Consider the following 230,686-nt stretch of genomic DNA (forward strand, 5'->3'; position numbering starts at 1 on the left):
CTAAAACTTTCCCTGACAGCCCTTTTAATGCGGTTCCTTGCGACTGCTTTTTTTATAGTTTTTTTTGCGATGGCCAAACCCAACCGCGGATGCGGCAGGATATTGCTCGTCGCCAACACCGTAAAATATTTATCTGTGGACTTTACGGGATTGGTAAATACTTTTTTATACTCAGCGGGCGTCCCTAGCCGATACTGATCGGGAAAGCCGAAATCTTCCGCCGACAATTAAACCGTCAGCGATGCGCGGCCTTTCGCTCTGCGCGCATTGATCACTTTGCGACCGCCCACAGTAGCCATTCTGGCACGAAAGCCGTGAGTTCTAGCGCGTTTGATTTTGCTGGGTTGATAAGTTCTTTTCATGTGCTACTGCCTTTGGTGATAAAAACGGATAAAAAAGGCTGCGAATCATACGTGACAGGCTTGCCAGTGTCAATTTGACTTGTAAATTTCCAAAACAGTGCAAAATGGACTACTCTCTGGAACACTAACAATGCATTCAGCATTAATGAAGGAGACTTGTCATGCATAAATTACCGTTTAAATCGATTTTAGCAACCAGCCTGTTAGTCGCCGGTTGCGCCACCACCACCGGCTGGACTCCCACGGTGGACACCTATAACGATCCCAATGCGTTCCGCTTGAATCAGGATATGCAGGAATGCGAGCAACTGGCTTCGCAATCGTCCAGCACCGTTAAAGACACTGCCACCGGCGCAGCAGTTGGCGGCTTGATAGGCGCTGCGGGCGGCGCGGCCATTGGCGCGGTAGTCGGCAACCCCGGCACCGGTGCAGCCATTGGCGCAGCGGCCGGCGGCATTGGCGGCGGCGCTCAGCAAGGCATACAAGCCAACGACCGCTACAAAAATGCCTATCGCAACTGCCTGAGACAGCGCGGCCATAACGTCGTCAATTAATCTGCATTAAGCCGTCACTATTTTGGAGGCATTGGTTTCGTTTATCGGTGTTGCGATCATCATTGTGCTGGTATTCGATTACACCAACGGTTTTCATGATGCCTCCAATATCATTGCCAGCGTCATCGCATCCCGCGCTATGACGCCGGTGCAGGCGGTTTTAGTGGTGGCAATCTTCGAATTCCTGGGGCCGCTGCTAGGCGGAACCGCCGTCGCCAACACAGTCGGCACCCTGCTGGATCTATCCTCCATTCCCAAAGCGGATGCGCTGTTAATCGTAGCCTCCGGACTTTTCGCCGCAGTATTCTGGAATTTGGTTACTTGGTGGCACGGCTTACCATCGTCGTCATCACACGCGCTGATGGGCGGCTTGATCGGCGCCACGCTAATCGGCATAGGCAGCAAACCCATAGATTGGGGATTCAACGCTTTAAGTGAAGGCCGCATACATGGCTTCAGTAAAATTCTACTGGCTTTATTGCTCTCGCCCGTCCTGGGCTTTCTGGTGGGCTTTATCATTCAGCGACTGACGATGTTCTTATTGCGGTCCGCATCGCCAAGCGTTAATCGGCAGCTGCGTAACGCCCAATGGCTGACCGCCGCCGCGCTGGCCTTTTCACACGGCGCCAACGACGCGCAAAAAAGCATGGGCGTGTTGACCTTGATTTTGTTACTTAGCGGGGAAATCGACAGCTTTAAAGTGCCAGGCTGGGTGATGTTGTTTTGCGCCAGCGCAATGACAGCAGGCGTATTGACCGGCGGCTGGCGTATCGTGCGGACCTTAGGTTTTGCCATTTATAAAATCCGCCCAATCCACGCGCTAAACGCACAGCTGAGCGCATGCCTGACTATTTTCGGCAGCTCACTACTCGGCGCCCCGGTGTCCACGACGCACGTTGTAGCATCGGCCATCATGGGTATTGGTGCATCTGATCGCCCCAGAGCGGTACGCTGGGGAAAAGCCTTGGAAATTTTGCGAACCTGGCTGATCACCATCCCCGGCGCGGCCATGATCGCCTGCATCAGTTTTCTGATATTCGACTACTCTCTCAAATAGCCGCTGTAATCTTCATGTCATCTCCCAAGCTTTCACTGGCCTCCCGGCTGTTTCAGCGAATATTCCCGAAAACCGCCGACTTCTATCTATTGCTGCACCAACAGTGCCAGCAGGTCTGCGTCACCGTCGATAATCTCGTCCGTTTCATGGCCAGCGAATCAGTCGAAGCCGGCAAGATGTTGAAAGAAGACGAACACGAAGCCGACCGGATCCGCATGCACAACCTACACGAACTAAACAGCTCGTTTGCCACACCGATTGATCGCGAAGACATTTATCGCGCCATCGCCTCTATGGACAGCATCGTTACCTATTGCAAAAGCACGTATAACGAGATGGAAGCCCTGGAACTGAACCCCGACAGCCATTCGCAAGCGATGGTCATTGAGTTGCAAGTGGGCATCAAAGCACTGGAGCGCGGCTTCGCCGTATTAGGCAAAGCCCCCGCCGAGGCCGAGCAACAGGCCTTTGCCGCCCGCCACTCGGAGCGCCGCATCGAGAAGATGTACCGCAAGGCCATCGCCGATTTATTCCAAGGCGATGACTACTTGAATATGTTTAAACAACGCGAACTTTATCGGCATTTGTCCAATGCCGCCGACAAGGTTCATGCCACCGCGAATGTACTGGAAGACATCATCGTCAAACTGGGCTGAATAGTGCGGCAAGCCGTTTAAAATAGCCGGGTGCAGCCCGTTATTTTCAAGGGCAGAATGCGTCCGGCATCGCCCCCAAAAGCCCCAACATCCATGCTACAATCTGCCCCGGTTTAAATCCTGTTACTCAAAGAGGTTCACTTCGTGGCAAACATCACCAGCCGAAAATCCGCAATGACTCTTTTTTCATCACCAGCCTGCATAATGAGCCACTGCGCCAGGCTAGTTGTATACGAAAAAGGCGTGCCAGCGGAAGTTGAGTTTTTCGACCCGAATGACCCGCCGGAAGATCTGCTGGAACTGAACCCCAACGGTAATGCCCCGACTTTCGTGGAACGCGACTTAGTGCTGTACGACGCCCGCATCATCATGGAATATCTGGATGAACGCTTCCCCCACCCCGCCTTGCACCAAATGGACCCGGTTTCCCGCGCCAACGCCCGGATGCTGATCAAACGCATCGATCAGGAGTGGTATCCGCTGCTGGATGACGTTCTGGTCAACGGTGACAAAAAAGCCGCGAAGGCTAAAAAACAACTCCGGGAAAGCTTACTGGCTGCCGCGCCGGTATTTGAAGCGACACCGTATTTTATGAGCGACGAGTACTCTCTGATTGATTGTGCGATGGCGCCATTCTTGTGGCGACTTCCCAGCATCGGCATTGACATTGCCGGCCTAGGCAAAGGCATCACCGCCTACGCCAACCGACTTTTCTCCAGACGGGCTTTTCAAGAAAGCCTGAGCCGCGAAGAAAAAGACATGATGCAAGCCCCAAGCAAATGACCCCACTTAAACCCTATCTGATTCGCTCCATCTACGAATGGATCGTCGACAACAGCCTGACCCCCCATCTGTTAGTCAACGCCGACTACCCCGGCGTAACGCTGCCGGGCGACTTCGTGGAAGATGGCCGAATCGTACTGAATATGCGCCCGGAAGCCATTCAAGGTTTGGTGCTCGGCAATGAAGAAATCCAATTCAACGCGCGGTTTGCCGGCAAACCCATGCGCATTATCGCGCCGTGCAAAGCGGTGTTGGCCATCTATGCCAAGGAAAATGGCAAAGGTATGATTTTCGACCCGGAAGAGAATGAGGACGAAACCCCGCCGACACCGACAGAGCCCAAACCTCCGCAAAAACCACAACTAAGAGTGGTCAAATAACAAACGCGTGCCGAAAAGAATGCCTCTGCGCCGAGGCATTCCCTCAACCCGCCTAAACAAGCCAGTTAAAAAAAGCCCCCTCCAGTTGCCGACAATTGGCACTGAAATCCAGCCAAACACCTGTACACCGTAAAGACACCGACTAAACTGTGCGATAGAATGCCGAGTCACTTCAATCCGTGGGGATAATCGATGTCGCACGATACTGCCAAGGTCTATAGCGAGACCGAAATCGCCGAACGTTTAGCACAGGAACTGCCGCACTGGTATTACGAAAACGGCTGGATCCGCCGCAAAATCAAGACCAGCGGCTGGAAAGCGACTTTAATGGTGGTCAACACCGTCGGCCACTTGGCGGAAAAAGCCTGGCACCACCCGGATTTAACTGTTTCCTACGCATTCGTGATCGTCAAGTTGGTCACGCATTCGGCAAAAGGCATCACCGATAAAGATTTTCTGCTGGCCAAAAAAATTGAAGAAGTGTTGTTGTGGGATGCAGCGGAAACCTCCGCCGGCATCTTTGAAGGCACACCCGACGATCCACGATTCAAATATATTAAAAAAGATTGAGGACTTTCCATGACTGAAATAACCGAGGTACCCAGCCCTTTTTGCGGCATGGGTACCGACGACCTGAGCATACAGGTGGACGGCACAACCTTGAAAGTGACCGCAAACGGTTGCTCGGTTAATACACCGGCATTCGAACAAGCCATAGCGGACACCGTGCCGCGCATTGCCGGACAGGCAGCGAGTTTGGAAGCGGCGACCACTAAAGCTGCGGAATTGCTACGAAACACCCATCAACCTGTGATCGGCGGCTGCGCCACCGACGTCAACGGCATGCGCGCATTGCTGGCTTTAGCCGACAAAAGCGGCGCGGTGGTCGATAACCTCAATTTTAATAACGCACGCCGCAATTTACTGGCTTTGCAAGACTCCGGCTGGATGAATACCACATTAGCCGAACTTAAAAACCGTTGCGATTTATTGCTGATAGTCGGCACCGATCTGGAAGCTTTTGCCCCGCGCTTTTTCGAGAAGTATTTGTGGAATGAGGAAGCCATGTTCCTCGACAACACGGCAAACCGGGAAATTATTTATCTGGGCAAAGCACCGTCGGAAAACGCCTCAACCTCTCCTACCGGCCAAAATGCCCGCGTACTACCTTGTGCCGACGCCGACTTACCGGATGTGGCTGCCACATTGTCGGCCCTGGTTAAAGGCCACTTGTTACACGCACAAAGTGTCGCCGGCATCGCCATTAGCGAGCTACAGCTTATCGCCGACAAACTGAAGGCCGCGCAGTATGGCGTCATTCTGTGGGGCGCGGCGGCATTGGCATTTGATCAAGCTGAGCTAACCGTGCAAACGCTATGCAATATTGTCAAAGACCTCAACCGACTGGGCACCCGTTGCTCCGGCTTTCCGTTGGGCGGCAAGGAAGGCGACCAAACCGCCAACCAAGTCTGCGGCTGGACCACCGGCTACCCGGCGCGCGTCAACTTTGCCAGAGGTTACCCCGAGTACGATCCTTATCTGTACGACTGTCAAACACTGCTAAATAACGGCGAAGCCGATGCCTTGCTGTGGGTTCAGGCCTTTAACAGCAGCGCACTGCCCCCAAAAACCCACTTACCGACTATCGTTATCGCTCGCTCCGGCATGAAGTTCGAGAAAGAGCCGGATGTGTTCATCCCGGTCGGCACGCCCGGCATCGACCATGCCGGCCACGCTTACCGCCTAGACAATGTGGTGGCGATCCGCCTGAAAAAATTGCGCGACTCCGGCCTGCCCAGTACCGCCGAAGTCCTGTCCGCTATCGAACAAGCCCTTTAGGACCAAACACATGTTGATAAAACTTACAGGTGGAACCGTTTACGATCCGGCCAGCGGCATCGACGGACAACAGCAAGACATTTACGTGCAGGACGGCCGCATTATCGATGCGCCTAAAGACGGCAGACCGGTTGACAAAGAATACGATTTGCGCGGCAAAGTAGTGATGTCGGGCGCCATCGACATGCACACCCACATCGGCGGCGGCAAAGGCAACATCGCCCGCACTCTATTGCCGGAAGACCATCGCCAGGACCCGGTGCACCGCACGCCGATTACCCGCTCCGGTAACGGTCACGCGATGCCCAGCACTTACGTGGCCGGCTACCGCTACGCGGAAATGGGTTACACCGCCTGTTTCGAACCTGCGGTATTACCAATCAACGCCCGCCAGGCGCATATGGAAATGGGCGATACGCCGATTGTGGATAAAGGCGGCTATGTCATGTTGGGTAGCGACGACTTCCTATTACGCATGCTGACCGCCAACAAAGATCAAAAAGCCATCAATGATTATGTCGCCTGGACGCTGAACGCCGCCAAAGGCATCGGCATTAAGGTGGTCAACGCCGGCGGCATCAATGCGTTTAAATTCAACCAGCGCAAACTGGATTTGGACGAGAAGAACAGCCATTACGACGTCACGCCCCGACAAATCTTGCAAACCTTAGCTAAAGCGGTGCAAGAACTCGGCATCACTCATCCTTTACATGTGCATGGCTGCAATTTAGGCGTACCGGGCAATCTGGAAACCACCTTAAATACCATCGAAGGCATCGACGGCTTGCCGATGCACTTGACCCATATTCAGTTCCATAGCTACGGTAAAGAAGGCGATTTCAAATTCTCCTCCGGTGCCGCGCAGATCGCCGAGGCAATCAATAGCAATCCGAACATAACCGCCGACGTCGGCCAAATCCTGTTCGGCCAGACCGTCACCGCCTCCGGCGATAACATGCGCCAACACGCCAACCACCGTTTCGCCAGCCCCAATAAATGGGTGTGCATGGACATCGAATGCGATGCCGGCTGCGGCGTGGTGCCGTTTAAATACAAGGACCAAAACTTCGTCAATGCCTTACAGTGGGCCATCGGTTTAGAAATATTCCTGTTGGTCGAAGATCCTTGGCGGATCTTCCTGACCACAGACCACCCCAACGGCGCGCCGTTCACCAGCTATCCACATCTGATCCGCCTGCTGATGGACCGCAGCTTCCGCAACGACATGCTGGCGACCATCCATCCGGAAGCGCAAAAAATGACCACGCTAGCCTCGATCGAGCGCGAATACACACTAAACGAAATCGCCATCATGACCCGCGCCGGCGCAGCCCGCATCATCGGCCTGAAAGACCGTGGTGCTTTGAGTGCAGGCAACTTCGCAGACATCACTGTTTACACCGAAAACGCGGACCGCCAGACCATGTTTACCAAACCGGATTATGTTTTTAAGGACGGCGAACTGGTCGTCAAAGACGGCGAAGTGGTGAAAGTTACCTGGGGCACGACCCATATCGTCAAACCGGACTACGATCTATCCATCGAAAAAGACCTCAAACCTTATTTCGACAAATACCTGACCATGAAACTCGGCAACTTTAAAATCAGCGACGACGAAATTAGCGAAGACGGACGCGGCAGCTTGACGGCGCATCCGTTGCGAGGTGCAGCATGATCATAAATGGCGTAACCATAGACAAAACCTTCGCCGAAGCCTTTCCGATGAAGGCGACGCGCGCCATCATCACCGCGCAAAACGAAAAATGGGCGATGATTTCCGCGCAAGCGATGACCGGCTTCGCGACCTCTGTAATTGCTTGCGGCTGCGAGGCGGGCATCGAACGAGTGTTGAGCCCGAACGAAACGCCCGACGGACGGCCCGGTGTCGCCATCATGATTTACGCGATGGGCGGCAAAGGTTTGGCCAAGCAATTGGAAACCCGTGCCGGGCAATGCGTATTGACCTCGCCAACCTCGGCACTATTTGCCGGCATCGAAGGCGGCAAGCCAATTCCGTTGGGCAAAAACCTGCGTTACTTCGGCGATGGCTTTCAAATTGCAAAAAAGATCGGCGGCAAGCGCTACTGGCGAGTGCCGGTAATGGACGGCGAGTTTCTGACCGAAGCGACGACCGGCATGGTGGACGCGGTCGGCGGCGGCAACTTCCTGGTGCTGGCAGAATCGCAACCACAAGCTTTGGCAGCCTGCGAGGCGGCGATTGAGGAAATGCGCAAAATTCCGAATGTGATTATGCCCTTCCCTGGCGGCGTGGTGCGTTCCGGCTCCAAGGTTGGCTCCAAGTATGCGTCATTAGGCGCATCGACTAACGATGCCTTCTGCCCGACGTTAAAAGGCGTCACCAAAACAGATCTGTCGCCGGAAATCGAATCGGTGATGGAAATCGTCATCGACGGCTTGTGCAAGGAAGACATCGACAAAGCCATGCGCGTCGGCATCCAAGCAGTTTGCGATCTAGGCGCGGCTAACGGTATCAAGCGCATCAGCGCCGGCAACTACGGCGGTAAATTGGGACCGTTCCACTTTCATTTGCAGGAGATCATGGCATGAGCGCGTTAACCTTTACCCTGAAACAGCCAACCGACCAGCGTATCGACATGTCGCCGCTGGTTTGTCAAAAGCTGCAAGGTTTGGACGTCGATGCGATTGCCGCCATCGAACTACAGAATGGCAAAAGCCGCCGCCGGGTCGACGAGCTGTTCTACATCACCGGCATGAACACCCAAGAAATCATTATCGCCTATAGCAATAACAAGCTGGACTTCATTGGCAAGGAGTTGGACGGCGGCAGCATCAGCGTACAAGGCGATACCGGCGCTTATCTGGGCATGCAACTGAAATCCGGCACGATCAACGTCAGTGGCGATGCAGGCCTGTATGCTGCATGTGAAATGAAAAACGGCTTGATTCAAATCGAAGGCGATGCCGGCGATTTTCTGGGCGGGGCCCTACCCGGTAACAAGCAAGGCATGAAAGGCGGTACGGTGTTAGTGAAAGGTAATGTCGGCCAGCGTGCCGGTGACCATATGCGCCGAGGCCAGATTTTGATCGAAGGCAATGCCGGCGATTATTGCGGCTCGCGCATGCTGGCAGGCACTATCGCGGTGATGGGTAACACCGGCCGCTATCTGGGCTATGCGATGCGGCGCGGCACTTTGTTGCTATGGAATCAGCCGCAATTATCCGCGACCTTTAACGACTGCGGCTCCCACACACTGGCCTTCCTGCCCATACTGTTCGCATCGTTCAAATCCTTCAACTCCCGTTTTGCCGACAGTGGTGCGGCGTTTAACCGCGTGCAGCGTTACGGCGGCGATATGGCGGAAACCGGACGCGGCGAAGTGCTAGTCCGAATCTAACTCATGGCCGCGCAAACCCGTTACGGTTTGCGCGGCGCATCTCAAGTGAAACCGATACTCACCACCACCAATCACAACCGTAATGTCGCTGGCCTGAAATATGTTTACCCGGTCATCTCCCGCCGTGCGGGTGGTTTATCGATAGGTGTCAATTTCAATCCGAACAATACCTGCAACTGGCGCTGTATTTACTGCCAAGTACCGCAGTTACAGCGCGGTAATGCGCCGGAAATGGATTTTGCCTTACTGGAGCAGGAACTGCGCTTCTTTTTAAATTACGTGCAACACGGCGATTTTTTTGAGCAATTTAACGTCGAAATCGATCACCGCGTTATCAAGGATATCGCCATTTCCGGCAACGGCGAACCGACCAGCTTGATAGATTTTGATAAAGCCGTGCATCTGATCGGCAAGATCGCCACGGAATCCGGAGTGTTTCCAGCCAGCAAATTTGTATTGATCAGCAATGGCAGCTTGATACACCAATCGACAGTGCAAGCGGGCTTGGCGGAATTGAGCAGACACAACGGCGAATTATGGTTCAAGCTGGATAGCGCGACCGAACAGGGCCGCAAGTTGATCAACAGCACGGGCCAAAGTCAGCAAAAGTTATTGGAACGTCTAGAAATTGCCACCAGACTTTGTCCAACCAAACTACAAACCTGCATGTTGCATTATCGGCAAGCGTGGTCTGACAGCGAAAAACAGGCCTATTTAGGGCTTTTGCAGGAATTACGGTTTGGCCAGATTAAACTGCAAGAAATTATGCTTTACAGCGTGGCCAGGCAATCGTTCCAAATGGAAGCGGACGAACTGGAAAGAATGAGTGTTGAAGAAATGAATGCGTTTGCCGCTGACATCAAAGCGCTGGGCTATGATGTCAGCGTTAGCCATTAAGCCTTCACGTCGAGAAGAGATCCGAGCGTTTTTTCATGAACCTTGATCATTTTGGCACCAGCCGAGGTTTCCAACTCAGCCTCTTTCAAGCTCAGCACCGGCTTGAATAAGTCAGCCGAACCGACATCTTTTGAGCCGCCGACTTCCTGAGCTTGCACCGGCAAATTTGCAATCGTTTGCGCGGCGGTACTGGCTTTTTGCTGAGCATTACTGATCAGACTGGTTGCGCTATTCATTACATTGCTAATCATGGTACACCTCCTGCAAATCGAGATTGCATCATACCGCTCCGGTTATCGGCTTGCCAAGCACGGAACTTTAACTTCCCGACAGTGTTTTGCATACCCAGTCACACTTACGTAACTATTTGTCTTTCTTGACTATTTTTACGTAGATATCTTTCAGAAATGGCAGGCCTTGGCTCTGAAATTTCGACCAGCCGTAAACACCGACTTGCTTCAGTAACTCAGCTAATTTTTTCGCCGCCGCCTCTCCGCCAACCTGCTTAAACTTGGCTTCTACTATTGTGCTCCACTGCACTCTAGGCTGACCGTCAGCATCCAGAAACACCCTATCAAACAACCACATTTCCGCGACGGAAACCGTCCACATAAACGCAAACGACACCGCCATACCGCCGCCCGCCACAATCACCAGCCAGGCGAACATCGGGTTCAGCTTCGTCAACCACCACGACAAAATATCCACCAGCAAAAACATATAGGGCATACCGATCGCAATACATTTGTACTTGATGGTACTGGTTTCCGAAAAGCTGAAAATCAAGCCGACAAACATGAAAATAAAACTGATGCCGAACAAGTGAATATGTGACACCCGCGTCAGCGAACTGAAGGTCGCGCCTTCGTCTTCCTTGGTCAATTCCTTCAACACTTTAAAATCGCTCAAATCCGGGACCGGTGCGTCTTTGTTGTGACACATCACACACCGTTCCTGAATGATTTTTTCGATACCATCGTCGATAAAATCGTCCTTGTCGGCACCATCGCGTACCCATTGGATAATGGCGAACCGTTCCTGTTCGGATGCATTCTCCTTCATGGACCCGTTCAGCTTGGTTTCCAGCACGGTTCCCGAACGATTGCCGTAATAACTGTAAACAATGTCGTCTATCGACAGACCAAACTTGCCGTCAGCCATACCATGAGTAAACAGAATTTGGATCAAAGCCATCAGATAGCCAACCGCCACGGTAGTCAAATAGCCGGTAAACAGCACTTTGACCGGGGTATCCATTTGTTTTAAAGAAGAAAATTCGCGTGCCATAGTCAGTTACGCCGGTTTGGAAGGGATGGCTGCATTATAGCTTGGTTATATTGTCCTCGACCGAAAAATCCATTTTGTAACAGGCATAAAAAAGGCCCTTGCAAGCAAGAGCCTTTTTACCCGTAACCGTTAACGCTTATCTGGGCAGGACGTTCGCGGCAGTCAAACCTTTAGGACCGGATTCGATATCGAACTGAACCGACTGGCCTGGAGACAAGGTTTTAAAACCTTCGCCCTTAATTACGGAATGATGCACAAACACATCTTCCTTGCCTTCGGAAGGCTCGATAAATCCAAACCCTTTGGTGTTGTTGAACCACTTTACAGTGCCTGTTGCCATTTCTAAAACTCCTACAAAATAAAACTAATGGTTACGCAGACCGACAATATTGACAACCGGACCTGCTGACTAGCAAAGGCCATAATCCCTCAACATCTGTTATCTGAGCGCGAGCATTGTACTTTGAATCATTTATCAAGGCTACCAACGATGTCCATCTCAAGCCACCAATCAGTAGCAATAATTTCACCCGAAAAATAGTGGAATTATCCACCAGCCCTCGCTTGAAAAGCGTTACGTAGCGCCCCATCTCTGCGGCAACACAATTTATATCCCAAATGAGGTACGCAGCATGCGAATGGATAAATTAACCAGTAAATTTCAACAGGCGCTCAGCGACGCGCAAAGCATGGCCCTAGGCAAGGACCACCAGTTCATCGAGCCGGTGCACGTAATGTTGGCGTTGATCGATCAGGAAGGCGGCAGTATCAAACCTTTACTGATGCAGGTTGGCATCCAGGTCAACGCCTTGCGCAATGAGCTAAGCAAGGAAATTGATCGTCTGGCCAGCGTCTCCGGCGCCGGCGGCGATGTGCAGATTTCCAACGAATTGTCGCGGATGTTGAATCTGACCGACAAACTGGCGCAGAAACGTAAAGATGCGTTCATCTCCAGCGAATTATTTTTGCTGGCAGCCCTGGAAGCCAGCGGCTCCTTACAAAAAATCCTCAAGCAAGCAGGCGTCACCGCTTCGGCCGTGGAAAAAGCCATCGAAAACATGCGCGGCGGCCAGAACGTCAACGATGCCAACGCCGAAGATCAACGCCAGGCCTTGAAAAAATACACCATCAACCTGACCGAACGTGCCGAACAAGGCAAGCTGGACCCGGTGATCGGTCGTGACGACGAAATCCGCCGCACCATCCAGGTCTTGCAACGCCGCACCAAAAACAACCCGGTGCTGATCGGCGAGCCGGGCGTCGGCAAAACTGCCATTGTCGAGGGTCTGGCGCAACGTATCGTTAACGGCGAAGTGCCGGAAGGTATCAAAGGTAAGCAACTATTGTCGCTAGACATGGCGGCATTAATCGCCGGCGCCAAGTTTCGCGGCGAGTTTGAGGAGCGTCTGAAAGCCGTACTTAATGACGTTGCCAAACAGGAAGGCCAGATCATCCTGTTCATCGACGAGCTGCACACCATGGTCGGCGCCGGCAAGGCCGAAGGCGCGATGGACGCCGGCAATATGCTGAAACCCGCTCTAGCTCGCGGCGAACTGCATTGCGTCGGCGCCACAACGCTGGACGAATATCGGCAATACATAGAAAAAGACGCCGCATTGGAACGCCGTTTTCAAAAAGTACTGGTCGACGAACCGAGCGTCGAAGACACCATCGCCATCTTGCGTGGCTTGAAAGAACGTTACGAAATCCACCACAGCGTCGACATCACCGACCCGGCCATCGTTGCCGCCGCCATGCTGTCGCACCGCTACATTTCCGATCGGCAATTGCCGGACAAAGCCATCGACTTGATCGACGAAGCCGCCAGCCGGATCCGGATGGAAATGGACTCCAAACCGGAATCGATGGATAAACTTGACAGGCGTTTGATTCAATTGAAAATCGAACGCGAGGCCATGAAAAACGAAAGCGACGCGGCCTCAAAAAAACGCCTGGAAATCCTGCAAGTGGAAATCGCCGACTTGGAAAAAGAATATTCCGATTTGGAAGAAATCTGGAAAGCCGAGAAAGCGGCATTGCAAGGCACTGCAACGATCAAGGAACGCCTGGAACATGCCCGCCTGGAACTGGAAGCGGCCCGCCGCAGCCAGGATTACGCGCGGATGTCCGAGCTGCAATACGGCGACATACCCAAACTGGAGAAAGAACTGGACTTGGCTTCGCAAGCAGAAATGCAGGAAACCACCCTGCTGCGCAGCAAGGTCACGGAAGAAGAAATCGCCGAAGTGGTTTCGAAATGGACCGGCATTCCGGTCTCGAAAATGATGGAAGGTGAGCGCGAAAAATTGCTGCGCATGGAAGAAGAGCTGGGCAAACGGGTGATCGGCCAAACCGAGGCCTTGAAAGCCGTCAGCAACGCGATCCGCCGCTCCCGCGCCGGCCTGTCGGACCCGAACCGGCCCAACGGCTCGTTCCTATTCTTGGGGCCGACAGGAGTCGGTAAGACCGAGCTTTGCAAGGCTTTGGCCGAATTCATGTTCGATACCGAGGAAGCAATGGTGCGCATCGACATGTCGGAGTTCATGGAGAAACATTCCGTGGCCCGTTTGATCGGCGCACCTCCCGGCTATGTCGGTTATGAAGAAGGCGGCTATCTAACTGAGGCCGTGCGCCGGAAACCCTACTCGGTCATCCTGCTTGACGAAATCGAGAAAGCCCATAACGATGTGTTTAACGTATTGCTGCAAGTGCTTGACGACGGCCGTTTGACGGATGGACAGGGTCGCACCGTCGACTTTAAAAACACGGTGGTGGTAATGACGTCGAACCTGGGCTCCAGCGTGATCCAGGAACTGGCGGGCGAAGACAACTATGTCGAAATGAAAGATGCGGTGATGGAGATTGTAGCTCAGCATTTCCGACCGGAATTCATCAATCGGGTCGATGAAGCAGTGGTCTTCCATCCGCTCGGCCAGGGCCAAATCCGCGCCATCTGTAAAATTCAGATCGAATTGTTGCGCCGTCGTCTCCAGGAAAAAGACATTGGTCTGGAAGTCAGCGAAACCGCACTGGATCTACTCGGCGAAGCCGGTTTCGATCCGGTTTACGGCGCACGGCCTTTGAAACGGGCGATACAACGGCAATTGGAAAATCCGCTGGCTAATGAGATTTTGTCAGGACGCTTCATCCCTGGGGACTCGATCAAAATCGATGTCGCAAATGACGGATTGACATTTAGCCAATAAAAACGGCTTCGAATAAGCTGCCGGGTTAGCAGTTTGCTAACCCGGTAGTCACCTGTACCAACGGCCGTATCGCCCGAAATTCAAATCAGATAGAATGGACGCCGGAAGTGCATGGTTTATCGCCGCAATCCGGGATAACCGACTATTAACGGCTCGTCACTTAATATAGGTCTCGAATCGGTAAAAGCCAACTTCTCCGGTCGACCAACGGCGTGGTCAAGTATTTGTCATCACGCTCTTATTTGAACCGTCGGTTTTGCTTACGACATTTCCGCATGGGAACGGATATTGTCGACACATTATCAATTTAAGGCATCCCGCCATCATACTTATTCAAGGTTAAAGGAAAATGCGTTTGTCACACACTATAGCAACTACCAGTTTATTATTGGCTGCCGCCATCTCTCCAGCCCATGCAGCCTTGGTAGGGCCGGCCAGCGACTACAATGTTTTCGTATTCGGCAACTTCATCAGCTCAAATTCCGATACCGAGGGCAACTTGGCTGCCGGCGGCAATATTACATTGACCAACTATTCGGTGGCCTCGCAAATCAGTGGCAACGCAGCCCGTTTGGTCGTAAACGGCACGCTAACCGCCAACAACGGTGGCGTAGGCAATGGTCAGAACGGCAGCATCTATGCAGGCGGCACCCTGCTAAGCAGCTTTACCGCCAATGGCGGCGTCTTCGCGCAAACATTGGTGGATTTTTCCGGTGCGCAAACCCAATATCAAAACATCTCGAACGCCTGGAACGCTTTGACCGCCAACGGCAGTGTCGGCAACAATTACGGCACGCTGAATTTGACCGGCAACAATAGCGAACTCAACGTGTTTGACATAGACGGCGCCGAACTGACCGCCAGCAATACGATCAACATCAGCGCTCCCAGCAACTCCACCGTGTTGATCAATGTCAGCGGCACCGGCCAGATATTTCAAAACGGCCAAGTCAATCTTAACGGTATCGACGCCACACACGTCATCTACAATTTCTATGACGCAATGTCGTTAACGTTAGCGGGCAGCAAGAACCCTCAGGGCTCGATTCTAGCGCCCTGGGCCAACGTATTTGGCGGTTACGGACAATTGAACGGCCAATTGGTTGCTCAGTCGTTTAACGGCAATATCGAATTCCACAACCAGCTGTTCGCCAGCAATATTGCCGCAGTGCCCGTACCAGCGGCGATTTGGTTGTTCGGCTCAGCCTTAGGTATTTTGGGAATCAACGGCCAAAAAAACTCGCGCGTTAAGTCTCATCGTGACTCCCTCTAGCTATTTCGAGGGAGTCGCACCTTTCCGTTCTTGTCGAAAAATCGTGGCATGCCCATCAATCGCTCAAATCTGAGCGTACATGGCCGCTATTCCTTCGCCCCGGCTCGAAGCAGCATATTCGCAATTTCCCGATGACCTCGGGTTCTCGCAAACTGTAGCGCATTGGCTGTCGGCTTGGCGCCGTTCGCCAATAGCAGTTCCACCATTTCCGTCCGCCCTCTACCGGCCGCCAACCCCAAAGCGGCACTATCGCCAGCGTTGATATCCATTCCCGCATCCAGAAATAATCGCACCGCCGCCATATCGCCCGCTCCAGCGGAGGTCGCGAATTGCTGTTCCGTGTATTCAACACCCATTTGCTGCAAATCTTTCCGGGCTTGTACCACGTCAGCAGCGCATGCAGAACCCACCTGAAGAATACTCAATGTCGCTAACATCGCAACGATGCGCAAGGCATCGCTCCGAACAATTTTGGATAATATTTTCTCGTTCATCGACAAGCTCCTGAGGCCGCAAACTCATATGAATTAAACGCGAACGAGGCTCAAAGACATGGCCTTTTTGCAGAGTTTGACAGCACTCGCTCAGACGTCCTCGCGTTGTTGCCATTAAATTTCGACGACCCGACCTTCCGCCGCCGATTGCAATGCGGCCACTATCGTTCTGCAATTGTCGCGGGCGTCGGCTAGGGACAACTGCGCCCCCTGACCACTCAACACGCAATTGCTGAAATGTTCAATCTCCAGACGGAAGTGATTGGAAGCCGGCAAACGCTCTTCGGACTGGCGACCGTCCTCGGTCCACCAAGAAATCACCGGCACATCGCCAGGCAATTGCCAAACCACATGACATTTTATACCCCCTTGGGTACCGATGATTTCGTATTCGCAGCGCCGAGCCCGTTCAAAGCTGAAATCGAAATGTGCGAATTTGCCTTCGCCGAAATCCAGCACGCCGCTAGTGGCGATGTCGGCGCCGCTTTCCACGTATTTGGACAACGCCATTACCCGGCAAGGGGATTGCTGAAAAAACATTCGCAGCGAATGAATTGCATAGCAGCCAATATCCCACATCGCACCACCACCATGCGAAACATCGTCGGCTAAACGATACATCCGGGCCGGACGCATCATGAACGAATAGCTGGCACGTACCGATCGAATTTCGCCTATCAGTCCGGAGCCGATCAACTCCAATACACGGGCATGTTGCGGATGGAAACGATACATAAAGCCTTCCATCACGGTCACCCCGTAACGGCGAGCCGCTGTTTCTATCGCATCAATATCGGCAACCGTCAGCGCCATCGGTTTTTCGCATAACACATGCTTGCGATGCTCGATGGCACGTAAAGTCCATTCAGCGTGTTCATGATTCGCCATTGGCAAATAAATGGCTTGTACGTCATCGTCGTTGAGCAGAGAATCCAAATTGTCGTAACTCTGTATCTCAGGATGGCAGGGGGCATATTTAGCCAACGTTTGCGCCGCAGCCCCGGGACGGCGGCTGGCGATACCAATCAGTTCGGCATTAGATGCTTCGACTATTGCCGGCAATAAGCGTTCGTTGATGCGGGCCGCGCCGAGAATGCCCCAACGCAGTTTGGCTTGGTCTTGGTTATTCATGACAGTACCTTAGACTGATGAGCTGAAAGCTATCAGATTAGCAGCATGTCCACGCGCCGCAAGCAACTTATTCCAAATAAGTTGCTTGAAAGCTAACAACCTTTGATTATCGGAAAGATTAGGAGCCAGAGCATCTGGTATCTGCGCGAGATAAAACCGCCGCGCATAAAAAAGGCCCAAGCAACATCTGTTGCATAGGCCTTGTTGATCTATCGACTTTGCGTCGAGATCAAGCCATTGCGCGCAGTCTGTCGTTTAGTCTGCTTTTGCTGCGAGCCGCTTTATTTTTGTGGATAAGGCCTTTGTTAACAGCCGAATCGATTACAGGAACAGCGGTTTTAAACGCGGCTTGAGCTTGCTCTTTATCGCCTGCTCTAACAGCGGCGATCACTTTTTTAACGAAAGTGCGTAAGTTGCTGCGCTGTCCGGCATTGCGAATACGGCTTTTCTCAGCCTGACGCGCTCTTTTTCTAGCTTGTGGTGAATTAGCCATAGTCTATCAGTTCTTTTGAGTTAATCTGGAACCGCGTATTATCATTTTGGATGCTATGATTGTCAAATTTTTAGTGTTCCCAAACTCAATCTGAGGCCTGCAGTGAGTAAGCAGCTGTTTAAATCCACCGCAATCGTTAGCAGTATGACCATGATTTCGCGGATCATGGGTTTTGTAAGAGACATGCTATTTGCCAACATTTTTGGCGTTAACGCGGCAACCGATGCGTTTTTCGTGGCCTTCAGGATTCCGAACTTCCTGCGCCGCTTGTTCATGGAAGGCGCGTTCGCCCAAGCTTTTGTACCAGCTCTGTCCGATTATAACGAAAAAGACAGCGAGGAAGGTTTGCGACTGTTTATCGACCGCACCGCCGGCACCTTGGCAGTCTTGTTGGTGTTATTCACAGTGGCGGGCGTCATTGCAGCGCCGTTGCTGATCCTGCTTTTTGCGCCCGGTTTTCTGTGGGAAGGCGACCAGTACGAACTGGCTGTGCAAATGCTGCGCATCACCTTCCCATATTTGTTCTTCGTTACGCTGGTTGCATTCTCCGGCGCGATTTTGAACGCACGCGGCAAATTCGCCATTCCGGCACTGACTCCGGTATTTCTGAATATTTGCATGATAGGCGCTGCAATCTGGATTTCGCCGTTAATGGCCAAACCCATTATGGCTTTAGCGTGGGGCGTATTTGGCGCCGGCGTAGTGCAACTGTTATTTCAAATCCCTGCACTGATAAGGCTCGGCTTGCTGCCCAGGCCGCGCTGGGGCTACCAAGACCCAGCGGTGCAACGCATGCTCAAGCAGATGCTCCCCGCCATTTTTGGAGTCTCCGTGGTGCAAGTCAATTTACTGTTCGGCACTTTGGTAGCTTCATTTTTAACGTCGGGCAGCGTTTCTTGGCTTTACTACTCCGATAGGCTGGTGGAGTTTCCGCTCGGAATTTTGGGTGTAGCGCTGGCGACAGTCATTTTGCCGAGATTGTCCGAGAACCATGCCGCTGAAGATGCCCTGGCCTTTTCCAAAGCGTTGGACTGGGGCTTGAAACTGGTGTTACTGATCGGCCTGCCTGCTACCCTGGGTTTAACACTGCTGGCTGAGCCCTTGTTATCAACGCTGTTTCAATATAATGAATTCGGCAGCGACGATGTGCGGATGGCAGGCAAGAGCCTGATGGCTTATGCGCTAGGCTTACTGGCCTTTATGTTGATCAAGATATTGGTTCCAGGCTTCACTTCCCGCCAGGATACACAAACGCCAATGCGTTTTGGTATGCATTCCATCGTCGCGAATATCATATTGAGTGTGCTGCTGGCATTTCCCTTCGCTCATCTTGGCATCGCCCTGGCAACTACCTTGTCTGCATACCTAAACGCGCTCCTTCTTTTGTTGACGTTGTTAAAAACCCGAATTTACCAGCCTTGCGAGCAATGGCTAATATTCATAATGCGGGTTGTGGTGGCCAACGCAGTGATGTCGGCGTTTTTATATTATTTTGTCGACGTGACGCTTTGGCTCGATTGGAGCGCGTCGCAACGAGGCCTGCACCTGGGGATAACAATCGGCTCGGCAATCTTGATTTATAGTTCGGCGCTGATACTGTTAGGTATCCGCCCCCGGCATATCGGCTTGCAAAAATCCGTAACGACTTGAGATTCTCTGCGACGCCACCATTGTCATGTAGAATGCATCGCGAAAAGCGGTTTCCGTAACAATTCAACAGACTAATCAGTAAGCTATGAAAACAAAAACAATCGGTTTTATTGGTGGCGGTAATATGGCGACCAGTCTAATCAGCGGCTTGATTGCCAGCGGCCATTCACCGCAGCAGATCTGGGTGTCGGATACCGCGCCCGCCACGTTGCAGGCTCACACCGATCAACTTCATGTCAATACTACCGCCAACAACGAGACAGTCATTAACGAAGTCGAAGTCGTGGTGCTGGCAGTTAAACCGCAAATATTGCGCGATGTTGCTTTGCAAATCGCTCCCAGCCTGAAACAAAAGAATGTGCTGGTCGTATCGATTGCCGCCGGCATTTCCCAACAAAGCCTGTCTAAGTGGCTAGGTAGCGAGGCCGCTATCGTGCGCTGCATGCCAAACACACCGGCACTGGTGCAAACCGGTGCAACCGCATTGCACGCCAACGCCAATGTTGATGACGAACAAAAAGATCTGGCCGAAAATATTTTACGCGCTGTCGGTTTGGCCCTGTGGGTCAACGACGAAAACCAACTTGACGCGGTAACCGCCGTCTCCGGCAGCGGACCAGCCTATTTCTTCCTGCTGATGGAAGCGATGGAAAAAGCCGCCCTGGAATTGGGCCTGGACGAACGTTCCGCCAGACTGCTGATACAACAAACCGCGCTGGGCGCCGCCAAAATTGCTTTGGAATCGGCCGAATCGCCCGCACAATTGCGCGCCAGAGTTACCTCGCCGGGCGGCACCACTCAGCAAGCCATAGAGACATTTATGCAAAACGGTTTTGTCGAACTGGTTGCCAAAGCCTTGCATGCCGCCAATGACCGTTCCATTGAAATGTCAAAACAACTAGGAGCCGACTAATGGGCAGCAATTACATGACCGACCCGATAGTGTTCCTGATAGACACCCTGTTTTCTTTATACATTTTAGCGGTGGCATTGCGCTTCTTATTGCAGTGGACCCAGGCCGATTTTTACAACCCGGTATCGCAATTTCTGGTGAAAATCACCCATCCGCCGCTAAGGATCATGCGCCGTTTCATCCCGTCTATCGGCCGCATCGATAGCTCTTCTCTGGTATTGGCCTTGTTGCTGCAAATAGTAGCCAACTTCTCGATACTGGCTATTAAAGGCTTGTCCGTGAGTTTTGTGGCATTGACGTTATTGTCGTTTACCGACTTGCTGAAAATGCTGATCGATATTTTCGTTTACGCCATTTTTGCCGGCGCCATCCTCAGTTGGTTCGCCCCCGGCAGCTACGGCTCCGCCTCATCGATTTTGTACAGTTTGACTGATCCGCTGCTGAACGTGTGTCGCAAGGTTTTACCCGACCTGGGCGGGATAGATTTATCGCCGCTGGTGGCGCTGGTATTGTTGCAACTGGCAAAAATGATGATTTTGCCGCCCTTGCATCAATTGGTCAGCCTACTGGGCTAGGCCTCTAGCCAGTATTGCCATGCGACATGCCCCCTTCAAACGAACCTCATTTGTCGCTCTAGCTTTGCTATGTGCATTGGGTCAGCCGGCATATGCCAAAAAAATGTATCGTTGGGTGGATGAAAACGGTAACGTCTATTTCTCCGACCAAGTACCGCCGGATCAGGTAAAGCACAAACGGGAAACATTAAGCGAGAAAGCCCGCGTGCTCGATGTGCTTGAAAAAGCCAAAACCGCCGAACAAATAGCCCAGCAAAAGCGGCTGGATGCGCTACGCAAGGAACAGGAAAAGATCATTGCCAGGCAAAACGCCAACGACAAAGTCCTGCTGAGCACTTTTCGTAACATTGATGATATGAATAAAGCCTTGAGCAATAAAATGGCATCCTTCGATGCCGGGCAAAAAGTGATTGAAGGCAATATCGAACGCATTCAACTGCAATTGCAGCAGCAACAGCAACAAGCCGCCAATCTTGAGCGCGGCGGCAGCAAGATACCGCCGAAATTACTGGCGGATATTGCCGCCAGCAAACAACAGATAGAAGCGGGCAAACAAGAGCTTTTGCGTCACCAACAAGACAGACAAAACAGCGAAAAAGAATTCAAAGCCGACATAGCCCGCTTTCAATTCCTCACCCAAGCCAACAACAACGACGGAAAACCGGTCAACGGCGATAGTTTAGCGGCCAGTAACGCTAGCAACGAGTTAGGCCTGTTTGTTTGCCAGGACGCCGGGCAATGCGAAAAAGCCTGGAAAGTCGCCGGCGAGTTTGTCGCGACTCACTCCACCACCGGCCAAGACGTGGAAAGCGAGAAACTGATCATGCGCGCAGCCCCGCAGAAAGACGACGATTTAAGCTTGTCGGTATCACTGCTGGAGCGCAACAATACTTTGCAGATATTTCTGGACATCCGCTGCCGCCAATCCAGTATCGGCAACGAATTATGCTCAGGCGCCAAGGCTCAGAGCATTCGCCAAGCCTTTGCGCCTTTTATTCAATCCAGCTTAGCGGCGCAACAATAAGGTACCGACACCCTGATCGGTGAACAGCTCCAGCAACACCGCGTGCTCGACCCGCCCGTCGATGATATGCACACTGGTCACACCGCCCTTCAACGCATCAGTGCCGCAGCGGGTTTTCGGAATCATCCCCCCGGAAATCGTGCCATCGGCAATCAGATTATCAATATCAGTCAAGGTCAGGCCGGTCAGCAAATTGCCCTGTCTGTCCATAATGCCGGGGATGTTGGTCAATAGCATCAGCTTTTCGGCTTTTAACACTTCGGCTACTTTGCCAGCCACCAAATCCGCATTGATATTATAGGAATGTCCGTCCTTACCCACGCCAATCGGCGCGATCACCGGAATAAAATCACTGTTACCCAACATTTCCACCACCGCCGGATCGATACTGCTGACTTCGCCGACATGGCCCAGATCAATGATCTCCGGTGCGTCGTCCAGCGTCGCGCCGGCCTTGGTCATGTTGATTTTGCGGGCGTGGATGAAATTGCCGTCCTTACCGGTCAGACCTACCGCCTTGCCGCCCTGCATATTGATCATATTCACGATCTCTTTATTCACCAAGCCGCCCAGCACCATTTCCACCACATCCATGGTTTCGCTGTCGGTCACGCGCATACCGTCGATAAACTCGGAGGTTTTACCCAGGCGTTTTAACAAGTCGCCGATTTGCGGCCCGCCGCCATGCACGACGATAGGATTAATACCTACCAGCTTCATCAACACGATGTCGCGGGCGAAGCTGTGTTTCAACGCATCATCGACCATCGCGTTGCCGCCGAATTTAATGACAACGGTTTTGCCCTTGAATTTTTGAATATACGGCAAGGCTTCGATAAGAACGTGGGCAATCTGGTGCGCGGTTTTTTCTTTCATAATCACTAACAATTAAAAAGGTAGTTTGATATCGGGTTTGATTTGCAGCATCAGCTGCCTGAATTGAGCTTGAATACGTTGCATCGCATCCTGGCTATCCGCTTCAAAACGCAGAGTTAGAACCGGTGTGGTATTAGAGGCTCTGACCAGGCCCCAGCCGTCAGCAAATTCGACGCGCATGCCGTCGATATTGATGATCTTGCCGTCTTTAAACTTGGCCTGGCTGAATAGCTGTTCCACGAAGCGGACGCCTTCGCCTTCAGCCAGAGGCACATGCAGCTCCGGTGTATTGATACTATCCGGCAGTTCGGCAAATACGTCGCTACTGCTACGCATATCAGCAGACAGAATTTCAATCAGCCGCGCCGCCGCATATAAGGCGTCGTCGAAACCAAACCAACGGTCGTTAAAGAAAATATGTCCACTCATCTCACCGGCCAGCGCCGCCGTGGTTTCCTTGAGTTTGGCTTTCATCAGCGAATGGCCACTTTTCCACATCAACGGCCGACCGCCGCGTTTGACGATTTGATCGTGCAAATGCCGGGAGCATTTCACGTCGTAAATAATTTCCGCACCCGGTTTATTGGCCAAGACATCGCGGGCATACAGCATCATTTGCCGATCCGGCCAAATAATTTTGCCGCCGGAATCGACCACGCCAATTCGGTCGCCGTCGCCGTCGAACGCTACGCCTATATCGGCCTCGTAATGCTTCACAGCCTTAATCAGATCGCCCAGATTTTCCGGCTTGCTGGGATCGGGATGATGATTGGGAAAATTGCCGTCAATCTCGCAATACAACTCGATCACTTCGCAACCCATCGTGCGCAACAGAATCGGTGCCAGTTGTCCGGCCGCACCGTTGCCGCAATCGACAGCCACTTTCATCGGTCTAACCAAATGCACATCGTCAGAAATCATGCCGATATATTCGTTGCTGAATAGACTATTCAGCTCGATGGAACCCGGCGTGCCTTCGCTGAAATCACCGGCCTCAATGCGTTTTTTTAATTGTTGAATCTTGTCGCCGGATAAAGTTTCACCGTTCAAAACCAGTTTCAGGCCGTTATAGTCAGCCGGATTGTGGCTACCGGTGATCATCACACCGCTACGGCCTTCGCTGTGCTGGGTGACAAAATACAGCAGCGGCGTCGGTACCAAGCCAATGTTTAATACATCGCAACCTGCTTCGGTAATGCCTTTTGCCAACGCATCCGCCAAGCCGGGGCTGGATAGCCGGCCGTCCCTGCCCATCACAATAGTCTTGATATTTAGCTGCCTGGCTTCGCTGCCCAAAGCCCGGCCGATCTTGTGCACCGTTTCCGGCGTCAAGCCGCGCCCGACAATGCCGCGAATATCATAAGTACGGAAAATATCGGCAAAAGACTCGCCTGCCGTCGGCGCAACGTTTGGCATCGCCACGGGTGCCGATTTCTCGGCGGGAGCAACCGCACTCAGCGGCGCCTGCTCGGCCACGCTGATAGGCGCCGTGCCCAAGCTGACCGGCACACTGGCATAGTGTTCGGCGGTTTTAGGCGACTCTTCGATAAAATCAATATCGAACGACTCGTCGAAAAAATCGTACTCGCCCAATTCGTCAGGGACTTTACTCGGGCTTTTTTCTTGCTCCAGGATGCGTTTAAACTGCGCCAAAGTCGAAATAATCGGCCGCATTTCATCGAGTTGCACCGGATAGTGGCCAACTTGCTTGCCGGTCATCATGTCCTTGGCGGCCTTTAAAATACTGCTTTGGTCATGATGCAGATAATCGGCCAATTTACGATAACCGATAAAAAACGCCAAACAACCCAACAAAGCGGGGATCAAGATAATGCAGGAAAATAAAATGATGTCGTCGGTACTGGTGCCGCCACCTATGGAAAGCTCCAACGACCAGCGGCTGTTAGTCAGCGGCATCACTTGCGGCTCCTCCGCCTTCAATTCCTGCATGCCGACACTAGCCAATACCGCCTGCTCTTGCTTGATCTCCACATAACCGTTGCCGACAGCAGTCTTGCTAATCAGCTGTTGCAATAAATCCGGCTTTAAACTAACCAAAATCACGCCGATTACCTGCTGGTTTTGACTGACCGCAGCCGTCATTGCCAAATGCCGATGCTCGCCCTCGCCTTGCACGAAGGGCTTTTGCTTGGCGGTCAGCGTGGCGCGCACCATTTCCAAATCGGCAAAGCCCATATTCGGCACTTGGCTAAGATCCGGCTCGCTGACCGTCGCCGGCAACAAGCGCACACGCAGCGCTTGTGGAATCGTATTCTGTAGCCTGGCAGCGACATTATCCAAGGTCGCTGGATTATGGCTATCGCTGGCAAGTGCCGCCACCACATCCGGCGCCTGCGCCAGACCGTCGATGACCCGCTGCAAGGTCTCAATCTGGCTGACAATGCTGACTGTCATGCCGCTGGCGATTGCAGTGGTACTGGTTTGCTGGGTTTCGCTAACCTGGGCCGCCGAAAACCAATAGGCGCCGCCACCGGCCAATAACACCATCAGCGCCGCGATGCCCGCTACTATGCTAAATATGCGTCCCATCCGTCGCGACTCCGCTTAGTGCCGGCCGCTGTGTCCAAAACCGCCGCTGCCGCGATGGCTTTCGTCGAAATCAGCGACGCACTCAAACTCGGCCTGTGCCACCGGCACAAACACCATTTGCGCGATGCGTTCACCTATTTCGACGGTAAATGCGCTATTGCCGCGATTCCAGCAGGAGATAAACACCTGCCCCTGGTAATCAGAGTCGATCAAACCCACCAAATTACCCAGCACGATGCCGTGCTTATGCCCCAGTCCCGAGCGCGGCAGCAACACCGCCGCCAAATGCGGATCGTCGATATGAATGGCTAGGCCGGTAGGTATCAGGGCCGTTTCGCCCGGCTGCAAGGTCAAGGCCTGATCCAGACAGGCGCGCAAATCCAGCCCCGCAGAGCCGTGGGTAGCGTAGGCGGGCAAAGCAATCTCCCGGCCCAGACGCGGATCAAGAATTTTTAACTGGATTTTTTTCATGCAATTTCTCGGCTATCAGTTTAAGCAGCTGTGCGGCTAAGGTATGTTTATCGGTCATCGGCAGGATTTGTTGACCACCCGGCCAAAATACTTGCAAGGCGTTGCGATCACTCTCGAAACCGCCTTCAGCCTGCCCAACCCAATTCGCGGCGATCAGGTCCAGGTGTTTGCTTTGCAGCTTGTGTTTGGCGTAATTTTCCAGATCGTCGGTTTCCGCGGCAAATCCCACAACCAAGGGTTTTGGTTGCAGTGCAGCCACCGCGGCAATGATGTCCGGATTTTTTATCAAGGCTATCTTGCTGGTGTCGCCAGCCTTTTTTATCTTGCTATCAGCCAGCTGTTGCGGCCGGTAATCCGCTACCGCCGCCGCACCGATGTAAATATCTGCAATCCGGCTATGCATCATCACTGCATCATACATTTGCAAGGCGGTTTCCACTGGAATAAGTTTGGCGCCGGCCGGCACGGCTAAGCTGACCGGGCCACTGACCAGTGTCACGTTGGCACCGGCTGAGAGGGCGGCGACGGCCAAGGCATACCCCATTTTGCCCGAACTGCGGTTAGTGATGTACCGCACCGGATCAAGCGGCTCTCGCGTCGGTCCGGCACTGATGACTATATTAATGCCCGACAGAAAACCGGGCTGCTCAGGCGCCAGCAGTTGCCGACAAATCTCGGCCGGCTCGACCATGCGTCCCAAGCCTTGCTCGCCGCAAGCCTGCTCTCCAGCCGCCGGGCCGATGCATTGCACACCATGGCTTTGCAGCCTGGCAACATTCTCTTGGGTTACCGGTTTACGCCACATTGCCTGGTTCATCGCCGGCGCGACCCATACTGGGCACTCGGCCGCAAGATACAAGGTAGATAGCAAATCATCCGCCAAACCATGCGCCATTTTCGCCAAGGTATCGGCGGTCGCCGGCGCAATCAGCAATAGGTCTGCCCAGCGTGCCAAATGGATATGGCTCATGGCCTGTTCCTGCTCGACATCCAGCAAATCGCTATGCACGGCATGGCCGCTCAAGGCCTGAAAGGTCAGCGGCGTAACAAACTGGCGGGCGGCTGCGGTCATCACTACGCGAACTTCATGGCCTTGCTTCCGCAACAAGCGCACCAGTTCTGCCGCTTTATACGCCGCGATACCGCCGCAAACCCCCAACAAAATTCGCTTGTTAATGTCCATACCCCCAGAAGATCAGTTCTTGGAATTATGGCAAACTCGACCTTTGATGTATAGGAACAGCTCATTTTGCACTCAGTCCGCACCGCCACACCTTAAACCTTAGATTTTACAGTTGCCTTGCTGAAAACCGGCCTACTGTATTGAACCTTTTTGCCGCCACACGGAATACACCGCGAAATAAGTTTCGTCGATTAACCAGGCAAACAGCACGATCTAATGAGATTGGTGCGGCTTATTCATAAAAACCCTGAGCCTTATCCATAGACAGATTAAAAAGGTAAAACCATGAAAATTACGCGCACTCCCCTCATCGCCCTCAGTTTAAGCGGAGCGCTTGTGCTACCTACCGCGCAAGCTGCCAATATTTCCTTAAGCAGTAACATCTGGACGACAAGCGGCGCAGCAGGACTGATTTACGGGGACAATACGGTCAATAACTCACCGACTGGAAACGCTCAGTTCGGTTACCTGTCGACATCCGGTGGCGTCTATGGTGTTTCGTCTTTGGTTCTGAGGGATGAAGGGCGCGGCACCGAGAACCAAACCAATGGCTCGAAAATTCAATCGAATGCTTTCAGTGCTAATGCGAATGACACGCTGACTTTGCAATTCAATTACATTTCAACCGATGGCCGTGGTTATGACGACTACGCCTGGGCGCGCTTGGTCAATGCGGATACCCACAACACTGCCGCTTGGTTGTTTACAGCCCGCAGCACCAATTCCGCCACCGGTAATGTCGTGCCCGGTAACGTGTTGGATCGTCAGGTAGATAACAACTTACCGGATGAGCTCGATGCGGTATTGAATGACGGTAACACCATTGGCTTTGCTGCGGCTGGCACAAGCTGGATACCGTTGGGTGGTTCAAGCGGCATTTGCTGGGATAACGCCAACACCTGTGGCCCGACCGGCTGGATTAAGTCCGCTTACTCATTCACCGCAACCGGATCGTATTTTCTCGAGTTTGGGGTGATCAACTGGGGCGACGAAGCGTTTGATACCGCACTTGCTTTTGATTTTGGCGGGCTACAGCAAGTGAATTTCAGCGGTGTCACAATAGTGCCGCCACCCGCGACGGTGCCTCTACCTGGCGGCTTCCTGCTGATGTCTTTGGGCATGGGCTTAGTCAGCGCAATTTCTCGTAGGAGCAAATTTGCCGGCCAATCCTGAAAACTCTGCGGCAAGTCATCTTGATAATAAATCAGGGGATGATTTTGTCTGTTCTGTACTAATGAAAACCGCGAGCCAAACCAGGCTCCGCGCCGGCAGATCCGCCACAACCACATCAAAAACAACAGTTTAAATCGCCGTAAAATTAACCCTGTGATATATTCGCGCCAGACTTACCTGCCCATATGGGCAATATAGCCTCAGCAAAACAGGCGGTATAGTGCGGACAACCTTGAAGCAGTTCCGGTAAAGCTAACACCCTCAGCGGCCCCGGAACTATTTCAAGGTTTGCCAACATCCTGCGGGATGCAATCAAGCGCAATTGCACGGAAACTCGGCCATATGGGCGATCAAGCACTTGCAATGTATACGGTAGCTGGAAGCTTGGAGGATTGACGCTTCAATCCTTTTCCGGCCGGGTTTAGAAGAGCCTAGTCTCAGCAATACAGAACGAGAATTTTATGAACTTGAAACGCCAATCGCTAATTGCCGTATGTTTAGGTCTCGCCGCCCAAATCGGCAACGCCCAGGACGTAGCGCCGGTTAATCTGGAACAAATCCGCAAGACCGCTGCCGATTTCGAACACGGCCGGATGGTCAAACAAGATTATCGCCAGGCGTTTGATATGTACTGCAAGGCCGCGCTGCAAGGCGATGCCGAATCGGCTTACAGCATCGGATTTATGTATTTCAACGGCCGCGGCGTGGCTCGTAGCATACCGCTGGCCAGTCACTGGTTTAAACAAGCGGCGGAACACGGCGATAGTCACGCCAAGCAAATGCTGACCCGTTTCGGCGATGTCGCACCCAGTGACGACCCAGCCTGCCAACCACCGACTCCGGAACCCGAAGTGAAGCTGGTCGCTGATCCCAATCCTAACCGCGAACGGGTAGAGGCTTGGGTAAAAGAAATTGCCCCCATTTACAGCATCGATCCGCAACTGATCATGGCGGTGATTCAGGCCGAATCGGCTTTCAACCCCAGTGCACTGTCCGGTAAAAATGCCCAAGGTCTGATGCAACTCATTCCGGAAACCGCCGAGCGCTTTGGGGTAAAAGACAGCTGGAATCCCATTCAAAATATCAAAGGCGGCACCGCTTATCTACACTGGCTGCTAAGACATTTCGAAGGTAAAGTCGATTTGGTGCTGGCCGCTTATAACGCCGGCGAAGGTGCAGTAGAACGCTATCAGGGCATCCCGCCTTATCAGGAAACTCGCAATTACGTTAAGCAAATTCTCGCAGCCTATCAGAAGCCAACCCATCCGGTACCGCCGCAAGAATTGCAAAAAAACTTGGTTATCGAACAAAAAACCTAAGTTACCGCCCCCCCTCTCCAGCTATCCAAACCTGGGAATACGGTATTTCGTAATATTGACGAAATACCGTCTGCACTTAGCATCCATATCCCGCATTATCCAGCCCCTCTTCCATTTTTTCATTCCTGCCAAACTCCTTCAACAACAGGCAGTTACCCAACAACAGCTTTAAAGACCGCACGTCTGGCACAAGAATTGATCCAGTTGAGCCAACAAACCTCGGTTAACGAGATTTCCGGCCACTCAATTCAAATGGGTTATTGTCATGAACGTTGATAATTCGATCTTCTCTAGCGCAGTGTTGACTGCCATCGATTCAGCCACTGACTTAATGGAGGCGCTGTGATGGATAACCGAATCAAAGTCCAGCAACATAAATACACTGTTGTTTCACCCATCGTCGCCCAGCGCTGGCTTAGCCAAACACCGGCATGCGAAACCGACAGCGAATGCTGTCAATTGAATCAATCCCGAGCCGAGCTTGCGGCATTGGAACGCGCCCTGGCGATTAGTCAGCAACAGCTGGCCGACGCCCGCCGACAAATCGAGTCGCTGAACGCCACTCGCAAAACCTTGGAACAGCAACTACTGGAAAGTAACGAGAATTACAGGCAAGCGCTGCATTGCGCACATCATGACGAGTTAACCGGCTTACCTAATCGAGTTTTATTGCTGGATAGACTGCAACAGGCCATGGCCCAAGCGGATCGCCAGCAACGGCCGGTCGCCCTATTGTTTATCGATCTGGACGAATTCAAAAACATCAACGACGAACTCGGCCACGCGGCCGGCGACCAATTACTGAAAGAAGTGGCGGAACGCTTGTCGGCTTGTCTGCGCTGCGGCGACACCGCTTGCCGTTACGGCGGCGACGAGTTCTTGGTGTTGTTGGGTGAAGTCGATGCTGATCGCAGCGTGGCGGCGGTGATAGAAAAAATTCAGTCCCAGCTGGCCGAAACTTGCAGCATTAAGGGCAAGCCGGTTGCGATCAGTGCCAGCATAGGCGCGGCCATCTATCACCACGACGGCCAAAGTAGCCTTGACTTGCTGAACCGGGCCGATAGCGCGATGTACCGCGCGAAAAAACTGAAATTATCCCAAACGATCAACTAACCACAGAGCAACAGATTAGCGACGGCTGCTATGCGAGGTTTTATAGCGGCCGACACTATCTAAAATTTCCTGCCGCGCATCTTCAAGGCCACCCCAACCTTCCACACAGACCCATTTGCCTTCCTCCAGGTCTTTGTAATGTTGGAAAAAATGGGTGATCTTGGCCAACTTGTCTGGTTGCAAATCCTTGTAATCGTTGACGTGATTGTAAAACGGCGTCAAGCGCGGCACAGGTACCGCCAACAGCTTGGGATCAGGGCCGGCTTCGTCTATCATTTTCAACACACCTACCGGCCGGCAATTGATCACGCAGCCACTCAGCAACGGTGCCGGCGTGATGATCATTACGTCCACCGGATCGCCGTCTTCGGACAAAGTTTGCGGGATGTACCCGTAATTGCAGGGATATTGCATGGCGGTGCCCATGAAGCGGTCCACTGTCAGAGCGCCGGTATGTTTATCCACCTCGTATTTGACCGGATCGCTGAATGCGGGAATCTCGACCACCACATTTATTTCAAACGGAATGTTGCCACCCGCAGCAACTTGCATGAATGACATCGAATCCTCTTTGAGTACGCTGGAAACGCTGTCATTATAGCCGCCGTTATTCAGCTATCGGGATTAAATCAAGTGTTAGGCAGTCTGCAGAAAATGACCAGCGCGTTGGCCGCGCCAGTGCAATACCGCTTGCCGGTCGGCGAGCAGGCAATCGAATTGAACCCGCTGTTGGGCAAAAAACTCACGCTACGTTACACCGGCCAAATCTTTTGCGTGCATTGCGCAAAAAAAACCAATAAAAGCTTCAATCAAGGCTACTGCTACCCCTGTTTCATCAAGCTGGCGCAATGCGATATGTGCATCATGAAACCGGAAACCTGCCACTACGCCGCCGGCACCTGCCGCGAACCGAGCTGGGGCGAGGAGTTTTGCTTTCAACCGCATATTGTCTATCTAGCCAACTCTTCCGGCATCAAAGTGGGCATCACCCGCCAATCGCAAACCCCAACCCGCTGGATCGATCAAGGCGCGGTGCAAGCCTTACCCATTTTTAAGGTCGTTTCTCGCCATCTGTCGGGTTTGATCGAAGTCACCCTGGCGCAACACGTCAGCGACAAAACCAGCTGGCAGCAAATGTTGAAAAACAACACCGCACCTTTGGACTTAACGACCATTCGCGATGGCTTGCTCACCGAATGTGCCGAGCAGTTGCAAACCATCGCCGCGCAATTTCCCGACAGTCCGCTACAGTTGCTCAGCGATGCCGAACCACTCACCCTGGACTATCCGGTACTGCAATACCCCAGCAAGGTGAAATCGTTTAATTTCGATAAAGAGCCATTAGTGTCCGGCATTTTAGAAGGTATCAAAGGCCAGTATTTGATCTTCGACAACGGCGTGATCAACATCCGCAAATACTCGGGGTACGAAGTGGAGGTGGTGGTTTGATCGGAATAGTCCGGCTGCTGCTAATCTCGCACATTCTTCTGATGCCACGATAATGCAAGGATGGGTTTCGGCTATCGCCTCTACCCATCCTACGGCCCTTTACGGTCCTTATTTTTTGCGCTATCAGTTAATTTGGTGTCACACCATTGATTAGGATCGTACCTATCCGAAACATCTATACCCTTTTCTTGCGCCTGCTGTATCAGCCAATCTAAATTCGACCGTTCAGTCAAAGTTGCGCCAGTATCAGCCTGTTCCGCCAACGAAAACCAGCATTTAGCTTTTCCTATATTCAGTGGATATCCTCGACTACCGTGAGCATATGAATTCATCAAATAAATCTGGGCTTCTTGGACCCCTTTTTTTGCGGCTAACAACATAAATTCGGCTCCTTTATGCTCATCTAAAACTGTTTTCTGGCCGGGAAAGTCAGGCGGCATCAATAAACCACCCATCTTGTATACACAAAACGGTTGCCCATTCTCGGCGGCACGAACAACATAAATTTCGTAATCCGTCATGCTTAGCTGCCAGCGACGAATCACCAAGGCCGCGAGACATTGTGCAGACGAGTCACCTCGGTCTGCTAAATCCCGCAAATGCCGGTAAGCGCCCCACTCCCACGGCGTTAACCAGTGACGCCCGGACATACCGTACTTCACGTCCAACAATTGATAGGCTAAGTCGGCAACTTCAAAGCCTTGTTTAGCCATATTCAGAATCAGCTCCTGCCGCCTTTCGTTCGTATAATGCGGCGGCCAGGAACCTTTCACCGAAAGTTCGTTGAATAACTTCACATCCATACTTTGCTGCTCTGCATCCGCCAGTGGCGGATAATTTCGTGGTGGTTTATAAGGCGGTGCGAAATAGAACCAAGCGACTGCGATCAAGGCGACGGAGCCAAAGGCTAAAAGTAATTTTTTGCTGTTCATGTAACCATTAACCAGTTGACTATTTGCGACCGTACAGTCTCTGTTCGGGAGAATGTCTAAAAAACCCGCATTGCCAGGAAAATCGCTTGATCGTTAAGACTTGGCGCTCAATGCATCAGACCAATGGCACATCGCTCAAAAGCCTCTGCTCAATCACCTGCACCCGCTGCGTGATCCCGCACAGCAAGGTGTAGGGGATGGTTTCCGCGTAACGGGCTATTTCTTCCACCGGCAAGCCGTCGCCCCATAAGGTCACCGGATCGCCGGGTTGCGCATCCGATTGTTCGTTGAGATCAACGGTGATCATGTCCATGGATACCCGGCCGATTAACGGAGCCCGTTGGCCGTTCACCAATACCGGCGCGCCGCTCTTGGTGTGGCGGTGGTAGCCGTCGCCGTAACCGATGGAAATCACGCCCAGCCGAGTTGCGGTTTTGCATTGCCAGGTACCGCTGTAACCGACCGTTTCGCCTGCGGAGACATCCTTGACCGCGATCAGCCGTGAATGCAAACTCATCACCGGCTTTAAACCAAAATCCGCACCGGTTTTACCGGCAAACGGCGAGCAGCCATAGAGCATCAATCCCGGTCTCACCCAATCGCTACTGCGGTCCTGAGCGGTGCCGAAACGGACATTCGGCCAGCCGATAATCCCTGCGGAATTGGCGATGCTGCACGCGCCGGGATAGTCTTTGACCGCGTCGTTGAACAAATCGATTTGCCGGCGGGTTTTATCGTCCAGCAAATCGTCGGCATTGGCAAAATGGGTGATCAGATTGATCGGTTGCTCGACCCGCGCGCAGCCCAACAGTTGCTGGTAAGCATCATTGAAATCGGCGCCTTTAAAGCCCAAGCGATTCATGCCGGTGTCCATTTTCAGCCAGACAGCAAGTTTGCCTTCGGCGTCGGCTTGCTGCTGCAGAATGGCAATTTGCTGCGGGGTATGGATCACCGCCGCCAATTGATACTTCAACAACTGCAACAACTCATCGACGCAGACAAAGCCCTGCAATACGGTGATGGCTTGTTTAAATCCAGCTTGCCGCAGCCTGACGCCCTCGTCCACCCGCGCGACCGCAAAACCATTCGCCGCTTCCAAAGCGGTGGCTACCCGCGTCATGCCGTGGCCGTAGCCGTTGGCTTTGATCACCGCCATGATTTTTTTGTCCGGCGCGTAACGCTTCACTTGGGCCAAGTTGTGCCGCACGGCTTCCAAATCCAGATGCACAAAAGCCGCAGGCGTCATTCGTAATCCTCGGGGCCGTTATAAACGCCGGCAAAGTTTTCGAAACGGGTGTATTGGCCCAGGAAAGTCAACCGCACCGTCCCCAAAGGTCCGTTCCGCTGCTTGCCGATAATCACTTCGGCGATGCCTTTGTCCGGGCTGTCTTCGTGGTAGACCTCATCGCGATAAACGAAGATGATCAAGTCGGCATCCTGCTCAATCGCCCCGGACTCGCGCAAGTCCGACATCACCGGCCGCTTGTTGGGGCGCTGCTCCAGATTCCGATTCAACTGCGACAGCGCGATCACCGGTACATTGAGCTCCTTGGCCAGCGCCTTCAAGCCCCTGGAAATATCGGAAATCTGCTGCACCCGGTTATCGCCGCTTGCAGGCGATTGCATCAACTGCAAATAGTCCAACACGATCAGGCCCAACTGACCGTGTTCGCGGGTCAAACGCCGGGCGCGCGAGCGGACTTCAGTCGGCGTCAAGGCCGGCGTGTCGTCGATGAACATCTTGGTTTCCGCGAGCAGATTGATCGCCGAAGTCAAACGCGGCCAATCGTCGTCGTCCAATTTGCCGGTACGGACTTTATGCTGGTCAATGCGGCCCAGCGACGACATCATCCGCATCGCCAAGGATTCGCCCGGCATCTCCATACTGAACACCGCAACCGGCATGCCGCTTTTCAGCGCCACGTTTTCAGCCATATTCATCGCAATCGTGGTTTTACCCATCGATGGCCGGCCAGCCACGATAATCAAATCGGCGGGCTGCAAACCGGAGGTTTTTTCGTCCAGATCGGTGAAGCCGGTGCTGGCGCCGGTGATGTCGCCATCGAGTTCGTAGAGAGTTTCGATTTTATCCACGGCCTTGGCCAGCAAGGATTTGATCGAGCTAAACCCGCCCTGCCCACGTTGGCGCTGCTCGGCGATTTCGAAGACCTTGCGTTCGGCATTTTCGAGCAAATCGGCAGTTTCCCGGCCCTCAGTGGTAAATGCCGAATCGGAAATCTCGGTACCGACATGAATCAATTGCCGCAAAACCGAACGATCCCGGACGATGTTGGCGTAGGCGACAATATTCGCGGCGCTGGGCGTATCGCGCGCCAGCGTACTTAAATAAGCCAAACCGCCCACATCCTGCAATTCGCCGGTCGTTTCCAGCACCTCGGACAAAGTCACCACGTCGAACGGGTCCTGCTTTTCGGCCAATTGGGCGATGGCACGGAAAATCAATCGATGGTCGCGGCGATAAAAGTCGGTCTCGACCACCTTGTCTGCCACCGAATCCCAGGTTTGGTTATCCAGCATTAAACCGCCCAGCACCGACTGCTCGGCTTGAATGGAATGCGGCGGCACTTTTAGGGATTCGACGGCTTGATCGGGGGTGAAATAGTAGTCTTCGGACATGGCGGAGAAGGGTTGTCAACAATAGCCGCGAATTATACCCGGCTATGCCCATAGCGGCAGCGCCGAGCGCTCTGCCGAATGCCGGTAAATCAAACAAATCAACCCTAAATGTCATCAAGCCACAGAATTAACTCACTAGTTATCGATTGCCTAATTACCTTATATTTCGTACCATAAATTTTGGCACCTATCCTGGCTTATATCGGCTTGTTGCCGGCCATGGCGCTTCGCTCCATCCTCTTTTCTTACAATAATTCTAACTATTCGCCTGCCCTACCCAGCTAACCGACACCATAAACGGGTTGCGGCATATTGTATTTCTTGACTCCCTAAAGGAGGATTCTATGAACGGAATTAAACGCAAAACCCTATCTGCCATCGCATGCCTGTTGGCTTTGCTCGGCTTGTTCAGCCCTGCAGCCCAAGCTGAAACCGGGAATGTGGTGTTATGGAACAAATTGGGCAGTGATGCTGAGATTGCGAATAGCGAAGTGGGGCCTGGAGGCCAAAAAACAGCTGGGCATTTCGCGCCAGGCCCTTTTGCTAATTTTGGTCAGTCTTTTGTGAATGACGTTGGGAACTCAAACGTGTTTGCCTTAACTTTTCCTGCCACATCCGTTGTGTCAAAAAGTAAGGGAACAATAGAATTCTGGGCAAAACTCAGTAATTTCCCAAGTAACTTTTTTGATGCAGTGACTATGATTTTTTACGTGCCTCCACCTAGTTTGCCGGTATTTCATTGGAGAATGGGGTTTGGGTCTAATAACGGCTGTGGTGGCTTCGGCTTTTACGGGACAGTAGGGGTCGCAACTAATAGCTTTTGTAGTGGGCTAGTGGATACTGCAACCCAATCCGGAACATTAGATAGCATTCTTGGTGACCGTTCAGCCTGGCACCATTATGCGATGGTATGGAATGAAACAGGTATTGCGCAATTTGGTGGACGTAAGCTTTATCTTTATCTTGATGGAAACCTTGTTACAACACAGCGCTACCATGATGCCTCACCATGGGGTGCCATACCTGATGGCTCACGCCTTGCTCTCGCCTACTTTTACAATATCTCAGGCGCTAGTGTTGCAATTGACAATTTAATTGTCTGGGACGATGTTAAAACGGACTTTTCTGACCGGTTTATAGAAAACCCAGTGGGTTGTGGAGTAGGTGATCTTCCTGAGTTGTTTGCATCTATCACCGCTAAATCGGGTACTCAAACTGAACGCCAATGGACTATCACCCTGTCAAACAAGAGCGGATGTATCGCCGAAAATACCCAGATCGACGGCTTAACCCTTACACAAACTTCCGGAGCCGCTTGTAACCCAGTCATTACAAGTCCCTTATCCTTTCCGTTAGGCGTCGGCAACATCCAGGCAGGGGCTAAAGTGAGCGGCACCACCACAATCAATTTTAGCGGTTGCCCAAATAGCGCCAGATTTAAAGCTGTCATCCCGTTTAGCAGCAATAACGGCGAAGTAACCGGATCGAAAACCTTAACCAATCAATTCCGCTAGACCTTAATAAGGAGATATTCTGATGATCAAACAACTTATCCTGTTAGCCAGTTTGCTGTGTATTCTTCCCTCTAGCCAAGCAGCGACCTCATTACAATTAGAGCCGACAAACGGCTTAATCGAAGGCGATGCGGGCGATACCGTGGGCTGGGGCTTCCTGCTCACCAACACGCAAAACTACCTCGTGGTGACCGGTGCGGAATTTCAGTCCTCTACCTCCCCAGGTATATTCACGGACTTTATCAGCGCACCCGAAAATTTCTTCGTTGTGGGACCGGGCTTTGGCGCCAGCACCGTCTGGGGGCAGACATTCGATGCCGCCAGCCAAACCGGCGTAGGTAGTTTTAAAATTGCTGACAACGCCGCGCAGGGCACCGTCTTTGGCCAAATTGTACTGACTTACGATTTATTCACCCGCAGCCCGTTTAATCCCTTGTTCGATCCTGACACCGACACGCTATCCAACGGCAATGTATTAACGGCAAATGCCTCGATCAATATCACGACCGTGCCGTTACCTGCAGCCGCATGGCTGTTTGGCGCGGCATTGGCGGGACTGGGATTTATCGGGCAACGCCGCATCTGAGAGGACTCAAAATAAACACCGCCTGCAAAATTGAGGCGGTGTTTTCGCAAAATATTCTCGGCCGCCTCTTTAAGCAAATGAGCGGGCAATTCGCGCTTTGTGATACCGCTTTCAGATCTGTGAGTTGTTCTTATTGCCCAACAGTCGACTCGGATGGGAGGTAATCCATACCGCACCTGAGCGATCCCGCTATCCAAGCACTCCGCCCAAACCGTCCGCCATGACAAAATTGTCATGGCACGAACGGACAATTAAACGACGTTACATACCCGGATAAACTGCTCACCAGATGATTTGCCGCACACATCCTGTTCTGCGTCCAATCACCTCCGATAAATTTCCATTCATTACTTCTGGGTACTTGCTATGAAAACGCTGTTTACTGCTTCCATCCTATTATCTTCGGCCCTATTCACTTCCTCCGCCTTTGCGTCGAATGGGTTTGAACACGAACATGAACACGACAATCAGTCAGAACACGGTAGCTGCGGCAACCAGGCATCTTGCGATTTGGAAAAACTGAGCCTGACGTTATCAGGCGGCAGCAACGGCACGCTAATTTCGAAAGCCGACAACATTAGCAGCAACGATAGCTACACCCTTAACTTCAACTATCAGCTGGACACCACCTTTATCAACAGCGCTCTGCTGAAAATATGGTTGCGTGACGACTCAACATCGGCCGACGACTCCATCATCTTAAATGGCCTGTTAAAAGACAAAAACGAATACGCTCGTATAACATCGATTAACGGCTCCAACGTTTCCACGAGCTGGACCGAAGTCGATGGCTACAAACAATATATCAGCTTGGATGTTAGCGATTTTCTTTCCAAAACCGGCTTCGCTTCATTGACGGCCGTATTGGGCGTGAAGGATTATGGTAGCAAAGATTATTTTTTCAAAGCGGCAGAGCTCTATGTTGAATATTGCCTGGACAACAATGGCGGAAGCGGTCCCATTACCGCGGTCCCGGTGCCGGCAGCAGCTTGGCTGATGGGTTCCGGCTTACTCGGTTTGATAGGTTTTAATACCAGAAAACAACGCCAAGCGTAATCAGCCATTTAGCTCGCTGTCGCTAAAAGCCGGAGGCCTAAAGATGCCTCCGGCTTTTGTGTTTTCGGCTTCGAGCGAATATTTTAAAAGGCCCAGGCCTGGATGTCGCGGACAAGCATAGCCCTTTGGCCGCCGGTTTAATCCATCGAGTAATTGCCTTGCGCCAATTCGTAATAAAAGTCCGCATTCTCGATCAACTTGGCAACCACCTCGCCATCCAAAACCCCTTCCGCCACGCGCTGCCTGAGGTGCTGGATAATGTCAGCCAGTAACATGCCCTCGCGATATGGGCGGGACTGGGCCAAAGCCTGAAAAATATCGGCCACACTGATAACCCTGCACTCCAACTCCAAAGACTTGCCGATGGTCTTGAACGGATATCCTTCGCCACGCAGATTTTCATGGTGCAAACCCGCCCATTGCGGAATTTTGGAGTCGGTAAACACCCGTTGCAAAATTCGGTAAGTATCGTAACTGTGACGCTGCATGCAGGCCCGCTCTTCGGCAGTTAAGCTGCCTGGTTTGTCTATGATGTCCTCGGAAACCCGCAATTTGCCGATGTCGTGCAATAAACCGGCAATTTCCACCTGTTCCAGATCGCAGCCGGTCACACCCAAATCCAATGCCAATTGTCTGGAGATCTGCGCAACCCGTTCAGAATGCTGCTCGGTGTACGGGCTTTTCGCATCCACCACTCGCGAAAACAGCCGCGCCATTTCCCGCAGCGAAGGATAAGTCAAGTCTACCGTCGGCAAATCACGCCCCAATTCGCGTAAATCCTCATCCAGATAATCCGGGTCCATCGCCAGCCAAAACGCCTGACTTTTCGCCAGTTCCGAAAATGCAGCCAACAGCTCAGGCGCAAACAGCGATCCCGAATAACTCAGTAAGCGCTCCACTATTTTGGGCGCGGCCACCAAAATTTGCTCGCTGGCCAAATACGGGGCTTGCAACACGTCAATCCGATCAGCCAGAAACAACAGATTCGCACGCAGCTTTATCCGGGGCACCAGCGGCAATTCAACCAATTGCTCCCAGCGCGTGTGATGATAGCGGATCTCCTCCGCCAGATAGGCCAGCGGCGGGCAGGCTTGCAAGTATTCCGCACCGCGTAAACAATGCGCCTCCGCACCGTCCCACTCCAGCGATTCGGTCAAATGCCTATGCTCGCGAACCTTTGCCACCCCGCAATCGTGCAGCATACCGGCGTATAGAATGCTTAATCTATCAACAGCCGACCAATCGAGCTTGCCGGCAATGTGCCAAGCCATCATCGCGACCCGCTTACCGTGCTTGACTTCGTCGATACCGACTAAATCCAGCGCACAACTCAGGGAGATAATGGAGCGGTGCAAATCGATATGTTGGCTATCCATGAGGCTGAACTCCAGATTGAAGGTGTTAGTACGATGCTATCGCACTTTGAAAGGATCGGCAAAGTATCGGAAACATTCCCACTCACTCACCAAGACCACAAGCAGCAACTGCGCTCATTATTAAATGCCACGCATGACAGCACCATGCCATCCTGCCAAATCTGTCGTAACCTCTGCCCCGGCTGTCAGCAGCTCAGCTGAAAAAGCGCTACCAAATCACATTTAAATAATTGATTGGATTAATCTAAATTAAGTTGGCATTACTAATGCTTAGTTAGAGTGACGCACTATGCAACCCAATGGCTTGCACGCGAATCACTTATCTCTCAGCCACTGACAAAAAGGAATCGACATGAATGCTGTAATGCCGAAAATGCCCTTATCCGGATTAATCCTGATTTTAGCCTTCTTCACTCAAGCCGCCGAGTCGGCAACAGTGATCGATAATTTTGCCACCCGTCAGTCCACTACAAACACAGTCAATGGCCCAGTTAATGTATCCGGATCTGATCTAAGCAATTTGCAACGAACCTTAAATTCCAGCCCCACCCCTAGCGGTACCACCAGAATTTTTGTAGAAGACGGCTTGTTAACGGTCGGTAACAGCAGCAATTCAGCCGGCACCGCTAGTATCTTTTACAACTTCGCTGCGGTCGATTTCACTACTTTCGCTAACGCGATATTGCTGACGACAGAATCTAGCGACGCCAGTTACCAAATTCAAATGATCGCCAACGGTACTTCGCTGCTAAGTTTTCAGAACTTGGCCAGCGTTGCAATCGGTTCACCCAGCACTATTAGATTTGATTTCTCACAATTTTCGAATCCTGCGGCTTTCAAGAACCTAAACAGTCTGGAGCTGAAATTACGAGGCACCCATGCCGCCTGGGACGCTGACTTCAGCCAGTTATCAACGGTCCCGGAACCTTCCGTCACCGCTTTATTGATCATAGGCGCTTTGGGCATTGTCGGCGGCAAACGCCAAAAACTAGTAGCGGTTTAACGCCTGCCGTCAAAATCTTCTGATTTCCAAACTTCAATTCTGCTCACGGATAACTCATATGAATGCTAAACATTTTCACAAAAACCTCGCGCCTTTGCTGCTAAGCCTGGGCTTAGTGCTATCCGGCCAAAGCCAAGCAGGCATACTGACGATTGATAATTTCAGCCATGCTCAAACCGCATTCGACGACGGCAGTAGCGCAGGCTCTACCAGCGATACAGTGTCTGCTCTTACCGGCACGGACCTGAGTAATGCCTCGAGGACCTTTATCGCTCAAGCCTCGGGAACCGCCTCAGCCAACACCACGGAAATCGTTTCCGGCGGCAACCAGCTGATCATATCGAATGATGGCCGTTCGGCCGGTGGCGCTTCCATTCTGTGGAATTTCGATCCGCTCGATTTAACCGCTCACGGCAACGCCATCCTGCTGGAGGTGTTGGCAATCGATCTGGGTGTCAACGTGGAAATGGTAGCCAACGGCAGCTCAAGTTCCGGTATCAAAACGTTTACCAGCAACAATAATTACTTGGTAAGTTTCAGCGACTTTACTAATCCTGCGGTATTTGCCAGCCTGCATAGTTTTCGCTTGAACTTCACCGGCCCGACAAAATGGGATGGACAGTTCAGACTATTAACCACCACAACCCCAGTTCCTGTGCCGACAGCCTTTGGCTTAATGGGTTCGGCATTATTGGGCTTCATCGCCTTGTCCCGCAAAAAATCGCTTTCCTGATTTTAAAAAATCTACAACGCTCACCTCCGCCACTAGCGCGGAGGCGATTTTTTAAGCACCATTCCGCTCGAAAATCACCACACAGCTTAGCCTTCTTTCTATCCGCATAGCCAGGAAAGCAGCGTATCAACATGGACCAATCCTGACCGACAAGGCACAATAGCCCGCTATTTCACCCCTTTCGTCGCTCATGCTTGCACTTCTGGTCCGTTTTTCCATTCGTTATTCCGGCATCGTCGTGGCCCTGGCGCTACTGCTGTTCGTTTACGGCGGTTACCGTCTGGCTAACGCCGGTCTGGATATTTTTCCGGAATTTTCGCCCAAACAAGTCATCATCCAGACCGAAGCCCCCGGCCTGGCTGCCGAGCAAGTGGAAGTGCTGGTGACTCAGCAAATCGAAAAAAGCGTTGGCGGCTTAATTGGGCTGCAAACCTTACGCTCGCAATCGATTCAAGGCCTCTCCATCGTCACCGCCACCTTCAACGAAACTAGCGACGTATACCGCAACCGGCAATTGATCAGCGAACGGCTAGACGGCCTTAGTCAGCAACTGCCGCCTGGCGTGGGAATGCCGATTGCCGTACCCTTATCTTCTTCGTCGGCAACAGTATTGACGATAGGCATCAGTTCGGACAGCAAGACCTTGATGGAACTGCGCGGCTTGGTGGATTGGAGCTTGGTGCCGCGCCTACTGGCGGTGCCGGGCGTGGCGGATGTGAACGTATTCGGCGGCGATATTCAGCAACTACAGGTGCAGTTACAACCGGCGGCCCTGCAACGCTTTAATCTCTCAATAGACGACATTGTCAACGCAGCAGCCGGGGCGGCGGAAATGAACGGCGCCGGTTTCATTGAAAACGCCAACCAGCGCTTTACGTTACAAATCAGCGGCCAGCCGGTCAATCCCGAGCAATTCAAGCAACTGATCGTTAAACGCCAGGACGGCATGAACGTGACCTTGGGCGATGTCGCGCAGATCGGTTATGGCGCCGAGCCGCCCATAGGCGCGGCGCAAATCATGGGTAAACCTGGCATCGTGATGATGGTGATTGGCCAGTACGGCGCCAATACCTTATCGGTGTCGCGGCAGGTCGAGGCCGTATTGGAAGAGTTTCAACCGATTTTCAAGCAGCAGGCCGTGGATTTCTACTCGCATTTATTCCGGCCGGCGGATTACATCGAAACCTCGGTGCATAACCTGTCCGGGCATTTACTGATCGGCGGTCTGTTCGTACTGGTAGTGCTATATGTGTTCTTGTTCAATCTGCGTAGCGCCTTCATCGCCGCTACAGCCATTCCGTTGTCGCTGCTGACCGCCGCGCTGGTACTGCTGGAATCTGGCGTCAATCTGAATATCATGGTGTTGGGCGGGCTGGCGATTGCGCTGGGCGAGGTGGTGGACGACGCCATTATAGACACCGAAAACATCTTTAGGCGCCTGCGCGAAAACCGCGTAAAAATCTTTCCGGATAGCGCGGAAACTGTAATTTATCAGGCTTCGCTGGAAGTTCGCAGTTCGGTGGTTTATGCCAGCTTCATCGTGGCTTTGGTGTTTGTGCCTCTGCTGACGCTGGACGGCGTCAGCGGCCGCTTGTTCGCTCCTCTGGGCGTGTCGTATATCCTGGCGATTTTGATGTCATTGTTGGTGGCGCTAACGCTGACACCGGCTCTATGCCATTTAATGTTTCGCAACAAGCTGCCGGACGATAGCGATCCACCCGTGTTGCGCCGGCTTAAACCACTGTATGCCAAGCAATTGCTCTGGGCTATCAGGCATTTCAAAACCGTGGCGATGCTAGGCGCGCTTGCCTGCTTGATCGGCGTTGCCGCCTTTCTGCGATTGGATCATAAATTCCTGCCGGAGCTACGCGAAGGCCATTTCATCGTCCACACCGCCAGCGTGCCGGGTACTTCGTTGCAAGAATCCATCCGCGTCGGCAGCTTACTCACCGAGCAAATCATGGCGATTAAAGGCGTCGAGTCGGTCTCGCAATGGGCCGGCCGTGCCGAACGCGGCGCCGACACTTACGGCAGCCACTACAGCGAATACGAAGTGCGCTTAAAACCATTATCCGGCCAAGAGCAACAGCGGGTGCTAGACCGCCTACGCGAAGTTTTGGAACAATTCCCCGGCATCAATTACGAAGCCAACACCTTTTTGACCGAACGGGTCGATGAAACTATTTCCGGCTACACCGCGCCGGTGGTCGTCAATATCTACGGTAACGATCTGGCCGAACTGGACCGCAAGGCCCAGCAACTGGCCGCGCTGGTCAAGACACTTCCCGGCGCTGAAGACGTGCAACTGCGCTCGCCGCCCGCCACCGCTTTACTGCAAGTCGAATTGAACTTGGAGCAATTGAAGTTTCGCGGCATCAGCCCCGCCCAAGTGATGACCGCCCTGCAAACCGCTTACGAAGGCCGTATCGTTGGTAAAAATCTGCAAGGCAACCGCATATTCAATGTCGCGGTGGCGCTGGCGCCGGAATGGCGCAGTCAGCCGGACTATCTGGCTCAGTTGCCGTTGAAAAACACTGAAGGCCAGCGGGTGCTACTGGGCGAAGTGGCCGAAATCCGCCACGGCGAAGGCCGCTACAACATCCTGCATCAAGGAGCACAACGCATCCAGACCGTCACCTGCAAGGTCGAAGATCGGGATATGGACGCCTTCATGATCGAATTGAAACAGCGCGTGCAAAACGAGCTCAGCTGGCGCGACGGCAGCTACCCGGAGTTCATCGGTGCGGCGCTGGAACAGGCCAAAGCCCGCGAGACGCTGATCATCCACGCTCTGCTGGCCGGCGCCGGCGTGCTGATTTTTGTGTTCATCGCCTTGGGTAGCCTGCGGCACATGCTGCTGACCTTGCTAAACCTGCCCTTTGCCCTATTGGGCGGCGTCGCGGCGGTAGTCATCACCGACGCCACGCTGTCGGTCGGCTCCTTCGTCGGCTTCATCACCTTGTTCGGCATCACCGTGCGCAACTGCATCATGCTGATCTCGCATTACCGGCATTTGATTGAACTGGAAGGCCAGATCTGGTCGACGGAGACCTTGATTCGCGGCGCCCAGGAACGCCTGCCGGCCATCCTGATGACCGCACTGGTCACCGCGCTGGCCATGCTGCCAATTGCGGTAGGCAGTGATAATCCGGGCCGGGAAATCATGGGGCCAATGGCTGCCATCATCATCGGCGGATTGGCCTCGTCGACCATACTGAACTTACTGCTGTTGCCGGCGATTTTGCAGCGTTATGGCCGGTTTGAGGTAGCGTTTGAGAAACAGGTTTGACGACGACAGACAGGGAGAGACATTGGTCTCGCCCTGTCTGATCAACTAGCGAACCCGCCTCGCCAGTTGAACGATAGCTAAACCTACAACCTAACCGCGCTTGCTTGGCCTCAGAGCCAGCAGTCCGAGCAAACCGCTACCAAACAACCAAGCAGCGGCCGGGAGGGGCACTTGACCAACATCACCCGGTTTATCGGATGCCGCGATCACAAAATTATCCAGCGCTGCATAACCGCCTTGTAACTCATCGATTTGCAATATCACGTTGCCGTTGGTGTTCCCTGTCGCATCAAGCGCTATGATGTGGTTAGTCCAATCGAAAGTGTTCTTAAGTGCCGTTGCGGTTCCAGTCACATCCGCAAAACTTAACAATGTTCCCCCAGTTACGCCTGTACCGCCGCCGGGATTGTCAAAAAGCGAGAAACGAAACACTGGCGCAACGCCTCCCGAAGCTACAAAAGGGCCACCCCATCTATCCAAATCTATCGAGGACACATCCATCTGAAAATTCAGATATTTGTGTGTTCCAATATTAAAGGACAGACCTAAAAGATCGTTCTGGACGCTCGAAAGCATACTGATCGCATAGTTTCCCCCCCGCGCTTGCGGGTCGAGAAACCCGGTCCCCCAAGCCTGTGTGCCGCCAATTCGCAATGTTTCCACGGTAAAGGTTTGAGCGAACTGGAAACCGGCCGGCTGCCCACCATAAAGGGCGTTGATAGGATTAAAAATATTGACATCACCGCTATCGTTCACAAATGCGCCGGCATTGGGATTTTCGAAGTCTTGGGTATAAAGCGTGGTTGCGGCATAACCCTCGGAATAAGGGATACAAGCGAAAAACAGGCCTGACATTAATAGCTTTTTCATTCGTCCTCTTGCTTTCATAATTGCCTCGTTGAGTAAGATTTACTGACAATGTGTTTCAAAGTGATGAGTATTGCTGCCATTTTATGGAACTACCTGACGCTTTTGCGTTGAAACGGAAACAGCAAAACATTCTAACGCAAATCATCAACCGACATCGATCGCCAATTGTCTCCCGCACAGATTAACTGCTAGACGACATGGTCCGCAATTCAACCTTATCAACACTGCATATCATCCATGTGCGGCCGCCGCGATCACCACCTGCCCCAAGGCCAATCCACCGTCGTTCATCGGATAGCGTTGCGGCGATAACACGGTTTTGCCGTGTTGGCGCAATTGCTCGCAGACCGATTCCAGCAACAAGCGGTTTTGAAACACGCCGCCGCTCAAGACAATACAATCTGCGCCGGTTTGACGACTCAATCGATTCAGCACTTCGACCGTCCCGGCAGCCAGGGTATGATGGATACGAGCGGCTATGAGAGCCTTATCGGTGCAGCATGTCAGGTCGTCCAATACCGCTTTCCAGAGGTCTCGCCAACTTAATACCAGAAGGTCGCCGTTCAGTTTCATAGACCAGGTCGCCGGGTAAGCCTGCTCCTCATTAAATACCGGCGTCGCCAACACTTCCATGGCAATCGCCGCTTGGCCTTCGAAATGCACTTGCTCGGGATGTAAGTCCAAAGCAGCGGCATAGGCGTCGAACCAACGCCCGCAGGAACTGCCGAGCGGCGAGTTGAGGTTTTTCGTCAGCATCGTATCCAACGTTGCCAAAGGCTTGCCGACCAACAGCCCCATGAAGTCCAAATCCGCGTAGTCACGCTGTAAAATCGGCCAATCGAAATAATGCCGCAGTTGCGCATAAGTATTCCGCCAGGGTTCGCGCATCGCCTGGGCACCACCGAGTAAGGCAATAGGCTGGAAATATCCAAGCCGCGTGTAACTCCGGTAATCGCCCAATAAAAATTCGCCACCCCATAATTCACCATCCTCACCCATGCCCAAACCATCGAAGATCGCCGCCAATACCGGCGGTGCGTTCAGATCAACACCATGTTCGGCCAGACAAGCCGCCAGATGGGCATGGTGGTGCTGGACGCCGACTAATTCGATGGATTCAGTGGCAGCCAAGGCCTGACCGTATTGGGTCGATAGATAGCCGGTGTGCTTATCGACTGCAATCTTTACCGGCCGAAAGTCGTTAAGCTTTTTGTACAAATCGATGGTGTGCCGGTAATTCAGTTGCACGGCGGCGTTTTCCAGATCGCCGATGTGCTGGCTGACCAGCGCTTGGCCGTTTTTCAGCAAACAAACACTGTTTTTCAACTCGGCGCCCATCGCCAGAATATTGCCGAATTCCGCAAAACCCGGAGGCAATACCAAAACCTCCGGACTATAGCCGCGCGCCCGACGCAGCATGCGCATGTTGCCATCCATCAAACGCACTACCGAATCGTCCAGGCGATTAACGATGTCACGGTCGTGCAGCAGCCAATAATCCGCGATGCCCGCTAATTTTTCCCGCGCCTCGGCGTTAGCTATGCATTGCGGCTCGTCGGAAATATTGCCCGAAGTCAACACGATGGGCGCCTGCAATTCTTGCATCAGCAAGCTATGCAAGGGCGTGTACGGCAGCATGAACCCCAGCTTGTCGTCGCCCGACGCAACGCCGCTCGCTAGATATTCGCCTTGCGCTGGTAACAGCACGATAGGCGCGGCGCGGTCCTCCAAGGCTGACAGTTCCCGAGAATTGATCAGCGCATAACGGCTTACCATCGCTGCATCCCGCGCCATCAACGCAAACGGCTTGGCGTAACGGCGCTTGCGTTGTCTGAGCTTGTCGACAGCCCCGGTATTACTCGCATCGCAAGCGAGGTGAAAACCACCCAGACCTTTGATGGCGAGGATGTAGCCTTGACGAATCAAGTCCGCGGCTTGGTGAATGACATCGTTCATCACGCCTGCGTTCATGATTCCCACGCTCCGCGTGGGAACCCCGTCTTGGACGCTCCGGCGTCCCGGACCGCGCGCCGGTTCCGGCTGCATTCCCACGCCGAGCGAGGGACCGATAGCCGCCTCCAACCAGAGCTGCGGCCCACAAACCGGACAGCAATTGGCCTGAGCATGGAAACGGCGATCGGCCGGGTCATCGTATTCGCGTTGGCATTCCGGGCACATCGCAAATACCGCCATACTGGTGTGGCAGCGGTCGTAAGGTACGCTGTGGACGATGGACAGGCGCGGCCCGCAGTGCGTGCAATTGGTGAACGGGTAGCGGTAGCGGCGGTTGCCGGGATCGGCTATGTCCGCCAAACAATCCGGGCAGGTGGCGGCGTCGGCGGCGATTGCCGTTTCGGCACGGCCGGATTGGCTGGCGACAATACGAAATTCGCTGTCCGCCGCCTCCCCGGCTAAATCAGTGATTTCCAAGGTGTCCAAGCGCGCCAGCGGCGGTAGCTGGTTGGGAATGGCGGCGGCGAAGCGTTCCAGAGCGGCCGCGTCGCCATGCACATGAATCATTACGCCTTCGGCGTCGTTCCACACCGCTCCCACCAAACCAAACTCGCGCGCCAAATGCCAGATCGCCGGCCGAAAGCCCACGCCTTGCACCACGCCGCGCGCGCGGATGGCCTTGCCGGGCATCAGCAGATGCGCGGCAGTTGTTCGCCGACCGGCCAATCGACGATGCGCCGGCCGCCGAACGCGGTGGTCATTTGCACGAAATGGTGCGGGTCAGCGATGGCTTGGCCGATGATGGCGGCATCGCGGCCCAAGGGATGCTGGCGCATCGCCGCCAGCAAGGTCTCGGCGGCAGCGGCGTCGCAAATACAGACCAGTTTGCCTTCGTTGGCGACATACAGCGGGTCGAGGCCGAGGATTTCGCAAGCGGCCTTGACCTCGGCCTTGACCGGAATCGCCGCCTCGTCGATGACCATGCCGACGCCGGATTGGCCGGCCAGTTCGTTCAAGGCCGCCGCCAAACCGCCGCGGGTTGGGTCGCGCAAACAGCGGATCGCCGCCGGTGCCGCAGACACCATCTCGGCCACCAAACCGTGCAACGCCGCCGAGTCGGAGACGATGCTGGTTTCGAATTGCAGGTTCTCGCGGTTAGCCATGATAGCCACGCCGTGGTCGCCGATGCTGCCGCTGAGCAAAATCGCGCAACCGGCCTCGGCGCGGTCGCTGGAAATATTCACCCCGTCCGGCACGATGCCGACGCCAGTAGTGGTAATGAACACCCCGTCGCCCTTGCCGCGCTCCACTACCTTGGTGTCGCCGGTGACAATCGGCGTGCCAGCAGCCTTGGCGGCGGCGGCCATGCTGATGACGATGCGCTCCAGGTCGGCCAGCGGCAAGCCTTCTTCCAAGATGAAGCCGGCGCTCAGGTAAAGCGGTTTGGCGCCGGACATCGCCACGTCGTTGACCGTGCCATGCACCGCCAACGAACCGATGTCGCCGCCCGGAAAAAACAACGGCGAAATCACGTGGCCGTCAGTGCTAATCGCCAATCGACCGGCCGGCACATCAAACAAGGCCTGATCGTTTTGCCGGCGCAACAAGTCGTTATCGAAATGCTTAACGAACAGTTCGGTAATCAATTGCGCCATCGCCCGGCCGCCACCGCCGTGGGTGAGATCGACTTGGCCGGATTTTAGATTGAGTGAATGGGAGTAGGACATGGGTTTGAATTATTGATGTTCTGGCGAATGGATTAGATGTAGGGTACGCACCGCGTACCCTGGGCTACATAAGCTTTAAGGCTGCACGTACTTTTTCCCAAGCTCCTAAATAACCATCAATGAGTAGCTTGCGCTGAATTGTCACGACACCCTTGGAAGAGAAATCCTTACCATGCTTTTCACGATATTTAGCGTTGTACGCTTCATGCTGCGGCAACAGCAATTTGCGAAGTTCTGCACTTGTTATTACAAAATATTCTGGAGACTCGAATTCGTTTTCAGGTAAATGAACTAGGATCCAGATACTTGAATTATCGGCTGGTAACTCGCTACCAAGCACCCATTTGGATTGTGCAGTTGATTTAACTTCCAGTGAAGCAGCTGTGGTCCCGTTAATCCCAATAACATCTGCCTTTTTGGCGTTCCCATAAGTTACTGCTGCCATAATTCCTCGACGGAGCAACTCGCCAGCAACTAGGAATTCTCCAGCTAGACCGATTGTATGTTTATGTAATTGTTTGGACATTGTTAATCTACTAATCCGGTAAATACCCTGCGATGGCTTCACGATGTTTATTTTGGTGGACACCATATCTTTCGTATCGTAGATCAAGATCCCTCTGAATAGACAGCGCAACCTGGGTCGCGCGTCTATCACCAAAATCAGCAAATATTCTTGCCAAGACGACTCGGCACTGCATTGCACTAAAGCTACGATTACATCGCTGGTCGTGGAAGATACATGCCAACCATCTCATGGTCATTTCCGCTGATGTCGCATTCATACCATGTGGATAAGGGCATGTAGCTCCACGTATGTGAGCGTCGTAGCATTCCAGGATATGTTCTTCAGTTATCGGCATATTTCTATTCGTTAATTTAAGGGCCATAGATGTGCTGAGCGAAGCGCATCTTTCGCGGACGGGCAGCATCAAACCGGCTCTGCGTGTAACTTAACACCCAATGCCCGAATAACCTTCAACACCGTGTCGAAGCGCGGTTTTGCACCGGGGGCCAACGCTTTGTACAAACTTTCGCGGCCCAGGCCTGATTCTTTGGCGATCATGGCCATGCCTTTGGCTTTGGCGATATAGCCCAAGGCTCTTATCAGTTCGTCGCTATCGCCTTCTTCCAGCACTTGGTTAAGGTATTCGCTGACTGCTTCGTCGCTATCCAATAGCGTGATCATGTCGAAGGGCAGTAGTTGTTCACTCATGTTTCAAACCTCTTTAGCCAGTTTAATCGCACGTTGAATATCAGACTGTTGGGTAGACTTATCGCCGCCGGCCAACAAAATAATCATCATGCCGTTACGTATTGTGTAATAAACGCGGTAACCCGCACCGAGATCGATGCGCATCTCGCAAACGCCTTCGCCCACCGCTTTGATGTCGCCAAGATTACCGGTCTGCGCCCGGTCAATGCGGCGGTAAATCGCGGTTTTGGAGCGCAGGTCTTTTAAAGACGCCAGCCATTTTGCAAACGATTCCGTTTGCTGCACGACATAATTCATGGGTCAATTGTATCCGTTTAGATACGCGCATTCAACCGCAACTCAAGCACGTTTGAAACATACCCAAAAGGTCCTTCGATGCCCAATGGTGTAAAGGCAATAGATGCTGAGCGACATATAGCCCTGATTTTTTGAGTATAAAAGATCGCTTGCTTAATCACACTATTAAGCACACCATTGACATCCTAAATTAACTGCCGGGAATAACCATGTCGCAAATTAGCGCCAACGATTTAAAAACCAAAGGTGTCGCTGCTATCGAAGCGGCGCTGGCCGAGGCACCGGAAGCAGTGGTGTCGGTGCGCGGCAAGGAGCGTTTTGTGGTGATGGACATCGCCCATTACCACTATTTGCGCGAATGCGAACTGGATGCGGCGCTGGCGCAAACCCGCGCGGATTTGGCGGCCGGCCGCTTCACCCAGGAGTCTCCGGAAGCGCATTTGGCCCGGCTGGACACGCTGTAATGGCGTATGCCTTGGTTTTTACCGAGCAATACAACAAAAAGGCCGCACGCTTTATCAAACGTCATCCGGCACTCCGGCAACCGTATCTAAAAACTTTGCAGCTACTGGAAGCCAATCCGTTTCACCCGTCGCTCCGTTTGCATCCACTGCAAGGCAAGTTGGCTGGACTGCATTCGGTTTCCATCAATTTGTCTTACCGCATTACCCTGGAATTATTGATCGAAGACGGCCGCATCATTCCCATCAATATTGGCAATCACGACGCGGTTTATTAAGCAAGCAGTTTGTTTGGTAAACAGTCGGCAAAGACTTTCCTCCATACCCCGCGACACTGCTTATCCCCACTCCAAAACCCTTAAGCGATTGCCTGGAATTTCCGGCTATGGTAGAAAACCCATGCCGATGCCTAAAATCATCCGCACCAGCGGTTAGGACGCTTGTCCGGACCGTAGTCTAAAAATAATAATTAACACGAGGTAACGTTCATGAAAACAAATCTACTCGCTATATTGACACTGGCAGCTGTTGCCATCACGCCTTCACTGGCCAGCGCCGATGCGGCGGCTACTTGCAAAGGTTGCCATAACGGCTCGGTCGCACCGGCCGTGGATGCCTTGAAAGCTAAATTCAAAACCGCCGACGAGTTGGTTGCTGGCGCCAAAGCGTCGACAAACCCCATGATGAAACCGATGCAGGGCGACGAAGCGAAACTGAAAGCGGCGGCAGCAGAAATCTATAAATAAGCCGCATCACTTAGTCCGCTAAACACGGGCCACCCAAGCGGGCGTTAAATAGCGCCCGCTTTTCCTAACGTTGCCTCACCCGCCCGTAACTCCAATACGCCGCACAAGCCCCTTCCGACGACACCATACACGAGCCCATCGGGTTTTCCGGGGTGCAGACCGTGCCCAGCAATTTACAATCTTGCGGTTTTTTGGCTCCGCGCAGGATGGCCGGACACTCGCAGCCCTTGACGTCGCTAGCTTGGATAGCCGGCATACGGAAGCGCTGTTCGGCGTCGAACTCAGCATATTCGGCTTTTAGTTTCAACGCGCTATGGGGGATCAACCCCAAACCGCGCCATTCAAAGTGCGGCCGTAACTCGAATATCTCGGCCATCAAGGCTTGGGCTTTGACATTGCCGTCGCGGGTCACTGCCCGGCTGTATTCGTTTTCCACTGTATGCTGACCGGCATTGAGTTGGCGGATCAACATCAAGGCCGATTGCATCACGTCCAGCGGCTCGAAACCGGCGATGACGATGGGCTTGGCGTAATCCTGAGCAAAGGCTTCATAGGGTTTGCTGCCGATCACGCTGCTGACGTGCGACGGGCCGAGAAAGGCGTCGATTTGTACCGGCTCCGGCGCATCCAAAATGGCTTGCATCGCGGCCGGCGTCAGCACATGGTTACAAAACACTGAGAAATTAGTCAGTCCTTCGGCCTGTGCCTGTTTAATGGCAACGGCAGTCGGCGGCGTAGTGGTCTCAAAACCAATCGCAAAAAACACCACTTGCCGGTCCGGGTTATCCCGGGCGATTTTCAAGGCGTCTTGGGTGGAATAAACCATGCGAATATCGCCGCCGGCCGCCTTGGCTTTGAGCAGACTTTGTCTGCCGCCGCCCGGCACCCGCATCAGATCGGCATAAGTGCAGAGGATTACGTTGTGCTGTTCGACCAATTGAATCGCGTTGTCGATGCGTCCCGTTGGCAACACACACACCGGGCAACCGGGGCCGTGAATGAACTCGACATTGCTCGGCATTAAATCCTGCACGCCATAACGAAAAATCGCGTGGGTATGGCCGCCGCAAAACTCCATCAGCCGGTAATGGCGGTCCGGATTGACGGTTTGCGCAATGCTGTTAGCCAGTTGCTGGGCCAGATCGTGCTGACGGAATTCGTCGATGTATTTCATGAGGCGGTTAGACCGGCTTCCGCAAACAAGGCCAAAGTTTTCAGGGCCTCGTCCTCGTCGATTTTATTCAGCGCATAACCGACGTGGACCAGCACATAGTCGCCGACTTTCACATCATCGACCAAGGCCAGCGACACTTCCACTTTGACGTTGTCCACTGACGCCGTCGCCATCTGTGTTGAAAAATCAATGTCGGTAATTTGGGCAGGGAGGGCTAGGCACATAAGCTGATTGTTGATGTTGTAGATTAATTCGGCGCTTGCTTTAGCATCACTTTTTGCATGAGGGCTTCAGGTTGAGACCTTATTACCCAATTCTTTCCATCCAATAATCAGGTTTTCGATGCAAATGCGCTACTGCAATTACGATAACTTTTCCTTCATCAAGGCCGTACAAAACACCATACGGAAAACGTTTTATCAGGCAGCGTCTTATCTCATTGCCAATCAAAGTATAGGATTTTGGATACGCGGTAATTGCATCGAACTCGTGTAAAAACTGTAGACCTAGATTATTTTGCTGTATTTCATACCATTCAAAGGCCAGTTCGAGCTCGGCTTGCGCGGCTTCGAGAAATTCAACCTTCATTTATATTTCTGCATAACCGCTTCATAACTGACTGTTTTTAGCTTGCCATCTTTATAGCCTTGCCAACGTTTTTGCGCCTCGTCGCGCCAGACAGCATCGATTTCCGGATTCGGCGCATCCAGATCGGCAAGCAACATCTCTGCTAAACGCAATTTCTCCAATGGCATTAAGTGCCTGATTTGTTGGTAAATTTCTTGGCTAGCCGGCATATCCTTTCCTCGAAAATGAAGGTAAACGGTCAGAAAAAATCTTACCGCATAGTGATTTAAGCATACTCAATCCGCTGCAAAGCCATCTCCGCCCTCAGCCAGGTCAGCCAGTTGTCCATGCCTTCGCCGGTCTTGGCCGATAGCGACAAGACCTTGATGCGCGGGTTAACTTGTTTCGCGTACTGGATACATTGCGCGCTGTCGAAATCCAGATACGGCAGCAAATCGGTTTTGTTTAAGATCATCAAATCGGCGGCATGGAACATGTCCGGATATTTGATTGGTTTGTCCTCGCCTTCGGTGACCGACAGGATCACCACCTTGTGCGCTTCGCCCAAGTCAAACGCTGACGGGCACACCAGATTGCCGACGTTTTCAATGAACAGCAGACTATGCTCAGGCAAATTGAGACTTTCCAAGCCATGACCGACCCGATGCGCGTCCAAATGACAGCCCTTGCCGGTGTTGATTTGCAGCGCCGGCACGCCGGTGGCGCGAATGCGGTCGGCATCTCGCGCGGTTTGTTGGTCGCCTTCAATAACCGCGATGCTCAACTCGTCTTTCAAACGCAGAATGGTTTCAGTCAACAGCGTGGTCTTGCCGGAGCCGGGACTGGACACCAGATTCAAAGCCAGCATGCCGCGCTCGCTGAAATAGCGGCGGTTTTCGTCGGCATAACGATTGTTCTTGGCCAGAATATCCTGCTCGATCTGCACCATCCGCGCTTGGGTTAAACCCGGCGCGTGCGCGTGTTCCGCGCTGTGTTCGTGATGATGATGGCCATGCTCATGACCGTGGTGGTGATCATGAGCATGCTCGTGATCGTTTGATTCGTCGTGCGAGTGGGTATGGCCCTCGCCGCAGCCGCATACGCCGCACATTACTCTACCTCCAGTTCTTTAATTCGCATTTGATCGCCGTCGACGATCTGTAATTGATGACTACCGCAGTGCGGACATTCGTCGTATAACTGTCTCACCAGCACCTCGCAGCCGCAGGGCATGCACCATGCCACACCCGGCACGTCGATAATTTCCAAGCGGGCCTGATCGGCCAACGAGCCTTGCATCACCACTTCAAAACTAAACTGCATCGCCTCCGGCTCCACGCCCGACAAGGCGCCAATCTCCAACCACACGGTTTTGACCTTGGCAAATTGCTGGGCCTTGGCCTGCTGTTCGATAATCTGTAACACGCTCTCGCAGAGCGACATTTCGTGCATGATGGTTACCAGTCAATATTTGCCAGCCGTAGGGTACGCACAGCGTACCTGTCAAACTGTCGGATGGTAAGCGGTGCGTCCCCTACTGTTTTACGATGTCACCCGATAGGCCACGCAAGGGTCCACCGCATGAATTAACCATTCCGCTTGCTGCCGCAAATCATCGGCATCGGCCGCCTGCAAAGCCATTAAACCCTGTGCCAAGACACCGTCCGGATGAAAATTCCATTCGGTCGGCGCGACGATGCGGTAATCGTACACCCGGCCCTGATGCAAGGCCAGACGATGAATCAATAAGCCGCGCGCCGCCGGCACTTGCGCCAAACCGACTCCGTCAGCGCCATACGCTTGCGACGTTTCAAGCGAAGCCGCCAGTCCCTGCGGGATTGCAGCCACTTCCAGTAACACCGCCACAAATCGCGGCAACAAACCGTTGCCGTAACGGCTACACAAATCCGCGAGCAAGGGCGAGGTTTGCCGACGACTCAACGGCGTCGACTCAAAACAACAGCCCTGCCACTGCGGCAAGCGGCAGAATGCCGAGCAATCGCTGTTTTGCATGTGTCTGTTCAACTCGGCTGGATCCAATGCCGGCAAACCCGCCACCAGGCTATGTCCCAACGCAGGCCAATGCCGCTGATACGAGACATTCAACAGACCGGCAGCCAAAGCCGGATTAGCGTTCAGCCAAGCGCCCAATTGCGCTTCATCGCTGATTGCCAAAAATCCGTGCAAACCGCCAGCGAAAATCGCTTGATCGATCAAGTCAGTCAATTCAGCCAGCAAACCCTGTAAGCGCACTTCGTCGATTTGCAAACGGCTGCTCAGCCTGAACGCCTCGCCCTCGCCGAACAAGCACGATTTGAACTGCCTATCCAGCTTCAACAACCCGGCAACGGCGGCTTTGTCCGCCGTCCGGCCCAACAAAACCGGCCAATCCAGCAATATCCGCCAGGCATGTTCGCGCACGGTTTCTAGTTGCAACAAACACTGCCTGGCGGTGTCGGCCTCCGGCTCGGCAGCCAATCCCAACGCGGCACGGCAAGCCAATAACGCGGCATAAGCCTGGGCAGTGCCGCACAAGGAAAACAGCAGCGGCACGGTGTCCAACACCTGCTCCGGTGTTTTGCCGACCAACACCCGCGCCGCTTCGGGCCGGGTCGAGCCTATCTTCACCGCTTCGACCTGCCCGGCGCGATGCGTCAGTTCGATAGCAATCTCGCCCGCCGGCGTCACTTAAGGTCTTACCAAATTGCCGCGCAACAAATCGCGGCGGCTGATGGCTCGCGGCGCGGGAACGGCTAGCAAAGCTTGCAAAGCACTTTCCGCCGCCGTTACAGCCGCCGCTTGGTCGGCAAATTGAAACATCGGTGAAAACAGCGAACATTGCGCATACCGACCCAATTGCCATTCGTCGGCGACGACGAACTCAAAACTGCCATAGGGAAAAGTCTGGTCAAACTTGCTTCCTGGCGCTTGCGTCGGCCATTGGCTATCCGCGCTTGGCAGGAGCAACAGGTTCATAAACCAAGGCGTAATCAACATCCCCACCCAATCGGCGTGGTAGCGGTCAAAACCCAGCGCCCGCACCGCCAATACCGGATTCAGCACCGGCATGTCGCGCATCCGTTGGGCCAGGATGTCGTTAAACACCGCTTCCAGCGTTTGCCGAATCTGCTCACTGTCCTGGCAGTGCATGCTTAGTCGTCCAGCACCAAAAAACCTTGTTTGGGCGCGCCGCATTGCGGGCAAGTCCAATGGTCAGGCAAATCGGCAAAGGCCGTGCCGGGCGGCACTTGCCAGATGGCGTCGCCTTCGGCCGGATCGTAAACATGCCAGCAAATCTTGCATTCCAGCTTGGCCTCCGCCGGCAAGCGCGAGGCATCGCCGCCATAAGCCCCGGCGAAAAAGCCTTCGTTCACAAATACACCTGCAAAATTTCCTGCAAACGCTGGTGGCTGTCGGCGATGTCTTCCGCCGACGCGCAAGCTACGTTCGGCACCTCGCTGACTTCCAGGGTATTCAGGATTAACGTGTCTTGCGAATTAAAATACCGCACCCACCAGACATTGCGGGTGGCGGTAGCGTCGATCCGGCAGTTACCGTAACCGCGCGACAAAATCGTCACCGCACCTTTCCCCAGACGCTGTTCCAGTAAGGTCAAATCCTGCTCGGTTTGTGGCAGCAAACTCAGGTTGATGATATGCGCTTCGGCACCGGGTTGATACTCGGCGATTTTGGCATTCAACTCCGCCAGCAGCGGCGGCGCGTTCATCACGCCGTCCGGTAAGGCGCTCATGTCGGCGTCGATGTGTTTAGCTGCATCGGCGAATGCGGTTTGCAAGATGTCTTGAGGGATGATGCCGACTTCCAAGGTGTCAGTAACGATCTGTTTTTGCCCATCCAGACGCTGCGAACGCCAGACGCCGGCCAGCACCGATTCCTGAATCCGCAGGATTTGCGCGCCGTTACACAGCATGCTGACTTCGCCTTCGCCGAGCAGTTCGTCGACGAACTGGCGATTGGTTTGGTCTAGGCTTATCAAGTCTATGGTTTGGCTGTTTGCCGGGTACGCGGCTAAATCCTGTTCCAGTTGCTGCAAGGCGGTTTTGGCCTGCGCCAGATCGGCCGCATTCAAGTCCACCGAAATCGTCGGCATCCGATAGGTCGTCATTTCTTCCGGCATCGCCAGATAGTCGAGTTCGACGCCGTCTTCCTCGGCGGGTTGGCTGCCTTGGCCGAAAATTGGGAGGGATATGCTGGTCATATTTCGGTGGTTTGTTGAATTAAGTTGTAAGCTGGATAAACGAAGTGCATCCGGCATTGGGTTGTTGGGTTATTTGGTGTCGCTATCGCGGTTTATTTGAAGTCGGGTCTCGGCCCGACAGCCGAAATACTTTCTTTTGCGTGGCCAAAAGAAAGTATTCAAAGAAAAGGCCACCCGATATTCCGCCTTAATCCTGCGCTTTACGAAAACCATCCATGGTTTTCGCCCTTCGGGCCAGCCTATCGGCTGTTCAAATTTGCTCCAGGCAAATTTGTCGCTTTTGGCAAGGGTTTTCGGAAGGGCCATCCCTGGCCCTCCGAAAACGAGCGGCATCCCTGCCGCTCCCCTATCGGGCTAATCTCACCAAAAGCTGCGATGCTCGGGGCTGAATAACGGGACCAAAACCATCCCTACACTCAAAGAAAGTCCTGAAAATCTTAAGATAATGAGTAAAACGCCCTACCCTAAAGTGGCTAACTTGAACCTTTTGACCACTGTGCATTTTTAAAATAGCCTAAGTCACTCTGAATTTTGATCACATCTACTTCGTTTTGTTCGGACCATTCAGGCATGAAGATATAGCCAAGATCAGAAGAGTATCCAACCTCCGAAGTTTCAGGCCTATCGGTTGCTATACCCACTACGGTTATGACATCAGGTAGCCTGCCTCTCACAACCAAACATCTGAGCGCTAATTCCCTAACTCTAAGTTCTCTATCGCTACTAGAGCCAGCTAAAAACACGAATGCCGTTCGGTCAAAGCCCAGTACTACCCTAGAGGCAATTTTCCGCTCAGACTCTTCGAGAAATTCAATCAGTGCTTCGGTTAGATTCGCGCGATGTCCTCGCGGTTGTAAAGCCATTGCAACCAAAGCCAGTTCGTTGCTTGTAACTGCCTTGCTATGCATATCGAACATCCCGTCCGTAAGAATGTCATTGGCATAGAATTCGATCAGGCTATCCCATCCATACGAACTGGCCAGATCGTTTTTTATTCTTTTAAAGTCATTCGATTTAGAGAATCCAGACCAAAGATCATCATGAAGAATCAACATGTCGGGCAAACTACCGCAATCACCAGTCACATTAAATGAACGTCCGTGAGATAAATAGAGGGCTAACAAATCTTCGATCCCCCCTCCCATAAATAAAGGTTTAGTTCCTCTGGAAACTAGCTCTTCACTCGCAGTAAGAAAATCAACAAAGTCAGTGACTGTATCGAGAATATCAAAAATAATTCCAACACTGTATTCGTCACAGATATGTATGAAACCATTGCCGAAATCACCCCATTTCAACGGCACTTCGCCTCGGCCACCTAGTGAAACAGATACCCGGTGATATTTGCGCTTTGATTTATGCGGCAGGGCAACTACTCTTCCATCGTGTCGAAGAACTTCATCAACTGTTTCAAGCCAACGTTCAGCCCCCCAGATCTGTGATGCAGATTTATCGATAGCGGCTTTAGTCCAGCGCTCCCATCCAACCTTGTCGCCGGTATTTCTATATTCATTTTCTTTAACCGAAATAATAATGATGTGCGGGCCGCACACAATCAAACAATCACAAAGTTCTTTTCCCTTCTTCCCTTTTGGATTTGGATGAGTCCAGAGCTTTAGAAAAGATTGAGCGCATATCTGGGTAACAAATTTTTCAGAAGGCGTCCGGCTGTGTGTCAATTGGTCGTTCATCGATAACTGTGTGCTAATCGGAGTAAAGCAGCGCGCAACCCAGCAATATAGGCCAAAGCTGGGTTTACACTGTCGTTCCAACCCAGCCTACCAAAAAACCTTTGCTACAAACAATAACCGCCGGAGTGGGCTGTTCCCGTTATGCCGCCCCGAGCATCGCAGCTTTTGGCGAGATCAGCCCGGTAGGGGAGCGGCAGGGATGCCGCTCGTTTTCGGAGGGCCAGGGATGGCCCTTCCGAAAACCCTTGCCAAAAGCGACAAATTTGCCTGGAGCAAATTTGAACAGCCGATAGGCTGGCCCGAAGGGCGAAAACCATGGATGGTTTTCGTAAAGCGCAGGATTAAGGCGGAATGTCGGGGGGCCTTTTCTTTGGATACTTTCTTTTGGCCAAGCAAAAGAAAGTATCTCGGCCGTCGGGCCGAGCCCCGACTTTAAAACAGCCGTCGCGATAGCGACACCTAAAACTCAAAACCCCTGAAACAAAAAATCCAACGCTGCCCCAATCTCAAACCGCTGCGCTTCCAACGACATAATCGGTGATTTCAAAATCCGAGCCGGAACAGCTGCCAATTTCGGCGTTTCCAACACACACTCAAGACCATCGACCACCACAATCGGGCTCAAATTAGTGGGTAACTTGACTGCCGGAAAGCGATCAAGCCGGCGCAGCGGTATGACGACTCGGCTGTCCAGAGAACTCAAGACATCGCTTTGCACATCTAGCAGATACGGTACGTCGTCAGACGTTGCACTGCTATTGCGGTAAACATCGAAACGCGCCATGTCAGAAAGACCGCCATTCGTCTAGCGGCAAACCGTCTTGCTCAATCGTTTGATTGTAGGCTGCGATAAACTCGGCATGCTCTTGCTGCCAACGCCTTTCTCTTTCGCCGCGCACTAACTCGCGCAGATGTCGGTCGCAGGCCTGCGAAATATTGATATTCAATGCCTTGGCCTCGGCCAGCACATCGGCAGACAAGGTGATATTGGTGGCTTTCTTTGAGGCGCTGTTCGTGACTGCCATGATGTTGTCTCCATGAATATGGCTTTAGCATGCGCATTGTACTCCAACATAAAGACTGTTGGAGTACTGCGCAATAGTGACACCAAATTGTTAAAGAGCCGGTGAGATTCCCTTCACCCTAGCGCTCTCCCAAGGGGAGAAGAAATCAGACCGCTGAATTACGCAACGCCTTAAAGCGCCGATAGCAAGCGACTTCAAAAACTAACTAAGCCTACCCAGCACCACAAACCTTACCCAGATCAAACCCCGGCGGCTGCCCCGGCTCGGAGGCCAAAATCCTGGCAAACTCCTGCCCGTATTCCGCCCAATCTTTGATCCCGGTAATCACGCCCAAATACTCGCCGCCGCGCAAAAACACCAAGGACGGCCAACTGGTAAATCTAAACCTAGCCTGTAACTCGCGTTCGATGGATTTATCGATCAGCGCACCGTGCAAGCGCCCGGCAAAGGCTTTTAACAGCTCCGGCAAAATCACGGCCAGATCGTGGCTTTCCGGGAACAGCAACGGATCGTTGGCAAAGAACAGCACCACGGTGTCGTGGCCGTAAATAAAGTTGTCGTAACTCTCGGCATCCAGCAGCGGCAGGCCGTGGCGGGTTTGCAATTGTTCCAGCAAGGGCGTGCTCATGTTCTTAAAAATTCCGGCAGTTCGGGTTCACGGTCGACTAGGTCGGCGAATAAATGATCGAAATTGGTTTCGCCTTGCATGGCTAAGCGCATGGCTTCTAAGGCATCGGCGATTTGTGCGGCGCGCTCTGCGGAGATGACTTCCCGGGCAGCATCTAGAAACACCAGCAACCAAGTGCCGGCGACTTGTTCGCCCACCAACATCATGTCAATCAGCGTGGTTTGGCCGCGATACTCGCAAAGTGCCGAATCGCCGCGCGGTTCTATGACTTGCATGGGGATGCCGATACACATCAGTATTTGCCCCGATAATCGACATCGACTTGCAGACTGGGCAGGTCAGAAGCCGGCGGCAGCTTCACCTCAAAAGCCGCGGATAACACGATACGTTCGTCACCCAACCGACAGGCTTGTTCGGGCGACGGCCGTTCTTGTTCGTAGCGTTGGATATTCAAGATCGGGTCGGCCAATGCTTGCGGTGTGTCCACGCACTCAGCAACGACGCCGAACCTTTGCAGATAAGACAGAGCCATCTCGATAGCCGGTTGAATTTGCGCTTTGACGGCGGGCCGCAGGCTGCCGCCGTAATCTTCTAGTTCTTCCGGCTGCACGCCAATCAGCAATAAATGCTGGGGATATTCACCCAGCATTTGCGCCAGCGCCAATACTTCCTGAAAACCGGTTTGATGCAGGCTCATTTTCTTGGCACCGAGGAAATTCGGCACCTCGTCATTTTCAACGCGCTTCATGGTGGCCGGTGGCAGACCATAATCGACCGCATCAAATACCACCAATACATCCGCCGCCTGGACATGCTCGATCAGATAGACGCCCTGCGTACCGCCGTCCACCACTTGCACGTTATCCGGAAAACGGTAGTGTTTTTGCAGATGTTCGATAACGCGCACGCCAAAGCCTTCGTCGGCCCAAAGCAGGTTGCCGATGCCGAGTAGCAGGATGTTGGCTGGAGTATTTGCCATAGCTCGCTCAGGCAAGCGTAGGGTGGGCACAATTAAGTGCCCACCGTTCTGTTCCGCGTGGGCACCAAAACAGTGCCCACCCTACGAATTTAATGCGCATCGTCCACCGGCTTGTCATCTTTAAAGGTCCGCCAGCCGGTCGCAATGGTGGACAGCATGCTCTGCCCGGATAATTTGTCCTCGCGCACCGCGACATAAATATGAATCAGCACGAAACAGACGATGAACCACATCACCAGATGGTGCCAGGTGTGCACGGTTTGACTGTCGCCGAACAGCGGCAGCAACCAACTACTGAACAGCGCATATTGCCAACTGCCCTGCCCCTCGCCTTCGCCATACAAGGCAAAGCCGGTGAAGATCATGAACAAGGAACCCCACACCAATACAAAATGCATCGCCAAGATTGCCAGCGGGTTGTGACCGATGTAGTGGCGCGGTGCTTTGGTCAAAAACGCATACCACAACAGTTCCTGCAAAACGCCGTCCCAAAAATGCGCTTGCAGCAAGGGCGGCAGAAAGATCTGCCGAGCATGTTCGTTGCCCGCATAGGCCCAGTACAAACGCCCCAGTAAACCGATCGCCAACACATAGCCCGCGGCAAAATGCGCGAAGCGAATATAGCCCATCAGAAAATGCTCGGAGGCTTCGCCGACCGTTGAAGATAATGGCGATGCGATCAAATAGCCGCTTACAGCCAGCACGGTGATCGCCAGCGCATTGATAGCATGCCAGAGTCGAACCGGCAGTTCGTAAACGTAAACCGGAGCGAGTGGTGCGCTCATTGCGGTCTCCGGCCCAATGCTTTGCTGCGAAGCCAAAGGCTACGCAGCAGTGCTGCCGCCGCTATCGATAAAACTGCTGTAAACAGATGCGGCAGCCAGGCCGAGTAAGCGGTCAGCATATGTTCCAGGCTGTGCGTCAAGGCATCGATGCCGGGGTGGCTGTGGGCTTCGGCTTGGCCGAAAACCAGTAACAAGGCGATGGATGGCAATATTTTGTTCATAAGCTCTCCCGGTAGGGTGGATAAGGCAAACGCATCCACCATGGAATTTGAAAAAGGCGGATGCGCTACGCTTATCCGCCCTACATTTTTATGGTTATCGGACTTTCACCCGTGTCAATTCCGTACCGTCCGGACTCATCACATGCGTTGAGCAAGCCAGACAAGGGTCGAAACTATGCAGCGTGCGCAAAATTTCCACCGGTTCGTCCGGCACCTCGACTTTAGTGTTCATCAACGAAGCCTCGAACGCACCGATATTGCCTTGCTCGTCGCGCGGCGAACCGTTCCAGGTGGTCGGCACCACGCATTGATAGTTGGCGATTTTGGTATCTTCGATTTTCAACCAATGACCCAAGGCGCCACGCGGGGCCTCGGTGAAACCGACGCCTTTGACGCTGCTCGGCCAGGTTTCCGGGTCCCAACGCTCGACATTAGCCGTGCTGAGATCGCCGGTTTTCAGATTGGTGATTAGTTTGTCCATGAAATAACGCATCTTGCCGGCAGCCCATTGCGCTTCCAGGCCACGCGCAGCGGTTCTGCCCAAGGTCGAGAACAAGGCGCTGACCGGCACGTCCAGAGTTTTCAGGACAAAGTTGATCTGCTCAGTCATTTCTTTGTTGCCTTGCGCATAGCCGATGACATAGCGCGCCAACGGCCCCACTTCCATAGCATGGCCGCGCCAGCGTGGAGCTTTGATCCAGGAATATTTGGCGCTTTCGTCCAGCTCCTGAATATTGGTGCGGTCGCCCTTGGTTTTGGCGCCGATTTTATAGTTCGGTTCGGTGATGCCCTCCCAAGGATGCAAGCCTAGCGCTTCGTCCGGGTATTTATACCAGGAGTGCGGTACGTATTCCTTAATTTGCTCGGGATCGGTCAAGTCCACTTCGTGGACTTTCGTCAGATCGCCGTTGATGATCGCGCCGCGCGGCATCAACAAGTTAGCGGCAGAATAGTCGTTGGCTTTGTCCGGGATGTCGCCGTAAGACAGCATGCTGGCCCCGGCCAAACCACCGCCGTACATCCAGCCTTTGTAGAACTCCGCAATCGCCAGTAAATCCGGAATATAGACCTGGTCGATAAAGGTGATGGTGCGGTCAATAATCGACGAAATCAGGTTCAAGCGCTCCATGTTCACCGCACCGACCGCGCCGACGCCGTCCAGATTGATCGCACAAGGCACGCCACCCACCAGCCAATTCGGATGCGGATCTTTGCCGCCGAAGATGGTGCGGATTTTCATGATGTCTTTTTGAAAATCCAGCGCTTCCAGATAATGCGTGACCGCCAACAAATCGGCTTCCGGCGGCAGCAAATAGGCCGGATTGGTCCAGTAGCCGTTCTTGAACGGACCCAGTTGACCGGATTCAACGAACTTTTTCAGACGGTTTTGGGTGTCGCGAAAATAGCCTGGCGAAGACTTGGGATTGCTCGGCGAAATCTGTTGCTGCAAAGCCGAGGTTGCGACCGGATCAGCCTTCAGAGCATTGACGGGATTCACCCAATCCAAGGCATGCAAATGATAAAAATGCACCAAGTGATCGTGTGCTTGCAGACTGAGCTGCATGATGTTGCGGATCGAGTTGGCATTTTCCGGGATCTTGATTTTCAAGGCATCCTCGACCGCGCGCACCGAGGTCAGCGCGTGAGTACCGGTGCAAACACCGCAGATACGTTGTACGAAGGCCCAGGCGTCGCGCGGATCGCGGCCTTTTAAAATCACTTCCAGCCCGCGCCACATGGTGCCGCTGGAGATAGCGTTACGGATGATGTTGTCGTCGTCGATATTGACTTCGCAGCGCATGTGGCCTTCGATGCGAGTGACCGGATCGACCACCACACGGCGGCCGGCATCGTTTAAATTAAAACCGTTGGGGGTGTTTCGGACTGTCATTATTGCTGCGCTCCTGATTGTTTATCCCCGGCTTGTTTGGCATTGTTTAAAGCGGTCAAACCGGCATGCGCGGCAACACCGGCCCCGACAATCGCGGCGGCGGTGCCGCCGACCACATCGGCGTTGGCTTCGATACCGAATTGATTGATGCCGGTGAGGCGGTCGTAAAAGCTGCCTTTATCCCAGAAACCGTCTTCGGAACAACCGATACAGCCATGACCGGACTGAATCGGAAACGAGGTGCCTTCGTTCCATTTCACTGTGGAGCAGGCGTTATACGTGGTTGGCCCCTTGCAACCCATTTTGTACAGGCAGTGACCCTGGCGAGCGGCTTCGTCGTCCCATTGCTCGACGAATTGACCGGCGTCGAAATGTGGCCGTCTGTAGCATTTGTCGTGAATGCGCTGGCTATAGAACATCTGCGGCCGGCCTTGTTTGTCCAGCGTCGGCAGTTTATCGAACGTTAATAGATAAGCCACCACGGCGGTCATCACTTCAGCAATCGGTGGGCAACCAGGCACCTTAATAATAGGTTTGTCGGCCAAGCCGGGGACTTTATGGACCGGCGTGGCGCGGGTTGGATTAGGCTTGGCGGCTTGTACGCAACCCCAGGAGGCACAAGAACCCCAGGAAATGATGGCCTTGCAACTCTCGGCGGCATATTTGAGTTGCTCAACAAATGGCTTGCCGCCAATAATGCAATACATGCCGTCTTCGGCCAGCGGCGGATTGCCTTCCACGGCCAGGATGTAGTTGCCTTTGTATTTTTCGACGATCTCGGTGACGATGGCTTCGGCGTTATGACCAGCTGCAGCCATGATGGTGTCGTCGTAATCCAGCGACAACATCGACAAAATCACGTCTTTGGCTAAGGGGTGACCGGAACGGATGAAGGATTCTGAGCAGCAGGTGCATTCCAGGCCGTGTAACCACAACACTGGGATGCGCGGCTTGGTTTCCATCGCATGGGCGATTTTCGGCGCGAAAGCCGGCGACAAGCCCAGCGAGGCAGCCGTTAAACTGCAGAATTTCAGAAAACTGCGGCGGGTGATGCCTTGCCTGCGCATCACATCGTAAAAGGTTTCGATCATGGATACTCCAGTCGTCGTTATGGCTAATCAAAGTGACTGGCTTGACGACGGCACGCGAGCTGAGGCGTTGCTTGTTGTTATCCAGACCTTCAACAGCAAGTTTTCAAAACCGCCCGTGCAGCTATGCCGTCCACCATTTGCGCAAACGGTTGAAAACCTTTGATTGTTATTATTTGGACGACAACATCCTGCTCGTTTAAGACCGGCGTTGCCCCGCCATCCATCAGCAACATCCATGCCGATCAGCGGATAGCGCTAAAACCTTTAAGATCGTGTGACAATTAGCATTTAACCTTGCTCTACTCCTGTCTGCTAAGCAACAAAGCCCACAAAACCACGCGAAATTGGCGGAAATACGACATTGAGGTTGAGTTAAGAATGGCGGCGAAAAACCTCTCCGCACTTGGTTGACAGGTCTGAGGAGGGGCGGCTACAGTGAATAAACGTCCGCAAAGCCTTTGAGACTGGACCAACCCAAAATAATTAAGCTGAAACAACACCAGGAGCCCCCTATGAACCGCTTTATCATGCTCATGTTACTGACTTTATGTAACACCCATGTCTTGGCCGATTGGGACCCAGAACTGGAAGCGCAAGAACAAGCACAGCGGGAAGCCACGCAACGCGCCGAACAAGCCAAGCAACGGGAGGCGCAAAAAATGATCGACGCCGCGAATGCCAAAGCCAACCAGGAAATGATGGACAGCAAACGCAAAAACCTGGGGGCGGCAGCCAAGGGCAAATCGGATGCGGAAGTGAATCGTTTGTACGACGCCAAGATCAAGCAAACCACAGACGAGGCCAATCGCTTGGCTCAGGAAGCTCGCAGTGCGCTTAGCCAAGGCCAAGGCGCAGCGGCGGTAAAACAAGTAACCGGCAAAAGCCTGCAGGAATTGGAAAATATGTCCGATGAAGAAGCCGACGCCCTGTCTCGGGAATTGGAAAAGAAATACGGGCAATGAGGAATAGGGCCTCGCGCCCGCCGTTCGGATAAATAATCCCTAGCCCAGAGATTCATCCGCTCACACTCCCGGCAAAGGAACTGCCGGCCCAGGCTTATTCGCCGTCTATTTCTTGTTCCAGCAAAGTCCGCAGACCGGCCGGCATTTCCAGGGTTTCCGGATCCCAGCCTTCCAGCTCCAGCACATCTTTCAGGCATTCTTCCATGATCAAATGGGCTTGTTGCGTGGCCTCGGCAATGCGTTGATGCACTCTGGTTTGCACCTCGCTGCCACTGCGCTCTGAACAATGGGCTTGGTAATCGAACAGTTTACGCAAGCTATCGATCTGTCCGCCCACTTGCGACGGGCAGGAACACATGTACAAAATCCCCTGAACGTTGATACGTTTGAGTTGTTGATTGCTAAATTGGGTTTCCAGTTTCATGATGCGAGCTCTCGATTTTCTCGTTTATTATAATTATCGGGTTGGCGCCAACCCTGGCTCTAATTCTTTTCCGCCGCATACGCCGCTAAGCTTCGACCGGCGGCATAGGCTATCAAGGCCAAGGCCAGTTATCAACTTTAGGCAGATTCGTTAGCGCCAAGAAGCTAATTTTAACAATCAATCCAAGATCAAGCCGGCGCTAAACCACCGCTGATCAATTGCCGGGTACGGGCATAGGTTTCCTGAATGATTAAGGCATCGGTGCTGGCCCGATGCCGCAACAAGGCCATATCCTGCATCACTTGCCGTTTGGTTTGGCTCCAGATGTCCATTTGCGCTTCTTTTAATATCATTTCCAACGCGCTGAGATAAAAACCCGGCTGTACGCCGCAGCGGAAGAACAAGCGAGATAACCATGGCTTATCGACCACCCAGCCATCGCTATACACCGTTTTACCGGCTAAAAAATCATTCAATTCGCTGGCCACCAGGGCGACGGGTTTTCCATAATTGATTAAGATCTCCCGACTGAGGCCATGCACGCACTCAGCCTGCGCATCCCAGTGAGTCCAATCGCTGGCAGGCTTGATCAGCGCGCAATATTTTTGCCCGTTTCCCAATACCACGCCTACTTCGATGGGATAACTATCGAAGCCAAACCCGGAGGCTTCAAAATCGATGACATTCGGTCTGATGGTTTGCAACTGAGCATCCCTTTGCAAATCGTAAAACGTGTAAGCCTAGCCTAAATCGACGAATAAGATCGACGTAAACGGGCCGATTTAATTTTATAAAACCAGCGCAAAGCCAGTAACAAAACCAGTATGCCGCCGAACAGCAACGGCCGGCTCAGATCTTTTTTGACCAGCCAAGCAAAATGCACCACGCCGGCCGCGGCAATCGGGTAAACCAAACGGTGCAAGCGTTTCCAGTTTTTGCCGCCGAGCCGGCGCTGCATGGCGTTGGTAGAGGTTACCGCCAGCAGAATCAGTAGCACAAACGCCGCAAAGCCCACGGTAATGTATGGGCGCTTCAGGATGTCCTTGGCTATAGCCGACCAATCGAAAAACTGGTCCAACACCAAATACGTCGAAAAATGCAGGCAAGCATAAAAAAATGCAAACAAGCCCAGCATACGCCTGAGCCGGACCAGCCAATTTGCGCCACTCAGCTGCCGGAGGGGCGTGACGCCGAGACTGATCAGCAAAAACGTCAAGGTCCAATAACCGGTATTGTGGGTGATTTTTTCGATGGGATTAGCACCCAATTGATCTTGCCAGGCCGCCGTCAGCAATAACCCCAGGGGCAGTAAAGCCGCCAAAAACACCAGCGGTTTTAGACGCCGCAGGCGAGTATCGTCAAGCGCTTTCCAATTCACAGTCAAAAGTTTTTAGCCAAATCCATCCCGGCATACAAACCGGCCACTTGCTCGGCATAGCCATTGAATGGCAAGGTCGGCCGTTTTAGAAACTCGCCCAAGCGGCGCTCCTTGGCTTGGCTCCAGCGTGGGTGATCGACTTCCGGGTTGACGTTGGCGTAAAAGCCGTATTCGCTGGGGCCGGCTTGCATCCAACTGGTCGTGGGCTGCTGCTTGAGCAAGCGAATCTTGACGATGGATTTGGCGCTTTTGAAACCGTATTTCCACGGCACCACCATTCTGACCGGTGCGCCGTTTTGATTTGGCAACACTTCGCCGTACAAACCAAAGGTCAGTAGAGCCAGCGGATGCATGGCTTCATCAATCCGCAGACCTTCCCGGTACGGCCACTCCAATACCGCCCGCCTTTGGCCGGGCAGTTGCTCGGGGTCGTGCAGGCTGACGAATTCCACATAACGCGCCTCGCTGGTTGGCTCCACTTGTTTCAGCAGCTCCGCTAACGGATAACCCAGCCAGGGAATGACCATCGACCAAGCCTCCACGCAACGCAGGCGATAAATGCGCTCCTGCATCGGCGCCAATTTCAGCAAATCTTCGATGGCAAATTGTTTGGGTTTCCGGACTTCGCCTTCGACACTCACCGTCCAGGGCCGGGTTTTCAGACGGCCGGCCATTTTGGCCGGACCTTCCTTGCCGGTATCGAATTCGTAGAAATTATTGTATTGGCTGACGTCTTCCAGAGGCGTCAATTTATCGGTCAGGCCGTAAGCTTCGGAGAGACTGCTTGCCAGCTTTTCGCCGCCAAAAGCAGCGCCGGCAATTAAGGCGGTAGAGCCGCCAAGTGCCAACTGCATGAAATGCCGGCGTTGGTAAAACAGCTCGCGCGGCGTGATTTCGGAAGCAGGAATTGCGGGGATGCCGGGAAGTTTCATGGGGACGCCTCTTGAAAAGTTTAGAACCACTCGACCGTAAACCGGGCCGGCAGTTCCGCTTGCGGCAAAATCAGGCCACGGGCTTTGTTATGGCCATCCGCTCTATTTATGTGGCTTTTTCTTGCTGTCCGACTTTTTGGCTGCCGCCTTTTTTGTGGCCGTCTTTTTTGCGAACTTACCGGGCTTGGCGACTTTTTTATGCGCGGATTTCCGTGGATTTTCCTCCGCTGTCACTTTCGCGGCGTCAGTTTGCGCAGACTGCTCTGCCAGATCCGCGCTATCCGGCGGCAAATCCGGCATCGGCAATATGGCAGCGTCGCTGCCGTCATCAACGGCTGCCCGGTCGCAGTCCGGCAAGTCTTGATCTTCAGGTGAGCAAATGACTCGATAGATAATTTTCCGGTCTTCGTTTTTACCGGTTTTAGGTTCTAGCGGCCTAACAATAGGCGCGGTGTCGTCTGAGATTGTGCCCAATAATTCGGCCGCGGCTGTTTCACTGTATGCCCAAACGCTAAAAAGCAAACTCAAATAACACGCCAGGTATATCGGGCGACTGGAATCACTACTACGCCGACTAGCCATGGGGCTGCAATTGCTTTAAGTGACGTTTGGCTTCATCCCATAAGCCGTCCAGTTCCGCCAATTCGCAATCGCGCAGCTCGCGACCGGAGGCTTCCACTTGCTTTTCGATGTAATTGAAGCGGCGGGTGAATTTTTTAGTGGCTTCGCGCAAGGCGATTTCCGGATTGACTTTCAGGTGCCGAGCCAGATTGACGACCACCAACAACAAATCGCCGATTTCCTCCTGGATATGGGCTTGATCGCCGGACTGCCAAGCTTCGTGGACTTCCTGCAACTCCTCGCGCACTTTGTCGAATACCGGCTCGGTTTCCGGCCAATCGAAACCGTGGCTGGCCGCGCGATTTTGAATTTTCTCGCACTGCACCAGCGCCGGCAGGCTTTGCGCGACGCCGGCCAACACACTTTCGGTGTGCTGCGCAGGCTGTTTCAAGCGGCGTTCTTGCGCCTTGGCTGCGTCCCAAGCTTGTTGGCGCTGTTCGTCAGTCTCAAACTTCGCATCGGCGAAGACATGCGGATGCCGACTCACCAACTTATTGCTAATCGCCGCCGCGACTTGCTCGAAATCGAACAAACCGCGCTCATCGGCAATTTGCGAGTGAAACACTACTTGCAGCAACAGGTCGCCCAATTCGCCACGTAAATCGTCGAAATCGTTACGTTCGATGGCGTCGGCCACCTCATAGGCTTCTTCGATGGTGTAGGGAATCAGGCTATGGAAATCCTGCTTGACGTCCCAGGCGCAACCCCTCTCAGGGTCGCGCAAGCGGGCCATCAACGCCAGCAATTCCTGGGTTTTCGTCAAACTCAAAATGTCGAACCGAAGGTATCCTGATAGCGTTTTTTGAACTCCGCCATCGTGAAGGTGTGGTTCTGGGTGCCATTGTGCTCAATTTTGATCGCGCCCAACAGTGAAGCAATCCGCCCGGTAACATCCCAATCGTAATCGTTGATCAGACCATACAGCAGACCAGCCCGATAAGCGTCTCCGCAGCCGGTGGGGTCCAGCAGTTGTTTGGGCTTGGCGGGCGGAATATCGATCACTTCGCCGCGCGTGTATACCTTGGAACCGTTACCGCCCAAGGTGATGATCAAGGCGTCGACTTTTTCGGCAATTTGCTCCAACGTCAGGCCTGTGCGCTGCTGCATCAACTCCGACTCATAGTCGTTAAAGGTGGCGTAATTAGCCAGTTCCAGGAACGCCAACAATTCTTCGCCATCAAACATCGGCATGCCTTGGCCGGGATCGAAAATAAACGGAATGCCTTGCTCGGCGAATTGCTGGGCGTGCTCTTGCATGCCTTGCTTACCGTCCGGGGAGACGATACCAATGGTAATGCCCGAGTCAGACGGCACGGTATTTAAATGCGAAAAACTCATGGCACCGGGATGGAAAGCGGTAATTTGGTTATCGTCTACATCGGTGGTGATATAGGCTTGACCGGTGTAATGATCGTCCAGCACCTTGATATAACGGCTGGAAATGCCGCATTGGCTCAGCCATTGGGCGTAGGGTTCGAAATCGTGGCCGACGGTCGCCATGATAGACGGCTCTTCCTGCAACAATTTCAGGTTATAAGCAATGTTACCGGCGCAACCGCCGTATTCGCGGCGCAAGGCCGGCACCAGGAAAGACACGTTAAGCATGTGTACTTTCTCGGGGAGGATGTGATGTTTAAATTTGTCGTGAAACACCATGATGGTGTCGTAGGCCATGGAGCCACAGATCAATGCACTCATTATTATCCTTGTTTGACGATTTTAGCCGCCTTAAGGTAACGGATGTTTGAAACAGGCACAAGACGAAAGCGACAAAATCAGCCGCTCTCCTTGCCTTTATCCCTTACAAAAGAATCAACGCCCAGGTCACGCCGGCCCAAATCAAGGACAACATGACTGCCGCCGAGCCTATGTCCTTGGCGCGTCCGGATAACTCGTGATGCTCGAAACCGACCCTGTCCACGACCGCTTCTACCGCGGAATTCAGCAACTCCACCAGCAACACCAAAACCACGCTGCCGATTAACAAGACTTTTTCGATAGCGGTTTGCCCCAGCCAGATCGCCAGCGGCGTTGTGACCACGAACAAGGCCACTTCCTGACGAAACGCTTCCTCGTGCTGCCAGGTAGCCTTAAAGCCGGCGACCGAAAAAAAGCAGGCGTTAATCAGCCGCTTAAGTCCCTTTGCATTTTGATTTGCCATTACTTATTCCTACTCCTCGATCAGGGTCCGATAACCATCGGCATCCATTAATTGTTCCAGTTCCGCCGGGTTATCGGCTTTGATGCAAAACAGCCAGGTTTGATACGCGCCGTCGTTTACCAACTCCGGCTCGTCTGTCACCGCTTCGTTAACTTCAACCACGCTGCCGCTGACCGGGCTGAACAAATCGGAAGCTGTTTTGACCGATTCCACCACCGCCAGTTGTTCGCCCGCTTTTACGACCCGGCCGACATCCGGCAAGCCGATAAAAACGATGTCGCCCAATTCGGACTGCGCGAAGTCGGTGATACCGACGCGCACCAGATTGCCGTCTTCCAGCTTGGCCCATTCATGGGTTTGCGCATATTTCAAATTTTCAGGTGTTTCACTCATTTGCATTTCCCTCAAGCCGTCACAGTAATCCGAAAGGATAACCGGCTATTTTTTTAACACAACAAAAAATTACAGACGCCAGCCCAAACTTTATAATCCCGACTCTATGGGAAGCACTTACAACAAGTTCGGCCATTAAGACGTCAAACTACATTCAACAAAATTCATGCGCATAGCACTTTTCCTAGCAGGCTGGCTTGGCTTTGTTAGCCTGACTCCGACCGCCGCCAGGGCGGACGATGACGACGCCCCCGCAAGCACCGACCGAACTAAACCGGCCGACGGCAACGCCGCCGGCGACGTGTTACAGCTGAACAGCGCCGCGCAAAAGCGGGCCGGCATTCAAACCCAAACACTGGTAGTGGTTAAACAAACGCCCGAATTTGCCGCTTACGGCACGGTGGTCAATCCGGAACCACTGCTGAGCATCCGCCAGCAATTCCTGGCCGCCAGCGCCCAGCAAGACAGCGCCCAAGCCCGTTACAGCGAAGCGGCGCAAAACCTGAACCGCACCCGCGACCTGCATCAACAGGACATCGTTTCCACCCGCCGCTTGCAGGAACAGCAAGCTATCTGGCAGGCGGACAAAGCCAATCTGGCTGCCAACAGCTATCAGCAGCAACTCATAGCAGCCAACAGCCGCCTAGTGTGGGGCGACACCCTGAGCAACTGGTTTACCCATGCTCAGGATAAAAACGCCATGCAACTGCTGGAACATCGCGCCCAGTTACTGCAAATCACCCTGCCCGCGAATAGCCGGCTCGATCCCGGCGTCAAACTTATTCATATCCACGAACGCGGCCAGCGCCAAGCCGCCTTGCCCGCCGCGCTGATTTCCGCCTCGCCGCAAGTCGACCCTGTGTCGCAAGGCCCGCGTTATTTTTTCAAATGCGCGGACTGCCGCCTGCCCTTCGGCACCCATATTACCGCCTGGATTCCAGAGGGCGGCCAAGCCAGTAGCGGCGTCAATATCCCGCAACCGGCCTTGGTCTGGCATCTGGGTCAGGCTTTTGTGTTTATCAAAACCGATGCGGAGCATTTCAGCCGCCGAGCGCTCAAGCAATACAGCAGCAATAGCCAAGGTTATTTCGTCGCCGGCGATTTGCGGCCCGGCGAAGAAATAGTGACCACCGGCGCGCAAACGCTGTTATCGCAACAATTGAAAGGCCTGATACCGGACGAGGACAAGGATTAGAGCCGGCTTAGTGTTTTATCTGCAACACCTGGACCGATTCCCAAACCCGCTCTGTAAACTCCGCATCCATCGCCGGCATGCCATCCTGGAGCCACTGCACGATCACTTTAGCGATATTGGGATAGGTGACATGCACCGCATGGGGATTGTGCAGCCAGTCCTCGATCACCGCGTCATCCAAATCAAACATCGTATGGCCGTAGCCCAGTTGCTTTAATGCTTCGGCGTTGGAAATCTGCTCCATTTGCGCGTGCAATGGCTTGACCAGGATCTTCTTGCCCAATTGCAAGGACTCGCTGGCCAATTCGAAGCCCGCATTGCTGATGATGCCGGCGCAATCGTACAAATCCCTCTGGAAACCTGCTCTGGACAGTTGCTTGCAAACGATGTGCGGATATTTCGACACCGCCGGTTCCGGCGAGTACACATGAAACTCAAAATTTTCGAATGGGCACAGCAGCTTAACCACTACTTGCGGATCTTCGAAAGGCAAATACACCAATATTTTATTGGCCTGGGTGTTTTGCGGAAACGCCGGGGTTTCGATAATCGGCGGCAAAATCGGTTGGCCGAAATGGTGCCAGTGCAGACCTATGCCGATGTCCGCCGGGGCAAAATACTTCATCACCTGCTCGGCAATCGGATCGCCGCCGGCCCGGGGAATTTTGTGTCCAAAGGCGTATTGATGGCCGACACCCAAGACTTTTTTCTTTTGCCGCCTTGCCGCCCAGGCTGTGACCGGCTCGAAATCACTGATCACCAAATCGTAAGCGCTTAAGTCCAGGCTGCTGATGTCTCTGATAAAGCGGATAGGACTGGCCTCCAACGCGGTTTTTACGTAACTGACCTGGCCGTTATGGGTGTTAAAGGTCAAGCCGGTTTTGACTTGATAGCCGTTGAATACTTCCATATCGAAGTATTTGTCCGCCCGCCGGCCGGTAAATTGGAAGGTCACATCAAAACCCGCCGCATACAGTTCTTTCGCCATCACTCGGGCGCGGGTGATGTGACCATTGCCCGTGCCTTGCACACCATAAAAAATTTTCATCATAAAATGTAATTGAGACTAAAAATTGCCGCGCCAACCCCCAAGACCACGCCCATCAGCGTGTCGGTGGGAAAATGCACGCCCAAAACCACTCTGGAAAAACCGACCAGCGCGGCCCAAACATAAAGAGCCGGCAGCAACGACGGCGCAAAATACCCTAGCAAGGTGGCTACCATGAACGCGGCCGAGGTATGTCCGGAGGGGAAACTGAATTGATCCGATGGCGTAATCACGCTCTTGAAATCCTGCAGCGCTTGTTGCGGACGGTTGCGTTTAAAGCCTTTTTTTAGCAGCGTATAGACCGGTCTTTCGATTAGAAACGCTAATATCATGGCGCGTAACAACGCATCGTTGCTGCCTTGATCCCAATACAGCCAAGCCGCGAGAAGCACATACAGCAAACCGTCAGCGGTGCGGGAAATCATGCGGCAAAAGCGTACTAGGTAGGCATGGATGGCAACGCTGTTCAACCAGGTAAACATCGTCACGTCGTACTTATGAATGGAGTAAATCAGCTTCATGGTCTGGCCCTCGTTGTTTGCCGCGCGCGTCGACCGCGATCTTCACGCAGCAGTTGGAAATCGTCGATTTTCCGTTTCACGTTTATCCCTGATGACGAGGCCAGCTTAGAGATGCTTTGTGACAACAATATGAAGCTTTGTTTAAGCTTATGTGACAGGCCCATTTCGGCGATTGTTTGTTACAATTGCCGGCTGCGACGCACTCGGCTGTTTGGCGCGTTCGAGACCGGCGATCTATAACAACACGGCAAAACCTTTTCGGTTTTAATCAGGGCACTATGCAACGTTTTTGCACTATAGGTTTTGTACTCGGCCTGATCTTGATGGTCTTCGGCGTGACCTACGCGCTACCCATAGCCACTTCGCTGTATTTCGAGGATGGCATGGTCGATCACTTTGTAAACGGCATGTCGCTGAATATAGGGATTGGCAGCCTGCTTTCGGGCGTGACGATGCGCTTTCGCGGCGATGTGAAAACCCGAGACGGCTACTTGCTGGTAGCTTCGTTCTGGGTATTGATGTCTTCCGCGGCCACATTGCCGCTGATTTGGGGCATACCCGGCCTGTCGTTCACGGACGCTTTTTTTGAATGCGTTTCCGGCTTTACCACCACCGGCGCCACAGTATTAGTCGGTCTGGACAATTTGGCACCGTCACTGAACCTCTGGCGACACGAGCTAAACTGGATAGGTGGATTGGGCATCATCGTCCTGGCCGTGGCAATTTTGCCGTTGTTGGGTGTTGGTGGTATGCAGTTGTATAAAGCCGAGATCGCTGGCCCGGTCAAGGACAGCAAAATCACCCCGCGCATCACCGAAACCGCCCGCTTGCTCTGGCTAGTCTACGCCGGCGCCACCTTAGCCTGTATCCTGGCATTGAATTTGGCCGGCATGGGTTGGTTTGATGCCATTTGCCACTCCTTTGCCACGCTCGGCTTGGGCGGGTTTTCGACGCATGACGCCAGCATCAGCTTTTACGATTCGGCAGCCATCGAACTGGTACTGACTATTTTCATGTTGATCGCCGCGATGAATTTCGCCACGCACTACACCGTACTGCACAATCGCAGCCTTAAGCCTTATCTCTCCGACCCCGAAGCAATACCAATGTTGGGTGTGTTAGCCGGCAGCATTTTGCTTTGCAGCGGCTATCTATGGCATTTCAATACCTATCCTGATTTCTTTATCAGTTTGCGCCACGTGACCTTCAACCTGGTATCAATAGCCACCGACTGCGGGTTGATGAGCGCGGATTTTGACGCATGGCCGCCGTTTGTGCCGTGGTGGATGCTTTACCTGAGCTGCATTACCGCCTGCACCGGCTCAACCGGCGGCGGCATCAAGATGTTCAGAACCCTACTGCTTTGGAAACAGGCGGGACGGGAAATGTTCAGCCTGCTGCATCCCCGCGCGGTCAATCCCATTCGGATTGGCGACACGCCGATTGCCAACAAAATCATCTTCGCCGTTCTGGCGTTTATTTTTCTGTACTTCATTTCTATTGTGGTGATGACTTTCACCCTGATCTTTACCGGACTGGACCCGATTTCCGCCCTTAGCGCCGTAATCGCCTGTATTAATAACGCCGGCCCCGGCCTAAACCAGCTAGGCCCATCACATAGTTACGCCAGCCTCAGTGATTTCCAAACCTGGATTTGCGCAATAACCATGTTACTCGGCCGCCTGGAAGTCTTTACGCTAATCGTGCTTTTTACACCCACTTTCTGGAGAAAATAGTACAATTCGTCGCCTTATCGTCCGCAAGCCCTCTATAAAAACAACATAGATTTAGCGTGCCCGGATCGCAACACTTACCACTTATCAGGAACATTGGCATGACTTCCGCTACACATATTGATTTTCTTAGTAAAAGAAAGCTGGCCTTTTACTTTTCCGGCACGCTGCTGTTAATTTCCATTGTTTCATTTTTCGTCAAGGGTCTGGATCTGGGCATAGACTTTACCGGCGGCAGCGTCTACGAATTGCATTACAACCAAGCCGCCGATCTGGACAAAATGCGCAGCACTCTGGAACAACAAGGCTTCGCCGATGCCAATCTGCAACATTTCGGCAGCGCGGCTGACGTGTTAATCCGCTTGAAGCCGGTAGAAAACATCAGCCAAAAAGAGCTTAGCGAAAAAGTGCTAAATGTCGCTAACAGCAGCCAAAGCCAACCCGGCGAACTGCGCCGCGTGGAATTCGTCGGCCCGCAAGTGGGCGATGACTTGGTCAACGATGGCGGCCTGGCCCTGTTCTTCGCTTTTGTCGGCATCATGTTTTACGTCAGCATTCGCTTTGAGTGGAAATTATCCTTGAGCGCGATCGCTGCCTTATTCCACGACAGTATCATCACGATGGGTTTTTTCTCGGTATTTGGCTGGGAATTCGACATGACCGTGTTGTCGGCGATTTTGGCGTTGATCGGTTATTCCATCAACGACACCATCGTGGTCTACGACCGGATTCGTGAAACCGTCCGCACCAGTCGCATCAAGGAATCGATTAACGACATCGTCAATACCGCGCTGAACGACACGCTGAGCCGGACCATTCTGACCTCGTTAACCGTCTTCTTAACACTGTTGGCCCTAGCTTTCCTCGGCGGCAAAACCATCCACGGCTTTGCGATTGCTATGCTGATCGGCGTCGTTAAAGGCACCTACTCGTCGATTTACATCGCCAGCTCGCTCGCTTTGAGCCTGGGCTTGAGCCGCGACGACCTGATGCCGCCCGCCAAAGACAGCGTCGTCGACGACATGCCTTAACCCGAATTTTCATTTATCACTTCAAGCGAACGCTCACGGAATAACTTGATGACACAAAAGCTTAATACTCGCGACCTTACCCAACTCACCCTCGGCATTCCCGGATTTGCCTATAAAGACTTGTACGATGCCAAACGCCTGTCTGATTTGTTGACGGTATTCGATCAGTCGGTACAGCAACACGATGCCGCCTTGTTTGCGGAAATTACTGCTTACCGCGCCTGCGGCAGCGAAGGCATGAAGCCCGAGGAAGTTTCCGAATTATTGGTAAGAATGGCACCGCTAGTCGGTACCTTCGTCGCGCGTTTATTCAATGTCAGCGATGTGCGCGACCAACAAATCGGCCATATTCGTGGCGAATTCGACGCAATATTTGTTTATCGCACAGAAATCGTTGGCAATTTGAGCAAGTTGTTCAAAGGGCAAACCATTGAAGATTGGGATATTGCCGCACTGCGCAGCCAACTGAATGGCTTATTGACCGCTGCTGACAAACAGGATTTATTCCAGGCCGATCCGGAATTGGCGATTAGCCAAATCGGCGCCGATTTATGGCGCTTGTCGCAACAGGCGGACATTACGGATGCCGAGCTTGCCGCGTTCAAAGACCAATTGAGCGGCTACGACAGCCCTGCTGCGCTGGTAGCCGGCCTGCTGGACATCGTCCGTCGCTGGAGTTTTGCCGCCCAGCACGACCCGGAATTAAAAGCCTATGTCGCCAAATGGGTGAGTTTCAAGGTGCCGGAAAAAACCAATCTGGACAATCTGGTTGACCACGAAACCGTTGCACAAAACGGTTATGACGTATGGGCTTGCGACGATCACCATCACCGTCGCCGCGACGGCTTTGCCTTGACCGACAAGCGCTTCAAACAACGTCAGGTGCTGTATGAAGTGGATCATTGCATTTACTGCCACGACCGCGATAACGATTCCTGCTCCAAAGGCATCAAGAACAAAAAAGACGGTACGTTCAAAACCAATCATTTGAGCGCACTGATGACCGGCTGCCCGCTGGAAGAAAAAATCTCCGAGATGCACGTGGTCAAACGCCAAGGCGACAATATCGGCGCGCTGGCGATGATCATCATCGACAATCCGATGTGCCCCGGCACCGGCCACCGGATATGCAACGATTGCATGCGCGGCTGTATTTACCAAAAAACCGAGTCGGTGAATATTCCGCAAATCGAAACCAATGTGCTGACAGACGTATTGTTCATGCCTTGGGGTTTTGAAATTTACAGCCTGTTGACCCGCTGGAATCCTCTGAATGTCAAGCGCTCCACCGCCCTACCGTATAACGGCAAAAACGTGCTGGTGGCCGGCATGGGTCCGGCCGGTTATACCTTGTCGCACTATTTGCTGAATGAAGGCTTTGGCGTGGTGGGTATCGATGCCTTGAAAATCGAGCCGCTCCCCCTGCATCTAACCGGCGACCGCGATAACGTGCCGATGCCCATCATGGACTTCCAAGACCTTTACGAAGACCTGGATAAACGTGTGTTGCTAGGTTTTGGCGGCGTGGCCGAATACGGCATTACCGTGCGTTGGGACAAAAACTTTTTGAAAGTCATTTACCTGACTTTGCTACGCCGCAACGCTTTCAAATGCTACGGCGGCGTGCGTTTCGGCGGCACCATCACCATCGACGAAGCCTGGGAGATGGGTTTCGACCACATCGCCATTGCCAGTGGCGCCGGCAAACCAACGGTGATCGATCTGAAAAACAACATGACCCGTGGTATCCGCAAAGCGTCAGACTTCTTGATGGGCCTGCAATTGACCGGCGCGGCTAAAGAATCCTCGCTGGCTAATCTACAAGTTCGGCTACCGGCCGGCGTCATCGGCGGCGGCTTGACAGCCATCGATACCACCACCGAATTACTGGCTTACTATCCTGGTCAAGTCAGCAAGATTTTGCATCGTTACGAAAAACTGGTGGCCAAATACGGCGAAGCGACGGTGCGCAGCCGTTACGATGGTGAAGAACTGGAAATTCTGGAAGAGTTCCTGGCGCATGGCCGCGTCATCGAACAGGAGCGCGAACGCGCCGCCGCCTCTGGTGAAACACCTAACTTCCTGCCTTTCCTGAAACAATGGGGCGGCGTGACGCTGTTCTACCGTAAAGGCATCAAAGACTCGCCAGCATATCGGCAAAACCACGAAGAGATCCACGAAGCGCTCTCGGAAGGCATTTATCTGGCCGAAGGCATGAGCCCATTGGAAGCGATCGAAGATCAATACGGTCATTTGCAAGCCGTACGCTTTGAGAGGCTGACCGAGCAAGACGGTAAATGGCGCAAAGCCGATGAAGTGAAAGTGAAGCTGCGCGGCCTGTTCATCGCCGCCGGCACAGCGCCCAACACGATCTACCAGTCCGAACATCCGCGCACTTTCGCGATGGAAGGCAAATTTTACAAACGTCACGAACCCGACTGGTTGGACGGCAAAGCGCAACTGGCGCCGATGGCCGATGAAGCGCAAGTCAAAGTGGGCAAACCGGCACCGTTTACGTCTTATGTTAGCGACGGCCGCTACATCACTTTCTATGGCGATAACCATCCGGTTTATGCCGGCAACGTGGTAAAAGCCATGGCCAGCGCGAAAGACGGTTATCCGTATATCGTTCAACTGTTTGCCAACGAGCTTGCTGGATTGGACGCCTCACAGCAAGCACAACGGGATGCCCAATTACGCGACTTGCAGGACAGACTGGATGCGACTTTCCTGGCGCATGTCGTCGAAGTGAATCGTCTGACACCCACCATCATCGAAGTGGTCATCAAAGCGCCCGCCGCTGCGAAACATTTCGAACCCGGCCAGTTCTACCGGGTGCAAAATTACGAATCACTGGCCCCTGTAGTCGAAGGCACCACACTGGCCGCCGAAGGCTTGGCTCTAACCGGCGCCTGGGTAGACAAAGAAAAAGGCTTGGTATCATTGATTGCCCTGGAAATGGGCAGCTCCAGCCGCTTATGCGCCACCTGGAAAGTCGGCGATCCGCTGGTATTGATGGGCGTAACCGGCGCCCCAACCGAAATTCCAACCGGTAAAACCGTGCTGTTGCTGGGCGGCGGTTTGGGTAACGCGGTATTGTTCTCAATCGGTAAAGCCATGCGCAATGCGGGAAACAAGGTGCTGTATTTCGCCGGCTACCGTAACAGCGAAGACTTGTTCAAGGTGCCGGAAATTGAAGAAGCGTCCGACGTGATTGTTTGGGCGGTAGACGACAGACCCGGCAACGAAGCGATCCCGGTCACTCGGCCACAGGATAAAACCTTCGTCGGCAACATCGTCGAAGCCATGGTGTCTTACGCCACCGGAAAATTAGGTGACACCAGCATTCGTCTGCAAGACGTGGATCACCTGATCGTTATCGGCTCGGATCGAATGATGGCAGCGGTAAAAGCCGCACGCTTTGCCGCTTTAAAACCGTACTTGAAGGAAGGCCACGAGGCGGTCGGCTCAATCAACTCGCCGATGCAATGCATGATGAAAGGCGTCTGCGCCCAATGCTTATGCAAACACGTGGATCCGGAAAGCGGCGAAGAGAGCTTTATGTATTCTTGTTACAACCAGGATCAGGCGCTGGATTATGTGGATTTCCCGAATCTGGCAGCCCGCCTGCGGCAAAACACGGTACAGGAAAAACTGTCCTCACTCTGGCTGACGTATTTACTCGAAGCCCAATGATAACAAGATAGGCAGACATTAAGCCTATCCCCGGTAGACTACAGACCCGATCCGTATCGTCGCTCCCGCAAAGGCCGGAGACAAAAGGCTTTAACGAATTCCCGCCTGCACGGGAGTGACGAATATATTGGATTAATGGCAGGGTTAAGCATATAAAACCGAAGCATTCCTAGCGGAATATCCGGGCTTTAGCGATGCTAAACTACACTCGCTGTAAAGTTACAAACTTTGTAATATCGTGATAGCCAAACCCGTAGTTAAGCGGGCACGGCAAAAGCAGTCACGGTCGAGGAACTCACTCCCTACCGTGGCTGTCCAGCACCCAGTTATTGAAAGGAGTTCACCCGTGTTTTCGCGCATCCTTCTACTCATTTTACTCACCTGCTCACCACTAATAGCTTGGGCAGACGCAGAACAAGCAGCACAAGCCCTTAATCTGACTAAGCATTGGGTGGGTTATTTGGCTATCGGCATATTTGCCGTTGCCTATCTGCTGGCAATGACCGAAGAGGTCACCGAATTAAACAAATCCAAACCCATGGTATTAGCCGCGAGCTTGATCTGGGCCTTTATCGCGGGCATTTACGTGAATAATGGCATGAGCGAGCAGGCCGGACACGCATTCCGTGCTTGTCTGGAAGGCTATGCGGAACTGTTTTTGTTCATCATGGTGTCGATGGCTTATCTGAATGCGATGGAAGATCGCGGCGTTTTCGATAATCTGAGGGTTTGGTTGCTCAGTAAAGGTTTTAGCTACAGAAAGTTATTCTGGATTACCGGCATCATGTCGTTTTTCATGTCCTCGGTTTGCAACAACCTGACCACTGCACTGCTGATGGGCGCAGTGATCGCAGCCATGGGCAAAGACAATCGCAAGTTCGTTACGTTGGCTTGCATCAACGTCGTGGTAGCCACGAATGCCGGCGGTTCGTTCAGCCCATTCGGCGACATCACCACACTATTGGTTTGGCAAAGCGGGGTTGTACCGTTCAAAGATTTCTACTCGCTTTTCATCCCGGCCATAGTCAATTTCGCACTGCCCGCGATAATCATGCATTTCTGGATACCCAAACAGCAACCTGCCGCAGTCGGTAAAGCCCCAAAAATGAAACGCGGCGCAATGACCATGATCGTGCTGTTTTTACTGACGATTATTACTGCGGTCTGCTTCGAAAACATGTTGAAACTACCACCCGCGGCCGGCATGCTGGCCGGCCTGACTTATCTAAAATTCCTGGGCTTTTATTTGCAAAAAACCGCTGATAAAGACAACGGCAAAATTAGCGATTTCGCCCACGTGTATAAATTATTTAACGTTGCGGTTCCCGACGCCAGGCCAAGCCAAAAATTCGATGTATTTAAAAGCGTCGCCACACTGGAATGGGACACCCTGCTGTTTTTTTACGGCGTCATGATCAGCGTCGGCGGCCTGAGTTTCATTGGTTATCTGACCATGGCCTCGGATGTGTTATACGTCGGCATGGACCCCACCATCGCCAACATTGTGGTCGGCATCCTGTCGGCTTTCATTGATAACGGTACCATCATGTTTGCGGTACTCACCATGCATCCCGACATCTCGCAAGGCCAATGGCTGTTAGTCACATTAACCGCAGGCGTGGGCGGCAGCTTATTGGCAATCGGCTCGGCAGCAGGCGTAGGCTTGATGGGACAAATGAAAGGCGTTTACTCCTTTAGCGCACACTTGAAATGGATGCCGGTCATTTTGATCGGTTTTTTCGGTAGCATTGCCACGCATTTCCTGATTAACGGTAGCTATTTTTGACGCGACAAGCTCTATTGGGCAGTCTTTTTCATGGCCTGCCCAATAGGCCAATTGCAAAATTCAGTATTTTTTTTGTTTTTTGCGGCAATCAAATTTGCATTTGCAAGCGGCCAAAAGCGGATTTCAGTCAAGCCGACTCTCCATAAAAGCCTAAAAAAAATCACTTCATTTCAATATCTTAGCCCGCCAATAGCCACCCGCAACCTACGTTAGCCTGACATTTGCACCGTCCAAAGACAGCCGACAACCTATTGTCACAATCATTTAACAAGCAAAATCTAGCTAGTTTTTGTGGATACCCGCCAATTGCGATGTATAATGGAGGCGATTTAGCTCGGTATCGTTGTCGCTTTTCAAGTCTGCAATCGGATCAACAAACATTGTTTTCCACTACCTGCTTTATTCACCAACCCTAGTTACAAACCAGCGAATAGCACTTTATTAGCAAGAGAGATTTATGTCAGTTCAAGTAGAAGGCAAAGTAAAATGGTTCAATGACGAAAAAGGCTTCGGCTTCATTGAGCAAGAAGGCGGCAAAGATGTATTCGTACACTTCAGCGCCATCAACGGCAACGGCCGCAAAACCTTGAAAGAAGGCCAAAAAGTCACGATGGAAGTGACCAATGGTCAAAAAGGCCCACAAGCGGAAAACGTAACACCGCTGTAAATTGAACTGAAAAAGCCGCCTAACCAGCGGCTTTTTCGTTAGATCAGTTTACCCCACAAGTCATACTCGTCGGCTTCCTCGATTTCGACATCGACGAAATCGCCGACTTGTAAATGACTTGCGCCATCGATAAACACCTGGCCGTCAATTTCGGGTGCATCGCTTTTGCTGCGCGCCACCGCACCCTCCTCGACCACCTCATCGACCAACACCGTTTCGATTCGGCCAACTCGGCGTTGTAAGCGCTCTGCGCTGATAGCCGCTTGATGTTCCATAAAACGCGCCAAGCGTTCCTGTTTAAGCGCTTCCGGCACCGCATCGGGCAAATCGTTAGCCACCGCCCCCTTCACCGGCGAATAAGCAAAACAGCCCACCCTATCCATTTGCGCTTCGCTTAAGAATTGCAGCAACTCGTCAAAGTCTTGCTCGGTTTCGCCGGGAAAACCGACGATAAACGTGCTGCGAATAGTCAAATCCGGACAAATCTTCCGCCAAGCTTTGATGCGTTCCAGATTATTTTCCGCCGCAGCCGGACGTTTCATCAGTTTTAAAATTCGGCTGTTGGCGTGCTGAAACGGAATATCCAAATACGGCAGAATCTTGCCTTCAGCCATCAGCGGCACGACGTCATCAACATGCGGATACGGGTAGACATAATGCATCCGTGCCCAGATACCCAACTCACCCAAGGCTTCGGCCAAATCGTAAAACCGGGTTTGCATTTCCCGGCCGCGCCAACGCCGGCTTTGATATTTCAAATCCAAACCATAAGCACTGGTATCTTGCGAAACGATTAGCAGCTCCTTAACGCCGGCATCGGCCAGCCGTTCGGCTTCCCGCATCACATCGTCAATGGGACGGCTCACCAAATCGCCGCGCATCGACGGAATGATGCAAAACGTGCAGCGATGATTGCAGCCTTCGGAGATTTTTAGATAAGCGTAATGTTTAGGCGTCAGCTTGATGCCTTGCGGCGGCACTAAGTCGGTAAACGGATTATGCGCAGGCGGCAGATGCTCGTGCACCGCAGACACCACTTCATCAGTGGCGTGCGCGCCGGTGATTTTTAAAACCTGCGGATGCCGAGCCAAAATCTCGTCTTGCCGCGCTCCCAAACACCCGGTGACGATGACCTTGCCGTTTTCCGCCAAAGCCTCGCCGATACTGTCCAGCGATTCTTCGACCGCCGCATCGATAAAGCCGCAGGTATTGACGATCACCAGATCGGAATCTTTGTAATTCGGCGACACCTGATAGCCCTCGCTACGCAGCTTGGTCAAAATTTGCTCGCTATCGACCAGGGCTTTTGGGCAACCTAAACTGATAAATCCAACACGGGGGTTACTCATGAAACTCTCTTGAAAACATTTTTATAAACAGGTGGGCGGCTTGGGCAAGCCGGCGATTTTACAGGCGTATTTCAGCGGCCCTTGTGGAAACAATTTTTGCAGATAGCGGCTATTGCCTTTGTCTTCACCAAATTGTTTGCGGATAGCCGCCACAAACATCCGGGCATTGGGCAGGTGTTGGAATTTTTGATAGTAGTCGCGAATGTACAACAGGATTTCCCAATGCGCATCGCTGATCGCGATACCTTCTAGCCGCGCCAACTCGTCAGCCACCGCTCGATTCCATTGCCCGGCATCGCGCAAAAAGCCATCGTCGCTGGTTGGCAACGCAACACCGCCGACCATCAATTCCACGAATGAATTACCGGATTCCGCACGGTCAGTTCGACCAAGCCCGCATAATCAACCACTTCCAAACCTGACAACACAAATTGCGGCTGGACACCGTGAACCGATAACATCTCTTGCAAGGCATAAACCCGACACGACCGACTCAACAATTGCCGCAACAACGCATTACCGCTATGCCCGATCCGCGCGGCACACACCGCACCATCCATCAAGACAACATCGTCACCGCTGCCAATGCGCTCGATAAGCGCCGCTTGCAACGGCAATTGCGATAACAAATGCAGCATTATTCCACATGCGTCAGCTTCAAACCGACGATGCCGACGATGATTAACAGGATAGACGCTAAGCGGAACCAGTCCGCCGATTCCTTAAACAGAAAAATCCCGACTATCGCGACACCCACTGCCCCCATACCGGTCCACACCGCATAAGCCGTACCCAGCGGTAAAGTTCTGATCGCCAGCATTAACAGGTAAAAACTGCCCGCCCCCGATACGCCGGTCACTACGCTCGGCCATAGCTTGGTAAACCCGTCATTGTATTTAAGACTTATCGCAAACACGATTTCCGAGCAACCCGCGGCGAACAATAGCAACCAACCCATCAAAACTCCTTTCCTATGCACTATAATCTGCGGTATTTTACAGCAGTGCTCTTACCTATCCGCAATATTTAGTAATTTAATGGAAAAAGAATCCGACTATCTTGTTAGAAGCGCGAGGCTGATTTTTGGTCACTTAAGCGATCTAGTCAAAAAGAAATGCATTATCTCTGCGCATTTTGGCGAACATAACCAATCATTTTTGACCACCATTATCGATCTCGATCAAAAAGCCAATCTGATTACACTGGATGTTGCGCCTACGGAATTACTGAATAAGCAGTTGCTAGGCTCAGCCAAAGTGCTGTTCCGCACCGAATACGAAGGCATCAAAGTTTCATTCCGCGGCAAAGCAATCAAAAAGTCGCAAAGCGACGGTCACCCGGTGTTTGCGATGCCTATCCCGGACGCCATTTTTTGGATGCAACGCCGCCAGTATTATCGCGTTAAAGTGCCTCTTTCTCATAAAAACAGCACCTGCGAACTCAACCTTGCCACAAAAAATGAAGCCGGCGAAGTCGATACGCAAGCCAAAGTGTTCAGCGTGGCAGACATCAGCATTTCCGGATTTTCGTTTTTAAATCCCGACACAAAAATTGCCGACCTTTTAGTGCCTGATACCGTCATAGACGAATGCGCCTTGTATTTGCACGATGGCAGCAGGGCCCACGTGGGTTTTGTCATTAAAAGCGTGAACAATGTTCGAGCCAGCGCCACAACCTATCAACATCGCATAGGCTGCAAATTCACCCATATTCCGCAGGTGTTCGAAAACAACCTCCAACGCTACATGCAGGAAATCGAATTACAGCAAAAGAATCTAAGCATTTAAATCCCAAACAGCTGAGCATAGGTTTTAGGCCGCATAGTCGCAGCATATACTCACCAAGGCAGTTTTCCATTGCCGGCCATTGACAAAGTGCGGACGCTTAGTCCAAGTGTGACCTTACTGGTTATAATTGCGCGCTTCAAAAATCTGATTTAACGCCATGTCCTTACCAACAATCCCCGCAACTGCATTGCCACAACAAGGCACCACGATATACTGGAGTGGTCTGAGCGGCTGCGGCGACTCGCTGACGCTGGCGCAAACGATTGCTCAGGAAAAGCGCCTGCTGGTGATTGTCACGCCGGATACGCAAACCGCGTTGCGTCTGGAACACGAGCTGGCATTTTTCTTAGACAACAGCCTGCCGATTCTGCATTTTCCGGATTGGGAAACCCTGCCTTACGACGTATTCTCGCCGTTACCGGAGATCATCTCGGAACGCTTGCGCACCTTGGCGCTGCTACCCGACACCAAACGCGGTGCACTGATTTTGTCAGTCGCTACCTTGATGCACCGCCTAGCGCCGCGTGAACATATTCTGGCGCACAGTTTTGCCATCGAAGTCGGCGGCACTTTGAGCCTGGAAGTCACACGAGCCAAACTGGAAGCGGTGGGCTATCAATGCGTCTCACAAGTCTATCAACACGGCGAATTTGCGGTGCGCGGCTCGATATTGGATTTGTTTCCGATGGGTTCCAAGCAGCCCTATCGCATCGAATTGTTCGACGATGATGTGGAATCGATCCGCAGCTTCGATCCCGACACACAAATGTCGCAGGACAAAATGCCAAAAGTCGAGCTATTCCCGGCCCGCGAGTTTCCGTTTACCGACGAAGCCATCAAACGCTTTCGCCAGGCCTTCCGCGAGCAATTCCCGGACGCTTCGCCCAAGAACAATCTGTATCTGGATGTTTCCAAACAAATAGCCCCGGCCGGCATCGAATACTACTTGCCGCTATTCGTCGAAAGCACCGAATCGCTGTTTGCCTATTTACCCAAGACTGCATTGTTCGTGCTGCCGGCCCACTTTGCCAAAAACGCCCAGCGCTTTTACAGCGAAGCCGACGAGCGCTATCAGCAACGCAAATACGATACCAACCGGCCCTTGTTGCCGCCGACGCGCCTATTTTTGTCAGCCGAGGAAATCCAGCAACACACCGATAGCTTTATTCGCGTAGTGCTGGACAACCAAGCAGAAACCGCCCACTCCTTCGACTGCAAGTTACTGCCGGATGTGGCGATAGACAGTCGTTTAAAAGAACCTGCACAACGTCTGCGCCAATTCATCGAAGGCTTTGATGGCAAAATCTTGTTCGTCGCCGAAACCGCCGGCCACCGCGAAGGCCTGATCGACAAATTAAAAAGCGTCAAACTGGCCGCCAAGCAAGTACAAAGCTGGCCGGAGTTTCTAAAAGCCGATCATTCGCCGTGTATTGTCGTGGCGCCGATGGACCATGGCCTTTGGCTGGATAAGGCAACGACCGCCATGGATGGTGGAAGTGCGGCAAATTGTCTGGAACAATTGCCGCCGCTGGCGATCATCACCGAAAGCCAGCTCAGCGGCGAGAAAGTCCAGCAACGCCGGCGCCGGGCCAAATCCGCTGCCCGCGCGCTGGAAAACATTTTCAATAATCTCGACGAGCTGACCATCGGTTCGCCGGTGGTGCATCAGGAACACGGCGTCGGCCGTTATCTAGGCTTGCAGATTCTCAACGTCGGCGGCATCGACGCGGAGTTTTTAATGCTGGAATACGCCAATAACGACAAGATTTATGTGCCGGTATCGTCCTTGCACATGATTGGTCGTTACAGCGGCGTCAGCGCCGAAAATGCGCCGTTGCATCGTTTAGGCACCGACCAATGGAGCAAGGCCAAGAAAAAAGCCATGGAGCGCGCCCGCGACGTGGCCGCCGAGTTGCTGGACATTCATGCCAAACGCGCCGCCCGCGAAGGCTTTGCCTTTAACATCGATAACAGCGACTACAACGCCTTCGCCGCCGCCTTCCCGTTCGAGGAAACCCCGGACCAGCTCAGCGCCATCGACGCCATCTTGCAAGACATGGCCGCCACCCAGCCGATGGATCGCGTGGTTTGCGGCGATGTCGGTTTCGGCAAAACCGAAGTGGCGATGCGCGCGGCCTTTGTGGCGGTGCAAAGCGGCAAACAAGTCGCGGTGCTGGTGCCCACCACCCTGCTCGCCCAGCAGCATTATCAAAACTTTCGCGACCGCTTCGCCGACTCGCCGGTGCGCATCGAAGTCACCTCGCGCTTCGTCACCCCCAAACAGCAAAAAGCCATCGCCGACGACTTGGCCGACGGCAAGGTCGACATCGTCATCGGCACCCACAAATTGCTGTCCAAGGAAATGAAATACAAGGCCTTGGGCCTGGTGATCATCGACGAAGAACACCGCTTTGGCGTGACGCAAAAAGAACATTTCAAAAAGCTGCGCCACGAGCTGGATTTGTTAACCCTGACCGCGACACCGATTCCGCGCACCTTGAACATGGCCATGGCCGGCCTGCGCGATATTTCCATCATCGCCACCCCGCCGCCGAACCGCCACGCGATTAAAACTTTTGTGACCGAATGGATAGACTCGCAAGTACAGGAAGCCTGCCAACGGGAAATCAAGCGCGGCGGCCAAGTGTTTTTCCTGCACAATGACGTCAAAACCATGGAAAAAATGATGCGCGAACTGGGCGAACTGGTGCCGGAAGCGCGAATTCAGATCGCCCACGGCCAGATGGCCGAGCGCGAACTGGAGCAGATCATGCTGGATTTTTACCACCAGCGCTTCAACCTTCTGATCGCGACGACGATCATCGAGAGCGGCATCGACATCCCCAGTGCCAACACCATCGTCATCAACCGCGCCGACAAGCTGGGTCTAGCGCAGTTGCACCAGTTACGCGGCCGGGTCGGCCGTTCGCATCACCGCGCCTATGCTTATTGCATCGTGCCACCCAAGTCGTTGATGACCAAGGACGCCATCAAGCGCCTGGAAGCCTTCGAAACCTCTGGCGAGCTGGGCGCCGGCTTCATGCTGTCCTCGCATGACATGGAAATCCGCGGTGCCGGCGAGTTGCTGGGCGACGAACAAAGCGGGCAGATTCAGGAAATCGGTTTTACGCTGTATACCGAATTGCTGGAACGCGCGGTCAAAGCCTTGAAATCCGGCAAGCAACCCGAGCTGGACGCACCGTTCGAAACGGGCCCGGAAGTGGATTTGCAAATCGCCGCGCTGATTCCGGAAGACTATCTGCCGGACATCCACGCCCGCCTTGTACTGTACAAACGCATCGCCAGCGCCGAAACCGAAGACGACTTGCGCAAATTAAAAATCGAAATGATAGACCGCTTCGGTTTGTTGCCGGATCAGGTCAAAGCCTTGTTCGCCATCACCGAACTGAAACAACAAGCCGCACATCTGGGCATCCGCAAAATCGAAGCCCACGCCACCGGCGGCCGCATCGTCTTTACCGCGTCACCGCAGATCGATACCGGCGAGTTGATCCTGATGATTCAAAGCCAGTCGCAAGTTTATAAATTCGATGGCGCGGACAAATTACGCTTTACCCAGGCCTTTAAGGATATGGAGGATAAGGTGGTGTTTTTGGAGAAGTTGTTGGTACGATTGGTACCTAAATCTTGATATTAATTTTTGGAGGGAATATGCCGCGCTGCCAAACCGCCAAGCAAGAAGCCATCGCCGCCATCAATCTATTGCCAGACACGGTGAATTTTGAAGAAATCGTGTACCGGCTCTACGTTATGAACAAAATATATCAGGGGCTAGAAGATGTAGAGCAAGGCAAGGGCATTAGCAGCGAGACCTTGCTACGCGAAATCGAGCAATGGTAATTTGGACGCCTCGCGCCAGAACAGACCTCAAAGCCATTCATGATTACATCGCGCGGGATTCACCGCTTACTGCCAAACGCATCATCCGGGAATTGATACAAAAAACCGACAGCCTGCTGGTGTCTCCTTACCTCGGTAAAAAAGTGCCCGAGTTTGAACAACAGGAATTAAGGGAAATCGGCGTGCATTCTTGGAGAATCATTTACCAAATTAAGTTTAATCAAGCCTATGTTGTCACAGTGGTTCATAAACGCCGCGATTTCAAAAATTCGGACTTATCGATAGACCAATAAACACGCAAATCCAAGGGAGAGACAATTTTTGAAACGCTAAGCAGCGATTTGCGATCAAAACCTGTTGACGCTGCAAGAGATGCTCAAACATTACAAATTGGAATTCCAGAAATGTAAATAACGTTAGTTAAACGTAATAGAACAAATCTAACACCTTAATCCCTCCGAATACTCTTCGCTATCCAGAGCTACGAGGACTATGACCAACCGGCGTTCGTCCACGGACTCGATACTCAAGATAGCAAGACCCGTTTGGCCCGCAAAAAGGCCGGTAGCGCCGTCGACGACCTTACCGCTCGCGGCAAAACGTTTGCTCCCCCAAACACCGCAAAATCATCCAGGCCTTGCTCTTCTTTGCTGCGTATTTGTTCCCTTGGGTATAACCTCACGCGCTTTCTGAACCTATGTGTGTTTACGCCGAAACTGGTGTGGAGTTCGCCCACCTACGCCCAATGACGGCTTCCGGCGAATAAAAAATCACGGACTCTGTGGGCTATGGATATATCAGCGTTTTATCACCGGTCTGCTGGATGCTACTAATTCAGCACACGACAAATTGCGAAATATCGTAGATCTACGGTATTTCGTCCGAATTTGATATTGGTATAAGCATTTCCACCCTTCGAAGATAAATTTATCTATTTTAATTCATAGAGTTATCTACTCTAAGTAAATTGGCGTGGCGATTGCTTATTTGTTACCGAGTGGGGCGAAAACGGCTCAACCAACTACTTCAACAGCGGCTGGCGGTGAATAAACGATACTATCGTCTTGATCTCCTTAAAAGTCGCAGTTAACCGATCAATCAACCAAATTATGGGGTTCTGCTTATGCCAATCACCTTATTGAAATCACTCGCCCAAGCTAAATTTCTCGGTGAATTCGGCTATTCGTCGGAAGGGATTTGCTATTACATCTGCGAATATGTCGAAGAGAAAATCTGGGCCAAACCCGGTGTAGGTGCTTTTAAAGATGCGGTCAAAGCCGCCGAAAGCGTCATACCTTCCACAATAATTAAGGCAGGTAAAGCTAAAAATCTTGCGCAAAAGGGCGGTGGGGTCCATGGCACACCACAGGACAATTACCCATCGCTAAACACACCATTGAAGATCAATTCGCTTTACCGGATCGGCTTATGGTTCGGCGCACTAAATGACAAGGCACCGGCCTCCGCGACCGAGAATAATCACGAAGCGATTGTCATTACAGGCGCCGGCTCCGACATTGTGTTTCTAGAACCAAATTTTGGCTTCTACCGGGGACAAGGGGGAGCGATGTTTCCAACCAACAAAGACGTGTTGGAAGGCGAGATCAAAGCTCTTTATACAGCCGTTAATTACTTTGCAACGAATTTCACTTATTCTCGCGTCAGGGGCCTTTAACCGCTTAAACCGTGAACTTGAACTGACGGCCGGGCTAGAAACATTGAAAAATCCGCCTTGCCGTCAGCACGAGGATGCGCTAAACAACGTACACCGCATCGTTCGCAAACCTTGCGGTTTCTAAACTCACCCCGAAACACTCCCATCCGGCAACACAAACTTAATATCCAAACTGCGCAAATAGGTCTGCAAGCCGGCGTCCTGTAGCGGAAGCAAATGCGCCTCTTTGCCGGACTCGTTGTAATGCGCATGCCAATAGCCAGGCGGGGTGATAAAAGCGGAATAGGGTTGCCAATCGACACGGGTGGGATTGACGATCTGACCGTTCGCCGAAATCTGCGGTCCTACCAGGGTGTAACAACCCGGCGCGCAATCCAGAATTAAATCCAAGGCCACCGATTGGTGCCTATGCGGCAATTGCACCGCGCCTTTGGGCAGCACGCCCAGCATCGCCCACAGCGTATGCGTCACGGTCAGGGTTTGGTCCATGGCTTTGTTAGCCAGCAAGACGCTGATGCGGTTGCGATTTATCCCCTCGGCGGCTTTTTGCGCTGCCGCCAACTCGCGCAGCGAATCCTCTGCGGTATAAAGCGTCGGTTTAAAGCATGGCCTGTCGGCTGTCACCCCCAGGTAAGTCAACAGCGGCTGGTCGTGCACCAGATAAAAGGCCGAATCGCTGTCGGCAAAATGTCGAATATCCTTGCCCACCGGTAGCACCACAAAATCGCCGGCTTGCCAGGGGATGGTCAGGTCATCGAATTCAGTGCGGCCACCGCCGTACATCACGTAAAACAACAGCGAGGTAGCATTGAAATTAGTCGCCAGCGACTCGCCAGCCAGAATTCTGACAAAATTCGCGCACAAGGCCGGGCTGGTGGCTGGACCAGGGCAACGCAATTGCTCGCTGACATCCAGCGGGATAATCCGGGTGCCGCCGGTTCGATGCAACTCGCTGCCGAAATTGGCGAACGGCAATTTAGTGATAGCGCCGGAGCCAATTGGGTCAGCGGCTTGGGTATATTCAAAATAGCGGCCATTTTCCAGCAAGGGCTCAAGCGGGTTTTGCGGTTTGACAATGGTCATGGCGGCACCTTTCTAATGTATGCAATCTAGGTAAATAGCGTGATGGTTTAATTTGTACGCTCGCTGGTTTGACAAAGTGGATTTGTGTCAAACCCAAAATGCACAGACGTTTTTTCAATCCGTAGTTCGGACGAAATACTTGGCACAAGGGTTCCACATTGCATCGGCAACCGTTAGAATCGTTTTGTATATCCAAGGCAAATTCAAGATGGCTCTGGCAGAAAAAATTATCATTAAGCGCGGAAGATTATTTGCACGGCGAGGCGTCCGCGCAGATCAATCGCTAAATGACACGCCTTGCCGCACTTACATATGCTACATGAAGTCACCATCGCCAACGCCTTCTTTTATCCTGACGCGCTGCTGGACGTCGCTGATCAGGTATGATGTCGGCCATTTTGACCGCTCAGCCGTCACACAAATCTAAATCGCTAAACCCTGTTTCTTTTAACTTCTGACGTACCACTCACTGACATAACACCATGAAATTAACAAAATCTTCCCGTTTTCCCACCTGCCCCGGCCCTGTCGTTACCATCGTTCTGGATGGCGTCGGCATTTCGCCGCGCGAAGACGGCGACGCGGTTAAAGCCGCGCGCACCCCAAATCTGGACCGTTACATGGCCAGCTATCCGATGACCACGCTGCTGGCGCACGGCACCGCAGTGGGCATGCCCAGCGACGAAGACATGGGTAATAGCGAAGTCGGCCACAATGCCTTCGGTGCCGGCCGGGTGTTTGCCCAAGGCGCGAAACTGGTCGCCGAATCGATCAGCAGCGGCCATCTCTGGCAAGGCCATGCCTGGCATGAGGTGGTCGCTACCGCCAAACAAGGCGGCACTTTGCATTTCTTAGGTCTGTTCTCCGATGGGAACGTGCATTCGCATATCGACCATTTGAAAGCGATGATCGAGCAAGCGAAGCAAGAAGGCGTGGCTAAAGTGCGTATCCACATTTTGCTGGATGGCCGCGACGTCGGCGAAACGTCAGCTTTGGAGTACGTCGATCCGTTCGAAGCCTATCTGGACGGCTTGCGCGGCGCGGATTTTGATGTGGCGATTGCTTCCGGCGGCGGCCGCATGCAAATCACCATGGACCGTTACGAAGCGGACTGGTCGATGGTCAAACGCGGCTGGGACATCCACGTGCTGGGTTTGGGCCGGCAATTTGCCAGCGCCCACGAAGCAATTGAAACCTTCCGCAACGAAGCCAATGTTATCGACCAGGATTTGCCCGGCTTCGTGATTGCCAAAGACGGCAAGCCTCTCGGTACTATAGTCGACGGCGACGCGGTGGTTTTTTTCAACTTCCGCGGCGACCGCGCTATCGAAATTTCCCGCGCCTTTACCGAAGAACAATTCAGCCCCTTCGAGCGTGGCCCGCTGCCGAAAGTGACTTACGCCGGCATGATGCAATACGACGGCGATACCAAACTGCCGCCACGCTTTCTGGTCGAGCCACCTACCATAGACCGCACACTGGGCGAATACCTAGCTAAAAACGACATCAGCCAATACGCCATCAGCGAAACCCAAAAATTCGGCCACGTGACCTATTTCTGGAACGGCAACCGCTCCGGCAAATTCGACGAGGCCTCCGAAACGTATGTGGAAATCCCCAGCGACGTAGTGCCTTTCGAACAGCGGCCTTGGATGAAATGCGCCGAGATCACCGATACTCTGATCGACGCGGTGCGTAGCGGTAACTACAAATACCTGCGGGTTAATTACGCCAACGGCGATATGGTCGGCCATACCGGCAATTTCGAAGCGGCGGTCACTGCGATGCAAGGCCTGGATCTGCAACTGGCACGTCTGATTCCGGTGATTTTGGAGATGAACGGCACGGCGATCATCACTGCCGACCACGGCAATGCCGACGAAATGTACGAGCTGGATAAAAAAGGCAATGTCACCCGCAACGCCGAAGGCCGCACCAAAGCCAAAACCTCGCACACCTTGAACCCGGTGCCGTTTGTGCTGGTGTCCGGGGAGAACCCTGGCTACACACTCCGCGACGATTTACCAAAAGCCGGGTTGTCGAATGTGGCTGCGACTATTTTGAATCTGCTGGGCTTTGAAGCACCGGAAGATTACGATCCTAGCTTGATCAAAGCCAGCTAAGCCGTAAAGCATTCTCAGCTGATGACACCGCCTTTCGGCTATACGCTGTTAGGCGGTTTTTATTGGCCGCTGGAAATTCGTTAAAAACCCCTGATGACCTAATTTGGAAAACTAATGGACTACCCCGAACGCATCGTCTGTTTAACCGACGAAACCACCGAGACCTTGTATTTGCTGGGCCAGCAAGCTCGTATCGTCGGCATCTCCGGCTATACGGTCAGACCGGCGCAGGCTCGCCAGGAAAAACCCAAGGTCTCGGCGTTTACCAGCGCCAAAATCGATAAAATCCTAGCGCTAGAGCCTGATCTGGTGCTGGGCTTTTCGAATTTGCAAGCTGAGATTGCGGCGGAGTTAATCCGTAACGGTATTGCTGTGCATGTGTTCAATCAACGCTCAGTCAACGGTATTTTGCAGATGATAGGCTTGCTGGGCGCGATGGTCGGCGTCCCGGAAAAAGCTGCTACGCTGGTGGCGCAGTACCGGCAACAACTGGAAACCACCCGCCTGCGCAGCCTAAGTTTTGCCAGACGTCCCAAGGTGTATTTTGAAGAATGGGATGAGCCGATGATTTCCGGTATCCGCTGGGTATCGGAGTTGATTGGCATCGCCGGCGGTGAGGACTGCTTTGCCGAATTGGCCACGGAACATTCCGCCAAACAGCGCATCATCGCCGATCCTCAGGAAGTGGTAAGGCGCGCGCCTGACATCATCATCGGCTCCTGGTGCGGTAAAAAATTCCGCCCGGATCACCTGGCTGCCCGCCCCGGTTGGGACAGCATTCCGGCCGTACAACAACAACGAGTCTACGAAATTAAATCTTGCGATATTTTACAGCCAGGACCGGCGGCACTTAGCGATGGTTTGGCCCAAATATGTCAGATCATCAATGATTGGCAGCAAGATTGTGCTTAGCCTAATAGGTGCTCAAATAAATCCAATAGCGCAGGCTATAGCTGTGAATTAATCCCGCCGGGCCGGATGGAATAGTTCATATCAAAACCCGCGCCTAAATCTTAATCTCCTCTTCGAAAGGGATTCTTCATGCCACCCCCCCAGGGAGCTTGATCAATGATCATCATCGAAGAGGTATCACATGAAAACGCCAAAATTATTTTTCCTAAGCACTGTTTTGTTCGGCGCCAGCGCCATTGCCCATGCCCAGCCGACCGGTGGCGGCACCACACCTAAACCGGTATGTAAAACCTTCGATATTCCCACGATTATTTGTCCCGATGGCTGGACCATTGCCGACGATCTGAGCAACGGCACCAATAAATGTACGACCGGCTTTATCAAAAGAACCTTTTGCAAAAATGTTGCTGCGCGCAGTGGTTTTCAGGGTAACGTCGAAGTGATCAATACCGGCTCCAAGTTGTTTGAATTTGTGCAGCCAGTCGATGAATCAGGCGCACCTATAGCCATAGAAGCTGAATAGCTGATTGCCAGCCAAAACATGCATAAACCTGTATTGGGCTGCGTAGGTAGCCCAATACAGCGTCATAAAATCAGACGGCAACTTCACTGTGACTATAAATAGCGCTGAGGATCGACCCCACACTTCGCGGGCACCTCAAACGAGGTAATCCGATCATTACAACCGGGTTTGGACAGATCGAAATCTGCGGGAGGTGTGTAGCAGCGCGTCCGGGCATTGAATACCACTCTCACCCGTGGATGCAGCAGGTTTTCATGATGTTGCTCAACTACGACGGCCAAATAACCGCTCTCCAGTCGTACTAAGGTGCCGACCGGATAGATGCCGATGCTGCGAATAAATTGATGCACCAGCGTCAGATTGAAATGATGGTCGCTCCATTCCAATAACTTTCTTAGCACTTCGGTGGGTTCGATGCCGGTGTGATAAACCCGCGTGGATGTCAATGCATCGTATACGTCCACTACCGCAGCCATCTGCCCGTAAAGGCTGATTTCATCGCCCTTCAGGCCTAGTGGATAACCACTGCCGTTGTAGCATTCGTGGTGTTCGGCTGCGACATTGAGCGTGATGGGTGAAATACCCGGCGTTTTCTCCAACACCTGACAGCCGTAGCGCACATGATTTTTCATAATCTCAAATTCGCTTTCCGTCAGTTTTCCAGGTTTGTTCAGAATGTTATTCGGCACCTGCATTTTGCCGATGTCGTGCAATAAACCACCCAGGCCGACCTGTTCGATAAGCTTGCGGTCTATATCCAAAGCTCTGCAAAAACTAATCAGCAAGGTGCCGACCGCCACGGAATGCTGAAAAGTATATTTATCAGCCTGCTTGATTCTGAGCAGACTGACTATGGCGTCCGGGTTACGGAAAATCGAATCGATGATATTGGAAACCACCGGCTCTACCTGCTCCAATTCGACCTGCTTACCCAAGCGGCAATCCTGAAGGACGTTGTGTACGATGCGGTTGGCTTCGCGGCAGACTTGCTTGGCTTTTACCCGTTCTTTTTCGACGCTAACCGGCGGCGGCACGCGCTTGAGCGTGCGCCCCAAGTGCTGCATATGTTCGTCAAGCTGCCGGTTTATGTCATGAACGGTTGGGGCTTCCGGCATATCCGGGCCGAGCGTGGTGTCTATGTAGACCTGGCAAATGCCGTAGGCGGCGATTTTTTCGATGTCTTGAGCGGATTCGATCAAAAAGCTGTTGCGCAAGAACGGGTGGTTTATCCACGGGCAGTTGATGTCGTGGATAAACATCTTGGGCTTCAGGTCGGCTACATCGATTTTTTTTATCATTGCGCATTTGCCCGGCGGATTGCGACTATGGCGGCATACCCGTTATGAATAGGACCGGGTTCGCTGTAAGTGTATCAGCAGTAGTCATGAACGGAGCAGTAACCAATAAAGCCACCAAAACAACCCCTAATCCTAGTGCGGGGATCATCAAAAAACACGCAAAAATTGGCAATCGCCAGCCGCTGAGCTAACCTAGGCGATCCGGTTAACTGCAAATTTAGGGAATAGATAGAACCATGCTGCGTTACGACCGTTCTCGATACATCGCTTTAGGCCTGCCGGCTTTGCTGAATGCTTTGGCGCTACCCCTGTATGCGCATCAGATAACGACCAGCGGGTCGTCCGACGAATATGCCGTGCCGTTCTATTTGATTATCGCCCTGGCATGCGGCTTATTCGGGGTATCCGCCATGATAAAACGCTGCCGCGACATCGGCTCTTCGGCCTGGGGAATATTGCTCGGATTTTTGTTCGCGCCGCCGCTGATGCTGTTGGTGGCTTTGGTATTAATATTCGCCCCCAGCAATCCGGCCGCCGACCAACTGGAAGCTCCGGCGTTGCGCCCTACCTTCGATATCTGGTTTACCGGCTTTCTGTTATTGGTGAGCCCGTGGATGCCTGTGCTATTAGTACGGGCTTTGTAAGCGCTTATTCCAATCAGCTGGTTTGAACCTGTTCAAGATTATCAACCACGCCCTTAGACGCGCCTAAAACCTTGGTTTCCGGGAAGATAAAATTCTTTTAGCCCGGCCCTTAATTATCTTCGCTCAATGGTAATCTTGGATTCCCGCTTTCGCGAGCATTACAGCGAAGTGACTATTTGGGCAATACTGGCGGAACGCCCGAAGGCGTCCGCCGTGAGTTGAGCTCATTTGGTATTTCTGGGATAGCTGTAAATAGCTTGACCATGGGCTTTATCAACATAAATCATATCTTTTTCCGCTACCACAACCGGCGCAAGCGGATTGGGATAACTATGTATGCCGCGATTGTGCGCGGGATTGTCGTAAACCACTTCAGCAACCCAACTATTTAAAAAGCCGCCGGAGGCGATGCGATCACCCTGTGCTTGAACACTTGTCGAGACAAGAGCGGCAGTAAGGACGATAGCCAATTGGATGGTATTTAAGGTTTTCATGATAGGTCTCCTGGTAATAATGGTTATGAACCCGGCCCTATCTGTTTCTGCATCTCGTTCGATAAGAACGGTATGTCGGCCTGGGTTAATAAATCACTGGAATTCTGATTGGAAATTCAACCGATCCAGCTTGGAGACCATTGTGAACAAACTCCTGGAGTAAATAAAATTGATTGTTTTTATAGCTTCAATAGATTTTACATATAGTGAATTCCTTGCCGGCTTGTCGAATAAAGCGACAGTCTGAATATCACCAGCAAGAACGATGGACTTAGTTAATAAGCGCGGCAAAACGTGTCGATTACTTTACATTTCAGCGGCAAAACTGCGGATTTAGTGGGGAACGAACCAGGTTGACCAAGTTAAACCCATCGGCATATTGCCGATTTTTCATCTATTTCCAACGCATAATCAGTGAGTTGGCAGGATCATCTTCCGCTGAAATCCGGCGCCAAGATTAATGGCATCAAAATTGATAGGGTTCAGGCAATATGCCGGCTTTGCGCTGACCTTCCGGTCATGGCCGGGCATTTGTTCAAACATGGCTTTGGAATTTAAATACCTATGACTACCTATGCCATCGGCAGCGTAAACGGCGATTACCGAGCACTGATGCAACGGCTGACCACCATCGGCTTTGACCCATTGGAAGATCGACTGTGGTTTGCCGGCAATCTTATCAATCACGGGCCGGAATCTTTACAAGTACTGCGTTACGTGAAAAGCCTGGGCAAAGCCGCTGTTGTGGTATTGGGCAAACAAGAACTCCATCTCTTGAGCGTTGCGCTGGGCTATACGCCATTGGCCCCGGAAGATACCTTGGATGAAATTCTTAACGCCCCGGACCGGGACGAATTATTGAAATGGCTGCGGCTGCGCAGCCTGATTCATCACGATGCCAAGCTTAATTTTACGTTGGTAAATGCCGGTCTTCCTGGCGAATGGACTTTCAGCCAGGCGCTGACTTTTGCGTATGAAGTGGAATCGGTTTTATCGGGAAGCAATTACGCGGCGTTTCTGGAAAACCGCAAGCAAGACCAGTCGCGCTGGCATGCCAAACTGCGCGGCTGGAAACGGCTGAATTTTATTGCCAATGCCTATACGCAAATGGCCTATTGCAATGAACAAGGCAAGCTGGATTTCAACGCAACGGGCCCAGTCGATGCTCAACCGAGCGGTTTAATGCCTTGGTATCGTGTCCCCAACCGGCTAACATCGCAATTGAACCTAGTTTTTGCCGATGACGCGCATTTTGCCGATAGTAATTGCGCCGGCTTCTATCCGCTGCCCGCGTTGTCGGCTTTGCGATTATCCACATCCGGCGCAATGATTGCAGCAATGTCTTAATGCGCTGTTGCTTGAACTCAGCCTAGCCGGCGAATTTAAGCTCATTTTTTAAAGCCCAGGGCTGTATCGGCCCCTGTCACATTAGTCAAATTTGCATCATCAAACTTGGCACTTCTAAAATCCGCGCCGGAAATAGTCGCGCCGTCTAAATTGGCGCCGGACAAGTCCGCCCAGATAAACTGGCCGCCGCTCAAATTGGCATGGCGGAGCGATGTATTGCTCATCAGCGCGTAATTAAAATTCGCGTCGCTCAAATCCGCATTGTTCAGTATCGCATTGTTCATTTCCAACTTATCGCGCAGTTGCCGCGGACTCGCCGAATTAGGACCTAAATTGGCCTGTTTTAATTTGGCGCCGGCGAAATTAACATTGTTCAGCGATCCGGTGACGCGGCTGCGGCTCAGGTCCGCGCCGGATAAGTCGGCATAATCCATCAGTACGCCATATAGGCTGGCATAGGATAAATCGGCATTCTGCAAATTCGCATTACGCATCTGCGCAAGATTGAGATTGACACCTACCATTTTAGCTGCCGTTAGCTTTGCCCCGTCAAGATTGCTGGAAAACAGGTCGGCTTTATTGAAATCGATTCCGGATAAATCCAAACCCGACAGGTCTTTCTTGATCAAGTTCGGCTGCTGACTGCCGGCCTCGGCTATAATCGCGATAACGCCTTCTCGAGTGAGTTCCGCCGCAGCGCATGGCAATAGCCAAAAACCCAAACTGAAAGCTACCAATGTTCGGCAAACACCGGAATCGTATTGCATAACCACTCCTCAAAGCGGGTTAGACGGTCAAAAAATAACCGCCATCTTGCGAGTTTCAGTGCATCATAATCCAATAAATCAGGCTTTAGGCAAATTTTCCCGCCCTATAGAAGCGCTACTTCAGGCCAGCCATGATCAAGGGTTTTCGACAAGTTATATACTTTTGGCAACACAACCACTAAAGGCTGTTTAGCGTGAACGCTTTCTATCATAAATTATTGATTTTGGGGCTGATACTAGCGCTGCCCGGTTTAGGCTGCTTCAGCTATTACACGCTTGAAGAAGCCGGCCCAAACACCGCGCTACCGGCGTTGGCGATTATGATAGCGTATCCGGCCTTACTGATTTCCCTGACAACCCTCATCATGTTGCGAGTTTCGAAGAAGCCGTCCCGTCCAGGGGCTTGGCTGGCGGGAAGCTGTTTAATCGTTTCGGCGGCGATCCTGCTGATTGCCCGCCTATAGAACATAAAACTGCTTAACAAACACGCCGCCGATTAAATTTACTAGATACTTTCCAAAAAACATAAAGCAACTATAGTTGCCCAGACACGCGCCCCCACAACATCGCCAGGATCTTAACTATGGATTTTGTCATTTCGCCCGCAATCGCCTTGATGGATAGGCTGCGCTATCCCGCAAAATTTGCGCTGCTATTCAGCATCGTGCTGATCCCGATGCTGTTCATGGCCGGCACCTTGATCAGACAATTTCAACAGGAAATCGACTCCTTGGCGCAAGAACGCCATGGCCTAAGTTACATCGCCGCCCTCAGAAAACCAATCGAACACATTCAGCAGCATCGGGGCATGACCAGCGCGTTTCGCAACGGCGCAACCCAATTTAAGGAACGCATCACGAGTAAACGCGAAGAAATCGATGGCTATTTTGCGGAACTGGAAAAAACCGACCGCGAACTGCATGAGGCCTTGCAAACCGACGACATGCTCGCCAAGCTCCGCCAACAGTGGAACGACATCAAAACACACTCCCAGGATCAAGAGTTAAGTGCAGTGATAACCGCTCATAACGTGTTGATTGCCGATGGCTTGAAGCTACTAACCCATATTTCGAACACGTCCGGCATCATCCTCGACCCCAAGCTGGATAGCTTTCATATGGGCTTCGTACTGACGGCCGATTTGCCCGAATTAATCGAAGTGATGGGGCAAACGCGGGCGCTGGCGTCCGGCATCGCCGCCAAAGGTAGTCACACACCGCAATCCTTGACCAAGCTGTTGATCTTAATCGCTAATATAGAAACCTATGCCCGCAAGGTGGATGAAGGCTTGGCCGTGGCGTTTGCGGAAAACCCCGAGGTGTCGCGAAACTTGCGCGGCACCAATGAAAACTACCGAACAGCCTTGCAAACCATGCTCGGTTTATTACGCCAGCAATTGGTCGAAAGCGAAACCATTTCTGTTGGTAGCGATACGGTATTCGAAACCTCCACCCAAGCCATCACCCAGTCTTACCAGCTTTACACCGGACTGATAGCCGAACTCGACCTGCTTTTTCGCACCCGCAGCGCGGCAGCCGAACAGTTTTTACAATTTACGCTGGCCGGGTTAATCGGGGTGTTGTTGGTGGTCATTGTGCTATTGCTGGGCTTAACCAAGTCGGTCAATCGCAACATAACCGCAATTAACCTCGCAACTAAGCGCGTTGCCCAAAACGACCTGAGCGCGAGAATACATATTGATGCCAACGATGAAATGCGGGAGATTGCCGAAAACTTTAACGCCATGATAGACACTAGTTCGGCTTTGCTGAAAGAAATCATTCATACCAGTGCCGAATTGCATACGTCGGCGCAAAAAGTCTACACAGTTGCCAACCAAAGTGCGACTCATCTCGACCGGCAACGCGAAGAAATCACCTCGGTTGCGACCGCGGTGAACCAGATGAGCGCGACCATCCAGGACGTTGCCTCCACCACCAATACGGCGGCCCAAGCGGCCAGCACCGCTAACGAGCAAACAAAAAACGGTCAAAGTGTCGTGGCAAGCGCCACACTATCGATCAGCCAATTGGCTAAAGACATCGAAGGTGCTGCCAATGTGATTCAAAGTCTGGAAAAAAGCAGCGAATCCATAGGCTCTTTGGTGGATGTGATTAAAAGTATCGCCGAACAAACCAACTTATTGGCATTGAATGCCGCCATTGAAGCCGCCCGCGCCGGCGAACACGGCCGCGGTTTTGCGGTAGTGGCGGATGAAGTTCGCAGCCTGGCAAGCCGTACCCAAGAATCGACTGCCGTAATCGAAAATATGATAGGCGAATTACAGGCCGGATCGCGCAAAGCGGTCACCGTGATGCAGCAAAGCCGTACGCAAGCTAATGTGGGTGTGGAGAAATCTCGGGAGGCCATGCAATCCCTGGAAGCGATCAGCCAATCGGTGGAAACCATCGACGCGATGAACCTGCAAATTGCCAGCGCGGCCGAAGAGCAAACGGCTGTGACGGAGGAAATCAATCGGAATATCGTCCACATTACCAATTTGTCGGAACACACCAGTAGCGGGGCTAATCAGACTACCGCCGAAGCCCGCCAGCTGAATCAGCTAGCGGAAAACTTACAAAAACTAACCACGCAATTCAAACTGAATATCTAGCAAGAGAAGCCGCTACCCGATTTGTGCAGGCACCCAGGTAGCGGAACCCATTCTATTTACCCAGCACTTCGCCTCTAACGCTTTCCACCAGTGCCGCGGCTTCCGCGATGAGTTCGGCAGGCACATTCAGCTCTTGCATAGTCGCGCCTAGATGCTCCATGACCGCGTCGAAATGGGAGTCGTTCAAACCCATTTTTACCAAGCGAGCGTGGCCGTCGCGCAAGGAACGTCCGGTGTAGTTGTTGGGACCGCCGAAAGCCACCGTCATAAAGGTTTTTAAATGCTCGGCTTGTTTAGCCATGTCGGTTCTTTCAAAAAAGCGGTTGATCCGAAAATCCCCCATCACTTTGCCGTAAAACACATCTACTGCGGCATTCACCGCCGCTTCGCCGCCGATGCGTTCATACAAAGTTGGTCCTTGCACTTCATTTGCTTCACTCATAATACCCCCTCGTTATAGTTTTTAATTTACGAGGCGTCTGTTAAATCGGCAAACTATTGATTTTTGACTGATTTAACGGCCTCGGCGGCGATAATACCCGATGATAGTTTCGTATCCAAACTATTTCACTGCCGCCAAAGACCTGACTGATTGTAAGTTATTGAATCTTTTCGATACCGCCCAAATAAGGCCGTAAAGCCTCCGGCACGGTGATGGAGCCGTCTTCGTTTTGATAATTTTCCATCACCGCTATTAAGGTGCGGCCGGCTGCCAAACCGGAACCGTTCAAGGTATGCACCAACTCCGGCTTGCCGGTTTCCGGATTGCGCCAGCGCGCTTGCAGACGCCGCGCCTGGAAATCCTTGAAGTTGCTGCAAGACGAAATCTCGCGGTATTTCTGCTGGCCCGGCAACCAGACTTCCAAATCGTAAGTTTTGGACGATGAAAAGCCAGTGTCGCCCGCGCACAGCAACACTTTGCGATACGGCAAATTCAACTTTTGCAAAATAGCTTCGGCGTGCGCAGTGAGTTCTTCATGAGCCTGCGCGGAGGTTTCCGGGGTGACGATTTGCACCAGCTCGACTTTTTCGAATTGATGCTGGCGTATCATGCCGCGCACGTCGCTGCCGTAGGCACCGGCTTCACTGCGAAAACACGGCGAATGGCAAACAAATTTCAGCGGCATTTGTTTGGCTTCGACGATCACATCGCGGACGATATTGGTGACCGGCACTTCGGCGGTCGGGATCAGGTAAAACGTCGGATCGTTTTTGACCGTGAACAGATCGGCTTCAAACTTGGGCAATTGGCCGGTACCGCGCAGGCTATCGGCATTGGCCAGGAACGGCACGTAGGTTTCCTGATAGCCGTGCTCGTTGATATGCGTATTCAACATCAACTGAATGATAGCGCGCTGCAAGGTCGCAAGCTTGCCGGCCAATACCACGAAACGGGCACTGGCGATTTTCGCGCCCAGCTCGAAATTCATGCCCAGCGGCTCACCCAAGTCGACGTGGTCTTTTGGAGTAAATGTAAATTGGCGCGGCTCGCCCCAGCGGCTCACTTCCTGGTTATCCGCATCGCTTTTACCGGCAGGTACTGCTTCATCGAGAATATTGGGGATGCCTTCCAATAGCACGCTCAATTGGTTTTGAATGTTGTTTAACTCGGATTCCGCTGCTTTCAGTTGATCGCCCAAATCCGCCACCTGATCCAGCAAGGGTTGCACATCTTCGCCCTTGGCTTTGGCTTGGCCGATGGCTTTGGAGCGGGTATTACGTTCGTTTTGCAACTCCTGGGTTTTGACCTGAACCTCTTTGCGCCGGTCCTCCAGAGCTTGATAAGCGGCGGCATCGAATTGAAAGCCGCGTCTTTGCAGCTGTTGCATAACCAGTTCCAGGTCGCTTCTAAATAAACGGGGGTCTAGCATGATGTTAAAGATCCTGAATTGAAAAAAGAGATAAAACGACGGCTATACCTGCTTGCCCAGCCACAAGCCGGTCCACAGTGCGGCGGCGCAAAACACGATGTTGCTTAGAAAAACGGTCAGCATCGCACCCATGTGCGATTCGAAGGAATGACCACTTTCCAGCAGGTAGAGAATCAAATATAAGCCGGACAGCGTGATGAATAAACCAATCAGAACGGTCACTAAAATGGCCCGGTATTCTATTGAAATGGACAGTTTGTGCATCAACACCGTGGCGACGATGCCGATCAAAAACGCGCCGATGCCATTAACCAGCGTCAATGCATAGGGAAACGGCCAGTCGAACACACGAATTGTGCCCTGCGAATAGAAAAACAAGCCTTTGCCTAGCGCCAAACCGGCCCATACCGCTAACAGGCAACCGAACACGCTGGCTACAATATTCAGACCGGCCTTGCTGAGTTGTCCCTGTTCCAGCAAATAAAAGGTTTCCAGAGAAAAGCTGGAAAAAGTGGTAAATCCACCCATCACGCCGACCAGAATCGCGGTGCGGTATTCCAAGGCAATCGTCAGACGTTGCAGAATCAACGCTTCGGTCATCAGCCCGATCAAAAATGAGCCGAGCAAATTGACCGTCAAGGTACCGTAAGGAAAGCCCCGGCCCAGCCACAGATATACGCCGCTGGAGGCCAGATAGCGCAACATGGAGCCTATGGCGCCGCCAAGAGCGACCGCGAACAATTGCAACATCAGAATTTAAAGAACGTTTCCCGGTAGTACCGTAATTCTTCGATGGACTCGATGATGTCGTCCAGCGCTTTGTGCGAGGCTTGTTTGTTAAAGCCATCCTTTAACTGCGGCGCCCAGCGCGCGGCTAGTTCCTTAACGGTGGAGACGTCCAGGTTGCGGTAATGGAAATAGGCTTCCAATTTGGGCATGTAGCGATAGAGAAAGCGCCTGTCCTGACAAATGCTGTTTCCACAGATCGGTGACGTTCTGGCCGGCACCCATTCTTGCAAAAACGCGATGGTTAGCGCTTCCGCTTCGGCCGCGTCGATTTTTGATTCCTTCACCCGCTGAATCAATCCGGACTGCCCATGGTGCTTCTGGTTCCAGTCGTCCATTGCCGCCAGCGCCGCGTCAGACTGATGCACCGCCATCACCGGCCCTTCGGCCAGGATTTGCAGATTTTTGTCGGTCACTACCGTGGCGATTTCGATGATCAGATCGTTATCAGGATCTAAGCCTGTCATTTCCAGATCGATCCAGATAAGATTGTCGGCATCTTGAGCCATTTTCATTCCATGGTATTAATAATGTTGCGGCAAATTGTAGCATTAGCTAATCTGTACCGCTAATTGTTAACCCCACCTACATAGGCTTGATGAACACGTTTACCGGCATTTTTTTAGCGGCTTTAGTCCTTTCCTACGGCATCCAATTTTGGCTGGCAATGCGCCAGAAATCCTACGTTTTACAGCATCGCGAGCAGGTGCCGACCGCCTTTCAAGACCGAGTGTCACTCAGCGCGCACCAAAAGGCTGCCGATTACACCATAGAGAAAAGCAAACTGGGCGACATCGACAGCGTGGTCGGCATGGTATTTCTGCTGGCGCTGACCTTGGGTGGCGGCATCAGCCTGGTGTTCGATTTCTGGTCAACCTTCGATTTGTCGCCACTGATGGCCAGCTTGTTGTCAATGGCCAGCATTTTTCTGCTGATGACTGTAATTGAAATCCCGTTTAGCCTTTACCAAACCTTTGTCATTGAGGAAAAATACGGCTTCAACAAAAGCAAACTGCCGCAGTTCGTGAAAGACCAACTAATGTCCATGGGCTTGACGCTGGCGATAGGTTTGCCGATTCTGGCTCTGATTCTATGGGTCATGGACAGTATCGGTAGCCTATGGTGGTTATATGCTTGGGCGATCATCATGAGTTTCTCTCTGTTGATGAGCTGGCTGTTTCCGACCTTGATCGCACCGCTGTTCAACAAATTCGAGCCGATGCAGGAAGGCTCTTTGAAGCAACGTATTCAAGGCCTATTGGAACGCTGCGGCTTCAGCAGCAACGGCATTTTCATTATGGACGGTTCACGCCGTTCCGGCCATGGCAACGCTTATTTCACCGGCCTGGGCAATAACAAGCGCATCGTGTTCTTCGATACGCTGGTCAATTCGCTGGACGAGGAAGAATTGGAAGCGGTTTTGGCACACGAGTTGGGCCATTTCAAATGCAAGCACACCATCAAGATGCTGGTGGCTTCGTCGGTGATGACCTTGATCAGCTTTGCGGTGCTAGGCTGGTTGATTACCCAGGACTGGTTTTTCGACGGTTTGGGGGTCACTACCCATTCCAACGCTGCCGCATTATTGCTATTTATGCTGGTATCGCCGGTCTTCACCACGTTTATGCAACCGATCAGCGCCTATTTTCAACGTAAATTCGAGTTCGAAGCCGACGACTTTGCGACCCGAAATGCCCAAGGCAGCAAAATGATCAGCGGTTTGGTGAAACTTTACGAAGAAAACGCCAGCACGCTGACCCCCGACCCCTTGTACTCCGCATTTCATTACAGCCATCCGCCCGCCGCGATCCGCATAGCGCATATCGAACAAAAGATGCAGTCCGCCTGATGGCAGACTTGCACCAAGGCTTGGTCGTCGCCCATCTCGGCAAGGGGATTGCTGTCGAGGTGAGCGACGATGCCGGTGTAACCGTCGAGCAGCTCGTGCTTTGCCAAACACTACGTAAACTGGACACTGTGGTGGTCGGCGACAGGGTGATGCTATCGATGTCCTCACCCGAGCAAGGCCGCATCGAGCAAATAATGCCCAGGCGCTCGGTGTTGCAACGCCCGAGCCGCGGCAACGACACCCGGCCGGTAGCGGCCAATCTGGATACCATTTTCATCGTCTTAGCCGCCGAACCGGAATGCGATTTTCTGCTGCTGGATCAATATCTGGCGATTTGCGAAAACTGCAATATCGATGCGGCGCTAGTACTCAATAAAATCGACTTGCCGCTATCACCCGCCGTCGAGGCAGAACTGGCTTATTATCAAAACTTGGGCTATAGCCTACATAGAGTCAGCGCCAAACAAGCGGTTGGTATTCAGGGTTTACAACAGGTTTTGGCACAGCAGACCAGCATGTTCGCCGGCCAATCCGGGGTTGGAAAATCGTCTTTGACGAATGCACTATTGCCGGACCGGAACCTAAGAACCAACACTGTATCGGAAATCACCCGCCACGGCCGCCATACCACCACGGCCGCGACGCTTTACCATTTACCGGGCGGCGGCGATTTAATCGACAGCCCCGGCGTGGCCATATTTGGCTTGGCCGGTTTGTCGGAAGGGCAACTGGCTTGGGGTTATAGAGAATTTCAGCCGCAGATCGGCAAATGTCGCTTCAACGACTGCCGGCATGTCAATGACAAGGATTGTGCGGTGCGGCTGGCGGTAGAAGCGGGCCAAATTGCCGCAGAGCGCTACCAGCGCTTCTTAAAACTTAGAGAAAAGATGCCGCCGGGCAATCGCAACTAGTCCCTTCCAACACATGATTCTGCATTCCGGACCAGCTCAATCCCATCTTGCGTGCTACAGTAGGTTCGCGTAAATTATATTCTTTCGACTAAAGCACTAGCCAAGACCGCCGGAACCAATACATGGATACACACACAGTAGCTCGCCTTCCGGACGATAAAACTTGGCAAGTGCCGGGCTTCACGCGCGACCAGCACGGCAAGCCGCAAATCGAGCTCGACCCGGCAAGTCTTTATGCATATGGCCACCTGATACGCCTGACCGAAGAATTGGTGCTGGATCAATTTTCCCGCGGCCTCGTTTCAGGCACCACCCACACCTGCATCGGCCAGGAGCTCACCGCATTATCGGTGGTGCGCGCCTTGGACCATCCCGATGACGCCGTGCTTTCCAATCATCGCAATCACGGCCATTTCCTGTCGTATTCCGGAGACTTTGTCGGACTGGTTGGCGAAATTATGGGCCGGGAGGCCGGCGCTTGCGGCGGTTGGGGCGGCAGTCAACACCTGGTCCATCGTAATTTTCACAGTAACGGTGTGCAGGGCGGCATGCTGGGCATCGGCGCCGGCTTAGCGTTAGCGCGCAAGCTGCAGGACAGTTCCGGAATCGTGGCGGCCATCATTGGCGACGGCACGCTTGGCCAGGGCCTGGTCTACGAGGCAATGAATCTGGCGTCGGTCTGGAACGCACCGTTGCTGGTCGTGGTCGAGAACAATGGCATTTCTCAAACTACCGTCAGTCGCGACAACCTGGGCGGCGATATCGAAGCCCGCGGCGCGGCATTCGGACTACCCACTTGGCGCCTTGCCGACAATGACCCCGAGTTCTGCAGCAAAGTGGCGGACGTAGTCAGCGCAGTCCGCGCGAGTCGCGGCCCCGGCTTCCTAGTGATCGACACCCGGCGGATGGGCCCTCACAGCAAAGGCGACGACCTCCGCGATCCAAACGAACTTGAAGAAATTCGCGCCCGCGACCCGTTGTCGGCGTTGGCCAGGCAGTTGCCAGCCGATACGCTGGCAATCATCGAGACCCGCAATCGCGAATTTGTAGAAACGGTACGCCAAACCGCCAATGCCTCGCCGGAAGCCACGCTCGCCGAGACACCAACACATATCTTCACAGCTCAACCAGAACACCCAGTGCCCAGTTATCCGCCCATCGCGGCGGGCAGCAACGTACGGCAGGTGTTGAACACTGCCTTGCAATTCCTGCTCAAGTCCGATCAGCGCACACTGTTAATCGGCGAAGACCTGCACGACCCCTACGGCGGCGCCTTCAAAGTCACACAAGGTCTGTCCAGCGAATTTCCCGGTCGCGTCATCTCCACACCGATCAGCGAGGCAGGCATCACCGGCTCGTCTATCGGCTTGTCGCTTGATGGCTACTTGCCCATCGTGGAAATCATGTTCGCCGACTTCCTGTCGCTATGCCTGGATCAACTGCTCAACCATGCCGTAAAGTTTCCCGGCATGTTCGCAGACACCTCGGTGCCTATCGTCATCCGCACGCCTTGCGGCGGCCGGCGCGGTTACGGCCCCACACACAGCCAAAGCCCGGAACACCTGTTTACCTCGGTGCCGGGTCTGACCGTGGTTTACGGCAGCCACAGACACAATGTCGCCGAACTCCTGATCGACGCGGTACTGCGCTGGCACTATCCGGTGCTGTTTCTTGAACACAAACTGCTGTACGGCGAAAAGATGGATCAGGCGGATTATGTCGCGCTGGCGGCAACGGATGATGTCGCTACCCACCTGTTCCCTACATTACGTCGCGGTGCGAACGAACCTGATGTAACCTTAGTAAGCTACGGTGGCATGCTGACGATGACGGAAGCCGTGGCAAACAGGCTGGAAAACGAAGAAGAGCTGGAAGTTGAAATCGTCTCGCCGTCGCTGCTTTCGCCACTGCCGCGCGAATCGTTGATCAAGCATCTGGCAACGCGGGAGTGCGTGGTCGTGATCGAGGAATCTCACCACGACTTTGGCGTCAGCGCCGAAATCGCCGCCGCTTTGCTCGAATCCGGATTCAAAGGCCAGTTTCTGCGCATCGGTACGCCGCCCGTACCCATCGCCTCCGCCCGCAGTCTGGAGCGCAGCATTATTCCCGACGAACAATCGATTATCGACCAAATTCTCGACCTTTTTTAAAGGACAGCCATGCCCAGTTTCCAAACCGTCCCCTGCGTGAACATCAACGACGAGTTCGTGGACGTCGTCAGCATCGACGTCAAGCAAGGCGAGTTCGTCAATAGCGGTGACGTAGTCGCCACCGTCGAAACCGACAAATCCATGATAGACGTGGTCGCGGAACAGGACGGCTACGTGCTGAGGGTCGACTGCGAACCGGGACAAAAAATTCGCGTCGGTGCAGTGATGTTCTGGCTGGGTGAGACGCGCGACGAAGCGATCCCGGAAGAAACCAAGGACACTTCGTCAACAGCAAGCGCCGTGCGCCAACCCACGGCAAAAGCCAGAGCCATGCTAAAGGAACTGGACATCGACCCGTCCCGCGTCCCCGTCAGCGGCGAACGTCTGTCGGTAGCCGACATCGAGACTTGGTTGAGCAAGGGCGGTAAGCCCGGTAAAGCCGCCGCGACTACTCAAACGGTAAACCGCCGGGAAGATACACCTGCGGTTGCAGGAGACTTGCAGGAATTGTCGCCGGAATCGGCAGGCATGCTGCATACAGTTGCCTGGCATCGAGATTTTGCGGCCTCGGCCTATCTGGAAGTCGAATACGACCCCAAACCCTGGGAAGAACGCGCCGCCGCCTATGCGGCGGAACATAAGCTGATGCTCTCGCCCTTGCTGCCATTGATGGCCTTTCGTTTGGCGGAATTGGGCCGCGAACGCCCTATAATAAACTCCACGATAGTCAACGGTCAGCGCTTTCAATACACACCCGTCAATATCGGCTTTACCGTGCAGGCTGGCGCGATGCTTTACCTAACCGTGGTGCGCGACACGCAAGACATGGACGCAGCACAATTCATCAGCGCCCTCGGCGAGGTACAACGCCACGCCATGGCACACAAGCTGCCGCCGCAGGAAGCCACCGGCGCTACCCTATCGTTTTCGAGCATGGCACGTTGGAATGTCAGCCGCCACACCCCTATTCTACCGCCGCAAACAGCGCTGATTATTGCTCACGCCGCGCCGAAAAATTCCGATAAGGCCGTACTGGGTGCCACTTACGATCACCGCGTTCTCACGGGTTTCGACGTCGCACAGGTGTTGCTGGCGTTATCCCGTCCGGCATAACCACTCACATAAACCAGAGGCCACCGATAGATGAACCTAAATCCCGACGAGATTAAAGCCGCGATACGCGCCAAGGTAATAGAACTAGCCAAAGCGCTGGACATGGACGCCTCAGGCGTTACTGACGACGACATCCTGCCGGCCACCGGTGTGCTGGATTCCGGCGCCATTCTGGAACTTGTGGTCTGGTTTGAGGCCAGCTACGACTTTCGGATCAAACAGGAAGACATGAACATCGACAATCTCGGCTCGATTAATGCGATGACCGACTTTCTGCTGTCCAGCAAACAAGCGTAAGCCAAACAATCTACCGCAGCCTATTTGATGCAACCGCGCTGAAGGAATAATCATGGCCATGCCGACGCTGGAACCGATTCAAGACGGCGACCTGCTCGCTTTCTGCCAATTTCTCACGGAACACCTGAGCTCTGAGCGCAGTGCCGAGCAATGGGCGCAAGCTTTCCAGCAGAACTGGGGCGTAACCAAGCCCAACAACGGTTTTCTGATCCGCGACGAAGGCAAAATTGTCGCTGGCATCGGCGCGATTTATGCGGAGCGAATTATTCACGGTAAACCGGAACAATTCTGCAACATCACCAGCTGGTGCGTGCTGGAGGCCTTCCGCTCGCAAAGCATGCGGCTGGCGATGGCGGTGGTCTCCCAGCCCGGCTATCATTTCACAGATCTAACGCCGACCGAAGTGGTATCGAAGACGCTACAGTTCCTGAAGTTCAAGCCCATGAACGAACGCCACGCACTGTGGCCCAATCTTCCCTGGCCATTTGCCAGCCTTGGCGGCGTACGTGTAATTACCGATCACGATGCTATTGAACAGGCGCTTGCGCCCGCCGATGCCAAGGTATTCCATGACCACCGCCACCTGCCCTGGCTTAGACACTTGGCAGTTGGAAAACCAGGCGCGTATTGTCTCGTGACCTGGAAACCGAACAGATTAAAAGGCGTCCCCGGCGCGCTGGTGTTGGGATTCAGCGATCCCGAGCTGTTTTTGATTTACCGCAATAGCATCGGCTCACACCTGTTACAGAAAGGTTGTTTTTACACCCGAGTCGAGTCGCGCCTGCTGCCCCGGCTACCACTGCTCTGCCACGAACTGGCCGGCTACCGCAACAAAGTCTTTCGCAGCGACACCCTGGCTGAAGCCGACATCAGCAACTTTTATTCCGAGATCGTGGGGCTAAACCAGTGAGCGAACGAAAACTGATTCGTGTAGACAGCGAAACCCGCCCCATCTTGTCGGTAGTCATCCATACCGAGGAGGAGTTCGATTGGAACAAGCCGCACGACAGGCAGGCCACCGGCGTTAAGCATATGCGCCACATCGACCGGGCACAGAAGGTTTTCGATAGTTTTGGGATTGTGCCGAACTATGTGGTCGACTATCCGATTGCTTCGCAAGAAGAAGCTTTCGGTCCGCTGAAAGCCTACGCAGATTCGGGACGAGCACTGATTGGAGCGCATTTGCATCCCTGGGTGTCGCCACCGCACGATGAAGAACTGAACGCCCGCAACTCCTATCCCGGCAATTTGCCGCGCGCGCTGGAATATGAAAAACTCAGGATACTCACCGAGCAAATCAAAAGCTCGTTCGGCACCTCGCCGTTAACCTATCTCGCGGGCCGTTACGGCTTCGGTCCCAATACCGGCGAGATTCTCGAAGAACTGGGCTACGAGGTCGACATCAGCGTGGCCGCGTCTATTGATTACAGCGCCGACGGCGGCCCGGACTACTCCAGCTATACCAGTGACCCGTTTTGGTTTGGCAATCAGCGCCGCCTGCTTAGCTTGCCCGGCTCGGGCGGTTACGTGGGAACATTGCGGGCGGGTGGCACGCCTCTTTACCGGCAGCTGATGCATCCCTGGCTGCGCAAAGCCAAGATTTCGGGAGCAGTCGCCAGGCTGCGACTCCTAGAACGCATTAGGCTTTCCCCTGAAGATTACAGCGAGCCGGAGATGCGCCGCTTAACCAAATCCTTACTGGCCGACGGTGTGCGAATCTTTGTGTTCAGCTTTCATTCGCCGTCGGTGATGCCGGGCGGCACACCTTACGTGAACAGCGATGCGGACCTTGAACGGTTTCTGGAAAAATGCCGGCGCTACTTCGACTTTTTTATGCGGGAATTGGGTGGCGCGACCATGACCCCGCTGGAGATCAAGGACTGGCTGGAACGACATTGATGGAGCAGTTGCCCAAGCATAAAAAAGCCGCGAATTTCGCGGCTTTTTTATGCTTTTTATATCCGCGTTAACCCGGCGGCCAATGCATTTGCCTGCCGGCCAGTAGATGCATATGTAAGTGGTGCACAGTCTGTCCGCCGTCATCGTTACAGTTGAACACAGTTCGGTAACCGCTTTCCGCATAGCCTAGCTGACCGGCAATTTTAGCAGCAGTCTGTAACATCAATCCGCCCAGCAAGGCATCGTCCAGATCATTTAAATTAGCGACGTGGCGCTTAGGGATGATTAACACATGCATGGGCGCTTGCGGGTGTATATCCCTGAACGCCAGTAGTTGCTCGTCTTCGTAAACCACATCCGGCTTGATTTCACCGCTGCCCATCTTGCAAAACAAACAATCACTCATATGTCCTCCTAAAATTCGCGGCGGCCGTTAAAGGCGTGCGCCAAGGTGCCGCTGTCGATAAATTCCAGCTCGCCGCCCATCGGCACGCCGTGCGCGATGCGCGTGGCGCGGATATTGAGTTTGCCGGCGACTTCGCCGATGAAATGCGCGGTAGCCTGCCCTTCGACGGTAGAATTGGTCGCCAGGATGATTTCCTTGATCTGGCCGCTCGCCATGCGTTGCTCGAGCAACTCAAAGCCAAGCTGATCGGGACCGATACCGTCCAACGGCGACAAGCGGCCATGCAATACAAAGTATTTGCCCTTGAAGGTAGTGGCTTGATCGATCACCCAAACGTCGGCAGGACTTTCGACCACGCAGATCGTCTCCGCATCGCGCAGCGGATTAGCGCAAACTTCGCACAACTCGGCTTCGGTCAAAGTCCGGCATTCGCGGCAATGGCCGATTTCGTTGACGGCTTTTGCGAGCATTTTGCTTAATTGCATGCCGCCGTCACGGTTGCGCTGCAATAGATGGAAAGCCATGCGTTGCGCCGATTTAGGGCCCACGCCGGGCAGGCAGCACAGGCTTTGGATCAACTCTTTCAGCAGACCTTGGTTTTGCATGCTTAGAATGGCATTTGGAAACCGGGTGGGATCGGGATGCCGGCAGTAACATCGGCCATTTTTTCTTTTTTCATTTTACCGACTTTATGCACCGCGTCGTTGATCGCCGCCGCCACCAAGTCTTCCAACATATCCTTGTCGTCACCCACCAAAGACGGGTCGATACTGACCTTGCGGACCTCGCGTTTGCCGGTCATCACTATCGTCACCAAGCCTCCGCCGGACTCGCCTTGCACTTCCATCGCGCCCAATTCTTCCTGGGCTTTTTTAAGGTTGTCTTGCATTTTTTGGGCTTGTTGCATGATGCCCGCTAGCGCATTTTTCATCATTGTCTCTCCAATATTAATTCAGTGGCTCGATACTGCCAGGCATGATTCTAGCGCCAAACGTGTCTTTCAAAGCCTGCACATTTTCATCGCTATTAATGCTATCGACTGCCGCTTGCTGCCGATCTTCGCGCGCTTTTTGCATTTCCAGCGCCGGTGTCATTTGCTGCTCTACTTGCTTGCTTATCAACAGTTTTAAGGGTTTACCGTAATAATTTTGCAATGCTACCCTTAGGTTGTCCTCGGCTTTAGTCCCGACTTGCTGGAAGCTCGGATCGAGCAGCAAGCGGCAACTGCTGTCGTCGATCCCGTCCAACACGCAGTTATTCGCCAGTTCGCGGGTACGCCCGCTGATATTCAACGCGGCTATAATCTCGGTCCAATTGCTCGGTTTGACGACTTGTGAGACTGATAACGGACGCGGCTCTTCGATGGATTTGGCGCTGCTCTCCACAACCGCAACCGGCGCCGGCGTACTGGCAACCGACTTAACGACCGGCGATTTGGCCGGCTCAAGCGTTTGGGCTTCCGCAGTTTGCGGCCGGAAAGTCAGCATCCGCAGCATGACCATTTCAAAACCGCTACGCGGATCGGGCGCCAGCGGCAAATCGCGTTGGCCAAGCAAGCCAATCTGATAATACAGTTGCACGTCTTCGGGCAATAAAGTCTTGGCTAGAGTGTCCAATAATTGCTTATCAAATTCCTGATCGACGAAATCCGGCATTTGCTGTAACAGCGCGACCCGATGCAACACCCGCAACATCTGCTGCAGAATATCGGCAAAATCCGGCGTCAACTCCGCGACATCGGCGATTTCTGCCAGCAAAGCCCGCGCATCGCCTGCCGCCAAGGCCTGCAACATATCGTCGATAGGCTGCTGAGCCACGGTGCCGAGCATGCCGATCACCGCATCCGTCGTGACGCTGCCGCTACCGTACACGATGGCCTGATCCAGCAAGCTCAAGCCATCGCGCAAGCTGCCGTCAGCGGCTCTGCCCAACATTTTTAGCGCAGCAGGCTCGAAGGCAATTTGTTCCTGGCCCAAGATGAACTGCATTTGCGCGTCGATTTGCTCCGGCAGCAATCGTTTTAGATTAAATTGCAAACAGCGCGACAATACCGTGACCGGAATTTTATGCGGATCGGTGGTAGCCAGCAGAAATTTGACGTGCGGCGGCGGCTCTTCCAGGGTCTTTAACAAGGCGTTAAAGCTATGCCCGGACAGCATATGCACTTCGTCGATTAAGTAGACTTTGTAGCGGCCTTGATTGGGTGCGTACTGGGCATTGTCGAGGAGATCGCGGGTATCTTCGACTTTCGTGCGGGAGGCGGCATCGACTTCGATCAAGTCCATGAACCGGCCTTGCTCGAAATCTCGGCAAACCCGGCATTCGCCGCAAGGGTTGAAATCTTTTAGACTTTCGCAGTTGATGGCTTTGGCGAGAATCCGCGCCACCGTGGTTTTGCCGACGCCGCGGGTGCCGGTGAACAGATAGGCATGATGCAATCTATCATGTTGCAAGGCGTGCATTAGCGATTGGCTGACGTGCTCCTGACCGACAAGCTGCTTGAAGTTGCTGGGACGCCATTTTCTGGCAAGAACCTGATAAGCCATTAGCAACGCGGAAAGGCAAGAGTTGGGCGGCTACTGCGCCAGCCACATCCCGGCACACGAGTCCGCTGCTACCGTTGCTTCCTTCCGGACCTGGCGGGGTTTACAGCGTATCGTTGCGAGAGGACCGACACAGTAACCATAAAACATCAGCAAGACGCTGAAGAGTGGCGCATTATCCATAAAAGCTGATCGATAAGCAACTGTCTTGCCAAAAATTAAGTAAATAACTTGGATAATGCCCGCCGGACTACTGCATCGCCGGCACAGGCAAACGGCTGGCGATAGCATGACCGAACGAAGCGCCGAACTTGCCGGCCAAGCGGTCGATCAGGCGTTCTTGCGGCGTAAAGTTTACTTTCTCTTCGGTGCCGAACTGGTCGCGGGCCACGCTATCAACGCTACCGAAATCATCCGCCAATCCCAGCCTGACGCCTTCGGTGCCGGTCCAAATCAGCCCGGAGAACATCTCGGGCGCTTCGGTTTCCTTCAAACGCTTGCCGCGTCCTTCCCGCACCGCACCGATGAATTGTTGGTGTACTTGGTCCAGCAATGACTGCATATGCTTGCTTTCTTGCTGATTGACCGGCGAGAACGGATCGAGCATGGCTTTGTGTGCGCCGGCGGTTAACAAACGCCGCTCCACGCCCAGTTTGTCCAATACATTAGTAAAGCCAAAGCCGTTCATGATGACGCCAATAGAGCCGATGATGCTGGCCTGATTGACGAATATTTTGTCGGTAGCCGAGGCCACATAATAACCGCCGGATGCGCACATATCGCCCACTACCGAATAAATCGGTAATTGCGGATGCTTGGCTTTCAAGCGCCTGATTTCATCGTAAATGTACGCAGATTGCACCGGACTGCCGCCGGGTGAGTTGATATTGAGGATGATACCCTTGACATTTTTATCCTTGGCCGCATCACGTAAGCCCTCGATCACCACATCCGCACTGGCGGCCTCACCTTCGACAATCTGCCCCAATACATCGATGATAGCCACGTGCTCGGAGGTGCCGGACTCGATATCCTCCTTGAATTTCGGATAAATCGCTATACCCAGCACAACGGCCAAATAAGCAAACGTCAGCAACTTGAAAAATATTCCCCAACGGCGCGCCGCTTTCTGTTCGTCGATTGCGGCAAACGCCAATTTCTCCAGCACCGACTTTTCCCAACCGGGGCTGTTTTCAGCAATATCTTCGGGAAGATCTTGTTTATTCTCCACCATTTTTCTCCTATATGATTCCGATTAAATCGGTGGGATAGTTCACACACAACAAGGGATTGTATTTTTGCAAGGTTGCCGCGGAATGCGCCCCGCAAGTGACACCGATTGACGCGACTTGGGCATTTAGAGCCATTTGCAAATCATGCACCGAATCGCCGACCATCAAGGTGCGCTGTTTATCCACACCCAGTTCAGCCATGATTTCATCCAGCATCAGCGGATTGGGCTTGGAAGCCGTTTGGTCCGCACAGCGCGTAGTACAAAACAAATCCGCTGCACCGGTCGCATTCATTGCTGCATGCAAACCCGCGTTTTTCTTGCCGGTCGCCACAGCCAGACGATACCCTTGGTCACGAAACTGCTTCAACATTTCATGCACACCGGGAAACAAGTCGTCAGGGCCGATTTGTTTGCTAAAAAAAGTTTTCGTGTAATCGGCAGCGATCTTTTGCCGGATCTCGGACTCTTCATTCGGAAACAGTTGCTTCATCGCATTTTCGATGCTCAAGCCGACGATGTCTCTGACCGCCTGCGCTTCCGGCACTGCACATTCACAACTCATCGCCGCTTGTTGGATGCAATGCACGATCCAGTCCACCGAATCCATTAAAGTACCGTCCCAATCAAAAATGATTAAATCAAAGCGGTTTTTCATGATTCAGCAATTCTTGTAAATCCTCGGGCAATGGCGCGGTAAAGTGCAGCAAGTCGCCACTGACCGGATGCGCAAACTGCAGTTGCTCGGCGTGTAAAAACAAACGCTTGTATCCGCGCTTTTTAAAGGCTTTATTCGTATCGTCATCGCCATACCGATCATCAGCCACAATCGGATGCCCCAGCCAAGCAGCATGTACCCTAATCTGATGGGTACGGCCTGTTTTAGGCGCGGCATGTACCAAGGTGACATCCTGAAACTGCTTCAGCCGCGTGAACAAGGTTTCGGCGGATTTGCCTGCCTGGCTGACCACTACCATCCGCTCGCCGCCCTGGGCGACGTTTTTCAATAAGGGCACCTCGACTAATTGTTTCTTGCGTTGGAACTGCCCAACCAATAAAGCCAAATAGGTCTTCTGGATACCATCGCCGCGAAAAAGTTCATGCAATAGCTTCAATACTGAACGCTTCTTGGCAATCAACAAGCAACCGGAGGTTTCCTTGTCCAGCCTATGCACCAATTCCAAAAACTTCTGTTGCGGCCGAATCTGTCTTAGTCCTTCGATCACGCCGGAACTGACGCCGCTGCCGCCATGCACGGCAAAGCCGGCCGGCTTGTTCAACACGATAAAGCCCTCGTCTTCGTAAAGAATGTGGTTTTCCAGGCTGAACTTCAAGGTGGGTTGGACGATGATTTCGTCTTTTTTTTCCGCAACTCTGACCGGCGGGATTCGCACAATATCACCCAACTGCAACTTGTAACTGACGTCGATCCGGCCTTTATTGACCCGCACTTCGCCCTTTCTGACCATGCGATAGATGCGGGTTTTGGGAACGCCTTTGAGATAAGTGATCAGAAAATTATCGAGCCTTTGTTCGCTGTTTGCCTCGGTAATCTCCAGCCATTGGACTTGCGGATTGGTCTGATTTTCTGCGGTATTCATGCGGCAAATAATAACAACATATCCGCCAGCCATGTTTAAAATTGCTGCTGTCAATAAACATTGCTATATTAGGCTAGTTTATCTTTGGATAGACTTTAGCTATAAAAATTTAAAGACCGGGGTTTCAGCGTTGTGTCTTCGCGCTGACCTAAAAGAATTTTTTCGGGTTTTATCGCTCAACCCATGATGAGCGAGCTGCATCCTTAGAATAGAGTTCGGTATAACAGACCTCCCACTTTTCAAGCGCCACCCTCGGCAATGCCGATAACCCGCTGCGACAATTACTACAACTAATTGCAGTTTTCCGTCAGTCTGGCCGCTCACTTAAGTACATATGGGGAAACACGCCGCCTTTATCCGCGACAACCAAACCTGTTTAAGCTCTAAGTAGGATACAAATTACAATAAGGATAATTTAATGAAAAGAATGCTTATCAACGCCACGCAGCCCGAAGAGCTGCGAGTGGCATTGGTAGATGGTCAGAAACTCTATGATTTCGACATCGAAGTTCCTTCAAAAGAACAAAAAAAATCCAACATTTATAAAGGTATCATCACTCGGGTAGAACCCAGCCTAGAAGCCGCCTTCGTTAATTACGGCGCCGAGAAACACGGTTTTCTACCGTTCAAGGAAATCGCCCCCGAGTACCGGACCGGCGACAGCGAAGAGGGTAAATCCTCCAAATCCAATATTCGCGAAGGCCAGGAAATCGTCGTTCAGATTGAAAAAGAAGAACGCGGCAACAAAGGCGCGGCGCTAACGACTTACATCAGTTTGGCCGGCACCTATTTGGTACTGATGCCGAATAACCCCAAAGCGGGCGGCATTTCCCGCCGTATCGAAGGCGATAACCGCAGCGAATTGCGCGAAACCATGGCCGCGCTGGAAATTCCGGACAGCATGGGCTTGATCATCCGCACCGCCGGCTCCGACAAAAACGTCGAAGAACTGCAATGGGACTTGAACTACCTGCTGCAACTGTGGGAAGCCATCGACCGCTCCAGCACCGAGCAAACCGCGCCCTTCCTGATATTCCAGGAAAGCAACGTGATCATCCGCGCCCTGCGCGATCACTTGCGCGGCGACATCGACGAAATTCTGATCGACCAGGAAGGCGCTTTCAAACTGGTGCATAACTTCTTGAAGCAGGTGATGCCGCACAATCTGCACAAGGCCAAACTGTATCAGGACAGCGTACCGCTGTTCAGCCGCTACCAGATTGAAACCCAAATCGAGATGGCTTATCGCCGTGAGGTGTCCTTACCATCCGGCGGATCGATTGTTATCGACCACACCGAAGCTTTGACCTCGGTGGACATCAACTCGGCGCGCGCCACCAAAGGCAGCGACATCGAAGAGACTGCATTAAACACCAATCTGGAAGCCGCCGACGAAATCGCCCGCCAATTGCGCTTGCGCGACTTGGGCGGCTTGTTCGTCATCGACTTCATCGACATGATGTCTAACAAAAACCAGCGCGAAGTGGAAAACCGTCTGCGCGATGCCTTGAAAATCGACCGCGCCCGCATCCAGACCGGCCGCATCTCGCGCTTCGGCTTGATGGAGATGTCCAGACAGCGCTTGCGCCCCTCGCTGGGCGACTCCACACAACTAACCTGCCCGCGCTGCAAAGGCCAAGGCACCATCCGTAACGTGGAATCGGTCACGCTGGCGGTATTGCGTTTGATCGAGGAAGAAGCGATGAAAAAAGGCACCGAGCGTGTCATCGCGCATCTGCCTATCGATTGCGCCACCTTCCTGCTCAACGAAAAACGCGCGGCGATTCAGGAAATCGAAACCAGACTGCAAGTCGGCATTATCGTTCTGCCGAGCAAACACCTGGAAACCCCGTCTTACGATATCGAACGCATCAAATCCGCAGGCGAAAGCAGCGAAGAAAAAGCCAGCCATTTGCATATCAAGGAAGAAGACATCACGGTACCGGAATTTGCCAAGCAGGCCGGCCCTAAAGCCGAAAAAGCCGCGATTAAGGAGTTTTTACCGGACTCCCCGGCCCCCGTACAAAACAAAAAGACCTCTGCCGGTCTGATTCAACGTTTCTGGCAGCGTCTAATCGGGAATAGCAAAGCCGCCGAAAACGGCGAAGCCTCTGAAAAAAGCAACGAAGACAAACCCAGATCCGGCAGAAACAATCGCCGGGACCGTGGTGATCGCGGCGACAGAGGAGAGAGAGGCGAGCGCTCAGCATCAGGCCGTAACAACAACCGCCGTAACAACAATCGCCGTCCGCCCAACAACCCGGCAAATACCGAAGCTACGGGCAGCGCTCCAGTCGAGCCAAAGCAAGCCGTGGTGATTGACCAGGAAAATACCGACGACGCGACTACAACCGCAAAAAGAGAAAACGGCAACGGTGGCCAAGAACGCAGCCGCCGCAGCCGCAGCCGCAGACGGGGCCCGCGCAACGGCGGCGAGAGACGCCCCGAGCAAAGCGCCGCTGGCGAAGCGGGCGAAAATAGCTCAACAGGCAATCAAGGCGGCGAACGTCCAGCCCCAGCTCCAAGCTATTCCGAAAGCGGCGAAGCCAGTAGCCAACCGCGCTCTTATGACAGAGAGTTCGCCGAGCGCAGCAACAATCGCCACAGCGAAACACCTCAAGAACCTGTCAGCCGCAGCGCCAGCGAAGACTGATAAAAAAGCCGGACAACAGTTCTAGCTGTTGTCCGGCTTTCTCAAATCGCTGACATCATCAGCGTTTAATCGATAAACCGCCTCTTCAAATCCGCATACTCATCTATCCGCCGATCACGCAAAAACGGCCAGATGCGTCTGACATCCTCGCTGCGCTGCGCATCAAGCTCGGCGAATAACAACACATCTTGGCTTTCGTCGGCACTGGTTAAAATCTCACCTTGCGGGCCGGCGATAAAGCTATTTCCCCAAAACTGAATGCCCGGCGCTTGATCCGGCGCCGCTTCAAAACCGATACGATTGCAGGAAATCACCGGAATGCCGTTCGCCACCGCATGCGCACGTTGCACGGTAATCCAGGCATCGCATTGGCGTTGTTTCTCGGCCGCGTCGTCCTCGGGATTCCAACCTATAGCGGTGGGATAAATCAACAAATCAGCCCCGGCCAGCGCCATGAGCCGCGCCGCTTCCGGATACCATTGGTCCCAGCAGATCAACACCCCCAGCTTGCCTATCGTGGTTTTTATAGGCGTAAAACCCAGGTCGCCCGGCGTGAAATAAAACTTCTCGTAAAACCCCGGATCGTCGGGAATATGCATTTTCCGAAAGGTGCCGGCGATGCTGCCGTCCTTATCGAACACCACCGCTGTATTGTGGTACAAACCCGACGCACGCTTCTCGAAAATGGTCGAAACGATCACCACCTTATTGGCCTTCGCCACTTCGGCCAGCGTGTCGCAAGTTGGACCGGGAATCGGCTGCGCCAAATCAAAACACCCGGTGTCTTCGCTTTGGCAAAAATAATGGTCCAGATGCAGCTCCGGCAGGACCACTAAGTCGGCATTTTGTTGGGCGGCTGTTTCGATTTGACTAATCGAATAAGCCAGATTGGTTTCCCGGCCGCGATTGCAGGGCTGTTGCACGGCGCAGGCGATAATCGATTTTTTCATGAGTCGGACAGATGCTTAGAAATTCAATTTAACGAACGCCGGCACCTGCATGCTGGCGCAATGCAAACTACCGTATTGATGCACCAGCGACCGGCATGGCGTGGCGATGATTTCGTGATTGGGGAAGCAGCCTATCAAGCGCTCCAGCGCCACCGCATCCATCGCGTCGTCGTAAACCGGCACCAATACCGCGCCGTTGATAATCAGGAAATTCGAGTAATTGGCCGGTAATTGCTGGCTTTGTTCATCGAAAATCGGTTTTGGTAATGGCAGCGCCACCAACCGATAGGCATCGCCACCTTCTGTCTTAAAGGTTTTGAGTTGCGCTTCCATATTTTTCAGACTCTCGAAATGCGGGTCTGCGCTGTCGTCGCAACTGGTATAAGCGATAGTGTTGGCATCGCAAAACCGCGCCAGCGTATCGATGTGCGCATCGGTGTCGTCGCCGGCCAGATTGCTTTGCTCGACCCACAAAATCCGCTTCGCGCCCAAATAATTTTGCAGTTGACCGGCTATCGCCGCTTCCGACAAATCCGGATTACGGTTGGGGTTGAGCAAACAATTTTTGGTCGTCATCAAGGTGCCTTGCCCGTCCGACTCCACGCTGCCGCCTTCCAAGACCAAGTCCAAGGTCGCGGTGGGATGGCCTTTAAAAATCGGATGCGCAAACAAGGCCAAATTCAAGGCGTCGTCGGCCGCATGCGGATATTTCTTACCCCAGCCATTGAATCGAAAGTTAAGCAACTGCACGCTGGCTTTGGGGTGCTGCCACTCCATCGTCAAAAACACCGTATCCCGCAGCCAAATATCGTTGTAATCGGCCTGCACCATATGAATTTTTTCGTTGTGGCCCAGTTGCGTCTGAATATGCTGCTGATGCTCGCCATCCTTGCAAATAATCACCAGCGGCTGAAACCGGCTGATGGTAGTGGCGACAAAATGATAGGTGTCTTCGACGGCGGACAGATTGGTAAAGTCGCCGCTGTGGTGCGGCCAAGCGATGATAACGGCTGATTGTGTTTCCCATTCTGCTGGAAAGCGAATCATGAAGTACTCCCTGGATAATGTGGCTTTGAGAAATAATGCCTTATTGTATCAATGCTGACCGGTTAGGCCTATTCCACGGAATTTTAAATGTAATCGGTGCATGTTTGGATACGGAGGCAAGGTTCCAGAGGTTTGCCGCTAACACCGAAAAACAGTTGGGATGCGATTCGAGAAGCAGGAAGGGAGAAATAACCGGAGTTGGATGATGAGCCCGCCGGCGGGGGATTCCACAGCCTAAACTGTAGCCTCCAACCCGCCAGCCTACCGCCGATGCCGTTGACGAGGTCAGACTCGAGGTCTGTAGTCAGTCAGAAATCCCGAAATTTACCGTGAGGCCGCACTAACCAAGACATCTGCCATCATTTCAGCCAATTATGAACAAAATACGAAACCACGATTGCTCGAGGGATTCGACGCCACTATGCACCAATTTGAATCTTTCCGTACCCGCTCTTTACGTGGTAATTGCCTCTAACGTTCAATCCTCAGACAGGACACGCGTTGCCGCTCATTTGTTCCACTCGTCATCGACCGCTTGCGCGGTGTTAACACCGCAGTAGTGCTCTGTGTTTCATTCTGGCCTTACGGCCGATTTTTTCAAGCGGGAATATTGATTTTGCGGGCGGTTATTGGGGCAGTTTCAACAACTAAGGCATCAAGCTGGACTCGAATCCAGGATTTTTACTGGACTGCCGCCTGCGCGGGAGCCCAGATAACTTAGACTTACTAGCTATGACGGATGCGAATATTTGGAGGTTTTGTGATTACTATTCCTTTTTAAATCCATCCCTTCATCGCAGCTAAAACCGCCACCGGCCCAGATCTAAATCAGGCCGCCAGTACCGATAAGATTGCAGCCGTATTGAATAATGGCATTTGGAACTGGTGAACTGTAGCCATCGCCCCCAAGGCGACATTCGAAGCTTTGCACTCAATGTCGGGAGGGATTCAATTAGCTGACATTCAACGTAAAGCTAAGCCGACTGCTGGAGTGAAGCGGAAGCGGGTCGGCTTGAGCGCAATGTTAGCCCTGGCCGCTTGTCAGAAGCCGCTTGCATGTTCCTTCGTTATCTTTACCGAGAACGCTAATTGCAGTTGCGCAACTAACGCTTCAACCCTTCCAGCCATCCGAAACCATTCCTCGTGTGATTCGTCACATACGCCTTGGTAGGCCAATTCGCCAAGCTCTTCATGAACCAATTCAACTTGAGTGTCTTGGAACCGGCCAAATTTACGGTCCTCACGAACCTTGCTGATTAATTCAAAGATTGGCACAAGCGTTTGGACTCCCATACCGCTCCCGCCAGGATAGAAGTTGGAGCTCAAGCCCTGCAACATGGCTTCCAGTTCACTTAAGGTATTTGTGAATGCTTTTACAGCGAGTTGTTTATCGCGCTTACGCCACCAGATTCCCTTTGCCTCTTTTTCGATTGCCTGATGGCATGCGTACAGCCCGCGGATTGAATTCTCCAACTGAGGGCGAATATTATCCTCATGAAGGTAACGATCAAGTCGCGCCCAGAGAGCGTTTACCTGATCAAGTTCTCCGACGTCACATTTCCGCACATCTGTGAGAATGTGTTGGCGTTCGAGGCCTAAAGCGTTAACTGCTGCCCGCGCCGATTCCAAGTATAAAAGAACACGTTTCGTGACGTCTGGACTGTCCTGGGCTTTTTTAACAACCTCGGCTATGTCTTGCCCCAATTCCAGCAGGGATTTGCTCACTGTTATGGCGGTACCAACATCCATCGCTAACCTCCTAGAGGATTTTTGTCCGGATCATGGGCGCTAACTAGTTATTAGATAGTTTCTGAACATCTACCATGAAACCTGCGCCGCTACAATAAGTTTGTGATCAGCAAGGATTTTCCTTTCTGTATATCATCCAAACTACACCGATAGTTGTTTTAGAGGTTGTTATGTTTCCGTGTCCAGTCGGACGATCAATGAAGCGAAGCCATCGGGCAATGTGCCAATTTGCCGTCATTCCTCCAAGACTGCTCTGTGGCCGGTTCCCGCCTCTCAAATATTCCATTTCAACAAATCGCTTAAATACTTTAATGCTCGAAATCCTCCGATTCGAATTCAAAACCCTCCCACCTCACTAAACTCAACTCACCAACAACATCTTCCGCGCCTTAACCCCGTAGGCATCATCCGGCAAATCGGCCAGTTGCCGCAGCAATTGCGCGCCGGATTCCTGTTCGCCGTTTTGTTGCAAAGCCAAACCCAAATAAAACCGATATTTGCTGGATGCGCGCGCAGCCTCGTTTATCGACTCCAGCTGTTCCAAAGCCGCCGCCGTATGCTGGCCGGATAACAACACCACCGCCAAATCCAAGCGCGAGTCGTCATCGTCCGGGTTATGCGCTAGTAGATGCTCGAACTGGGCGATGGCGACATCGCGGTTACCCAGACTCAGATTCACCAAGGCAAGATGCCGCAAGGCATTGCTGTCGTCCGGATTCAGCGCCAGCGCGGTTTCCAACGCATCGCGGGCGCTGCCCAGATCGTTACGCAGGAAACAGGTAATACCCAGTTGCGCCCAGGCTTCTTGATGTTTGCTGTCTAATGCCAAAGCTTGTTGATAGTGCTGCAAGGCTTCCGGCAGCCGTTGCTGAGCGGCCACGGCGATGCCCAGACGAGTATGCAGCTGCGGCGCGTTGGGTTGCAGTTTCAAGGCTCGGATCGCCGCATATTCTCCGCCCTGAAAGTCGCCCAATAGCACTCTAATCCGTGCCAGATTATCCCATGCCATGACGCTATCCGGATCGCAAGCGGTAGCCTGCTCCAAATGCGCCAAACCCTCGCCGGCACGACCGGTATTCACCAACACCTGACCAAGATTGCAATGCGCCATCGCCATATTCGGCTTCAGGCGCAACGCGGTACGCAAATGCACCAAGGCCTCCGGCCACTCTTGCCGCTGCGCTAGCACGAACCCGAGATTGTTATGCGCGCTGGCATTGTCAGCGTCCAATTCCAGCGCCGCCCGATATAAGCGCGCTGCCTCGGTCAGGTTACCTGACTGATGGGCTATCACGCCTTCTCTGAGCAAATCGTTAAGCGCATTCATCAGGCTATCCTGGCAATCAAACCACTCAAAATGTCGCCCGGCGAAATGTCCGGCACCTCGAACTGCACGTCATCCAGCGATACATCGAAGGGTTGTCCTTCGTGATAATGCACCGGCAGGCTGATACCAAACTTGTAATCCGAACCAAATTGATACGAAGCCAGTTGCCAACGCTGATCGTACACGCTGAAGCCCAATGCAGTCACGGCTACGTAACCGGAAATATCAAAGGTAAAGCTGGGTTGCGCGGACACCGCCAGCTTGGCAGTCAAATCCAGACCGGTGGCCGGCGTCCAATCCACATGCACGCCAGCCTCGGCCGCACCCTCAATACCCAGTTTGCCGCCTATCTCCAGGCCGCCGGTGGCGCTGGCGCCGGTAATGCCCAGACCGATACCGGCCCGCACCGCCAAGCGCAACCCAGCATCCGCCGGAACTTTAAGATGCGCATCGCCGGTAATTTTGGTGTTTTCTTCATGCTCTGGATTGTAGGTCAAGCCGATTTTCAATTGATCCAGGCTGCCGGGGCCAATGCCTGCCGTCGCACTGAGATTGCCGCCCACTTCCGCGACGATACCCGGCACAATCGGCACTTGCGTGGCAACGGCAAACAGCGATTTGTTGATCTCCTTGCGCGGAAAGATCTCCAACGAACTGGGTAAACCCAATTCGCCGGACACGGTAATCTCGCCTTTCTCGTCCAATGTCAATCCAACAGTCGCTTTCAACCACGGCGCGGCGGTGACATCGACCGTGCCGCTGCCCCACACCTTGATCGGTTCGGCCTCGCCGCCACCTTCACCGACCACGGCTTTGGCATTCAAATCGATATTACCGGCCAGCATGCTGCGTTTGTAATTGGCCGTGAGTTTGCCATTCAATAAGCCATCTTTATAATCCAGTTTGATTTTGGCGCTGGCGTCCAATCCGCTCAAATCGGGCTCAAGCTCACCGCCGCCGCCCAAAGACCAGACATCGCCCTTCCGATCAGCAGCAATGTTCAGCTTGCCGCCCTTGATGCGTGGAACGGTGTCGGACAGCGTTGCCTCGCCGCCCAGGCTGATATTGCCGGTATCGTCGGCATGCGCGGACAGTTTGGCGCCTTTAAAGCCGGGCACGGAAACCTCGGCATCGCCGGCAAAATCGATGGCTTTTTTGGCATCGTCGTAAGCTAGGGTAAAACTGGCTTTTTTGATGCCTTTCAATGCGCCCGGCTTCAGGCCCAGCGTCCCGGAGGCTTTAATGCCTTTGGCGCTGTCATAGTCGATACGCCCCGCACCGGTGAACAGCTGTTTATCAAATTCCAGCTGGCCGGCCATCGCAAAGCCCCCGGCGGTGGCACTGCCCTCCAAAGAGCCTTTAGCTAGTTCGCCAATGTGAAACTCCACCAAGCCGGCGGCGGCAATCGGCGTGGCCGCGCCGGCACTCAGCGTCAGCGAACTGCTATCCAATTGGATAGGCCCTTTCATATCGAACTCGTCGGTAGAAAAGGTTTTTGAAAACACCAGATCGCCGCCCACCAACGCCACGTCAACCGTCGTGCCGGCCAACAAAGGAATACCGTCGATGGTTAAGACGCCGCCGCCGACGATATTGGCGCTGGCATCCATATCGGCGTTATTCAGCGCAATCGGGCTCAAAGTCTTGGCTTTAAAAGCGTTGCGATAAGCATCTGCTACCTGGCCGGGAGGAATATGGCATAGCGTCGGCGCACCGCTGCTGACAAAATTTAGTGTCGTGTTCTGCGCATCGACTTTTTTGGTTTTGGGCATGGTCAGCGTCACCGTACCGCTACCGGCGCTGCGGTTGAAGGTTCCGCCAACCACCGACATGCCGCCCCAATTACCGGCGTCGAAGGTTTCGCTGCCGGGGTCGCCCTTCAAGGCGCTAACAAACAACACCCCGGCACCGGGACGCGGCAGCAGCCGCAATTTATCGTTGGCAAACAGATCGGGCGCATTGGATTTGGTGGCTTTTTCCAGAGGCTTCATGTGTTCCATCTTCGTGACGCGGTCCGCCTGCCAACAGATGCCCGGATTGCCGCCGACGGCCCCCTCGAATTTCACTTCGTCGAAAATCAGCTTATCCTGATAGCTGGTTTTGATCGCGTCCAGTGCCGCTGAGGCCGGATCTTTGGCGGCGGTAGCCGGTGCTGCACCGCCTCCCGCGGCAGGGACCGGAGTAGGCGCCGCGGCATTCGCAGTCGGTGCCGGTGCAGCGCCAGGGGCTGCTTTGCCGCGTCCCGGCAGCGGTTTGGAGAGGTTTTCCGGCAAGTCGCCACCACCTTCCACTTCGGGTGGAATGGCCGCGCGTATCGCTTTATCGATGGCATTTTTAATCTTGCTGCCCGAACTGCGATTGGCGCTGGCATCCAGTAATTGGAAGTTTTCCAGCTTGTCCGCATCGCCGCCCAATTGCAGTTCCAGAATATGATCGACATCGAACAGATGTGGCGCGCCCTGGCTATTCCACCACGGCAGAATAGCCTGCTCGCGGATGTCGCTTTCGGAGCCGATCAGATAGCCTTGGCCGCCACCCCCGGCTTTCAGCTTCAAGGCATATTGCGTGCTGGCACCGTTGGTATCCGGCAAAGTGTTATCGCTGCCGAGGTAGGGTTTTAAATCCCAGCCGCCGGACGACGGTTTGATCTGCTTTTTCCAGTCGTCAATCTGGTTGGTGCGCTCGTCGGCTTGCGGTAATTTCCAATTGGTCAGCCTGCCGTATTTGGCGCTGAATTTCTCCTGCATGCCCGGTTTTTGCGGCAAAGTCAGCAGGGGCACATGCAATTCCCCACCCTTCAGCGTACCTTTACCGGCACTTTTGGCACCGCCCGCGGCCGGAGCGGCAGCAGGTGCCACCGGCGGCGCGCGCATCACGCGCTGCACCCCGCCGCTTTGTTGCACCACATGGCTCAACTCATGCGCCAGCAGTTCGCGTCCGGCGTCGGCTTCCGGCGCAAACTCGCCGGGCGCGAAGTAAACATCGTTACCAACGGTAAAGGCGCGAGCATTGAGTTGCTTGCACAGATCCGCCGCTTCGGCATCGTTATGAATGGTCACCCCGGCAAAATCCGCACCAAGCTGTTGCTCCATTTCGCGCCGGATACTTTCCGGCAACGGCGCTCCCTTACCCCGGCTTTCCTCGATTCGCGCCTCCACCGACTGCTCGACTGTGTTTGCCGACGCGGCTGATTCGGTATCGTCAGGCTGCTCTGCTTGTTCGGCGGCAGCCCTGTGCAGGCGGGTTTGGGCGACCGTTTGCTCCTCATCCGCCGGTTTGGATTTACGTAACAAACGGGCGGCAGTCGTTTGCTGTTCGTCTGTTTTTTCGGGTCCTGCGGCCTTACGAAATAGCCGGGCAGACTTGGGGTTTTCTTCTTCCTTGGTTTTACGACTCAGACGTTTGAGCTGATCTTCTTTTTTGTCCTCGGTTTCCACAGAGCGCTGCGCGGCTGGGTTTTTCTTTTCCTCATCCGGCTTTTTCGCCCGGCGCACCGGTTTTTGCTCCTCTTCCGGCTTGGCTGCATCCGCCACAGCCCGGTTCAGCCGCCGCAACAAGCGCTGAGCACTCGGCACCGGCTTGCTGGAAATCATCTCCTTGTCTTCCTTCACCCCCGGCTGATCGCCGGATTTTTTAGCGCGGCTGACTTCCTGCGCCACTTGGTCGGCTTCCTTTTCTTCGGGGTCATGCGGCTGGCTGACGGCCATCTTGCGTTGCAGATACGCCGGTTTGCGCTGTTTTTTCTCTTCATTGGGTTTGGGCGGCGCACTGGTTTTGCGCTGCGGCTGCTTTTTACGGAGTTTGGAGGCCAGGGTTGCCATAAGCTAACTCCTTAACTGTTTTAACTGCGCCGGCGGATTGCGGCCCAGTTTTTGATATTCGCGCTGTAAAGCCGACAATAAGGTCTCAATGCCGATAGGCTGATCCGCCGGACTGCAACCGGCAGCGGTCAACACCACATTCCGAATCTGGCCGCCGCTGATGTCGCAATAGCTAGCCAGCGTTTTGCATAAATCGTCGCTGGGGCTGCGTTGACCGAAATGGCTGCGCCATAAATCCAGGCGCTCCTGAAACCCCGGCATGGGAAAATCCACAATCGCATCCAACCGGCGAGTAAAAGCATTATCGATACGCTCGCGGCTGTTGGTGGTCAGAATCGTGATGCCGGGGTGGTTTTCGATGCGGGTTAATAAAAAGTTGGTGAGCATATTGGCGTAACGTTCGCCACTTTGCTGGGCCTCGGTGCGCCGACCAAATAAAGAATCGGCTTCGTCGAACAGTAGGATGGCATCGGCGGCGGCAGCCAGATCCAACAAAAGGCCCAGATTTTTCTCGGATTCGCCGACATATTTGTTCATGATCGCCGCCAAGTCCACACAGTACAGCGGCGCGCCCAGCGCGGTCGCGACATAACTGGCGGCCAGGGTTTTGCCGGTGCCGCTGTCGCCAACGAATAAGGCCCGCAGGCCGGCATTGCGCGAGGCTTGCAAGGTTACGCCCAAAGCTTCCCACAACGATTCGCGGCTGTGCGCGCGGGCGATGAAATCGTGCAGGTATTGCTCCACCAGCGGCGGAAATACCACCGCTTCGCGTTCGACGCGCCGCCGCACCGGCTCGGCTAGCAAGCGCAAGCGTTCCGCCCCCAAATCGCGGCGGGCTTGGGCAATGTGTTCGGCATTCAATACGCTGCGGCTTTGTTCTGCGCGCAGCACCGCATTGCGCGCCACTTTCTGGATCACCGGACCGCTCAGCAAGGCACTGGCGGCACGGCGGGCCAATTCCGGATCGGCGAGGTAACGCGCCCAAAGCTGGCGGCGCTCGGCTTCGTCGGGCACGCCCATTTCCAATTCCAACAAATCCTGGCCGGATACCGCATCGGTCATACCCAGCACAATCACATGGGCGATATTGGGTTGTATCGCCGGCAACTGCCAGCTTTCGCCGGCCGCGACCTGCACCTTGATGACCGGCAGCCAGCCGGCCAGTTGGCAGGCCAGCGGTAAGGCCAGCTGCTGTTGCCACAAATCACTCGGCACTTCGATGGCCGTTAATCCCAACAAACCGGCCAGCTCGGCGGCCAAGGCCCGCCGGCCGCAACCGCTGTTGCCGCGTATCGCCAAGCCGCGCACTTCGCCTTTCGCCAATAAGGTCGCCAAATGCGGCAATTGTTTGCGGATACGTTGCGGCAGCAATTCCCGGTCAGTCAACGCAACCACTCGGCATCCCGGCCAAATCGTCGGCCGGCCGCACAATACCGACCACAAGGCCGGCTCGATGCGCAATGGCCGGAGCGACAGCGGCCCCGATCCTTCCAGTAATAACACCTGCTGTTGCACCAACGGCGTAGCATGCAAATCCAGCGCATCCAGTGTGCCGGCACCGAATAATTCGTCCAGCATCGTTAGCGCCAGATGCGCGGCGAGGCGGTTGCCGGGATTGGGCGCTTGCAATTCGCTGAGCGTCAGGGTCACCAGATAGTCGGTCTCGGCGCTGCCAACTACGGCCAACAAAAAGGCTTGCGGCAGATCGATCTGTTGTTCGCGCAACCAATGCCCAAATGGGCCGGGCAATGCATGCAACTGGGCCACTGCGTGTTCGCGCATTTGTATCCAGCTCGGCAGCACTTCCACGTTTAACAGCCGGGCGGCTTGTTGCCGCAATTGCTCTGACAGTTCGGTGTCGCCCGGCATCATCCGCTCCCAGAACTCTGCCAAACCGACCCGCACCAAGGCCGCCAACGGTTGCTGCCGGTTAGGTGCTTGCAGATTTAGCGATTCGGCCAAGGGCTGCGGCGGCTTAGTCATAATGAAAACCCACGACTCGGCCCAGCCACGGCAGCCAGCCCGGATTGATGTCCAACCCGGCCAGGCGTACCGGCAATCGGATCGCAGACATCGGCGCGTACAAATCGATATGACTGGGGCTGTAGTGAATTTGCCCGGTGAGCGCCAACAACTCAGGCTGCCAAACCCCGGTCTTGCCATACCAGCGCTGGGCCAAATCCAACACCTGTTCGCGGGCTGGTAGCGGCGGCAATCGGCCCAGTTCGCCGCTATCGTCCAGGCCCAATTGCCGCGCGATGAAATCGACCAGCGCATCGTCCTCTTGCAATTGCAACTCTTGCCCAAGCCGGTACAACCAGCCCCAGCCGCTAGGCAAGGTTTCGGCATGCTCCAGCATCAAGCAGCGCATTTCAGGCCGGTTGAGGATATTCAATAAATACAGCAAGCCGCCTTGCCGGGTATGGAATCCCGCAAACTCCAGGTCTGCGCTGGCCGGCTCTGGAGAAGAGCCCTGGGCAAGCGCCTTGGCAGGAAAAGAAGAGTCGGCTAACGATAGGCTTTCAGCCATCGGCGTTTGCCGGGATTGCCGAATATAGTTGCCATCATGCTCGGCAAGGGGCTTTTGCGGTAATGGCGCCGGTATCTGCCGCTCGGTGTCGGCATCCAGTTTCGGATTGGCCTCGCCGTCTGTTTGCGCTCGGGCTTGATGGACTTGGTTAAGCGGCTGCGCTTGCAAAGGGGGTTTTACTTGCCGGGGATGGATCTGTTCCTTCGCGCATACCGGCTTGGGCTTGGGCTCACCACTCGTCTGCGCTTTTTTGGCGTTCAGCATAGCCGCAAAACAGGCGGATAGAACAGCCTGCAGCCTAGCCGGCTGTTGTTGCAACAACAATGGCGCCAAGTCTTGGCCGATCAGCAATAAGGCCAATTGATAACGGCCGTCGGCGACATCCAGTTCTTGCAATAGCGGTCGCCAATACGCCAGCAATCCGGGCCTAGGCGTCAGTTGCTCAGCCCAAGTCTGCTGACTGGCGGCTAAAGGGGTTTGCCGGTCTGCGTTATCGATTTCAGAACCAAGCACCTCGGCGATTTCCAAAACAGACGGCAAGCGAAAACCACTCATTCCGGCCAGTTCAACCGCCAATTGCCGGCCATCGCTGTCTGTCAGACTCAAGCAGACGGCAGCTAATTTTTCTCGTTGCGCTAAACGGGCACAAACCGACGGTAGCAAATCCAGATGTTCGGACACTATCCCGGATATGGCCCGCGACACCGGCAAATCAAACCAATGCGCCCAGCGTCGCCAATACCAATGCAAGCCGGCGCGGCCGCGCAGCAGATCCGTCAGCAAAGCCGCCAATAGCTCGGCCAGGCTGGCGAAGCGCATCAGCTGTTCGGGATGATTGCCGGAATTTAAGTGTTGCCGGGTTTGCTCGAGCAACTGCCTGGGCAGTTGCCGCGCCGTACCGCTGACTTGCAGGCGGCGGATAAACACCCAGTTATCCTGCCCGGCTTGCGGCCAATCCGCACTTTGCAAACTGTCGCGCACGCTTTCAGCCGCCCGTTGCTGCCCGGCCCGGACGGTCAGACGGTGTATCGCAACAGTATCGGCGGCCAGCTTGGTCATAACGGCAATTTACAAGCGCTGCTGCGTCAGCTTATTCGCCACTACGCTAAAGCGGGTGTTGATCTTCACGCCACTTTGCAGCATATCGACGATAGTGACCTGGGTGCTTTGCGGACTGTGGTCTTCCACCGCCAACACCGCCACGACGCGCTGCTCGGTATCCAGCAACTGCAGCCGGGTACCCGGCAACGGCGGCCGGTTCAACTTGACCTGCAAGCGTTCACCTATCGCTGCCAGGCGCGGCGGCACATGCACGTTGCCGCGAATGATTTCCTGCGGATCGCCCAAGGAAGCATGAATCAGCACGGCCCGAATCATATTGCGCATCGCGCTGCGGCTGGCAGCGGAGGCATCGCGGTCCAATTGCCGGAACCACCAGGCGATTAATTCCGATACGGTACGGGCAGCGTTGAAATCGTCGGCTTCCGCCCTGTCCATGCCCGGCCACCAGGATACGTCTTCGACGCGAATCTGATCGTCTTCGGCCAGTTGTCCCCACTGCAAACGTAAGGACGGCGGCAACAGATTGAGTTTTTCCAGCAAGCAAAACTGGCAGTGCTCCAACTGCTCACGCAATTCGTGGGCGGGCTTGCGTAGCGGTCCGGCTGCGCCGGCCAGGTCTGCCAAAGCCAACACTTTGGCGGCCGCCGCCTGGGTTTGCAAACTGCTGGCGGTAAAAGCCGGCAAGCTGAAGCTGGCCCACTGCTGCATGACAATCTGGGTTTGCAGATGCACGGTTTGCAGGCGGGCCTGCAAGGTATCGGTATTGGCCGGCGTCAACAGGCTGGCGGGTCTGGCTTTGAAGCGAGCCTGGCGCAATTGCTCCAAATAATCGAATTGCTGAAACGGCGGCAGCTTGGGCCGCAACGGTTTTAAGCCGGCCCAGTCGTCCATCGGTATCTCGCAGATTGCCGCAAAAAACGGGTCCAGCGCCGCCGGCAAATCCACCTCTTCTTCCCAATCGCAGCCGGGGACGATGTCATTGCGGCTGCCATATCGCAAAGCCAGCGGATCGGCCAAGGCAGCGCTGACCGGCGTACCGCGCACTCTGACGTAATACAAACCGCGCAAGGCCTTGGTCAAAATTCGGGTGCGTTCGTTATTCAAAGCCCAGACCTGCCGCCAATCTTCGTCCAGCAAGCGCTGCGCGACGCCGTAGTCGCCGAGTTGTTCGACGCGGAATCTATCCATACCTTCCAGGGTTTCCCGCGCCACCCGGATCAAACCGGCCAGTTTGTCGATCTGCGCCAGCTTGTTGGCTTGTTCGCGTAACTTGCCTTGCAGTTTGCGTTCGATATTGTTGTAACGCGCCTCAAAAATCGCGATCCATTGCGTCAAAATCCGTCCGGCCTTGAACAAGGCATGGTAGCGATATTGGGTTTTTAACAGACTGGAACGCTGCGGATTGTTCGGGGCGTTTTTGTCGGCCAGGTTGTCCAACACCGCCGGCGACTCCAGCTTGCCGCTGCGCTCGAATGGATTGCTGGCATTGGTGCCGGCCTGATCGTCTTCCACCACGCCGACTTTTTCCATCTGCTTACGCAAGGTGGCGGCATCGGTGGGGTCGAACAAATCGGTCAGCGTGGCCAGCAATTCCTTCATCCCGTAATAGGCTTTGGCATATTCGTTGATTTCCGGGCTGATATGATCGATCACCCCAAAGCGGTATTCCTTGGCCTCAAAAGCCGGCTTGCTGACCGCTTCCTTGGTAATCCGCGACAACATATCCAGGCGGTTTTTGTTTATGCCCAATTCAAACGCCGAATAGGTTTGCGGCTTGCTGGTCAACAAAAACGCCGCCTTGGACACTGACGATGTGGAAGCCAGCGCGTTACTCAATAAGTTGTTGCTCAAGGCACTGCTGGCGCTGATTTTCGGCGCAGCCATCTGACTGATCGCGCTGTTGAATAAGCCCGCTGACGCGGTGGCGAACACGGCTTTAGGCGCATTGCTGACCACGCTTTCCGTGCTGACCGCTTTGTCGACGTTATTGGGAATATCGGTGGCGTTGAGATTGGCGTAAGGCAGCCAGCGCGCCACCTGCAAGCCGGTGCCGTCGCCGGCTACACCGCCGGCCAGCGCGGCCAAGGCCACGGTTTGCGAATCCAGTTGTTGGCGCTGCAGCAGCAAAAAATCCCGGGTTTTCTCGACCCGGCTGCGGATGGCTCGAATCTGGTTTTCGATGGCTTCCAGTTCCACCAAGGCCACCGCGTACTGCACCACCAAGCCATCGTCGCTGGGCACGGCTATCGGCGGCGGATTGCCGTCTGCGCCCAGCCAGTTACTATAAAAATTGGGTAAGGCCGGCACACCTTTGCTATAGGGATAGGGCGTGCCGGGATTTTGCGGGTCTTGTTGTTCCGTGTTGGCGCGAGCGATGACTTTCTCGAAAATCGTCAAAGGCAAGGCCGGCGGCACTTCCGGTTTAGGTAAATCCAGATTTTTGAATTGCGCGGGATCGAGCACCGCATGCTCTATCACGCCTATGCCGCCAGCCAGAGGCGGCGTATTGGACGGCTCGACGAAATACAAGGCATCGAATTGTTGGCGCCATTTGCGCCAAGCCTCGTAAGCACGCATGTAAAACCGGAAAATATCGCTTTCCAGCACGCTGTCGGTTTGCGGAATGTCCAATAAATTAGGCCGATAATCCGGCTCGTTCACCGCCAACAGCAACCTAATTTTGTCGCCGGCCGGCTGGCGCAAATCAATGACCCGGCGGGCGATATGGCCGTTCAACAGCTCGATCACCGCTTCTTCCGGCACCGGCACCATGTCTATGCCCAGATGACTTGGCAGCCAAATTAGATTTGGTGTCGGCGTCGCGGGGTTTTGCAGCCAGTCCAACGGCAACTGACCGGCTGCCGGCAAAAAATCCAGATGCAGATTGTCGTGCAGGAACTGCGGCAACGGAATCCCGGCATTAGCCGGCAAACCAGCGGCCTGCATGACTCGCCGCATCGCCGCGCCGCTTTGATTCAGCAAAACCCGGTAACCACTATTTGCCACCGCTTCGTAGCGGCCGGCTTCTTGCGAGAGCCAGGCGACACGGTAGCTGGCATCTTCGTTAGTAACCACCGCCAGCAAGGCCAGCGGTACGGCATGGCCCAGCTTGGCCATGAAACCGGCATCGACCCGGTCGGCGGCTACCCAGTTTTCGATGCGGTCGCGCGGCCAAGTGTTGACAGCGTTGTCGCTTATGTTGATGCGCTGTAGAGCCAGGCTGCCGGCCAACACTCTTTGGGTGTCGCGGGTTGGATCCAATTCGGTACGTTGGCAGGCATCGACGCCCGGCCCGTCGATTTGCCGGTCGCCGCGGGTCAGCATTAAATAATAAACACCCACCGCGCTGACGACCTGGTTGCGGTTTAGGTAGGCGTCGATCAAATCCTGCCACTCGGCACGGAGCGGATAGTAAAGACCCAGTGCCTGGCCATTGGCCGCCAGAGCTAAGCCGGCGCTGACGCTAAAGCCGGGTTCAGCTAAGCCGTTCGGCCCCAGTTGTAAATCCAGGCCGTGCACGATGCCGGCGGTCTTGCCCTGCAATACGGTAGCCAGCCGCGCATCGGCATAGGCCTGTTCGCGGTCGAACTCTTCCTCGCCCAGATGCCGGCCGGGGAACATGTGCACCCGTTGCAAGCTGCGGGAGCTGGCGATGGGGTTATGCAGCAGGATCATGGACATGATGGCTACTCCTTACTCTTCTTTCCATATCTGTTGGGGAAATTTTGTTTGCATAAACCTTCCCCGACCTGGAACAGCTTTTATTGTGTCGCTATCGCGACGGATGTTGTTGATGTCGGTTCTCGGACCGACAGCCGAGATACTTTTCTTTGCTTGTCCAAAGAAAAGTATCCAAAAGAAAAGACACCCGAATGCCGCTTATCCCCTGTGCTCCTCGCTTTTGAACGGGGTTGCCGAAAGGGGCTTCCTGCCCCTTCGGCAACGTGCGGCATCCATGCCACACCCCTTCGGGCTGATCCGTTCAAAAGCTCCGGTGCTCGGCGCGGCATACGGGATAAAACTCGCCTCCAACTCGAAGCTATTGAGTACTCATAAAAAGTCGAAACAGTCCCCTCTCCCTCCGGGAGAGGGCTAGGGTGAGGGGATATAAAACCGCCAATTTCCCCATCCTCTGAAAGCATTGCAAAGCAGCTAAATCTTTCTTAATCCCCGTCACGGCACCAACGCAGCCCATTGCCCGATTAAACCATTCTCCAAACCCAATCCTGCACCGCTCTCTCCGACCCAGGCGCCGGTGGTTTGGTTGGCTGACTTGGCGCGCACTCCTGCCACAAATGCTTCGAGATTGTTAGCCGCGGCCAGTTGTTGCAGGGTTTGCCAGATCACGGCGTCGTATTGGCGTTCCACCAACAGCAATATGCGCTGGCTGGCGGCTACCAATGTTGATTCATTGAAGGACGCCACCAACGCCGCTAATGCCGCACGGCCAGCATCGTCGGTCGGAGCCCGCAGCTCGGCCAGCATCGGGTAATTCACCCGTTTCAAGAACACGTTGTCCTCGTCGTCGATCAAACCGCCACCATCGGCCGGACCACCCACCACTTCGGGCGGTGTCGGCAAGGACGTACCTAGCGCTAACACGATACCGCTGATCGAGGTTTCTGCGGCGCGGCTGGGCCGGCGCACGTACAACGGCGCGTTGCTGCCGAAGCGGTCCCAGATGGCTTGCCAAGCGGCCTGGTCGGTATCCAGTGCATGCACCGGCCTGACCGGATATAGCTTGAGGCGCAGCAAATCCAGTTGCGGCAGCAGGCGTTTATTCGGATCGAAGTTACGCTCCAGTTGCGCGGCGTAATGGCCGTAATCCAGATTGGACAAGGGCACTAACACGACGATGTCCACCGGCTCACCGTTGCTTAAATCAATGGGGGGCAAAGCCAGGGACTCGGCGCGAATCTGTTCCACGTCAGATTGCCGTAAAGGCGCGATAGCGACCTGATAGTTTTCCGGAAAATAACCTTGCCGGCCGTTGACCGGATCGACCGCTTCCTTGGGTAGGGTGCCGACCGGCGGCAATAGGGAAAAATAATCGCTGGCATGAAAATCGCCGGTCAGTCCGCCGCTGCGGCGGTTGCTTAATATGTCGGTTAATAAGGCCTCGTACTGCCGCGACAAATCGCTTTGCAATGCGTCTATGCCCGGCTCGGCGCGTAAGGGGTGGCGCAGCAATTGCGCATCCAGCCATTGCGGCGCGCCTTCTTGAATCGCCACCAAACCCAGTGCCACGGCATCTTCCGGCAATAAGCCGTGCAATTGATCATCGCCAAGCAACTCTCTCATCAAACGCGCCCGAATCTGCAAAGGGCTTTGTTGCGGCAACGGAATCGGCAAAGGCACTAGGCCCATTTGCACCGACTCGGTAATCATCGCGTATTGAAAGCCACGCTTGGCGCTCAAATCTTTCGGAAACACTTCGGCAATGTCGGTGCCCACATCGACATAACGCAACACGACCGCATACAAACCCCGGTTCAGATTCGAGAAATTGCCCTCGTTCAAGCCGCTAATTAAGGCCCGGTCGCGCAGATTGACGATGAGCCGGCTGCCCAGCTCCAGCACCCGGCCGGCCGGCGTCATTGCCAACCCCGGTTCCAGCGCCAGCAAGCCGGTGAAGCGGTCGAAGCTCAAGCCCAAACCGGCGACGATGCCGCTGCCCAGCACCCGGCCCAGCTCGCGCAAACGCTGATCCAGATAGATTTGATCGCGGGTCAGGTCTTCGGCGGTCAGCAAGCGGCCGTCGAAATAATGGCTGCGGGTCAGGCGCGGATCGATGTCGGCGACCTGATCCAGCGCCAGTCCGGCGGCAATCGGATTGCCGAGAGGTTGAAATAAAATTTCGCTCATAGTCCCTCCATGATCAGGGCTGGCGCGCCAGCCAGGCCAATTGGCTGGCGGTGGCCAGGAACGGCCGCACCAAGTTGTTGATCGAGATTAATTGCGGGTTGACCAGAATGGCGTTGATGTCGGCGACGCTGATGCTGATCCTGGCCAGCAACAAACGGGCACCCTCCTCCAGTTCGTCATTCAATTGCTGCGGATTAACCCCACTACTGTCCAGCGCATGCAGCAAACGGGCATGCAGTGCCAGTTGCGCGCCGGCTTCGGCATTATCGGTTTGCACTTGCTGCAACAAGGCTTGTTCGGCGACCGACAACGCCGGCATCGCCGCAGGCAAAGCTTGATGGCAAGCCCAGGGTTGGTAGGCATCCTCGCCCGCAGGTTCCGGTAATTCCGGAATCAATTCCAGACGCACGCTGTCAGCGGTACGGCTGGGTTGCACCGCATCGGTACTGAGATTGAGCTTGCGCGCCAGCACCGGCTGCATCGCCACAGGACAATCTTTTTGCCGCACGCAGATTTTCAGCCAAAGCAGATTATCGGCGTCGCTGTATCCTTCGCGCAGATGGCTCTCGGTTTGCGCCGCCAGCCAATCGCCGAGATTGATGCAGTAGGGTTCGTGAATCAGCACTTCGCGGCCCAGACCGTCGATGCCGATGCCGGGACTAACCAGCAAGCGCACGGTTAGATCGTCGGAGTTGTTGGGATGCGTGGCCGGCACCATGCTCACCGCCATGCCCGCTAGCGTGCCGTAGCCTTGCAGCCAATATTGATGCCGGGTCAGGCGGCGACGATGGTAGGCCTGCTCGTCGCGGGTCGCTTCCAGACCCAGCATCATTCCAGCCTCGTAAGCCACGCGGCGCAGGGGCTCGTCTAACGTGGCGTCCTGTTCCAGCGTAGTGAAATCGTCTAGGGTATCCATGCGGCCTCCGTGTGTGGTGCCCAATAGGAAATGCCAAAATCTCGGAATCCGGCAGCATAAATCCCATCGCCCTCCGGGAGAGGATAGGGTGAGGGGCTAAAAACAGTCGGATCACATTGATCGAGCCCCCTCACCCCAACCCTCTCCCGCGAGGAGAGGGAGCTTCTTCCCCAGCCTCTGACAGGAACCGGAATCCGCCAAGCCGGTTGCGCCGAACCAGTCGAAGGACTCAGCCCAAAGGAAATCAACGTGATAGACAGGACCGGGTTGTTAACCAACCCAGGAAAACCGCTAAGCCTGTGCATTGATGTCCTCCGGTGAAAAGGCCGCCGGGTTTTTCAAGATCCCCTCGCGGCCCAGATAAGTGTCGTCCAGCGTCACGCGGCGGAACGGCGGCGCGGTTTCTATAAAGGTATCCATGCCCAGCAGCGGCGCGATACCCAGCACGAAGGGATGTTCGGTTTCGATGATCCGGTATTGCAAATGCGCCGGTAGCTGTTCCGTCAAAATGTCTTCCACAGCAGTTCGCAAACTCACCGCCCGCCCGTGTAGCAAGATGCTGACTTGGTGCGCGTATTCTTCAAAAAACGCTTTGACCTGCGCCGCCTCGTCAACTGTCGCCAGCTCCGGGGCGAACAGTGCCAGAAATTGCCGGGCATCGCTTTCCGACAGAATCAGGCTGTCGCCGATGATGCTGTTACCGCTCATGCCGGTACCCAAGGTCAAGGGGTGATCGCCGTCGTCCATGTCTATGCCCAGTATCGTCGCCATGGTCCGCCGCAAACGGAAATTCTCTAACACCACAATTTCGCCACGCTGCACGCCACCGTCGCTGACGATGTCCAAAGCCAGATTCAAGGCCGCCAGCGTACCTTTGTATTGTTGCATCAAGGTCAGGTCCCGTAGCCAGCGCCGCTGCCGGGCTTCCGGCCAGTGGCTCGGCAGCTGACCACCTACGGCCTCGGCCAGCCAAGGCAGATTAGCGGCAGGCGTTGCTTCGGGCGCCAGCAATTGCTCGCTGGCGGCGATACGGCCTTCCAACGGCGTTAGAACGCCTTCGAAGGCCGCCAGCAAGCGCTCGCGGACATCGGCGCCATTGGCCGGACCGATGGCTTGCACCGGATCGTAACTGAGTTCCTGCCGGTAAAATTCCGGGAAATAAGCTTCCTGATAGGAAAACCGCGGGTAATACACCCTGATGGCGTGCAAAGCCGGGCTTTGCCGGCCGTCGCCGCGCAAAGTCACTTGAATTTGCAGATAGCGCCCGCGCAACTGCCGCACCCGACCGGAAGGCTGTTGCAACAAAATCTCGAACAAACCGCTAGTGCCGGCTTGCTGGCCGGCCAGGCTTGCCGCGAACGGCAGTTCCGACGGTAGCGGATTCCACAGTGGCGCGGGCTGGTCGATGGGCTTGGGCCGCACCGCCTGCCGGCTGGCAAACACCCGCACCGCAATCTGAATATCGCAGCCCGGCGGGATACAGGCGTCCAGATACAGTCGGTGCCATTGGGTATCGACTTGGCCGGAATCCAGCTCATGCAGTAAAGCCGTGCCTTCCAGAAAAAACTGCGGGCGGCGCAAGGCATGCAACTCTCTGGGGCGCGGAGCTATCGCCGGAAAATCGGCATCGGCATCGGCTTGATAACGCAACTGGCCGTCGGCGCTGCTGACAAAACGCGGCACGGCTTGCGACAACATTGGATAACGCTCGTACAGCAAGCGGGCCTGACCGGTATTGGTTTCACTATCCCAATGCAGCGTCAACACCGGGCAATCGCGTTGCGCAAAATTCAGATCATCCGCAGCGCGCGGCACCAAAGCCGCCAGCCGGCCGCTGTCGGGTAAAGCCGAATCGGCAGCCAGCGCCAGATCGACAGCAAACGGCAACTCGGCCGGGCAGACGAAGGTTTTGAATGGCGCATCGACCAATGCCGATAGAGGCCGCGTCAATATGGCCTGCGCGCCGGCGCCGTCGTGGCACAAGATATAAAGCTGCTGCAAATCGCAACACAGGGCCAGGGCCTGCAAGCCCTCGGGTAAGGCTTGCTGCCAGATGCGGGTTAACGGATGCGGATTGGCCTGTTCGGGTTCGAAGCGCACCGGTTGCGGCGTGTAGGGTAAAGGTAGCGGTTCGCCACTGCATAACATCAAGCCTGTCGCGGAGATTAGCCAAACCCGCTGCTCCGCGTCGACACATGCCCTTAGCGGCATTTGCGACGCCGCGTCCTCACCTTCCGCATTGCCCCATGTACAGGAGGTTTGCCAGCGGCGGGCGAGATGAAACAGCAGCAAACCATGCTGATTGATACCGTCACTGAACGGCAAAGCCAACCTGCCGTCGCCGGCCGGTTGCCCGAAGCCCGGCTTGCCGCCTGCCGCGACCGACGCGAACGCCATGTCGGTAAATCGGCCTTGCGGCGCGACGACATCCTGCAATTCATTGTCCTGCAAGCTTAGATAACCACGGCCGCTGTTAAATTCGACACGCGCACCGTCGGCACTCAAACGACCGATCTGATTAAAACTGTCCAAAGCCAGCGGCGCGCTGTTCTGCCACGCCAGCAAAGCCGCCGCCGGATCGGCGGCTGGCAAGCGCAAAACCTGATTTTGCGCCAGCGTCAGCGCCTGCAAACCGGCATTCCAGTTCAAATGACTGGAGCCCTGTTCGAAATCGGCCTGGCCTTTCAGTAAAAAATACGGGGTGTTGTTGACGTCCATCGCTAGGCCTCAACAAAGGTCCGGAATCACCGGCACTGCGACGCCCAGACTGTCGTCCGGGGTTTGGCCTTCCAGCAAACCAATACCGTCCGGCAAGGCCGGTGTGCCGGAACCACTGACGGCGCGCACACCCAGCAGCTCGGGCAACTGGAATTTAGTCAAGTTGACCGGCTCATCGGCGGGCAAACGTCGCCAACCCTGGCTACCGCGTTGAAACAGGCTCAAGGCATTCACGGCCTGCACCCCGGCCACCCGCGCCACCTGGGTCAATAATTCGTTGGCGCGCACCGCGCCGCCCAAAGGCCAACCCGCGCCGCGCGCGCCACCGGGCGCCAGCGGCCACAGGTATTCCAGCAGCGTCTGCTGCACGTCGCGCAGGGTTTGTTGCTCGGTTTCGATGTCGCGCACCTGCACTTTCACACTGACGGCAATCGGCACGAACTCCGGGCTTAACACATACAATTCGGTGCCGACCATGGTCCGCTGCAATAGATAGGCAAACACGTCTTTCAACAAGCCCTGGTTGGGCTTGGGCGTGTGACCCACAGCCGGTTCGGCCGGCGGCAGCACGAACACGCTGACCACGCCCGGTACGCCGTCGCGCGCCGCACGAATACTGGCGCCGGGCAAAAAACCGACCAACACTTCGGCGCGGGCCACCGGATTGACGGGATTGGCTTCGGTGATGATTTTGAAATCCTGTTGCGTAACGGCCCGGTTGCGATGGGTCAGAAATTGCGGGATGCGCTTTTCCGCCTGCTCGACCGTTTCCGCATCAATGCCGCCGCTTAACGGCCATTCGTGACGCAGCTTGTAACGCGAACTGCCGTTCACCACTTCCTTGATGCTACCGGCGGGCAGATTACCGGCGCTACCGCCGCCAAATAAATAAGCGGCGATACGAATCCGGCTGCCCAACGGCGGCCGTCGCCCGGTCGTACCGTCACCGAAGTACACGTAACCGGATTGCGGATTCAGCCGATACACTCTGGCATCGGCGGCTTGCCCAGCGAGAAAAGCCACTTGCTGCCAACGTACCCAAGCGCCATTTTCCTCAACATCCAGTTGCAAGGTCGCGGCCTCGATATTTTGATCCGGCAATACCACCACCTGATCGGGCTGGCCGGTCCCCATGCCCACTAGTAAATCCTGTTTCAAGCCTTGGGCCAGCACATCGACGGCATTCAGCGCCAGGTAGCCCAGTTGTAAGTTGGGATGTTCCGGGCAACGCAAGCGCAACCAAAACGCCACCCGACCGGCTTCGACTTGATCGGCCAATTCCGGCGGCCTATCGCCGACACCGCTGAACATCGGATCGGTCGGTACAAACGCCTGAAACAGCGTCGGATTTTTGGGTAAGCGCAAGCGGACCACACCGGTTTGCCGGCCGCCTTTGGAGCTGTCGGCCAGCACATCCAAGGGTAGATAAATCGTTTCGCCGGCCTCGCCGGTGGAAACCAGCTCCCAAATCAGCTTGCGCGGATTCAGTTCGTTGATCGCGTCGCCGTCCAAATTGTCGGCGGGCGCGATGCCGATATTGAAGGCCACGCCGGCCAGATGGCTGCGCAGCAAGGCAATCTGGCCTTCCAGCTGCCGGGGGGCGATGCAGGCCAGGTAAAAGCTGCGATCCAGACTACCGGTCAAATCCAGCACTTCCTTAACCGGCTGGAAGCGGCGCGGTTGAAACGGCTCGGGACGTTGGCCGTTGCGCAAACCGTACTGCTCCTGCAAGTCCTGTAAGGTCAAACCCAGTGCGGCCAGATCGGCAGCCTCCAACTTCTGTTTAATCAACACTTGTAAGCTCAGGCAGGTGGGTTGCAATTCGCCAACCGCCGTCAAAATCTGTTTGCCGGCCCGCAGCTGGCTGCCGTCCGCCAACAATGCCGCCGGCAACACGCTTGTCGGTCCGGCGTCTATGCACACTATGCCTTTGGCCGGCCGGGCGGCACGCACCGGAATTTGCAACAAATTCAAAAATACCCGGCGCTGGCGTTCCGGAATTAAGTTGGCGCGGTACAAAATGGTTTCGGTTAGCCAGGCGAATAAATCCACAAAGCTGTTGAGCGGGTCGCCGGGGGCAATCTGCGCCAGTTCTGGCAAATGGCTGGCCAGCCGGGCCTTGGCCTCGGCAACCAAATCCTCGAAGCGTCTGTCGTCTAAATTCGGTACCGGTAATGGCATAACGGCCTCTCTTGCAACCTCAAGCCGGCAGGCTCAGGTTTAGCGTGAATCCCAGTTCCGCCGGGCGCTGGCTGTTGCGCAGCCGGTAGCGGATATTGATATGCACATCGGCGACGCTGGCCGGACTGGCCTGCACTTGCACTTCGTCGATTTCCACTCTAGGCTCCCAGGTCTCCAGCGATTTGCGCACCACGCCGGCAATCAGATGGCGGGTGGTTTCGTTATTGGGTTGATGCACGAAGTTTAATAAACCGGCACCAAAAGTCGGGCGTTGCAAGCGTTCGCCGGGCCGAGTCAGCAGGATATTCAACATCACCTCGCGGATGCTTTGATCGTCGCGGGTCCAGCTCAAGCGGCCGTCGGCATCGATATTGCCCAGCGGCCAACTCAAAATCTCGGGTACCGGCGTGCGCATGCTTAATCTCCCTTGATTTTTGGAAACGGCAGGCAAATCCGTACCCACGGCAGCCAGAAAAACACGATATTCAGCAGCGAGATCATGATCATCAACAAGATCATCGCCACCAGCGTAATCACCGGCAGGCTGAACGAACAAATCCATTGAACGCCAAAATCCGGACCGGACGTGTCTTTGACCGTGTCCTCGCTGGCGCCCTTATTTAATTTCAGTTTGTTCATTAAATCGAAAGTATCAGCGGGCGTGATCATCGCCGCGCCCTTGGCCAGACCACGACGCAGATCGGCCAGCGACGGCATCTGAATCAACGCCGGCCGGCTGGCGTCCGGATCGAAGGGCGCGGCGACTCGAAACGGTATGCTGCGGGTGTCGGCATTGGCCCATTGAATCTGTTCCTGGCCAAGCTGGTTTTTGGCGCGCACGAATGCCACTACTTGATAAACATCGCCGGCATTTTGCGCGAATTTTGGCAGGGGGATTTCCTTGACCTTACTCAGTGCTTGGTCGCTGAGGCGTTGCCCCAACAGCACGCGGATTTCCTGGGCATCGGCGGCCAGCAGCAACAGCGTCAGATTGAGATTGCCGACGCCATTGGCATTCGGCAAGGCCGGTAATGCCGCCAGTTTGTCCAGCCCGCCGACCGCGTCTATCGCTTGTTCTTGTTGAATCAACCAGCGCACCAACGGGTTATCCCCGCCCAATGCAAAACAGGCTTGTAGATAGCTATAAAAGGTTTGCTGCCGATAAGGTGCGAACAAGCCCTGGCTGGTTTCGGTGTAGGCTTGGCCTTGCAAACCCGCCGGCAGTTTGGCTTCGTCGTACAGCCACAGTTGCTGCGCTTTATTTTCCAGCGCGGCATTCTCGGCAATGCCGGCTTCGCCGAGGTGATAGCGGTTAACCAGGATTCTCAGCAACTCGAAAAAAGCTTTGCTGGCTAGGCCTTGCGCCAACGGTTTGCTGTGTTCCGCCAACCAGGTTTGATTCAACGGCTGCCGATAACCGAAGGGCCAGGGCAACATCGCCGCGGCGACGCTGGCGGTTTGCGCTTGATCGGTACTATCGAACGCCTGGCTGACATCGCGCAGATAATAAAAACCACCCAGCGGCAAATAACCGAACAACAGCGTGTGGGTTTTACGGTTGGCGTCGCTGGTTTTTAACACATGCAAGGGATGCACTTCCTCGCCGCTATAGGCCGCCTGATCATCGCGTTTGTGCAGCACGCCGTTGGCGCACAGCCGGCGATGCAAATCAGGGTCACGCAGCTCGCTGGGTGCGTCCTGCCAACCCAAAGCTTCGCCGTCTTCCAGCATCCAGGCCTGCTCGCGGCCGCCGCTCAGTCGGCGAATCACGAAACCGGCCGAGCTGATTTTTTGCGGATCCAGCGCCGGCTCGCCGAAGCGGTCGCAAACCACTTCGCAACTGACGATATGAAAAGCCCGATGCAGCGGTAATCGCAGCACCGGCTGTTGGCCATGACGGCTGTGGCGCTCTTCCTGCTGCCAGGCGTTGAACTGCGGCAAATCGAACTGGCGGCGCTGCATGTCCTGCTTGAAGCGGTTGATGAACTCCGCATCCAGATAACGATGCAAGCCGCATTGTCCGCCCTCCTGATAAAACGGCGGTTTCAGTTTAATGGGATGCAGAACTTGTTCGGTTTTCATAATCCCTTACCAAATGTTGCCGGCGCCCGGCGTGTAGGAACTGCCCACCACTGAAGTGGCGATCACCGTATCGGCTTGCACCACGCCGCTGAACTTGGACATGCTGGCATTCACCGTCACCATGCTGGCGTTAATGGTGACTGTGCTGGCATCGACCGTGACGCTGCCGCTGCTGCGCACTGCAATGCCTGAGCTATTAAGGGTGACGCTTTGGTCGGCGCGCTCGATAACGATTTCCCCGCCACCTGCTTCGTCTATCGAAATCTTGTAACCGGAGCGGGTACGCAACTCCACTTTCGGGCCGCTACCGTCGTCGAAATCCAACACGGTTTCCTGCGGCGTACGGATCACGTAATGATCTTCCTGCGGGTCGGCCTCTGCCGGCACGCTACTGCTGCCGGCCCAGACGCTGCCCAGCACCAACGGCATTTCCGGGGTGATGAAAGCCAGCACCACAATTTCTTCCAGGCGCGGCACGAAACTCGCGCCGTAACCCTGACCGGCTGATGGTGCGACGACGCTGGCCCATAATTCCATCTGCGTCGCCAGCAAGCGCACCTTGATGCGGCCACGGCTGTCCGGGTCCGCGTTATCGGTGACTTGCCCAAGTTGCAAACTGTGCAGATTGCCTAAGGCGTGACTATTCATGACTGCCACCCGCCTTTGTTGACTTTCAGGTGTGTCTCGAAACCGCTGTTGTTATCGAAGCGATGCACGCAATGCACGATTTGGTAGCGGCCTTTCAGCCGAGGCGATACGCCGTCCAACTCGATCTCGCGGCCGGGTTTTAAAGTCGCTTCGCCTTGGCAAACAATTTCACCTTGAATAAAGCGTTTGGCTTGGCGTTTGAATGCGGCCTTGGCATAGGCTTCGGCTTCGCTGCTGGTGCCGGGAAAGGGCTGCGGGACGATTTCCGGGCCGGGCCAGCTCAGATTGCCTAAAGCCGCCGCCGCGCTGGTGCCGGTGGGCGCCGGCGTCATTGCGTCGGCCGTAAAATCCACCGGGTCGGCGCTAGCTAGGTTATAGCCATTGACTTGGCTGCTGAGCGGTTGATGATTCAAATCGGCGATTAAGCGCACTTTCAGGGCGCTGTCCTGGGCGCTGAGCTCGACCGGGTTGGGATCGGCTTCTTCGGCCTTGGCCCGTAGGGTATTCCCCTCCAAGCGTACGGCTATGTCAAAGCGATTGCCGATGCGCAGCAGAAAGGCCAAATCACTTTCGTTGAGTTGATGCCAGGTGGCGGTGATACTAGACAACGACGCATCGGTTTGCAGGCCCGCCTCGCCGGCGATGGCTTGCACTAGTTCGTCCGGGCTTTGATCTTCAAAGCTACGGTTATGCCGGCTGCGCGCCAGTCTATGCAATTTGTCTTGCAACAGCAGCGCGATGTTGGGCGCGCCATCGCCGTAGCTTTCTTCAATGGCGGTAATCTCGCCGCTAAACAGATGTTGCGGAGTGTCGCTGCCCATTTCGATTTCCACGCCGGCACCCAAGGCAATGTCGTTCAAAGTAAAGTCGGGGTCTTGCCCGCCTTCCGGCCTCCCCCAATTGGACAGCTGCAATTCGGCATGCGCGCAGCCGTGCAAGGGCAGATTAACCTGCATCGCCAGCAAGGCCTGTTGCAGATCTTCGCGTTTTTCGCCGTCGATCTTGATCGTTGGGCGGGAGCTGGTGAAGGCTGAATCGGGCATAGTGTTGTTAGTTTGTTTTCTTATTGTTTTAGTTGGTGTCGCTAACGCGACGGTTTTTTTTGGATGTCGGGTCTCGGCCCGACAGCCGAGGTACTTTTCTTTGCTTGTCCAAAGAAAAGTACCCAAAAGAAAAGACACCCGGATGCCGCTTATTCCCTGCGCTCCTCGCTTTTGAACGGGGTTGCCGAAAGGGGCTTCCTGCCCCTTCGGCAACGTGCGGCATCCATGCCGCACCCCTTCGGGCAAATCCGTTCAAAAGCTCCGGTGCTCGGTGCGGCATACGGGAAGGAAACCCTTCCGCCACACAAAGCCTCCTAAAACCCTTTTACAAATCCCCTCTCCCTCCGGGAGAGGGCTAGGGTGAGGGGATTAAAATCTATGTTCTCAACTTTCTCCTCTCAATCAATCCTCAACCGCTCCTGCCTCTGCCTGATCAACTCCAACATTTGCGCCAGCTCGATCTCAGCCGGCGCCAACGGTGTCTGCTGCGCGGTCGGTTGTTGTTCGGCCGTTTCGGTGACGCCGTCTTGCACCTCCAATATCACTTCGTCTATCAATACCGGCATGTCTGATTCCTGCTCAATCGAATCCAACGCCAGTGTCGGCGGAGGCTTTTAATAAACTGCTGACCGATACGCCGCTACTTTTGCGGCCCGCAGTTGCTGATCCTGCTTGGTTAGCTGCAGCGGTTGACAAAGGCCTATCGCCAGTCATCGCAGAGGCCGATGACCCGCTTTGACTGCCACTGGCGGTTTGCATTGCTGCTGGTCTTAACGACGCACTGCCGGTTTGCATATGGGCGGCATTCAGACTGCCCTTGTTTCCAGCCGGGTTAAACGCACCTTCGATGCCGGTGCCCAAGCTCGCCGAGTTGCCGAATTTGAACGCCGGACTTGGCGATGGCGCTGCTGGTGGTGCCGCTTTTGCCCCCCCTGCACTATTGACTGAACCAGCACCAACATTCACCGAGGCTGACAAGCTTGCCGAAACATTGGCGCTGATACCGCCGCTGATGTTGACACCGGCACTTACCCCAAATCCCACGCCGCCGCTAATCCCTACCGAAGCACTCAAGCTCAGGCTAGGCACCGCCACCACCGATAGCGACGGCATTCTGGGCGACTCTATGCCATTAAACAGCGAGGTATCGCGCCAATTGCCGGCATCTTCGCCGCTGCCGCCTGGCACCGGCGCGGCATTCTGTCCGGAACCGCCTTGCGGGCCGGCTCCGGTCGAACTCAGGCTGGGGGTATTGCGGGAGGCTTGTTCTACGGCCCGGTTACGGAATTGATAGCGGTCTTCGCTGAGCTTTAAGGACACGGTGGCGCGCAGCGGCCGGCCTTCCGGCGAGAAGAAATCCAGGGTTTCGTCGAAGCTTTGCACCAGCCCCAAAAACTCGAACGCGCCCCATTGAAATAAACAGCGCTTGGGTGCCTTCATTTTTTTGCCGTCTTCTACCGGCTTGATAAAAGTATCAGCGATTTTTTTGGTCTCCAAACGCACGTCCGAACCTTGCTCGATAGCTTTCTTGGCGCTGCTGTTGCTGCCGGCACTGCTGGCGGTTTGCCCGCTACCCTGGCCCGCGCCGCCGGGCGCTTCGATATACGTGGTATCAAAAATCAATTCTATGGTCAGATTGGACGAGCTTTTATCGACGAACTGCGCCGAGCGGCTGTTGCCGTTGCGGGCGTTTTCTTTCAAGGTGTTAGACAGGCTGACTTTCAGGCTGGACGGGTTGAATTGCACGTCAATGGCGTTATCCAAATCAGGACTATCGTTGTCACCGTTGACCGGAATCAGTTTGCCGCGTTCGATGGCTATCATGCCGCCCCCCTGCCTTGCGTGCTGGCCGGCGCCGGCCGCTGCAATTCCAGGCCTTGATGCACCAGCTGCAATTCTTCGATGGCTACCTGGCTGGCGGTGGCCGACAAATCCGGGCCTTTGAATTTGGTCGGCAACACCCCGTTAAGCTTCCAGACCAGCACCGCGTTATCGGTGACGTTGCCGCCGCTAACGCTGGGATTGCCGAACACGATAATCTCGCCGCTCAGGCGGTAGCCGTAATTGGCTTGGCTGGTAGTGATGTCGAACCAGGACCACAAATCGTTGATGTCGGTGACGCCGCGTTTCAAAATAATCGGCGCGAATTTAGTCGGCCCGGAGCGGTGATGTTCGCCCCAATTGTGGCCGCCCTCGTTGATGACCTTAGGTTCCATCGTCGCTTCGAAGCCGGTCACTTCGCTGAAATAGCCGCTGCACAACAGGCTGCTCTGATCGCTGTTGTACAGATTGACCTTGAAACGGAAGGCGACGAATTCGCTGATTTCAGCCATCGACCACCTCCGAGCGCCATTCGCCGTTCAGATTGGCGAAGGTCAGAAACAGCTTGTCGATCGGAAACGCCGGCGCCAGCATGATCTCGAAGAGCATCGCCCCTTCCTGCGGTATCGATTCGCTGATCGAAAAGGCTTGCTCGGCAGACGCGCCGCGCAAGGCGCCCTGGCTGTACAAGCGTCGAAAAAACTGCTCCAGCAGTAAACGTGGTCGCGGGTCGCGGTAATCCAGATTAAAGATCAATTGCTCGCCCAAAGCCTGCAATTGTCGGCGCAAAAAACCCAGGAAACGCATCACTTCCGCGGATCGAAAGCCGTCGTATCGCTGGCGGTCGAACGGATAATCGGCGACCGGTAAGGCCGGCACCACCAAGCGCTCGTCGTCGAGACTGAGTTGCGCGCCGCCGCTAAACGAATGGCGATAGTTGATCACACTGATGCCGGGCTTATCGCGTAACACCAAGGTTTGGGCGATGGACAAACGCGGGTAGGGCAAGGCGTCAGTGTTTAAGGGTTTGGCCGCCATCGAGCGCCAAGGGCCGTCGCGGCGCGCCGCTGCCGCCTGCTGGCCGGCGATCAAACCAACCGGGCTATGCAAGGCAAAGCGCGGCCCGCGCAAGTAGGGAAACAAAAACTGCACATGCCGCAGCGCTTGCGCCGTATCCCGATTTTCTTGATACCCGGCCAGTGCGCTCCACGCCGCCGGGTCGAGCACCGGGCTGTCCAACTCGCCGGAATAGGCCAGCGGCAAGGTAAACAGACATTGCAGATCGGGCCGATGGCTGCTAATAAATTGCAGCATGCCGCGCAACACCTGCGGCAATTGCCAAGGCGGCGGCATGTCGCTTAACTCGCTGCTGTACCGGCGTTCGCGGTGATCGTCATCGGTATTTTGCGTGCAAGGCAGAAACTGCGGGTCGTTGTTTTCCAGACGTACCCTGGGAATATCCGGCAGACGCGGCGGAATTTGCAGGCGTTCCAAATCGGGAAAACTCACCACGCCCAAAGCCGGAATGACCAGCACACAAGCCAAGCCCTGAAGAGTAGTAACATCGTGCAATTCCGTTTTGTCGGCAGGCAGGAAACCGGCTTGCCCCGAGCTTTCGGGTATCCGCACCACCCAGAGTTTTTCGCCGCCGTTGGCGAAAAAATCGTCAACCGCCAGGCCCAGCCAGGCTTTATTACCAGCCAGCAGGCTGACATATTGGGTGGTGGCGGTAAGCGCATCCGGGAAAATGTCGTGAAATTCGGCGCTGGACTGCAAGGGTATCGGTAGATGGTACAGTTCGCTGACCGCACCGGGCAGCAGCAAGTCATCGACTGTCTTACCGTATCCGACCGCGCGCATATCCTCCAGCGCTGCCGGCAATTGCAGCAGGCGCTCAAGCCTGACCCGGCCCGGGCAATGCCCAAGCATGGCCACTTCCAGCGCCGCGATCCGGCGTTCAACCGGCCGTGGCGTCAGGGCGATGCGCGCTCCGGCTAGCCATTCCATCCGCTGTCGCTCCGGCTAGCTTTGGATGATGGTTTCGACGGAGAGCACCAGCTCTTCCATCGCCACGTCGCTGCCGCCCTTGGCGGTTAAGGTCGGCCCGGTCCATTTGATAGGCATGGCCCTGACCAGTTTCCAGGTGACCACGGCGCTGGCGCTGGTGGGATCTTCGTTTTTAAGCTTGATCACCACATCGCGCTTGGCGGTCACATCGCCGCCGCGAATTTGCTCCAGCCAACTGTAAATGTTGTCCGCACCGATCACGCCACGCTTCAACGTCACGTCGCCGGCCTTGTTGATGGCCGGGATCTTGCGCACGTAATTGACCGCGTCGTTGCCGTTACGATATTCCGCCACCGTCACTTCCGCATTCAAACCCGACACTTCCGAAAAGCCGCCCTGCACTTCGCCTTCGCTGCCGTCGCCCAGGTTGACCAGATAATTGAACACCCCATAGGGTGTTTCGCGATATGTAGCCATGGTTTATCTCCAGTCCAGGGTTCAGGCGTCGGCGGTTTTTTGGCCGATACGGAAAATCACAAATTCGGCCGGCTTCAAGGCCGCCACGCCGATTTCGCAAACCAAGCGACCGTTGTCCAGATCGTTTTGGGTCATCGTGCTACGGTCGCAACGCACGAAATAAGCAGTTTTGGCGCTACCACCCAACAGTCGGCCGTTGACCCACTCGTTGTATAAAAAGCTTTCCACGGTCTGGCGAATGTTGTCCCACAAGCGCTCGCCGTTCGGTTCGAACACCGCCCATTGTGTGGATTTGTCGATGGAACGCTCCAGGTACAAAAAGTAGCGGCGGACGTTGACGTATTTCCATTCCGGATCGCTGGACAAAGTGCGGCCGCCCCAAACCCGATGCCCGCGCCCCGGAAACGAGCGCAGACAGTTGATGCCGTTGGGATTCAGCAATTCCTGCTGGAAGCGGTTGATTTCCTGGGCAAAACGCAAAGCGCCGATCACCGGTTCGTTAGCCGGCGGCTTGTGCACGCCGCGCTGCACGTCGGTATTGGCATAGACGCCGGCGACGAAGCCGGACGGCGGTACATTGATAGTGCTGAGCAGGCCGCGCGGATCGGCAATGACCACCCAAGGGTAGTACAGTGCCAGTCTGGAATCGTCGAAGTTGGAACGAAACTCGCGCACTTCCGACAGCGCCATGCCGTCGCGGCTATCGACGATGCCAACCCGGTAACGCATTTTTAGACAGTGTTTTTGCACCTCGGCGACGATGGCTTGATGATTGGTGGCGTCAGCCGCCGCAGCCGGGGTCATCACGATAGACACATCCTCGATATTTTCCAAGGCCACGAAACCGCTGCTGCCGTTGACCTCGTCTTCCACGCCGCCGTATTGCACGGCGCCGGGCACGTTGCCGTCGCTGCCGCCGGACAGATTAATCAAATAACGCGGACCTTGAACCGACATGGGGCCGGGATTTAAGCCATCCGACTCGAACAAGCTGTACAAGGCTGCCACCACGTCGGCGCCGCTGATACCGGGGCTGAGGGTGCAACTGACCGGACTGGTCAATTGGTCGTAACGCTTGTCCGGCGTCACGGGCATTACGGCGCCGAGACTGTTTTTTGCGTCGGGGGCGCTGGAAATATCGCCGTAACTGTAAATTACCGGGCCGTTGCGGCCGCCGGCATGCACGGCAATATCGAAATTGCGCTGCACCACTACCGCCCTTACCGTATTAGGTGCAGCAGCCAAAGCCGCCAACGGCAAGGTTATGTCGGCATTGACGCCCACATTCAAACCGCCGCCGTCCACCACAAACTCGCTGCCGGCCGCATTTAACGTACCGCGCAGCGCGGTCAGTGTGCCCCAATGCGCCGCGCCGGTATACACCGACAGATTGGTTTCCGCGCTCAGGGTCAAGACTGCTGACGTGCCGTTAGCCAAGGACCCGCTGCTGGGATTTTTCGCAAACACCCGGGTGTAGCTGACTGCAACGCCCGGACCGTTTACCAAACCGGCCGTCATCAATACGCCCTGACTGCCGTCGGCCTGGCCGTTGGGACGTAAGGCGGTACCGCCCGCTGCGACATCGTCGGCGGTGTCCAGTTCGCAGCGGTTATTGACGATGACGAAATGATCGCCTTCCCGGCGCACCAGGGCGCGGACATTTAAAGGAAAGCGTTCGTCGGGGAATTGCGCGGCGATACCGGCCGAGCGCACCGCATTGGTCAGGCCGGTGGCATTCAGAAACACCACCTCGCCTTCGGCGGGCGCCGAGGTAGCCTCGGTCTTTAACAGATTTTCGCTATCGCGCCACAGGAGTTCCAGCGTGAAATCGCCCATCGCTCCCGGAAAGCGGCTGCTGAAACTCAACACATTCGGCACGGACCGCGTTGATATGCCCGGCACGTTTTGCGGAAAATTGCCGACCCGCGACACATAGAGCTGTTTGCCGCCGCCGTCGAAAAAGGCTTTCGCGGCGATCGCAGTATGGTTAAGTACGGATACGCCGGCCAGCGTCAGATTTTGGATGTCGCCGTAGATGCGGGTGAATTCGCCAAAGCTAGTCACTACCTCGGGATTGCCCCGCAACGGCCCGAAACGGGTAGGACCGACCACCGCCGTGACGCTGGTCCCCACCCCTTCGATCGATTTGGCGCGAAAGCTAACTTCTTCTACAAACACACCCGGTGCAAGATATTCAGGCATGCTCCCCTCCTTAATTTTTATGTGGACCAGCGTTTAAAGGACGAACTCAACTCATGGATGACTCAATTGGGTTGAACGGCAAGATGATCCCGATTAAAGGACCGGATTAAACTCAAGTCGCCCGGCACCACGGTCAGGGCTAGTGCGGCGGCAAAACTGTTGGCGTTAATAGCGCCGAGCAGCATCGGCTGCAAGTCGGCCGGGTCGACCGGTAGCGCGGCGCTGGCCGCAGCCGAGGCCGCAATGCTCAGTGTCGCGTTGTATTCGGTTACGCCTTCCGGTAAGGGCGGCAGGCGGTGCATCGCGATAATGAAATCACCATTGGCGTCGGCTTGGGCACGGCAGATCAAATTGCCGCCGACGCCCAGATTGACCGTCAGCGTCAGCAATGCCCAGATAGCCGGCGCATTACTGCCGGTAAACCTCAGAGTGCCGCGCAAACCTCCGCCGCGGCCGAGCTTGGTACCGAAAGGGGTCGGATAAAGCACCAAGCTGTGTCCGGCGGCATTGCCGACTTGAACTGCAAAACGGCGCGGGATATAGCGGCTTTGACTATCCGCCACTGAGCCCGCGATGATGTATGCGGCTTCAGCCGGGCGCAGCTTATCCGCCTCGCTGGGCACGCCTTGCACCGTTTTACCGGCTGATCGCCGCCAAAAGGCCGTTTTACCTGGCGTGTGTAAAAATTGCAGATCCGCAGGGCGGGTATCGAGTTGCAACACAACGGCTTCGCTGAGCCGCCGCATATCGGCTTCCTGCGCGGCGCTGCTACCGTCCAGCCAATAGATCACATCGCTGGCGTAGAGGATATTGGTTTCCAGAACCTTGACGGCTTTCATACCTTGCCTCCCGGAAATACCCGAGTACTAACCGGCGGACCTTCCGTACGCGGCCGACGCAGCCGCAGGCGCACGGTGCGCGCCACATAGGGTACGGTACTGGTATAAGGCGATTTGAAGACATCCCAGATGCGCATCAAATCCTCGGTAGTCATCTCGTCCGGGGCGATATTCAGCACTTCCGCCTGGCCCCATTCGTCGTCGATGTCTTGAATATGCGAGATGTCGAGCTGACATTCGTTGGCGAGCTCGACCATGGCCCAACTCAAAAGATCGGCTTCGATGGTGGCGCTGGCAGCGTTGGCGATTAACAGGAAATGCAGATTGACCGGCAGTTCGGCTTGCGGGGCGTTTTGGTCGGAACCGCGCGACGCAAAGGTGCGCTGCCGGCCGTGCGGATCGATGGTGATGCGATGCAGGTAAATACCCAGCAAATTGCCGGTGAGGATATTGGCAATGTCGGCGCTGCCCAGCAGTTTTGCTTGGGCATTGGTGGGCTCGCTGCTCAGCTCGGCAGGTAATCTGCTGGTCAAGAACGATTCCAACGCCAACAGCGCGCCGGTCACTCCCCGGTACGAAGCCATTTCTCCTCCCCCACTTGAGCGGTAGCATAGCCTAGTACATAGGTCTACTGTACGCAAGTCGATTTTGTGAAGCTATCCGCCGATAAAAATCGAAAAAAGCGATCTACAGCAAACTGGCCGGCTAAATTCCGTGCCTCAATCAAATAATGGTATTAATTTTTAGCAGAGCTTTTGGAAATTGCTGGTGCAGAAGTCATTAAAATCGGATTAAAAATGGAACACCATTTGGAAAATGGTAAGAGCTGGAACCAAAAGTACACGACCAAAGCAGCAGGAATAAAACAACTATCCCGAGCACGGCAAACCGGGTGAAGATAATCCCCACTACAAACCATTAGCCCCAGCCGAACCATGATCTCAGTGAGCCTACAATTTTTACTGGCCATTCTGTACGCCAATCTCGGCGAATGGCTGATGCACAAATTCATCTTGCATCGCTTAGGCAAACAGCCGGGCAGCATTTGGGCCTACCATTGGTTTGAACACCATGCGATCTGCGCTAAACACCAGATGCTGGATCCCGGCTATCGCCATTTGGACTTATCGACCTGGAATGCGCAAACCAAGGAGTTGGCGGTATTGGCCGCCATTGTCATGGCGCATCTGCCGCTAATTTGGTATCGGCCGATTTTCGTGATGGGTTTATACGGCTCGTTGACGCTTTATTACATTCTGCACCGCAAAGCCCATCTCGACCCTGACTGGGCTAAACAGCATTTACCCTGGCATTACCAACATCACACCCAGCCAGACTCCGGCAACTGGTGCGTCACCTGGCCGGGGTTTGATTATCTGCTGGGCAGTAGAAATAAATGATGCGCGCATACGCGGAGAAAAAATTGCTTGCGGGTCTGAATGCTTGGACCTTTATTGGAGCGGCAAACGGCCATTAGCTGACCATCGCGCTTTGGCTTCATTGATCCTAGTGGAATGCATAGCTGCCTGATCCGGAGCTGGTCTTGCGTAGCCTCGATGCAGCGTTAGCGAAATCGAGGGTGTCGACCATCCGTCATTAGACTAACCTCGGCAAATTTTAAAGGTGTTGGCCTTCGAATCCTCGATTCCATCGAGGCTACTTGCTATTGGAATTACACATTAGGACTTTACCATTTGATGTTGGCTTACGAGGGAAGACAGACTTCGGCCATTACCTGTCGATCAAGTTGATAATATGAATGGCAAGTCGAAGCCTGAAAGCCGACATTTAAGAATTTTACCCCGATAGCGCAATGTTTCGACCACTAGTTGGAACGTGGAGGAAGATTGCGGGCGTCCGGATAATACAAGTGATGACCTGGGAACGATAGACACCAGTCTTGAAGTACAGACAAAAGTCTGCCTTAAACACATGCTGCGCAATCATATCCTCATGCAGACACGCCAAACCGAATCCAGCCACGGCTCTTAATATCGCGGTGTGCAGTACTTCTATTTTTAGCCATTCCACATCTTTACATATCTGCATTAGTAATCCGGCACGATATATCATCGAGCAATTTCTGATATAAAAGGGATGTGGAAGCAGTGATAACAAGGTTCCGTGTGGTCTTGCTTTCAAACGTGTAATAGAATGAGTGTCTAGTTTGTACTAATTCCATAGGCATGCGGATATTTCAGGCACGTCTGACAAGCACTGAAATATCTCGTGAAAGCTAGGCCTTGGAAATTTTACCTCGGGGCTGTCGGAGCAACACTAGACTCCTCCGAAAATTATTGCAGTGAATAGTGGAGATAACGGGGATCAGGCATGACCAACGCAACAACATCTAAGCTCGAAGAACTCCTCATGCAGCGTTCACTGACAGACGCGGAGCTTCTAGCTGCAGCGGAAGAGGCAGAGGAATTCAGGATTCTACCTGACGCGACAGTGATAAAGATCGGGGGGCAGAGCATCATCGACCGTGGCCGTTCGGCAGTCTACCCACTTGTGGACGAAATTGTCGAGGCCCGCAAAGCCCATAAACTGCTTATTGGCACTGGCGCGGGCACGCGGGCCAGACACCTCTATTCCATCGCTGCCGGGCTTAACCTGCCAGCAGGCGTGCTTTCGCAGTTGGGCTCTTCGGTTGCTGATCAGAATGCAATAATGCTGGGACAACTACTCGCCAAGCACGGAATCTCCGCAGTTGAGGGGGCGGGACTCTCGGCGGTGCCGCTTTATCTTGCCGAGGTGAATGCGGTCATCTTTAGCGGCATGCCCCCTTACAAACTTTGGACGCGCCCTCCCGTAGAAGGTGTTATCCCGCCGTATCGCACCGATGCAGGCTGCTTTCTGCTCGCCGAACAGTTCGGCTGTAAAGCTATGATTTTCGTCAAGGACGAAGACGGTCTCTACACCGCAAATCCCAAGACATCGAAAAACGCTACCTTCATTCCGAAGATCTCGGTTGACGAAATGAAAGCGAAGGGGCTTCACGATTCGATTCTTGAATTTCCTATGCTCGACTTGTTGAATACTGCTCGTCACATTCGTCAAGTACAAATTGTGAACGGTCTTGTCCCCGGCAATCTGACCCGCGCCCTCGCTGGCGAGCACGTCGGCACCATCATCACTGCGAGTTAGGGAGTTACTGTCATGTCTGAAACCACAAATACTATCAAGCACGTTGCCTCGCCACTAGCGCGCCAAACCCTACAGGACAACGAGCTTACCCGCCCTGTTGCCGGTGTGCGCCCGATTCGGCTCTTGCCTTGGCTGCAAGTCGTTAAGATTGGCGGCCGCGCCATTATGGATCGCGGTGCAGATGCGATTCTGCCTATCGTTGACGAGCTTCGCAAACTATTGCCCGAGCACCGTCTGTTAATCCTGACTGGCGCGGGTATCCGTGCACGACACCTCTATAGCGTCGGCCTTGATCTGGGTCTCCCGGTTGGATCGTTAGCCCCACTCGCGGCAAGTGAGGCCGGCCAAAACGGTCATATTCTTGCGTCTTTACTGGCACCTGAGGGGGTTTCTTACGTAGAACACCCCACTATCGAAAGCCAACTTGCTATTCACCTTTCTGCGGCTCGTGCGGTCGTCGGCAGTGCCTTTCCACCGTATCATCATCACGAGTTTCCCATCTCGCGAATTCCGACGCATAGGGCTGATACCGGCGCATTCTTGCTCGCCGACGCGCTAGGGGCGGCTGGTCTCACCATCGTGGAAGACGTCGATGGCTTATACTCCGGCGATCCCAAAGGCCCCGACGGAGAAAAAGTGCAATTTGTTCGAGAGACAACTGTCGCCGATCTGGTATCGCATCAGGGCACGTTGCCGTTTGACAGAGCGCTTCTTGAGGTGATGGCAACCGCACGCCACCTTGAGCACGTGCAAATTGTGAATGGGCTAGTACCGGGTCGGCTCACCGCTGCTTTGCGAGGCGAACACGTTGGGACAATCATTCACACTAGTGCTCACTCAGCCCAGGCCTCGCCGGCGTGAAAGGGTAGTCGGAGCTTGAGGAGCCATGAGACGTAGCACGTTCTGAATTACCGCGCCCCTTATGGCTCAAAACCTACCTGTTTTTCAACCGGATTTATCGAACCCATTTTATCGATAACCCGCAATTAGGCAGTCATCCTTTCTTGTTCAATAACATCCTAAGATAGCGATTTATTAATCTACGTTGTTTTCAGTTGTCTGCTTCGACATTAATCCTGAAAAAATAGGTAAATATGCCTGGGCAGCGTGGTTTACAGCGGTGACCATTTTAGTGTAGTGATCCAATACTTGGTGCCCCAAAGGTGTTAGCATCGTGCCACCACCATGCTTCCCCCCCCTGGCAGCCTGAACCAGCGGCTCCGAGAAACTCCGATTCATCACGTCCACAAGCATCCAGGCTCGCCGGTAACTCATATTCATGGATTTACCTGCCGCAGCGATAGAACCAGTCTTCTGAATCGCCTCCAGCAACTCGGCTTTGCCTGGCCCCATGGCAATTTCATCGAAATGTAGCAAACGCAGAGTTATTTTTAGGTGGGGAAGCGAGGCGTCCGATTCTATCTCTGTAGATTTCATACCTTTTCAACGAACGGTGACAACGATGACTAATCATAATACATCGTAGGACGCGCTAAATCGAAATTCTATCCAGTGCATTTTATTCTGCGAGTCGACAGAGGCGCTTAGGATTACGATTCTAGATATCAGTTTCTAGAACTCATAAACAAGCCTAAAATCAATCCGCTGATGGCCGGGTTCGATACTACCATGCCGGTAAAATGGATAGCTCCAGTCCAATTCACCAAGTAAATGTTTGAACCACTGCGTACGCAGACCGATGCCGGTTGCAGCCAGGTGCGCGGAGGCCGGAGTCGGCGCGATGGGATTATCGGTCCAGATATTGGCCCAATCAAAGAAAGTCAGCAGGCGCAGATTTTGGCTGTCTTCCCAGACAGTCGGCAATAAGTGCGGTGTTTGCAATTCCAGTGACAGATTTACGCCGTGATCACCCAGCAACTCGGTTTGATGGTAGCCACGCACACTAAGTGGGCCGCCCGCCGAGAACTGTTCGTTGCTGATCAAGGCCGACATGCTGGCCTGGCCGCCGGCTCGGGCTAACAGTCGAAAATCCAGCGGCAAACGCTGCTGGTGCTTCAGGTCGCCAGTTAAATAAAGAAAATTCGGTTCGGCATCGAGACGCTTGTTGGCAAACTGCTGCGCGTCGTTGCCCAGGCCACGCACCGAGAAATGCGCGGCGAGACTCAAGGCAGTGACGCTGCCTTCGTGGCGCAGACTGCCGTCATAGCCGGTCATGAACGAGGCATAGCTTATCGGCGCACTTTCGGTCAGACTGGCTATCTGCTGATCAAAGCTTTTGTAATCAAAGCCAAAACTCAGGCTATGCAGAATATTCTCGGATGAACCCGGCAGAGGCTTGACCAGCCTGGCGCCGTAAATCGAGCCGGCGCCGACCACGGACAGGCCGCCGACGCTGACGCCGAGCTGGGTATTGGAACTGATGCCGATGCCGTATAAAGCCAGACGAGTATCGGCCCAACCGGTCGGCAGCACGTAGGTGCCGGACCAGACCAGGACTTCGTCGCTGATTTCCGGCGACACTTGATATTGCATGGACACGCTATGAAACTTCTGCCACAGGTTGTCGTAACGCAGGGAACCTAACAATCGGGTGTAGCTGGTATGTTCGGAGTTACGGCTGTTCATTTCCAGATTGCCGTGCAATGGCAGCTCGTCCTTGACCTTTAACTCCACTTCCATTTTGCCCGGCGTCGAGCCGGCCCGGAAAACTGGTGTCACGTTACGATCAACCGATTGCTGCGCCAGGGTATTCATCTGTTCCTGAACCTTGGGCATGTGCGGCACTTGACCCTCGGCCAGGGCCGGTAGGCTGTCGCGGATCTTGCCCAGCGCGTAATAGCGCGAACCGCTGATGTGCAAAATCTCGATAGTGCCTTCCACCACGCTCAAGCGCACGGCCCCTCCTTCCACATTTTGTTCCGGGATTGCCACCACCACGCTCGGATAGCCGGCGTTGCGGTAGGCTTCTTCCAAGGAGGCCCGAGCTTTCTCTACGTCCTCGACAGTTTTGTCCGGCCCAAGATGCGGATACACTGCCCGTTCCAAGGCTTCGTCATCCAACACGCTGTTGCCTTCGATCTGGTAATCCAGCACGTCGAAACGCGGTTGTTGCTCGCCTGACCTTTGCGCCGCTGTTTCAGCCGAACCACCCGAATTTGCCGAATTTTGAGGTTGCGCGGCAGGATTTTGCACCACATCCGCAGCATGGACGACAGCTGTTCCGGTCAAGACCAGGCTTATCGCGGTCAGTAACGCTTCGCGTCTCAATGTGCGACCCCCGAGGCGTTCCGGTTTGCAGGGCTCTGGTCATCTTGAATTCCTCCAGCGTCCGGCACTAGTGTCGACGGCTCGACAGGCTCAGCCCCGCCATTCGCGCGAGTGTTGGACATAACGACAGGCTGAGTCGCTTCAAACGGGGTGATCTTCAACTGCTGCAATTTATAGCGATACTCTTCCGCTACCGTTTCGGTTTGCACCTGACCGATACCGGTCAAGGGGTCCAGCTCGGCCAACTGTTGCAGCAGGCTTTTGTCCTTATATTGCTTCAATACCTCCAGATTGATAGTGCGTAGCTGTTGATTGACACCCGTGCATTGCTCTATCCACTGTTCACGCTCTTTCACGGCTTGCACTAACAATCTGTTGTCTTCGCGAATGTCGCGGGCCTTGCCGACCACTTCGTTATGCTTTTGCAGCAAAGCCTGTTCGCGTTGGCGTTGTTGGCCCAATTGCGCTTCAAGATTGCTGCGCACCGTTTCCAGGCCGGATTTATAGCGTTCCACTTCGGCTTGCAAGGCTTGCAATCTGCTGACCGCTGCTTCCAGGTTTTTCAGTTTGGTATCCAGCGCGGCTTTCTCGGCGAGCCAAGCGGTTTTTTCGGCCTCCAGCGCATATTTTTCTTGGCTGAGTTGGCGAATCATGCCTTGGGCTTTTTTGATGGCTTCGCCACCTGGCGTTACGGGTTTAGGCTCCGTTCGACCGCTTTCAATACCCGCCAACATCATTACCAGTATCAAGCACGGCAAATAAATCAAGGTCGGCGTTTTTTGCTTGATCATGACTTATCTCCTTAGAACCGTGCATTCAGATCGACATTTAAAGTGTCGATACTGTATTTCGGTCCGTCGATGGCGTCCGAACTTAACCAGCGTAGATTCAGCCAAGTATTCCGCGCCAAACCGTATTGCACGCCGGCCACCCAACCCTTGGCGTTGGTACCGCCAAGGTGGAAAATAGAATCGGTAAACGCATCCAGCACCGCATCGCGTTGCACATAACGATAGGCCATATTGACACTCCAATCGCCCCAGCGCCTGACTTCCGGCTGGCCGACATCCACGCGGAGTTGATACGCCGTAGTGTGCGGTTTGTTGTCCGTGTAGTTGACGATGCCGTTCAGAAACTCGGCGGCTATCCGTTGTTTATCGAATCCCAGATTCCTGGCGTAATCGGCTGTCAACAACACGTGCACAGGGTCGAAGCCGGCATAATCGAACATCGCAGTGGCATTGAACACTTTGAATTCAGAAGCTAAGCCAAACAAACAGCCCACCGTATCGTCGCATGTGCCGTTCAAGGTATTGAAATCGGTGATAGCCACCATGGAGTTGCCTTTTTGCACAAACTGCGGTGCAGTCCAATCGTAAGTATGACTACCAAGCGGATTGGGACGGGCGTTGACGTTCTGGAATTCGTAATAGGACACCGCCAGATTCAAGCGCGAATCGTTGAATACCAACCAGTCCGCACCAACCTGACCGGCGTATAGCCATTTGTCGTTGACCGAGACATCAATGTCCTGCAACGGAAATACTCCCAACGTTAAAAACAGGGCGTCCGGCGTTTGCTGACCCTGGTTGATGCCGAAACGCGCTGTCGGGTTCGGCGCTTTGTAGCCGGCCAACTTATTGGCTCCGCGATTAAACGGCAAACGAAAACTGCCGGCCACCCCTTCGAAACTCAAGTCGGGATCGAAAACTATGTCGGTGGAGACAAATGGATTGATGATGCGCCCGGCGTACAGGCTAAACCAGTTGGTTTTGCGCGCGTCCAGGAAATCGTATTGCAGATAGGCGCGGTCGATAGCAAACTGATAGGACTGCCCGGTGTTGCCCAGAGTCTGATCATTGGATACCGGGTTGTTGATATTGCTGGTCGCAAAGCGGATGCCAGCTTTCAAGCCATCGGCAATATTGGCTTCAAATCCCAATCTAAACCGCTCGCGCAAGCGCAGGCGATCTTTTTGGGTATTTAGAATCGCTTCGTTGGGGTTTAAAGCGACCTGCCGGTTCAGGCCACCTTGCGGGGTATTGCCGGCTCTGTTAATAGACAACCAGTTATACGGGCCGAAGAAGTTACCGTTGGTATCGATTCCGACATTGTCGACGCCACCTTCGTTGGCCTTGCCATAAAAATCGTCGGCAAAACGGATGCGCATGTCAAAGCTGGGATGAATCGCCGCCACCCATTCCGGCAACGCGCCGGGAATACCCCAACCTTCGGTTTTAGCGTCCTGCTTGACGTCTTGCAACACGTCCGCTTTCAGTTCGGCGCGGACCTGGTCGCGGATTTCTTTTTTCACAAACTCCGGCACATAGCCGACATGCTTGATTTTGCCGGCTTTTCCCTTGATCATCTCAGCAGGCATCTCCACATCTGCTGCCGGCATGCTTTCAGCTGGCTGTTCGCCATGACTTAGCGTTTTGCCGTTTTTGGCTTGGACCGCGTTGACTTTGGCCGCTTCAGCCGCTTCCTGTTCGGCGGCACTAACCAGACCTTGCCCCTCCTCTTTGTTGATCACGCCCCGCTGCACCAACAAATCGACCAGATTGACCAATGTCGATTTCTTAACCGAAATCGTCTCATCGGCAGCTTGCGTGGCGCGAGTCATCACCGTAAGGCTGCCGAACAGCAGAACAACCAGGGATTTAGTTGGGATATTCATCGTGGTTTATTCGTTTATAAAGTGTCTTGAAATTTGCCGAAATTAAGCAAGGTTCTCGCAATGACGCAAAACCCTGCGCCTCTAAACCCTGGAGTTGAGTCTGATCCGAATCGGCTGCGGCATGTTTTCCGGCGGCGGCCTACCGATGCTCGCGCGCAGGCGCGGCAAGACGGCGCGAATTGCCAGGTCGACATCTGTCTTGCCGCTACCTCCGGACAGTTCGCTGCGGCTAATCCCGCCATCCGCACCGACCCAAACCTCCAAAATCACGCTATAACCGGCTCGGCTGGCGGCCGTGTCGGCCAACAAATCCTGTAAGCCATTCTCCACTTGGCGTTGAATCTGCCCGCCATACCAGAGGATGGCATTGCCACCACCCCCGTCTCCGCCCAAGATAGAGCGTCCGCCTTTGTGCGCGGCCAAGCCAAAGCCGTCGCTGCCGGCCGTGCCGTCGGCGTCCAGCCCCAGCTCTTCCGCGGACGGGGTCTGGTCCGATTCAGGCTCCGGCGAAGGCTCCGGTTCTGGTGCGGGCTCAGGGACATCAAGCACTTCTTCCTTTACCTCCTCCGTCTGCGCAGGCTGTTGCTCTGGCGGCAAAGGTGCCGGCGGTTGAATCATGGTAATTTGCTGCATCACCTTTTTGGTTTGCGGTGGTTTACGAAATTTATCCTGCAGCAGCCAAACCGCTAGCAATATCAGCAGGCTCAAACCCATTCCCAGCAACACCGGCAGTCGGCGTAGCCATGCGTATTTGTTATTCATAAATCTTTGATAGTTCTGTTGCCGCTACGAGATGTTCCGCCTGAGCAAGTACCGCCGCCCTACTTCACCAACTTCTGCGTCACCAAGCCCAACTGATTGATCTGCAACCGGGTCACCACATCCAGCACTTCAATTACTTTTTGATATTGCACACTGGCATCGGCCTTCACAATGACCGGTAAATCCGGAATTGCGGCCTTGTATTGCGCCAGCCGGGTTTCCAGTTCCTGAAGCGATACCGGGTAAGTATCGAGATAGATGCTGCCGTCCGGGGTAATCGAGATGGCCTTGGTTTTAGGTTTGGACAAGGACGGCGTGCTGCTGGCCTTGGGTAGGTTGACGGTGATGCCCTGCACGGTAGCAGTGGTCATGATGATGAAAATCAGCAATAGCACATAGGCCACGTCCAACATCGGAGTGATGTTAATGTCGTCATATATCTTGCCTTCTTCTTCTAATCTCATGACTTACGCTCCCAGCGGTTGTTGGGCGGCGCGCATAGACAACACGGCCAGAAATTCGTCACTGAACACCCGCATGTTGGCCGTGATGTCCTTAATTTTGGTTAACAGGTAGTTGTAGGCAAACAAGGCGGGAATCGCCACGGCCAGACCGGCCACGGTGGCCAGCAGCGCGGCGGCGATACCGGGGGCGATGGCGTTGATGTTGACATCGCCGCTGGCGGCAATCGCCGCGAAGGTAATCATCACCCCCACCACTGTACCCAGCAAACCCAGGAAAGGGCCGCCAGCGATGGCAATGGTCAGCAGCACCATATTGCTATTCAGGCGCTGGCTTTCGGTAACGATTTGCGAATCCAGCTTTACTCGCAGATAGTCCCACGCTTCGCGGGTCACCACTTGGCCGTCGCCGCCTTGCAGCTTGTTCAATTCATGGATTGCCGTGTGATACAGGTGATACAAAGTCGAACTTTGGAAGTGGTCATGTTTGCCGACCAAAGCCGTGAGCAAGTCGGAGTCTGCCAGTTCTTGGTCTTCGGCGGTTTCCTCCTGGTCCAGCGTGCTGAGTTTGTTGGGATCGAGCTGGCGATACTGGACTAGGAAGGCGCGGTTATCCTTGGCAATGCGGTTGATCACTAAGGTTTTGCTGACCATGACGATCACCGCTACCACCAGCATGATCAAGGTCAATCCGATCACCACCCAGCCGTCGACGGTGACGTTTTGCACGATGACCATGAAATGCCCGTCGCCGCTGCTGTTGGTTTCGTCCTGGCCGTAACTTAATACCGAGAAATCCGGGCTTTGGCTGCGAAAACTCAGTTTTAGCCAGTCGGCGCTGCGGGCTGTGGCGGCGATTTGCACTTCGTCGAGCAAACCGACCAGATTGCGGCCAATGGCGATAGCCGGGTTGACGGTAGTCAGCGTGATCGCGGCATTGCCGACCGGCATACCATCGACGTACAGTGCCAGTTTGTCAGCAATGGCGGTGACGGCGATGTGTTGCCATTTGCCCTGGGTTAGGTTGACCGGGGCGGTAGTCACAGCGCCGGCCGGGCCGGTCCAGCGCGCCGATAATGCGCTGCCTTTTATTACCAAGTCGATGCCATTGCCGCCTTCGCGGGCTTCCAATAGATTCGCGCCGTTCTGCGGCTGGTCGAGCTTTAGCCAGGTGGAAAAGGTCCAGCCTTTGTCTGGCGCGATGGCTAGCTGCGGCGCGGGATTGACCTGTAACGGGCCGGCACCGGTGAACTGGGCGGCGGCACCGATCCAGCCGGCGGGTTGAATCGTGGCTTTGGAATCGGCGGCATGGCTGGCGTAGGCGGTGGCGTCCTGCGGCAGGACTTCGCCGTCTTTAAAGTGATACACCAGGCCTTGAGCGACATCGTAGAGATTTTTAGGATCCGAAGCGTCCGGGGCGTTGGCGTTGCCGTAATACAACCAGAAGTCGTCGCTACTCACCCCGCCGCGCAATTGCAGCAACTTCACCCAGACCAGACCGATCTCGCTCAACACGTCGATTTGTTCGACGTCGTACACCAACGGGGTTTTGTCGTCTTTTAAAAATCGCAAATCACGGCCGTTTTCGGCCAGCTCGGCAAAGTAGCCGAAATTACCGGCGTGCAGCCGCACCAGTACCGGCACATCGCTCAGCGTCTCCTGAATATCGGCGCCGGTCGCTGCCGCATCCACCGCGACTTGGCGACGGGAATCCCAGTCATCATCCCACCAGGCTTGGCAGAGTGCTGGCAACAGGAGCAGGCATAAGCCCAGTTTTAAAGCATTACGCATAGGGGGATTCCTGGAAAGTTCGGCAACATTTTTCAAGACCTTATTGATGATGCGGACAGTGCATATCCATCGCATCGTGCCCATGGTCGTGCAGTTGCGCATCGAACCAGTCGTGAACGGCTTTGATCAATTGCGGGTCGCGGCTCTGGAAGGTCAGACTGGCGCCGGCGGCTTCCGCTGTATAGTCGATTTGCAGCAGACCGGGTTTGGCGCCGCGCATTCCGGCCAAGCCCGGCATATCGGCACCGTGGATAGACTCCGGCCCGGAAAAATCGCCCTGTTTAAAACTCGCTGCCAGTTGCTCAAGATGCTGCCTGATCAACCAGACTTGTTCCAGGTTTAAATCATCCCTGGCAATTACCCGCTGCATGCCGCCCGTTGCGGTTTTGCTGAATTGATGCTGGGTTTGCGCCAACGAGAACGGCATGACTTTAGCGCCGCGCTCGGCCACTTCCGTTTGTCGGTTGTTATCAGCGGCCGGCACCGGCTGGCTTAACAAGCCCATCACTAGAATAATCAACACCGCGCAGCACAACAGCTTGACATCCTCGTTGGATAATTTCATATGTCGACCGCCTCTATAGTTAAGACGGCTTACGGTGTCTACGAAGCCCAAATGCCAGCAAGCCGCTGAACATAAACAGAACACTGCCCGGTAACGGTACGGTGCTGACCACAGTTAAGCTTGTGAGATTGGAAACATAGCGTCCGCCCTTGGCTACATCGCCGGGTACTACCAATTCCGCAAAGCCTTTATTGCCCAAGGAATTGCCCGAACCATCGGCGTAAGCGACCAAGACCGAGATATTCCCAAAATTGGGGTTAAGCTCGCCCAGCGCAAATACCGCCTGATAACCGTCGCTACCGGTAGCGACAACATACTTGCCAAGAATGTCGTTTTTTACGCCAGGATTGGTCACGATGCCGGATAGATTCAGCAGATCCCATAAAGAAACGCCGGTAAACGACGATCCGGTTAATGGTGGCGTATTCACGTTAACGATCTTGGCAGGTAGCGCGGCAGCTAGGCTGGTGACATCGTAGCTAACGGCGTTGGCAACCTCACCGTTGACGGTGAATTGTCCAGACACGCCACCTACTGCAGGTGCGTAATCGATATGACCAACTTGCAGACTGTACAGATTCGATACCCATCGGCCCGCTTTGACATCATCCGGCGCCACAATGCGAGCAAAGCCAGTGCCGATTAGATTGGCCCCATTGAGTTTGTAAGCGATGATGTCGTTATGATTGCCGAACGCGGCATTCATTTCCGCCAGCGAAAATACCGCCTTGTAACCATCCGTGCCGCTAGCGACCACATAGTCGCGCAGGATGTCGTTTTTCGGCACCGTGGTATCAGTTTTCAGAAAGCTACCGAGAAAGGCACTCAGGGACACGCCGGTGTAGACATCGCCGTTGCTCAATGTCACGGTTTTTTGCGCGCCGGAGTGAGTGGCTGCGTAATTTTCCAAAGCCGCCAGATCGAAGCTGGCGGGACTTCCCGGATTGAGAAAGCCGCCTAGACCAAACTGACTGGAAGTAACAGCGGCCCAAGTCGGCTGTGTCAATGCCGACAAACAGAAAGTCAGACCAAAAATCAGCCAATGACGAGCGGAAATTTTGCGTTGATACATGCGTATTGCCTTGTGTAGGAATGACAACGTGCCGATTAGGCATAAGAAAACCTGGGCATCGGCGAATGAAGGTGCACATCCCTGTGCCGTCCAAGCCTATTCAGTCCTTTTGAAAATCAACTTGAATATCCTGATTTGTTAACGCTATCGTGTTTGGGTTGGGGAAAATCTTAACCATCCATCGCACTGATAGGCGGAGATACCGCAGCCAACTTCCGATTTGGCTGCGGCGTGGAATTATCTTTACCGCAGTTCGACGGTGCCATAATTTGGGTTGACTACAGGTATCGCGCAAGCATCGGGCGTACCAAATAGAGAACGTGTGAATGGCGTAACCGGATTAGCGGGATTCCAAGTATCGGGCGGTGTATGCCCGTTGGCGCTCAATGCTATGTAACCTGCTTGGCCCCAACTATGATTGCTCAAGGTGCCGTTGCGAGACGCAATCGTGCTGGGCAGGCTGCTGTAAGCAACCAAGGCATTTAGTGCGCTATCCTGGTTGCCACTGACACTGTTTTTCCAGGAAATCGCGTATTCGCCAACCAGCGGGTAATGGCCTAAGAAGACCTGCTCACCAGTAGGCAGCGCACCGTTAATTTTGATAAAGCGATAGTTGGCACTGCGGCTGGCATTACGCTCGGTAGTTTGTATACTAATCGCCCATTGGTTGCCGTGCGGAACACTGGTAGCCGGCGGATTGGGAAACGGCGCCGGATTGGTGGTGCCGAACCAGCCGTTGGTACCGTCGTTATAGTCACCCAGACATTTTTCTACCGCGCCTAAACTAGTGGCGTATTGCACATCGGCAAACCCGCCCGGTTGGGCCAAACTGGGCGAAGATGTGCCCAGGCAAGGGCTTTGCATCACGCTGGCCAACAAGGCCACCTGCTGACCGGCGCCGTTTTCACGGCGGCAAATATGCACGGTGGTATCCAACGGGTCGGACAAACCTGGCACCGCAGCTACTACGCCGTCGTGAACGATTTCTGGCAGAGTTTTATCTACACCGCCGACTTTCACTTTAAATGTGCTCCAGTCAGCAATCTGCCCGCTAAACAAGCTGACCAGCGATTCCTTGGACAAATTCGGTACGCAAGCGGGCGTTTCATTACCTACCGTACAACTGCCTGGCAAGGAGCCGTTCTGGATTTGCGCGTATTGCAATGCATTACGCAGCTTCAGCGTTACCGGAGTACCGATGATATGCCCGCCCAACGCATATTTGTTGTCGAGTGTTGCGGCATCTATATCCGCTTTGCCAGGCGTTACGTTATCGACACCGTGAAACACATCCGGCGTCACGTCCGACGTCGCTGCAGTCGCCGCTATGCCAGGGGTGGCAGTGGTGCAGGAATAGTTCCATTGAAAAGTCGCTCCCCCGGACGCATAGGAACCGTTGAAAGCGCTGCACACCGCCGTGGTGGGATCTTTCAGATAGGTCAGCAAGGTGCCGTTAGCCACCGCATCCAAACCAACAAATGACGCACCCAGCCGCCGCCGGGAGATCCACAACCTGGTGGTATGGTGCGCACCAGTCCCGCCGGTCAAACCGGGTATCTTGGTGTCGTCGGTATTACAATAGATCGCAGAGTAGTTGTCGTTGACGGCGGCCGACGCGGCGCCGGCGGTATGGAAATAGACATGCGTGGTGGTACCCGCGCCGGTGGTGGTTGGATTGTCCAAACACAAGGCATTGGTCGGCGTGGTACTGTTGATCATAAAGCCGAAAGCCGGATCGTTCGATTGGGAACCGGGAATGTACAAACTCAGTTGCGGGGCGCCGTCCGCCGGGGTCAGCGCCCAGACATCGCCTATAGCAGCTATCATCAAGCCGGCCGCAACAAGCTTGCGGGATAAGGAAGAAAACATAATCTGCTCCAATAGAAAAAGGAAGTAAAGGGTTCAAGCAATCGATGCGACGCCGGAGCGTTTTTGCACCCGCAACACGGCCAGTATGCCGCTCAAAAACAGCCACACAGCGCCGGGAACCGGAACAGGGGCGACATTAGAGGTCCAGGTCAGTTTGGCGCTGGCGATATCCAGGCTCAGAAAACCGTCCAGTTCGTTGAATACCACTGGGGTACCACTCGCAACCGTGCCGCCTGGGGAATGAATGAAGAAGAGGTTCAGGGTTTGGTCGGGATTACCGCCGTTTCTGACCGTCGCACTACCTACCCAGCCTGAAATATTCATGCTGGTACCCCAAGCTTTATCGAAATAAGAAGATGCATTGGTCGTGGTCACCTCGCTGAGATCGGCGGCGTAATCCGTTGCCGTAGCGCCACTGTTCTGCGCGACTTCGGCAATATTCAAGGCAGTGGCTCTAGCACTGATTCTGGTAGTCACGGTTGCAAGCGCGCTCATACTGAAACTGCCCGGCGCTGACGCACCCGTTCTCCGGCTTAACAGCACACCATAGTCCGCGCTGTTGAGACCGACATATGAATTATTGCCTGCCACATTAAATGTCAGCGGGTCGCTGGTCGCCGCCGCCCAATTCACAAAACGCTGATCCAGATTCCAATAGGAGGACACCTGGCTGCCGGCCAGAAAGTCGCCTACCGTGACGCCCAAGTCGATACTGTAAGACATTGCCGCTGCCTGATCCCACACGTTCAAGAACAACTCGCCGGCCACGCCGCTACCGCCTGGCTGAATCGTCGGCGCACCGTTACTGATAGCCGCTTGCGCCGAATTCATGCCGGCCACTAGACATATAGCCGCCGCCCATTGATAACCTTGCCGCTTCACCATTTTCATAAACTACCTCTAATAAATTTAATGAGACCCTTGTCCCGTTATGTGTCCATGGCGCAAAGGCTTGCCGGCATCAATCTATCCGCAGCGATTACAACCCGTGTTGATCGGGAACGAAGGTTTTTCGTTATACCCCGACGAACATAACGTAAGGCAAATATGTGAATCAGGTCAAATATTATTCGGGAATTTATTATTTCTTATAAGGAAATAAAAGGCTAAAACATAGCGTACTAGTGAGTTTATTGTGAGATCTCCTATTAAAATCCCCACAATTTGCCGCGTTGACAGCGTTTAGGTCTTGCACTGGCGATATAAACGAGTAAACATAGAAATACCTTTCTATATTTTCGATATAACCGTATGAATACGCCGATCACCCCATTTACCGGCAAGGAGCCACTGCTTAGACTAAGCATTCGGCGAATTTTAACCGGCGGCGTGTTGGCAATCTCCAGTGTCGCCGATAGCTGGGCCGACGGCGGCTTGCCCGTCTCGATCAATGCCGGCGGCGCCAATCCATCCGCGCTTGCCGATCTCACCAGTGCCGCGCGGCACCCTGGCATCAATGTCGGCCACGCCTCAGCCAATTACAGCGCCGACGGTCAAAAACTGACCATCCACCAAACCACCGATAAAACCGTTTTGGACTGGCAGAGCTTTAATATCGATGCCGGCAAGAGCGTGCAATTCGCGCAACCAACCAGTTCGTCGGTCGCTCTGAACAACATTCACCAGCTGGATGCTAGTAAGATTTCCGGCACCCTAAGCGCCAACGGCCAAGTGTATTTGGTCAATGCCAACGGCTTCGTGTTCGGCAACGGCGCGTCGGTCAACACCAACAGTTTGGTTGCCACCAATCTGAAAATCGCTGACGAGGTGTTTGCCCAAGGCATCAGCAAAGTAGTAGATGCCAACGCCAGTGCCAATAATAAGGATGCGCTGGCGGCACTTGCCGGCGACGGCACTGTGTATCGAAATACCGGCAACGGCAATCGCGAGAAAATCCGCATCTTGGTGGAAGCGGGCGCGCAAATCGGCACCGGCTCCGGCGGCCGGGTGATCATGGCCGCGCCGCAAGTGGAAAATCGCGGCACCATCTCGGCGCCGGACGGTCAGGTGATTTTGGCGGCGGCCACCGACAAGGTGTATTTGCAGGAAACCGACGACGACAATCTGCGCGGCCTGCTTGTGGAAGTTAAAACCGGCGGCGACGTGAAAAACCTCGGTAAGATCCTTACCGAGCGCGGCAATACCACGCTGATGGGTTTTGCGGTGACGCAACAAGGCGTAATCTCCGCCAGCACCTCGGTGGCATTGAACGGCAGCGTCCGCCTGCTGGCCCGGGAAGGCGCGCGCCTGGAAGCCGGCGACAATCGTTATCGGCTCAAGCCGCTCAGCACATCAAGAACCACGGCTGCGGACGACGGATTGGGCACTGAAGCCAGCGTGACGCTGGAATCGGGCAGTCTGACCACTGCGACGTTGGATGCCAGCGCCGGCGGCGCCGTTAGCGGCCAAGCCCAGCCAAAATCCAAAATAGACTTGCAAGCAGGGCAAATTCGCTTGAAATCCGCTGCGCAAATTGTGGCCCACGGCGGCGACGTGAGTCTAACAGCCAGCGCCACGCCAGCCAATCCGCTCAGCACCAGCTCTGCCGACAATACCAGCCGAATCGTATTGGCTGCCGGCAGCAAGATCGACGTATCCGGCGTGAAGAATATCGAATTGCCGATGTCGGCAAACATAGTGGATGTGGAACTGCGCAATAACGAGTTGCGCGACGCGCCGCTGCAAAAAACCGGCTTTTTGCACGGCAAAACCGTGCAGGTGGATAGCCGCACCGGCACCACTTTGGCGGACATCTCCGGCGCGCTGGAGAAAGTTCAACATAGCATTGAAGAGCGCAACCTAGACGCCGGTAGCGTTCATTTGCAATCCGAAGGCGATGTCATCGTCCAGCCAGGCGCGGACATCGAAATTTCCGGCGGTTCGATACATTATCTGGCCGGCAAGATAACCACCAGCAAACTGCGTTCCAATAGCAGCATCGTCGACATTGCCTCCGCCGATCCTAACCTCACCTATCAACAAATCCTCAACAGCAGCTATTACCAAAGCGACTATTACCAAGGCGGCGATGCCGGTAGCCTGATTATCAAAACCCGCGACCTGGGTTTATCCGGCAATATCCTGGCCGGCACCGTCAACAGCGCTTACCAGCGCACCGCCGATAAGTGGGTAAGCGGCGGCGCATTGCGCATAGACACCACCTGGTCGAATCAATATCAGCAAGATCTGGTGTTTAGCAACGGTGCCGGCTACGCCTATGGCGCCGAATTGGATACCGCTGTGCCGATTTACCTAAGCAGCGGCTTGTTCGCCCAAGGTGTGAACCGCTTGACCGTCAGCAGCGGCGGCAAACTGACCATACCGCAAAACACCCGCTTAAGCCTGGCAAAAGCGGGCAGTCTGTCGCTACAGGCCGGCGAAATAGAGGTATTGGGAAATATCCAGACTCCGACCGGCAACGTAGAACTGAAAACCCGGCGTGGCCTGGACCCCACCCGCGATTTGAGTGGCCGATTGCATCTGGCTGCCGGCAGCGTCATCGACAGCAGCGGCAGTTGGATCAACGACCTAGTCGATAGTAAAAACGCGCAAATACTTAAGCCCTTAACGATAGACGGCGGGAATATTCTGCTCCAAGCCCAGGGCGATCTGCTACTGGATGGCGGCTCTAAAATTAGTGCCAGCGCCGGCGCCGCATTGAATAACAACACCAAAACCAAAAATGGTCACGGCGGGAATATCGACTTGATCAGCGCCGGCCTGGACCCCAGCGTGTTAAGCCTTGGCGCAATAATGTCCGCCTATGCATTGCAACAAGGCGGCGTGCTGAGCATTACCGCCAACGGCATCCAGCTGGGTGGCGCCAGTGGCGATCCGCATGTACTGAACCTGTCGCCAGCGCTGTTGCAATCCGGAGGCTTCAGCGGCTACCGTCTGACCGCCAACGCCGGCGATTTAAATATTGCCGACGGCACCCAAATCCATTTACAACAAAGCAACTGGCAATTAAAAGCCACGGCCATCAAGGCCGCCAGCGGCAGCGACTTAAGTACCCTGGTGCAATTGGCGGTCTTGCCCGACGACATCCGCGACGCCGTCGATCTGAGTTTAAATCTAAGCCATAACGCCAGCATAGCCGGCGGTTACGTCGCCGAGCGGGCCATTCGCATCGGCAGCCATACCGCGATCATCGGCGATCCAGGCGCCGATTTTTCGCTAAAATCGGACGCCAATATCTACATCGACGGCTCTCTGCTTGCACCGGCAGGAAAAATAAGCTTACAACTGAGCAGTCCGCCCAGCGCGCTGGATAAGGGCTACAACCCTAATCAGGCAATCGCCTTGGGCCATAATGCCATCCTGAATACCGCCGGTGCCACGGTTTGGACGACCAACGCCCAGCGATTGGCCTTGGGCAATGTGCTGGCCGGCGGCAGGATAGACTTAAATGCCGAGCGCGGCTACATCCTGACAGCCGCCGGCAGCCGAATGGATGTATCGGGAACCCAGTCGGCGATAGACATCGTTAATGCCAAAGGTAAAAGTCGGCAAACCCTTGCTTCGGCAGGCGGCTCGATAAACCTGACCGCCGCCGAAGGCATGCTGTTACAAGGCCAATTGCAGGGCCGGGCCGGCCAGGGCACCACAGCGGCCGGCAGTGGTTCGGCAGCTGCCGGCGGCACACTGAAACTGGAATTGAACACCCAACACCGCGGCGAACCGGAAGAACAAATCTTCACGACTGGCGACCGGGTGATCCATTTTTCCGCTGAACTGCCCAACTTACCGGACGCCGCGCAACTGGCCGCCAACGGCATCCCCGATACATTTAACGGCCAGGCTTATATCTCTGCCCGGCAAATTCAGGAAGGCGGCTTTGGTTCACTGGGCTTGGCCGCATCGGTGATACAACCCGATCAATATTCCGCAACGCCCGTACGCCCCGAGCGCGGCGAGATCCGTTTCGAAGGCGACCTTAGTCTGACTCTGGCGCAAAACCTGAAACTGGATGCGCCATTGATCAGCCACGCCGGCTACGGCCAGGTGGCTTTAACCAGCAATACCTTCAGCCTGGGTTCCAGCTGGAACCGCGCCGCTCACGGCAATCTAGGCGCCGCAATCGGCAGCGTCGGATTGAGCATCAACGCCCAGCTGATAGATTTGTTCGGTTCCAGCGAAATTGCCGGCTTTGCGCAAACCAGCCTGAACAGTAGCGGCGACATCCGCTTAACCGGTATCAATCCCAACAGCGAAGCCGACCTGATCGGCGGCCTGAGCCTCAGCGGCAATCTTAGTTTGAGTGCCCGACAAATCTATCCCACCACGCTCAGCAAATACAGCTTGAAGCTGGATGCCGCACTAAACCCGAACGGTCTGATCGATATTCTGCCTGGCATCGGAAATTGGTATACGCCGTTGTCGGCAGTCGGACAATTAAATATCAACGCGCCAAACATTGTCAGTCATGGCGTTTTATTGGCACCATTCGGCAACATCGCCTTAAACGCCGGTAATTCGTTGACCCTGGCTGCCGGCAGCTTCACGTCGGTTAGCGACGACGACGGCATCGTGATTCCGTTCGGCCGCACCCAGGGCGGTCTGGACTGGATTTATCCGCTGGGCACTTACAACAATATCCAAAACGGCACACCGCAAAAAGCCATTACCTTATCCGCACCGGACATCAATCTGGCCGGCGACGCTGTGGTCAATTTAAACGGCGGCGGCGATTTGTCGGCTTTCGAGTTCATCGCCGGACCGGGCGGCAGTATCGATACTTTGGATCCCACATCACCCGGCTACCAACAAAATTACGCCGTATTACCCAATTATCAAGCCGATTTTGTCGCCTTCGACCCGCTGGAATTCGCCAAATCCGGTCTAAATCTGGGTGACAGTATTTTTCTCAGCGCAAACTCAGGCTTGGCGGCCGGCTATTACCTGTTGCTACCGGCACACTATGCCTTGCTACCCGGCGCCTATCTGATTACCCCGCAAGCCAATACCACCGATATGGCAGCCGGTACCAAGTCTTTACGTACCGATGGCTCGACCATCGTCGCCGGCTACCGTTATTCGGCCGGCACTAATATCGCCGACAGCCGCTGGTCGGGCTTTGCCGTCGAATCGGGCGCCATTTCCCGCACCCGCTCCGAATACCAGGAAACTACGACAAGTAATTTCTTCGCGGGCAACTCGCTACCGCAAGACGCCGGCAATCTCAGCCTGCTGGCCGGCAATAGCTTGCAAATGGCGGCGCAAATCAGCGCTACCGCAGCTCCAGGCGGGCTGGGCGGCATGTTGGACATCAGCGCGGATAGACTGGCCGTGGTTAGCAGCCGTAGCATCGGCGTCGATCCCGGCACGGTGTTGTTAGCCGACGAATTGAACCGCCTCGGCGTCGACAGCCTGTTACTGGGCGGTCGACGCAGTCGCGGCAACGGCCAAACTCAGCTAACAGTCGGCGCGCAAACAGTGACCGTAGCGGCTGGCAGCCGTTTGCAAGCCCCGGAAATTCTGCTGGCAGCGAGCGATACCGTCTCGTTAGCAGGCGACACAACGTTAAGCAACGCCGGCACAATCAGCCGCACCGATACCAACCTTAAGGTCATCAATACCGATGGCAGCAGCGACGGCGCCCTATTAAGGGTGTCGGCAGGTAGCCAGGCTAACGTGGTGCGCGCCGCCGATGCGTTAACCGGACTGCGCGGCACGCTGGACATCGCCGACGGGGCAACGCTGTCCAGTGCCGGCTCAATTCTGCTGGATGCCAGCAAAGACACCCGCTTCTCAGGCAATATCGCGATGAACCAGGGCGAATTGACCCTCAGTTCCAGCCGTATTTCACTAGGTGATACCGGCGGCAGCGATGGACTGCAATTATCCGCAGCCACCTTAAACGGCCTGCGCGTAGACAAGTTAACGCTAAACAGCTTTGGCGCGATAGACATCGCCGGCGCGATGAATCTGCAATTAAAGGATTTGGTATTAAATGCCGCAAGTCTTTACGGCTATGGCAGCAGTAATCAGATTGCCGCCATCAATGCCGAAACTATCACCCTTAAAAACAGCGGCAGCGCACCGACGGCATTTACCGCCGCCGGCAACGGCCAACTAAACTTGACCGCAAACACTATCACTTTGGGCGCCGGCGAATACGCCTGGTCGGGCTTCCAGCAAATCTCATTGCAAGGGCTCAACGCAGTCGTCAACAGCGGCACCGCTGATATCCGCGCCGATAGCGATGTCACCATCGCCACACCCATTTGGACAGCGACCGCCGGCGCCAATAGCTCATTGAATCTAGGCAGCCATGATCTGACTACCTTGGCCGCCGGAACCGCCCCGCAAAGTGACGCCCTCGGCGCCCGATTAAGCGTCGCGGCCGAACAAATAAACCATCAGGGCCACATTGAACTGGCTTCCGGCATCGTCAAACTGCAAGCCGCTCAGACTTTGTCGATCTCCGGCAGCATAGACACCAGTGGCCGCGACATCGATCTGGCCGGCCATCATGTCAATACCGGCGGCGGCAGTATTTTCTTGAAATCCGCCGGCGGCAGCCTGACCCTGAATGCCGGTTCGCTGCTCGATGTGTCCGGCAGCCAGCTGGGCGGCGACGCCGGCACCTTATCGCTGTCGTCAGGATTGGGGCATTTAACCCTGACCGGCGAGATACGCGGCCTGGGTTATCAAGGTGCGCGCGGCGGCAATATCAACATGGACGCCACAACTAGCTCCGGAGCTACCTTTTCCGTCTTGAATAACTATCTGACCAACGCCGGCTTTAATGGCGACTGGAGCATCCGCCAACGTAGCGGCGATCTAACAGTCGCTGCAAGCGATTACGTCAAAGCCCACAACCTTAATCTAAGCGTCGATACCGGGAAGCTGGATGTATTCGGCACCTTGGATGTGGGCGACCAGCAGGCCGGCAGCATCCGTTTATCCGCCGGCGACAGCATTAACATTCTAGCCTGCGCCAAACTCAATGCAGCATCTACCGCCGCCGGCAAGCCGGGCGGCTCGGTGGTTATAAGCTCTATGGATGCTGATAACGACGGCGATCACGGTGTCACTGTCGCCACTGGTGCCAACATCGATGTCTCCGGCGGTGCGGGCGGCAGCGTCGAGGCCGTCGTCAACCGGTTCGGCAACGGCGACGCGGCGGTATCGATAGCCAGCGGCAGCGTGCTGGGTGCCCATACACTGAACGTCTCCGCGACCGCACATTACCGAGACATCCCGCTAAGTAACAGTCAAATTGGGGCATGGCGCGGGGAAACCCAGCAATACCTGAACGCAGCAGCCGCAAATGCCGATCTGCAACAGCGCTTGGGCGGTTTTAGTTTGCAAGCGGGTGTGGATATAGTCAGCAGCGGCGATTTGACGCTGGATTTGACCGAATCGCTGACCGGCATGAACTGGACGCAACAGTCCAGCTCGATATGGAAAACCTCGCTCACCGATGCCGCCGGCGTGGTGAATGCCTTACAGCAAATCGGCAGCAACGGCGTGGTCCGCAACCTGACCGAAGCCGCCAGCAGTTCCCTAACTGCGGACGGCACTTATTATTTTGATGCCAACCCGCAATCGGCCACCTTCCGCACCCTATTTGTCAGGATATTTCCGAATGCCGGTGCCGCCAACATCAAGTACAAGCCCAGCAACATCAACGGCAGCCTGATTTCGCACAATGGCTGGGATCTGGCCTTTCCGGACTCGCAAGGCCGGAGCTGGCATTTCGATAACGGCAATAGTGTCGGCGCACTCAGCGTGAGGGCCGCCGGCAAGTTGCACATAAACCAAACCCTGAGCGATGGCTTTGCCTTGTACGATTCCAGCCAACTGGCCGGCATGCTGGGTGTAAACGGCAATTGGCTGCGAACCCTGGTTTTGCAGACCGGTCAATCCTGGAATTATAACTTGGTGGCCGGCGCCGATTTAACCAGTGCCGACCCGCTTGCGGTGCAGTCCTCGCTGAACGCTGGCTCACTAACCGTTGCAGCCAATACTAGCGTCCGCACCGGCACCGGCAACATCAACGTCGCCGCCGCCAGCGATATTACCCTTAGCGATGCTACATCCACCATTTACACCGCCGGCCGCGCCGCCGACACCGAGCGCTGGGGCAACTTCAGCAATGCTCTGGTCGCTGCGGCTTTTTTCGTCGAATATCCGTTCGACGGCGGCGACGTCAGCCTAAACGCCGGCGGCAATGTCATCGGTGCCGCCAGCCCGCAATTGATGTCCGACTGGCTGCAACGCACCGGTAACTGGGACGCCAGCGACGGCATTAGCGCCGCCGATAGAGCCACCGCGTGGGGCATCATGTTCGATGGCCTGGTTGTACAAAACAGCGCCAATGCCAGAATTCAAAACCTGAAGTTCGGCTTTAGAGAGAACATAGGCGCGTTGGGCGGTGGTGATGTGAGCATCAAGGCCGGCGCGGATATTCACGATTTGTCGGTGATGTTGCCGACTTCGGCAAAACCGGTCGGCGTGACGGACAACGGCCTAGTCGTCGAAAACCGTTGGCAACTACAAGGCGGCGGTAATTTGGAAGTACATGCCGGCGGCGACATAGCCGGCGGGGTGTTTTACGTTGACAAGGGTACTACCGATATTCGCGCGGATGGGGCGATCACCGGCGGCAGCCAATACACGGCCGGCCCGGTATTTGCGCTGGGCGACGCTCAATTCCAGGTTCAAGCCGCCAGCGGTATCGACGTCGGCACGGTGTTGAACCCGTTTTCGTTGACACCAGCCAAATTCCTGGACAAAACCTCATACTTCAGCAGTTATAGCGCCGACAGCGCGATTGAATTGCAAACCCTGGCCGGCAACTTGGTGCTGAATAACGATGTACAAGCTATCGTCCAAGCCTACAAAATCTTCGACCAAGCATCGCCCATGGGCCGGGCAATCTTGAAAAGCACCGACTATCCGCTGCTGACCTTATATCCAGGCAATCTCCACGCTCAGGCACTCAGCGGCGGTTTAGAAATCGTCAACTCGATGACGCTATACCCTGCCGCGGAAAGCAGCCTGAATTTACTGGCGAACGGCGACATTAGTATCGGTAACGACAGCAGCGGTACCCGTGTCAATCAGCTGGATGTCGATCCTGCTCGATTGCAGTCTGCTGCCCAACCAGCCACGACAGTCGCCGGCGCAACCAAATATCTATTTACCACGCCTTTCGGCGGCGATGCTTCTACCGTACATGCCCCGCAACCGATCCACCGTAACGATACCAGTCGCAACCGCATCGTTTCGGCCAACGGCAGCATTACCGGTATCGGCGATGCGTTAGTCGCGGCAGCCAAGTCTACCGATATTTGGGCCGGCCAGGATTTGTACAATCTGAGCCTGGCGATCCAGAATATTAATGCCGGCGATGTCACGAGTATCAGTATAGGCCGCGACCTGGTATTTCCGATCTTGCGCGACCCCACCACCGGCACGGTGCAAGGCTCGCCCGGCGGCATTCAGTTGGCGGGTCCGGGTTTGCTGAATATCTGGGCGGGACGCAATGTCGATCTGGGGAGCTCCGAGGGCATTACCACGGTCGGACCACTGTTGAATTCGGCCTTACCGCAAACCGGCGCCGATATTATTGTCATTGCCGGCAGTAGCTTGCAGCACGATACCCGGCCGCTGGAGGATTTTCTGAATGACTATGTCGCCAACGGCGCTTACCAGGACCGTCTGGCCGAGTTGAACCTGCAAACCACCACAGCCGGTCGTCTGGCGGTTGCTCTGGATATTTTGTTCACGGAAATTCGCGCCACAGCTGTCTCCGCCGCCAGCTTACCGGACAAGGAAAAAGCCGCCGCTTACCAACGCGGGTACGCTGCCATCGCCCGCTTATTTCCAAGCAGTCCGTCCGGGGGTATCCGGCTATTTTTCAGTCGCATCCAGACCCTATACGGCGGCGATATTGATCTGTTGGCACCCGGCGGCATGATCAACGTCGGCCTGGCGTCGGCATTTACCGGGCAGAAAAGCCAGGACCAGCTCGGCGTAGTGGCGCAACGCGAAGGCGACGTCAACATCCTGGTCAATGGCGACTTACAAGTCAATCGATCCAGGATATTTACGCTGGACGGCGGCGACATTACCGCTTGGTCTTCGGAGGGGAATATCGACGCCGGCCGTGGCGCAAAATCAGCTATCTCGACACCCAAACCCAAAGTCAGTCTGGACGCTAACGGCAATCTGGTCGTGGTGTTTCCGGCCACTGTATCGGGCAGCGGGATTCGCGCGCAATCGGGTTTTAACCGCAAACGCATCGGTAATGTTTATTTGCTAACCCCGCGCGGTTACGTCGATGCTGGCGAGGCGGGTATCGGCGGCGGCAAAGTCATTTTGCCCGGCCAGGTTAGAGGCGTTGACAACATTCAAATCGCCAATCCAGCGCCGGCCCCTGCGGCTCAGGTTAGCAATCCCATGATCGCCGGCGATGCCGCCGCTGCCGCAGCGGCGAAATCCGCAGCCGGGAAATCATTTGGCGACGAGGAGGAAACTATCGACAAACGCGCTAAAAAAGCCAGGAAAGTAGCGGTTCTTGACAGCCAGGTTGTCGGCTTTGGCAAATGCAGTATCACCGATGTGCGCAACGGCATACCCGGATGCGGCGGTTAAAGCGATATTCAACACCGGAAAACGCTATATTGAACTCAGATGTCAACCTGAGAGTGCATTACCGGACAAAAAGTATTGAAGAAATCGTGAATTTTGACCACATCAATCGTCACTCATTAAATGAGCCATCCACATAACAATCCGAGTAAACTCGTTCCTGTCGGACCTAGGCTGGATTTCTTATTGTCAAACCTAGATTAGTTAAATTCAATCCGATTTCAGCATGCTACAACAGACTAAATTATGAATAGATCAGTATATTCCTGTGGCCGTTGACCTTCCAATTGCTGACATTAGATTGGATGGAGTGATCGTCCGAAAAGGGTCGATTCCAGCCGATTAAAACCATACAAAATAATAATCAGCGTCCGCTTCGCCATATTTCATCGCCAGCACCTCGCTTGGAATTTCGAAACAGATACCCCCCCGAACTCGACCTCCGCCACCAATCCAAACACCACTCCATGCCACAAGCTTGGCTCGAAGCGCAGGAGCAACAAGAACACCGAGTGCGCTGTAAAGCGCCATGTCACTCGTCGCCATCGACTATTTTCTCGATGCCATCGGCAGCATGTCGTTCAATCGTCATTTATTAAGTTTAATTTAAGGACCTGAGGAGATAGTAGCCACCAACACAAACTGAAAGCCGGAGAAATAATCATGAGACAGGCCACATCATTCGATGCCAATAATGCCCTTGCTCAAGTTAAGTACGCCATAAAAGATTTGATACACTCGGATTATGACGATAACGAAGACGATGTGATTTACACCGCCAATAAATTGAATGCTGTATTGCGTATGGTGCATGACAACCATCAATCCTGGAACGATGAAGCGATTCGTGAATTTGTGATGCGCCAGCATGATCCATTGCGACACATCCCGGTTAAGTCGGAAAAGCTCCATCACCGGGTGCGCCATATTCAGCAAGATATTATCGTTAAATTTTCCTGACTGTAAGGGCTACCCAGTAGGGACCAAAATCAGGCGGCGAATCTACAACCCCGGAATCCCCATCTGTTGAATCCGCATGGCGTTATCGCCTTCTTCATAAGCCAGCAATTTGCCGTCGTGCTGATAAAGCTTAAACGCCAAGGCATACGACAACACCCGGATCGGGTAGTCGCGCGGTAGGGTTTGCAGGTAAGGCTGCAGCGTCGCAAAGTCGGTGGCGCCGTATTGCTGCATGATGAAACGCAAGCCGCCGTTGCGCGGCCCGATGTTATAGGCTAGCAAGCCTAAAAACAGATCGCCGTGCATTTGTTGCAGATAATGTTTAAAGGTGGCGGCGGCGACAAAGGCGTTGTGCCTGGGATCGTTGACTTGCAGCTCCTCCACATCCAGTTCGTCGGCGGCCTCGCGGGTAATGGCTTTGGGAACGACGGTAATCTGGAACAGGCCTTTGCCGCCATCGAAGCTGTCGCGCGGCATGAACGAAGACTCGGTGGCGGCGATACCTTGCAGCAAATTGACATCGACATCAAATGCCTTGGCCGCGTCCTCGATGGCCGGATTAAAAGCGTCGGCGCGCGCCATCATTTTTTGCAGGCCGCCGACGCCGTGGCGGCGGTAGGCGGCATAGACTTGATGAGCCAGCGTCACACGCTCGGCTTCCTGCTTGCCGCCCACCAAGGTGCGAAAATGCGTGAACACCGAGGTGTAGCCGTCGTGCATGACAAACCAGCCGGTCGACGCGGCAAGACTGACAGCCAAAGCCGCCGGCAGGTATTCCAGCCGCCCGTGCAACCAACTACGCACTCGCGACCAAGCAATCAATATGGCAACCACCGCCATCATCAAGATCAACACGCCCAATGCGAACGGCAGCAAACTGGTGAAAAACCCGGAACCTGACGCCCAATTGGCCGAATAACCCAACAGGAACATGGTCGCCAAAACCGCCGCCACCGCCAACGCCAGCGCTTCCAAGGCGATCAGCCACCAATTCGGCAGACGCGGCTTCGCCTTCCGCCGCGATTTGCCGGGAGATTTCCGGCGATTGGCGGATTTGGCGCGAACCGGTTGCGCCGGTCTTGGTTGAGATTTGGTTAGCGTGATTGGCCGAGTCATCGAAAGTAACAAAGCATGTAACATTAATCCGAAATATCGAGATTGGCGGCGGCGAAAAGCCGGCCGTAAAGACTCGCGCTGGCGTTTGCCGATACAGGCGGTATATTCCTGCCGACATCATCACCCTTAACTACTATAAAGCAGGTCCACAACCATGCACAACGCCTTCCGCCCGGCCTGGTGGCTGAACAGTCCGCATTTGCAGACTATCTATCCGGCTTTTTTGCGGCGTATCTCGCCACCGGCCGGCATCCGCCGCGAACGGCTGGACACGCCTGACGGCGACTTTCTGGACATCGACTGGGTGGATAACGGCGATAGGCCGCTGGTGATTCTGTTGCATGGCCTGGCCGGCAGCAGCCGTTCCGGTTACATCCAGGGCCTGCAACACAGTTTGCTGGCGGCCGGCTTTGCCAGCGTGGCGCTGAATTTTCGCGGTTGCAGCGGTGAGATGAACCGGCTGGCGCGTTGCTACCACTCCGGCGAAACCGAAGACATCGAGTTTTTGTATTGGACTTTACGCCAGCGTTTTCCGGAGCGGGCGATGGCGGCGATAGGTTTTTCCTTGGGCGGCAACGTCTTACTGAAATGGCTGGGTGAACAAGGCGATAAGCTTGAGTTATCGGCGGCGGTAGCGGTATCCGTACCGTTGTTGTTAAGCGAATGCGCCGACAAGCTGGATCGTGGCTTCTCGAAACTCTATCGCGACTATTTACTGCGCGAGCTGAAACAGTACATGCGCGTCAAACTCCGGCATTTGCAAGGCATCGGCCAACACGAACAAGCTGAGCGGATTTTAAAATTAGGCGACCTCTCGGGCATCAAGTCCTTCTGGCAATACGACGATAAAGTCGTGGCCGGCTTGCACGGCTTTACAGACGCCCACGATTACTACCGGCGCAGCAGTTCCCGGCAATTTCTGAAGCATATCCGCGTACCAACTTTAATTTTGCAAGCCAGGGACGATCCGTTCATGACCGAGCGAGTATTGCCGACCGCCACGGAATTATCCGATCAGGTGCAACTGGAAGTGTGCGCAGGCGGCGGACATGTGGGATTTGTGAGCGGAGGGTTGTTCAGGCCGGCGTATTGGCTGGAGGCGCGGATTGGTGGATTTCTGCGGCAACACCTACCATAGTCAACGGCAAGGTGAAATATTCTTGGCGAAGAAGCCTGAAGCCAGCTCCGCACCTACGATTGCTTTCGTCGCTTGTTCCGATGATAGGTCAAGGCCATAGCAATACAGATTGACAGGCTATCCATGTCGACGTCTTCAGTTTCTCGAAAGACAATCGCCCGATTGCCCTCGTATTTAAACTGGTGCGGAAATAGCGTCCGAAAGGTTTCTACCAAATTCGTTGTGCAGATGAAATACATGGCATATTGGTTAGGTTTCTCTTTCTTCCATGCCATTCTGATCGTACTGCCACATCCGGTTTCGGCGGTCATATAAGCAGGCTCGCCCCACTTTAGGGTTTCCTCTAGCTGTCCGACACCCTCGCTAGCCGCCACAGCAAAGATTGCTTCGCGAAGCACCAGCATTTTCCGACGAATTTCCAGCGGATAGTCGTCGAAGACTGCCTTGACGGCCGTATTTAGAAATTGCTTCATAAAGGGTAAAGACTCTCGGAATTGTTGGGTTAAATCAGCGCTAGACGAATGCCGTCAACTTAAGCTAAGTATAAAAGCTTAGTCATTCTGCAGATTTAAGTCATCGATCCAATCAATCAGCCCCAGCTCGTAGTATTTTCTACAGAAACAGCTATATCTGCCTATGCTGCCCGCCAACGCTAAAACTCATCCCCAGCCAAAGGCTCACGTTTGGGTACCTTGGCCAAAATGGTCTGGAAAGCGGCTTTGTCGGCTCGTTCGGCTCGAGCCTGCAGGTAGTCTTCGGTGGCGATAGCCGAGACTTTTTCGGCAACGGCGCTGGCAATAAATTGATTGATCGATACACCTTCTTTACTCGCCAGTTCCTTGATGTGACGGTGTATGGAATCGGGCAATCTCAGACTTAATGCACTCATGGTAGACGCTCCAGCAAAGTTTTTGGCGTAATGGCTTCGACGCCGAATTTTTCGATACGGGCAAAATCTTTTAAATTATGGGTAACAATGGTGTTTACTCGGGCAGCAACGGCCAACTCCAAAACTAAATCATCTTTCGGGTCCGGCAAATAAGGTCGCCATAAAAAATACACCTTTTGATGACGGCTAAACGCGCACAAGTTATCGAGTACTATGTCTACTTCAGCATCGGTCAGTTGCAGCATGGAACGGTTGAGTTTCAAAACGTCCTCATACTCGAACAAAAGCGGTGTCGATATGGCTGTTTGCAACTGCCCACCGGCTAAAAGCTCCAGCAATTTAAAGGATGCGCCGTTAGCGGAATACAAGCCGGCGAACAGAACATTAGTATCCAGTACAATCTCAAACATACCACATACGGTATCACCATTATAATGACTCAAACAAATTCTTTACTGCCTGCTCTCATGCAAACAGCCTCGCCAAAAGGAGTTTTATGACAAACACTCACTCCCAAGTCCTATTCCTCTGCACCGGCAACTACTACCGCAGCCGGTTTGCCGAGTATTTATTCAATCATCACGCGCCGGATTATGCCCTGCCTTGGCGGGCGTTTTCGCGCGGGCTGGCTATCGAGCTGCTGAAAGATGATGCCGGGCCGCTTTCGCCGCACACTCGGCATGGCTTGGCCTTGCGGGAGATCCCCATCGAGCCCGTCCGCGCGCCGCTTGCGCTGACCGAGCAGGACTTGACCACCGCCCACCGCATCATCGCCTTGAAGCAAACCGAGCATCAACCCTTGTTGCATAGCCGCTTTCCGGCCTGGGTGGATCGCGTGGAATACTGGCAGGTAGACGACATAGAAGACGCGCACCCGAGCGAGGCCTTGCCGCAGATAGAAGCGGCGGTATTGGCTTTGCTGCGGCGCTTGGGCAAGCAATAGTCAGGCAAAAAACCGTCAGAGGAACTTACCCGCTCAACGCCGATCTTTTAGCAAGCGGTAATAACACAGCGCGGTGCTGTGTTACTATTTTCTTCCTTTATTTTTTCTGTTCGAATGTAATGGCGCCTAGCAAACCGTTGCAACTGATAGACCGCTTTGGCAGAGTGGTCAACTACCTGCGGGTATCAATCACCGACCGCTGTGATTTTCGCTGCGTTTACTGTATGGCCGAGGACATGACGTTTCTGCCGCGCAGCCATATTCTCAGCCTGGAGGAAATCCGCTTTATCTGCGAAACCTTCGTCGAACTAGGTGTCGGCAAAATCAGGATCACCGGCGGCGAACCGCTAGTGCGTAAAGGTGCGTTAGGCTTAATGCAAGACTTGGGGCGCATACCGGGTTTGAATGAACTGGTATTGACCAGCAACGGTTCCCATCTGGCCGAAATGGCCGATGACTTGAAATCCGCCGGCGTGAAACGCATCAACATCAGCCTGGACACCCTGGACCCGGTCAAATTCAGGGAGCTAACCCGAACCGGCGATTTGCAGCAAGTGCTGAAAGGCATAGAAAAAGCCCGAACCGCCGGCTTTCAGCGCATCAAACTCAACGCGGTGATACTGAAAAACCGCAACCACCAGGAAGTCTGCGATCTGGTGCAATTTGCCGTCGAGCATGGCATCGACATCAGTTTTATCGAAGAAATGCCGCTGGGCGCGGTGGACAACCATCATCGCGGCGCCGCGTTTTATCCCAGCGATTTGATCCGACAGGATTTGCAACAACGCTTTACCCTGGAAGCCGTGACCGACTCGACCGGCGGACCTTCGGCTTATTACCGGATAGCCGACAGTAAAAGCAAAGTGGGTTTTATCTCGCCGCACAGCGCCAATTTCTGCGGCAGTTGCAACAGGGTGCGCCTGACCGCCGAGGGCCGTTTATTGCTCTGCTTGGGCAACGAACATTCGGTGGATCTGAAGCAGGTTGTGAGAGACCACCCAGGCGACAAAGCGATGTTGAAACAAGCCATCGTCGAGGCCATGCAAATCAAACCGGAAAAACACGAATTCAATATTCACGAACAGCCGGTTATTTTGCGGCACATGAACGCCACCGGCGGCTGACAAACGGAGGACCTCATGTCGGATAACAAAGCCTATCACATCGTCGCCGAAGCCCGGCGCTACAAGGAAGAGCGGGAAAAAGGCTACCGCGAGCAAGCCTTAAAACTCTATCCCTGGATTTGCGGACGCTGCTCAAGGGAATTCGATCATAAAAACCTGCGCGAATTGACGGTCCACCACATCAATCACGATCACGACCACAATCCGCCCGACGGCAGCAATTGGGAGTTGCTGTGCCTGTATTGCCACGACAACGAACATCAACGTTTTGAAGAGCACGTGCGTTACGGCGGCAAAGCCACCTCGGAAGGCAAAGCGCCTGCCGCTACCTTCAATCCCTTCGCCGATTTGAAAAACCTGATGAAAAAAGACTGATGCCAGGCAAATGCGTGTGGGCGCTGAATAGTACCAACGAAGAACATTATCACGATCACGAATGGGGCGTACCGCTGCACGACGAGCAAAAGCTGTTCGAGTTTCTGGTGCTGGAAGGCGCACAAGCCGGCCTCAGTTGGCGAACCATTCTCGATAAACGCGAGGCTTATCGCGCCGCTTTCGATCATTTTGATCCGCTTAAGGTCGCCGCTTATGATCACAAAAAACTGGCGTCATTGCTGCAAAATCCCGGCATCGTCAAGAACCGCCTGAAAATTGAATCCGCGGTAAGCAACGCCCAGGCTTTTTTACGGGTACAACAGGAATTCGGCGGTTTTGATCAGTACATTTGGCGCTTTGTGGATGGCAAAACCCGGCAAAATAGTTGGCTGAGCCATAGTCAAATACCGGCCTATTCCCCGGAATCGGCCAGCATGTGCAAAGACCTGCAAAAACGCGGCTTTAAATTCGTCGGCAAAACCATCTGCTATGCTTATATGCAGGCGGTGGGCATGGTCAACGATCACACCGTCGATTGCTTCCGCCACGCGCAACTGACTGCTATCACGACACCATGAGTTCCGAACCGCTAGCCGCCGATTACCGGACTTTAATTGCTAACAGCCAAAGCCTGATAATCGCCAGCAGTTCCGAGCTCGGGACAGCCGAAGTCAGCTATGCGCCGTTTCTGGATTACCAAAATACTTATTACATCTACGTCAGCCAATTGGCCCGGCATACCGGCAATATGCTGCGCCAACGTCAAGCATCCATCATGTTTATCGAACCCGAGGCCGAAGCGGTCAACCCGTTTGCCAGACGCCGGCTGGTAATCGAATGTGAGGTTGGTGAAATCGACAAAACCCACGCAGCATATACCCAGTTGTTAGATAAGCTGCAACAGCGGTTCGGCGAAACAGTCGCGGTTTTACGCTCCCTAGCGGATTTTCATTTACTGGCACTGACGCCTTTGCGCGGCCAATATGTCGCCGGCTTTGGCAAAGCATTTAGCATGGATGTCGAGAATGGCGTTCTGTTGCCCGCAACTCACTAAAGCGACTGCTTCGCCCAGCCTCGGTGAGAACCAGAGTCCGCCTGTTTAATCATGCCGACAGCTTTTAGATTTTTTCTGCTGAACAGCGCCTTGGCCCTGGCCTATTTTATCAGCGGCTATCTCGGGCATATGCTGGCGATGCAGCCCAGCCATGCCAGCCCAATCTGGCCGTCAGCGGGTATCGCTTTAGCCGCGCTGCTTGGTTATGGCCCCAAATTATTGCCGGGTCTGATCATCGGCAGCTTGGGCACGCAAATTTACGCTTTTGGCAATCTGGCCACCCCGGAAGATTGGTTTACACCGATTTGGGTAGGCGCCGCCGCCAGCGTCGGCGCCATCGCCCAGCCCTTGCTCGGAGCGTCCCTGATCAACCGCTGGATAGGTAGACACAATCCGTTGATGGAAGATCGGCATGTCGTCTGGTTTTTCTTGCTGGCAATTGCCAGTTGCTTAATATCGGCTAGCGTCGGCACCAGTTTTCTGTACATTTTCGACACCATTGATGCGGAAGAAATCGGCCTGAACTGGTGTACCTGGTGGATAGGCGATGCCATAGGTACGGTGATCTTCGCGCCCTTGCTACTGTTGTTTATCGGTACCCCGCGGCATATCTGGCGGCAACGGCAAAAATTCGTGGCCTATCCGTTATCGATTTCGCTATTGTTGGTGGTCATCGCCTTCGTCTACAGCCGCAATCTGGAAAATCAACGCCTCAATGGGCTATTCGACAACCAGATTAATCTGACCCATACCAACCTCCAGGAACATTTCAGCGACGATATTCTGAATAATCAGTTATTGAAAGCCTTATTCGACAGCTCGGAATCGGTCAATCCCAACGAGTTCAGGCTATTTGCCCATACCATTTTCAGCAAACATCCCGAGCTGGAGGCACTGGAATGGATACCCAGAGTCAATGCCGAAGACCGTAGCGCATTCGAACAACAGACAGAAACCACCATTCACGAGCACAACCGCAATCAGCAATTGATACCGGCTGGTAAGCGGAATGTTTATTTACCCATTGCTTACGCCTTCGGCAACCAGCAAAAGATTGGTTTCGACGTTGCCAGCAACCCACAACTATTAGCGGCAATCCAAAAAGCGATTAATTCCGGCGAAACGGTGGTGACGGACGGCATGGTCTGCGACGACAAACAGCCCTGCTTCGCCATCTACTCCCCGATTTATCTCAAAGGAAAATCGCTAAACACCAGCGCCCAGCGTCAACAGTTTTTTGTCGGATTGGTCTCGAATGTTTTTAAATTAAGCAACGAGATTCAGGAACTGTCCGGACGCTTACAAAGCACACGTTTGTCGGTAGCGATCTATGATCAAGACCAGCTGTTATACCGCAGCACTCCCGAAGGCATTGAATCGAAAACGCATTACTTCCTTCCAAGCAAGCGGCAAGCGCTGGCGGTCGCCGACCGGAATTGGACGCTCGAATATAAACCGCTGCCGGAGTTTTATACGCAACAAAATCCCTGGACGGTTTGGTGGCTGTTGTCCGGAAGCTTTTTGCTCTGCGGCCTGACCAGCTTCGGTTTAATGCTGATGAGCGGACGCACCGCCCGCATCGAAGATTTAGTGGCCCTAAAAACCCGCGATTTGCTGCGTAGCAACCAAGCGCTGAATACCGAGATCGAACGCCGTAAACAGCAGGAAAACGAACTCCGCATCGCGGCAACCACATTCCAGTCGCACGAGGCCATTATCGTCACCGATGCCAATGGGGCAATTTTGCGCGTCAACAATGCTTTCAACAAAATCACCGGTTACAGCGCGGAAGAAGTGATTGGCCGGCAACCGGATTTTCTGTCGTCGACCCATCAAGCTCCCGGATTTATTCAAACTTTGACCCAAGCCTTGGCCAAGGATAACCAATGGCAGGGCGAAATTTTTAATCGGCGCAAAAACGGCGACGTGTTTCCGGAATGGCTGACGGTGACCGGCGTGAGGGACGAACAGGATCGCCTGCTCAATTATGTGGCGATTTTTTCCGACATCAGCGAGAAAAAAGCCGCCGAGCGGGAAATCCATGAACTGGCATTTTACGACCCGCTGACCGGCTTGCCGAACCGACGTTTGCTGCTGGACCGCCTGAAACAGGAGATCGCTGCCGCCAAACGCCAAAGTTATTACGGTTCGCTGTTTTTTCTGGATTTGGACCACTTCAAAACCCTTAACGATTCGCGCGGCCACCAAGTAGGCGACGAATTGCTGATCCAGGTTGCCCAACGCCTCAAATCCATTATCCGCGACGAAGACACCGCTTGCCGGCTGGGTGGCGACGAATTTATCGTGATGGTGCCTGGCCGCTACTCGCAACTGTCGCAAGCGACCAGTCACGCGGCGATGCTGGCGGAAAAAATCCTGCACACCATCAATCAACCTTTCACGGTTCAGGGCAGCGAACATCACTTTTCCACCAGCATAGGCGTGACCCTGTTTCCCGAGGTGGCCGAACAGCCTGAAGCGGTCATCCAACAGGCGGATACTGCGATGTACCGGGCCAAGGAAAGCGGCCGTAACGGCATCAGTTTTTACCGTCCGTCGATGCAGGAAACGGCCGACCGCCGTTTAACCTTGGAAAAAGAGATTCGTCAGGCGCTGAAACAGCGGCAGTTTTTACTGCACTATCAGGCGCAGGTCGATCACCTCGGCAAAGTAATCAGCGCCGAAGCGCTAATCCGCTGGCAGCATCCGGAAAAGGGCATGATCTCCCCGGCGGAATTTATCCCCATTGCCGAAGATACCCAGCTGATTTTGCCGATAGGCGAATGGGTCATGCGCGAGGCCTGCCGGCAAATCAAGGTGTGGGACGCGCAGAACCTGCCTATTCATCATGTGGCGGTCAACGTCAGTTCCCGGCAATTCCGCCAGGCCGATTTTGTCGACCAAGTAAAACGCATTTTGATCGACGCCGAACTGCCGGCTGAGCGTCTGGTCATCGAACTGACCGAAGGCTGCGTGATCAGCGACATAGACGACACCGTGGAAAAAATGCGCGATTTGCAAACCCTGGGCGTAAAAACCTCCATCGACGATTTCGGTATCGGCTATTCCTCACTGTCTTATTTAAAAAAATTGCCCATCAGCCAATTAAAGATCGATCAGAGTTTCGTCCGCGACATCGCCAGCGACCCCAACGACGCGGTAATTGTGGAGACCATTATCAATATGGCTAAAAACTTAGGTCTACATGTGATTGCCGAAGGCGTGGAAACCCAGGAACAAATGATCTTCTTACGTGATAAAGGCTGCCTATCCTACCAAGGCTATTACACCGGCCGACCGGTGGCCGCCGCCAGATTTGAGCGAGAAGACAGATTACTTCCCACTGCATCCTAGGCCGTTAAGCCACGGGAAATGTCTACGCCACAGCTTTTAATATTCCCGAATCGGTAAGCCCTGCGCTATCCGCATGCCTTGCCGAAAGGCCGATTTTGCGGCTGTAGCGCAGCTTGCTAATCAGCTGTTTTAACCTAGGCACTAAATTCCTCCCAGCCCCGCCATGCCGGAACCCCTGGTTACTCGTGTGGTCTAGTGGCCTCGGGCTTTTGGGAATATCAGCCAAACGGTTTGCCCTTAAACCTTGGACAACGCATTCCGCTCCAAACAAATCCGACAAACATTCTCGTATTGGGGGCGGCTGCGTTAAAATCGTTGCGTTAACCATCCGACTAGGGACTTTGCAGATGAATATAAAAACTTGCCTGTTTGCCATTGCTGCTTTATTGCCGCAATTTGCCAACGCCGATGTAAAACCCACTATCCGCATAGGCGCTATGGCCGCCGGCACCTTAAACTGGGAACTCGCGGCGATGCGCAACCAAGGACTACTAGACAATGCGGAATTCAACGTGGAAAACATCGCGGTTGCCAATCAGCAAGCCGGTAAGGTTGCGCTGCAAGCTGGCTCAGTCGATGTGATCGTCTCCGACTGGATCTGGACGTCCAGCATGCGCAGCACCGGCACCAATTTGAGTTTTTACCCGTTTTCCGATACCTCCGGCGTATTGCTGGTATCTGCCGATAGCCCGATCAAGTCGCTGGCCGATTTAAAAGGTAAAAAACTGGGCATAGCCGGCGGCGAACTGGATAAGAACTGGATGCTGTTACAAGCGTTGGGACAGCAACAGCAAGTGGACCTGAATACCGGCGTGGAAAAAATCTACGGCGCGCCGCCATTACTGAGCCAGCAACTACTCGAAAAGCGCGTCGATGCCTTGCTGACCTTCTGGCAATTTGCCGCGCATCTTGAAGCGCAAGGTTACCGGGCGCTGTTGAGCGGCGAGGAGATCATCCGCCAACTCGGCATTAGCGAGACAGTGCCCAGCATCGGCTATGTGTTCAAACAGGACTGGGCCGATCAACATAAAGCGGCGTTCAAACAATTCTTGAGTCTCGGCAAGCAAGCTCACGACACCCTGTGCAGTTCCGATGCGGAATGGCAGAAAATTGTGCCGCTCACCGACGCGACCAGTCCGAAAGAACAACAAAAACTCCGGGAGCGTTACTGCCAAGGCCGCGTTGAACAATGGGGCGCCACTCAGCAAAGCGCCGCCGCAAAAATCTACGCCATGCTGCATCAACTCAGCAATAACAAGCTGACCGGCCAATCGGCGCAAATACAAGCGGGGACGTTCTGGTCGGCTGACTAATGTTGACGGGCACTTTTAAACTTAACCAGTCTGCCGTCACACTGCTATCGCTGTTAGCGCTGCTAGGCATCTGGCAGCTGGCGGCTGGCTTGGTCCACAGCCCAACATTACCCTATCCGCTCCAGGTCGCCCAGGTATTTTGGCAAGCAACTCAATCCGGCGAACTACCCTACCATTTAGGGGTAACTCTGCTGCGGCTGCTGGTCAGCTTCTCGATTGCGATGGTATTGGGCTGCGCGATAGGGGTGACGCTGGGTAACAACAAAACCCTGGATGCGTTCTTCGATCACTGGTTGGTAATCTTCCTGAACATTCCGGCGCTGGTCACCATCATCCTTTGCTACGTCTGGTTCGGATTGGCCGAATCGGCGGCGATTCTGGCGGTGGTGATCAATAAACTGCCGAATGTGATTGTCACCATCCGTGAAGGCGCGCGGGCACTGGACAAGGATTTATTGGAAATGGCTGCAAGCTACCGTTTCGACCGCAGAAAAACCTTGGCGCATGTGATCTGGCCGCAATTGCATCCGTTCGTGATGGCGGCCACGCGCTCCGGTCTGGCGCTGATCTGGAAAATCATTTTGGTCGTGGAGTTGCTCGGCCGCAGCAACGGTATGGGCTATCAGCTGCATCTGTTTTTTCAATTGTTCGATGTCGCCAGCCTGCTGGCTTATACCTTTGCCTTCGTTGCAGTCATCCAACTGATCGAATGGCTGTTGCTGCGGCCGCTGGACCGCAAGGCTTTACGGTGGCGGCGATGAACGATATTACCATCAGTATCCAGGATAAAACTTATCGCTCTAGGCATGCCGAAGACCGCCAACACCAAGCGATTGCCGATTTGCAGCTCGGCGTAGGCCGTAACGAATTCGTCTGCCTGCTCGGCCCGTCCGGCTGCGGTAAAACCACGTTGTTGAATATGATTGCCGGACTGGATAGTCACTATCAGGGCCAAATTCAAATAGGCCGCCAAGCTACAACTGCCAGAATTGGTTATGTGTTTCAGAATCCCAGATTACTGCCCTGGTATACCGTCCGGCAGAATATCGAAGTGGTATTCGAGGAAACGCCGCCCGCCGCCTTGATCGATTCCTTATTGGCAGACATGCAACTGAGCGACGTGCAGCAGGTTTATCCGGAGCGCTTGTCGCTGGGCATGCAGCGGCGAGTCGCCATCATCCGCGCCTTCGCCATTAATCCGGACATTCTGCTAATGGACGAACCCTTCGTCTCGCTGGATGCGCCCAGCGCCCGGCAGGTGAGAAATCTGTTGTATTCACTGTGGCAACAGCGGCCGCACACGGTATTGTTCGTCAGCCACGACCTGCGCGAGGCGATTGCGCTGGCAGACCGCCTGATTTTTCTATCGCCGCCGCCGATGCGGATTGTCAGCGATATTCCGGTCAACATTCCCCGCGAACGGCGTAACGACGAAGCGCAAATCGAAGCGTTTCGCGAGCATTTGCTGAACCAGCATCCGGCGATCAACGGACTGTTGTAAGGTGCAAATCGTCGTCAAGACTTGTGAAGTCGAGGAGATCATCAAGAAATCCCGCTTCATCGGTATCATCAGCCCCTGCCAGACCGAGCGCGAAGCTTTGTTGTTATTAAAGGATTTGCATCAACGCTTCCCCGACGCCAGCCATATCGTTTACGCCTACCGTATCCAGTCGCCGGACGGTCTGATTTGCCGCTTTCACGATGCCAGCGAACCCAGCGGCACCGCCGGCAAGCCGATCTTTCAGCATCTGGAAGGCAAGCAACTGATCAATCTGGTGGTGGCGGTGATTCGTTATTTCGGCGGGGTAAAACTGGGTGCGGGCGGCTTGACCCGCGCCTACGGCAATGTCGCCAGGCAAGTCATAGAAGCCGCCGACATTGTCGAATACATTGAATTCGCCGAGCTGACACTGAATCTGGATTACCACCGACTACAAGCGCTGGAATACCAGTTAAAAAAACTGGACGGCAGTATTATCGGTCAGGATTTTTCCGATTCGGTAAGACTGACCGTCAAACTCCCCAAGAGCAATCTGTCCGCGCTTAGCGCATTCCTCGATTAAAACAGCTTATAGCAAGCCTAGATGACAACTTTATTTCAATATTGTTTCCCAAAAAGAAACAAGCAATCCACTATAGCCGATATTGTAAATAAAAAAATAAAGCTTATATTGAAGTCGTCTTCATTGGTATCGGCTGTATTCAGTCTAGGAGCAAAAATGAACAAATCGAACAATCTGTATAAAGACGTACTCACCGGCCTGTTTTTCACCACCGGCGTGTTTGGCTTCATGTCTGGCGAGTTCATCATCTCCACCATGCTATTCGGCGCTGCAACCATCGCCAGCAATCTGGATTTTAGCGACTCGTTTCGCGCTTAAGTTTTGTTGTACCTCCCTCGTTGTTAAGCAGTTAATCTGTTTATTTCAAGCCCGTCAGCCGCCTCCGTGGCTGGCGGGCTCTTTTTAAAAACCTCTTGTTTCCCGTATCGTTTCGTAAGCTTTCCTGATTTGCTGAGTCTTTTGCTTGGCCATCTGCATCATTTCCTCGGGTAACCCCTTGGCCACCAATTTGTCCGGATGGTGCTGACTCATTAGACGGCGATAGGCTTTTTTCACTTCAGCATCGTCCGCTGTTCTGGAGACGCCTAACACCGCATAAGCATCTTCCAGTTTTGACGAGCCGGCTTTGGCCGCGTGAAACTGCTCGCCCGACTGCTGAAAACGATGTTGCGCCTGTACTTGCCCCTTGATGATCTGATATTCGAAACGCGATACACCCAGTTGCGCGCAAATATCCAGTAACAGCTTTTCTTCCTTGGCATCGTAAACACCGTCGGCAAACGCCGCTTGAATCTGGATTTCCACGAACATGCGCACTAGATTAGTCCGGCGATGACATTCCACGCGAAATTGCCGCAGTACTTCCGCCAATGGAAAATCGGTCTGCTTGCCTTGCTGAAACAGTTGAATCGCGGCTTCGCGCAGCTCGGCACTGAGTTCCATATTATCCATCACCCGTTTTGCCAGCCCGATTTCCTCGTTGGAAACCCGGCCATCCACCTTGGCGACATGGCCCATCACCGCGAACGTCGCAGTGAAAAACGCCATTTGCACGCGCTGCTGGTCGCCGGGATTAAATGACTCGCCGGCCATCCCGTCCAGTCCGGCATCGAACTGATGCCCTACCGACGCACCGAAAATCGCCCCCAACGGCCCGCCCAACATAAATCCAAACGCCCCACCTACCAACTTGCCCAGCCAACTCATGCGTTTCCTACCCTCAACAGGTTTAATGATAAAATTACAGCCATTTTCCACTGACTCCACAGACGTATTATGAATGCCCCCGCCGCACTTTACGAATCTTCCCTGCCGCATTTGAAATTGCTCGGCCGCGGCAAAGTCCGCGATATGTACGAAATCGACGCTAACCATTTGCTGATCGTCACCTCGGACCGGATGTCGGCGTTCGATGTGATCATGCCCGACCCGATTCCCGGTAAAGGCCGCGTATTGACCAGGGTAAGTAATTTTTGGTTCGAAAAAATGCGCGATATTATTCCCAACCATTTAAGCGACGACTTGACGCTGGCGGACGTGATTCCCGATTCCGAATTAAGAGCGCAAGTGGAAGGCCGGGCCATCATCGTCAAACGTCTGAAACCGCTGCCGGTGGAAGCCATCGTGCGCGGCTATTTGATAGGCTCGGGTTGGAAGGATTATCAAAACAGCGGCTCGGTGTGCGGTATCGAGCTGCCGGCCGGCTTGCAACAGGCGCAACAATTGCCGCAGCCGATTTACACGCCGTCCAGCAAGGCCGAAATGGGCACCCATGACGAAAACATCAGCTTCGCCGATACGGTGGCGTTGATGGGAGCGGAACTGGCCGGCAAGGTGCGCGACGCCAGCTTGCAGCTCTACACAACCGCGGCTGATTACGCTCGCGAACGCGGAATCATCATCGCCGATACCAAATTCGAATTTGGCCTGGACGAAGACGGCACCCTGTACTTGATCGACGAAGCGTTGACCCCCGATTCCTCGCGCTTTTGGCCGGTCGAGCAATATCAAGTCGGCATCAGCCCGCCTAGCTTCGACAAACAATATCTACGCGATTACCTGGAAACCTTGGATTGGAACAAGACCGCGCCTGGTCCGAAATTGCCGGAAGAAGTTAGCAGAAAATGCGCGGAAAAATATCGGGAAGCCGAGTTGAAACTGATCGGAAATTGAAGAGCCGTTCAGCCAAAGCCATACCGCGCGACTAGCGGGATGGCTTTGGATCACTAAAACCTAAATCGGCTTGAATTGATAGCCCTGCGCGGTTTGCCAGGATAGAAAAACACTCTCACCATCGCTCAACAGAAAAGCATCGTCCGCGCTTTCCGCCGTTTTACCGACGACTTCGGGTTGCGACCAGCTCAATCCGCCGTCATTAGACTTAATCAACTGCAACAGATTATGGCTGCCGTCGAATTCCGACCAGACCACCACTACCTGCTCGCCCTTGGCAAACACGTTGGGATGTTTGGCGCCTTGATTGCCGAAATGGTAGGCCTGCGAATAACTTAGGCCGCCATCCTTGGAGTGGCCGTAAAACAAGCCTTGTTTATCAGCGGCTCCGCTGAACCATACCGAATGGTAAACGCCATTGTCGGCAACTGATAAGGCCGGGCCATGATGCGGACAAGCATCGATTTTCCAGTTTTCTTGGCTGACGCGCTGCACCGCTCCAGGCGTGCGCCAATCCTTAAATTTAACCAGCGCATGATCGCGGATATTGCCTTCATAAACATGCCGCCACAACACCACCGGCAAATTGTCGGCATCTATTTCCACACCCAAACGGCAGCATTCACAGCTATGCGGCGCAACGGTTTTGTTGGGATAGAAGCTTTTACCACCATTGTCCGACCAGGCGTAATACACGGCAGTACCTGCAAACTCTTGCTTAGCGGCCTTGGCTTTTTCCTTGTCGCGCGCATCCAGCCAAGCCACAAAAATCTCGCCATTCTTCCCCACCGCCAGCGCATCGAAGCGGTGGCCGATCACGTCCAGATTGTCATTGACCGTCACCGGCTTAAAAAAACTCTTGCCGCCGTCCGTCGAGCGACTGAAGCGAATGTTGCCAGTATGCCGTTTTTCCAGATTTTGGGTCCAGGTCAGGTAGATATTGCCTTGCGCATCGAGTTTGATTTTTGGCCGGTATTCACCGCGCGCGGCAATAGCTTCCGGCTCGGCGTTTACCGCAACCGGTGCGGAAAAGCTCCGACCTTTATCGGTAGACGATTGCACATAGATATGATCGCGAACCACCCAAGCCAACCACAGCACACCGCTATTGTCGAAAGTCGCGGTCACCGTCTCGGAACATCCGATCGCCGGACTGGCTTGCAGATCGGCGCACAATGCTTTTTGGTCGGTACGCTGTTCAAGCTTAGCCGCCTCAGCGCCTTGCTTACTTGTGATCGGCTCGTTGGCACATGCAGTCAAAATCAACGAGGCAACCATTGCCAAAGGAAGTTGAAATTTCATCATCGTCTTTTAGTAAGTGTCCGGAAAGTTACGAACATTTTTACCCGTTTGACCGGGAAAAATTAAACTGTGTCATTTAATGCACAACCAGGATTAGATGAGCTCCGCCCTATCCTGGTTGAATACATGTAATAACCGCTTAATAGTTAAATTTCAATTCTGCGATATAGGTGCGCTGCGGAAACACATGGAACAGCCAATATTTTTCGTTGGTAATATTGTCGATACCCGCTGAAAGCGTCAGTTGCTTGGTCAGTTGATATTTGGCACGGGTATCCACAACGAAAAACGCGCTGCCGGTGCCGGTATACGTATCCGGATTGACGTCGCTGTTATCGATTTGCCCATATTGTTGACTGCTATAGCGTCCACTGATAGAGGACGTAAAATCTTTAGTCACATGATATGTGGCCGTGGCACTGGCGCGCCACTCCGGCACTCTGGGCTGATACTTGCCGACAGACGCAGGCAGAGCTACATTTTTATCGATGCGCGAATTCGCCCAGGTCACGTTACCCGACAAATCCAGGCCATCGATAACGACATTACTGTGCTCGCCGGAAAACTCCCATCCGTAGGTGCTGATCTGGTCGATGTTCTGCGCATACGATAATGTCGAGTTAGTGACAGGACTGAAAGTCGTTTGACTGTAGATGGCATCGTAGACTTTTTCGTGGAATAAGCTCAAACGCAACGAACCTTCGCTCAGAAAATATTGCGCGGAAAGCTCGGAAGACAATGCCTCTTCAGGCTTTAGCGTTGGATTGGGATTCACAATATTTGAGGTGCCGCTGACGGTGATATTGGTACCCTGGAACAGTTCCGTCACCGTTGGGAAACGGTAAGCCTGAGCAATAGAGCTGGTAAATTTCCAGCTATCAGTCGGCTTCCAGGCCAGCGAGGCTTTTGGCGAAAATCTTAAATCGCTACGGTTAGACTGATTGATCGTTCTGCCGTTTGAACCGGTGTTAGTGCCATCGAAGGCGTTCCAGTTCTCCAAACGTCCGCCCAAGGTCAACGTCCAATCCGGATCAAATGTCCATGCGTCTTGAATCCAGACCGCGTTGGTTTCGGTCTTGCCTTGCGAATTGGTATTTAAGCGGACTGGTGCACCGTAGATCCAATTGGAGGTTACATATTGTTGGTTGTTTAATTCGTAAAGATCATGATGAAACCCAAAGCTGACATGATGCGGTCCCCATGCAGAATCCGGACGCCATATACCTTTAGCATCCACAGTATGCCAACCGGTGTCGTTTAGGCTGGTAAGAGTTCCCGCACCGCCTGCTGCGGCGAGATTGGGCGCAACCGTGGGCGCGCGTTGCTCATCCTGACCATAATTGATCACACTGCCGGTCAGTTCCCAATCGAAAATACCGCCGGTGTTCGATTTTAGCGCCATACCGTGCGACCAATGCATCTGCTGGTAATCGTTCTCGGCAAACGTCGAACCCAGATTATAGTTTCGACCGTTCATATTGATTAGGCCGCTATTAACCGGCGCTCCGGTAGTGGCACTGCGCAAGTAGCTATTGAAGCCCCCGCTTTCGTCGTTTTGCCACAGACCCAATGTATACGAAGCTTTCAGCGTCGGCGTAATATCGTAAGCCAGCTTCCACTTAAAATTATCCTGAACGGTATGCCTGATATTGCCTTCGCCTATGGCAAAGATTCTTTGGGAGCCACTTCTATCGACATCACCGACGGCGCCTGAAATACCGTTAGTATTCGGGCAGGCATTCGCACCAGTCGCGGGGCAGGGAGTAGGCAAGTACGTAAATGATATAGGCTGACTGTGCGCATCCAAATGACTGACGTCAAAGCGCCAGGAAAAGTCGCCGTGTCGGCTACCCAGATTGGCCGTGTACTGCTGGGAGTCATAGACATCGGTATGGCCGTAAACATCATATTCTTGCCAAGTAGACTGCACGCCGCCGCCAGCCTCGAATTTCTCAGGCATCCGCGTCGTAATATCAACGACACCGCCTATCGAGTTTCCGCCGTAGGCTGCGGAAAACGGTCCGTACATCACATCAACCCGCTCAATTTCTGACGGTGAGACCATATTCCAGCGCGGCGAACCGGTCATGCTGTTGTTATTGCCCAGCAACGACGATAGCAAAATGCCGTCCGCATAAATCAAGCTGCGCGCACTGGAACCGGTCCCGGAGGTGCGCATAGCCACGGGCATTTCCTTGTCGCCGATATAACGTTTGCGCACCAGGATATTAGGCAAATACTTGATGGCATCCTCGGTATTCATTACGTTGATGGTATCTTCCATCTTCTCGCGGGTAACGCTTTCTGTCACAGCAGGCAATTTGTATTTTTCGGTAGCTGTTTGCGTAGCGGCTTTTCCGCTTTCGGCGGTAACCGTCATTTCCGGCAATACCGCGGTTTGATTACTACCGGTTTTGTTGTCTGTCTTGCCATCTTCGGTCGCCGAGACTCCCGGTAACACCGTGAGCAGCATCGCCCCCATTAAATAGGGCTTGGCGCCAAGTTTGATTTTTGCGTGTTTCATAGGTTTAAAAATTGCGAAGGTATGCGATTTGTTCTTGCTAAGGGCTAATTGTCGGCAAAAGCGCTATTTAAAACACCAACAGTTTCTGGTGATCTCACACACTTTAAAACAACCATTTGTAGATATAAGCAATTTATAACCCTAAATACAATTGTGCTTTTTTATCAATCAATTAATACAACACTTCATCAAATACGCCACTACAACCACCCATTTATACGGTAAATGACTCACTAAAAATAAGTCATATAACACAGTTTATTTTATTCACCGCCATATCCATTGTTTTGATGCTGACACTCAAAACAGCGACAACAGCTCAGGTAGCAACTGGAACCGGTCCTCGCCCGCTAAACAAAAAAACCCTTGCCAGCTTTTCAGCCGACAAGGGTTTTCAGAGACCAAGCAAGCGGTACTTATTCGTCCGCGTCTAACTCATCGGCAGAGAGCTTTTTGCCAGGAAAGTAGTTGGGCGCAACGCTGATCAGAATCGTCAGCAGCGTGGCGACATAAGGCACTGACTGCACCGCCAATACAGCCATCCACAACCTGCCGCTCAAGTTATCGAAATGTTCGATGGAGCGCATCGCCAGGATTCCGGCAAGCAACAAGGTCAGCAATAACAACTCCTGCCAAATAATCAATAACCCCGCCACCAACGGCCCTTGCTGCTCGTATTTTGGAGTGCGCATGAAGGGCTTGCCGGAAGTAAACAAACCTTGCAAGGTACCCCGTGCCACGGTATGCGTCAGCGATAACCCGGCCAGCGCCGCACCCAATGCATGCAGCATTGAACAAGCCACCCGCGCTTTGTATAACCACAAACCGCGCAAAATCTTGAATGCAAACAGGCCGATGGTCGGCAACAGGAAGGCGTTTACCGGCAGTTCGCTATGGATAGGATCCGACACGATCAGCGCGGTCAATATCAAGCTGGTGCCGGTAAACAACAGGGCCAAGGCATCTGAAAACCAAGGCAACCAACCTGCCACAAAATAGTAACGCTGTGCCGAAGTAAGCGAAGACTTTTTGTTGGGCAAGAAATGCCGCCAATGCTTTTTGATGATCTGCATCGCGCCGTATACCCAGCGGAAACGCTGCGTCATGTAACCCGAGAAGGTATCGGGCATCAGGCCGCGACCGAAAGACTCCTTGCAGTACACCGAGTCGTAACCCGCTTCATAAAGACGCAAGCCCAATTCGCTATCCTCGCAGATACACCATTCGCCCCACGGACCAACTTTGTCGAACGCCGACTTGCGGACCATCGTCATCGTGCCGTGTTGGATGATGGCGTTGAATTCGTTACGTTGCACCATGCCGATATTAAAAAAGCCGGCATACTCCCAGTAGCAAATATCCTTGAAAGTGCTTTGCCCAGAATCACGGTAATCCTGGGGCGACTGCACAAAGCCGACATTTTCCTGATCGAAATACGGCACCATCGCTTTCAGCCAATCGGGGTTCAGAATGTAGTCGCTGTCGATGACCGCGATGATTTCGGCATCTTCAGCGGTATTGGTCAATGCGTAGTTGATCGCACCGGCCTTGTAACCGGGCCAGTTATCCAGATGGAAGAAGCGGAACTTCGGGCCAAGGCGGTCGCAATCGTCACGCACCGGCTGCCAAACTGTCGGATCCTTGGTGTTGTTATCCATCACTAATACTTCGTAGTTCGGATAATCGACCTTAGCCAACGCATTCAGGGTCTTGCGCACCATTTCCGGTGGCTCGTTGTGGATCGGCAAATGGATCGAGACTTTCGGATAACGGAAACCGGCCGGCGGCGTCAACGGCTGGAAAGTACGGCGGCCCTTGCGGTGCCAGATGACTTCGGAAATCTCCAGACTCTCGGTCAGCAACACCAAGATAGCCATGGCCTGCATCATCAGCAAAATTGCCCAGAACACCACCGAAAAACTGGTTTGGTATTGAGCGGCGGCAATTGATGCCGACCAGAACAATACCGACGCCGCCAAGTTAGCGACGATGCCGAAGAAAAATTTACCCGGCAGCTTCAAGCTTTTGCGGGTAAACAAAAATGCCGCCATCAAGATAATGCTGAGTACCGCCGCGCCACTGGCCCAGTTACGCCAGGTCGGATTTGCCAACACATCACCTTCCATCGGGAATTTAGGCTGACGATCAGCATTGAATAAGCCCCAGTAAGCACCGGCCGTACCTTCCAGCTTGATCTTCCATGGCTGGTCAAACGCTTCGACCACATAGTAAATAATGTTTTCGGCAGTCGCGCGATTCAGGAACTCACGCAAAAACTTGGCTTGATTCGCCAACGAAGCAGTGGCGGCTTTTTGCGGAGGACCGTCGGATGGCCAACCCACCTCGGTAATCACGATGGTTTTGTTGGGGTACAACTGCTGCAATTCGTAATAACGCTTGAACACATATTCGACTGCGTTATCGCCTTCCGCACCTTTGGGTAAATCGACCGGCACACCTTCCCAATAGGGCAGAATGTGCACAGCTATGTAATCGACTTCCGCCGCCAAGGCCGGGTTTGCTACCCATATATCCCAGGTTTCAGCTGTACTAACCGGTTTCCAGGTGCGTTTTTTTACTTCGCGAACGTACTCGATCAGTTCGTTGGCTTTGCCGGCCACTTCCGCCTTAACATCCGCCTCGATTTTCAGCTGCAAATCTTGTTCGCTCATCGAACCGGAAAATTCTTGACGGACTTTCTGTGCGATAGGTCCACTAACTTTGTTTCTATACCGTAACAAGGATTCGTTACCCACCAGCGTGCGAACAATGGTTTTTGGATATTGATTGGTTAGGTTGATTAGGCTTTCGACTTCGCGCTGATTTTTATCCAGCCGTTTCTGCGTGTTCTCTAACTTTTTTTGCGGATCGTCCTCGGCGCTATCGTCATCAACCAAATCCACCCAACAGCCCATCGCCAGATTGATCGCATTCTTGGCTGTCAACTCAGGCACAACCTCCATGCCCTCCAACGCGGTATAGGTTCTTATCGAATGGGCTTTACCGGACAATAACTCCAGATCGGATTGAATTTGTTCTCTGGTGGGAAATACGCCGTCGGCAGGATTGAAATCGCGCCCCTTGGGGTTAAAGGTCACCCCCATCATGGTATCGCTCCAAGATGGCAGCTTTAACGGGTTATTGACGTAAGACCAGATACCCAGGTTGATGACAACCAGTAGCACCAAGGTGAAAAATGTGGCAATTTTGGCTTTCATTTCGACAGAAAGACTCCGCAATAGAGGGTTATTAGAATCAGTATTTTTTAATTTTCACGGCATTACGCAGCCATTCCGTCGGCAAATTTAAATGCGCTTGCTACGGTATCTGATTTCGACAGAGCGACTGGCGCGTGTCTAAGCGGGCCACGCATTCCTGTCAGGTAACAGATTTACCAACAAAACACAGCGGCATTTAGGAACCCGCCCAAGGGCAAACCCCGGCGACGCTCAAACCGGCAAAGAGCCGGTATTGAATGTCGCCACGCTTAGCTCAACCTTAAGCAGGTTGCGGGAAAACTTTTATTTCAATGAAAGGGTTTCTACGCGGCCTTTCATTTCAATATTCAGTTTGTCTTCTTTAGCCAGCCAACCGATCGCTCGCTGGACGTCGTTCTTACCCAAGCCGGTTTCGGTCGTGACTTTATTAACGCTAGCTTCGCCATGCGTATGCAAGTATTGCCAGACTGCTCCAGCTGCTTCGCCAATTGTATCCACCATTTCAACTCCTCATCATTTAAACAACAAAAAAAATCGGGGGGTTTTAGTCGTGCTATCCAGCCTTACGCAACACAAACCGCGGCAAAAGCTAGTCAGCAAAACTAACGCTCATCAGGCAGCACAATATTAAGTTCCAGGGTTTCCTGGTTTCCATCCTGTTCAAAATTAACGGTAATGGCATCCTGCCCGACATTGACATATTTACGGATCACCGCCAGCAATTCTTGCTGCAACTCGGGCAAATAGGACGGTTGATTTCTGGATGCACGCTCATGGGCGACCAGAATTTGCAATCTCTCCTTGGCCAGCGATGCCGTATTGGTTTTCGAGGATCTGAAATAATCTAAGAGACTCATCACTTGCTCCCGAATAGCTTACTGAATAAGCCTTTTTTCTCTTCCTCGATAAAACGATGTGGTTTGGTTTCGCCCAAATAACGCGCCACGATGTCTGCATAAGCCTGACCTGCATCGCTTTGCTCGTCGAGAATGACCGGTGTGCCTGAGTTTGACGCATTCAACACAGATTTGGACTCCGGGATAACGCCCAACAAATGTAGCGACAAAATTTCCTGTACATCGTCAACGCTGAGCATCTCGCCCAATTTCACCCGATCCGGCGAATAACGCGACAACAACAAATACTCCTTGATCGGCTCTTCGCCATTCTCGGCGCGGCGCGATTTGCTGGACAAGATACCCAGCATACGATCCGAATCCCTAACGGAGGAGACTTCCGGGTTGGTTACCACAAATGCATCATCAGCAAAGTACATGGCAAGTGTAGCACCGCGCTCTATTCCTGCCGGCGAGTCGCAAACGATGTATTTAAAGTCTTTGGACAACTCTTCCAGAATCTTTCCGACACCTTCCGTTGTTAAAGCATCTTTATCACGGGTTTGCGATGCCGGCAATATAAATAACTGGTCGCAACGCTTGTCCTTGATCAGGGCCTGATTTAGGGTGGCTTCGTTGTTGATCACATTGACCAAATCATAAACTACACGACGCTCGCATCCCATGATCAAGTCGAGATTACGCAGCCCCACATCGAAATCGATCACAGCGGTTTTATGTCCGCGCTTCGCTAAGCCCATCGCGATAGCGGCGCTGGTTGTGGTCTTGCCCACACCACCTTTTCCCGATGTTACTACGATAATTCTGGCCAATGTTGTTCCTCCAAGAAAAGCTTAAATATCTTTGATAATCAGCGTCTGGTTATCCAGACTGATCTGTACGGGCTTGTGTGCTGGATACTTGCTCAAATCGTCGCTGAACTGGTAAATGCCGGCTATCGAAATCAGTTCGGCTTGCAAATCCGAACAAAAAATACGGCTATTGACATTACCCAGCACGCCGGCAAGCGCTCGTCCGCGCAGGGATCCGTATATATGAATATTACCTTCCGCCATGATTTCCGCGCCGGCACTAACGGTTGCTGTGACGATCAAGTCGCCTTTGGCATAAACCCGCTGGCCCGAGCGTATCGGCTGTGTCACCAACTTATTTTCAATTGACTGATTAGCTTGCTTTTGCTCTTCCGCAGCAGGTGTCGGCAAGGTTTTTGCCGGTGCTTTGTTGACCAAGGGCACATTGCTGCCGTGCAGGGAATGCTGGGGCAAATTCATAGCCAAGGCGTCACCGTTCTGATGTTCGTTACCGCCGCGCACCCCTATCGGCATGAAGCCGTGCTGACGGACGATAGTGACTATTTCGGTGAAATCAATTGGCAGATTTTGCGCGTTAAGTTTTTGCAGATCGATCAGCAAGGGCGAGTTTTTAAAAAACTCGGGAGCTTGAACCACTTTTTCCTTGAGCTGCTGATCGATCAGAGAGATGTCGTTACTGGCTAGCAGCAACACCGGCACGGTCAGTGACGTGCTTTTAAACTCCAAAGCTATTTTTTGCGAAGTAGGTGCGCCGGTTGACATCGAGTTTGGAAAATCCGCTACTGAATGCCCGAAATACTATCATTTTCCGTGACAAAAAGCACAGTTCCTTACAGTAAAAACAAGGTTGCTAAGCCCAAAAAGGCCATGAATCCAACCACATCGGTCACTGTGGTCAACAACACACCGCCAGCCAGTGCTGGGTCTACGCCGATCTTGTCCAACAACACCGGAATTGCCACGCCGGACAAAGCCGCGCACACCAAATTGATCAACATTGCCACGCCGAGCAACATACCGATATGCGGATTGTGGAACCACAGCCCAGCCACTACCGCCACCACAGCAGCCCAAACCAAGCCGTTTAGCAGGCCGACCGAGACCTCTTTAAACAATAAACTCACGGCGTTACCGGTGGTGACTTGTCGCAAGGCCAAGCCCCTGACAACCAGTGTTAAAGTCTGACTGCCGGCGATACCCCCCATAGACGCTACAATCGGCATCAATACCGCCAATGCGACGATCTGTTGAATAGTAGCCTCAAACAAATCGATGACTGAAGCCGCCAAGAATGCGGTGAGCAAATTCACGCCCAACCAAAGCGCACGACGCTTGGCACTACTAAATACCGGCGCAAACATATCCTGCTCTTCGCTCAAGCCGGCCATGCTCATTAAGGAGTGATTGGCTTCTTCGCGAATCAAACCCACGACATCGTCGATAGTGACGCGCCCCAAAACCTTACCGTCATTGGCTAACACGGGCGCGGACAGCAATTTTCGGCGCTCGAACAAACCAGCCACATCCCGACTAGGCATACCGTAGGGAATACCTGAGCTACGGGTATCCATAATCGACTCAACTTTGGTATGCGGGTCGTGGGTCAACAATTGATTAATCGGCAACAAGCCCTGAAACTGCTCTTTGCGATCCACCACGATTAGACTGTCTGTTGCAGTCGGCATATTACCGCGCAAGCGTAAATATCGCGTCACGACATCCAGCGTTACATCGGCGCGAATGGTTAACACATCGTCAGACATCAAGCCGCCGGCGGTATGCTCGTCATAGCTAAGCGCCTTTTCGATGCGATTGCGGTTATGTACACCGATAGATTCCATCACTTGCGACAGCAAAGGCTCAGGCAATACATGCAGCAGATCGACCATACCGTCATGGCCCATGGATTCAGTCGCGGCAATCAAATCTTTCCTGTCGGTAATTTTCAGCAAGCTGCTACCCACTTCGACATTTATCTCGACCAGAATTTCGCCGATCACGCTGGGCGGAATCAACGCCCACAGCTTGGCTCGCAGTTCCGGCTCCAATGACTCGAGAATATGCGCCGCTTCCGCCGGGTATAAGGAACGCACTAGGTTCCTAATCTCGATCAGAGAGTCTTTTGTCAGCACTTCGATGGCGCGATCTAAAAGATGCTCGGTATTTTCAAGCTTTGCTGCTGATGTCATGGGTAAAAACCAAGAAATTGGGCTAGGGAATTGCGTTAACGCAATTCCCTATGCCTGACGATAACGTTAGGAGTAATAGTTTGAAAGTGCTTACTCAATGCCTCGACCAGATAAACCGAACGATGTTGCCCGCCGGTACAACCGATCGCTATGGTTAAATAACTGCGATTATCCGATTCGAAGCGCGGCGCCCAGCGACCGATGAAATAACCTATATCATGCAGAAACTCTTTGACGATCACTTCGTTCTGCAAAAAATCGATGACCTCGGCGTGTTTACCGGTCAATCCTCGCAGTTCCGGCGCCCAATAGGGATTGGGCAAACTGCGGGCATCGAACACGAAGTCGGCATCCAACGGGATACCGTATTTAAAACCGAAAGACTGAAACAAAATCGACAAAGAACTTTTGCCTTTTTCGCCCAAACGGTTTTTCAGCAAATCCCGTAACTGATGATAGTGGGTGAAACTGGTATCTATAAGTATATCGGCACGAGCTGCCAGGGGTCGCAGCATTTCCCGTTCGATTTCCAAAGCCTCGCGCAGCGGCCTACTTTCGGTGGTCAACGGATGGCGGCGGCGCGTTTCACTGTAGCGCTTCAGAATGATGTTCTCATCCGCTTCCATGAAAACCAGTTCGCAATCAATACCTTTGCTGCGAATAAAAGTCAGGCTATCCGGGAAATCGGCTAACTTCTGGTTACGGTTTCTGGCATCGATACCGATAGCGGTTTTACTATAGGTCGCCGGGTCTTTCAGCATCACATGATCGACAAAATCCTCAAGCAAGGTTACGGGAAGATTGTCGATACAGTAATAGCCGCAATCTTCCAACGTATCCAGGGCAATACTCTTACCCGATCCCGATAAGCCGCTAACAATGACTAGTTTCATATCCAAACCGATACAGAGCAAATTACCTCATCCACTCTGTACCGCTCGACCTCAACTTAACGATGGTTCTGATTTTTTTCTTTATGTTTGACGATTTGTCTATCGAGTTTGTCGACCATATTGTCGATAGCCGCGTACATATCTTCTTGTACATCTTCGGCATACAGTTTGGCGCCGCTGATTTGCACGGCTGCTTCGGCTTTTTGCTCAAGCTTCTCAACGGTCAAAATGACGTGAACATCAACGACATTGTCGAAATGACGTTTGATTTTGCTAATTTTTTCATCCACGTAGGCTTTTAATGCTTCGGTGACTTCTACGTGATGACCTGTGATACTGACTTGCATGGAATACTCCTGTTTTTAAAAATTATTCTTCCAGATTGATCAAATGTGCCTTTTCCGCTGGCTGGTTGAAGGAATGGACATCGCTTCCCGATATTTGGCAATGGTGCGGCGCGCGACATTAATGCCCTTCTCATTCAATAAGTCCGATATTTTACTATCGCTCAATGGCTTGGCCGGGTTTTCACTGCCGACCAACTCTTTTATCAGCGCCCGAATCGCGGTCGCCGAACACTCTCCCCCGCCATCGGTACTGACATGGCTGGAGAAAAAATATTTAAACTCGATCACACCGTGCGGGGTGTGCATGTATTTTTGCGTGGTGACCCGAGAGATCGTCGATTCGTGCAATTCCAATTCCTCGGCAATATCGCGCAAGACCATCGGCTTCATCGCAATCGCGCCGTGCTCGAAAAAATCGCCTTGTTTTTCGACAATGCTTCTCGCCACGCGCAACAAGGTGTCGTTACGACTATGCAGGCTTTTAATAAACCAGCGCGCTTCCTGCAGATGGTTTTTCATGCTGACATTGTCATGGCTATTGTCGGCACGTTTGATCATCCCGGAATAAAAAGGATTGACGCGCAATTTGGGCGCTATCTCCGGGTTCAGATTAACCTGCCACTGCCCATTCACTTTGGCAACAAACACATCCGGCACCACATACTCGACATCCGAATCCTGCAAGCGCGCACCGGGTTTTGGGTCCAGGGTTCTGATTAGCGCCAGCACCCCCTTTAATACATCCTCGGTCATCCCTATCCGCTTCATCAAGCGCGCTTGATCGCAACTGGCCAATAAATCCAAATGCCTGTGCACAAACTCCAAAGCTTCCGACCGATAAGGCGTCGTAGCCGGTAACTGTTGCAGTTGCAAACCCAGGCAGTCAGCCAAATCCAACGCTGCCACACCAACGGGATCAAAGTTTTGCACCCTATGCAACACGGCCAGGACTTCATCCATTTCCAAGCCTTCCAGTTGATCCTGGAGTCCCTGAAAAATATCCGCCAATTCGCTGGTCACATAACCGTCATCGTTAATCGCGTCGATGATAGCGGTAGCTATCGCATAATCGCGGTCAGAAATCGGAATCAGCTCCAGCTGCCAAACCAGATGGTCGCGTAAAGACTCGGATTTGCCGCGAAAGGCCTCGAATTCCGGACTATCGCCCTCATCGCCACCGCTGGGCAAAGAGCTTTCGTAGACATCGTCCCAACTGACATCGACCGGCAATTCGTCCGGCATATCGGTTTGCGAGCCTTCGCTGGTTTGCTGATCGGTGTTTTCGAGTTTTTTATCGCGAAACTCCAGATTAGGCAGCTCCTCTTCGTCGATCTCCAACATCATGTTGGATTCCAAGGCTTGCTGAATTTCCTGTTGTAAGTCCAAAGTCGACATTTGCAACAGCTTAATAGCCTGTTGCAATTGCGGCGTCATGGTCAGACTCTGACCGATACGGAGTTGTAGAGATTGCTTCATGACTATTCGAATTTCATAAACTAAATTTCTCGCCCAGATACACTCTACGCACCTCTTCGTTATCCACCAACTGGCGCGACTGGCCTTCGGCGATAACCTTCCCATTGTTCAAAATATAAGCGCGATCGCAAATCTCCAAAGTCTCCCGCACTTTGTGCTCGGTAATCAAAATCCCGATACCGCGATGCTTCAAGTGCGCAATGATTTTTTGCAACTCCAGCACCGAAATAGGATCGACGCCGGCAAACGGTTCGTCGAGCAGAATAAATTGCGGCTCACTGGCCAAAGCTCGCGCAATTTCCACCCTGCGCCGTTCGCCACCTGACAAACCAAGCGCCACCTGATTACGTAAGTGGTTGATATTAAACTCTGTCAATAACTCATCGATCAACAACTCGATTTGCCCATCGGTCAAATCGGCCCGAATCTGCAATACCGCGCGTAAATTATCGGCCACACTCAATTTACGAAAGACCGAAGCCTCTTGCGCTAGATAACCGATTCCCAAGCGCGCGCGCCGGTGCATCGGATGATGCGTGATGCGCTGCTCGTCAAAAAAAATCTCGCCGCTATCGGCTTTGACCAAGCCCACCATCATGTAAAAGCTGGTGGTTTTCCCGGCTCCGTTCGGGCCCAACAAACCTACGACTTCCCCGGTGTCCACCCTCAGGCTGACCCCATCGACCACATTTCGATTGTTGTAGCGTTTAAACAGCTGTTCCGCAACCAATCGCGCCATTATTGCGCCTGCTTAGGCTTGGGTTTAATCACCGAGTGCACGCGCTTGCCGTCGGATTGCGCTTCACCCGCCTTCAGCAAGGAGTTCTTGGTATCGTACTCGATATACTCACTGGATTGTTTAGCATCGCCCTGCCAGACCGAGGCATTTTTCATAAATTTCAGCAAATTCTGGTCGGGGTAAAATTCGTTGATCAAGCCCTCCCCGTGCATTTCTTCCTTGCCCACCGCCGGCAACTGCTTGAATCGCGACGGTTTACCGGTAGCAATCAATTTGATAATCGCACCATCTTTCAGATAAACCACCAATTTATCGCCATCGATTCTGATCGTTCCCTGCGTAGCGACCACATTGCCGGTATAGGTGCTGATTTGCGCCTTTTCGTCGTAAACCGCATTATCCGAGTCGATATAGATGGGTTGTTCGGAATCCGACTCCAGACCAAACGCCATCCGCGCCGAGAATATCAGGCCTACACCGACCATTTTACTTAATTTCATAGCGACCTTTCACTTTGGACAACAATTTCAGGTGAATCGGACTAACAAAAGTCGCTTCCATTCCTACTCCCGCCGTTTTGTTGGGTGGGCTGATGATCTCCGTCCACGCCTGTGTCTCCGCATAATGGCTGGCGAGTTTTACTCGCAGATCCGATGTATTGATGGTCAGCGCCGAATTGGTTTTCGAGGCCTCCCGATTGATATAAGCACTACCGTTAAGTTGCAAATTATCGCCGTCCGCAGCCATCACGCCGCTGTCGGCCTTGATTAGCCAAGGCATCTGGTTGGGGTTATACAAAGTCATTACCGGCTTTTCCAGATGCGTACTGCCGTCGGCTTTAAAGTGCTGCATTTTTTCCGCGGCCAATTCGCTTTTCGGCACACCGTCGATATTCATTTCCTTTTTGAAATAACCCAAGCTAAAAAAATCCGGGCTATTTTCGACAATTTTCATTTCGGCGTCACGCTGTTCATTCAGCTGAACCAGCCACCATGACAACAATGCTGCCAAGCCGACATAAATAAAAATCTGTAGATTTTTCAGTACGGTCATAAATAGGTTTGCAGCACGCTGTCAAAGTTACCTTGGACTTGCATGATTAAATCGCATACTTCCCGAACCGCGCCTAAACCACCAGCCGTCTGTGTTTGCCAATGAGCATAATTCTTTAGCACGAAATTGGCATCTTGCACTGCCACCGCAAAACCCACTTGACGCATCACCGGCAAATCCAGAATGTCATCGCCGATATACGCCACTTGTTCCGGCGTTAGGACCAGACGCTGCAAAATTTCCGCGAACGCAGCCCGCTTGTTCTCGTGACCTTGGTAGACAAGCTCAACTCCAAGACTCTGCATACGCAGCGCGACCGAATTGGATTTGCGCCCGGAAATCACCGCTACTTCCACTCCGGTCTGACGCAACAATTTAATGCCATGCCCGTCGCGCGCGTGAAAACATTTGTATTCTTTGCCGTTATCGTCGAAAAATAAACGGCCGTCGGTCAGCACGCCATCCACATCCAGAATCAACAGCTTTAGCCGCTTAACAGCACTCAGTAATTGGGGGCTTAAATCGAACATCACTCGTCACTCTCAGACTATGCCTGCCCGCAGCAAATCGTGCATATTCAACGCGCCCAACAATTTTTGTTGGCTGTCGACGACCAGCAGGGCATTGATTTTTTTACTTTCCATGATTTGCATGGCTTCCGCCGCCAACATATCCACATCGATCACTTTACAAGGCCCCGTCATGACTTCGGCGATACGTGTCGCATGCACATCCAGATTTTTTTCCAACATGCGCCGCAAATCACCGTCGGTAAATATCCCGGCGACCCGGCCTTCGCCATCGACCACTGCGGTCATGCCCAGCTTCTTGCCGGTCATTTCCAACAAGGCATCGCTCACTAAAACGCTATCCGTCACCACCGGCACTTCACTGCCGCGGTGCATAATGTCGTTAACCTGTAACAACAAGCGTTTGCCCAAGCTACCGCCTGGATGCGACAAAGCGAAGTCGTCGCGGGTAAAACCCTTGGTTTCCAATAGCGACACGGCTAACGCATCGCCCATGACCAATGCCGCCGTAGTGCTGGCAGTCGGCGCCAAACCCAACGGGCAAGCCTCATGCTCGACAGCTACATTGATGTGCACACTAGCAAACCTGGCCAAGGCCGATTCGGGATTACCCGTCAACGCAATCAACGGCACGCCGAGTCGCTTAATAATAGGCAATATCGTCAGGATTTCTTCGGTTTCGCCGGAATTGGACAATGCCAGCACCACGTCCTGCCGGGTAATCATGCCAAGATCACCGTGACTGGCTTCTCCGGGGTGCACAAAGAAAGCCGGGGTGCCGGTGCTAGCTAGCGTCGCGGCAATTTTACCGGCAATATGCCCGGACTTACCCATGCCGGTGACAACCACACGGCCTTTGCAAGCCAGCAGCAACCGGCAGGCGCTGACAAATTGTTCATCGATGCGTGCAGCCAAGCCGGCAACCGCCTGCATTTCGGTCTGAATCACCGCCAACGCCAACGCCTGTATGTCTTGATCACAACCCACGGAAATTAACTCCACGCACCCAAACAAAAAGGAACCATTATTGCATGTTATTAACCGACTTTTCACCCCAAGTCATTGACTTATTCTCGGCCAGTCATAGAAAATAGCCTGTTCCCAATCCAAAAACTCTTTTGATTCCGGTAAATGGCCAATAGCGCAAGTCCTGAAGACAATATCGTTTCGATTAGCAACTTGAGCTTTTCCAGAGGCCCCAGGAAAATTTTCGACGCTGTCAGCCTGGAGATTCAGCGCGGCAAAGTCACGGCCATCATGGGCCCCAGCGGCACCGGCAAAACCACGCTTTTGAAATTGATCGGCGGCCAGTTGGCCCCGGATCGCGGCCAAATCCACGTGGACGGGCAAAATGTTCACCGCCTGAAACCTCGGGAACTCTACGAATTGCGCAAACGCATGGGCATGTTGTTTCAAAGCGGCGCGCTGCTCACGGATATGAGCGTCTATGACAATGTGGCGTTTCCGATGCGCGAACATACCCACTTGCCGGAATCGATGATTCGCACCTTGGTATTGATGAAACTGCACGCCGTCGGTTTGCGCGGTGCCCGCCATTTGATGCCCAACGAGTTGTCCGGCGGCATGGCTCGACGGGTAGCTTTAGCACGTGCCATCGCCCTCGATCCGCTAATGATCATGTACGACGAACCGTTTACCGGCCAAGACCCCATTTCCAAGGGCGCGCTGGTACACTTGATCAAGGCGCTGAACACCACTCTAGGCCTGACCAGCATCATCGTTTCGCACGACGTACAAGAAACTGCCGCCATCGCCGATTACATCTATGTCTTGTCGGGAGGCAAAATCATCGGCCAAGGCACCCCGCAAGAATTACAACAATCCGATTCGGAGTGGGTGCAACAGTTTATGCACGGTGATGCCGACGGCCCTGTACACTTTCACTATTCGGCGCCTGATTACCTAGACGATCTGCTGGCGAGCAAATAACCACCTTGTATTCAACCATGTTTCAATTTCTGCAAAATCTGGGAAAAGCCACGCGCAGCAGCTTTGCCAAGCTCGGCCGCGCTTCGTTTTTTCTGAGCCACACGCTGACCGGCATCAGCGACGTGCTGCCACGCCCCAACCTACTGATCAAGCAGGTCTATTCGGTAGGCGTTTTGTCGTTTCTAATCATCACCATCTCCGGCCTGTTCGTCGGCATGGTTTTAGGTTTACAAGGTTTTAATATTCTGTCCGACTTCGGCGCAGAGGAATCGCTGGGCGTGATGGTGGCCGCCTCCTTGGTACGCGAATTAGGCCCTGTAGTGTCGGCACTATTGTTTGCCGGCCGGGCAGGCTCGGCATTGACCGCCGAAATCGGCTTGATGAAGGCCACCGAACAATTGTCAGGCATGGAAATGATGGCCGTTGACCCGATCAAACGCATCATTTCGCCACGTTTTTTGGCAGGCTTTCTGTCCATGCCCTTGCTTGCCGCCTTGTTTAGCGCCATTGGCATCATGGGCGGCCACCTGGTCGGCGTGGGCATGCTCGGCGTTGATGACGGCGCGTTTTGGGCGCAGATGCAGGCTAGTATCGATTTTCAAGAAGATATTGTTAATGGCGTAATCAAGAGCGTGGTGTTCGGCTTCGTAGTGTCCTGGATTGCCTTGTTCGAAGGCTACGATGCGATCCCCACTTCAGAAGGCGTCAGCCGCGCCACCACCCGCACCGTGGTCAATTCGGCCTTCTCGGTACTGGCACTCGATTTCATTTTAACCGCACTCATGTTTGGAGACATTTAACATGCAGCATTCCAAAACCCAGGATACTCTGGTCGGTTTTTTTGTCGCCAGCGGCATCGCCGCCTTGTTTTACATGGCGTTGCAAGTCAGCAATCTAGGCAGCTACAGCAGCGACGACAGCTACACGGTCATCGCCCATTTTCAAAACAGCGGCGGCCTAAAAGTCAAATCCCCGGTGTCGGTCGCCGGCGTGCGCATCGGCCGGGTATCTGCTATCCGACTGGACAAGGACAGCCACGAATCGGTCGTGGAAATGCGCATCGAATCGCAATACAACAATCTACCCAGCGATTCCGGCGTGAGCATTTATACCGCCGGTCTGCTGGGCGAACAGTACGTCAGCCTGGACCCCGGCTCGTCGGACGAATATTTAAAGGATAAAAGTACCATCGACATCACCAGTTCCGCCATCGTGCTGGAAGAAATGATAGGCAAATTCATGTTGAACAAAGCGGAAGGCAAATAATGTCCAAGCTGACATTAACCGAACAGTCGCCCGGCCACTTTACCGTGGAAGGCAGCCTGACTTTTGCCAGCATCGACAAACAAACCTTGCAATCCTTCAAGTTTCTGAAAGGCATGGACAGCATGTGCATCGATCTAGCTAAAGTCCAGACCACCGATAGCGCAGGCCTGGCCTTGATGATCGAATGGATCAGGCTCAGCCGGATGGGCCGGGTCAAGCTGTCCTTCAAGAACATTCCGGCTCAGCTGCTGGCATTGGCCAAACTCAGCGGCTTGGACGAAACCGAATATTTTGCAACCCACACGCATTAAGCTGCATTCCAATTTACAAACCAATAAAAATCCATGGATAAATTACTGATTACCGGCGGCCAACCGCTACACGGCGAACTGAGAATCTCCGGTGCCAAAAACGCCGCCCTGCCAATTCTGGCCGCTACTTTATTGTCCGATGTGCCGGTCAGCGTCGGCAACATTCCGCATTTGCACGACATTACTACTACCATGGAATTGTTGGGACAAATGGGTGTGGGCCTGACCGTCGACGAAAAAATGAACATCGAAGTCGATACCAGCACCATTCACAAATACGAAGCGCCTTATGAACTGGTGAAAACCATGCGCGCCTCGATTCTGGTATTGGGACCCTTGTTGGCGCGTTTCGGCAAAGCCTATGTCTCGTTGCCCGGCGGTTGCGCCATCGGCACACGGCCTGTAGATATTCACATCGACTCGCTGCTGAAAATGGGCGCCGACATTACCGTCGAAGCCGGCTATATACACGCCAAGGTTAAGCGCTTGCAAGGCTGCCATCTGGTGCTGGATAAAGTCACCGTGACCGGCACCGAAAACATTCTAATGGCCGCCACACTGGCCGAAGGCGTGACCATCATCGAAAACGCCGCGAAAGAACCGGAAGTCACCGACCTGGCGCATTTTCTAAATAAAATGGGCGCCAAAATCACCGGCGTCGGCACCGATATTCTCACCGTGGAAGGCGTGGAAAGACTGGGCGTCGAAGGCTTGCATTACGACATCCTGCCCGACCGTATCGAAACCGGCACGTATCTGGTGGCCGGCGCGATCAGCCGCGGCCATGTAAAACTGAAAAACACCGACCCCAACACGCTGGATGCGGTATTGGTTAAATTAAAAGAAGCTGGCGCCGACATCACCTGCGGCGAGAATTGGATTGAATTGAATATGCACGGCAAACGCCCTAAAGCCGTCACCGTGCGCACCGCCCCCTATCCGGCGTTCCCGACCGACATGCAGGCACAATTTACCGCGCTGAATTCCGTCGCCGAAGGCGTAGGCCTGATTACCGAAACCGTATTCGAAAACCGTTTCATGCACGTGCAAGAACTGCAACGGATGGGCGCGCAAATCAAGCTGGAATCCAACACCGCCATCTGCACCGGAAGCGGTCAACTAAAAGCCGCCCCGGTTATGGCTACCGACCTGCGGGCATCCGCCAGCTTGGTGCTGGCCGGTCTAGTTGCCGAAGGCGAAACTTTGGTAGATCGGATTTACCATATCGACCGTGGCTACGATCATATCGAAGAAAAATTGTCACAACTGGGCGCTACCATTCGCCGCGTTCCTAACTAAATCACTCGCAAAACCATGTTGACCATTGCCGTATCCAAAGGCCGTATTTACGAAGAAGCCCTGCCGTTTCTGGAACAAGCCGGCATCACGCCGATTGACGATCCGGACAAGAGCCGGAAACTGATTCTGCAAACCACCCGCCCCGACGTGCAGTTGGTGATCATCCGCGCTACAGACGTGCCGACCTTTGTGGAGTACGGTGCGGCGGACTTGGGCATCGCCGGCAAGGACGTGCTGATGGAACACGGTGCGGAGAGTCTTTACGAGCCGCTGGATTTAGGCATCGCCGGTTGCCGCTTGATGACCGCCGGCCCGGTTAATGCCCCGGAAGTGAAAGGCCGCTTGCGGGTCGCCACCAAATACGTCAAAACCGCACAGCGTTATTACGCCAACTTAGGCATTCAAGCCGAAATCATCAAGCTCTACGGTTCGATGGAGTTAGCGCCGCTTGTCGGATTGGCCGATTGCATCGTCGATTTGGTCGATACCGGCAACACCCTAAAAGCCAACGGCCTGGAGCCACGGGAACTAATCGCCAACATCACCTCTCGACTAGTGGTGAATAAAGCGGCGATGAAAATGAAACATCAAGCCATTCAAGCACTCATCGATCAGTTCGAAACCACGTTGGCCCAGAGGGTGTAATCATGACTGCGATCAAGATGCTGCGCCTAGATAGCGCGGCAATCGACTTTGACAAACAACTGCAAGCCCGTTTGGCCTGGGATGCCAGCGATGATTTAGAGATACACAAACGGGTATTGGACATCATCGCCGACGTAAAAAAGCGCGGCGACAAAGCCTTGCTGGAATACACCAACCGCTTCGACGGCACCGCGTTTAAAGCCGCCTCCGAACTGGAACTGGACCGAGCTGCATTACAACAGGCCTGGGATACTTTACCCAGCACCCAAGCCATCGCCCTACAAACCGCCGCCGACCGAGTTCGCGCCTACGCCGAGCATCAAAAGCTGCAATCCTGGCAGTACACCGAACTCGACGGCACCGTGTTGGGCCAAAAAGTCACCGCACTGGATAAAGCCGGCCTCTACGTACCGGGCGGCAAAGCCGCTTATCCGTCTTCGGTCTTGATGAACGCGATTCCGGCGAAAGTCGCCGGCGTCGGCGAACTAATCATGGTAGTACCGACACCGCGCGGCGAAACCAATGCACTGGTATTGGCTGCGGCGCAGGTCGCTGGCGTCGATAGGGTATTTACCATCGGCGGCGCCCAAGCGGTCGCAGCTTTGGCTTACGGCACAGAGTCGATCCCGGCGGTGGATAAAATCGTCGGCCCCGGCAACATTTACGTCGCCACCGCAAAGAAACTGGTATTCGGCCAAGTTGGCATCGACATGATCGCCGGTCCTTCCGAAATATTGATCATCTGCGACGGCGAGACCAACCCGGACTGGATCGCGATGGATATGTTCTCGCAAGCCGAACACGACGAAAACGCCCAGGCCATTTTAATCAGCGATGATGCCGCGTTTCTGCAGCAAGTGGAAGCCAGCATCAACAAATTACTGCCGGACATGGAGCGCGCCGACATCATCCGCGCCTCCTTGACCGGCCGCGGCGCGTTTATTAAAGTCGCTAACTTATCCGAAGCCGCAAAGGTAGCCAATCGCATCGCCCCGGAACATTTGGAGTTGTCCGTGGCGGAGCCGGAAGCCTTGTGCGAGCAAATCCATAACGCCGGCGCCATCTTCATGGGTCGCTTCACCGCCGAAGCGCTAGGCGATTATTGTGCCGGACCGAACCATGTGCTGCCGACTTCCAGCACCGCCCGCTACTCATCGCCTTTAGGGGTTTACGATTTCCAAAAGCGCAGCAGTTTGATCAATTGCTCAGCGGTTGGCGCGCAGAACTTGGGCAAGATTGCGTCAGTGTTGGCGCGGGGCGAGAGTCTTACTGCGCATGCTCGGTCGGCGGAATTTAGGATTTAATCAACAAACTCGCGGAGGCCGGATAAGCGAAAGTATTTCCGGCCTGCAAATTATGCTGGCGAATGATCCTTCAGCCATTCTTTCAAGGCATCGTTCATCCTAGTCTGCCAGCCTTTGCCGGTAGCACGAAACGCCTCCAGCACCTCTGCATCCAACCTAATCCCGGTAAATACTTTCGGTGAATCCTTACGTGGCCGGCCACCTTTAGGCCTAAGCATTTCAACCGCCTGCTCCGTCCCAAATAACTCGGCAAACACCTCGCCGGCGGGGCGCATTTGTTTAAAATCGGTTTCGGTCAATTCGCGGACTTCGCCGTCAGCATCAGTCAACGGTAATGGTTTTGCCATATTTACGGGCCTCTCTTAAATTTGCTTTTCGGAAACTAATCACGCGGACTCCACCGCTGATTGGCGTAAAGCACAGAATATGCAACCGATCATTCAGGAAACCCGCCGCAACAAAACGTCGCTCCGGATAATCCTGACGAACATCTTCTGTCGCAATGGCGCTAGACCAGTCAAAATCTGCCACTCGCTCGAAGCTCAAGCCACGTTCGATGATGTTTCTGGCGTTTTTTACAGGATCGAACTCGATGATCATGAGGCATTAATGTATAAACAAAAACTGGTTAGAGCAAGTTTTTGTTTATACGAAAAGTGATTTTGTGTCGCTAACGCGACGATTTTTGTATGTCGGGTCTCGGCCCGACAGCCGAGATACTTTCTTTTGCTTGGCAAACCACATGGATGTGGCGAATGCCGAAAATGCAGGAGCAATTTTCGGCCAAAAGAAAGTATCCAAAGAAAAAGCCACCCGACATTCCGCCTTTATCCTGCGCTTTTACGAAAACCATCCATGGTTTTCGCCCTGCGGGCCAGCCTATCGGCTGTTCAAATTTGCTCCAGGCAAATTTGTCGTTTTTGCCGAGGGTTTTCGGAAGGGGCTTCCCAGCCCCTCCGAAAACGAGCGACATCCTTGCCGCTCCCCTACGGGCTATTCTCGCCAAAAGCTGCAATGCTCGGGGCGGAATAACGGGAACAAAACCGTCCCTTACCTCAAAAGAAAACCAATACTATAGAATGTACCCACGCGAGGAGGCACATCAATCGCGAACGGCTATTCGTCTTGGTTTACACCTCGTGCCAAAATGCCATTCGGATTGTCTCGGCCCGCAAAGCCAATCAACGAGAGATCAAATTCTATGAAAATAGTACGCATGACAATTGAACCGGATTCAGAAGTTGGCCGCGTCGATCCGGCTCGTATCGATACCACCACGGATGCCGATATAGCCCAACAAATTGCCCAGGACGAAACCAATGCGATGCTGGATTCCGCCCGCTTCGCCCGTCGAGTCCGTAACCGCCTGGGTTTGAGCCAAGCCGAATTCTCCAAACGGATTGACGTATCGCTTGAGACGATTCGTAACTGGGAACAAGGCAAACGCTCACCCACCGGAGCGGCCAAGGCGTTGCTGAAAGTATTGGACAGGGCGCCGGAAGCGGCTTTGGCGGCGCTAGACTAATTTTTTGTGTCGTTTTCGCGATGGATTTTTATATGCCGACGCGAACCGATAGCCGCGATACTTTATTTTGCTAGGCTAAAAGTTACGATGCTCGGGGCGGGATAACGGGAACAAAACCGTCCCACAATTCCAATACTATAGAATGTACCCACGCAATGAGGCTCATCAATCGCGAACGATGCGCTTCACGTTGTTCAGCACATCCTACGGCCCTGTAGGCTGGGTTGAATGAACATCAAGACAATGTTTCCAGCTATAAACACCAGTATCTGCATGCTTTATCCGACGCGAAACCTTTCAAAATTCCTGATTTATAATCAACATATATCAAAATCGCCAATTATTTCATCAAGGACTTTATCAATACCAAATGCTTTTTCTTGAATTATTGTATATAGGTCTCTGAAAGTTTCTTCAGCTTCTTGAGATCCAATCGACAAACTAGAATATCTCATAACACTTACATCAGAAAAATCATAAGAAGCTAAGGCGGCCAAATAATCTGGTGACTCATTATTTGGAAAATACAATAAAACAATAGCACCACCATCCTTATAAATACCCCATGTATATTTTTTTCCATATAAAAAATAAAAAAATTCTTTATTTTCATTGCTTGGAATAACTGTGCTAATTTTTTCTGCATTTGCAATCATTGCATTCGCGGCTATTACTATTTTAGACATTATTTTTCACCCATAATTTCGCCAAAACTATCAACAGTAAGATTTTTTAATCTTTCACGAAACTCACTAACCAATGATCTCTTTATTGGCTCAGTAATTTTTCTTTTTCCAGAAACCGCTTTTTCGGCCTTAATTATAAACTCTGAAAAGTGGCTTTTTAGCTTAGGATGACCGTTGATCTGCCCTATAATTTCATGAAAAATATTCACAATTTCTTTAACACCTTCTTCATCGTTGGCGTTCAATCTATTTAGGCTTTCTAATTTTTCACGTAGCTCATTTAGCGTTGTTTGAAACGCATAATTTAATACTAACCGAAGTGCGATAGCGATCTCTTTTCCTTTGTATCGAAATAGGTAAATTGCAATCCCAGAAGCAATTATCGTTAATAGATCAGATGAAAAACTAACAAAATCTACTATTAGTCCAATAGCCTTTTTGGTGAAATTTACTACGGTATTCCAGTCAATTTCCATGCTTAACCCGGCAGATTCACGTCATTATTGAAGCTCAAAGGCAGCGTAAGGTGCAATCCATTAGGGTATCAAAGGAGTGCCGCATGTTGGCCTTTAATCATTCGGCGCATTACAATATCACTAATACCCTATGTTTCGAGCTTTGCAAATATTAAACGATTTCGGATTTCGCAGCGGGGTTTTCTCCCGTATGCCGCGCCGAGCGCCGGAGCTTTTGGTGGGAATAGCCCGAAGGGGTGCGGCAGGGATGCCGCACGTTGGCGAAGGGGCAGGAAGCCCCTTTCGCCAACCCCCGCCAAAAGCTTCGGAGCGCAGGGAACAAGCGGCATCCGGGCCGCCTTTTCTTTGGGTACTTTCTTTTGGCGGAGCAAAAGAAAGTATCTCGGCCGTCGGTCCGAGAACCGACATACAAAAAACCCGTCGCGCCAGCGACACAACAACATAACGAGTCAGCGCGTTACGATCGACGAATACGCGACCAAAACCCCGCAAACCCCACGCCAAATAACCAAAACGCCCCCGGCAACGGCACCGTTTGCAAAACCACATTATCCAGCCCTGCAGTTTCAAAAATGCCGTTGGTATATTCCCCATGAATATAAAGCCCGCTCAAGTCGGACAACACATTATGAAAATCACTTTGGCTGGCGAACACCCCGTCTGTGGTGTCCAGTCGCCATTCCGACGAGGGCGCGAAGTTCAGGACGATATGGGTCCAGCCACTGTTCGGCACAATATTCGGGTCACGCTTCCAGAGCAAGCGTTGGCCATTTCCTACCAACATGACGTCGGTGGTTTGCCAATTGACATCGCCATCGCGATACGTCAAATCGTAGGATAATCCGGTAGCACTGGTCTGCGCCCCCAGGAACGCAGCGGGAGCGGAGAAGGTAAAATCGCCACCGTCCGGATCATTGGCGGCGAGATAATTGCCGCGATTGCCACCACCTGACACGTAACTGGGTTGGTATTGACCAATGATCGAATAATTGTTCTGGCTGAAATCGGCAAAACTGACGATTTGCCAGTTCTCGCTGTCGACATCGAACGAACTGGACACGCTGGCGAGAATCGGCTGCGAAGTCAACAGGGCGATAGCAACAGGTAATAACTGTTTATTGTTCATGGTCGGTACTCCTAAGGTAAAAGCCCGGCATTGAGATCGGGCAACGTGCTTGCTTGGCCATAAGGCTCAAGGCATTGGTGGCAATAGTCGCAATTTTTGTCGCGCCTCT

The 230,686-nt window shown here is 53.7% G+C and carries 220 protein-coding genes and 1 other RNA gene (1 of these 221 running past the window's edge); 85 read left to right on the top strand and 136 right to left on the bottom strand.

The genetic code is table 11. The features are described 5' to 3' along the window. Positions 1–227 carry the 5' portion of a ribonuclease P protein component gene (rnpA, locus tag JL719_RS20350; protein ID WP_033159161.1) on the bottom strand. 142 nt of this gene lie to the left of the window's left edge, so only the first 227 of its 369 coding nucleotides appear in the window; the start codon lies at positions 225–227; the stop codon falls past the left edge of the window. Continuing rightward, complete coding sequence (gene rpmH / locus JL719_RS20355) at positions 228–362, bottom strand: 50S ribosomal protein L34 (RefSeq protein ID WP_020483365.1); 135 nt, start codon at positions 360–362, stop codon at positions 228–230. Positions 363–523: 161 nt separating this feature from the next. On the opposite strand from rpmH, the gene JL719_RS20360 reads away from it, so the two are divergent. The 11 genes from JL719_RS20360 (at position 524) to JL719_RS20410 (ending at position 9,905) form a co-directional block, all read left to right on the top strand. Further along, positions 524–916, top strand: a complete 393-nt coding sequence (locus tag JL719_RS20360) for a YMGG-like glycine zipper-containing protein (RefSeq protein WP_033159160.1) — start codon at positions 524–526, stop codon at positions 914–916. 22 nt (positions 917–938) lie between these two features. After that, positions 939–1,973, top strand: a complete 1,035-nt coding sequence (locus tag JL719_RS20365; RefSeq protein ID WP_033159159.1) for an inorganic phosphate transporter — start codon at positions 939–941, stop codon at positions 1,971–1,973. Between the two features lie 14 nt (positions 1,974–1,987). Beyond that, positions 1,988–2,629 carry a DUF47 domain-containing protein gene (locus tag JL719_RS20370; protein ID WP_033159158.1) on the top strand — a complete coding sequence of 214 codons (642 nt, stop codon included), beginning with the start codon at positions 1,988–1,990 and terminating at the stop codon, positions 2,627–2,629. 174 nt (positions 2,630–2,803) lie between these two features. Continuing rightward, entirely contained in the window at positions 2,804–3,412 is a 609-nt protein-coding gene (locus JL719_RS20375) for a glutathione S-transferase N-terminal domain-containing protein (RefSeq protein ID WP_211555157.1), read from the top strand. Beyond that, positions 3,409–3,792, top strand: a complete 384-nt coding sequence (locus JL719_RS20380) for a ClpXP protease specificity-enhancing factor (RefSeq protein WP_033159156.1) — start codon at positions 3,409–3,411, stop codon at positions 3,790–3,792. The genes JL719_RS20375 and JL719_RS20380 overlap by 4 nt, the downstream gene beginning before the upstream one ends. A 192-nt stretch (positions 3,793–3,984) precedes the next feature. Further along, on the top strand, positions 3,985–4,362 hold the full coding sequence (locus JL719_RS20385; protein WP_033159155.1) for a 4a-hydroxytetrahydrobiopterin dehydratase: 378 nt from the start codon (positions 3,985–3,987) through the stop codon (positions 4,360–4,362). A gap of 9 nt (positions 4,363–4,371) precedes the next feature. Continuing rightward, positions 4,372–5,631 carry a formylmethanofuran dehydrogenase subunit B gene (locus JL719_RS20390; RefSeq protein ID WP_033159154.1) on the top strand — a complete coding sequence of 420 codons (1,260 nt, stop codon included), beginning with the start codon at positions 4,372–4,374 and terminating at the stop codon, positions 5,629–5,631. Between the two features lie 10 nt (positions 5,632–5,641). Further along, on the top strand, positions 5,642–7,306 hold the full coding sequence (locus tag JL719_RS20395; protein WP_033159153.1) for a formylmethanofuran dehydrogenase subunit A: 1,665 nt from the start codon (positions 5,642–5,644) through the stop codon (positions 7,304–7,306). After that, positions 7,303–8,199 carry a formylmethanofuran--tetrahydromethanopterin N-formyltransferase gene (fhcD, locus tag JL719_RS20400; RefSeq protein ID WP_033159152.1) on the top strand — a complete coding sequence of 299 codons (897 nt, stop codon included), beginning with the start codon at positions 7,303–7,305 and terminating at the stop codon, positions 8,197–8,199. The genes JL719_RS20395 and fhcD overlap by 4 nt, the downstream gene beginning before the upstream one ends. Next, positions 8,196–9,008 (top strand): formylmethanofuran dehydrogenase subunit C, encoded by an 813-nt coding sequence (locus tag JL719_RS20405; protein ID WP_033159151.1) that lies wholly within the window; start codon positions 8,196–8,198, stop codon positions 9,006–9,008. The genes fhcD and JL719_RS20405 overlap by 4 nt, the downstream gene beginning before the upstream one ends. A 3-nt stretch (positions 9,009–9,011) precedes the next feature. After that, positions 9,012–9,905 carry a radical SAM protein gene (locus JL719_RS20410; RefSeq protein WP_051670471.1) on the top strand — a complete coding sequence of 298 codons (894 nt, stop codon included), beginning with the start codon at positions 9,012–9,014 and terminating at the stop codon, positions 9,903–9,905. Here JL719_RS20410 and JL719_RS20415 read toward each other — a convergent pair. From JL719_RS20415 to JL719_RS20425, 3 genes are all read right to left on the bottom strand, one after another. After that, positions 9,902–10,156: a hypothetical protein gene (locus JL719_RS20415; RefSeq protein ID WP_033159150.1), complete on the bottom strand. Its 255-nt coding sequence runs from the start codon at positions 10,154–10,156 to the stop codon at positions 9,902–9,904. The genes JL719_RS20410 and JL719_RS20415 overlap by 4 nt on opposite strands. Positions 10,157–10,268: 112 nt before the next feature. After that, positions 10,269–11,192 carry an Aq_1264-related membrane protein gene (locus JL719_RS20420; protein ID WP_033159149.1) on the bottom strand — a complete coding sequence of 308 codons (924 nt, stop codon included), beginning with the start codon at positions 11,190–11,192 and terminating at the stop codon, positions 10,269–10,271. A 136-nt stretch (positions 11,193–11,328) separates the two neighbouring features. Beyond that, positions 11,329–11,532: a cold-shock protein gene (locus JL719_RS20425; protein WP_020483379.1), complete on the bottom strand. Its 204-nt coding sequence runs from the start codon at positions 11,530–11,532 to the stop codon at positions 11,329–11,331. Positions 11,533–11,824: 292 nt separating this feature from the next. On the opposite strand from JL719_RS20425, the gene clpB reads away from it, so the two are divergent. Both clpB and JL719_RS20435 read left to right on the top strand, forming a co-directional pair. After that, positions 11,825–14,398, top strand: coding sequence for an ATP-dependent chaperone ClpB (clpB, locus tag JL719_RS20430; protein ID WP_033159148.1), 2,574 nt, complete (start codon positions 11,825–11,827; stop codon positions 14,396–14,398). 355 nt (positions 14,399–14,753) lie between these two features. Beyond that, the gene (locus JL719_RS20435; RefSeq protein ID WP_165385991.1) at positions 14,754–15,671 is read left to right on the top strand and encodes a choice-of-anchor A family protein; all 918 of its coding nucleotides are present in this window, start codon (positions 14,754–14,756) and stop codon (positions 15,669–15,671) included. Between the two features lie 86 nt (positions 15,672–15,757). On the opposite strand, the gene JL719_RS20440 is transcribed toward JL719_RS20435, so the two are convergent. The 3 genes from JL719_RS20440 to rpsT form a co-directional block, all read right to left on the bottom strand. Then, the gene (locus JL719_RS20440; protein ID WP_033159147.1) at positions 15,758–16,165 is read right to left on the bottom strand and encodes an ankyrin repeat domain-containing protein; all 408 of its coding nucleotides are present in this window, start codon (positions 16,163–16,165) and stop codon (positions 15,758–15,760) included. 114 nt (positions 16,166–16,279) lie between these two features. Next, on the bottom strand, positions 16,280–17,296 hold the full coding sequence (locus JL719_RS20445) for a Gfo/Idh/MocA family protein (RefSeq protein WP_033159146.1): 1,017 nt from the start codon (positions 17,294–17,296) through the stop codon (positions 16,280–16,282). A gap of 229 nt (positions 17,297–17,525) precedes the next feature. Next, the gene (gene rpsT / locus JL719_RS20450; RefSeq protein WP_020483383.1) at positions 17,526–17,789 is read right to left on the bottom strand and encodes a 30S ribosomal protein S20; all 264 of its coding nucleotides are present in this window, start codon (positions 17,787–17,789) and stop codon (positions 17,526–17,528) included. Positions 17,790–17,891: 102 nt separating this feature from the next. On the opposite strand from rpsT, the gene murJ reads away from it, so the two are divergent. The 4 genes from murJ to JL719_RS20470 all read left to right on the top strand — a co-directional run bounded on the left by murJ (position 17,892) and on the right by JL719_RS20470 (position 21,951). Continuing rightward, positions 17,892–19,439 (top strand): murein biosynthesis integral membrane protein MurJ, encoded by a 1,548-nt coding sequence (gene murJ / locus JL719_RS20455; RefSeq protein ID WP_033159145.1) that lies wholly within the window; start codon positions 17,892–17,894, stop codon positions 19,437–19,439. Between the two features lie 85 nt (positions 19,440–19,524). Then, the gene (gene proC / locus JL719_RS20460) at positions 19,525–20,352 is read left to right on the top strand and encodes a pyrroline-5-carboxylate reductase (RefSeq protein WP_033159144.1); all 828 of its coding nucleotides are present in this window, start codon (positions 19,525–19,527) and stop codon (positions 20,350–20,352) included. After that, positions 20,352–20,927, top strand: a complete 576-nt coding sequence (locus tag JL719_RS20465; protein ID WP_033159143.1) for a YggT family protein — start codon at positions 20,352–20,354, stop codon at positions 20,925–20,927. The genes proC and JL719_RS20465 overlap by 1 nt, the downstream gene beginning before the upstream one ends. 19 nt (positions 20,928–20,946) lie before the next feature. Beyond that, the gene (locus tag JL719_RS20470; protein ID WP_225892918.1) at positions 20,947–21,951 is read left to right on the top strand and encodes a DUF4124 domain-containing protein; all 1,005 of its coding nucleotides are present in this window, start codon (positions 20,947–20,949) and stop codon (positions 21,949–21,951) included. Here the strand turns inward: JL719_RS20470 and argB are convergent. From argB to coaBC, 4 genes are read right to left on the bottom strand one after another with little or no spacing between them, the layout of a single operon-like run. After that, entirely contained in the window at positions 21,934–22,827 is an 894-nt protein-coding gene (gene argB / locus JL719_RS20475) for an acetylglutamate kinase (protein ID WP_033159176.1), read from the bottom strand. The genes JL719_RS20470 and argB overlap by 18 nt on opposite strands. 12 nt (positions 22,828–22,839) lie before the next feature. Then, positions 22,840–25,377, bottom strand: coding sequence for a phosphomannomutase/phosphoglucomutase (locus tag JL719_RS24190; RefSeq protein ID WP_033159141.1), 2,538 nt, complete (start codon positions 25,375–25,377; stop codon positions 22,840–22,842). Positions 25,378–25,392: 15 nt separating this feature from the next. Then, on the bottom strand, positions 25,393–25,848 hold the full coding sequence (gene dut / locus JL719_RS20485; protein ID WP_033159140.1) for a dUTP diphosphatase: 456 nt from the start codon (positions 25,846–25,848) through the stop codon (positions 25,393–25,395). Beyond that, complete coding sequence (gene coaBC / locus JL719_RS20490) at positions 25,820–27,031, bottom strand: bifunctional phosphopantothenoylcysteine decarboxylase/phosphopantothenate--cysteine ligase CoaBC (RefSeq protein ID WP_033159139.1); 1,212 nt, start codon at positions 27,029–27,031, stop codon at positions 25,820–25,822. The genes dut and coaBC overlap by 29 nt, the downstream gene beginning before the upstream one ends. Positions 27,032–27,316: 285 nt before the next feature. On the opposite strand from coaBC, the gene JL719_RS20495 reads away from it, so the two are divergent. From JL719_RS20495 to JL719_RS20505, 3 genes are all read left to right on the top strand, one after another. Beyond that, positions 27,317–28,204, top strand: a complete 888-nt coding sequence (locus JL719_RS20495; RefSeq protein ID WP_129871442.1) for an NF038132 family protein — start codon at positions 27,317–27,319, stop codon at positions 28,202–28,204. 461 nt (positions 28,205–28,665) lie between these two features. Beyond that, the gene (locus tag JL719_RS20500) at positions 28,666–29,523 is read left to right on the top strand and encodes a lytic transglycosylase domain-containing protein (protein WP_033159138.1); all 858 of its coding nucleotides are present in this window, start codon (positions 28,666–28,668) and stop codon (positions 29,521–29,523) included. A 345-nt stretch (positions 29,524–29,868) separates the two neighbouring features. Continuing rightward, positions 29,869–30,636 (top strand): GGDEF domain-containing protein, encoded by a 768-nt coding sequence (locus tag JL719_RS20505; RefSeq protein ID WP_051670463.1) that lies wholly within the window; start codon positions 29,869–29,871, stop codon positions 30,634–30,636. A 15-nt stretch (positions 30,637–30,651) separates the two neighbouring features. Here JL719_RS20505 and ppa read toward each other — a convergent pair whose 3' ends face one another. Beyond that, positions 30,652–31,197 carry an inorganic diphosphatase gene (ppa, locus tag JL719_RS20510; RefSeq protein ID WP_033159137.1) on the bottom strand — a complete coding sequence of 182 codons (546 nt, stop codon included), beginning with the start codon at positions 31,195–31,197 and terminating at the stop codon, positions 30,652–30,654. A 72-nt stretch (positions 31,198–31,269) separates the two neighbouring features. On the opposite strand from ppa, the gene JL719_RS20515 reads away from it, so the two are divergent. Continuing rightward, a complete protein-coding gene (locus JL719_RS20515; protein WP_033159136.1) occupies positions 31,270–32,085 on the top strand; it encodes a DUF2797 domain-containing protein in 816 nt (271 codons plus the stop codon). 89 nt (positions 32,086–32,174) lie between these two features. On the opposite strand, the gene JL719_RS20520 is transcribed toward JL719_RS20515, so the two are convergent. The 3 genes from JL719_RS20520 to dnaB form a co-directional block, all read right to left on the bottom strand. Then, a complete protein-coding gene (locus tag JL719_RS20520; RefSeq protein WP_033159135.1) occupies positions 32,175–33,017 on the bottom strand; it encodes an SEL1-like repeat protein in 843 nt (280 codons plus the stop codon). 115 nt (positions 33,018–33,132) lie between these two features. Further along, positions 33,133–34,263 (bottom strand): alanine racemase, encoded by a 1,131-nt coding sequence (alr, locus tag JL719_RS20525; protein WP_033159134.1) that lies wholly within the window; start codon positions 34,261–34,263, stop codon positions 33,133–33,135. Beyond that, positions 34,260–35,654: a replicative DNA helicase gene (gene dnaB, locus JL719_RS20530; protein ID WP_033159133.1), complete on the bottom strand. Its 1,395-nt coding sequence runs from the start codon at positions 35,652–35,654 to the stop codon at positions 34,260–34,262. The genes alr and dnaB overlap by 4 nt, the downstream gene beginning before the upstream one ends. Before the next feature lie 344 nt (positions 35,655–35,998). On the opposite strand from dnaB, the gene JL719_RS20535 reads away from it, so the two are divergent. From JL719_RS20535 to JL719_RS20545, 3 genes are all read left to right on the top strand, one after another. Beyond that, entirely contained in the window at positions 35,999–37,168 is a 1,170-nt protein-coding gene (locus JL719_RS20535) for a LamG-like jellyroll fold domain-containing protein (RefSeq protein WP_033159132.1), read from the top strand. A 22-nt stretch (positions 37,169–37,190) separates the two neighbouring features. Next, complete coding sequence (locus tag JL719_RS20540) at positions 37,191–37,754, top strand: VPLPA-CTERM sorting domain-containing protein (protein ID WP_033159131.1); 564 nt, start codon at positions 37,191–37,193, stop codon at positions 37,752–37,754. Positions 37,755–38,120: 366 nt separating this feature from the next. Next, complete coding sequence (locus JL719_RS20545; protein ID WP_033159130.1) at positions 38,121–38,810, top strand: VPLPA-CTERM sorting domain-containing protein; 690 nt, start codon at positions 38,121–38,123, stop codon at positions 38,808–38,810. Positions 38,811–38,947: 137 nt separating this feature from the next. Here the strand turns inward: JL719_RS20545 and JL719_RS20550 are convergent, their stop codons facing one another. Next, entirely contained in the window at positions 38,948–40,186 is a 1,239-nt protein-coding gene (locus JL719_RS20550; RefSeq protein WP_033159129.1) for an HD-GYP domain-containing protein, read from the bottom strand. Between the two features lie 352 nt (positions 40,187–40,538). Between JL719_RS20550 and JL719_RS20555 the strand changes: the two genes are divergently transcribed. The 3 genes from JL719_RS20555 to JL719_RS20565 all read left to right on the top strand — a co-directional run bounded on the left by JL719_RS20555 (position 40,539) and on the right by JL719_RS20565 (position 45,211). After that, positions 40,539–41,189, top strand: a complete 651-nt coding sequence (locus tag JL719_RS20555) for a PEP-CTERM sorting domain-containing protein (RefSeq protein WP_033159128.1) — start codon at positions 40,539–40,541, stop codon at positions 41,187–41,189. 58 nt (positions 41,190–41,247) lie between these two features. Beyond that, on the top strand, positions 41,248–41,922 hold the full coding sequence (locus JL719_RS20560) for a hypothetical protein (protein WP_033159127.1): 675 nt from the start codon (positions 41,248–41,250) through the stop codon (positions 41,920–41,922). A 190-nt stretch (positions 41,923–42,112) separates the two neighbouring features. Beyond that, on the top strand, positions 42,113–45,211 hold the full coding sequence (locus tag JL719_RS20565) for an efflux RND transporter permease subunit (RefSeq protein ID WP_033159126.1): 3,099 nt from the start codon (positions 42,113–42,115) through the stop codon (positions 45,209–45,211). A gap of 90 nt (positions 45,212–45,301) precedes the next feature. On the opposite strand, the gene JL719_RS20570 is transcribed toward JL719_RS20565, so the two are convergent. The 6 genes from JL719_RS20570 to JL719_RS20595 form a co-directional block, all read right to left on the bottom strand. After that, positions 45,302–46,081, bottom strand: a complete 780-nt coding sequence (locus JL719_RS20570; protein WP_033159125.1) for a hypothetical protein — start codon at positions 46,079–46,081, stop codon at positions 45,302–45,304. A 231-nt stretch (positions 46,082–46,312) separates the two neighbouring features. After that, a complete protein-coding gene (gene hypF, locus JL719_RS20575; RefSeq protein WP_033159124.1) occupies positions 46,313–48,724 on the bottom strand; it encodes a carbamoyltransferase HypF in 2,412 nt (803 codons plus the stop codon). Further along, a complete protein-coding gene (gene hypE, locus JL719_RS20580) occupies positions 48,724–49,761 on the bottom strand; it encodes a hydrogenase expression/formation protein HypE (RefSeq protein ID WP_033159123.1) in 1,038 nt (345 codons plus the stop codon). Before hypE ends, hypF begins: the two co-directional genes overlap by 1 nt. 64 nt (positions 49,762–49,825) lie before the next feature. Then, complete coding sequence (locus JL719_RS20585; protein WP_033159173.1) at positions 49,826–50,287, bottom strand: hypothetical protein; 462 nt, start codon at positions 50,285–50,287, stop codon at positions 49,826–49,828. 405 nt (positions 50,288–50,692) lie between these two features. Then, positions 50,693–50,977 (bottom strand): addiction module antidote protein, encoded by a 285-nt coding sequence (locus tag JL719_RS20590; RefSeq protein ID WP_033159122.1) that lies wholly within the window; start codon positions 50,975–50,977, stop codon positions 50,693–50,695. A 3-nt stretch (positions 50,978–50,980) separates the two neighbouring features. Then, positions 50,981–51,274 (bottom strand): type II toxin-antitoxin system RelE/ParE family toxin, encoded by a 294-nt coding sequence (locus JL719_RS20595; protein ID WP_033159121.1) that lies wholly within the window; start codon positions 51,272–51,274, stop codon positions 50,981–50,983. Between the two features lie 209 nt (positions 51,275–51,483). Between JL719_RS20595 and JL719_RS20600 the strand changes: the two genes are divergently transcribed. The 3 genes from JL719_RS20600 (at position 51,484) to JL719_RS20610 (ending at position 52,481) form a co-directional block, all read left to right on the top strand. Next, a complete protein-coding gene (locus JL719_RS20600; protein ID WP_033159120.1) occupies positions 51,484–51,738 on the top strand; it encodes a prevent-host-death protein in 255 nt (84 codons plus the stop codon). Beyond that, positions 51,738–52,013, top strand: coding sequence for a type II toxin-antitoxin system RelE/ParE family toxin (locus JL719_RS20605; RefSeq protein ID WP_033159119.1), 276 nt, complete (start codon positions 51,738–51,740; stop codon positions 52,011–52,013). The genes JL719_RS20600 and JL719_RS20605 overlap by 1 nt, the downstream gene beginning before the upstream one ends. 210 nt (positions 52,014–52,223) lie before the next feature. Further along, positions 52,224–52,481 (top strand): hypothetical protein, encoded by a 258-nt coding sequence (locus tag JL719_RS20610; RefSeq protein ID WP_033159118.1) that lies wholly within the window; start codon positions 52,224–52,226, stop codon positions 52,479–52,481. A 64-nt stretch (positions 52,482–52,545) separates the two neighbouring features. Here JL719_RS20610 and hypD read toward each other — a convergent pair whose 3' ends face one another. From hypD to JL719_RS20710, 20 genes are all read right to left on the bottom strand, one after another. Continuing rightward, entirely contained in the window at positions 52,546–53,655 is a 1,110-nt protein-coding gene (gene hypD, locus JL719_RS20615; protein WP_033159117.1) for a hydrogenase formation protein HypD, read from the bottom strand. After that, complete coding sequence (locus JL719_RS20620) at positions 53,652–53,879, bottom strand: HypC/HybG/HupF family hydrogenase formation chaperone (RefSeq protein ID WP_033159116.1); 228 nt, start codon at positions 53,877–53,879, stop codon at positions 53,652–53,654. Before JL719_RS20620 ends, hypD begins: the two co-directional genes overlap by 4 nt. Positions 53,880–53,961: 82 nt before the next feature. After that, a complete protein-coding gene (locus JL719_RS20625) occupies positions 53,962–54,243 on the bottom strand; it encodes a type II toxin-antitoxin system RelE/ParE family toxin (RefSeq protein ID WP_033159115.1) in 282 nt (93 codons plus the stop codon). Continuing rightward, entirely contained in the window at positions 54,240–54,452 is a 213-nt protein-coding gene (locus JL719_RS20630; protein ID WP_033159114.1) for an addiction module protein, read from the bottom strand. Before JL719_RS20630 ends, JL719_RS20625 begins: the two co-directional genes overlap by 4 nt. A 56-nt stretch (positions 54,453–54,508) precedes the next feature. After that, positions 54,509–55,333, bottom strand: a complete 825-nt coding sequence (gene hypB, locus JL719_RS20635; protein ID WP_033159113.1) for a hydrogenase nickel incorporation protein HypB — start codon at positions 55,331–55,333, stop codon at positions 54,509–54,511. Then, positions 55,333–55,674: a hydrogenase maturation nickel metallochaperone HypA gene (hypA, locus tag JL719_RS20640; protein WP_020483415.1), complete on the bottom strand. Its 342-nt coding sequence runs from the start codon at positions 55,672–55,674 to the stop codon at positions 55,333–55,335. Before hypA ends, hypB begins: the two co-directional genes overlap by 1 nt. Before the next feature lie 90 nt (positions 55,675–55,764). Continuing rightward, positions 55,765–56,910, bottom strand: coding sequence for a nickel-dependent hydrogenase large subunit (locus tag JL719_RS20645; RefSeq protein ID WP_033159112.1), 1,146 nt, complete (start codon positions 56,908–56,910; stop codon positions 55,765–55,767). Next, positions 56,911–57,372, bottom strand: coding sequence for a [NiFe]-hydrogenase assembly chaperone HybE (gene hybE / locus JL719_RS20650; RefSeq protein ID WP_033159111.1), 462 nt, complete (start codon positions 57,370–57,372; stop codon positions 56,911–56,913). It abuts the gene before it with no gap. Positions 57,373–57,374: 2 nt separating this feature from the next. Next, the gene (locus tag JL719_RS20655; protein WP_033159110.1) at positions 57,375–57,596 is read right to left on the bottom strand and encodes a rubredoxin; all 222 of its coding nucleotides are present in this window, start codon (positions 57,594–57,596) and stop codon (positions 57,375–57,377) included. Continuing rightward, positions 57,593–58,441, bottom strand: coding sequence for a hydrogenase expression/formation protein (locus tag JL719_RS20660; RefSeq protein ID WP_033159109.1), 849 nt, complete (start codon positions 58,439–58,441; stop codon positions 57,593–57,595). Before JL719_RS20660 ends, JL719_RS20655 begins: the two co-directional genes overlap by 4 nt. A gap of 473 nt (positions 58,442–58,914) precedes the next feature. Further along, positions 58,915–60,132, bottom strand: a complete 1,218-nt coding sequence (locus JL719_RS20665) for a PI-PLC domain-containing protein (protein ID WP_201799004.1) — start codon at positions 60,130–60,132, stop codon at positions 58,915–58,917. Positions 60,133–60,598: 466 nt separating this feature from the next. Then, positions 60,599–60,916: a CcdB family protein gene (locus tag JL719_RS20670; RefSeq protein ID WP_033157849.1), complete on the bottom strand. Its 318-nt coding sequence runs from the start codon at positions 60,914–60,916 to the stop codon at positions 60,599–60,601. Between the two features lies 1 nt (position 60,917). After that, positions 60,918–61,157 carry a type II toxin-antitoxin system CcdA family antitoxin gene (locus JL719_RS20675; protein ID WP_033157848.1) on the bottom strand — a complete coding sequence of 80 codons (240 nt, stop codon included), beginning with the start codon at positions 61,155–61,157 and terminating at the stop codon, positions 60,918–60,920. A gap of 211 nt (positions 61,158–61,368) precedes the next feature. After that, complete coding sequence (locus JL719_RS20680) at positions 61,369–61,785, bottom strand: thioredoxin domain-containing protein (RefSeq protein ID WP_033157847.1); 417 nt, start codon at positions 61,783–61,785, stop codon at positions 61,369–61,371. Then, positions 61,782–62,078 carry a HypC/HybG/HupF family hydrogenase formation chaperone gene (locus tag JL719_RS20685; RefSeq protein WP_033157846.1) on the bottom strand — a complete coding sequence of 99 codons (297 nt, stop codon included), beginning with the start codon at positions 62,076–62,078 and terminating at the stop codon, positions 61,782–61,784. The genes JL719_RS20680 and JL719_RS20685 overlap by 4 nt, the downstream gene beginning before the upstream one ends. Beyond that, positions 62,078–62,764 carry a hydrogenase maturation protease HybD family protein gene (locus JL719_RS20690; protein WP_033157845.1) on the bottom strand — a complete coding sequence of 229 codons (687 nt, stop codon included), beginning with the start codon at positions 62,762–62,764 and terminating at the stop codon, positions 62,078–62,080. Before JL719_RS20690 ends, JL719_RS20685 begins: the two co-directional genes overlap by 1 nt. An 89-nt stretch (positions 62,765–62,853) precedes the next feature. Further along, a complete protein-coding gene (gene cybH, locus JL719_RS20695; RefSeq protein WP_033157844.1) occupies positions 62,854–63,549 on the bottom strand; it encodes a Ni/Fe-hydrogenase, b-type cytochrome subunit in 696 nt (231 codons plus the stop codon). Continuing rightward, positions 63,546–63,770 carry a hypothetical protein gene (locus JL719_RS20700; RefSeq protein WP_129871443.1) on the bottom strand — a complete coding sequence of 75 codons (225 nt, stop codon included), beginning with the start codon at positions 63,768–63,770 and terminating at the stop codon, positions 63,546–63,548. The genes cybH and JL719_RS20700 overlap by 4 nt, the downstream gene beginning before the upstream one ends. Before the next feature lie 94 nt (positions 63,771–63,864). Further along, on the bottom strand, positions 63,865–65,661 hold the full coding sequence (locus JL719_RS20705) for a nickel-dependent hydrogenase large subunit (protein ID WP_033157842.1): 1,797 nt from the start codon (positions 65,659–65,661) through the stop codon (positions 63,865–63,867). Continuing rightward, positions 65,661–66,752 (bottom strand): hydrogenase small subunit, encoded by a 1,092-nt coding sequence (locus JL719_RS20710; RefSeq protein WP_174843462.1) that lies wholly within the window; start codon positions 66,750–66,752, stop codon positions 65,661–65,663. The genes JL719_RS20705 and JL719_RS20710 overlap by 1 nt, the downstream gene beginning before the upstream one ends. Between JL719_RS20710 and JL719_RS20715 the strand changes: the two genes are divergently transcribed. Continuing rightward, positions 66,751–66,915, top strand: a complete 165-nt coding sequence (locus JL719_RS20715; RefSeq protein WP_165385992.1) for a hypothetical protein — start codon at positions 66,751–66,753, stop codon at positions 66,913–66,915. The genes JL719_RS20710 and JL719_RS20715 overlap by 2 nt on opposite strands. Before the next feature lie 349 nt (positions 66,916–67,264). Beyond that, entirely contained in the window at positions 67,265–67,714 is a 450-nt protein-coding gene (locus JL719_RS20720; RefSeq protein WP_033157841.1) for a hypothetical protein, read from the top strand. 94 nt (positions 67,715–67,808) lie between these two features. Here the strand turns inward: JL719_RS20720 and JL719_RS20725 are convergent, their stop codons facing one another. The 9 genes from JL719_RS20725 to gcvH form a co-directional block, all read right to left on the bottom strand. Continuing rightward, complete coding sequence (locus JL719_RS20725; protein ID WP_033157840.1) at positions 67,809–68,138, bottom strand: hypothetical protein; 330 nt, start codon at positions 68,136–68,138, stop codon at positions 67,809–67,811. Positions 68,139–68,326: 188 nt separating this feature from the next. Next, positions 68,327–68,842: a 3'-5' exonuclease family protein gene (locus tag JL719_RS20730; protein WP_033157839.1), complete on the bottom strand. Its 516-nt coding sequence runs from the start codon at positions 68,840–68,842 to the stop codon at positions 68,327–68,329. Positions 68,843–68,883: 41 nt separating this feature from the next. Next, positions 68,884–69,516, bottom strand: coding sequence for a protein-methionine-sulfoxide reductase heme-binding subunit MsrQ (gene msrQ, locus JL719_RS20735; RefSeq protein WP_051670179.1), 633 nt, complete (start codon positions 69,514–69,516; stop codon positions 68,884–68,886). 2 nt (positions 69,517–69,518) lie between these two features. Next, positions 69,519–70,448: a protein-methionine-sulfoxide reductase catalytic subunit MsrP gene (msrP, locus tag JL719_RS20740; protein ID WP_033157838.1), complete on the bottom strand. Its 930-nt coding sequence runs from the start codon at positions 70,446–70,448 to the stop codon at positions 69,519–69,521. A gap of 102 nt (positions 70,449–70,550) precedes the next feature. Next, positions 70,551–70,922: a hypothetical protein gene (locus tag JL719_RS20745; RefSeq protein WP_129871444.1), complete on the bottom strand. Its 372-nt coding sequence runs from the start codon at positions 70,920–70,922 to the stop codon at positions 70,551–70,553. 100 nt (positions 70,923–71,022) lie between these two features. Then, positions 71,023–71,838 carry a nucleoside triphosphate pyrophosphohydrolase gene (gene mazG, locus JL719_RS20750; protein ID WP_174843463.1) on the bottom strand — a complete coding sequence of 272 codons (816 nt, stop codon included), beginning with the start codon at positions 71,836–71,838 and terminating at the stop codon, positions 71,023–71,025. Beyond that, complete coding sequence (locus JL719_RS20755; protein WP_033157836.1) at positions 71,835–72,767, bottom strand: carbohydrate kinase family protein; 933 nt, start codon at positions 72,765–72,767, stop codon at positions 71,835–71,837. The genes mazG and JL719_RS20755 overlap by 4 nt, the downstream gene beginning before the upstream one ends. Positions 72,768–72,870: 103 nt before the next feature. Next, positions 72,871–73,230, bottom strand: coding sequence for a diacylglycerol kinase (locus JL719_RS20760; RefSeq protein WP_033157835.1), 360 nt, complete (start codon positions 73,228–73,230; stop codon positions 72,871–72,873). A gap of 9 nt (positions 73,231–73,239) precedes the next feature. Continuing rightward, the gene (gene gcvH, locus JL719_RS20765; protein WP_033157834.1) at positions 73,240–73,623 is read right to left on the bottom strand and encodes a glycine cleavage system protein GcvH; all 384 of its coding nucleotides are present in this window, start codon (positions 73,621–73,623) and stop codon (positions 73,240–73,242) included. 166 nt (positions 73,624–73,789) lie between these two features. Between gcvH and JL719_RS20770 the strand changes: the two genes are divergently transcribed. Beyond that, positions 73,790–74,818 carry an efflux RND transporter periplasmic adaptor subunit gene (locus tag JL719_RS20770; protein WP_033157833.1) on the top strand — a complete coding sequence of 343 codons (1,029 nt, stop codon included), beginning with the start codon at positions 73,790–73,792 and terminating at the stop codon, positions 74,816–74,818. 7 nt (positions 74,819–74,825) lie between these two features. On the opposite strand, the gene JL719_RS20775 is transcribed toward JL719_RS20770, so the two are convergent. Then, on the bottom strand, positions 74,826–75,866 hold the full coding sequence (locus JL719_RS20775) for an MJ1255/VC2487 family glycosyltransferase (protein WP_033157832.1): 1,041 nt from the start codon (positions 75,864–75,866) through the stop codon (positions 74,826–74,828). Next, positions 75,866–76,387, bottom strand: coding sequence for a phosphatase PAP2 family protein (locus tag JL719_RS20780; RefSeq protein ID WP_033157831.1), 522 nt, complete (start codon positions 76,385–76,387; stop codon positions 75,866–75,868). Before JL719_RS20780 ends, JL719_RS20775 begins: the two co-directional genes overlap by 1 nt. 278 nt (positions 76,388–76,665) lie before the next feature. Here JL719_RS20780 and JL719_RS20785 point away from each other — a divergent pair, with 278 nt between their 5' ends. The 5 genes from JL719_RS20785 (at position 76,666) to JL719_RS20805 (ending at position 85,300) form a co-directional block, all read left to right on the top strand. Continuing rightward, a complete protein-coding gene (locus JL719_RS20785) occupies positions 76,666–78,123 on the top strand; it encodes a TrkH family potassium uptake protein (RefSeq protein ID WP_033157830.1) in 1,458 nt (485 codons plus the stop codon). 98 nt (positions 78,124–78,221) lie between these two features. Continuing rightward, positions 78,222–79,151, top strand: coding sequence for a protein translocase subunit SecF (secF, locus tag JL719_RS20790; protein WP_033157829.1), 930 nt, complete (start codon positions 78,222–78,224; stop codon positions 79,149–79,151). Between the two features lie 48 nt (positions 79,152–79,199). Further along, a complete protein-coding gene (locus JL719_RS20795) occupies positions 79,200–82,847 on the top strand; it encodes a pyridine nucleotide-disulfide oxidoreductase (RefSeq protein WP_051670177.1) in 3,648 nt (1,215 codons plus the stop codon). Positions 82,848–83,346: 499 nt separating this feature from the next. Beyond that, positions 83,347–84,633, top strand: coding sequence for a sodium:proton antiporter NhaD (gene nhaD, locus JL719_RS20800; RefSeq protein ID WP_373276523.1), 1,287 nt, complete (start codon positions 83,347–83,349; stop codon positions 84,631–84,633). Positions 84,634–85,090: 457 nt separating this feature from the next. Beyond that, positions 85,091–85,300, top strand: a complete 210-nt coding sequence (locus JL719_RS20805; protein WP_020483452.1) for a cold-shock protein — start codon at positions 85,091–85,093, stop codon at positions 85,298–85,300. Positions 85,301–85,338: 38 nt separating this feature from the next. Here the strand turns inward: JL719_RS20805 and rimO are convergent, their stop codons facing one another. The 4 genes from rimO to JL719_RS20825 are packed head-to-tail and all read right to left on the bottom strand — an operon-like array spanning position 85,339 to position 87,607. Continuing rightward, entirely contained in the window at positions 85,339–86,649 is a 1,311-nt protein-coding gene (gene rimO, locus JL719_RS20810; protein WP_033157828.1) for a 30S ribosomal protein S12 methylthiotransferase RimO, read from the bottom strand. A gap of 21 nt (positions 86,650–86,670) precedes the next feature. After that, positions 86,671–87,003 carry a TusE/DsrC/DsvC family sulfur relay protein gene (locus JL719_RS20815; RefSeq protein WP_201799005.1) on the bottom strand — a complete coding sequence of 111 codons (333 nt, stop codon included), beginning with the start codon at positions 87,001–87,003 and terminating at the stop codon, positions 86,671–86,673. Next, positions 86,994–87,287: a DsrH/TusB family sulfur relay protein gene (locus JL719_RS20820; protein ID WP_033157826.1), complete on the bottom strand. Its 294-nt coding sequence runs from the start codon at positions 87,285–87,287 to the stop codon at positions 86,994–86,996. Before JL719_RS20820 ends, JL719_RS20815 begins: the two co-directional genes overlap by 10 nt. Next, entirely contained in the window at positions 87,287–87,607 is a 321-nt protein-coding gene (locus tag JL719_RS20825) for a DMT family transporter (RefSeq protein WP_033157825.1), read from the bottom strand. Before JL719_RS20825 ends, JL719_RS20820 begins: the two co-directional genes overlap by 1 nt. 79 nt (positions 87,608–87,686) lie before the next feature. On the opposite strand from JL719_RS20825, the gene JL719_RS20830 reads away from it, so the two are divergent. The 5 genes from JL719_RS20830 (at position 87,687) to JL719_RS20850 (ending at position 93,972) form a co-directional block, all read left to right on the top strand. Next, a complete protein-coding gene (locus JL719_RS20830; protein WP_033157824.1) occupies positions 87,687–88,436 on the top strand; it encodes a flagellar brake protein in 750 nt (249 codons plus the stop codon). Positions 88,437–88,593: 157 nt separating this feature from the next. After that, positions 88,594–92,088, top strand: coding sequence for a transcription-repair coupling factor (gene mfd, locus JL719_RS20835; protein WP_033157823.1), 3,495 nt, complete (start codon positions 88,594–88,596; stop codon positions 92,086–92,088). A 20-nt stretch (positions 92,089–92,108) separates the two neighbouring features. Next, complete coding sequence (locus JL719_RS20840; RefSeq protein ID WP_033157822.1) at positions 92,109–92,297, top strand: hypothetical protein; 189 nt, start codon at positions 92,109–92,111, stop codon at positions 92,295–92,297. Next, positions 92,291–92,590 carry a type II toxin-antitoxin system RelE/ParE family toxin gene (locus JL719_RS20845; RefSeq protein WP_033157821.1) on the top strand — a complete coding sequence of 100 codons (300 nt, stop codon included), beginning with the start codon at positions 92,291–92,293 and terminating at the stop codon, positions 92,588–92,590. Before JL719_RS20840 ends, JL719_RS20845 begins: the two co-directional genes overlap by 7 nt. 830 nt (positions 92,591–93,420) lie before the next feature. Further along, entirely contained in the window at positions 93,421–93,972 is a 552-nt protein-coding gene (locus JL719_RS20850; protein WP_033157820.1) for a hypothetical protein, read from the top strand. 126 nt (positions 93,973–94,098) lie between these two features. Here JL719_RS20850 and JL719_RS20855 read toward each other — a convergent pair whose 3' ends face one another. Continuing rightward, positions 94,099–95,055, bottom strand: coding sequence for a cupin domain-containing protein (locus tag JL719_RS20855; RefSeq protein WP_033157819.1), 957 nt, complete (start codon positions 95,053–95,055; stop codon positions 94,099–94,101). 482 nt (positions 95,056–95,537) lie between these two features. On the opposite strand from JL719_RS20855, the gene gpmI reads away from it, so the two are divergent. The 3 genes from gpmI to JL719_RS20870 all read left to right on the top strand — a co-directional run bounded on the left by gpmI (position 95,538) and on the right by JL719_RS20870 (position 98,613). Beyond that, positions 95,538–97,178, top strand: a complete 1,641-nt coding sequence (gene gpmI, locus JL719_RS20860) for a 2,3-bisphosphoglycerate-independent phosphoglycerate mutase (RefSeq protein ID WP_033157818.1) — start codon at positions 95,538–95,540, stop codon at positions 97,176–97,178. Positions 97,179–97,292: 114 nt separating this feature from the next. Then, positions 97,293–98,090 carry a cobalamin-binding protein gene (locus tag JL719_RS20865; RefSeq protein ID WP_033157817.1) on the top strand — a complete coding sequence of 266 codons (798 nt, stop codon included), beginning with the start codon at positions 97,293–97,295 and terminating at the stop codon, positions 98,088–98,090. Positions 98,091–98,271: 181 nt separating this feature from the next. Beyond that, complete coding sequence (locus tag JL719_RS20870) at positions 98,272–98,613, top strand: hypothetical protein (protein WP_033157816.1); 342 nt, start codon at positions 98,272–98,274, stop codon at positions 98,611–98,613. 92 nt (positions 98,614–98,705) lie between these two features. Here JL719_RS20870 and JL719_RS20875 read toward each other — a convergent pair whose 3' ends face one another. Next, entirely contained in the window at positions 98,706–99,911 is a 1,206-nt protein-coding gene (locus JL719_RS20875) for a cyclic di-GMP phosphodiesterase (protein WP_033157815.1), read from the bottom strand. Positions 99,912–100,147: 236 nt separating this feature from the next. Here JL719_RS20875 and JL719_RS20880 point away from each other — a divergent pair, with 236 nt between their 5' ends. Continuing rightward, positions 100,148–100,555 (top strand): DUF805 domain-containing protein, encoded by a 408-nt coding sequence (locus JL719_RS20880; RefSeq protein ID WP_033157814.1) that lies wholly within the window; start codon positions 100,148–100,150, stop codon positions 100,553–100,555. Between the two features lie 224 nt (positions 100,556–100,779). Here JL719_RS20880 and JL719_RS20885 read toward each other — a convergent pair whose 3' ends face one another. Continuing rightward, positions 100,780–101,049, bottom strand: coding sequence for a hypothetical protein (locus tag JL719_RS20885; RefSeq protein ID WP_033157813.1), 270 nt, complete (start codon positions 101,047–101,049; stop codon positions 100,780–100,782). Between the two features lie 564 nt (positions 101,050–101,613). Here JL719_RS20885 and JL719_RS20890 point away from each other — a divergent pair. Beyond that, positions 101,614–102,396: a symmetrical bis(5'-nucleosyl)-tetraphosphatase gene (locus JL719_RS20890; RefSeq protein WP_033157812.1), complete on the top strand. Its 783-nt coding sequence runs from the start codon at positions 101,614–101,616 to the stop codon at positions 102,394–102,396. Between the two features lie 41 nt (positions 102,397–102,437). Here the strand turns inward: JL719_RS20890 and JL719_RS20895 are convergent, their stop codons facing one another. Next, positions 102,438–103,163, bottom strand: a complete 726-nt coding sequence (locus JL719_RS20895) for a pentapeptide repeat-containing protein (protein WP_033157875.1) — start codon at positions 103,161–103,163, stop codon at positions 102,438–102,440. Between the two features lie 194 nt (positions 103,164–103,357). Between JL719_RS20895 and JL719_RS20900 the strand changes: the two genes are divergently transcribed. Both JL719_RS20900 and JL719_RS20905 read left to right on the top strand, forming a co-directional pair. After that, positions 103,358–103,627 carry a hypothetical protein gene (locus JL719_RS20900; RefSeq protein ID WP_033157811.1) on the top strand — a complete coding sequence of 90 codons (270 nt, stop codon included), beginning with the start codon at positions 103,358–103,360 and terminating at the stop codon, positions 103,625–103,627. Between the two features lie 119 nt (positions 103,628–103,746). Continuing rightward, positions 103,747–105,777, top strand: a complete 2,031-nt coding sequence (locus tag JL719_RS20905; RefSeq protein ID WP_033157810.1) for a methyl-accepting chemotaxis protein — start codon at positions 103,747–103,749, stop codon at positions 105,775–105,777. A gap of 52 nt (positions 105,778–105,829) precedes the next feature. Here JL719_RS20905 and JL719_RS20910 read toward each other — a convergent pair whose 3' ends face one another. The 4 genes from JL719_RS20910 to orn all read right to left on the bottom strand — a co-directional run bounded on the left by JL719_RS20910 (position 105,830) and on the right by orn (position 108,943). Then, the gene (locus JL719_RS20910; protein WP_033157809.1) at positions 105,830–106,219 is read right to left on the bottom strand and encodes a group I truncated hemoglobin; all 390 of its coding nucleotides are present in this window, start codon (positions 106,217–106,219) and stop codon (positions 105,830–105,832) included. A 157-nt stretch (positions 106,220–106,376) separates the two neighbouring features. Next, positions 106,377–107,648, bottom strand: coding sequence for a serine--tRNA ligase (serS, locus tag JL719_RS20915; RefSeq protein WP_033157808.1), 1,272 nt, complete (start codon positions 107,646–107,648; stop codon positions 106,377–106,379). Positions 107,649–107,690: 42 nt separating this feature from the next. Beyond that, positions 107,691–108,398 (bottom strand): fluoride efflux transporter CrcB, encoded by a 708-nt coding sequence (gene crcB / locus JL719_RS20920; RefSeq protein ID WP_033157807.1) that lies wholly within the window; start codon positions 108,396–108,398, stop codon positions 107,691–107,693. Next, the gene (orn, locus tag JL719_RS20925) at positions 108,398–108,943 is read right to left on the bottom strand and encodes an oligoribonuclease (RefSeq protein WP_033157874.1); all 546 of its coding nucleotides are present in this window, start codon (positions 108,941–108,943) and stop codon (positions 108,398–108,400) included. Before orn ends, crcB begins: the two co-directional genes overlap by 1 nt. Positions 108,944–109,032: 89 nt before the next feature. Here orn and JL719_RS20930 point away from each other — a divergent pair, with 89 nt between their 5' ends. The 7 genes from JL719_RS20930 to JL719_RS20960 all read left to right on the top strand — a co-directional run bounded on the left by JL719_RS20930 (position 109,033) and on the right by JL719_RS20960 (position 116,653). Further along, positions 109,033–110,283: a M48 family metallopeptidase gene (locus JL719_RS20930; protein WP_033157806.1), complete on the top strand. Its 1,251-nt coding sequence runs from the start codon at positions 109,033–109,035 to the stop codon at positions 110,281–110,283. Further along, positions 110,283–111,194 (top strand): ribosome small subunit-dependent GTPase A, encoded by a 912-nt coding sequence (rsgA, locus tag JL719_RS20935; protein ID WP_033157805.1) that lies wholly within the window; start codon positions 110,283–110,285, stop codon positions 111,192–111,194. Before JL719_RS20930 ends, rsgA begins: the two co-directional genes overlap by 1 nt. Before the next feature lie 122 nt (positions 111,195–111,316). Continuing rightward, a complete protein-coding gene (locus JL719_RS20940) occupies positions 111,317–113,344 on the top strand; it encodes an alpha-ketoacid dehydrogenase subunit alpha/beta (RefSeq protein ID WP_051670175.1) in 2,028 nt (675 codons plus the stop codon). 9 nt (positions 113,345–113,353) lie between these two features. Further along, complete coding sequence (locus JL719_RS20945; RefSeq protein ID WP_033157804.1) at positions 113,354–114,457, top strand: 2-oxo acid dehydrogenase subunit E2; 1,104 nt, start codon at positions 113,354–113,356, stop codon at positions 114,455–114,457. 30 nt (positions 114,458–114,487) lie between these two features. Further along, positions 114,488–114,754: a hypothetical protein gene (locus tag JL719_RS20950; protein ID WP_033157803.1), complete on the top strand. Its 267-nt coding sequence runs from the start codon at positions 114,488–114,490 to the stop codon at positions 114,752–114,754. A 52-nt stretch (positions 114,755–114,806) separates the two neighbouring features. Further along, a complete protein-coding gene (locus JL719_RS20955) occupies positions 114,807–115,664 on the top strand; it encodes a hypothetical protein (RefSeq protein WP_033157802.1) in 858 nt (285 codons plus the stop codon). Continuing rightward, positions 115,661–116,653 (top strand): polysaccharide deacetylase family protein, encoded by a 993-nt coding sequence (locus JL719_RS20960; protein WP_051670173.1) that lies wholly within the window; start codon positions 115,661–115,663, stop codon positions 116,651–116,653. Before JL719_RS20955 ends, JL719_RS20960 begins: the two co-directional genes overlap by 4 nt. Before the next feature lie 67 nt (positions 116,654–116,720). Here the strand turns inward: JL719_RS20960 and JL719_RS20965 are convergent, their stop codons facing one another. The 8 genes from JL719_RS20965 to rluC all read right to left on the bottom strand — a co-directional run bounded on the left by JL719_RS20965 (position 116,721) and on the right by rluC (position 122,434). Then, complete coding sequence (locus JL719_RS20965; protein ID WP_033157801.1) at positions 116,721–117,059, bottom strand: histidine triad nucleotide-binding protein; 339 nt, start codon at positions 117,057–117,059, stop codon at positions 116,721–116,723. Between the two features lie 8 nt (positions 117,060–117,067). Beyond that, a complete protein-coding gene (recR, locus tag JL719_RS20970) occupies positions 117,068–117,664 on the bottom strand; it encodes a recombination mediator RecR (protein WP_033157800.1) in 597 nt (198 codons plus the stop codon). Between the two features lie 2 nt (positions 117,665–117,666). Further along, positions 117,667–117,990 carry a YbaB/EbfC family nucleoid-associated protein gene (locus JL719_RS20975; protein WP_026147014.1) on the bottom strand — a complete coding sequence of 108 codons (324 nt, stop codon included), beginning with the start codon at positions 117,988–117,990 and terminating at the stop codon, positions 117,667–117,669. A 16-nt stretch (positions 117,991–118,006) separates the two neighbouring features. Continuing rightward, entirely contained in the window at positions 118,007–119,605 is a 1,599-nt protein-coding gene (dnaX, locus tag JL719_RS20980; protein WP_033157799.1) for a DNA polymerase III subunit gamma/tau, read from the bottom strand. A gap of 33 nt (positions 119,606–119,638) precedes the next feature. Then, positions 119,639–119,735, bottom strand: an RNA gene (gene ffs, locus JL719_RS20985) — signal recognition particle sRNA small type. Between the two features lie 117 nt (positions 119,736–119,852). After that, a complete protein-coding gene (sppA, locus tag JL719_RS20990) occupies positions 119,853–120,836 on the bottom strand; it encodes a signal peptide peptidase SppA (RefSeq protein WP_033157798.1) in 984 nt (327 codons plus the stop codon). A 7-nt stretch (positions 120,837–120,843) separates the two neighbouring features. Then, on the bottom strand, positions 120,844–121,491 hold the full coding sequence (locus JL719_RS20995) for an HAD-IIIA family hydrolase (RefSeq protein ID WP_033157797.1): 648 nt from the start codon (positions 121,489–121,491) through the stop codon (positions 120,844–120,846). Next, a complete protein-coding gene (gene rluC, locus JL719_RS21000) occupies positions 121,475–122,434 on the bottom strand; it encodes a 23S rRNA pseudouridine(955/2504/2580) synthase RluC (protein WP_033157796.1) in 960 nt (319 codons plus the stop codon). Before rluC ends, JL719_RS20995 begins: the two co-directional genes overlap by 17 nt. 418 nt (positions 122,435–122,852) lie before the next feature. Here rluC and JL719_RS21005 point away from each other — a divergent pair, with 418 nt between their 5' ends. After that, positions 122,853–125,087 carry an Rne/Rng family ribonuclease gene (locus tag JL719_RS21005; protein ID WP_033157795.1) on the top strand — a complete coding sequence of 745 codons (2,235 nt, stop codon included), beginning with the start codon at positions 122,853–122,855 and terminating at the stop codon, positions 125,085–125,087. A 65-nt stretch (positions 125,088–125,152) separates the two neighbouring features. Here JL719_RS21005 and JL719_RS21010 read toward each other — a convergent pair whose 3' ends face one another. The 24 genes from JL719_RS21010 to JL719_RS21125 all read right to left on the bottom strand — a co-directional run bounded on the left by JL719_RS21010 (position 125,153) and on the right by JL719_RS21125 (position 160,956). Further along, positions 125,153–126,037 carry a carbon-nitrogen hydrolase gene (locus JL719_RS21010; protein WP_033157794.1) on the bottom strand — a complete coding sequence of 295 codons (885 nt, stop codon included), beginning with the start codon at positions 126,035–126,037 and terminating at the stop codon, positions 125,153–125,155. 15 nt (positions 126,038–126,052) lie between these two features. Then, positions 126,053–127,084 (bottom strand): agmatine deiminase family protein, encoded by a 1,032-nt coding sequence (locus JL719_RS21015; RefSeq protein WP_033157793.1) that lies wholly within the window; start codon positions 127,082–127,084, stop codon positions 126,053–126,055. A 1,041-nt stretch (positions 127,085–128,125) separates the two neighbouring features. Then, positions 128,126–128,833: a hypothetical protein gene (locus JL719_RS21020; protein ID WP_033157792.1), complete on the bottom strand. Its 708-nt coding sequence runs from the start codon at positions 128,831–128,833 to the stop codon at positions 128,126–128,128. A 361-nt stretch (positions 128,834–129,194) separates the two neighbouring features. Beyond that, the gene (locus JL719_RS21025; RefSeq protein WP_033157791.1) at positions 129,195–130,160 is read right to left on the bottom strand and encodes a tetratricopeptide repeat protein; all 966 of its coding nucleotides are present in this window, start codon (positions 130,158–130,160) and stop codon (positions 129,195–129,197) included. After that, positions 130,160–133,981 carry an eCIS core domain-containing protein gene (locus tag JL719_RS21030; protein WP_051670171.1) on the bottom strand — a complete coding sequence of 1,274 codons (3,822 nt, stop codon included), beginning with the start codon at positions 133,979–133,981 and terminating at the stop codon, positions 130,160–130,162. The genes JL719_RS21025 and JL719_RS21030 overlap by 1 nt, the downstream gene beginning before the upstream one ends. A 3-nt stretch (positions 133,982–133,984) precedes the next feature. After that, positions 133,985–135,964: an ATP-binding protein gene (locus JL719_RS21035; RefSeq protein WP_051670169.1), complete on the bottom strand. Its 1,980-nt coding sequence runs from the start codon at positions 135,962–135,964 to the stop codon at positions 133,985–133,987. Further along, positions 135,957–137,570 carry a hypothetical protein gene (locus tag JL719_RS21040; RefSeq protein ID WP_033157790.1) on the bottom strand — a complete coding sequence of 538 codons (1,614 nt, stop codon included), beginning with the start codon at positions 137,568–137,570 and terminating at the stop codon, positions 135,957–135,959. The genes JL719_RS21035 and JL719_RS21040 overlap by 8 nt, the downstream gene beginning before the upstream one ends. Before the next feature lie 9 nt (positions 137,571–137,579). Beyond that, positions 137,580–141,254, bottom strand: a complete 3,675-nt coding sequence (locus JL719_RS21045) for a hypothetical protein (protein WP_051670167.1) — start codon at positions 141,252–141,254, stop codon at positions 137,580–137,582. Between the two features lie 492 nt (positions 141,255–141,746). Continuing rightward, complete coding sequence (locus JL719_RS21050; RefSeq protein WP_051670165.1) at positions 141,747–143,438, bottom strand: hypothetical protein; 1,692 nt, start codon at positions 143,436–143,438, stop codon at positions 141,747–141,749. Positions 143,439–143,451: 13 nt separating this feature from the next. Continuing rightward, positions 143,452–144,354 (bottom strand): hypothetical protein, encoded by a 903-nt coding sequence (locus JL719_RS21055; RefSeq protein ID WP_033157788.1) that lies wholly within the window; start codon positions 144,352–144,354, stop codon positions 143,452–143,454. A 291-nt stretch (positions 144,355–144,645) separates the two neighbouring features. Beyond that, positions 144,646–147,072 carry a phage tail protein gene (locus tag JL719_RS21060; protein ID WP_033157787.1) on the bottom strand — a complete coding sequence of 809 codons (2,427 nt, stop codon included), beginning with the start codon at positions 147,070–147,072 and terminating at the stop codon, positions 144,646–144,648. A gap of 9 nt (positions 147,073–147,081) precedes the next feature. Next, positions 147,082–149,253, bottom strand: coding sequence for a putative baseplate assembly protein (locus JL719_RS21065; protein WP_033157786.1), 2,172 nt, complete (start codon positions 149,251–149,253; stop codon positions 147,082–147,084). A 19-nt stretch (positions 149,254–149,272) separates the two neighbouring features. Then, positions 149,273–149,668: a GPW/gp25 family protein gene (locus JL719_RS21070; protein ID WP_033157785.1), complete on the bottom strand. Its 396-nt coding sequence runs from the start codon at positions 149,666–149,668 to the stop codon at positions 149,273–149,275. Between the two features lie 2 nt (positions 149,669–149,670). Further along, positions 149,671–151,335: a hypothetical protein gene (locus JL719_RS21075; protein WP_033157784.1), complete on the bottom strand. Its 1,665-nt coding sequence runs from the start codon at positions 151,333–151,335 to the stop codon at positions 149,671–149,673. Positions 151,336–151,341: 6 nt separating this feature from the next. Further along, positions 151,342–151,983 (bottom strand): phage baseplate assembly protein V, encoded by a 642-nt coding sequence (locus tag JL719_RS21080; protein ID WP_033157783.1) that lies wholly within the window; start codon positions 151,981–151,983, stop codon positions 151,342–151,344. Continuing rightward, positions 151,980–153,026 (bottom strand): phage late control D family protein, encoded by a 1,047-nt coding sequence (locus tag JL719_RS21085; RefSeq protein WP_033157782.1) that lies wholly within the window; start codon positions 153,024–153,026, stop codon positions 151,980–151,982. The genes JL719_RS21080 and JL719_RS21085 overlap by 4 nt, the downstream gene beginning before the upstream one ends. Before the next feature lie 398 nt (positions 153,027–153,424). After that, the gene (locus JL719_RS21090; protein ID WP_165385993.1) at positions 153,425–153,592 is read right to left on the bottom strand and encodes a hypothetical protein; all 168 of its coding nucleotides are present in this window, start codon (positions 153,590–153,592) and stop codon (positions 153,425–153,427) included. A gap of 13 nt (positions 153,593–153,605) precedes the next feature. Beyond that, positions 153,606–154,850: a CIS tube protein gene (locus JL719_RS21095; protein WP_051670163.1), complete on the bottom strand. Its 1,245-nt coding sequence runs from the start codon at positions 154,848–154,850 to the stop codon at positions 153,606–153,608. After that, positions 154,847–155,359: a phage tail protein gene (locus JL719_RS21100; RefSeq protein ID WP_033157781.1), complete on the bottom strand. Its 513-nt coding sequence runs from the start codon at positions 155,357–155,359 to the stop codon at positions 154,847–154,849. Before JL719_RS21100 ends, JL719_RS21095 begins: the two co-directional genes overlap by 4 nt. Next, positions 155,352–156,854: a hypothetical protein gene (locus JL719_RS21105; protein ID WP_033157780.1), complete on the bottom strand. Its 1,503-nt coding sequence runs from the start codon at positions 156,852–156,854 to the stop codon at positions 155,352–155,354. The genes JL719_RS21100 and JL719_RS21105 overlap by 8 nt, the downstream gene beginning before the upstream one ends. Before the next feature lie 15 nt (positions 156,855–156,869). Continuing rightward, positions 156,870–157,331, bottom strand: a complete 462-nt coding sequence (locus JL719_RS21110) for a phage tail protein (RefSeq protein WP_033157779.1) — start codon at positions 157,329–157,331, stop codon at positions 156,870–156,872. A gap of 21 nt (positions 157,332–157,352) precedes the next feature. After that, the gene (locus JL719_RS21115; protein ID WP_033157778.1) at positions 157,353–159,533 is read right to left on the bottom strand and encodes a phage tail sheath family protein; all 2,181 of its coding nucleotides are present in this window, start codon (positions 159,531–159,533) and stop codon (positions 157,353–157,355) included. A gap of 62 nt (positions 159,534–159,595) precedes the next feature. Beyond that, positions 159,596–160,372: a hypothetical protein gene (locus tag JL719_RS21120; protein ID WP_033157777.1), complete on the bottom strand. Its 777-nt coding sequence runs from the start codon at positions 160,370–160,372 to the stop codon at positions 159,596–159,598. Next, a complete protein-coding gene (locus JL719_RS21125) occupies positions 160,369–160,956 on the bottom strand; it encodes a Pvc16 family protein (protein ID WP_033157776.1) in 588 nt (195 codons plus the stop codon). The genes JL719_RS21120 and JL719_RS21125 overlap by 4 nt, the downstream gene beginning before the upstream one ends. Before the next feature lie 351 nt (positions 160,957–161,307). Between JL719_RS21125 and JL719_RS21130 the strand changes: the two genes are divergently transcribed. The 3 genes from JL719_RS21130 to JL719_RS21140 all read left to right on the top strand — a co-directional run bounded on the left by JL719_RS21130 (position 161,308) and on the right by JL719_RS21140 (position 164,380). Continuing rightward, the gene (locus JL719_RS21130; RefSeq protein ID WP_033157775.1) at positions 161,308–161,772 is read left to right on the top strand and encodes a hypothetical protein; all 465 of its coding nucleotides are present in this window, start codon (positions 161,308–161,310) and stop codon (positions 161,770–161,772) included. Positions 161,773–162,703: 931 nt separating this feature from the next. Beyond that, entirely contained in the window at positions 162,704–163,519 is an 816-nt protein-coding gene (locus JL719_RS21135) for an amino acid kinase family protein (protein ID WP_033157773.1), read from the top strand. A 12-nt stretch (positions 163,520–163,531) separates the two neighbouring features. Continuing rightward, on the top strand, positions 163,532–164,380 hold the full coding sequence (locus JL719_RS21140) for an amino acid kinase family protein (RefSeq protein WP_033157772.1): 849 nt from the start codon (positions 163,532–163,534) through the stop codon (positions 164,378–164,380). 174 nt (positions 164,381–164,554) lie between these two features. On the opposite strand, the gene JL719_RS21145 is transcribed toward JL719_RS21140, so the two are convergent. The 11 genes from JL719_RS21145 to JL719_RS21195 all read right to left on the bottom strand — a co-directional run bounded on the left by JL719_RS21145 (position 164,555) and on the right by JL719_RS21195 (position 176,835). Beyond that, on the bottom strand, positions 164,555–164,956 hold the full coding sequence (locus JL719_RS21145; RefSeq protein WP_225892919.1) for a winged helix-turn-helix domain-containing protein: 402 nt from the start codon (positions 164,954–164,956) through the stop codon (positions 164,555–164,557). 135 nt (positions 164,957–165,091) lie between these two features. Further along, positions 165,092–166,747: a ShlB/FhaC/HecB family hemolysin secretion/activation protein gene (locus JL719_RS21150; RefSeq protein ID WP_033157771.1), complete on the bottom strand. Its 1,656-nt coding sequence runs from the start codon at positions 166,745–166,747 to the stop codon at positions 165,092–165,094. Then, a complete protein-coding gene (locus JL719_RS21155) occupies positions 166,744–167,538 on the bottom strand; it encodes a hypothetical protein (protein WP_051670161.1) in 795 nt (264 codons plus the stop codon). The genes JL719_RS21150 and JL719_RS21155 overlap by 4 nt, the downstream gene beginning before the upstream one ends. A gap of 11 nt (positions 167,539–167,549) precedes the next feature. Further along, positions 167,550–169,424 (bottom strand): putative porin, encoded by a 1,875-nt coding sequence (locus JL719_RS21160; protein ID WP_033157770.1) that lies wholly within the window; start codon positions 169,422–169,424, stop codon positions 167,550–167,552. An 81-nt stretch (positions 169,425–169,505) separates the two neighbouring features. Then, on the bottom strand, positions 169,506–170,186 hold the full coding sequence (locus JL719_RS21165) for a TonB C-terminal domain-containing protein (RefSeq protein ID WP_033157769.1): 681 nt from the start codon (positions 170,184–170,186) through the stop codon (positions 169,506–169,508). A 59-nt stretch (positions 170,187–170,245) separates the two neighbouring features. Continuing rightward, complete coding sequence (locus JL719_RS21170) at positions 170,246–170,650, bottom strand: ExbD/TolR family protein (RefSeq protein ID WP_033157768.1); 405 nt, start codon at positions 170,648–170,650, stop codon at positions 170,246–170,248. Between the two features lie 3 nt (positions 170,651–170,653). Continuing rightward, a complete protein-coding gene (locus JL719_RS21175; protein WP_033157767.1) occupies positions 170,654–172,438 on the bottom strand; it encodes a DUF2341 domain-containing protein in 1,785 nt (594 codons plus the stop codon). Between the two features lie 40 nt (positions 172,439–172,478). Continuing rightward, complete coding sequence (locus JL719_RS21180; protein ID WP_033157766.1) at positions 172,479–173,003, bottom strand: hypothetical protein; 525 nt, start codon at positions 173,001–173,003, stop codon at positions 172,479–172,481. A 19-nt stretch (positions 173,004–173,022) separates the two neighbouring features. After that, positions 173,023–174,075 (bottom strand): molybdopterin-binding protein, encoded by a 1,053-nt coding sequence (locus JL719_RS21185; protein ID WP_051670159.1) that lies wholly within the window; start codon positions 174,073–174,075, stop codon positions 173,023–173,025. A 243-nt stretch (positions 174,076–174,318) separates the two neighbouring features. Beyond that, positions 174,319–175,944 carry a hypothetical protein gene (locus JL719_RS21190; RefSeq protein WP_033157765.1) on the bottom strand — a complete coding sequence of 542 codons (1,626 nt, stop codon included), beginning with the start codon at positions 175,942–175,944 and terminating at the stop codon, positions 174,319–174,321. 33 nt (positions 175,945–175,977) lie between these two features. After that, complete coding sequence (locus JL719_RS21195; RefSeq protein WP_033157764.1) at positions 175,978–176,835, bottom strand: hypothetical protein; 858 nt, start codon at positions 176,833–176,835, stop codon at positions 175,978–175,980. 360 nt (positions 176,836–177,195) lie between these two features. Here JL719_RS21195 and JL719_RS21200 point away from each other — a divergent pair, with 360 nt between their 5' ends. Further along, positions 177,196–187,551 carry a filamentous hemagglutinin family protein gene (locus JL719_RS21200; protein WP_033157763.1) on the top strand — a complete coding sequence of 3,452 codons (10,356 nt, stop codon included), beginning with the start codon at positions 177,196–177,198 and terminating at the stop codon, positions 187,549–187,551. Positions 187,552–187,890: 339 nt separating this feature from the next. Here the strand turns inward: JL719_RS21200 and JL719_RS21205 are convergent, their stop codons facing one another. Further along, positions 187,891–188,079, bottom strand: coding sequence for a hypothetical protein (locus tag JL719_RS21205; RefSeq protein WP_033157762.1), 189 nt, complete (start codon positions 188,077–188,079; stop codon positions 187,891–187,893). A 132-nt stretch (positions 188,080–188,211) separates the two neighbouring features. Here JL719_RS21205 and JL719_RS21210 point away from each other — a divergent pair, with 132 nt between their 5' ends. Then, entirely contained in the window at positions 188,212–188,508 is a 297-nt protein-coding gene (locus tag JL719_RS21210) for a hypothetical protein (protein WP_033157761.1), read from the top strand. A 42-nt stretch (positions 188,509–188,550) separates the two neighbouring features. Here JL719_RS21210 and JL719_RS21215 read toward each other — a convergent pair whose 3' ends face one another. Then, positions 188,551–189,624: a lytic transglycosylase domain-containing protein gene (locus JL719_RS21215; RefSeq protein ID WP_033157863.1), complete on the bottom strand. Its 1,074-nt coding sequence runs from the start codon at positions 189,622–189,624 to the stop codon at positions 188,551–188,553. Between the two features lie 154 nt (positions 189,625–189,778). Between JL719_RS21215 and JL719_RS21220 the strand changes: the two genes are divergently transcribed. Then, a complete protein-coding gene (locus JL719_RS21220; protein ID WP_033157760.1) occupies positions 189,779–190,762 on the top strand; it encodes a hydrolase in 984 nt (327 codons plus the stop codon). A gap of 53 nt (positions 190,763–190,815) precedes the next feature. Here the strand turns inward: JL719_RS21220 and JL719_RS21225 are convergent, their stop codons facing one another. From JL719_RS21225 to JL719_RS21235, 3 genes are all read right to left on the bottom strand, one after another. Further along, on the bottom strand, positions 190,816–191,235 hold the full coding sequence (locus tag JL719_RS21225; protein ID WP_033157759.1) for a DUF1801 domain-containing protein: 420 nt from the start codon (positions 191,233–191,235) through the stop codon (positions 190,816–190,818). Positions 191,236–191,414: 179 nt separating this feature from the next. Then, a complete protein-coding gene (locus JL719_RS21230) occupies positions 191,415–191,651 on the bottom strand; it encodes a toxin-antitoxin system HicB family antitoxin (RefSeq protein WP_033157758.1) in 237 nt (78 codons plus the stop codon). Further along, on the bottom strand, positions 191,648–192,061 hold the full coding sequence (locus tag JL719_RS21235) for a putative toxin-antitoxin system toxin component, PIN family (protein ID WP_033157757.1): 414 nt from the start codon (positions 192,059–192,061) through the stop codon (positions 191,648–191,650). The genes JL719_RS21230 and JL719_RS21235 overlap by 4 nt, the downstream gene beginning before the upstream one ends. An 86-nt stretch (positions 192,062–192,147) precedes the next feature. On the opposite strand from JL719_RS21235, the gene JL719_RS21240 reads away from it, so the two are divergent. From JL719_RS21240 to JL719_RS21290, 11 genes are all read left to right on the top strand, one after another. Beyond that, positions 192,148–192,594: an arsenate-mycothiol transferase ArsC gene (locus JL719_RS21240; protein ID WP_033157756.1), complete on the top strand. Its 447-nt coding sequence runs from the start codon at positions 192,148–192,150 to the stop codon at positions 192,592–192,594. 119 nt (positions 192,595–192,713) lie between these two features. Beyond that, complete coding sequence (gene moaA, locus JL719_RS21245) at positions 192,714–193,718, top strand: GTP 3',8-cyclase MoaA (RefSeq protein ID WP_051670157.1); 1,005 nt, start codon at positions 192,714–192,716, stop codon at positions 193,716–193,718. Positions 193,719–193,733: 15 nt separating this feature from the next. Further along, positions 193,734–194,093 carry a YajD family HNH nuclease gene (locus JL719_RS21250; protein WP_033157754.1) on the top strand — a complete coding sequence of 120 codons (360 nt, stop codon included), beginning with the start codon at positions 193,734–193,736 and terminating at the stop codon, positions 194,091–194,093. Continuing rightward, positions 194,093–194,671 carry a DNA-3-methyladenine glycosylase I gene (locus JL719_RS21255; RefSeq protein ID WP_033157753.1) on the top strand — a complete coding sequence of 193 codons (579 nt, stop codon included), beginning with the start codon at positions 194,093–194,095 and terminating at the stop codon, positions 194,669–194,671. Before JL719_RS21250 ends, JL719_RS21255 begins: the two co-directional genes overlap by 1 nt. Continuing rightward, entirely contained in the window at positions 194,668–195,147 is a 480-nt protein-coding gene (locus JL719_RS21260) for a HugZ family pyridoxamine 5'-phosphate oxidase (protein ID WP_033157752.1), read from the top strand. Before JL719_RS21255 ends, JL719_RS21260 begins: the two co-directional genes overlap by 4 nt. Before the next feature lie 51 nt (positions 195,148–195,198). Next, positions 195,199–198,501: an EAL domain-containing protein gene (locus JL719_RS21265; protein ID WP_033157751.1), complete on the top strand. Its 3,303-nt coding sequence runs from the start codon at positions 195,199–195,201 to the stop codon at positions 198,499–198,501. A gap of 347 nt (positions 198,502–198,848) precedes the next feature. Continuing rightward, positions 198,849–199,814 (top strand): ABC transporter substrate-binding protein, encoded by a 966-nt coding sequence (locus tag JL719_RS21270; RefSeq protein WP_033157750.1) that lies wholly within the window; start codon positions 198,849–198,851, stop codon positions 199,812–199,814. After that, on the top strand, positions 199,814–200,575 hold the full coding sequence (locus JL719_RS21275; protein WP_033157749.1) for an ABC transporter permease: 762 nt from the start codon (positions 199,814–199,816) through the stop codon (positions 200,573–200,575). The genes JL719_RS21270 and JL719_RS21275 overlap by 1 nt, the downstream gene beginning before the upstream one ends. Beyond that, entirely contained in the window at positions 200,572–201,315 is a 744-nt protein-coding gene (locus JL719_RS21280; RefSeq protein WP_033157748.1) for an ABC transporter ATP-binding protein, read from the top strand. The genes JL719_RS21275 and JL719_RS21280 overlap by 4 nt, the downstream gene beginning before the upstream one ends. A 1-nt stretch (position 201,316) precedes the next feature. After that, positions 201,317–201,877, top strand: a complete 561-nt coding sequence (locus JL719_RS21285) for a YigZ family protein (protein WP_033157747.1) — start codon at positions 201,317–201,319, stop codon at positions 201,875–201,877. A gap of 156 nt (positions 201,878–202,033) precedes the next feature. Then, a complete protein-coding gene (locus JL719_RS21290; protein ID WP_020483539.1) occupies positions 202,034–202,195 on the top strand; it encodes a hypothetical protein in 162 nt (53 codons plus the stop codon). A gap of 84 nt (positions 202,196–202,279) precedes the next feature. Here the strand turns inward: JL719_RS21290 and djlA are convergent, their stop codons facing one another. Then, positions 202,280–203,083 (bottom strand): co-chaperone DjlA, encoded by an 804-nt coding sequence (djlA, locus tag JL719_RS21295; RefSeq protein WP_033157746.1) that lies wholly within the window; start codon positions 203,081–203,083, stop codon positions 202,280–202,282. Between the two features lie 69 nt (positions 203,084–203,152). Between djlA and JL719_RS21300 the strand changes: the two genes are divergently transcribed. Continuing rightward, positions 203,153–204,049: a phosphoribosylaminoimidazolesuccinocarboxamide synthase gene (locus JL719_RS21300; RefSeq protein ID WP_033157745.1), complete on the top strand. Its 897-nt coding sequence runs from the start codon at positions 203,153–203,155 to the stop codon at positions 204,047–204,049. 60 nt (positions 204,050–204,109) lie between these two features. Here the strand turns inward: JL719_RS21300 and JL719_RS21305 are convergent, their stop codons facing one another. The 16 genes from JL719_RS21305 to JL719_RS21380 form a co-directional block, all read right to left on the bottom strand. Then, positions 204,110–205,351 carry a sialidase family protein gene (locus JL719_RS21305; protein ID WP_033157862.1) on the bottom strand — a complete coding sequence of 414 codons (1,242 nt, stop codon included), beginning with the start codon at positions 205,349–205,351 and terminating at the stop codon, positions 204,110–204,112. A 139-nt stretch (positions 205,352–205,490) separates the two neighbouring features. Beyond that, positions 205,491–207,875, bottom strand: coding sequence for a TonB-dependent receptor (locus JL719_RS21310; protein ID WP_033157744.1), 2,385 nt, complete (start codon positions 207,873–207,875; stop codon positions 205,491–205,493). Positions 207,876–208,291: 416 nt separating this feature from the next. Then, complete coding sequence (locus JL719_RS21315) at positions 208,292–211,093, bottom strand: glycosyltransferase (RefSeq protein WP_033157743.1); 2,802 nt, start codon at positions 211,091–211,093, stop codon at positions 208,292–208,294. 303 nt (positions 211,094–211,396) lie between these two features. Continuing rightward, positions 211,397–211,594, bottom strand: a complete 198-nt coding sequence (locus JL719_RS21320; RefSeq protein WP_020483545.1) for a winged helix-turn-helix domain-containing protein — start codon at positions 211,592–211,594, stop codon at positions 211,397–211,399. A 101-nt stretch (positions 211,595–211,695) separates the two neighbouring features. Further along, positions 211,696–211,950, bottom strand: a complete 255-nt coding sequence (gene minE / locus JL719_RS21325; protein WP_020483546.1) for a cell division topological specificity factor MinE — start codon at positions 211,948–211,950, stop codon at positions 211,696–211,698. Further along, on the bottom strand, positions 211,950–212,762 hold the full coding sequence (gene minD / locus JL719_RS21330; RefSeq protein WP_033157742.1) for a septum site-determining protein MinD: 813 nt from the start codon (positions 212,760–212,762) through the stop codon (positions 211,950–211,952). The genes minE and minD overlap by 1 nt, the downstream gene beginning before the upstream one ends. Positions 212,763–212,783: 21 nt before the next feature. After that, the gene (gene minC, locus JL719_RS21335; RefSeq protein ID WP_033157741.1) at positions 212,784–213,524 is read right to left on the bottom strand and encodes a septum site-determining protein MinC; all 741 of its coding nucleotides are present in this window, start codon (positions 213,522–213,524) and stop codon (positions 212,784–212,786) included. Positions 213,525–213,592: 68 nt separating this feature from the next. Next, complete coding sequence (mgtE, locus tag JL719_RS21340) at positions 213,593–214,951, bottom strand: magnesium transporter (RefSeq protein ID WP_033157740.1); 1,359 nt, start codon at positions 214,949–214,951, stop codon at positions 213,593–213,595. A gap of 35 nt (positions 214,952–214,986) precedes the next feature. Next, entirely contained in the window at positions 214,987–215,844 is an 858-nt protein-coding gene (gene rapZ / locus JL719_RS21345; RefSeq protein WP_033157739.1) for an RNase adapter RapZ, read from the bottom strand. A gap of 56 nt (positions 215,845–215,900) precedes the next feature. Then, positions 215,901–216,191, bottom strand: coding sequence for a ribosome hibernation-promoting factor, HPF/YfiA family (gene hpf / locus JL719_RS21350; RefSeq protein WP_020483551.1), 291 nt, complete (start codon positions 216,189–216,191; stop codon positions 215,901–215,903). A gap of 39 nt (positions 216,192–216,230) precedes the next feature. Beyond that, positions 216,231–217,667: an RNA polymerase factor sigma-54 gene (locus JL719_RS21355; protein ID WP_033157738.1), complete on the bottom strand. Its 1,437-nt coding sequence runs from the start codon at positions 217,665–217,667 to the stop codon at positions 216,231–216,233. Positions 217,668–217,680: 13 nt separating this feature from the next. Continuing rightward, positions 217,681–218,406 carry an LPS export ABC transporter ATP-binding protein gene (gene lptB / locus JL719_RS21360; protein WP_033157737.1) on the bottom strand — a complete coding sequence of 242 codons (726 nt, stop codon included), beginning with the start codon at positions 218,404–218,406 and terminating at the stop codon, positions 217,681–217,683. Beyond that, positions 218,406–218,906 carry a lipopolysaccharide transport periplasmic protein LptA gene (gene lptA, locus JL719_RS21365; protein WP_033157736.1) on the bottom strand — a complete coding sequence of 167 codons (501 nt, stop codon included), beginning with the start codon at positions 218,904–218,906 and terminating at the stop codon, positions 218,406–218,408. The genes lptB and lptA overlap by 1 nt, the downstream gene beginning before the upstream one ends. Next, positions 218,893–219,459: an LPS export ABC transporter periplasmic protein LptC gene (gene lptC / locus JL719_RS21370; RefSeq protein ID WP_033157735.1), complete on the bottom strand. Its 567-nt coding sequence runs from the start codon at positions 219,457–219,459 to the stop codon at positions 218,893–218,895. The genes lptA and lptC overlap by 14 nt, the downstream gene beginning before the upstream one ends. After that, positions 219,456–219,989, bottom strand: coding sequence for a 3-deoxy-manno-octulosonate-8-phosphatase KdsC (kdsC, locus tag JL719_RS21375; protein WP_051670155.1), 534 nt, complete (start codon positions 219,987–219,989; stop codon positions 219,456–219,458). Before kdsC ends, lptC begins: the two co-directional genes overlap by 4 nt. A 12-nt stretch (positions 219,990–220,001) precedes the next feature. Beyond that, positions 220,002–220,976 (bottom strand): KpsF/GutQ family sugar-phosphate isomerase, encoded by a 975-nt coding sequence (locus JL719_RS21380; RefSeq protein ID WP_084153354.1) that lies wholly within the window; start codon positions 220,974–220,976, stop codon positions 220,002–220,004. A 144-nt stretch (positions 220,977–221,120) separates the two neighbouring features. On the opposite strand from JL719_RS21380, the gene JL719_RS21385 reads away from it, so the two are divergent. From JL719_RS21385 to hisD, 7 genes are read left to right on the top strand one after another with little or no spacing between them, the layout of a single operon-like run. Further along, positions 221,121–221,939 carry an ABC transporter ATP-binding protein gene (locus JL719_RS21385; protein WP_033157734.1) on the top strand — a complete coding sequence of 273 codons (819 nt, stop codon included), beginning with the start codon at positions 221,121–221,123 and terminating at the stop codon, positions 221,937–221,939. A gap of 17 nt (positions 221,940–221,956) precedes the next feature. After that, positions 221,957–222,739: a lipid asymmetry maintenance ABC transporter permease subunit MlaE gene (gene mlaE / locus JL719_RS21390; protein WP_033157733.1), complete on the top strand. Its 783-nt coding sequence runs from the start codon at positions 221,957–221,959 to the stop codon at positions 222,737–222,739. Between the two features lies 1 nt (position 222,740). Further along, the gene (gene mlaD, locus JL719_RS21395; RefSeq protein WP_033157732.1) at positions 222,741–223,205 is read left to right on the top strand and encodes an outer membrane lipid asymmetry maintenance protein MlaD; all 465 of its coding nucleotides are present in this window, start codon (positions 222,741–222,743) and stop codon (positions 223,203–223,205) included. Next, entirely contained in the window at positions 223,205–223,516 is a 312-nt protein-coding gene (locus tag JL719_RS21400) for an STAS domain-containing protein (RefSeq protein WP_033157731.1), read from the top strand. The genes mlaD and JL719_RS21400 overlap by 1 nt, the downstream gene beginning before the upstream one ends. A 33-nt stretch (positions 223,517–223,549) precedes the next feature. Continuing rightward, complete coding sequence (gene murA / locus JL719_RS21405; protein WP_033157730.1) at positions 223,550–224,815, top strand: UDP-N-acetylglucosamine 1-carboxyvinyltransferase; 1,266 nt, start codon at positions 223,550–223,552, stop codon at positions 224,813–224,815. A gap of 15 nt (positions 224,816–224,830) precedes the next feature. Continuing rightward, the gene (gene hisG, locus JL719_RS21410; RefSeq protein WP_033157729.1) at positions 224,831–225,460 is read left to right on the top strand and encodes an ATP phosphoribosyltransferase; all 630 of its coding nucleotides are present in this window, start codon (positions 224,831–224,833) and stop codon (positions 225,458–225,460) included. Between the two features lie 2 nt (positions 225,461–225,462). Beyond that, positions 225,463–226,764: a histidinol dehydrogenase gene (gene hisD / locus JL719_RS21415; RefSeq protein WP_033157728.1), complete on the top strand. Its 1,302-nt coding sequence runs from the start codon at positions 225,463–225,465 to the stop codon at positions 226,762–226,764. A gap of 50 nt (positions 226,765–226,814) precedes the next feature. Here hisD and JL719_RS21420 read toward each other — a convergent pair whose 3' ends face one another. After that, positions 226,815–227,111, bottom strand: coding sequence for a BrnA antitoxin family protein (locus tag JL719_RS21420; RefSeq protein WP_033157727.1), 297 nt, complete (start codon positions 227,109–227,111; stop codon positions 226,815–226,817). After that, positions 227,086–227,364, bottom strand: coding sequence for a BrnT family toxin (locus JL719_RS21425; RefSeq protein ID WP_033157726.1), 279 nt, complete (start codon positions 227,362–227,364; stop codon positions 227,086–227,088). Before JL719_RS21425 ends, JL719_RS21420 begins: the two co-directional genes overlap by 26 nt. Before the next feature lie 142 nt (positions 227,365–227,506). On the opposite strand from JL719_RS21425, the gene JL719_RS21430 reads away from it, so the two are divergent. Next, positions 227,507–227,842: a hypothetical protein gene (locus JL719_RS21430; protein ID WP_129871445.1), complete on the top strand. Its 336-nt coding sequence runs from the start codon at positions 227,507–227,509 to the stop codon at positions 227,840–227,842. Between the two features lie 123 nt (positions 227,843–227,965). Beyond that, positions 227,966–228,289: a type II toxin-antitoxin system RelB family anti-toxin transcriptional regulator gene (gene relB, locus JL719_RS21435; RefSeq protein WP_033157724.1), complete on the top strand. Its 324-nt coding sequence runs from the start codon at positions 227,966–227,968 to the stop codon at positions 228,287–228,289. 317 nt (positions 228,290–228,606) lie between these two features. Here relB and JL719_RS21440 read toward each other — a convergent pair whose 3' ends face one another. From JL719_RS21440 to JL719_RS21450, 3 genes are all read right to left on the bottom strand, one after another. Beyond that, positions 228,607–228,975 (bottom strand): hypothetical protein, encoded by a 369-nt coding sequence (locus tag JL719_RS21440; RefSeq protein WP_033157723.1) that lies wholly within the window; start codon positions 228,973–228,975, stop codon positions 228,607–228,609. Continuing rightward, positions 228,975–229,451, bottom strand: coding sequence for a hypothetical protein (locus tag JL719_RS21445; protein ID WP_084153352.1), 477 nt, complete (start codon positions 229,449–229,451; stop codon positions 228,975–228,977). The genes JL719_RS21440 and JL719_RS21445 overlap by 1 nt, the downstream gene beginning before the upstream one ends. 457 nt (positions 229,452–229,908) lie before the next feature. Continuing rightward, positions 229,909–230,577 carry a laminin B domain-containing protein gene (locus JL719_RS21450; RefSeq protein ID WP_033157722.1) on the bottom strand — a complete coding sequence of 223 codons (669 nt, stop codon included), beginning with the start codon at positions 230,575–230,577 and terminating at the stop codon, positions 229,909–229,911. Positions 230,578–230,686: the final 109 nt, after the last annotated feature.

Origin of the sequence: Methylomonas sp. LW13, from assembly GCF_016865255.1 — a bacterium.
GTDB lineage: Bacteria > Pseudomonadota > Gammaproteobacteria > Methylococcales > Methylomonadaceae > Methylomonas.

Excerpts from the sequence above, each read along its gene's own strand:
- JL719_RS20795 (WP_051670177.1), top strand. The coding sequence starts at position 79,200 with ATGACACAAAAGCTTAATACTCGCGACCTTACCCAACTCACCCTCGGC.
- JL719_RS21205 (WP_033157762.1), bottom strand. The coding sequence starts at position 188,079 with ATGGCGCTTTACAGCGCACTCGGTGTTCTTGTTGCTCCTGCGCTTCGA.
- JL719_RS20930 (WP_033157806.1), top strand. The coding sequence starts at position 109,033 with ATGAACACGTTTACCGGCATTTTTTTAGCGGCTTTAGTCCTTTCCTAC.
- JL719_RS21085 (WP_033157782.1), bottom strand. The coding sequence starts at position 153,026 with ATGCCCGATTCAGCCTTCACCAGCTCCCGCCCAACGATCAAGATCGAC.
- JL719_RS20785 (WP_033157830.1), top strand. The coding sequence starts at position 76,666 with ATGCAACGTTTTTGCACTATAGGTTTTGTACTCGGCCTGATCTTGATG.
- JL719_RS21220 (WP_033157760.1), top strand. The coding sequence starts at position 189,779 with ATGCACAACGCCTTCCGCCCGGCCTGGTGGCTGAACAGTCCGCATTTG.
- JL719_RS20660 (WP_033159109.1), bottom strand. The coding sequence starts at position 58,441 with ATGACCAGCATATCCCTCCCAATTTTCGGCCAAGGCAGCCAACCCGCC.
- JL719_RS20830 (WP_033157824.1), top strand. The coding sequence starts at position 87,687 with ATGGAAAAAGAATCCGACTATCTTGTTAGAAGCGCGAGGCTGATTTTT.
- JL719_RS21060 (WP_033157787.1), bottom strand. The coding sequence starts at position 147,072 with ATGGACGTCAACAACACCCCGTATTTTTTACTGAAAGGCCAGGCCGAT.
- JL719_RS21095 (WP_051670163.1), bottom strand. The coding sequence starts at position 154,850 with ATGATAGCCATCGAACGCGGCAAACTGATTCCGGTCAACGGTGACAAC.
- JL719_RS20505 (WP_051670463.1), top strand. The coding sequence starts at position 29,869 with ATGGATAACCGAATCAAAGTCCAGCAACATAAATACACTGTTGTTTCA.
- JL719_RS21160 (WP_033157770.1), bottom strand. The coding sequence starts at position 169,424 with ATGAATATCCCAACTAAATCCCTGGTTGTTCTGCTGTTCGGCAGCCTT.
- JL719_RS20885 (WP_033157813.1), bottom strand. The coding sequence starts at position 101,049 with ATGAAAACCTTAAATACCATCCAATTGGCTATCGTCCTTACTGCCGCT.
- ppa (WP_033159137.1), bottom strand. The coding sequence starts at position 31,197 with ATGTCATTCATGCAAGTTGCTGCGGGTGGCAACATTCCGTTTGAAATA.
- JL719_RS21430 (WP_129871445.1), top strand. The coding sequence starts at position 227,507 with ATGGATGTGGCGAATGCCGAAAATGCAGGAGCAATTTTCGGCCAAAAG.
- fhcD (WP_033159152.1), top strand. The coding sequence starts at position 7,303 with ATGATCATAAATGGCGTAACCATAGACAAAACCTTCGCCGAAGCCTTT.
- minE (WP_020483546.1), bottom strand. The coding sequence starts at position 211,950 with ATGAGTCTCTTAGATTATTTCAGATCCTCGAAAACCAATACGGCATCG.
- JL719_RS21280 (WP_033157748.1), top strand. The coding sequence starts at position 200,572 with ATGAACGATATTACCATCAGTATCCAGGATAAAACTTATCGCTCTAGG.
- JL719_RS21445 (WP_084153352.1), bottom strand. The coding sequence starts at position 229,451 with ATGGAAATTGACTGGAATACCGTAGTAAATTTCACCAAAAAGGCTATT.
- JL719_RS20550 (WP_033159129.1), bottom strand. The coding sequence starts at position 40,186 with ATGGATAGCCAACATATCGATTTGCACCGCTCCATTATCTCCCTGAGT.
- rsgA (WP_033157805.1), top strand. The coding sequence starts at position 110,283 with ATGGCAGACTTGCACCAAGGCTTGGTCGTCGCCCATCTCGGCAAGGGG.
- JL719_RS21025 (WP_033157791.1), bottom strand. The coding sequence starts at position 130,160 with ATGAATGCGCTTAACGATTTGCTCAGAGAAGGCGTGATAGCCCATCAG.
- JL719_RS21310 (WP_033157744.1), bottom strand. The coding sequence starts at position 207,875 with ATGAAACACGCAAAAATCAAACTTGGCGCCAAGCCCTATTTAATGGGG.
- proC (WP_033159144.1), top strand. The coding sequence starts at position 19,525 with ATGAAAACAAAAACAATCGGTTTTATTGGTGGCGGTAATATGGCGACC.
- JL719_RS20870 (WP_033157816.1), top strand. The coding sequence starts at position 98,272 with ATGAAAACGCCAAAATTATTTTTCCTAAGCACTGTTTTGTTCGGCGCC.
- mfd (WP_033157823.1), top strand. The coding sequence starts at position 88,594 with ATGTCCTTACCAACAATCCCCGCAACTGCATTGCCACAACAAGGCACC.
- JL719_RS20780 (WP_033157831.1), bottom strand. The coding sequence starts at position 76,387 with ATGAAGCTGATTTACTCCATTCATAAGTACGACGTGACGATGTTTACC.
- relB (WP_033157724.1), top strand. The coding sequence starts at position 227,966 with ATGAAAATAGTACGCATGACAATTGAACCGGATTCAGAAGTTGGCCGC.
- JL719_RS20545 (WP_033159130.1), top strand. The coding sequence starts at position 38,121 with ATGAAAACGCTGTTTACTGCTTCCATCCTATTATCTTCGGCCCTATTC.
- JL719_RS20665 (WP_201799004.1), bottom strand. The coding sequence starts at position 60,132 with ATGAACGACCAATTGACACACAGCCGGACGCCTTCTGAAAAATTTGTT.
- JL719_RS21210 (WP_033157761.1), top strand. The coding sequence starts at position 188,212 with ATGAGACAGGCCACATCATTCGATGCCAATAATGCCCTTGCTCAAGTT.
- nhaD (WP_373276523.1), top strand. The coding sequence starts at position 83,347 with ATGACCGAAGAGGTCACCGAATTAAACAAATCCAAACCCATGGTATTA.
- JL719_RS21305 (WP_033157862.1), bottom strand. The coding sequence starts at position 205,351 with ATGAAATTTCAACTTCCTTTGGCAATGGTTGCCTCGTTGATTTTGACT.
- JL719_RS20895 (WP_033157875.1), bottom strand. The coding sequence starts at position 103,163 with ATGCAATACGATTCCGGTGTTTGCCGAACATTGGTAGCTTTCAGTTTG.
- JL719_RS20955 (WP_033157802.1), top strand. The coding sequence starts at position 114,807 with ATGGCCATGCCGACGCTGGAACCGATTCAAGACGGCGACCTGCTCGCT.
- JL719_RS20670 (WP_033157849.1), bottom strand. The coding sequence starts at position 60,916 with ATGGCGCGTTTCGATGTTTACCGCAATAGCAGTGCAACGTCTGACGAC.
- JL719_RS21035 (WP_051670169.1), bottom strand. The coding sequence starts at position 135,964 with ATGACTAAGCCGCCGCAGCCCTTGGCCGAATCGCTAAATCTGCAAGCA.
- JL719_RS20555 (WP_033159128.1), top strand. The coding sequence starts at position 40,539 with ATGAATGCTGTAATGCCGAAAATGCCCTTATCCGGATTAATCCTGATT.
- JL719_RS20690 (WP_033157845.1), bottom strand. The coding sequence starts at position 62,764 with ATGGCAAATACTCCAGCCAACATCCTGCTACTCGGCATCGGCAACCTG.
- JL719_RS20465 (WP_033159143.1), top strand. The coding sequence starts at position 20,352 with ATGGGCAGCAATTACATGACCGACCCGATAGTGTTCCTGATAGACACC.
- JL719_RS21125 (WP_033157776.1), bottom strand. The coding sequence starts at position 160,956 with ATGGCTTCGTACCGGGGAGTGACCGGCGCGCTGTTGGCGTTGGAATCG.
- JL719_RS21045 (WP_051670167.1), bottom strand. The coding sequence starts at position 141,254 with ATGTCCATGATCCTGCTGCATAACCCCATCGCCAGCTCCCGCAGCTTG.
- lptB (WP_033157737.1), bottom strand. The coding sequence starts at position 218,406 with ATGGCGCGATTGGTTGCGGAACAGCTGTTTAAACGCTACAACAATCGA.
- JL719_RS21120 (WP_033157777.1), bottom strand. The coding sequence starts at position 160,372 with ATGAAAGCCGTCAAGGTTCTGGAAACCAATATCCTCTACGCCAGCGAT.
- JL719_RS20975 (WP_026147014.1), bottom strand. The coding sequence starts at position 117,990 with ATGAAAAATGCGCTAGCGGGCATCATGCAACAAGCCCAAAAAATGCAA.
- JL719_RS20675 (WP_033157848.1), bottom strand. The coding sequence starts at position 61,157 with ATGGCAGTCACGAACAGCGCCTCAAAGAAAGCCACCAATATCACCTTG.
- JL719_RS20410 (WP_051670471.1), top strand. The coding sequence starts at position 9,012 with ATGGCCGCGCAAACCCGTTACGGTTTGCGCGGCGCATCTCAAGTGAAA.
- JL719_RS20590 (WP_033159122.1), bottom strand. The coding sequence starts at position 50,977 with ATGAGTGAACAACTACTGCCCTTCGACATGATCACGCTATTGGATAGC.
- JL719_RS20775 (WP_033157832.1), bottom strand. The coding sequence starts at position 75,866 with ATGAAAATTTTTTATGGTGTGCAAGGCACGGGCAATGGTCACATCACC.
- JL719_RS21200 (WP_033157763.1), top strand. The coding sequence starts at position 177,196 with ATGAATACGCCGATCACCCCATTTACCGGCAAGGAGCCACTGCTTAGA.
- JL719_RS21055 (WP_033157788.1), bottom strand. The coding sequence starts at position 144,354 with ATGGATACCCTAGACGATTTCACTACGCTGGAACAGGACGCCACGTTA.
- JL719_RS20360 (WP_033159160.1), top strand. The coding sequence starts at position 524 with ATGCATAAATTACCGTTTAAATCGATTTTAGCAACCAGCCTGTTAGTC.
- JL719_RS20565 (WP_033159126.1), top strand. The coding sequence starts at position 42,113 with ATGCTTGCACTTCTGGTCCGTTTTTCCATTCGTTATTCCGGCATCGTC.
- rpsT (WP_020483383.1), bottom strand. The coding sequence starts at position 17,789 with ATGGCTAATTCACCACAAGCTAGAAAAAGAGCGCGTCAGGCTGAGAAA.
- JL719_RS21190 (WP_033157765.1), bottom strand. The coding sequence starts at position 175,944 with ATGTTTTCTTCCTTATCCCGCAAGCTTGTTGCGGCCGGCTTGATGATA.
- JL719_RS21180 (WP_033157766.1), bottom strand. The coding sequence starts at position 173,003 with ATGAAATTATCCAACGAGGATGTCAAGCTGTTGTGCTGCGCGGTGTTG.
- hypD (WP_033159117.1), bottom strand. The coding sequence starts at position 53,655 with ATGAAATACATCGACGAATTCCGTCAGCACGATCTGGCCCAGCAACTG.
- JL719_RS21090 (WP_165385993.1), bottom strand. The coding sequence starts at position 153,592 with ATGCCGGTATTGATAGACGAAGTGATATTGGAGGTGCAAGACGGCGTC.
- JL719_RS21225 (WP_033157759.1), bottom strand. The coding sequence starts at position 191,235 with ATGAAGCAATTTCTAAATACGGCCGTCAAGGCAGTCTTCGACGACTAT.
- JL719_RS20370 (WP_033159158.1), top strand. The coding sequence starts at position 1,988 with ATGTCATCTCCCAAGCTTTCACTGGCCTCCCGGCTGTTTCAGCGAATA.
- serS (WP_033157808.1), bottom strand. The coding sequence starts at position 107,648 with ATGCTAGACCCCCGTTTATTTAGAAGCGACCTGGAACTGGTTATGCAA.
- JL719_RS20710 (WP_174843462.1), bottom strand. The coding sequence starts at position 66,752 with ATGATCGAAACCTTTTACGATGTGATGCGCAGGCAAGGCATCACCCGC.
- JL719_RS21235 (WP_033157757.1), bottom strand. The coding sequence starts at position 192,061 with ATGTTTGAGATTGTACTGGATACTAATGTTCTGTTCGCCGGCTTGTAT.
- cybH (WP_033157844.1), bottom strand. The coding sequence starts at position 63,549 with ATGAGCGCACCACTCGCTCCGGTTTACGTTTACGAACTGCCGGTTCGA.
- JL719_RS20570 (WP_033159125.1), bottom strand. The coding sequence starts at position 46,081 with ATGAAAAAGCTATTAATGTCAGGCCTGTTTTTCGCTTGTATCCCTTAT.
- recR (WP_033157800.1), bottom strand. The coding sequence starts at position 117,664 with ATGCAAAACCAAGGTCTGCTGAAAGAGTTGATCCAAAGCCTGTGCTGC.
- lptA (WP_033157736.1), bottom strand. The coding sequence starts at position 218,906 with ATGAAATTAAGTAAAATGGTCGGTGTAGGCCTGATATTCTCGGCGCGG.
- JL719_RS21355 (WP_033157738.1), bottom strand. The coding sequence starts at position 217,667 with ATGAAGCAATCTCTACAACTCCGTATCGGTCAGAGTCTGACCATGACG.
- hybE (WP_033159111.1), bottom strand. The coding sequence starts at position 57,372 with ATGCACTGCCAGGACAGTGAGCAGATTCGGCAAACGCTGGAAGCGGTG.
- JL719_RS21440 (WP_033157723.1), bottom strand. The coding sequence starts at position 228,975 with ATGTCTAAAATAGTAATAGCCGCGAATGCAATGATTGCAAATGCAGAA.
- rpmH (WP_020483365.1), bottom strand. The coding sequence starts at position 362 with ATGAAAAGAACTTATCAACCCAGCAAAATCAAACGCGCTAGAACTCAC.
- JL719_RS20405 (WP_033159151.1), top strand. The coding sequence starts at position 8,196 with ATGAGCGCGTTAACCTTTACCCTGAAACAGCCAACCGACCAGCGTATC.
- JL719_RS20390 (WP_033159154.1), top strand. The coding sequence starts at position 4,372 with ATGACTGAAATAACCGAGGTACCCAGCCCTTTTTGCGGCATGGGTACC.
- JL719_RS20850 (WP_033157820.1), top strand. The coding sequence starts at position 93,421 with ATGCCAATCACCTTATTGAAATCACTCGCCCAAGCTAAATTTCTCGGT.
- JL719_RS20805 (WP_020483452.1), top strand. The coding sequence starts at position 85,091 with ATGTCAGTTCAAGTAGAAGGCAAAGTAAAATGGTTCAATGACGAAAAA.
- JL719_RS20855 (WP_033157819.1), bottom strand. The coding sequence starts at position 95,055 with ATGACCATTGTCAAACCGCAAAACCCGCTTGAGCCCTTGCTGGAAAAT.
- gpmI (WP_033157818.1), top strand. The coding sequence starts at position 95,538 with ATGAAATTAACAAAATCTTCCCGTTTTCCCACCTGCCCCGGCCCTGTC.
- JL719_RS20605 (WP_033159119.1), top strand. The coding sequence starts at position 51,738 with ATGGCGTATGCCTTGGTTTTTACCGAGCAATACAACAAAAAGGCCGCA.
- mlaD (WP_033157732.1), top strand. The coding sequence starts at position 222,741 with ATGCAGCATTCCAAAACCCAGGATACTCTGGTCGGTTTTTTTGTCGCC.
- rapZ (WP_033157739.1), bottom strand. The coding sequence starts at position 215,844 with ATGAAACTAGTCATTGTTAGCGGCTTATCGGGATCGGGTAAGAGTATT.
- JL719_RS20905 (WP_033157810.1), top strand. The coding sequence starts at position 103,747 with ATGGATTTTGTCATTTCGCCCGCAATCGCCTTGATGGATAGGCTGCGC.
- sppA (WP_033157798.1), bottom strand. The coding sequence starts at position 120,836 with ATGGTGGAGAATAAACAAGATCTTCCCGAAGATATTGCTGAAAACAGC.
- JL719_RS20420 (WP_033159149.1), bottom strand. The coding sequence starts at position 11,192 with ATGGCACGCGAATTTTCTTCTTTAAAACAAATGGATACCCCGGTCAAA.
- JL719_RS20630 (WP_033159114.1), bottom strand. The coding sequence starts at position 54,452 with ATGCCGGCTAGCCAAGAAATTTACCAACAAATCAGGCACTTAATGCCA.
- JL719_RS20840 (WP_033157822.1), top strand. The coding sequence starts at position 92,109 with ATGCCGCGCTGCCAAACCGCCAAGCAAGAAGCCATCGCCGCCATCAAT.
- JL719_RS21255 (WP_033157753.1), top strand. The coding sequence starts at position 194,093 with ATGCCAGGCAAATGCGTGTGGGCGCTGAATAGTACCAACGAAGAACAT.
- JL719_RS21320 (WP_020483545.1), bottom strand. The coding sequence starts at position 211,594 with ATGGTGGATACAATTGGCGAAGCAGCTGGAGCAGTCTGGCAATACTTG.
- JL719_RS20875 (WP_033157815.1), bottom strand. The coding sequence starts at position 99,911 with ATGATAAAAAAAATCGATGTAGCCGACCTGAAGCCCAAGATGTTTATC.
- JL719_RS20820 (WP_033157826.1), bottom strand. The coding sequence starts at position 87,287 with ATGCTGCATTTGTTATCGCAATTGCCGTTGCAAGCGGCGCTTATCGAG.
- JL719_RS20950 (WP_033157803.1), top strand. The coding sequence starts at position 114,488 with ATGAACCTAAATCCCGACGAGATTAAAGCCGCGATACGCGCCAAGGTA.
- JL719_RS20560 (WP_033159127.1), top strand. The coding sequence starts at position 41,248 with ATGAATGCTAAACATTTTCACAAAAACCTCGCGCCTTTGCTGCTAAGC.
- JL719_RS20890 (WP_033157812.1), top strand. The coding sequence starts at position 101,614 with ATGACTACCTATGCCATCGGCAGCGTAAACGGCGATTACCGAGCACTG.
- JL719_RS20945 (WP_033157804.1), top strand. The coding sequence starts at position 113,354 with ATGCCCAGTTTCCAAACCGTCCCCTGCGTGAACATCAACGACGAGTTC.
- JL719_RS21315 (WP_033157743.1), bottom strand. The coding sequence starts at position 211,093 with ATGAAAGCCAAAATTGCCACATTTTTCACCTTGGTGCTACTGGTTGTC.
- JL719_RS20535 (WP_033159132.1), top strand. The coding sequence starts at position 35,999 with ATGAACGGAATTAAACGCAAAACCCTATCTGCCATCGCATGCCTGTTG.
- JL719_RS20910 (WP_033157809.1), bottom strand. The coding sequence starts at position 106,219 with ATGAGTGAAGCAAATGAAGTGCAAGGACCAACTTTGTATGAACGCATC.
- JL719_RS21240 (WP_033157756.1), top strand. The coding sequence starts at position 192,148 with ATGACAAACACTCACTCCCAAGTCCTATTCCTCTGCACCGGCAACTAC.
- JL719_RS21040 (WP_033157790.1), bottom strand. The coding sequence starts at position 137,570 with ATGACCAAGCTGGCCGCCGATACTGTTGCGATACACCGTCTGACCGTC.
- JL719_RS21195 (WP_033157764.1), bottom strand. The coding sequence starts at position 176,835 with ATGAAAATGGTGAAGCGGCAAGGTTATCAATGGGCGGCGGCTATATGT.
- JL719_RS21075 (WP_033157784.1), bottom strand. The coding sequence starts at position 151,335 with ATGAAAACCGAACAAGTTCTGCATCCCATTAAACTGAAACCGCCGTTT.
- JL719_RS21175 (WP_033157767.1), bottom strand. The coding sequence starts at position 172,438 with ATGCGTAATGCTTTAAAACTGGGCTTATGCCTGCTCCTGTTGCCAGCA.
- JL719_RS20625 (WP_033159115.1), bottom strand. The coding sequence starts at position 54,243 with ATGAAGGTTGAATTTCTCGAAGCCGCGCAAGCCGAGCTCGAACTGGCC.
- JL719_RS21420 (WP_033157727.1), bottom strand. The coding sequence starts at position 227,111 with ATGGCAAAACCATTACCGTTGACTGATGCTGACGGCGAAGTCCGCGAA.
- JL719_RS20720 (WP_033157841.1), top strand. The coding sequence starts at position 67,265 with ATGAACCGCTTTATCATGCTCATGTTACTGACTTTATGTAACACCCAT.
- JL719_RS20880 (WP_033157814.1), top strand. The coding sequence starts at position 100,148 with ATGCTGCGTTACGACCGTTCTCGATACATCGCTTTAGGCCTGCCGGCT.
- murA (WP_033157730.1), top strand. The coding sequence starts at position 223,550 with ATGGATAAATTACTGATTACCGGCGGCCAACCGCTACACGGCGAACTG.
- JL719_RS20375 (WP_211555157.1), top strand. The coding sequence starts at position 2,804 with ATGACTCTTTTTTCATCACCAGCCTGCATAATGAGCCACTGCGCCAGG.
- JL719_RS20965 (WP_033157801.1), bottom strand. The coding sequence starts at position 117,059 with ATGAGTGATTGTTTGTTTTGCAAGATGGGCAGCGGTGAAATCAAGCCG.
- hypE (WP_033159123.1), bottom strand. The coding sequence starts at position 49,761 with ATGTCCTACTCCCATTCACTCAATCTAAAATCCGGCCAAGTCGATCTC.
- moaA (WP_051670157.1), top strand. The coding sequence starts at position 192,714 with ATGGCGCCTAGCAAACCGTTGCAACTGATAGACCGCTTTGGCAGAGTG.
- JL719_RS20445 (WP_033159146.1), bottom strand. The coding sequence starts at position 17,296 with ATGAATAACCAAGACCAAGCCAAACTGCGTTGGGGCATTCTCGGCGCG.
- JL719_RS21270 (WP_033157750.1), top strand. The coding sequence starts at position 198,849 with ATGAATATAAAAACTTGCCTGTTTGCCATTGCTGCTTTATTGCCGCAA.
- JL719_RS20600 (WP_033159120.1), top strand. The coding sequence starts at position 51,484 with ATGTCGCAAATTAGCGCCAACGATTTAAAAACCAAAGGTGTCGCTGCT.
- JL719_RS20440 (WP_033159147.1), bottom strand. The coding sequence starts at position 16,165 with ATGAACGAGAAAATATTATCCAAAATTGTTCGGAGCGATGCCTTGCGC.
- JL719_RS21140 (WP_033157772.1), top strand. The coding sequence starts at position 163,532 with ATGTCTGAAACCACAAATACTATCAAGCACGTTGCCTCGCCACTAGCG.
- JL719_RS21215 (WP_033157863.1), bottom strand. The coding sequence starts at position 189,624 with ATGACTCGGCCAATCACGCTAACCAAATCTCAACCAAGACCGGCGCAA.
- JL719_RS20760 (WP_033157835.1), bottom strand. The coding sequence starts at position 73,230 with ATGGCAAATCAAAATGCAAAGGGACTTAAGCGGCTGATTAACGCCTGC.
- JL719_RS20700 (WP_129871443.1), bottom strand. The coding sequence starts at position 63,770 with ATGAACAAAATATTGCCATCCATCGCCTTGTTACTGGTTTTCGGCCAA.
- JL719_RS21165 (WP_033157769.1), bottom strand. The coding sequence starts at position 170,186 with ATGAATAACAAATACGCATGGCTACGCCGACTGCCGGTGTTGCTGGGA.
- JL719_RS21080 (WP_033157783.1), bottom strand. The coding sequence starts at position 151,983 with ATGAATAGTCACGCCTTAGGCAATCTGCACAGTTTGCAACTTGGGCAA.
- JL719_RS21130 (WP_033157775.1), top strand. The coding sequence starts at position 161,308 with ATGATCTCAGTGAGCCTACAATTTTTACTGGCCATTCTGTACGCCAAT.
- JL719_RS20380 (WP_033159156.1), top strand. The coding sequence starts at position 3,409 with ATGACCCCACTTAAACCCTATCTGATTCGCTCCATCTACGAATGGATC.
- JL719_RS20755 (WP_033157836.1), bottom strand. The coding sequence starts at position 72,767 with ATGAGTGCATTGATCTGTGGCTCCATGGCCTACGACACCATCATGGTG.
- JL719_RS20995 (WP_033157797.1), bottom strand. The coding sequence starts at position 121,491 with ATGAAAAACCGCTTTGATTTAATCATTTTTGATTGGGACGGTACTTTA.
- JL719_RS21115 (WP_033157778.1), bottom strand. The coding sequence starts at position 159,533 with ATGCCTGAATATCTTGCACCGGGTGTGTTTGTAGAAGAAGTTAGCTTT.
- JL719_RS21050 (WP_051670165.1), bottom strand. The coding sequence starts at position 143,438 with ATGAGCGAAATTTTATTTCAACCTCTCGGCAATCCGATTGCCGCCGGA.
- JL719_RS21135 (WP_033157773.1), top strand. The coding sequence starts at position 162,704 with ATGACCAACGCAACAACATCTAAGCTCGAAGAACTCCTCATGCAGCGT.
- JL719_RS21030 (WP_051670171.1), bottom strand. The coding sequence starts at position 133,981 with ATGGCAACCCTGGCCTCCAAACTCCGTAAAAAGCAGCCGCAGCGCAAA.
- alr (WP_033159134.1), bottom strand. The coding sequence starts at position 34,263 with ATGACGCCTGCGGCTTTTGTGCATCTGGATTTGGAAGCCGTGCGGCAC.
- JL719_RS20845 (WP_033157821.1), top strand. The coding sequence starts at position 92,291 with ATGGTAATTTGGACGCCTCGCGCCAGAACAGACCTCAAAGCCATTCAT.
- JL719_RS21185 (WP_051670159.1), bottom strand. The coding sequence starts at position 174,075 with ATGTATCAACGCAAAATTTCCGCTCGTCATTGGCTGATTTTTGGTCTG.
- JL719_RS21260 (WP_033157752.1), top strand. The coding sequence starts at position 194,668 with ATGAGTTCCGAACCGCTAGCCGCCGATTACCGGACTTTAATTGCTAAC.
- JL719_RS21005 (WP_033157795.1), top strand. The coding sequence starts at position 122,853 with ATGAAAAGAATGCTTATCAACGCCACGCAGCCCGAAGAGCTGCGAGTG.
- clpB (WP_033159148.1), top strand. The coding sequence starts at position 11,825 with ATGCGAATGGATAAATTAACCAGTAAATTTCAACAGGCGCTCAGCGAC.
- hypF (WP_033159124.1), bottom strand. The coding sequence starts at position 48,724 with ATGCCCGGCAAGGCCATCCGCGCGCGCGGCGTGGTGCAAGGCGTGGGC.
- dnaX (WP_033157799.1), bottom strand. The coding sequence starts at position 119,605 with ATGGCTTATCAGGTTCTTGCCAGAAAATGGCGTCCCAGCAACTTCAAG.
- JL719_RS20500 (WP_033159138.1), top strand. The coding sequence starts at position 28,666 with ATGAACTTGAAACGCCAATCGCTAATTGCCGTATGTTTAGGTCTCGCC.
- JL719_RS21065 (WP_033157786.1), bottom strand. The coding sequence starts at position 149,253 with ATGCCATTACCGGTACCGAATTTAGACGACAGACGCTTCGAGGATTTG.
- hypB (WP_033159113.1), bottom strand. The coding sequence starts at position 55,333 with ATGTGCGGCGTATGCGGCTGCGGCGAGGGCCATACCCACTCGCACGAC.
- JL719_RS21265 (WP_033157751.1), top strand. The coding sequence starts at position 195,199 with ATGCCGACAGCTTTTAGATTTTTTCTGCTGAACAGCGCCTTGGCCCTG.
- JL719_RS21400 (WP_033157731.1), top strand. The coding sequence starts at position 223,205 with ATGTCCAAGCTGACATTAACCGAACAGTCGCCCGGCCACTTTACCGTG.
- minC (WP_033157741.1), bottom strand. The coding sequence starts at position 213,524 with ATGTCAACCGGCGCACCTACTTCGCAAAAAATAGCTTTGGAGTTTAAA.
- msrP (WP_033157838.1), bottom strand. The coding sequence starts at position 70,448 with ATGAAACTTCCCGGCATCCCCGCAATTCCTGCTTCCGAAATCACGCCG.
- JL719_RS20470 (WP_225892918.1), top strand. The coding sequence starts at position 20,947 with ATGCGACATGCCCCCTTCAAACGAACCTCATTTGTCGCTCTAGCTTTG.
- JL719_RS20610 (WP_033159118.1), top strand. The coding sequence starts at position 52,224 with ATGAAAACAAATCTACTCGCTATATTGACACTGGCAGCTGTTGCCATC.
- JL719_RS20770 (WP_033157833.1), top strand. The coding sequence starts at position 73,790 with ATGCGCATAGCACTTTTCCTAGCAGGCTGGCTTGGCTTTGTTAGCCTG.
- JL719_RS21110 (WP_033157779.1), bottom strand. The coding sequence starts at position 157,331 with ATGGCTACATATCGCGAAACACCCTATGGGGTGTTCAATTATCTGGTC.
- hypA (WP_020483415.1), bottom strand. The coding sequence starts at position 55,674 with ATGCACGAAATGTCGCTCTGCGAGAGCGTGTTACAGATTATCGAACAG.
- JL719_RS20825 (WP_033157825.1), bottom strand. The coding sequence starts at position 87,607 with ATGGGTTGGTTGCTATTGTTCGCCGCGGGTTGCTCGGAAATCGTGTTT.
- dnaB (WP_033159133.1), bottom strand. The coding sequence starts at position 35,654 with ATGTCCGAAGACTACTATTTCACCCCCGATCAAGCCGTCGAATCCCTA.
- JL719_RS21020 (WP_033157792.1), bottom strand. The coding sequence starts at position 128,833 with ATGGATGTTGGTACCGCCATAACAGTGAGCAAATCCCTGCTGGAATTG.
- dut (WP_033159140.1), bottom strand. The coding sequence starts at position 25,848 with ATGAAAAAAATCCAGTTAAAAATTCTTGATCCGCGTCTGGGCCGGGAG.
- JL719_RS20595 (WP_033159121.1), bottom strand. The coding sequence starts at position 51,274 with ATGAATTATGTCGTGCAGCAAACGGAATCGTTTGCAAAATGGCTGGCG.
- hpf (WP_020483551.1), bottom strand. The coding sequence starts at position 216,191 with ATGCAAGTCAGTATCACAGGTCATCACGTAGAAGTCACCGAAGCATTA.
- JL719_RS21275 (WP_033157749.1), top strand. The coding sequence starts at position 199,814 with ATGTTGACGGGCACTTTTAAACTTAACCAGTCTGCCGTCACACTGCTA.
- JL719_RS20495 (WP_129871442.1), top strand. The coding sequence starts at position 27,317 with ATGAAAATTACGCGCACTCCCCTCATCGCCCTCAGTTTAAGCGGAGCG.
- JL719_RS20680 (WP_033157847.1), bottom strand. The coding sequence starts at position 61,785 with ATGAGCACGCCCTTGCTGGAACAATTGCAAACCCGCCACGGCCTGCCG.
- JL719_RS21010 (WP_033157794.1), bottom strand. The coding sequence starts at position 126,037 with ATGAAAAAATCGATTATCGCCTGCGCCGTGCAACAGCCCTGCAATCGC.
- gcvH (WP_033157834.1), bottom strand. The coding sequence starts at position 73,623 with ATGAGTGAAACACCTGAAAATTTGAAATATGCGCAAACCCATGAATGG.
- JL719_RS21145 (WP_225892919.1), bottom strand. The coding sequence starts at position 164,956 with ATGAAATCTACAGAGATAGAATCGGACGCCTCGCTTCCCCACCTAAAA.
- crcB (WP_033157807.1), bottom strand. The coding sequence starts at position 108,398 with ATGTTGCAATTGTTCGCGGTCGCTCTTGGCGGCGCCATAGGCTCCATG.
- orn (WP_033157874.1), bottom strand. The coding sequence starts at position 108,943 with ATGGCTCAAGATGCCGACAATCTTATCTGGATCGATCTGGAAATGACA.
- JL719_RS20385 (WP_033159155.1), top strand. The coding sequence starts at position 3,985 with ATGTCGCACGATACTGCCAAGGTCTATAGCGAGACCGAAATCGCCGAA.
- JL719_RS21170 (WP_033157768.1), bottom strand. The coding sequence starts at position 170,650 with ATGAGATTAGAAGAAGAAGGCAAGATATATGACGACATTAACATCACT.
- JL719_RS20540 (WP_033159131.1), top strand. The coding sequence starts at position 37,191 with ATGATCAAACAACTTATCCTGTTAGCCAGTTTGCTGTGTATTCTTCCC.
- JL719_RS21105 (WP_033157780.1), bottom strand. The coding sequence starts at position 156,854 with ATGGAATGGCTAGCCGGAGCGCGCATCGCCCTGACGCCACGGCCGGTT.
- hisG (WP_033157729.1), top strand. The coding sequence starts at position 224,831 with ATGTTGACCATTGCCGTATCCAAAGGCCGTATTTACGAAGAAGCCCTG.
- mgtE (WP_033157740.1), bottom strand. The coding sequence starts at position 214,951 with ATGACATCAGCAGCAAAGCTTGAAAATACCGAGCATCTTTTAGATCGC.
- djlA (WP_033157746.1), bottom strand. The coding sequence starts at position 203,083 with ATGAGTTGGCTGGGCAAGTTGGTAGGTGGGGCGTTTGGATTTATGTTG.
- JL719_RS20395 (WP_033159153.1), top strand. The coding sequence starts at position 5,642 with ATGTTGATAAAACTTACAGGTGGAACCGTTTACGATCCGGCCAGCGGC.
- JL719_RS20620 (WP_033159116.1), bottom strand. The coding sequence starts at position 53,879 with ATGTGCCTAGCCCTCCCTGCCCAAATTACCGACATTGATTTTTCAACA.
- JL719_RS21070 (WP_033157785.1), bottom strand. The coding sequence starts at position 149,668 with ATGCGCACGCCGGTACCCGAGATTTTGAGTTGGCCGCTGGGCAATATC.
- JL719_RS20865 (WP_033157817.1), top strand. The coding sequence starts at position 97,293 with ATGGACTACCCCGAACGCATCGTCTGTTTAACCGACGAAACCACCGAG.
- kdsC (WP_051670155.1), bottom strand. The coding sequence starts at position 219,989 with ATGTTCGATTTAAGCCCCCAATTACTGAGTGCTGTTAAGCGGCTAAAG.
- JL719_RS21300 (WP_033157745.1), top strand. The coding sequence starts at position 203,153 with ATGAATGCCCCCGCCGCACTTTACGAATCTTCCCTGCCGCATTTGAAA.
- secF (WP_033157829.1), top strand. The coding sequence starts at position 78,222 with ATGACTTCCGCTACACATATTGATTTTCTTAGTAAAAGAAAGCTGGCC.
- lptC (WP_033157735.1), bottom strand. The coding sequence starts at position 219,459 with ATGACCGTACTGAAAAATCTACAGATTTTTATTTATGTCGGCTTGGCA.
- hisD (WP_033157728.1), top strand. The coding sequence starts at position 225,463 with ATGACTGCGATCAAGATGCTGCGCCTAGATAGCGCGGCAATCGACTTT.
- JL719_RS21450 (WP_033157722.1), bottom strand. The coding sequence starts at position 230,577 with ATGAACAATAAACAGTTATTACCTGTTGCTATCGCCCTGTTGACTTCG.
- JL719_RS21230 (WP_033157758.1), bottom strand. The coding sequence starts at position 191,651 with ATGAGTGCATTAAGTCTGAGATTGCCCGATTCCATACACCGTCACATC.
- JL719_RS21015 (WP_033157793.1), bottom strand. The coding sequence starts at position 127,084 with ATGATTCGCTTTCCAGCAGAATGGGAAACACAATCAGCCGTTATCATC.
- JL719_RS21155 (WP_051670161.1), bottom strand. The coding sequence starts at position 167,538 with ATGATCAAGCAAAAAACGCCGACCTTGATTTATTTGCCGTGCTTGATA.
- JL719_RS24190 (WP_033159141.1), bottom strand. The coding sequence starts at position 25,377 with ATGGGACGCATATTTAGCATAGTAGCGGGCATCGCGGCGCTGATGGTG.
- JL719_RS20520 (WP_033159135.1), bottom strand. The coding sequence starts at position 33,017 with ATGAACAGCAAAAAATTACTTTTAGCCTTTGGCTCCGTCGCCTTGATC.
- JL719_RS20685 (WP_033157846.1), bottom strand. The coding sequence starts at position 62,078 with ATGTGTATCGGCATCCCCATGCAAGTCATAGAACCGCGCGGCGATTCG.
- JL719_RS20705 (WP_033157842.1), bottom strand. The coding sequence starts at position 65,661 with ATGACAGTCCGAAACACCCCCAACGGTTTTAATTTAAACGATGCCGGC.
- JL719_RS21425 (WP_033157726.1), bottom strand. The coding sequence starts at position 227,364 with ATGATCATCGAGTTCGATCCTGTAAAAAACGCCAGAAACATCATCGAA.
- rluC (WP_033157796.1), bottom strand. The coding sequence starts at position 122,434 with ATGAATACCGCAGAAAATCAGACCAATCCGCAAGTCCAATGGCTGGAG.
- JL719_RS21385 (WP_033157734.1), top strand. The coding sequence starts at position 221,121 with ATGGCCAATAGCGCAAGTCCTGAAGACAATATCGTTTCGATTAGCAAC.
- JL719_RS20940 (WP_051670175.1), top strand. The coding sequence starts at position 111,317 with ATGGATACACACACAGTAGCTCGCCTTCCGGACGATAAAACTTGGCAA.
- coaBC (WP_033159139.1), bottom strand. The coding sequence starts at position 27,031 with ATGGACATTAACAAGCGAATTTTGTTGGGGGTTTGCGGCGGTATCGCG.
- rimO (WP_033157828.1), bottom strand. The coding sequence starts at position 86,649 with ATGAGTAACCCCCGTGTTGGATTTATCAGTTTAGGTTGCCCAAAAGCC.
- JL719_RS20725 (WP_033157840.1), bottom strand. The coding sequence starts at position 68,138 with ATGAAACTGGAAACCCAATTTAGCAATCAACAACTCAAACGTATCAAC.
- JL719_RS21250 (WP_033157754.1), top strand. The coding sequence starts at position 193,734 with ATGTCGGATAACAAAGCCTATCACATCGTCGCCGAAGCCCGGCGCTAC.
- JL719_RS21290 (WP_020483539.1), top strand. The coding sequence starts at position 202,034 with ATGAACAAATCGAACAATCTGTATAAAGACGTACTCACCGGCCTGTTT.
- JL719_RS20415 (WP_033159150.1), bottom strand. The coding sequence starts at position 10,156 with ATGATTAGCAATGTAATGAATAGCGCAACCAGTCTGATCAGTAATGCT.
- mlaE (WP_033157733.1), top strand. The coding sequence starts at position 221,957 with ATGTTTCAATTTCTGCAAAATCTGGGAAAAGCCACGCGCAGCAGCTTT.
- JL719_RS20585 (WP_033159173.1), bottom strand. The coding sequence starts at position 50,287 with ATGTCCAAACAATTACATAAACATACAATCGGTCTAGCTGGAGAATTC.
- JL719_RS20715 (WP_165385992.1), top strand. The coding sequence starts at position 66,751 with ATGGATACTCCAGTCGTCGTTATGGCTAATCAAAGTGACTGGCTTGAC.
- argB (WP_033159176.1), bottom strand. The coding sequence starts at position 22,827 with ATGAAAGAAAAAACCGCGCACCAGATTGCCCACGTTCTTATCGAAGCC.
- JL719_RS21100 (WP_033157781.1), bottom strand. The coding sequence starts at position 155,359 with ATGGCTGAAATCAGCGAATTCGTCGCCTTCCGTTTCAAGGTCAATCTG.
- JL719_RS20425 (WP_020483379.1), bottom strand. The coding sequence starts at position 11,532 with ATGGCAACAGGCACTGTAAAGTGGTTCAACAACACCAAAGGGTTTGGA.